General features: G+C 61.8%; 164 protein-coding genes (1 of these 164 only partly in view). 85 read left to right on the plus strand and 79 right to left on the minus strand.

Annotated features, from left to right (window positions below):
• The 4 genes from GVL04_RS01730 to GVL04_RS01745 form a co-directional block, all read left to right on the plus strand.
• Positions 1 to 501: the final stretch of a nitrilase family protein gene (locus tag GVL04_RS01730; RefSeq protein WP_159698592.1), read on the plus strand. The gene continues 558 nt to the left of window position 1, outside the view; the window shows 501 of its 1,059 coding nt (coding positions 559–1,059); the start codon falls outside the window, past its left edge; the stop codon is at positions 499 to 501.
• Positions 502 to 553: 52 nt separating this feature from the next.
• Positions 554 to 1,753: a pyridoxal phosphate-dependent aminotransferase gene (locus GVL04_RS01735; protein ID WP_159698595.1), complete on the plus strand. Its 1,200-nt coding sequence runs from the start codon at positions 554 to 556 to the stop codon at positions 1,751 to 1,753.
• Entirely contained in the window at positions 1,750 to 2,709 is a 960-nt protein-coding gene (locus GVL04_RS01740) for a D-glycerate dehydrogenase (RefSeq protein ID WP_159698598.1), read from the plus strand. The genes GVL04_RS01735 and GVL04_RS01740 overlap by 4 nt, the downstream gene beginning before the upstream one ends.
• A gap of 213 nt (positions 2,710 to 2,922) precedes the next feature.
• Positions 2,923 to 3,486, plus strand: a complete 564-nt coding sequence (locus tag GVL04_RS01745; protein ID WP_159698601.1) for a dihydrofolate reductase family protein — start codon at positions 2,923 to 2,925, stop codon at positions 3,484 to 3,486.
• Between the two features lie 83 nt (positions 3,487 to 3,569).
• On the opposite strand, the gene GVL04_RS01750 is transcribed toward GVL04_RS01745, so the two are convergent.
• The gene (locus GVL04_RS01750) at positions 3,570 to 5,093 is read right to left on the minus strand and encodes a glycoside hydrolase family 43 protein (RefSeq protein WP_159698604.1); all 1,524 of its coding nucleotides are present in this window, start codon (positions 5,091 to 5,093) and stop codon (positions 3,570 to 3,572) included.
• 427 nt (positions 5,094 to 5,520) lie between these two features.
• On the opposite strand from GVL04_RS01750, the gene GVL04_RS01755 reads away from it, so the two are divergent.
• The 6 genes from GVL04_RS01755 to GVL04_RS01780 all read left to right on the plus strand — a co-directional run bounded on the left by GVL04_RS01755 (position 5,521) and on the right by GVL04_RS01780 (position 19,330).
• Positions 5,521 to 5,796, plus strand: a complete 276-nt coding sequence (locus GVL04_RS01755; RefSeq protein ID WP_159698607.1) for a hypothetical protein — start codon at positions 5,521 to 5,523, stop codon at positions 5,794 to 5,796.
• 148 nt (positions 5,797 to 5,944) lie between these two features.
• Positions 5,945 to 16,507 (plus strand): non-ribosomal peptide synthetase, encoded by a 10,563-nt coding sequence (locus tag GVL04_RS01760; RefSeq protein WP_159698610.1) that lies wholly within the window; start codon positions 5,945 to 5,947, stop codon positions 16,505 to 16,507.
• 72 nt (positions 16,508 to 16,579) lie between these two features.
• Positions 16,580 to 16,792: an MbtH family protein gene (locus GVL04_RS01765; protein WP_024820864.1), complete on the plus strand. Its 213-nt coding sequence runs from the start codon at positions 16,580 to 16,582 to the stop codon at positions 16,790 to 16,792.
• Positions 16,789 to 17,769: an ATP-binding cassette domain-containing protein gene (locus GVL04_RS01770; protein WP_159698613.1), complete on the plus strand. Its 981-nt coding sequence runs from the start codon at positions 16,789 to 16,791 to the stop codon at positions 17,767 to 17,769. The genes GVL04_RS01765 and GVL04_RS01770 overlap by 4 nt, the downstream gene beginning before the upstream one ends.
• The gene (locus GVL04_RS01775; protein ID WP_159698616.1) at positions 17,766 to 18,566 is read left to right on the plus strand and encodes an ABC transporter permease; all 801 of its coding nucleotides are present in this window, start codon (positions 17,766 to 17,768) and stop codon (positions 18,564 to 18,566) included. The genes GVL04_RS01770 and GVL04_RS01775 overlap by 4 nt, the downstream gene beginning before the upstream one ends.
• Positions 18,563 to 19,330, plus strand: coding sequence for a 4'-phosphopantetheinyl transferase superfamily protein (locus tag GVL04_RS01780; protein WP_159698619.1), 768 nt, complete (start codon positions 18,563 to 18,565; stop codon positions 19,328 to 19,330). Before GVL04_RS01775 ends, GVL04_RS01780 begins: the two co-directional genes overlap by 4 nt.
• Before the next feature lie 28 nt (positions 19,331 to 19,358).
• On the opposite strand, the gene GVL04_RS01785 is transcribed toward GVL04_RS01780, so the two are convergent.
• Genes GVL04_RS01785 through GVL04_RS01795 form a run of 3 tightly spaced genes read right to left on the minus strand, consistent with a single transcriptional unit; the run spans position 19,359 to position 21,503 of the window.
• Complete coding sequence (locus GVL04_RS01785; protein ID WP_159698622.1) at positions 19,359 to 19,982, minus strand: hypothetical protein; 624 nt, start codon at positions 19,980 to 19,982, stop codon at positions 19,359 to 19,361.
• A 45-nt stretch (positions 19,983 to 20,027) separates the two neighbouring features.
• Entirely contained in the window at positions 20,028 to 20,705 is a 678-nt protein-coding gene (locus tag GVL04_RS01790) for a sortase (RefSeq protein WP_159698625.1), read from the minus strand.
• 18 nt (positions 20,706 to 20,723) lie between these two features.
• Positions 20,724 to 21,503, minus strand: coding sequence for a hypothetical protein (locus GVL04_RS01795; protein ID WP_024820858.1), 780 nt, complete (start codon positions 21,501 to 21,503; stop codon positions 20,724 to 20,726).
• Between the two features lie 162 nt (positions 21,504 to 21,665).
• Here GVL04_RS01795 and mtr point away from each other — a divergent pair, with 162 nt between their 5' ends.
• Positions 21,666 to 23,114: a mycothione reductase gene (mtr, locus tag GVL04_RS01800; RefSeq protein ID WP_159698628.1), complete on the plus strand. Its 1,449-nt coding sequence runs from the start codon at positions 21,666 to 21,668 to the stop codon at positions 23,112 to 23,114.
• A gap of 47 nt (positions 23,115 to 23,161) precedes the next feature.
• Here mtr and GVL04_RS01805 read toward each other — a convergent pair whose 3' ends face one another.
• Genes GVL04_RS01805 through GVL04_RS01830 form a run of 6 tightly spaced genes read right to left on the minus strand, consistent with a single transcriptional unit; the run spans position 23,162 to position 30,458 of the window.
• Positions 23,162 to 25,243, minus strand: a complete 2,082-nt coding sequence (locus GVL04_RS01805; protein ID WP_159698631.1) for an alkaline phosphatase — start codon at positions 25,241 to 25,243, stop codon at positions 23,162 to 23,164.
• The gene (locus GVL04_RS01810; protein WP_159698634.1) at positions 25,240 to 26,331 is read right to left on the minus strand and encodes a zinc-binding dehydrogenase; all 1,092 of its coding nucleotides are present in this window, start codon (positions 26,329 to 26,331) and stop codon (positions 25,240 to 25,242) included. Before GVL04_RS01810 ends, GVL04_RS01805 begins: the two co-directional genes overlap by 4 nt.
• Positions 26,307 to 27,977, minus strand: coding sequence for a phosphonate ABC transporter, permease protein PhnE (gene phnE, locus GVL04_RS01815; RefSeq protein ID WP_159698637.1), 1,671 nt, complete (start codon positions 27,975 to 27,977; stop codon positions 26,307 to 26,309). Before phnE ends, GVL04_RS01810 begins: the two co-directional genes overlap by 25 nt.
• Positions 27,974 to 28,789: a phosphonate ABC transporter ATP-binding protein gene (gene phnC / locus GVL04_RS01820; protein WP_159699083.1), complete on the minus strand. Its 816-nt coding sequence runs from the start codon at positions 28,787 to 28,789 to the stop codon at positions 27,974 to 27,976. The genes phnE and phnC overlap by 4 nt, the downstream gene beginning before the upstream one ends.
• A gap of 2 nt (positions 28,790 to 28,791) precedes the next feature.
• A complete protein-coding gene (locus GVL04_RS01825; protein WP_159698640.1) occupies positions 28,792 to 29,748 on the minus strand; it encodes a phosphate/phosphite/phosphonate ABC transporter substrate-binding protein in 957 nt (318 codons plus the stop codon).
• 38 nt (positions 29,749 to 29,786) lie between these two features.
• Positions 29,787 to 30,458: a phosphonatase-like hydrolase gene (locus GVL04_RS01830; RefSeq protein WP_159698643.1), complete on the minus strand. Its 672-nt coding sequence runs from the start codon at positions 30,456 to 30,458 to the stop codon at positions 29,787 to 29,789.
• Positions 30,459 to 30,638: 180 nt separating this feature from the next.
• Between GVL04_RS01830 and GVL04_RS01835 the strand changes: the two genes are divergently transcribed.
• The 5 genes from GVL04_RS01835 to GVL04_RS01855 all read left to right on the plus strand — a co-directional run bounded on the left by GVL04_RS01835 (position 30,639) and on the right by GVL04_RS01855 (position 34,782).
• The gene (locus GVL04_RS01835) at positions 30,639 to 31,355 is read left to right on the plus strand and encodes a GntR family transcriptional regulator (RefSeq protein WP_159698646.1); all 717 of its coding nucleotides are present in this window, start codon (positions 30,639 to 30,641) and stop codon (positions 31,353 to 31,355) included.
• Positions 31,349 to 32,572 carry an alpha-D-ribose 1-methylphosphonate 5-triphosphate diphosphatase gene (locus tag GVL04_RS01840; RefSeq protein WP_159698649.1) on the plus strand — a complete coding sequence of 408 codons (1,224 nt, stop codon included), beginning with the start codon at positions 31,349 to 31,351 and terminating at the stop codon, positions 32,570 to 32,572. The genes GVL04_RS01835 and GVL04_RS01840 overlap by 7 nt, the downstream gene beginning before the upstream one ends.
• A gap of 171 nt (positions 32,573 to 32,743) precedes the next feature.
• Positions 32,744 to 33,436, plus strand: coding sequence for an MSMEG_4193 family putative phosphomutase (locus GVL04_RS01845; RefSeq protein ID WP_159698651.1), 693 nt, complete (start codon positions 32,744 to 32,746; stop codon positions 33,434 to 33,436).
• Positions 33,437 to 33,460: 24 nt separating this feature from the next.
• On the plus strand, positions 33,461 to 34,015 hold the full coding sequence (locus GVL04_RS01850) for a DUF3090 domain-containing protein (protein ID WP_159698654.1): 555 nt from the start codon (positions 33,461 to 33,463) through the stop codon (positions 34,013 to 34,015).
• Complete coding sequence (locus GVL04_RS01855; protein ID WP_159698657.1) at positions 34,015 to 34,782, plus strand: SCO1664 family protein; 768 nt, start codon at positions 34,015 to 34,017, stop codon at positions 34,780 to 34,782. The genes GVL04_RS01850 and GVL04_RS01855 overlap by 1 nt, the downstream gene beginning before the upstream one ends.
• On the opposite strand, the gene GVL04_RS01860 is transcribed toward GVL04_RS01855, so the two are convergent.
• Genes GVL04_RS01860 through GVL04_RS01875 form a run of 4 tightly spaced genes read right to left on the minus strand, consistent with a single transcriptional unit; the run spans position 34,779 to position 40,011 of the window.
• A complete protein-coding gene (locus tag GVL04_RS01860; RefSeq protein WP_159698660.1) occupies positions 34,779 to 35,597 on the minus strand; it encodes an ABC transporter ATP-binding protein in 819 nt (272 codons plus the stop codon). The two genes, GVL04_RS01855 and GVL04_RS01860, sit on opposite strands and share 4 nt — an antisense overlap.
• On the minus strand, positions 35,594 to 37,378 hold the full coding sequence (locus tag GVL04_RS01865; RefSeq protein WP_159698663.1) for a dipeptide/oligopeptide/nickel ABC transporter permease/ATP-binding protein: 1,785 nt from the start codon (positions 37,376 to 37,378) through the stop codon (positions 35,594 to 35,596). Before GVL04_RS01865 ends, GVL04_RS01860 begins: the two co-directional genes overlap by 4 nt.
• On the minus strand, positions 37,371 to 38,417 hold the full coding sequence (locus tag GVL04_RS01870; protein ID WP_235036123.1) for an ABC transporter permease: 1,047 nt from the start codon (positions 38,415 to 38,417) through the stop codon (positions 37,371 to 37,373). The genes GVL04_RS01865 and GVL04_RS01870 overlap by 8 nt, the downstream gene beginning before the upstream one ends.
• Positions 38,418 to 38,430: 13 nt before the next feature.
• A complete protein-coding gene (locus tag GVL04_RS01875; protein ID WP_159698666.1) occupies positions 38,431 to 40,011 on the minus strand; it encodes an ABC transporter substrate-binding protein in 1,581 nt (526 codons plus the stop codon).
• A 307-nt stretch (positions 40,012 to 40,318) separates the two neighbouring features.
• Here GVL04_RS01875 and GVL04_RS01880 point away from each other — a divergent pair, with 307 nt between their 5' ends.
• From GVL04_RS01880 to GVL04_RS01920, 9 genes are all read left to right on the plus strand, one after another.
• The gene (locus GVL04_RS01880) at positions 40,319 to 40,951 is read left to right on the plus strand and encodes an RraA family protein (protein ID WP_159698669.1); all 633 of its coding nucleotides are present in this window, start codon (positions 40,319 to 40,321) and stop codon (positions 40,949 to 40,951) included.
• 49 nt (positions 40,952 to 41,000) lie between these two features.
• Complete coding sequence (locus tag GVL04_RS01885; RefSeq protein ID WP_159698672.1) at positions 41,001 to 42,350, plus strand: MFS transporter; 1,350 nt, start codon at positions 41,001 to 41,003, stop codon at positions 42,348 to 42,350.
• Between the two features lie 113 nt (positions 42,351 to 42,463).
• Positions 42,464 to 43,267, plus strand: coding sequence for a LamB/YcsF family protein (locus GVL04_RS01890; RefSeq protein WP_159698675.1), 804 nt, complete (start codon positions 42,464 to 42,466; stop codon positions 43,265 to 43,267).
• A 41-nt stretch (positions 43,268 to 43,308) separates the two neighbouring features.
• Entirely contained in the window at positions 43,309 to 44,085 is a 777-nt protein-coding gene (locus GVL04_RS01895) for an allophanate hydrolase subunit 1 (RefSeq protein ID WP_159698678.1), read from the plus strand.
• On the plus strand, positions 44,085 to 45,113 hold the full coding sequence (locus GVL04_RS01900) for a biotin-dependent carboxyltransferase family protein (protein ID WP_159698681.1): 1,029 nt from the start codon (positions 44,085 to 44,087) through the stop codon (positions 45,111 to 45,113). Before GVL04_RS01895 ends, GVL04_RS01900 begins: the two co-directional genes overlap by 1 nt.
• Positions 45,114 to 45,219: 106 nt before the next feature.
• Positions 45,220 to 46,017 carry an SDR family oxidoreductase gene (locus GVL04_RS01905; protein WP_159698684.1) on the plus strand — a complete coding sequence of 266 codons (798 nt, stop codon included), beginning with the start codon at positions 45,220 to 45,222 and terminating at the stop codon, positions 46,015 to 46,017.
• A gap of 68 nt (positions 46,018 to 46,085) precedes the next feature.
• Positions 46,086 to 47,255 carry a pyridoxal phosphate-dependent aminotransferase gene (locus GVL04_RS01910; RefSeq protein ID WP_159698687.1) on the plus strand — a complete coding sequence of 390 codons (1,170 nt, stop codon included), beginning with the start codon at positions 46,086 to 46,088 and terminating at the stop codon, positions 47,253 to 47,255.
• Between the two features lie 6 nt (positions 47,256 to 47,261).
• Positions 47,262 to 47,864: a TetR/AcrR family transcriptional regulator gene (locus GVL04_RS01915; protein ID WP_159698690.1), complete on the plus strand. Its 603-nt coding sequence runs from the start codon at positions 47,262 to 47,264 to the stop codon at positions 47,862 to 47,864.
• Between the two features lie 29 nt (positions 47,865 to 47,893).
• The gene (locus GVL04_RS01920) at positions 47,894 to 48,481 is read left to right on the plus strand and encodes a TetR/AcrR family transcriptional regulator (RefSeq protein WP_159698693.1); all 588 of its coding nucleotides are present in this window, start codon (positions 47,894 to 47,896) and stop codon (positions 48,479 to 48,481) included.
• 18 nt (positions 48,482 to 48,499) lie between these two features.
• Here GVL04_RS01920 and GVL04_RS01925 read toward each other — a convergent pair whose 3' ends face one another.
• The 3 genes from GVL04_RS01925 to GVL04_RS01935 form a co-directional block, all read right to left on the minus strand.
• Positions 48,500 to 48,982, minus strand: a complete 483-nt coding sequence (locus tag GVL04_RS01925) for a hypothetical protein (RefSeq protein ID WP_159698696.1) — start codon at positions 48,980 to 48,982, stop codon at positions 48,500 to 48,502.
• A gap of 249 nt (positions 48,983 to 49,231) precedes the next feature.
• On the minus strand, positions 49,232 to 49,609 hold the full coding sequence (locus GVL04_RS24905; RefSeq protein ID WP_369122334.1) for an NAD-glutamate dehydrogenase domain-containing protein: 378 nt from the start codon (positions 49,607 to 49,609) through the stop codon (positions 49,232 to 49,234).
• A complete protein-coding gene (locus GVL04_RS01935) occupies positions 49,609 to 50,550 on the minus strand; it encodes a LysR family transcriptional regulator (protein WP_159698702.1) in 942 nt (313 codons plus the stop codon). The genes GVL04_RS24905 and GVL04_RS01935 overlap by 1 nt, the downstream gene beginning before the upstream one ends.
• Positions 50,551 to 50,621: 71 nt before the next feature.
• On the opposite strand from GVL04_RS01935, the gene GVL04_RS01940 reads away from it, so the two are divergent.
• Entirely contained in the window at positions 50,622 to 52,370 is a 1,749-nt protein-coding gene (locus GVL04_RS01940) for an L-aspartate oxidase (RefSeq protein ID WP_159698705.1), read from the plus strand.
• A 679-nt stretch (positions 52,371 to 53,049) separates the two neighbouring features.
• Here GVL04_RS01940 and GVL04_RS24805 read toward each other — a convergent pair.
• The 11 genes from GVL04_RS24805 to GVL04_RS01990 all read right to left on the minus strand — a co-directional run bounded on the left by GVL04_RS24805 (position 53,050) and on the right by GVL04_RS01990 (position 66,199).
• Positions 53,050 to 53,175, minus strand: a complete 126-nt coding sequence (locus GVL04_RS24805; RefSeq protein WP_268825338.1) for a hypothetical protein — start codon at positions 53,173 to 53,175, stop codon at positions 53,050 to 53,052.
• A 76-nt stretch (positions 53,176 to 53,251) separates the two neighbouring features.
• Entirely contained in the window at positions 53,252 to 54,385 is a 1,134-nt protein-coding gene (locus GVL04_RS01945) for an aminotransferase class I/II-fold pyridoxal phosphate-dependent enzyme (RefSeq protein ID WP_159698708.1), read from the minus strand.
• Positions 54,386 to 54,396: 11 nt separating this feature from the next.
• The gene (locus GVL04_RS01950; RefSeq protein WP_159698711.1) at positions 54,397 to 55,905 is read right to left on the minus strand and encodes an aldehyde dehydrogenase family protein; all 1,509 of its coding nucleotides are present in this window, start codon (positions 55,903 to 55,905) and stop codon (positions 54,397 to 54,399) included.
• An 82-nt stretch (positions 55,906 to 55,987) separates the two neighbouring features.
• Positions 55,988 to 56,431 (minus strand): hypothetical protein, encoded by a 444-nt coding sequence (locus tag GVL04_RS01955; protein WP_159698714.1) that lies wholly within the window; start codon positions 56,429 to 56,431, stop codon positions 55,988 to 55,990.
• Positions 56,431 to 58,095, minus strand: coding sequence for a GMC family oxidoreductase (locus GVL04_RS01960; RefSeq protein WP_200846714.1), 1,665 nt, complete (start codon positions 58,093 to 58,095; stop codon positions 56,431 to 56,433). The genes GVL04_RS01955 and GVL04_RS01960 overlap by 1 nt, the downstream gene beginning before the upstream one ends.
• The gene (locus GVL04_RS01965) at positions 58,092 to 59,000 is read right to left on the minus strand and encodes a TetR/AcrR family transcriptional regulator (RefSeq protein WP_159698717.1); all 909 of its coding nucleotides are present in this window, start codon (positions 58,998 to 59,000) and stop codon (positions 58,092 to 58,094) included. Before GVL04_RS01965 ends, GVL04_RS01960 begins: the two co-directional genes overlap by 4 nt.
• A gap of 254 nt (positions 59,001 to 59,254) precedes the next feature.
• The gene (locus tag GVL04_RS01970) at positions 59,255 to 60,835 is read right to left on the minus strand and encodes an ABC transporter substrate-binding protein (protein ID WP_159698720.1); all 1,581 of its coding nucleotides are present in this window, start codon (positions 60,833 to 60,835) and stop codon (positions 59,255 to 59,257) included.
• A 126-nt stretch (positions 60,836 to 60,961) separates the two neighbouring features.
• On the minus strand, positions 60,962 to 62,875 hold the full coding sequence (locus tag GVL04_RS01975) for an ABC transporter ATP-binding protein (RefSeq protein ID WP_200846715.1): 1,914 nt from the start codon (positions 62,873 to 62,875) through the stop codon (positions 60,962 to 60,964).
• The gene (locus GVL04_RS01980; RefSeq protein WP_159698723.1) at positions 62,872 to 63,873 is read right to left on the minus strand and encodes an ABC transporter permease; all 1,002 of its coding nucleotides are present in this window, start codon (positions 63,871 to 63,873) and stop codon (positions 62,872 to 62,874) included. Before GVL04_RS01980 ends, GVL04_RS01975 begins: the two co-directional genes overlap by 4 nt.
• Complete coding sequence (locus GVL04_RS01985; protein WP_159698726.1) at positions 63,870 to 64,889, minus strand: ABC transporter permease; 1,020 nt, start codon at positions 64,887 to 64,889, stop codon at positions 63,870 to 63,872. The genes GVL04_RS01980 and GVL04_RS01985 overlap by 4 nt, the downstream gene beginning before the upstream one ends.
• A complete protein-coding gene (locus tag GVL04_RS01990; protein ID WP_159698729.1) occupies positions 64,886 to 66,199 on the minus strand; it encodes an NAD(P)/FAD-dependent oxidoreductase in 1,314 nt (437 codons plus the stop codon). The genes GVL04_RS01985 and GVL04_RS01990 overlap by 4 nt, the downstream gene beginning before the upstream one ends.
• A gap of 536 nt (positions 66,200 to 66,735) precedes the next feature.
• Here GVL04_RS01990 and GVL04_RS01995 point away from each other — a divergent pair.
• On the plus strand, positions 66,736 to 67,629 hold the full coding sequence (locus GVL04_RS01995) for an alpha/beta fold hydrolase (RefSeq protein WP_159698732.1): 894 nt from the start codon (positions 66,736 to 66,738) through the stop codon (positions 67,627 to 67,629).
• On the opposite strand, the gene GVL04_RS02000 is transcribed toward GVL04_RS01995, so the two are convergent.
• The 9 genes from GVL04_RS02000 to GVL04_RS02040 all read right to left on the minus strand — a co-directional run bounded on the left by GVL04_RS02000 (position 67,613) and on the right by GVL04_RS02040 (position 77,131).
• Positions 67,613 to 68,512 (minus strand): IclR family transcriptional regulator, encoded by a 900-nt coding sequence (locus GVL04_RS02000; RefSeq protein ID WP_159698735.1) that lies wholly within the window; start codon positions 68,510 to 68,512, stop codon positions 67,613 to 67,615. The genes GVL04_RS01995 and GVL04_RS02000 overlap by 17 nt on opposite strands.
• A 319-nt stretch (positions 68,513 to 68,831) precedes the next feature.
• Entirely contained in the window at positions 68,832 to 70,757 is a 1,926-nt protein-coding gene (locus tag GVL04_RS02005; RefSeq protein ID WP_159698738.1) for a CocE/NonD family hydrolase, read from the minus strand.
• Positions 70,758 to 71,060: 303 nt separating this feature from the next.
• The gene (locus GVL04_RS02010; RefSeq protein WP_159699092.1) at positions 71,061 to 71,993 is read right to left on the minus strand and encodes a cytochrome b/b6 domain-containing protein; all 933 of its coding nucleotides are present in this window, start codon (positions 71,991 to 71,993) and stop codon (positions 71,061 to 71,063) included.
• Between the two features lie 11 nt (positions 71,994 to 72,004).
• Entirely contained in the window at positions 72,005 to 72,973 is a 969-nt protein-coding gene (locus GVL04_RS02015) for an electron transfer flavoprotein subunit alpha/FixB family protein (RefSeq protein WP_159698741.1), read from the minus strand.
• Between the two features lie 14 nt (positions 72,974 to 72,987).
• On the minus strand, positions 72,988 to 73,758 hold the full coding sequence (locus GVL04_RS02020) for an electron transfer flavoprotein subunit beta/FixA family protein (RefSeq protein WP_159698744.1): 771 nt from the start codon (positions 73,756 to 73,758) through the stop codon (positions 72,988 to 72,990).
• Positions 73,759 to 73,811: 53 nt separating this feature from the next.
• The gene (locus tag GVL04_RS02025; RefSeq protein ID WP_159698747.1) at positions 73,812 to 74,822 is read right to left on the minus strand and encodes an alpha-ketoacid dehydrogenase subunit beta; all 1,011 of its coding nucleotides are present in this window, start codon (positions 74,820 to 74,822) and stop codon (positions 73,812 to 73,814) included.
• Positions 74,819 to 75,814 carry a thiamine pyrophosphate-dependent dehydrogenase E1 component subunit alpha gene (locus GVL04_RS02030; protein WP_159698750.1) on the minus strand — a complete coding sequence of 332 codons (996 nt, stop codon included), beginning with the start codon at positions 75,812 to 75,814 and terminating at the stop codon, positions 74,819 to 74,821. The genes GVL04_RS02025 and GVL04_RS02030 overlap by 4 nt, the downstream gene beginning before the upstream one ends.
• A gap of 2 nt (positions 75,815 to 75,816) precedes the next feature.
• A complete protein-coding gene (locus GVL04_RS02035; RefSeq protein ID WP_159698753.1) occupies positions 75,817 to 76,044 on the minus strand; it encodes a biotin/lipoyl-containing protein in 228 nt (75 codons plus the stop codon).
• A gap of 271 nt (positions 76,045 to 76,315) precedes the next feature.
• A complete protein-coding gene (locus GVL04_RS02040; RefSeq protein WP_159698756.1) occupies positions 76,316 to 77,131 on the minus strand; it encodes an SDR family NAD(P)-dependent oxidoreductase in 816 nt (271 codons plus the stop codon).
• A 313-nt stretch (positions 77,132 to 77,444) separates the two neighbouring features.
• On the opposite strand from GVL04_RS02040, the gene GVL04_RS02045 reads away from it, so the two are divergent.
• From GVL04_RS02045 to GVL04_RS02090, 10 genes are all read left to right on the plus strand, one after another.
• Positions 77,445 to 78,146, plus strand: a complete 702-nt coding sequence (locus tag GVL04_RS02045; protein ID WP_159698759.1) for a FadR/GntR family transcriptional regulator — start codon at positions 77,445 to 77,447, stop codon at positions 78,144 to 78,146.
• A 58-nt stretch (positions 78,147 to 78,204) separates the two neighbouring features.
• Positions 78,205 to 78,888: a GntR family transcriptional regulator gene (locus GVL04_RS02050; protein WP_159698761.1), complete on the plus strand. Its 684-nt coding sequence runs from the start codon at positions 78,205 to 78,207 to the stop codon at positions 78,886 to 78,888.
• Entirely contained in the window at positions 78,885 to 79,478 is a 594-nt protein-coding gene (locus GVL04_RS02055; protein ID WP_159698764.1) for a short chain dehydrogenase, read from the plus strand. Before GVL04_RS02050 ends, GVL04_RS02055 begins: the two co-directional genes overlap by 4 nt.
• 640 nt (positions 79,479 to 80,118) lie before the next feature.
• A complete protein-coding gene (locus GVL04_RS02060; protein WP_159698767.1) occupies positions 80,119 to 81,033 on the plus strand; it encodes a dihydrodipicolinate synthase family protein in 915 nt (304 codons plus the stop codon).
• 259 nt (positions 81,034 to 81,292) lie between these two features.
• On the plus strand, positions 81,293 to 82,768 hold the full coding sequence (locus GVL04_RS02065; protein ID WP_159698770.1) for a gamma-aminobutyraldehyde dehydrogenase: 1,476 nt from the start codon (positions 81,293 to 81,295) through the stop codon (positions 82,766 to 82,768).
• 961 nt (positions 82,769 to 83,729) lie between these two features.
• Positions 83,730 to 85,421: an IS21 family transposase gene (gene istA, locus GVL04_RS02070; protein WP_159699095.1), complete on the plus strand. Its 1,692-nt coding sequence runs from the start codon at positions 83,730 to 83,732 to the stop codon at positions 85,419 to 85,421.
• Positions 85,418 to 86,233, plus strand: coding sequence for an IS21-like element helper ATPase IstB (gene istB / locus GVL04_RS02075; protein WP_159698773.1), 816 nt, complete (start codon positions 85,418 to 85,420; stop codon positions 86,231 to 86,233). Before istA ends, istB begins: the two co-directional genes overlap by 4 nt.
• A gap of 215 nt (positions 86,234 to 86,448) precedes the next feature.
• On the plus strand, positions 86,449 to 87,153 hold the full coding sequence (locus tag GVL04_RS02080) for an RNA polymerase sigma factor (protein WP_235036125.1): 705 nt from the start codon (positions 86,449 to 86,451) through the stop codon (positions 87,151 to 87,153).
• A complete protein-coding gene (locus tag GVL04_RS02085; protein ID WP_159698776.1) occupies positions 87,150 to 87,971 on the plus strand; it encodes a peptidase M56 family protein in 822 nt (273 codons plus the stop codon). Before GVL04_RS02080 ends, GVL04_RS02085 begins: the two co-directional genes overlap by 4 nt.
• 596 nt (positions 87,972 to 88,567) lie before the next feature.
• The gene (locus GVL04_RS02090; RefSeq protein WP_159698779.1) at positions 88,568 to 89,029 is read left to right on the plus strand and encodes a hypothetical protein; all 462 of its coding nucleotides are present in this window, start codon (positions 88,568 to 88,570) and stop codon (positions 89,027 to 89,029) included.
• 993 nt (positions 89,030 to 90,022) lie between these two features.
• On the opposite strand, the gene GVL04_RS02095 is transcribed toward GVL04_RS02090, so the two are convergent.
• A complete protein-coding gene (locus GVL04_RS02095) occupies positions 90,023 to 90,637 on the minus strand; it encodes a TetR/AcrR family transcriptional regulator (protein ID WP_235036126.1) in 615 nt (204 codons plus the stop codon).
• A 76-nt stretch (positions 90,638 to 90,713) separates the two neighbouring features.
• Between GVL04_RS02095 and GVL04_RS02100 the strand changes: the two genes are divergently transcribed.
• Both GVL04_RS02100 and GVL04_RS02105 read left to right on the plus strand, forming a co-directional pair.
• Entirely contained in the window at positions 90,714 to 91,214 is a 501-nt protein-coding gene (locus tag GVL04_RS02100; RefSeq protein WP_159698782.1) for a cupin domain-containing protein, read from the plus strand.
• A gap of 167 nt (positions 91,215 to 91,381) precedes the next feature.
• Positions 91,382 to 92,062, plus strand: a complete 681-nt coding sequence (locus tag GVL04_RS02105) for an MBL fold metallo-hydrolase (RefSeq protein ID WP_159698785.1) — start codon at positions 91,382 to 91,384, stop codon at positions 92,060 to 92,062.
• Positions 92,063 to 92,125: 63 nt separating this feature from the next.
• Here the strand turns inward: GVL04_RS02105 and GVL04_RS02110 are convergent, their stop codons facing one another.
• From GVL04_RS02110 to GVL04_RS02150, 9 genes are all read right to left on the minus strand, one after another.
• On the minus strand, positions 92,126 to 93,070 hold the full coding sequence (locus GVL04_RS02110) for a carbohydrate kinase (protein WP_159698788.1): 945 nt from the start codon (positions 93,068 to 93,070) through the stop codon (positions 92,126 to 92,128).
• A 27-nt stretch (positions 93,071 to 93,097) separates the two neighbouring features.
• Positions 93,098 to 94,522 (minus strand): glycoside hydrolase family 32 protein, encoded by a 1,425-nt coding sequence (locus GVL04_RS02115; RefSeq protein WP_159698791.1) that lies wholly within the window; start codon positions 94,520 to 94,522, stop codon positions 93,098 to 93,100.
• 143 nt (positions 94,523 to 94,665) lie between these two features.
• Positions 94,666 to 96,216: a glycoside hydrolase family 32 protein gene (locus GVL04_RS02120; protein WP_159698794.1), complete on the minus strand. Its 1,551-nt coding sequence runs from the start codon at positions 96,214 to 96,216 to the stop codon at positions 94,666 to 94,668.
• Positions 96,213 to 97,307 (minus strand): ATP-binding cassette domain-containing protein, encoded by a 1,095-nt coding sequence (locus GVL04_RS02125; protein ID WP_159698797.1) that lies wholly within the window; start codon positions 97,305 to 97,307, stop codon positions 96,213 to 96,215. The genes GVL04_RS02120 and GVL04_RS02125 overlap by 4 nt, the downstream gene beginning before the upstream one ends.
• Positions 97,304 to 98,266: an ABC transporter ATP-binding protein gene (locus GVL04_RS02130; protein ID WP_159698800.1), complete on the minus strand. Its 963-nt coding sequence runs from the start codon at positions 98,264 to 98,266 to the stop codon at positions 97,304 to 97,306. Before GVL04_RS02130 ends, GVL04_RS02125 begins: the two co-directional genes overlap by 4 nt.
• Positions 98,263 to 99,189, minus strand: a complete 927-nt coding sequence (locus GVL04_RS02135; protein ID WP_159698803.1) for an ABC transporter permease — start codon at positions 99,187 to 99,189, stop codon at positions 98,263 to 98,265. The genes GVL04_RS02130 and GVL04_RS02135 overlap by 4 nt, the downstream gene beginning before the upstream one ends.
• 10 nt (positions 99,190 to 99,199) lie before the next feature.
• On the minus strand, positions 99,200 to 100,177 hold the full coding sequence (locus GVL04_RS02140) for an ABC transporter permease (protein WP_062065415.1): 978 nt from the start codon (positions 100,175 to 100,177) through the stop codon (positions 99,200 to 99,202).
• Between the two features lie 121 nt (positions 100,178 to 100,298).
• Positions 100,299 to 101,972: an ABC transporter substrate-binding protein gene (locus GVL04_RS02145; RefSeq protein ID WP_159698806.1), complete on the minus strand. Its 1,674-nt coding sequence runs from the start codon at positions 101,970 to 101,972 to the stop codon at positions 100,299 to 100,301.
• A 79-nt stretch (positions 101,973 to 102,051) separates the two neighbouring features.
• On the minus strand, positions 102,052 to 103,122 hold the full coding sequence (locus GVL04_RS02150) for a LacI family DNA-binding transcriptional regulator (protein WP_159698809.1): 1,071 nt from the start codon (positions 103,120 to 103,122) through the stop codon (positions 102,052 to 102,054).
• Between the two features lie 708 nt (positions 103,123 to 103,830).
• Between GVL04_RS02150 and GVL04_RS02155 the strand changes: the two genes are divergently transcribed.
• On the plus strand, positions 103,831 to 104,028 hold the full coding sequence (locus tag GVL04_RS02155; RefSeq protein WP_159698812.1) for a hypothetical protein: 198 nt from the start codon (positions 103,831 to 103,833) through the stop codon (positions 104,026 to 104,028).
• A gap of 609 nt (positions 104,029 to 104,637) precedes the next feature.
• On the opposite strand, the gene menC is transcribed toward GVL04_RS02155, so the two are convergent.
• The 3 genes from menC to GVL04_RS02170 form a co-directional block, all read right to left on the minus strand.
• Positions 104,638 to 105,744 (minus strand): o-succinylbenzoate synthase, encoded by a 1,107-nt coding sequence (menC, locus tag GVL04_RS02160; RefSeq protein ID WP_159698815.1) that lies wholly within the window; start codon positions 105,742 to 105,744, stop codon positions 104,638 to 104,640.
• A gap of 3 nt (positions 105,745 to 105,747) precedes the next feature.
• A complete protein-coding gene (locus tag GVL04_RS02165) occupies positions 105,748 to 106,323 on the minus strand; it encodes a hypothetical protein (RefSeq protein WP_159698818.1) in 576 nt (191 codons plus the stop codon).
• Positions 106,324 to 106,660: 337 nt separating this feature from the next.
• A complete protein-coding gene (locus tag GVL04_RS02170; protein ID WP_200846716.1) occupies positions 106,661 to 107,830 on the minus strand; it encodes a M20 family metallopeptidase in 1,170 nt (389 codons plus the stop codon).
• Between the two features lie 394 nt (positions 107,831 to 108,224).
• On the opposite strand from GVL04_RS02170, the gene GVL04_RS02175 reads away from it, so the two are divergent.
• The gene (locus GVL04_RS02175; protein ID WP_200846717.1) at positions 108,225 to 109,976 is read left to right on the plus strand and encodes a CdaR family transcriptional regulator; all 1,752 of its coding nucleotides are present in this window, start codon (positions 108,225 to 108,227) and stop codon (positions 109,974 to 109,976) included.
• A gap of 182 nt (positions 109,977 to 110,158) precedes the next feature.
• Here the strand turns inward: GVL04_RS02175 and GVL04_RS02180 are convergent, their stop codons facing one another.
• The 7 genes from GVL04_RS02180 to GVL04_RS02210 form a co-directional block, all read right to left on the minus strand.
• Positions 110,159 to 111,238, minus strand: coding sequence for a dipeptidase (locus GVL04_RS02180; protein WP_159698821.1), 1,080 nt, complete (start codon positions 111,236 to 111,238; stop codon positions 110,159 to 110,161).
• A 449-nt stretch (positions 111,239 to 111,687) separates the two neighbouring features.
• Positions 111,688 to 113,085 carry a serine hydrolase gene (locus GVL04_RS02185; protein WP_159698824.1) on the minus strand — a complete coding sequence of 466 codons (1,398 nt, stop codon included), beginning with the start codon at positions 113,083 to 113,085 and terminating at the stop codon, positions 111,688 to 111,690.
• A gap of 70 nt (positions 113,086 to 113,155) precedes the next feature.
• On the minus strand, positions 113,156 to 114,736 hold the full coding sequence (locus GVL04_RS02190; RefSeq protein ID WP_159698827.1) for an ABC transporter substrate-binding protein: 1,581 nt from the start codon (positions 114,734 to 114,736) through the stop codon (positions 113,156 to 113,158).
• Between the two features lie 91 nt (positions 114,737 to 114,827).
• On the minus strand, positions 114,828 to 115,634 hold the full coding sequence (locus GVL04_RS02195) for an ABC transporter ATP-binding protein (protein ID WP_159698830.1): 807 nt from the start codon (positions 115,632 to 115,634) through the stop codon (positions 114,828 to 114,830).
• On the minus strand, positions 115,631 to 117,424 hold the full coding sequence (locus GVL04_RS02200) for a dipeptide/oligopeptide/nickel ABC transporter permease/ATP-binding protein (RefSeq protein ID WP_159698833.1): 1,794 nt from the start codon (positions 117,422 to 117,424) through the stop codon (positions 115,631 to 115,633). Before GVL04_RS02200 ends, GVL04_RS02195 begins: the two co-directional genes overlap by 4 nt.
• 8 nt (positions 117,425 to 117,432) lie before the next feature.
• Positions 117,433 to 118,491 carry an ABC transporter permease gene (locus GVL04_RS02205; RefSeq protein WP_159698836.1) on the minus strand — a complete coding sequence of 353 codons (1,059 nt, stop codon included), beginning with the start codon at positions 118,489 to 118,491 and terminating at the stop codon, positions 117,433 to 117,435.
• Positions 118,492 to 118,766: 275 nt separating this feature from the next.
• On the minus strand, positions 118,767 to 119,270 hold the full coding sequence (locus tag GVL04_RS02210) for an Lrp/AsnC family transcriptional regulator (RefSeq protein WP_159698839.1): 504 nt from the start codon (positions 119,268 to 119,270) through the stop codon (positions 118,767 to 118,769).
• Between the two features lie 147 nt (positions 119,271 to 119,417).
• Between GVL04_RS02210 and GVL04_RS02215 the strand changes: the two genes are divergently transcribed.
• The 7 genes from GVL04_RS02215 (at position 119,418) to GVL04_RS24810 (ending at position 126,785) form a co-directional block, all read left to right on the plus strand.
• Positions 119,418 to 120,503: a Glu/Leu/Phe/Val dehydrogenase gene (locus tag GVL04_RS02215; protein ID WP_159698842.1), complete on the plus strand. Its 1,086-nt coding sequence runs from the start codon at positions 119,418 to 119,420 to the stop codon at positions 120,501 to 120,503.
• Positions 120,504 to 120,505: 2 nt separating this feature from the next.
• The gene (locus tag GVL04_RS02220; protein ID WP_159698845.1) at positions 120,506 to 121,588 is read left to right on the plus strand and encodes a thiamine pyrophosphate-dependent enzyme; all 1,083 of its coding nucleotides are present in this window, start codon (positions 120,506 to 120,508) and stop codon (positions 121,586 to 121,588) included.
• On the plus strand, positions 121,585 to 122,574 hold the full coding sequence (locus GVL04_RS02225; protein WP_159698848.1) for an alpha-ketoacid dehydrogenase subunit beta: 990 nt from the start codon (positions 121,585 to 121,587) through the stop codon (positions 122,572 to 122,574). The genes GVL04_RS02220 and GVL04_RS02225 overlap by 4 nt, the downstream gene beginning before the upstream one ends.
• A 16-nt stretch (positions 122,575 to 122,590) precedes the next feature.
• Entirely contained in the window at positions 122,591 to 123,913 is a 1,323-nt protein-coding gene (locus GVL04_RS02230; RefSeq protein WP_159698851.1) for a dihydrolipoamide acetyltransferase family protein, read from the plus strand.
• 402 nt (positions 123,914 to 124,315) lie between these two features.
• Positions 124,316 to 125,521: an acyl-CoA dehydrogenase family protein gene (locus GVL04_RS02235; protein ID WP_159698854.1), complete on the plus strand. Its 1,206-nt coding sequence runs from the start codon at positions 124,316 to 124,318 to the stop codon at positions 125,519 to 125,521.
• A 72-nt stretch (positions 125,522 to 125,593) separates the two neighbouring features.
• On the plus strand, positions 125,594 to 126,349 hold the full coding sequence (locus GVL04_RS02240) for an SDR family NAD(P)-dependent oxidoreductase (protein ID WP_159698857.1): 756 nt from the start codon (positions 125,594 to 125,596) through the stop codon (positions 126,347 to 126,349).
• 82 nt (positions 126,350 to 126,431) lie between these two features.
• Complete coding sequence (locus GVL04_RS24810) at positions 126,432 to 126,785, plus strand: oxidoreductase C-terminal domain-containing protein (RefSeq protein WP_159699110.1); 354 nt, start codon at positions 126,432 to 126,434, stop codon at positions 126,783 to 126,785.
• A gap of 1 nt (position 126,786) precedes the next feature.
• Here the strand turns inward: GVL04_RS24810 and GVL04_RS02250 are convergent, their stop codons facing one another.
• Together GVL04_RS02250 and GVL04_RS02255 are read right to left on the minus strand one after the other, a co-directional pair.
• Positions 126,787 to 127,068 (minus strand): helix-turn-helix domain-containing protein, encoded by a 282-nt coding sequence (locus GVL04_RS02250; RefSeq protein ID WP_159698860.1) that lies wholly within the window; start codon positions 127,066 to 127,068, stop codon positions 126,787 to 126,789.
• A gap of 30 nt (positions 127,069 to 127,098) precedes the next feature.
• The gene (locus tag GVL04_RS02255) at positions 127,099 to 127,275 is read right to left on the minus strand and encodes a hypothetical protein (RefSeq protein WP_159698863.1); all 177 of its coding nucleotides are present in this window, start codon (positions 127,273 to 127,275) and stop codon (positions 127,099 to 127,101) included.
• Positions 127,276 to 127,471: 196 nt separating this feature from the next.
• On the opposite strand from GVL04_RS02255, the gene GVL04_RS02260 reads away from it, so the two are divergent.
• Together GVL04_RS02260 and GVL04_RS02265 are read left to right on the plus strand one after the other, a co-directional pair.
• A complete protein-coding gene (locus GVL04_RS02260) occupies positions 127,472 to 128,605 on the plus strand; it encodes a crosslink repair DNA glycosylase YcaQ family protein (protein ID WP_159698866.1) in 1,134 nt (377 codons plus the stop codon).
• A 102-nt stretch (positions 128,606 to 128,707) separates the two neighbouring features.
• Entirely contained in the window at positions 128,708 to 130,171 is a 1,464-nt protein-coding gene (locus GVL04_RS02265) for a glycosyltransferase (protein ID WP_159698869.1), read from the plus strand.
• A gap of 59 nt (positions 130,172 to 130,230) precedes the next feature.
• Here the strand turns inward: GVL04_RS02265 and GVL04_RS02270 are convergent, their stop codons facing one another.
• The gene (locus tag GVL04_RS02270; protein ID WP_200846718.1) at positions 130,231 to 132,387 is read right to left on the minus strand and encodes a glycoside hydrolase family 3 protein; all 2,157 of its coding nucleotides are present in this window, start codon (positions 132,385 to 132,387) and stop codon (positions 130,231 to 130,233) included.
• Between the two features lie 265 nt (positions 132,388 to 132,652).
• Positions 132,653 to 133,219, minus strand: a complete 567-nt coding sequence (locus tag GVL04_RS02275) for a TetR/AcrR family transcriptional regulator (RefSeq protein ID WP_159698872.1) — start codon at positions 133,217 to 133,219, stop codon at positions 132,653 to 132,655.
• 92 nt (positions 133,220 to 133,311) lie between these two features.
• Here GVL04_RS02275 and GVL04_RS02280 point away from each other — a divergent pair, with 92 nt between their 5' ends.
• Both GVL04_RS02280 and GVL04_RS02285 read left to right on the plus strand, forming a co-directional pair.
• Complete coding sequence (locus tag GVL04_RS02280; RefSeq protein ID WP_159698875.1) at positions 133,312 to 134,727, plus strand: MFS transporter; 1,416 nt, start codon at positions 133,312 to 133,314, stop codon at positions 134,725 to 134,727.
• Complete coding sequence (locus GVL04_RS02285) at positions 134,724 to 136,088, plus strand: amidase (protein WP_159698878.1); 1,365 nt, start codon at positions 134,724 to 134,726, stop codon at positions 136,086 to 136,088. The genes GVL04_RS02280 and GVL04_RS02285 overlap by 4 nt, the downstream gene beginning before the upstream one ends.
• Positions 136,089 to 136,239: 151 nt before the next feature.
• Here the strand turns inward: GVL04_RS02285 and GVL04_RS02290 are convergent, their stop codons facing one another.
• The 4 genes from GVL04_RS02290 to GVL04_RS02305 form a co-directional block, all read right to left on the minus strand.
• A complete protein-coding gene (locus GVL04_RS02290) occupies positions 136,240 to 136,434 on the minus strand; it encodes an SDR family oxidoreductase (protein WP_159699113.1) in 195 nt (64 codons plus the stop codon).
• Positions 136,435 to 136,481: 47 nt separating this feature from the next.
• Entirely contained in the window at positions 136,482 to 137,279 is a 798-nt protein-coding gene (locus tag GVL04_RS02295; RefSeq protein WP_159698881.1) for an SDR family NAD(P)-dependent oxidoreductase, read from the minus strand.
• An 82-nt stretch (positions 137,280 to 137,361) separates the two neighbouring features.
• Complete coding sequence (locus tag GVL04_RS02300; protein WP_159698884.1) at positions 137,362 to 138,318, minus strand: LysR family transcriptional regulator; 957 nt, start codon at positions 138,316 to 138,318, stop codon at positions 137,362 to 137,364.
• Between the two features lie 29 nt (positions 138,319 to 138,347).
• A complete protein-coding gene (locus GVL04_RS02305; protein WP_235036128.1) occupies positions 138,348 to 139,556 on the minus strand; it encodes an MFS transporter in 1,209 nt (402 codons plus the stop codon).
• Positions 139,557 to 139,861: 305 nt separating this feature from the next.
• Here GVL04_RS02305 and GVL04_RS02310 point away from each other — a divergent pair, with 305 nt between their 5' ends.
• From GVL04_RS02310 to GVL04_RS02335, 6 genes are all read left to right on the plus strand, one after another.
• Positions 139,862 to 140,881 (plus strand): VOC family protein, encoded by a 1,020-nt coding sequence (locus GVL04_RS02310; protein WP_159698887.1) that lies wholly within the window; start codon positions 139,862 to 139,864, stop codon positions 140,879 to 140,881.
• Positions 140,881 to 141,822 carry a fumarylacetoacetate hydrolase family protein gene (locus GVL04_RS02315; protein WP_159698890.1) on the plus strand — a complete coding sequence of 314 codons (942 nt, stop codon included), beginning with the start codon at positions 140,881 to 140,883 and terminating at the stop codon, positions 141,820 to 141,822. The genes GVL04_RS02310 and GVL04_RS02315 overlap by 1 nt, the downstream gene beginning before the upstream one ends.
• Entirely contained in the window at positions 141,819 to 142,826 is a 1,008-nt protein-coding gene (locus tag GVL04_RS02320) for a cyclase family protein (protein ID WP_159698893.1), read from the plus strand. The genes GVL04_RS02315 and GVL04_RS02320 overlap by 4 nt, the downstream gene beginning before the upstream one ends.
• Positions 142,827 to 142,921: 95 nt before the next feature.
• Positions 142,922 to 144,046 carry an FAD-dependent monooxygenase gene (locus GVL04_RS02325; RefSeq protein ID WP_159698896.1) on the plus strand — a complete coding sequence of 375 codons (1,125 nt, stop codon included), beginning with the start codon at positions 142,922 to 142,924 and terminating at the stop codon, positions 144,044 to 144,046.
• Positions 144,043 to 145,122 carry an amidohydrolase family protein gene (locus tag GVL04_RS02330; RefSeq protein WP_159698899.1) on the plus strand — a complete coding sequence of 360 codons (1,080 nt, stop codon included), beginning with the start codon at positions 144,043 to 144,045 and terminating at the stop codon, positions 145,120 to 145,122. Before GVL04_RS02325 ends, GVL04_RS02330 begins: the two co-directional genes overlap by 4 nt.
• 15 nt (positions 145,123 to 145,137) lie before the next feature.
• Complete coding sequence (locus GVL04_RS02335; protein ID WP_159698902.1) at positions 145,138 to 146,124, plus strand: fumarylacetoacetate hydrolase family protein; 987 nt, start codon at positions 145,138 to 145,140, stop codon at positions 146,122 to 146,124.
• A gap of 39 nt (positions 146,125 to 146,163) precedes the next feature.
• Here the strand turns inward: GVL04_RS02335 and GVL04_RS24910 are convergent, their stop codons facing one another.
• A complete protein-coding gene (locus GVL04_RS24910) occupies positions 146,164 to 146,493 on the minus strand; it encodes a fibronectin type III-like domain-contianing protein (protein ID WP_369122333.1) in 330 nt (109 codons plus the stop codon).
• A 59-nt stretch (positions 146,494 to 146,552) separates the two neighbouring features.
• Here GVL04_RS24910 and GVL04_RS02340 point away from each other — a divergent pair, with 59 nt between their 5' ends.
• Positions 146,553 to 146,951, plus strand: a complete 399-nt coding sequence (locus tag GVL04_RS02340; protein ID WP_159698905.1) for an ATP-binding cassette domain-containing protein — start codon at positions 146,553 to 146,555, stop codon at positions 146,949 to 146,951.
• 311 nt (positions 146,952 to 147,262) lie between these two features.
• Here GVL04_RS02340 and GVL04_RS02345 read toward each other — a convergent pair whose 3' ends face one another.
• Positions 147,263 to 147,466 (minus strand): hypothetical protein, encoded by a 204-nt coding sequence (locus tag GVL04_RS02345; protein WP_159698908.1) that lies wholly within the window; start codon positions 147,464 to 147,466, stop codon positions 147,263 to 147,265.
• Between the two features lie 1,602 nt (positions 147,467 to 149,068).
• Here GVL04_RS02345 and GVL04_RS02350 point away from each other — a divergent pair.
• On the plus strand, positions 149,069 to 149,758 hold the full coding sequence (locus GVL04_RS02350; RefSeq protein WP_159698911.1) for a hypothetical protein: 690 nt from the start codon (positions 149,069 to 149,071) through the stop codon (positions 149,756 to 149,758).
• Between the two features lie 751 nt (positions 149,759 to 150,509).
• Here the strand turns inward: GVL04_RS02350 and GVL04_RS02355 are convergent.
• From GVL04_RS02355 to pdxS, 6 genes are all read right to left on the minus strand, one after another.
• Positions 150,510 to 150,842: a tRNA-binding protein gene (locus GVL04_RS02355; protein ID WP_200846719.1), complete on the minus strand. Its 333-nt coding sequence runs from the start codon at positions 150,840 to 150,842 to the stop codon at positions 150,510 to 150,512.
• Between the two features lie 65 nt (positions 150,843 to 150,907).
• Complete coding sequence (locus GVL04_RS02360; protein ID WP_159698914.1) at positions 150,908 to 151,675, minus strand: SDR family NAD(P)-dependent oxidoreductase; 768 nt, start codon at positions 151,673 to 151,675, stop codon at positions 150,908 to 150,910.
• Positions 151,672 to 152,643, minus strand: coding sequence for a DMT family transporter (locus tag GVL04_RS02365; RefSeq protein WP_159698917.1), 972 nt, complete (start codon positions 152,641 to 152,643; stop codon positions 151,672 to 151,674). The genes GVL04_RS02360 and GVL04_RS02365 overlap by 4 nt, the downstream gene beginning before the upstream one ends.
• On the minus strand, positions 152,640 to 153,248 hold the full coding sequence (locus tag GVL04_RS02370) for a TetR/AcrR family transcriptional regulator (protein ID WP_159698920.1): 609 nt from the start codon (positions 153,246 to 153,248) through the stop codon (positions 152,640 to 152,642). The genes GVL04_RS02365 and GVL04_RS02370 overlap by 4 nt, the downstream gene beginning before the upstream one ends.
• Positions 153,249 to 153,287: 39 nt before the next feature.
• Positions 153,288 to 153,629 carry a hypothetical protein gene (locus GVL04_RS02375; protein WP_159698923.1) on the minus strand — a complete coding sequence of 114 codons (342 nt, stop codon included), beginning with the start codon at positions 153,627 to 153,629 and terminating at the stop codon, positions 153,288 to 153,290.
• 5 nt (positions 153,630 to 153,634) lie between these two features.
• Entirely contained in the window at positions 153,635 to 154,534 is a 900-nt protein-coding gene (pdxS, locus tag GVL04_RS02380; RefSeq protein ID WP_159698926.1) for a pyridoxal 5'-phosphate synthase lyase subunit PdxS, read from the minus strand.
• Here pdxS and GVL04_RS02385 point away from each other — a divergent pair.
• Complete coding sequence (locus tag GVL04_RS02385) at positions 154,533 to 154,670, plus strand: hypothetical protein (RefSeq protein WP_159698929.1); 138 nt, start codon at positions 154,533 to 154,535, stop codon at positions 154,668 to 154,670. The two genes, pdxS and GVL04_RS02385, sit on opposite strands and share 2 nt — an antisense overlap.
• Before the next feature lie 103 nt (positions 154,671 to 154,773).
• On the opposite strand, the gene GVL04_RS02390 is transcribed toward GVL04_RS02385, so the two are convergent.
• On the minus strand, positions 154,774 to 156,240 hold the full coding sequence (locus tag GVL04_RS02390; RefSeq protein ID WP_159698932.1) for an amino acid permease: 1,467 nt from the start codon (positions 156,238 to 156,240) through the stop codon (positions 154,774 to 154,776).
• 193 nt (positions 156,241 to 156,433) lie between these two features.
• Here GVL04_RS02390 and GVL04_RS02395 point away from each other — a divergent pair, with 193 nt between their 5' ends.
• The 12 genes from GVL04_RS02395 to GVL04_RS02450 all read left to right on the plus strand — a co-directional run bounded on the left by GVL04_RS02395 (position 156,434) and on the right by GVL04_RS02450 (position 170,654).
• Positions 156,434 to 157,123 carry a GntR family transcriptional regulator gene (locus tag GVL04_RS02395; RefSeq protein ID WP_159698935.1) on the plus strand — a complete coding sequence of 230 codons (690 nt, stop codon included), beginning with the start codon at positions 156,434 to 156,436 and terminating at the stop codon, positions 157,121 to 157,123.
• A gap of 25 nt (positions 157,124 to 157,148) precedes the next feature.
• The gene (locus GVL04_RS02400) at positions 157,149 to 158,306 is read left to right on the plus strand and encodes a CdaR family transcriptional regulator (protein ID WP_159698938.1); all 1,158 of its coding nucleotides are present in this window, start codon (positions 157,149 to 157,151) and stop codon (positions 158,304 to 158,306) included.
• A 23-nt stretch (positions 158,307 to 158,329) separates the two neighbouring features.
• Positions 158,330 to 158,764: an antibiotic biosynthesis monooxygenase gene (locus tag GVL04_RS02405; protein ID WP_159698941.1), complete on the plus strand. Its 435-nt coding sequence runs from the start codon at positions 158,330 to 158,332 to the stop codon at positions 158,762 to 158,764.
• 135 nt (positions 158,765 to 158,899) lie between these two features.
• A complete protein-coding gene (locus GVL04_RS02410; RefSeq protein ID WP_159698944.1) occupies positions 158,900 to 160,129 on the plus strand; it encodes an amidohydrolase family protein in 1,230 nt (409 codons plus the stop codon).
• A gap of 31 nt (positions 160,130 to 160,160) precedes the next feature.
• The gene (locus GVL04_RS02415; RefSeq protein ID WP_159698947.1) at positions 160,161 to 161,411 is read left to right on the plus strand and encodes an MFS transporter; all 1,251 of its coding nucleotides are present in this window, start codon (positions 160,161 to 160,163) and stop codon (positions 161,409 to 161,411) included.
• Positions 161,412 to 161,573: 162 nt separating this feature from the next.
• On the plus strand, positions 161,574 to 162,290 hold the full coding sequence (locus GVL04_RS02420; RefSeq protein ID WP_159698950.1) for a haloacid dehalogenase type II: 717 nt from the start codon (positions 161,574 to 161,576) through the stop codon (positions 162,288 to 162,290).
• A 95-nt stretch (positions 162,291 to 162,385) separates the two neighbouring features.
• Positions 162,386 to 163,663, plus strand: coding sequence for an aspartate aminotransferase family protein (locus GVL04_RS02425; RefSeq protein WP_159698953.1), 1,278 nt, complete (start codon positions 162,386 to 162,388; stop codon positions 163,661 to 163,663).
• Positions 163,664 to 163,670: 7 nt separating this feature from the next.
• Entirely contained in the window at positions 163,671 to 166,583 is a 2,913-nt protein-coding gene (locus GVL04_RS02430; RefSeq protein ID WP_159698956.1) for an FAD-binding and (Fe-S)-binding domain-containing protein, read from the plus strand.
• Between the two features lie 2 nt (positions 166,584 to 166,585).
• Complete coding sequence (locus GVL04_RS02435; RefSeq protein ID WP_159698959.1) at positions 166,586 to 168,046, plus strand: NAD-dependent succinate-semialdehyde dehydrogenase; 1,461 nt, start codon at positions 166,586 to 166,588, stop codon at positions 168,044 to 168,046.
• 155 nt (positions 168,047 to 168,201) lie between these two features.
• Entirely contained in the window at positions 168,202 to 168,897 is a 696-nt protein-coding gene (locus tag GVL04_RS02440; protein ID WP_159698962.1) for a carboxyltransferase domain-containing protein, read from the plus strand.
• Complete coding sequence (locus GVL04_RS02445) at positions 168,894 to 169,124, plus strand: hypothetical protein (protein ID WP_159698965.1); 231 nt, start codon at positions 168,894 to 168,896, stop codon at positions 169,122 to 169,124. The genes GVL04_RS02440 and GVL04_RS02445 overlap by 4 nt, the downstream gene beginning before the upstream one ends.
• Positions 169,125 to 169,484: 360 nt before the next feature.
• Positions 169,485 to 170,654 (plus strand): MFS transporter, encoded by a 1,170-nt coding sequence (locus GVL04_RS02450; RefSeq protein ID WP_159698968.1) that lies wholly within the window; start codon positions 169,485 to 169,487, stop codon positions 170,652 to 170,654.
• A gap of 834 nt (positions 170,655 to 171,488) precedes the next feature.
• Here the strand turns inward: GVL04_RS02450 and GVL04_RS02455 are convergent.
• On the minus strand, positions 171,489 to 172,442 hold the full coding sequence (locus GVL04_RS02455; protein ID WP_159698971.1) for a LysR family transcriptional regulator: 954 nt from the start codon (positions 172,440 to 172,442) through the stop codon (positions 171,489 to 171,491).
• A 113-nt stretch (positions 172,443 to 172,555) separates the two neighbouring features.
• Between GVL04_RS02455 and GVL04_RS02460 the strand changes: the two genes are divergently transcribed.
• The 12 genes from GVL04_RS02460 to GVL04_RS02510 all read left to right on the plus strand — a co-directional run bounded on the left by GVL04_RS02460 (position 172,556) and on the right by GVL04_RS02510 (position 184,499).
• Positions 172,556 to 173,542 carry a hydroxyacid dehydrogenase gene (locus tag GVL04_RS02460; protein WP_159698974.1) on the plus strand — a complete coding sequence of 329 codons (987 nt, stop codon included), beginning with the start codon at positions 172,556 to 172,558 and terminating at the stop codon, positions 173,540 to 173,542.
• A gap of 2 nt (positions 173,543 to 173,544) precedes the next feature.
• The gene (locus tag GVL04_RS02465) at positions 173,545 to 174,705 is read left to right on the plus strand and encodes a mandelate racemase/muconate lactonizing enzyme family protein (protein WP_200846721.1); all 1,161 of its coding nucleotides are present in this window, start codon (positions 173,545 to 173,547) and stop codon (positions 174,703 to 174,705) included.
• A 41-nt stretch (positions 174,706 to 174,746) separates the two neighbouring features.
• Positions 174,747 to 176,051: a sugar ABC transporter substrate-binding protein gene (locus GVL04_RS02470; protein ID WP_159698977.1), complete on the plus strand. Its 1,305-nt coding sequence runs from the start codon at positions 174,747 to 174,749 to the stop codon at positions 176,049 to 176,051.
• 33 nt (positions 176,052 to 176,084) lie between these two features.
• Positions 176,085 to 177,047 (plus strand): carbohydrate ABC transporter permease, encoded by a 963-nt coding sequence (locus GVL04_RS02475; RefSeq protein WP_200846722.1) that lies wholly within the window; start codon positions 176,085 to 176,087, stop codon positions 177,045 to 177,047.
• A complete protein-coding gene (locus GVL04_RS02480) occupies positions 177,037 to 177,909 on the plus strand; it encodes a carbohydrate ABC transporter permease (RefSeq protein ID WP_200846723.1) in 873 nt (290 codons plus the stop codon). Before GVL04_RS02475 ends, GVL04_RS02480 begins: the two co-directional genes overlap by 11 nt.
• Positions 177,910 to 178,752, plus strand: a complete 843-nt coding sequence (locus tag GVL04_RS02485; protein ID WP_159698980.1) for a sugar phosphate isomerase/epimerase — start codon at positions 177,910 to 177,912, stop codon at positions 178,750 to 178,752.
• On the plus strand, positions 178,749 to 179,660 hold the full coding sequence (gene iolB / locus GVL04_RS02490) for a 5-deoxy-glucuronate isomerase (RefSeq protein WP_159698983.1): 912 nt from the start codon (positions 178,749 to 178,751) through the stop codon (positions 179,658 to 179,660). The genes GVL04_RS02485 and iolB overlap by 4 nt, the downstream gene beginning before the upstream one ends.
• A 12-nt stretch (positions 179,661 to 179,672) precedes the next feature.
• Positions 179,673 to 180,443: an SDR family oxidoreductase gene (locus GVL04_RS02495; protein ID WP_159698986.1), complete on the plus strand. Its 771-nt coding sequence runs from the start codon at positions 179,673 to 179,675 to the stop codon at positions 180,441 to 180,443.
• Positions 180,444 to 180,457: 14 nt separating this feature from the next.
• Complete coding sequence (locus GVL04_RS02500) at positions 180,458 to 181,543, plus strand: Gfo/Idh/MocA family protein (protein WP_268825342.1); 1,086 nt, start codon at positions 180,458 to 180,460, stop codon at positions 181,541 to 181,543.
• A gap of 2 nt (positions 181,544 to 181,545) precedes the next feature.
• Complete coding sequence (locus GVL04_RS02505) at positions 181,546 to 182,571, plus strand: Gfo/Idh/MocA family protein (RefSeq protein ID WP_159698991.1); 1,026 nt, start codon at positions 181,546 to 181,548, stop codon at positions 182,569 to 182,571.
• Between the two features lie 672 nt (positions 182,572 to 183,243).
• A complete protein-coding gene (locus GVL04_RS24605) occupies positions 183,244 to 183,750 on the plus strand; it encodes an IS110 family transposase (protein WP_235036129.1) in 507 nt (168 codons plus the stop codon).
• Between the two features lie 14 nt (positions 183,751 to 183,764).
• Positions 183,765 to 184,499 carry a transposase gene (locus GVL04_RS02510; protein WP_235036130.1) on the plus strand — a complete coding sequence of 245 codons (735 nt, stop codon included), beginning with the start codon at positions 183,765 to 183,767 and terminating at the stop codon, positions 184,497 to 184,499.
• A gap of 522 nt (positions 184,500 to 185,021) precedes the next feature.
• On the opposite strand, the gene GVL04_RS24915 is transcribed toward GVL04_RS02510, so the two are convergent.
• From GVL04_RS24915 to GVL04_RS02530, 4 genes are read right to left on the minus strand one after another with little or no spacing between them, the layout of a single operon-like run.
• Positions 185,022 to 185,156: a YegP family protein gene (locus GVL04_RS24915; RefSeq protein ID WP_159699131.1), complete on the minus strand. Its 135-nt coding sequence runs from the start codon at positions 185,154 to 185,156 to the stop codon at positions 185,022 to 185,024.
• A 21-nt stretch (positions 185,157 to 185,177) separates the two neighbouring features.
• The gene (locus tag GVL04_RS02520; RefSeq protein WP_235036131.1) at positions 185,178 to 186,653 is read right to left on the minus strand and encodes an aldehyde dehydrogenase family protein; all 1,476 of its coding nucleotides are present in this window, start codon (positions 186,651 to 186,653) and stop codon (positions 185,178 to 185,180) included.
• 16 nt (positions 186,654 to 186,669) lie between these two features.
• Positions 186,670 to 188,031 (minus strand): NAD(P)/FAD-dependent oxidoreductase, encoded by a 1,362-nt coding sequence (locus GVL04_RS02525; protein ID WP_159698997.1) that lies wholly within the window; start codon positions 188,029 to 188,031, stop codon positions 186,670 to 186,672.
• A complete protein-coding gene (locus tag GVL04_RS02530; protein ID WP_159699000.1) occupies positions 188,028 to 188,411 on the minus strand; it encodes a cupin domain-containing protein in 384 nt (127 codons plus the stop codon). Before GVL04_RS02530 ends, GVL04_RS02525 begins: the two co-directional genes overlap by 4 nt.
• Positions 188,412 to 188,483 lie beyond the last annotated feature (72 nt).

Below are 188,483 nucleotides of genomic sequence, written 5' to 3' on the forward strand. Positions count from 1 at the left end.
AGCCCCCGCGGCATGAAGCCAATCCCGGCCGCGCTGTGGGAAAACCGGACAGCAGATCCCGCAGCGATCCAAGACGCATTCCGGGGACCCCACGGCCGCGAATGGCTCATGCGCTGGCTACCGGCCCGGGCACACGACAACGGAATCTTCATCCTCTTCAGCAACGGCGTTGGTCCCGACGACAACGAGATCCGCACAGGCAATGCGATGATCATCGACCCTTACGGGTCAATTGTCGCCGAAACCTGGGTGGCTGACGAAGCGATTGTCACCGCCGATCTCGACCTCAGCCTCATACCCCTGTCAACCGGGCGTCGATGGATCCGGGGGCGCCGACCAGAACTCTACGGCCTTCTGACCCAACGGCAGGGCCATGAGTTTGATGCCCGCGCCGCACGCTTCTCGCCGGACCCGGTCAACCTTCAACAAGGGCATACCGAGATGCTCCGACATGCTGATGTCACTCCACCCAGCGCGTCACATCCACCTTTGATATATTAGTTAAGTATTAGATGTCTATGAATGACTCTTAACTCAACGAGGAGTACACAGCATGCAGCAACTCGCGCATCGACTCGAACGGCTCGGCACCGAAACTGCCTTCAGCGTCGCCCAAGCCGCCGCGGCCTGGAAAGCGAAGGGGAACCTGGTCTACCCCTTCCACCTCGGCGACATCAACATCCCGACCGCCCCACATATCGTCGAAGCAATGACCAAGGCAATCGCTGACGGCTACACGGGTTACTGCCCCGGCCCCGGTATCCCCCAGCTTCGCGAAGCCCTCGCCGAAGACCTCGGCTCCCGTCGAGGCATCAGCCTGTCTCCCGACAACGTCGTGGTCATGACGGGCGGCAAGCCGGTAATCACGAAGTTCCTGCAGGCGGTCATGAATCCCGGGCAGGAGGTGCTCTACCCGAATCCCGGCTTCCCGATCTACGAGTCGCAGATCGAATACCTCGGAGGCACGGCCGTGCCGTACCGCTATATCCCCACAAGCCAGGGCTTCTCCATCGACCTCGACCAGGTACGCGCGTCCATCACTCCGAACACCGTTGCAATCATTTACAACGACCTGCAGAACCCCATCTCCGCGGAATCCACTGCGGCTGAGCGTGAGGCCATCGCTCAGCTCGCCCAGGAACACAACCTCTGGGTGCTCTCTGACGAGGCTTACTTCGAGACCCGCTACGAGGGCGTCTCCAGCTCGATCGCTTCGATCCCAGGCATGGCCGAACGCACCGTTATCCTCTACACCTTCAGCAAGAAGTTTGCCATGACCGGTTCTCGCCTTGGCTGTGCGGTCGCGCCCCTTGAGATCGCCAAAGTGCTCAGCACGCTCAACACCAACGACGAGTCATGCACCACCCACTACGTGCAGTGGGCGGGCATCGAAGCACTTCGCGGAACCCAGGAACCCGTCCAGCAGATGCTCGATATCCTGCGTGAGCGCCGGGATGCGGCGTGCGAGCTCGTGAACTCCGTCCCCGGCATGCACGTCGCGGTACCTCAATCGACGTTCTACCTGTTCCCGGACGTCACCGACGTCATGGCGAAAATGGGGTACACGGCAGTGGGCGACTTCGCCTCCGACGCGCTGTACAAAACCGGCGTCTCCTTCTGCACCCGCGAGCACTTCGGCCGACGCCAGCCAGGCGAAGAGAGGCAATACATCCGGCTCGCCTACTCGGGCATCGACGTCGCCGACATCCGCGACGGCCTCGGCCGCCTGCGCGATTGGATCGTGACCGCATGAGCCGCGTCGTCGTTACGGGACGCATCCCCGACGCTGCGATTGAAAAGCTTCGCGCTGAGCATGAGGTAGACGCCTGGACAGGCCCGGAGGCCATCAGCCGCGAAGAGCTCCTGCGCAGGGTCGCCGGCGCCGATGCGATCGTGAGCCTGCTCACCGAACGCGTCGACGCCGAACTGCTCGACGCCGCTGGCCCGCAGCTCAAAGTCGTGGCGAACGTCGCCGTCGGCTATGACAACATCGACGTGCCCGCCTGCACCGAACGGGGCATCGTGGCCACCAATACGCCGGGCGTGCTCACGGAAGCCACGGCCGACATCGCGTTCGGTCTCATTCTCATGGCAACCAGGCGGCTTGGCGAGGGTGAACGGCTCATCCGCTCCGGGCAGCCTTGGAAGTGGGGCATGTTCTTCCTGCTCGGGTCCAGCCTGCAGGGCAAGACACTTGGCATCGTGGGTATGGGCGGCATCGGCCAGGCGACGGCTCGTCGGGCCAAGGCCTTCGGCATGGACGTCGTCTACCAGTCCCGCAGCGGGATCGATCCCAAGATCGCTGCCGAACTGGATGCACAACGCGTCGATCTGGACGAGTTGCTGGCCGTTTCCGACGTCGTATCCCTGCACTGCCCCTACGGTCCCGCCACTCATCACCTGATCGGGGCCGAACAACTCGCGGCAATGAAGAACTCGGCGTTTCTGGTCAACACCGCGCGCGGACCCATCGTCGATGAAGATGCCTTGGCGGCAGCACTCCGGGAGGGTGCAATCGCAGGAGCCGGACTTGACGTCTACGAGCACGAGCCCCGCGTACATCCCGGCCTTTTGGAGTTGGACAATGTTGCGCTGCTGCCACACCTTGGCTCGGCCACGGTGGAGACGCGCACCGCCATGGCGATGCTCGCAGCCGACAACGCCCTCGCGGTGCTCAGCGGGGAACAACCACCCGCAGCCATCTCGTAGGGCATGATCTGGAGCATTGATTCGTTTGGGGGCGTACGCGTTTCGCGGACGCCCCCGGCAGCTCTCCTGTATGGCACGAAATACTGCAGGGGAAACTACTGGCGGGTTGGTCTGTTCGTAGCCGATCAATTTCATCCTGGAGTACAGTCGAGCCATCACTCAACCGCAGGTAATCTGCAGCACCGCAGACTACCTTCCACGCGAGGAACAGACATGGGCAAAGTAGCCTGGGGATTCACATGCTCCATCGACGGTTTCATCGCTGGGCCTGGACACGACATGAGCTGGTTATCCGATGCCGAACCACTCAACGACGGCACCACGGAGCGGATGGCGGGCGAGGTCGCGGTGATCATTTCCGGCAGGGACGGCTATGACGCCGCGAAAGCCCAACGGGACGACAGGGATCAGATGACCGCCGAGGCCTATGGCGGTGCCTGGTCCGGCACCGAGTTCATCCTCACCCACCGGCCGGAGGACATCGCCGACGACCCCACCATCATTGCGCTTAATTGCGACATCGTGGAGGCAGTCCGCCGCGCCCAGGAGATCGCAGGCGACAAGGACGTGCAGATCATCAGCGCCGACATCGCGCGCCAAGCACTGGAGCACGACCTCATCGACGAACTGCAGGTCTTCGTAGCACCAGTGTTCCTCGGCGACGGCACCCGGATCTTCGACGTCCCCGGAGGGCGCCGCTACGACTGGGAGCTCGACCAAATGTACGAGGGTGCCGAGCGTAGTTTTGGGCGGACTTACCGGCCGAAGCGGCGCTAGCTTCAGCCGGCCGCGGGGTTCGTTGCTGTTCGCTCCAGGACACGCTGAAGCCACTCGGGGACACGCTGAAGGAGTGGGCACTCCTAAACCTGATGGTCGTATTCGAAGCGCTTCATCACCACTCTCCCTCTTAAAGCTGACAGTCCGATGACTCGACCAGTGAACCCGCCGGCGACCTCGGTCGAAAGATACCTACCATCAAGACTGGCGAGCGTCGTCAGCCGGCCCCGATCTCGAAAGGCTAGTGTGACTTCGTCGGGTCCGGTATTTTTACCCGGTTGGCCCGCCAAGGGCGAGTCGCTGCAGCTGATCACCAGCTGCAGCGGATCACTGGTCGGGCTGATCTCCGCCGTTGCCAGCACCTGCTGAAGTGGTCCGACTTGGGCGAGGACCCTGATTTGTGGTCCGGATGCCTCGATGGCATACCAGTGGGTGCCGTCGATCCTCAGGAGGAACCTGACTGCCGCGTCACCGGACAAGAGAACTGACGCGCGGGCACTCCACATAAGGCCGGGGACTCTGGTTGCAAGGATCGGAGCGCTGCCCGTGTTGCTCTGGCCTATGAGGAGTCCTGATGGACTGTGGGCTGTGAACGTGTCGGGGTCGTTGCCGGGAGAAATCCATCGATGGTGAAGGCCCTCGGAGGAGAAATCGTCGGTGAACGAAGAGTCGGCGGCGGGAACCTGATAACGGTCTTGATCGAACCGCGGCCACCCATCTTCCCAGGAAATACCCGCGACAAAGGTTTCCCGACCCAGGACGTGATAGCCGGGAACAACGCCGCGGGGACGCACACCGAGGTAGACCGCGGCCCAGTCGCCGTCGCTGGTTTCCACCAGGTCCGCGTGGCCGACGTTCTGGACGGGCGCTGCGGTGCTGCGATGACTGAGGATAGGGTTGGCCGAACAAGGCTCGAAGGGACCCTCGGGACTGCTGGCCCGGCTGATAGAGACCGCGTGCCCACGTTCAGTGCCACCCTCGGCCAACAGCAGATACCACCAACCGCCCACCTCGTACAGGTGCGGCCCCTCGGGGTAGGCGAGCCCCGTTCCCTGCCACACCTTCTTCGGGGACTCCAAGAGGCGGCCGGCGTCCAGATCTAGACGCGCTTGGACTATCCCGGACTCATTCTCGGCAGGACCGAACCCCACCCAGGTAAGGTAGCAATTCCCCTCGCTGTCCCAGGCAATGTCCGGGTCGATCCCCAGTGTGCCCGGGATCTGAACAGGTTCACTCCATGGGCCGGCGGCCTCATTAGCCCGCAACAGCAAATGGCCGCCACCAAAGTCGCTCATGTTGGTGGTAACGAACCAGAATTCACCGTTGTGGTGTCTCAGAGTCGACCCGAAGATTCCGCCGGAGGATCGCCCGTCCCCAACAGCGAACTGACTCCTACGGGTGAGGATATTACCGATTTGCTCCCACGCCACCAGGTCCCTGCTGTGGAAGATCGGTGCGCCAGGGAAATACTCAAAGCTCGACGTCGACAGATAGTAGTCTTCGCCGACCCGGCAGATGGTGGGATCCGGATGAAAACCCGGAATGACCGGTGTGACGGCGGCAGAATTTGCCGCCTGCCGAACCTGCTCGACTGCAGTGTCAACCAAAGGGGCTCCGTCCGTTGCTGGCTTTCACTACCCGGTTAGCGGGTAGTAAGGAAATTCCAACCGTACGAGCTCTTGCGCGGCACTCGTATCCGCACTTTCACTGGTTGGAACGTCTATTCGCCTTCACAACAGCGGCCCAGCGGACGGCCACGCCATCCAGCGTGGGAAGGTGGACTGACCCACTGACCGCCGCGGTGAGGGCGGTGCCGCGTTCACCGTGCCTTAGATCTGGTCTTTCAGCGCTGCCGTTCCGCTGCCATACAACTGCTCGTAGAAATCAGCGTAGGCGGTGTGGTGGGTCGGCTGGAACGTGGCCGTACCTTGGGCTGAACTGCATCCCATCCACAAGGGTGGCAGCTCCGAATCACTGATGGCGCGGCACACTGTGGCGCGCGGACAACATCAGCTACGTAATGGAGAAGATCCCGTGAACAAGCCATCCAAGAACGCCGCACGCATCGCCGCCGGAACCGTCCTTGCCGCCTCCGCCTTCACCCTTGCCTCTCTTCCTGCACAAGCAGCGACCACAACCGACACCCCGACGGCTACCAACACAACCGCGGCCGATTCCGGGGTAAATGTGCTCAACAATTTGCTGGCTGGAGGCATCCTGAACGGTGGGCTCATCAACGGCCCGCTGATCAACGGTCCCCTCCTGGACGGTGATGTGCTGGGTCCACTCCAGATCGGCCAATTCCAGTAGCGGCCGCTTTCCAGCGGCCAGTTCCGCACCTTCGCACCACACGAGCGCCCCTCCGTCCCTGACGTGAGCACGCGCAACCATGACGCGGCAGTCCTGATTCCCAGGGCTGCCGCTGCTTTCGCACACTTCCCCACCGCAGAGAAGGATTATGAACTCCCCTATCCCCGCTTCCCCTGACCAGCCCGGCGTTCCGGAGGACCAGGCACCAGCCCGGATGGGTTTGACGGCCGCCCAGCGAGGCATCTGGTACGCGCAAAAGCTGGCACACGGCAGCCCCATGTATCAGATTGGACAGTTCATCGAGATCGCCGGCCCGTTGGACGTTGCCCGGCTGGAGGCCGCTGTGGCCCGGGCCGTTGCGGAGACGCCCGCTCTGAACCTTGCGTTCGGCGAAGACGACGACGGTCCCTACCAGTACGCAAAAACGGCAGTGGCCGCCGTGCAGTTCACCGACCTCAGCGAGTGCGGGGACGAGTCTGTCCGCGAACGCACAGCACGCGAACTAATGGACGCGGACATGGCACAAGCGCGCAGCGTGGAAGACGGCGGGCTGCTCCACACCGAGGTCATCCGGATCACCGGGACCAGGCACTTCTTCTACCAGCGCGTTCACCACTTGCTGCTCGATGGATACTCCGCTGTGGTGGTCCTGCGCCGCGTCGCCGCAGTTTACGAGGCACTCGGCGCTGCCGAAGATATGGGCTGCGCCGCGGGCCTCGACTTTGCCCCGTTCGCGGAATTGATCTCGGATGACCACAGCTACCAGTCCTCCGACGCGGCAGCCACAGACGCGGCCTACTGGGCAGGGGAACTCGAAGGCAACCCGGTCCCCGCCGGATTGGCGGGCCGCCCCATGGGCACGGCGGACTCGCTTCTGCGCTCCGCCCGGAGTCTCTCTCCGGCTGCTGTAGAAGCACTGGAGTCAGCATCCGGCACGGCCCCGGCGTTGATTCTGACTGCTGCGTCCTTGTACCTGCACAGGATGACCGGGGAACAACATGTATCCCTCGCATTGCCAGTAACGGCCCGACGCGGAAGGCTGGCCAAGTCCACGCCCTCGATGCTCTCGAACATTGTCCCGGTCAGAGTGGACATCACTCCCGGGGCCACCGTCCAAGACATGGTGACAACGATGGGAGGAAAGCTGCGTGGGGCCCTGATCCACCAGCGCGCCCGCTTCGAGTCCTTGAGCGGCCAAGACGGCTATGCGGGCCCCTCGGTCAACATCCTTCCGGTTCTCGAAAATATCTCCTTTGGCGAGGCAACCGGTGCCATGCACATTCTCTCCACCGGGCCCATTGATGACTTGTCGATCATCGTTCATGGCCTGTGGCAAGGTCCCAGGGCCGAGGTGACGGTTCAGTTTGCGGCGAACGCCGATCTCTACAGCCAGGCAGGCCTGGACGAACACCTGATGCGTTTCGTCCGTCTGCTGGGCTCGCTTCTGGCCAGTCCTGAAGATCCGACGGCGGCCCTGTCCGTGACTACAACGGACGAAGAACAGGCGCTTCTCGCCAAGGGAGACGCCGAGTCCGTGGACCTGCCAGGCCACACAGTTGTTGAGGAGTTCCAATCAGTGGCAACAGCGGCTCCTGAACGAACCGCCGTGGTTGCTTCCGACGGTTGCCTGACTTTCGCCGAGGTGGAGCGCCGCTCCAACCAGCTGTCCCGATTCCTGCGCGGGCGTGGGGCCGGGCCGGGCAGCACCGTGGCCGTTCGACTGGACCGCAGCGTCCTGCTTCCCGTTGCCATCCTGGCCATCCTCAAGGCCGGAGCAGCCTACGTTCCACTGGACCCGGACTACCCTGCGGGCCGGGTCGAGGGGATGCTGGAGGATGCGGAACCGATCATCTTGCTCACGCAAGCTGCCTTGGCCGAAGACAGTGACCCAGGCAGGCCGCAGACCAAGGTCCCGGTGACTGTCCTGGATTCCGCCGGGACAACGGCAGCACTGGAAAGCCAGGACCACACGCCCCTGCCTCCCAGTGCTGGACAGCACGATCTTGCCTACGTCATATTCACCTCGGGATCCACTGGCAGACCCAAGGGCGTCGGCGTGGAACATTTGGCACTCCTGAATCTGCTGACCTCCCACCGCGACAGGATCTTTGATCCAGCGGAAAGACGGCTCGGCCGGCCTCTGCGCGTAGCCCACACGGCCGGGCTGTCCTTCGACGCCTCCTGGGATCCCATTCTGTGGCTGCTGGCAGGGCACGAGCTGCACATGGTGGACAACCAGACCCGTCGCGACCCCGAGGCATTGAGTCTGTTCCTGGCGGACGAACTCATCGACTCAATCGAAACAACGCCCTCGTTCGCCAAGGCTCTGCTGGCCGGAGGACTCTTCGACCGGGACGCCCATCCCTCTGTTGTGGCCCTGGGCGGCGAAGCCGTGGACCCGGCCACCTGGCGCGAGTTGGCGGCCCATGATGGCGTAGTGGCCTACAACTTCTATGGCCCCACTGAAACCACGGTGGATTCACTCACTGCGGTGATGGAACCCGGCACGGATGTCACCCTGGGAGGATCCGTAGCCAACAGCCGGCACTACATCCTTGACTCGGGCCTCAACCCAGTCCCTGCCAACGCCATCGGAGAACTGTACGTCGCAGGCCCAAACCTGGCACGCGGCTACCTGGACCAACCCGGACTGAGCGCCGGGAAATTCGTGGCTGATCCGTTTGTAGGGGACGGCTCACGTATGTACCGCACGGGAGATGTAGTGCGCCGATTGGACGACGGCACCCTGCAGTTCCTTGGCCGCATGGACCAGCAGGTCAAGATCCGGGGCTTCCGCATTGAACTGGCCGAAATCGAGGCAGTCCTGCGCGGCATCACCGGGGTGGCCCAAGCAGCAGTGACAGTAACAAAGAACAAAGCGGGCTACGACCAACTGCTCGCCTACGTCACCCCCGCCGGCACTGAGCCCGGGCTCGAAGACAGCCGCACGTTCGAAGGAATGACTGCCCCGCAGCCTCTGGACTCATCCGCCATCCGCAAGGAGGCACGCAGGACGCTGCCCGACTATATGGTGCCCGCTGCGGTTCTCACCATTGATTCGATTCCGCTGACCGCCAACGGCAAACTGGATACCCAGGCACTGCCAACTCATGAACCGCAAGTAGCAACCACTGAGCCGCGCACCCACGCCGAGCGTGTGGTGTCAGAGGCGTTCCGCGAGATCCTGGGCCTGGAAGCCGTGGGACGTGAGGACGACTTCTTCGACCTCGGCGGCCACTCACTCCTGGCCACGCGGCTGGCGGCATTCCTGCGGGACGCCACGGGCTCGGCTCCGGCACTGCGAACGATCTTCGAGGAACCTACAGTTGCCGGCCTCGCCGCGGCTTTGGAACACGACGGAACGTCCATTCCTGAACTCAGGGCGAAGAACCGCCCCCAAAGGATCCCCCTATCCTTTGCGCAACGCAGGCTCTGGTTCCTGAACCGGCTTGATCACGAGTCCGGCGCTTACAACATCCCGATCGTCCTGACCTTGAAAGGTCATCTGGAGGTGGATGCCTTGGAAGGAGCACTGACCGACGTCGTCTCCCGGCACGAGACCCTTCGCACCATCTTCCCTTGGTCCGAGGGCGAACCCCACCAAGAAATCCTGCCCCCGGATGCAGCGCTCGCAAAACTGTTGGCCATCCAGTGCGACGCAGGCAACCTGGAGCGCGCACTGCGGGCAGAGACACAGCGTGGCTTTGACATCACCAGCGAACTTCCAGTCCGGACAGTCCTGTTCCAACTCGCACCGGACCACCATGTCCTGGCCATCACGCTGCACCATGTTGCCGCGGACGGCTGGTCCCTGGCACCGCTCGCCCGGGACCTCTCCCAGGCATACACTGCGCGGCTTCGCGGAGCAGCTTCACCGGCCGTCAACCTGCCCATCCAGTACGCCGACTACACCCTGTGGCAACGCGAGGCCTTGGGGCAGGAAGATGACCCATCGAGCCCGATTTCGCGTCAGTTGGAATTCTGGGCACGCGAACTCAAGGGTTCTCCCGAGGAGCTGCAGCTGCCCTACGACTTCCCACGCGGAACCCGTGAAGGCGACCTCCCGGCGTCGTCGATTCCCTTGGAACTGGACGCCGTGACTTCCTCGGGTTTGAAGGCATTAGCGAAGACGCACAACGCGAGTCTTTTCATGGTGCTGCAGGCCGCCCTGGCGGCGCTGCTGACGAAGTCTGGTGCGGGCGAGGACATCCCGCTCGGCACGCCGGTTGCCGGGCGGACGGATACTCAACTGAACGAACTGGTGGGCTTCTTCGTCAACACCCTGGTGCTGCGGACCAATACGTCCGGGAATCCCACAGCCGCTGAGCTGGTGGAGAGCGTCCGCTACACCAACCTGCACGCCTACGGAAATCAGGATGCCCCGTTTGAACGCGTGGTGGAGCAACTCAATCCGACGCGATCACGCCACCGCCACCCGTTGTTCCAAGTGATGCTGACGCTGCAAAACACCCCTGACGCTGTGCTGGCCATGGACGGTGTGGAGGCATCGGCGGACTTGGGAAGGGAGCCGGGTGGTGCGAAGTTCGACCTGCTCCTGGACCTTGCCGAACGGGACGGTGACGTTATGGCCGGATCCCTCGCCTACAACCCGTCCCTGTTCACACGCAGCACGGTGGAGCGGCTGGCAGCAGGTTTTGCACTGGTTGCCGGGCAGTTCGCCACGGACTCCGGCGTGAGCCTGGACCGGCTGCGGATACAGAGCCCAGCCGACCACGCAACTGTGCTGGCCAGCGGCGTCGCCACCGAGCAGGACGTCCAGTGGGCCACCATCCTGGACGCGTTCTCAGAGACGGCCACCCTGCGGGCGTCACAGATTGCGGTGGCGGCCGGGACGGGTGTTGCAGGGTCTTCCTGGACCTTCGCCCAGCTTGAGAAGCGGGTAAGGACCATCGCGAACGGCCTCAGCGTTCACGGTGTACGCCCCGGTGACCGGGTGGCGGTCGCTATCCAGCGATCAGCCGACGTCGCCGCTGCCGCCTTGGCCGTGCTCGCGGCAGGTGCCGTCTATATCCCCCTTGACCTCTCCTATCCGAAGCAACGGATCCGGATGATCCTGGAGGACAGCACCCCCTCAGTGGTGATGGTCGACGCCGACTCGACCGCCGGCGTCGAACCGGACAAAGCGGTGACCCTGGCCGGCCTCCTGGCCAGCGGCGCAACGGCCGCAGCCGGCGACCAGGCGGATCGCGCGCCAAACGCACATGACCTTGCCTATGTTTTGTACACCTCGGGTTCCACCGGACGGCCCAAGGGTGTTGCGGTAACGCATGGCGCTTTGGCCAACCTTTACGCGCACCACCACCGCACCCTGTTTGCCCCTCGCCTCGCGGCCGCCGCGGATCAGCCCGTGGCCGTGGCGCACATTGCAGGCCTCGGATTTGATGCTGCCTGGGATCCCATGCTCTGGATGGTTGCCGGTGCCGAGCTGCACCTGGTGGCTGATGAAGAACGGGGCGACGCCGAAAGCCTCACCCGTTACTGCCTCGACCACGGCATCAACGTTCTGGAGACCACACCGTCGTTTGCCACGCAATTGCTGCAGTACGGCCTGTTGGAGCACCAGCGCGAACAACCGCTGATCCTGATTCTCGGCGGTGAAGCAGTCTCAGGCGCCCTGTGGGAACGCCTGGCCGCCGATCCTTCAGTTCGAGCCCTGAATTTCTATGGCCCTACGGAATTCACCGTTGACTCTGTCACGGCGGATATCGAGGGAAGCAGGCCAATAATTGGGCGGCCGGCCGGCAATACGTCGGCCATGGTGTTGGATGCCTACTTACAGCCTGTCCCGGTGGGAGTTCCCGGGGAACTGTATTTGGCGGGCGCGGGAATGGCGCAAGGATACGACCAGCGCTTTGACGAGACCGCATCGCGTTTCGTGGCGAATCCCTTCACATCGGACGGTTCCCGCATGTACCGTACGGGCGACGTCGTGAGGCGGGACGCCAACGGCGTGCTGGAGTTCCTCGCCCGGAGTGATGACCAAGTGAAAGTGCGCGGATTCCGGATCGAATTGGGTGAAGTGGAGTCGGCACTGGCCAGCCACCCCCAGGTACGGCAGATCGCTGCGGTGCCGGATGGCAAGCCTGCCCAGAGGATCATCGCGTACGTTGTTGGCGACGTGGACCTAGCTGAACTCAGAACACGTGCTGCTGAACTACTCCCTGACTACATGGTGCCCGCCGTCTTCATGTCCATCCCGGCGCTGCCTCTAACCTCGCACGGCAAGCTGGACCGCGCAGCCCTCCCGGCGCCCGCGGCCGCCGGCGCGGGCAGCGGGACAGCTCCGGCAACGCCCGAAGAACATGTCATTGCCGGTATTTTCGCTGAGGTTCTTGGGCTGGACAGCGTTGCCATGGACGACGACTTCTTCCTCATGGGAGGTCATTCCCTCTTGGCAATCACCATCATGGGCAAGATCCGGGAAGCGTTCGGCACAACACTTCCGTTGCGGGCGCTCTTCGACCTACCCACTCCAGCCGCTTTGCTGGCGGCGGTCGCGTCCGAACGGCCGCACGATTCAACGCACGACGGCGGCATGGAACTTGACGCTGATGACTCGCCTCAGGCTGGGGCAACCGCACTTTCGGAGTGGATTGCCACACGCGGTACAGCCCGTCCGGAGCAACCCGCGCTCTCCTTCGCCCAGCAACGTATGTGGTTCCTCAACCAGCTGGATCCAGGTTCGGCGGACTACAACATCTCCCTGGCTGCAGAGCTGGAGGGCGAGGTGGACGAAAATGCCCTTTCCACCGCCATCGACGCTTTGGTGGCCCGGCACCAAATTCTCAGAACGAGCTACCCTGCAACAGCAGGCACACCGCACCAAAAGATCCGTCCGGCAGAGGAGGCCCGGGGCCTCCTGCGGATCATCCCGGTGCATTCTGAAGAGGAGGAATCAAGCATCCTGGCCCAGGAGGAAGGCCAGGGCTTCGACGTAACCCTCGATCTTCCCCTGCGCGCCGTCCTGCTGCGCCGTGGCTACGGAGAGGCTTCGGTATGGGTGCTTCAGTTAGTGCTGCATCACATCGCCAGCGACGGCGCGTCCCTCGCGCCGCTGGCCCGTGACCTTTCGGAGGCCTACGCCGCCGCGCTCAAGGGAACAACCAGCAGCCGCGCCCCGCTGGCCATCCACTATGCAGACTTCAGCGCGTGGCAGCAGGAGGAACTGGGCAAAGACGGCACGTCCACACGGAAAATTGATGACTGGCGGGAGGCCCTCTCAGGAATACCCACGGAGCTCAACCTCCCTGCCGATCAGCGCCGTCCCAGGGAGACACGTCAGCCGGGCAAGCAACACAGCTTCCATCTCAGTGCCGCAGCCCTCGAGGCCCTGAACTCCGTCGCAGCCCGCTCGAACGCGAGCCTGTTCATGACGCTCCACGGCGTACTCGCCGGCTTCTTGCACCGCCTTGGTGCCGGCGATGACGTGGTCATTGGCTCCCCAACAGCCGGACGGTCTGATCCGGTGCTGGAAGAGCTGGTGGGCTTCTTCGTCAACACCTTGCCGCTACGGATCAGTGCTGCCGGCCATCCCTCCTTGCAGGCCATGGTAAACCGTGCCCGGACCAGCGTCCTGGCCGCCTTCGATCATGACGACGTCCCTTTCGAGCGGTTGGTGGAAGCGCTGAATCCTGAACGTGAACTAGGGCGGCACCCGTTGTTCCAAACCATGCTCACCGTGGACAACTCCGCCGCGGCCGTTCCGGAACTCCCCGGCGCCGTTGTCCGGCCGTTGCCCGGCAGCGGTTCCGGGGAAGCCAAGTTCGATCTCTCCTTCACCTTCCGCCCGGGCACCACGGGGCTTTCGGCAACGCTGGAGTACAACGCAGCAATGTTCCAGGAAGCCACCATTGAACGTTTGGTGACCACTTTGGTGCGTTTCGTGGAGCGCGGCACCTCCAACCCGGATACGCCCTTAGCAGAGCTGACGTTGATTGACCCTGAGGAGGCTGCCGCGTTGGAGGCGCTCACAGCGGGACGACGTTCCGCCGTCGGGCATCAAACGGACGCGGCCGACGGCGTCCTGGCCGCCTTCGCCGCGACCGTCATGTCAGTTCCGGACTCTGTGGCGCTGGTAACCGGGCGCGATGAGCAGACGTTTGCGGAGCTGGCCTCTTCGGTGGCAGTCCTGGCCTCCGGGCTGGAGCAGCAGGGGGTCGCCGCGGGCGATGTCGTCTCAGTGTTCCTGCCACGGTCCGCGGGAACCATCCAGAGCTTGTTGGGCGTGATTGCCACAGGCGCGGTCTACAACCCGATTGATACCGAGTATCCCGACGACAGAGTGGTGGCGATCCTGGAAGATGCCGCGCCCTCTGTGGTTGTCACCTCCGGGCTGGTCGCCGAACGCATGGCGGCGCTGCTGTCCAGGGTGGCAGCCCGGAACCCTGCGCGTGAGGTTCCGCGCCTGGTGATGATGCCCGAACTCCTTGGGCATTCACACGGCGAAGGGTTGAATTCCGGCCAAGGGCTCGACTCAGCCCGGGAACTGCAGGAACGCCAACCGGCAGGCCGGGACCTCGCCTACGTGATGTTTACCTCGGGTTCCACGGGCAGGCCCAAGGGCGTGGAAGTTAGCCATGGCGCCTTGGGTGCCCTGCTGGAATCCCATCGGGAGACGCTCTTCGCTGGGCTCGATCCCGCCATCACCGGAGTCCAGCAGAACGTGGTCCACACCACCGGAGTCGGCTTCGACGCTTCGTGGGATCCCATTCTCTGGATGATTTCTGGTCATCGGCTCCACCTGGTGGACGACGCCATCCGGCGAGATCCTGCAGCCTTGGCTGGTTACCTCGAAGACCATCGGATCAGTGTGTGGGAAACAACACCCGGTTACGCGCGGCAGCTTCTTAAGGAACCCGCATTCACCAGGATGCTGGATGGTGTTGGCGCAGCGCCGGAATCCGGATTCAACCTCGCCTTGGGTGGCGAAGCTTTCGACGCCACCCTCTGGGATGAGCTGTCAGGCAAAGAGAACGTGACCGCATGGAACCTCTACGGCCCCACTGAGGCAGCGGTGGATACCCTGGTGGCCCGCGTCCGGGATTACGCTGCCCCGGTACTGGGAGCACCGACCTCAGGGACCAGGCTGTATGCCCTCGACGCCCTTTTGCGGCCGGCTCTTCCGGGGGTTCCCGGCGAGCTGTACATCGCAGGTCGCCAACTGGCTAACGGTTACCGCGGCCAGCCAGGGCTCACTGCCGAACGCTTCGTTGCGGATCCGTTCAGCTCTGATGGTGGGCGGATGTACCGCACTGGCGACCTCGTGGTGCGGCATGCTGACGGGAGCATCGTTTTCTCTGGACGGAACGACCAGCAAGTCAAGATCCGTGGTTTCCGTGTGGAACCCGGTGAGATCGAACAGGCGGCCGCTGGCGCCTCGGATGTCAAGGCGGCCGTGGTCAGGGCAGTACCGTCCGGTGACAGTATGCGCCTGGTGGCCTGGGTGGTCCCGGTAGACGGTACCGTGGTTGATGCTTCTGACGAGGCAGCCGCGTTTGCCGAGGGAGTTCGCTCGCACCTTCGCAATTTGCTGCCGGACTATATGGTGCCTTCGGCTGTGGTCACCATCGCCGAGATTCCACTGACGCAACACGGCAAAGTAGACACTGCAGGGTTGCCGGACGCCGCAAGCGCCTCCCGCACATCCGGCAAAGTCCCCCGGACGCCGCGTGAGCAAACCGTGGCTGCGATCTTTGCCGATGTCTTGTCACTGGACAGGGCGGGAGTGGACGAATCATTCTTCGAGTTGGGCGGGCATTCGTTCCTGGCGCAACCGTTGATAGCCAGGATCAATGCAGCGTTGGGTACGTCCCTGCAGGTCCAGTCGCTGTTCCGGTCTCCAACAGTTGAGGGGCTGCTTCGGGAGGCTTCCCGCGGCGTGGAGGAAAACGCAGCGGAGACTTTGCGGCAGATACTGCCTTTGCGCACCACCGGAACCAAGGCGCCCCTGTTCGCGGTCCATCCAGCGTCGGGGATAGCGTGGGGATTTGCCTCGATGCTTGGTTCTTTGGATCCTGAGCGGCCTCTGATTGGACTCCAGATGCCGGGGATGGAGCCGGGTGCAACCCATCCCGTGACTGCTGTCAGCCTCACGGAACTGGCGGATGCCTACATCGACAGTATCCGCAGCGTTCAGCCCTCCGGCCCCTATCATCTTCTGGGCTGGTCTTTTGGCGGCCACTTGGTCCACCGGTTGGCAACAAGGCTCCAGGAACTCGGTGAAAAGGTTGCGTCTCTGACCATCCTCGACGCGTTTCCCGGGACCGAGGAGAACAACGACGACGTCGGAAACGGTTCCGGTATATGGGCCGCGTACTTGGAGGCGCAGGGCTATGCACTTGACGACGCCGACACCGTGGGACTTGATGCAGTCCGCGCCCAGGAGATCCTGCGCCGGAACCACAATCCGCTGGGCACGGTTCCGCTGGATGCAGTGGAAGCCATGGTGGAAAACTTCCCGGTGCTGGCACGTCTGATCCGGGAACAAAAGCCTGCGGTTTTCGACGGCGAACTGTTGCTTTTCCGTGCGATTGCCGACGTTCCTGCTGGAACACCGGGAGCCGAAGCCTGGGAGCCCTTCATTACCGGGAGCATCACCGACGTCGAGGTGCCGGACAGGCACTCCCGGATGTTAAGTGACACAGCTCTCGCCACAATCATGCCGGCATTGGCCATCCAGCTTGGGGGGTGAGTCCGAATGACCTACAACGCCTCGGAACCCGGGGCACTGTTAACGCCGGAACAACCCGAAAGGTCAATCCTCGTGACGAACCCGTTTGATGACACTTCAGCAACCTTCTCCGTCCTGGTGAACGAATACCAGCAACATTCACTGTGGCCCTCGTTCGCGCAAACTCCCAAGGGGTGGGTTGCCATGTTCGGCCCGGACAGCCGCGAAGCCTGCTTGGATTATGTGTCGCAGACGTGGACAGACATGGCTCCCCGCAGGGTTGCCGAACTTGCCGCCAGCCAGTGATCCGGGTAGACAATGTCCGCAAATCCTTTGGTGCCTTCAGGGCCCTCGACGGCCTGACGCTCAATGCCGCCGAGGGGACAGTGTTGGGGCTGTTGGGGCCCAACGGCTCCGGCAAGACCACCACGGTCAAGGTCCTCACCACCCTGCTGGCACCGGATTCAGGGGATGCCTGGGTTGCCGGACACTCCGTCCTGAGGGCGCCTGAACTGGTACGACGCAATCTGGGCTTGTCCGGGCAATACGCCGCCGTGGATGAGAAGCTCACGGCGTTTGAGAACCTCCACATGGTGGGGCGTTTATACGGCATGAACCGCCAGAATGCCACAGCCCGGGCCCACGAATTGCTGGCCGATTTTCGCCTTACAGACGTGAGCGGAAAGCGGGCCGGGACGTTCTCCGGTGGCATGCGGCGGCGCCTGGACCTTGCCGGGGCTGTGGTGGCCAGGCCCAAAGTGGTGGTGCTGGACGAACCCACCACCGGCCTGGACCCGCGTGGCCGGTTGGACACCTGGGACGTGGTGGCTGGCCTCGTCTCAGAAGGAACCACTGTGCTCCTAACCACCCAGTACCTCGAAGAAGCAGACAGGCTGGCAGATCACATTGCCGTCATCAACCATGGGAGCGTGATCGCCGAGGGCACCGCCACCCAGCTCAAGGACCGCGCCGGCTCCGAACGTGTGGACATCACCGTGCGTGATGGATCCGATCTGCAAGCTGCCGCCTCGGTGTTGGCGGTGGCCACCTCAGGGTTGGCAACCCCAGAAGTGGACCCGGCCGCGCTCAGGGTTTCGGTAGCCGCTCCCGGAGGCCACAGCGTGCTGGTCCGGGTGTTGGCTGAACTGGATGCTCGATCCGTGTCAGTCACCGAGGCATCCCTGCGTCGCCCCACCCTGGATGACGTCTTCCTCCAGCTCACCGGAGGCAGCGCGCTGACCGAAAAACGAAAGAACGACAGCAAAGAAGGGGTACCCGCATGAGCGTCATCACCGCTGCTGTCAGGGACAGCTCCGTCATTGCCCACCGCAACCTGCTCAACGTTCTCCGCACCCCTGGCGCACTGGTCACAGGAATCGTGCAGCCGGTCATGTTCGTCCTTCTTCTGGGCTTCGTTTTCGGCGGATCGTTGGGCGGCGACCAATATCGCAGCTTCCTCATTGGTGGCATCCTGGCCCAGACCCTCACGTTCAATGCCTCGTTTACGGCGGTGTATCTGGCCAAGGACCTGCAATTGGGGCTGATCGATCGGTTCCGGTCTCTGCCCATGTCACGCGTGGCTGTCATTCTGGGGCGCACCACCTCGGATCTTTACACCAGTGTCATTTCCGTAGCGGTGACCTTGCTCTGCGGCTTGGCAGTTGGCTGGCGGATGAACACCGGAGCTCTTCAGTTGCTGGCAGCACTGGGCATTTTGCTGCTGTTCGCCTTCGCAGTGTCCTGGATCGGGGCATTGATCGCACTGACGGCCCGCAGCGTGGAAGTAGCGCAGAGCCTTGGTCTGGTGTGGCTGTTCCCGGTCACCTTCGTGTCAGGTGCCTTCGTCTCCACGGCTTCCCTCCCGGGTCCCCTGCGGACCATAGCCGAGTGGAACCCCGTGACCTCGGTGGCCACCGCCGTGCGTGAGCTCTTCGGAAACACCGCGCCGTCCGGTTTCATTGCGCCCGGCGGATGGCCGGCCGACAATGCCCTGTTGTACGCCGTCATGTGCAGCCTTGTTGTCATCGCAGTGTTCGCGCCGCTGGCCATCGCAAAGTACCGCCGCATCAGCAAGCTGTGACCACCCAGGCCAGGACCCTCGGCGTCGGATATTTGATCCTGCCATCCGCCGTCGTCGAATCGGCGTGTTCCGGCGTCGGCGGCTTGGACCGCTTCCTGTCCCAGGACGAGAAGGCGGCCCGACGACGGTACCGAAACGTGGCGGATGGCCAGGATTATGCGGCCTCACATGTTCTCCTTCGACTTCTGGCCGCGCACCAGTTGGGGCTGGACCCGCTGGCTGCCCCGGCGTTGAACATCACACGGCGGTGCCCGGGCTGTGGCAGCACCGACCACGGGCGGACGGTCCTGCCTGGAATGTCGCTGAGCCTGTCCCGGAGCCACGGTATGGTGATGGCGGCAGTGGGACCGGCTTCGGCCAGCGTTGGGGCAGATGTTGAACGCGTCCCGCCAGGGCTCTTCGACGGCTTTGACAACTACGTTCTTGATCCCCGGACGACGGCCGTTTTGGATAAGACGGACGTGCCGTCAAGGATGCGTCAGTGGGTTGCCAAAGAAGCAGTCCTTAAAGCAGCTGGGCTGGGCCTCAGCATCCCGCCGTCCGCCGCCCAGCTGGTTGCAGCCGAGGACGGATCCAACGCTCTTCGAGCCGTTTGCCCGGTTCAACCTCTGGTGCACGGACTCGATGTATACCCCGTTCCCGTCACACCAACGCACGTGGCCGCCGTTTCGGCCAGGGGATGTGGCCTGCCAGCGGTCCGAGGTGTGAATGAGGTTCTTCCTCCACCACCGGACTTAAGGCACCTGGCATGGCCCCTTCCGTGAAGAGATTCCACCCGCCCCTGTCCGAGGACTAAGGGTGTTCAATCCAGCAGGCCAGGATCGTGGTGGAGAGTTGGTAGGCCAAGGCGTTCCGGGTGATGTTCTCCGGCCCGATGGTGTCGGGCAGGGCTGAGGCGTCCACGTGCAGGACGAAGCTGTCCTTTTGGAAGACGGCCGAACCGTCTGCGGTCTCGTAGGCGGGGAAGCCTAGATTTGCGAGGCCCTCGATGGGCTTGGCATCTTTTGCCAAGGCCTGTTCCACGGAGAAGTGTTCCAGCGCGGCCTTCTGGTCCTCTGCTTCCTTGACAGAGATTTTCAGGGCGCCTCCATCTAAGAGGTACGTGCAGGTGAAGGTGTTGTCGGCCCAGCTGGTCACGGTGTTGGGCTTGGAGTCCAGTTTCAGGATGGACACGAGCCGGTCCATTGGTTGGTCTCCGCAGACCATTAGGGATGCCTCGGTAGGGCCGTCAGCAGCCGCGGTTCCCTTTTTGGGGGTGCTTTGACCATGTCCGTTAGCGTGGCCGGCTTCGCTCGTGGGGGACGGCACAGTGCCGGCGCTTGGAATACCTTGGCTTTCGGGTCCAGCATTTGCTGCACAGCCGGAGAGCAGCAGGAAGGTCAGGGCCAGTCCTGCCAAGGGGTGGCGTTTGTTCATGTCGTGTCCATCCTTCAACTGTCCCCTTGAGGGCGTTGTCCGTGGTTAGACGGCGAGTTTCGCGTAAACGACGTAGTTGTCGTCGAATTCTCCGGTGGCGGAGTTGTAACCGTCGCACGTGATCAGGCGCAGTTCGGATCCGGCAGTGTTGCCGTAGACCTCGAACGTGGGGAAATCGCTTTTGCTGTAGCGTGCGGCGCGGTAAACCGTGAAGAGGGCTGTGCTGGAGTCGCTCCTGATCACGGTGATCTGCTCGCCGTCCCGGAGTTTTTGAAGGTCTGCGAAGACACCCTTGTTTCCGCCGAGTGCGTTGACGTGTCCAAGCATTACCGCCGGCCCCGTTTCTCCTGGTGCTGGGGAACCGTCGTACCAGCTTGCAGGCGCTCCCTGGCCGGTGTCCTGGGGCACCTTGAGCGATCCGTTCTCCTCCAAACCCAGGTGCAACAGTTCGGTTCTGACACCGATCGAAGGGATGGTCAGGGTGACGGGTGCGGATGCCGGCTGCATGGCCGGGAGGGGCTCCTCCGGAGAGGTAAGCGCCGCGGCCGCAGGTGGTGGCATTGGCACGGTCGAAGGTGCAGGCGTTGCTGCCGTGGTTGGCGGACTGCTCGTCGTGGGAGTGGCTTCACCAGGGTTTCCCGCGGCACAGCCGGTAAGGAACAGAAGTCCACCCACCACGGCCGCAAGGAACCGTCCGCGGTAGGTGGATTTCGTGGTTGTCACGGTGCTGATCCGCTCCGTTTAGGCTTTGGCTTCGGATCCGGTGTTGCGGCGACGGCGCACCACATAGGCGCCACCGGCAAGTGCCACCAATGCCAGTCCCCCGCCCAGAGCGATGGTTCCTGCGTCGTTACTTGCTTCTTGTGTGACGCCCGTAGCAGCGCCACCCGCCGGCATCTTCATCTGCCCTGCCTTCAACGTTCCACACAGGGCCGGCGATGTTGCTGCCAGTGGAAGCGTGGGGGCAAGATCGGACTTGGCTGCCTGTCCGGCTGCGCTGAGCGTAGCGGGGTCAAGACCGTGAACCACCACCACAGCAGTACCGGCTTCCAGGGCTGCCTTCGTCTCGGTGTTCAGCTCAAACGTGCGGTCAACGGTGTAGGCCGCACCCTGCCCGCCTACCTTCAAATCCAGGCCGGCTGCCGGGCTGGTGTCACCGCTGGTGGAGAGGGTAGTGACAATTCCACCGTAGGAAGGGGCGCCCTCGGTAGTGGAGATGACCTGATCGCCGTCTTTGTCAGCCGACGGATCCGGGCATACGCCCAAGGCGCCACCGTGAATGTGCTGAACGTGCGGGTACGGGGCGTCCATGAAGGTCGCCGGCATGCCTGAAACATTCAGGACAACGTGGGCTTGGTTGCCAGTGACATCGACTGTGATGTTGGCGGCGCCGGCGCTGCCATTAATCTGGCCGAGGGTTGCCTGGTAGGAATTGTCAGCAGCCATGGCCGGAGAACCGAAAAGGGCAAGCGCGCCCACAGCAAGGGTTGGTACTGCCATATAGCGGAGTGTCTTATTCATTGAAAAATCTCCTCATACACACGAGTGTGATGTTGGCACCCCAAGGGTTGGGGTCACAGGACATTCGAGACTGCTCGCCGAAAGGATGGGTCTGCGTGTGATTCAGAACACGCCCCACGGGTTCAGTAGGGTGGAGAAGACCCCAGAGTGAGGACCACCCACGTGCAGACCCCTGCCAGCAAGACTGCCGTAGACCGGCACTACGACTTGGTCATCATCGGCACCGGATCCGGAAACTCCATTCCCGGGCCTGAGTTCGAGGACCAATCGATCGCCATCATTGAGAAGGCTTCCTTCGGCGGGACATGCCTAAACGTAGGCTGCATCCCCACGAAGATGTACGTGCACACCGCCGACGTCGCCCTGCAGACCGCGGAGTCCGGAAGGCTGGGCTTGGAGGCCGAGGTCAACTCCGTCGACTGGCCGGGCATGGTGAGCCGCATCTTCGAGAACCGCGTCGACGCCATCTCCGCTGCCGGTGAAGAATATCGCCGCGGCCCAAAGACCCCAAACATCGACGTCTACGACCAGCACGCCGTCTTCGTCGGAGAACGCACGTTGCGCACCGGCCAGGGGGTCCACCCACGAACCATCTCCGGTGACCGGGTCGTCGTCGCCGCGGGCTCCCGGCCCGTCATTCCCGAGGCCATCGCCGCCTCGGGCGTGCGGTACCACACCAATGAAGACATCATGCGGCTCCCGCAACTACCCAAATCCCTGGTAGTCATCGGCGGTGGCTCCATCGCCATGGAGTTCGCCCACGTCTTCGACGCCCTTGGCACGGACGTCACGATCATCGCCCGCTCCACGCTCCTGCGGAACCTCGACCAAGACCTGCACGGCCCGTTCAACAACCTGGCCGCCGAACGCTTCGATATCCGGTCCGGCCGGACCCCCGTCGGCGCCGTTCAGACAGACCAGGGCATAACCGTCCGGCTCGACGACGGCTCCACCGCCACCGGGGAGGTACTGCTGGTGGCCACCGGGCGCATCCCTAACGGGGACCTGTTGGGCCTGCCCGCCGGCGGGATCGAGACGATAGGCGCCGGGCGCATCAAGGTCGATGAGTACGGCCGGTCAACCTCCGCTGCAGGTGTCTGGGCTCTCGGGGACGTCTCATCGCCGTACATGCTCAAACACGTCGCCAACGCCGAGATGCGCGCCGTGCGACACAACCTGCTCAACCCGGAAAACATGCAGAGAATGCCACACGACCACGTCCCCGCCGCCACCTTCACCCATCCCCAGATCGCCACCGTCGGCATGACCGAAGCCCAGGCCCGCGAACACGGCCATAACGTGACAACCAAGGTCCAGAGCTACGGGGACGTCGCCTACGGCTGGGCCTTGGAAGACACCACCGGGATCTGCAAACTCGTCGCCGACAAAGACACTGGCAAACTCGTCGGCGCCCACTACATGGGCCCCCAAGCATCAACCCTGATCCAGCAAATGATCACCGTCCTGGCCTTCGACCTTGACGTACGCCAATTCGCTGCCAACCAATACTGGATCCACCCCGCACTACCCGAAGTCACCGAAAACGCCCTGCTCGGCCTCACCTTCAACCAACCAGACCACAACAACAGCCCTGATCACCTCACCTCCTGACGAGGGGGTATGCCGTGCCGTGGTGTTACATGCGAGGCCGCTCCTAGCTAGTGGCGGTGCCCGAGTTGCGTGGACGTCGTGGCCACCTCGAAGATCCGTTCGCCGGCACGGTTGATCCACGTTGCCTTCAGGGTTGCGGGCTTCACAGTGGTGTCAGCCTCGATCCGGGCGAAGACGTTCGGCTCAACGGCGCTGTGCACCAGCGCAGGATGCGGCACATTGAGGCTCGCGATGGTGCGATCGTGCAGCGGGCTGACGATCCACTGCCAGAGGTCGTATCCGACACGGGGGCCATAGTTCAAGGCGCGGGACACGTGGATATCGCCGCTGAGCAAGACGACGCCGGGAATCTTTTCGTCCTTGATGAAATCAAACATCGCCTCGCGTTCGTGCGGGAACGTACCCCAATCGTCGGATTCCGCGTTCTGCTTGTCATCCCAAATCATTCCGCTGACCACCAGTTTGAACGTGGCGTCGCTGGAGCGCAGCGACTTCTGGAACCACTGCCACTGCGTCGCGCCGAGGCAGGTTGGCTGTCCGACGTCGGCCCAGCTCGCCTCGGTGCGGCTGAACCACCGGGGATCCAGGAGGAAAACTTCCACGGGTCCGCGCCGGAAGGACGTGTAGACGCCTTCGCCGGCGTCGCGCCTGGTTTGCTGTTCCCCGGCAGCGGTGTGACCGTAGCTGGCGTTGGCACGGTAGTCGACGAATGCCGACCGGGTGCTGACCTTGCCTTTCACATCTCCCAGGCTGGCGTTGAACGCAAAGTCGTGATCGTCCCAGGTGCCCCAGGTCGGAATGGAACGGACCAGCCGTGCCAGCTCGGGAACTTGGAGGAATTCGCGGTGACGTTGCCGGGCGAACTGCAGGTCTACAGAGTCGATGTACGGGGTGTCTCCCATGAAAACGAAGCTATCGCAGCCCTCTGCGAGAATCCGATCCCAGACCGCGTCCGAGCTTGACGGGGCACACGACCCCACACCCATGACCACCTTGGCCTTGGAGTTATCCGACGGGGCAGTGGTGAAAGCACCGATCAGTGGGGTGAACTCCGGATCGCCTGTGACAGGAACGATTGAGAACGTGTACCTCGTCTCGGCGTGCAGCTTGTCCACTTCGAAGATCATGCTGTGATCGTTCGCACTGGTGAGGGTGGCCTGCACGCGTTCTGCTTTGCCCTTCTGGTTGCGGACCGTGCACTCCCACCGCGGAAGGTGGTGGTGGTCCCGCCCCGGGCGCAGCCAAATCCGCGTGGTCCGATCCGTGGTGTGACCCACCATAGGGCCGGCGGCAGGGTCCTTGGGCTTCGGCGTTGGCACCACTGCCGGAGCTGTTCCCGCCTTGACGGCCGCCACATACTTGGACAGTGCGGCAAAGAAGCCTTCGCTATCCGCGACGGCGGCGGCCGGCTGGATAGCGGCACCTGCCGCATTGAAGCACTTATCGATGGTCAGGCTGGTGACCAGGAACCGGCCCTTTCCATGCGCGCCCTCCAAGAGTGCCGGAGGCTTTGGGTTTCCACCGGGAGCGCAGGAAAGCAGCACCCGCATGGACTCCCAATCAACCAACGTCTCCCAGCTGACACGGATCGCCGAGGTCCGATCACTCAGGACCCGGCCATCGATCCCCGTCCTCAGCGCCGAGACGAGCGGGTGTTCCGGGGCCATCGCATAGATGGCGTCGTGGTCCGGATCGGCGCGGGTAGCGCTCAGTGGCCCCGGCAAGTAGGTCGCTTTAGGTGAGTATTGGTCTGACTGCGCCATGTCCAACAGCACGCCACCGGCTGCGACGAAGTCACGCAGCGACCCCGATTGCGCTGCAACATAGTCAAGATAGGTGGGCGCGTTGTTAGTGAACGTCCCGAAAGCGATGAGGTCGACCCCCTGCGATGTGGCGGGCAGGCTGGGATCGAGGGTGATCACGGTTGCCCCGGCCCGGCGCAGCAGCTCCCCCAGGCCGGTTGCTTTGGTCCAGGGGTCGTTGAACTCCAACACTGCCGCGCGGATCGGAGTGCCTGAGGCAGCTTGCGCCGGGATCGACGCCGGGACGGTCGCCGCGATGGTCAACCCGGCTGTGGCGAGGCCTCCCCCAAGGAAGCCCCGTCGCCCTACTGATTTGTGGGTGGTCATGATGTTCTCCTTGTTGTTCCTAAGGTGGGGATTACGGATTTTCTGAGTGATCGCCCGGTGGGCGGCTGCATCAGGAGGGGCAGCTCTGCGAGCGCGCGGGGTTCCTCAACCAGCGCGTCCCACTGGTAGCTCTCCCGGGTTTCATGGACGAAATCCATGGCTTCTTGCAAATGTTTGGGCTCGTAGTTGTGGACGCCGGTGACGCTCAGTAGGGACCGGACCATGCGTTCGGGGTCCAGGGACACGGCCGGACCGGGCGAGACTGAGCCTGCCAAAACCATCCGACCTGCGATGTCCAGGGATGCGAATGCGGACTCCACTGCCTTCGCCGCGCCGGAAAGGTCCACCGCGATGTCCACGGCAAGTCCCGGGCGGTCCGTGTTGGGTGCGGCTGCGTCGGTCGCTCCGAACTCCCAGGCCAACGCGAGCCGATCGGGATTGATGTCCCGGACATGCACGGCTGATGCGCCACGGTGCGTAGCAACGGCGCAGGCAACAATTCCCAGCATTCCCGCGCCACTGATGAGGACACGTTTCCCGGTGAGGGGACCCGCGGCCTCCATCACGGCCATCACGGTTGCGGTGGCGCAGGCGACTGGTGCGGCCGCCGCGTCGCTCACCTTGTCGGGGACAGAAACGACCGTGATGCCTTGGCGAAGATGGATATGGGATGCGTAGCCCCCGGACAGGCCCCAGTCGCCGTCAAGTGGTTCATGGCCGGTCTTTAGCAGGTCAACGCATTTCGCGGTGACACCCGCACGGCAGCGGTCGCACCGTCCGCACGCGACGGTCACGCTCCAGATCACCCTGTCACCTGGCTGGAGCTCCCTGCCATGGAAGTCCTGCGCCCCGCCAACGCCCAGGCTGACGATCCTGCCAACAGCTTCGTGGCCCAGAATGCTGGGATGGGGTCCGGTGCGGCGTCCGGAAATCGTGTGGATGTCGGAGCCGCAAACCGTAGCGAGGTCAACCGTGGCCAGCGCCTCCCCCGGGGCCAGGGCAGGCAGGTTCACGGTGAGGTTACGGAAGTGGCTGCCGCCGGTCCAGGCCTGGACGGAAGCTGTCAGCGGAAGAGTCTGCTTATCCATGCAGAGAGCCTTTCGATCGCAAAGACAATGAAGAAAATGATCAGGATGATGCTTCCGGCGACGTCGAAGTTGAGTGTGCGGACGGATTCCATAAGGAGGAAGCCGATGCCGCCAGCCCCAACGATGCCCAAGACCGTTGACGTGCGGATGTTCACGTCCAACATGTAGAGCCAATGCCCCGTGAGCTGCGGCAACGCCTGTGGGATCACGGCAGCGAACAGCACGTCCCACCACCCGCCGCCAGCAGCACGGACCGCTTCGAGAGGGCCGCCGGAGATTTCTTCCACCGAATCGGCCACGAGCTTGCCGAGGAATCCGATGGTTCCAACGCCCAGTGCCATCGCGCCGGCCATGGGTCCCAGTCCGATGGCCGCCACAAAGATCACCGCCAGAATCAGCTCGGGGATAGCGCGCACGGCCAGGATGACGGCCCTGGCCGAATGGTAGATGAATCCGGAAGGAGACACATTCCGGGCGGCCAGGACCCCGAAGGGAATTGCTAGTGCCGCTCCGGATGCTGTCGCCACGAGGCCGATGGCCAGGGTCTCGCCCACTGCTTTCAGCAACGCGCCCTCGAGGCCTTCCGCCGATGGCGGCAGTAATCGGCCAAAGACTGTAACGAGGTCCGTGAACTGTTTAATTGGGGCCAGGGGGTCGATGCCCAGGTGGATGAGGGAAACCACGACGGCGGCAAGGGTCGCCGCTGCGCAGAGGGCACGAATCGTCCGCCCCTTGGTCCAGGGTGGCCGAACAGAGGGACCGGGAATGGCGGGCGCTGCAGCGCCATCGGACGCCGGATCCAGGAGGGTCCGCCGCAACCCGACGGCAAGGTACTCCATGGCTGCGATGATCAGCAGAATGACCAGGATGATGCCCATGGCACTTTGGTACATCAGACCGCGCAGGGCGTCCTGCAGTGCGAAGCCGATCCCTCCTGCGCCCACGAAGCCAAGGACCACGGAGGTCCGGAGGTTGATGTCCACCCGGTAGATGAAGGTGCCGATCCACGCCGGCATGACCTGGGGCAGCACTGCGCTAACCAACTCCGTGAGCCTTCCGGCCCCGGTGGCCCGTACTGCGTCCCTGGGCCCTTCATCGATCTGCTCGATTGCATCCGCGAACAGCTTGGCCATCATCCCTACCGAGTGCAGGCCCAGGGCCAGGATGCCGGGCAGTACGCCGATCCCCAAGGCCCGCACAAACAGCACGGCGAACACCAGGTCCGGTATCGCCCTGCACATGGTGATGACCATGCGGGCAGCGTGCTGGACGGCAGGATGAGGGGTGGTGTTCGAGGCCGCAAGGAAGGCCAGCGGGATGGAAATGATGGTGGCCAACACTGTCCCCAGCAGTGCCATCATCAGCGTTTCCACCAGGAGCTCCCCAACACGAGGGGGATTGTCCAACTCCGGGGGAAGCATGCGCTCCAGGAGGTTGGCGACGTCGTCGAATCCGCCGCCAAGCGCACGCAGGTCGAAGTCGATCTGGCGGGCGCTGAGGACAGTCAGGCCGGCGATTGCCGCCAACGCGATCCAGAGGACAAATCTTTCCCGGCTGAACGGCGGACGGACTGCGTGGTTGAAATCCGGTGCCTGGTTCCCTGGGGATTCCGATGGTTCCGCTGCGGGTTTGGTGGCGGTTTTCATGCAGTGGTTCCGTCCGGGGCCGCCTCCGGCTGGAGTTGCTTGTACACGTTCAGGACGTCTTCGCGGGACAGGGTGGCGGTGCTGGAGTCGAGGACCTTTTCGCCGTCGCGAAGTCCCACGATCCTGTGGGCCCAGTGCATTGCCAGGTCCACCTGGTGCAGCGTGCAGAGGACCGTGATTCGCTTCTCGAGGCAGATCTGGAACAGCAGGTCCATGACGTTGGCGGCGTTCTCGGGGTCCAGCGATGCTACTGGCTCATCAGCCAGGATCAGCTCCGGTTTTTGCATAAGTGCCCGGGCAATCGCCACGCGCTGCTGCTGCCCACCGGACAGGGAATCTGCCCTTTGGAAGGCATGCTGCCCCAACCCCACCCTCGAAAGATGTGTCAGCGCCTCACGCCGCTGGGCACGGGAGTAGCTGAGGATTCCGTAGCGAGGCCCGGATATCCGTCCGGACGCTCCGATCAGCACGTTCTCCAAGCACGTCAATCTGCCCACCAGGTTGAAATGCTGGAAGATGAAACCGATTCTGGAGCGCAGCTTGCGCATCTCGCGGCTGGTCATCCCATGGACCGGCTGACCCAGGACTGTGGCCTCGCCGGCGGTGATGGGATTCAGGCCATTCAAGCATCGGAGGAGGGTCGATTTGCCAGAGCCGGAAAGTCCCAGCAGGACCGTGAGTTCGCCGGGGGCTACCTCAAGATCGATTCCGTGAAGTGCGGTGACCGGTCCGAAGTCCTTGCGGAGTTCCCGGACGCGGATGGCTGGTCCGGGTTGACTGTCCGGGACCGCGGTTGCTGCAGCCTGGGTCATGGTCACGGCTCGCACTTTTCGGACTTGGTGGTGAGGCAGACGTTGCGGATGCCGTCGTAGTCGGCGTCGCCGGCCTTCACCACACCCCAGGCATGTTCGCCTGTAATCAGGCATTCCTTGCCTGTGCAGAATCCCTGGGACTCGAAGTATTCGGCGTTGGCCTTCTGAGTGAACAGAGCTGTCAGCTTGGCCACAGTGTCATCGCCGAGCTTGTTGCGAACCGCGAAGACAGAGCCGGGAATCATCTCGGATTTCCAGACTGATTTGAGCTCGCCGGCCTGCAGTTCCCCCTTGCCGGGAAGAGTGTCCTCCACCATGGACTGCATGGCAAAGCCCACCTCGCACTGCCCGCTCTTGACGGACAAAGCTGAGGCATCGTGGCTGCCTGCGTAGATCGGTTTGAGCGCTTTGCTGATGTCGGATTCCTTGCCACTGGAGGCGACACCCGAACTGATCAGCCCGGCCGAGGGGTACAGGAAGCCGGAGGTTGAGCCCGGGTCAACGAAGCAGGTGTCCTTGCCCGCGAAGTCCTCGATTCCGGTCACTGCGTCGTTGCTGCCCTGGGTGATCCCCAGTGAGTAGTAACCGGCGGGTGTGTTCTTTGCTTTGGTCAAAGCGCCAAGCGGCTGGATGTCCGCCTTGTTGGCTGTGGCTATCACGTAGGAGAACGGGCCGAGGAAGGCAATGTCCACCCGGTCTGCGATCATTCCTTCGACAATTCCCGCGTAGTCGCTGGCCTGCTGGAGCTTGACCTTGGAGCCGGTTTCGGCCTCGATCATCTTGATCAAGGGCTCGTAGGTTCCGGTGAGGTCAGTGCTGTTCTCATTCGGGATCGCACCGATGACGATCTCCGAAGGGAACCCGTTTGACTGTTGGGGCTCGTTGGCTGAGGCGCATCCCGAGAGGAGCACCATGCTCGCCAAGCCAACTACTGAGGCGGTCAGGGCTTTGAAGTTCATTGGAATTCCTGTTCTGGAGGATTGGTGAGGGGCGCGGCCTAGGAAAGCAGGACGCCGGGCAGTTCGGTGACGGAATTGAGGATGTGGGTGTGCGGTGCGGTCTGGAGGTCTTCCCTGGTGTGTGCACCGGTGAGTACGCCGGCCACTACAGACGCACCGGAACGCGTTCCGGCCAGCAGGTCGCTGGTGGTATCGCCGGCAACGGCGATCTCGCGGACGTCGTCGATCCCGAAACGCAGCATCGCCGTCAGGATCATGTCCGGTGCCGGGCGTCCCCGGCCAGCATCTGCGGGGGAAAGCACGTCATCCACCAGGTCGCCCCACCCCAGGGAGGAGATCAGACGATCCCGGGTGACAGGTGAGAATCCGGTGGTCAGGACCACTTTCGTTCCGGCCTGCCTGAGGGTTCTGATGGTTTGGGCGGCACCGGAGATCTCACTGACTCCCAACGAGTCGATGTTCCGTTCGTAGGCGGCCTCGAACATGCTGTTGGCTTTCCCGGCAGCCGCGGAGTCGCCGCCAAAGATCTCCATAAAGACATCGATCTTGCTCTGGCCCATGGTGTCCAGGGCGTACTGCACGGCATCGCGGGCTGCCGGTGAGCCGGTTGCGAGGCCCATGTCGGTAACGGCGGAAAGGAAGGATTCCTTGACGACGCCGCCGTCCTGGACAGTTGTCCCGGCCATGTCGAGGCATACGAGTTTGATCATTGTTGGTACTCCTGGATGTTTGGTCCTGCGATGTTTAGTCACGCGCAGTGCAGCTGCATCCAGCATGCCCTTAAAAAGTAATCTGTATAGACAGATTCTGGGCCGTTTGCCGATTGTTCATCAGCCATTAATCCCTTATTGATCCGGGAATTCGGCTGGCAAACAGGCTATGATTCCCTCATGCAGTCCGAGCCGATATACCTCAAGTTGTCCCAACAGATCATGGAGCAATTCTCTGATGTTCCAGCCAATCGGGCCCTGCCGTCGGAACACGATCTTGGCAACATCTTCGGTGTCAACAGGCAAACCATCCGCGCCGCCCTGGACGAGTTGGAGCGCCGGTGGCTTATCCGCAAAGTGAAGGGAAGCGGCACGTTCCGCACCCAACGGTTTGAGTACCGGATCAGCCGAGACCTCGCCCCGTCCTTCACCCAGACAGTCCGGGCCGCGGGAGCAGACCCCCGCACCGTGAACTCCAAGCCCGCGATACGGCAAGCGACCCCGGAGGAACGCGACATCCTGGGGCTTGACGCGGGTTCCAAAGTCACCGTCCTGGAGCGGGTTCGCTACATCGACGACATGCCCGTCAGCACGGCCGTCTCTGTCCTGCCCTCCGCCGCCGTCCCCCGCCTGGCCGCCGTCCTTTCGGCCGATGGATCGTTGGACGGCATCCTCCGCCGGCACTACGGCTACTCTCCGCACCGCCAATGGAGCCAAAGCCGCCTCTCATCTCCCACCAGCGATATTGCCGAAACCTTGGGACTCAGGGGAAGGCCGCCACAGATCCTGCTGCGCGGCCTGATCTCCTGCTCGGAGTCCGGGAGAAAGCTGGAGTACGTGGAGAGCTACCTCAGGCCTGACGTCTTTGACGTCGTGACGGAGCTCGGCCAATGCTGAACAGCTACACCTTGGGCCATGTCCGGGCCGTCACACCCGAGGGCATCCTCGAGGACCAGTTGATCAGCGTATCCGGCGGCGTCATCGAAGACATCGGCCCGCACCGTAACGGAACACGGGCCGACGTCGATGGTCGCGGACAGCTCTGCCTGCCAGGGCTAGTCGACGTCCACAGCGACGCCCTGGCGAGGGAATACCGGCCCCGGCCCGGCGCCGTCGTTCCCGTTCCGCTGGCACTCCACGCCGCCGAAAGCAACCTGCTCGCGGCCGGGGTCACCACCGCCTTCCACGCCATGTCCTTCCAGCTGAAGTCAGCGGTGGGCATCCCCATCAAGTCCCCACGGGCACCTGAAATACAGCACGCGCTAAAGGCCTACCCCGATCCGAGGATCGACCATCGGGTGCTGCACCGGCTGGATGTACGGTGCCCCGGCGGCCTTGAACTCTTTCGGGGGCAAATCGCCGGCCACACCGGAACCCCGCTGGTGTCCTACGAGGACCACACTCCCGGACAAGGCCAGTACAAGGACCGCTCGGTCATGGAACGGTGGCTCCAGGAAGCCCAGCAGATGACGCCAGCCGGGGCCAGGCATCACGTTGACCTGCTGGTGGCCGAGAGGGATGGGCAGTTTCCGCTCAGGGAGCAAACCCTGACGTGGCTCAGCAGCCTGGCCGCAGACGGGTCCATCACGCTCATGGGGCATGACCCCACCTCTCCGGACGAAATCGATGATCTGATCGCCCGGCACGCCACCATCGCCGAGTTCCCTACCACTCTTGAGGCAGCCCATCATGCGGCCGCGCGAGGCGTCGCCAACGTAGCCGGGGCACCCAACATCCTGCTGGGCGGCTCCCATTCAGGCAATGTTTCTGCCGCAGAGTTGGCACAGCACGGCGTCCTGCACATTCTGGCCTCCGACTACCTGCCGTCGAGCCTGCTTCCGGCAGCCTTCGAACTGGCAAGGCTAGGCCACGCCACACTGCCTGCAGCGATCGGCATGATCACTGCCGCACCTGCAGCGGCCGCGGGTCTGCAGGATCGCGGACAACTGGCACCAGGCCGCAGGGCCGATCTGCTGCTTTGTTCCGATGCGCACCAACGCCCGCGCATTTCGCGCACGTTCACCGCACCACAGGCAAGAGCAGGCGCCTCAAGCGTTCAAGCCAAGCGACTGTCGCCGGCTGGCGGGACCACCACTGGACAATCAGTCGTCTGAGGGCCTCCCGAGCACGCTGGCCGCGGACATCGTTGCGGATGAGATTCCGGCCTTTGATGCCGTAGAAGCGTCCGCGTTCGTCGGCGGCAATGCGGGGCATGCCGGACCGTTCCCCGGTCCGCGAGCAGGTACGGTTACAGCCGCCATCGGGCGGGTGGTTAGGCTGGGTGGATGGCGACAGTTATTCTCGTGCGGCACGGCCGCACCACAGCCAATGCCACTGGAGTGCTGGCCGGGCGGGCCGTCGGCGTCAGCCTCGACCAGATGGGCCGCGAACAAGCGGCCCTGACGGCAGACCGGCTCGCAGCGGTGCCAGTAATCGGGGTGGTGTCGAGCCCTCTTGAACGCTGCCAGCAGACCGCCCAACTCATCCTCGCTCGCCAGGCCGGCACGCCGTACGCGCCGGTCGACAGCGATCTCACCGAGTGCGATTACGGCCAGTGGCAGGGCCGGGCGCTCAGTGATCTCGCGAGCGAAGATTTGTGGTCCGTGGTGCAGTCGCAACCGTCCGCCGTCGTTTTTCCCGGCGGTGAATCCATGGCCGCCATGCAGGCCAGGGCGGTGGCAGCGATTCGACGCCACGATGCCGACTTTGAAGCCGAGTACGGACCAGGGGCTGTGTGGGTGGCCGTGAGCCACGGTGACATCATCAAGTCAATCCTCGCCGACGCACTCGGCATGCACCTTGACCTGTTCCAGCGTATTAGCGTGGGCCCCGCCTCCGTATCGATCGTGAACTACGGCGCCAGCCGGCCGAGCGTCTACGCGACCAACACCGAAGCGGGTGATCTGTCGTGGCTGTCGAACGGCATCCGTTCCGGTGATGCGCCGGTGGGCGGCGGTGCAGGGCAGAAGACGGCATGAACCTCGTGTGCCTAAAATATTGACATGCCTACACGCGTTCACGAGTTTGCCTGGCCTGATCGGGTTGTCATCGGCACCATTGGCCTTCCAGGAGCGCGCACGTTCTACCTCCAGGTGCGCGCAGGGACGAAGATCGTGAGTATTGCCCTCGAGAAGCAGCAGTCGGCTCTGCTCGCGGAGAAGATCGACGAAATTCTCGACCAGCTCATCACCATCGAGGGCAACCCCTTCAGCGTTCCCACGGGTACTCCCATTGAGCTCGTCGACAATGAGCCACTCGAGGCTCCCCAGGAGCAATTTCGCACCGGCGCCATGAGCCTGGATTGGGATCCAACCACGGCCCAGGTCGTCATGGAGGCCTACCCCATCACCGATGCCGATACTGATGACGACGACGAACCGCTTGATGCGAGCGGCGCCGACGAGCTCGAAATGATGCTGGTGCGCATGCCGGTCGGCACCGCCCGCGCGTTCGCCAAACGCACCCGCGAGATTGTGGGCGCAGGGCGTCCAACATGCCCGCTGTGCGGTTACCCCGTGGACGCGGACGGACACGACTGCACCTTCCCTGAGGCCTGATGCCGGCGCTGGACCTGGTGACCGCCGAGCTAACGCTCACCGGCCGCATCACGACGGCCTCAAACGCTACATTCCTGGGCAGCATCGGCGACATTCCAGTCGTCTACAAACCAATAGCCGGCGAAAGTCCGCTGTGGGATTTTCCCGACGGAAACCTCGCCCACCGGGAGATGGCTGCCTATCTGGTTTCGCAGTTCCTCGGCTGGGACATCGTGCCGCAAACTTGGCTGCGCGATGGCCCCCTGGGCGAAGGAATGGTGCAGCTCTGGCAGGAGCAAGACCCCGCCCAAAGCGCCGTGAACCTGGTCGCAACGGACAAGGCACCGGAGACAGGCTGGAAACACGTTCTGGAGGGACGGGATGAGAACGGACGGTTGGTCACGCTCGTTCACGAAGACTCCCCGGCGCTCAGACGCATGGCGGTCTTCGACATGGTGATCAACAACGCCGACCGAAAAGGCGACCACATTCTTGCCATGGCGGACGGACACCGGCACGGCGTGGACCACGGGCTCACTTTTCACAGTGACCACAAGCTGCGCACGGTGCTATGGGGATGGCTGGGCGACGCTTTGACCGCCGAAGAGCGCGACGGTATCGACCGAGTCAGCGAAGGACTTAACGGCGGGCTGGGCCGAACTCTGGCGGACTTGCTCAGCGCAGAAGAAATCGAATCGCTCGCCGCACGCTGCGCCCGGCTGCGCTTGGCAGATCGATTTCCGGCCCCGAGCGGTGGGATGCCGGCGGTGCCCTGGCCGCTGTTCTAGGGAACTGCAGCCACACGCCGCTCGCCAATGTCGAACCCAGGTCCACCCGGAACCGAGTCAATCAGTCGGCGCGTGTAGGGGTGTTGCGGGTTCCCGTACACCGCATCAACATCGCCTTGCTCGACGACTTCGCCGTGGAACAGGACCAGGATTTCATCGCTGACATGGTGCACGACGTCCAGGTCGTGGGAGATGAAGGCCATGGTCAGGTCCAGTTCCTTCCGGAGCCGGCCTATGAGGTTCAGGATTTCCGCCTGTACTGAGAGATCCAGGGCCGAGGTGATCTCATCCGCGATGATCAGTTTCGGCTGCACGGCCAAAGCCCGCGCAATGGCTATGCGCTGCCGCTGCCCACCGGAAAACTCGTGCGGATAGCGCTCGGCCACCTCCGGATCCAGCCTGATGGTAGAGAGCCAATGGGTGATCTTCTCGCTGTGCTCCTTCGGGTTGGCCCGCAACGGATCGATGGCCTCCGCCAGGGTCTGCCCGATGGTCCGCCGCGGGTTAAGTGATGAATAGGGGTCCTGCGGAACCATCTGGACCGCCCGGCGCATGGTGCGTCGCTCGGCACCGGACATCTTGGTCACGTCACGTCCCGAGAAAGAGATCAGTCCGCCGTTGGGCTTCACCAACCCCACAATGGCTTTGGCCATAGTGGACTTGCCCGAGCCCGATTCGCCCACGATCCCCAGCGTCTTGCCTGCGTGGATGCTGGCGTTAACTCCCTTGAGGACCGTGGCGGCCGAGCGACCGGAACCGAAGGTGACTTTGACATCCTTCAGCTCCAAAACCGGCTGGCTTTGGGATGCGTTCATTTGGTGGTCTCCTTGGTACCCGGGCTGGTGGTGACGTCCCCACCACCGGCGGGTTCGTCGTCGTAAATTTCGTCCAAGGCGAAGTCCTTGGCAGATACAGTGACGAGCTCCGCTTTTCGCTCGGCGATGGACGGCGTCGCGGCAAGGAGTGCCTTGGTGTAGGGATGTTTCACCTTGCCGGCAGCGAGTTCTTCTCCCGTGAGCCTCTCCAGGATCTTGCCGCCGTTCATCACGATGACTTTGTCGCACAGGGCCTGGACAACACCGATGTCGTGCGAAATGAAGAGCATGGCTGTGCCCATTTCGCGGTTGATGGTGCGGAACTGACGGAGGACGTCGGCCTGGACGGTGACATCGAGCGCCGTAGTGGGTTCGTCGGCAATGATCAGCCGCGGGTCCGTGACCAACGTGGAGGCGATCATGGCGCGTTGCAGCATGCCGCCGGACAGTTCGTGCGGGTGTTGCTTCATCCTCTTTTCCGGCTGGGTGATTCTGATGTCTGCCAGGGCTTTGACCATGCGGCCAAATGCGGTGTTGCGGGACTGGCCCAGATGTACCCGGCTCACCTCGGTCAGCTGGGAACCAATGCGCAGGGCAGGGTTGAAGCTGGTTCCGGGGTCCTGATAAACGAGTCCAATGGACGTGGCCAATTCACGTGGCTTGTTCTTCTTCAGGAGGTTGAGCCCGCCAAGGCGCATGGTCTTGGCGCTGACACCCAGCTCCTCCGGCAGGAGCCCTGCGATGGACATGGCGGTGAGGGACTTTCCGGAACCGGACTCCCCCACCAGGCCCACCACTTCACCGGCGTGGATGCTCAGGGACACGCCCTTGACCAACGGAACGCCCGACGGCGTGGTGACGGTGAGGTTGTCCACCTCCACCAGCGCTTCGGTATCGGCACGCAGTGACGCCGGCACCTCTGATGCCTTGCGTAAACTGCCAAACTTCCGGCCGCCGCGGGGGTCGGTGGCGGCGGCTAGGCCGTCACCGATCAGCATGGCGCTCAGGCCGGTGATGGTGATCATGATCGAAGGCATCACGGCTTGGAGCGGCTGGGAGTAGATATTGACGAGTCCTTCATTCAGGAGTCGGCCGAAGTCATACTCAGGGTTCTGCACGCCGAGGCCGATGAAGGACAGGCTGGACAGGTCGATCAAGGTGGTGGCGAAAACCGTGGCAGTCAGCACCAGGAGCGGTTCGGCCATGTTGGGCAGCAGGTGCCTGGTGATGATGTGGGGCCCGGACACACCGAGCAGCCGTGCCGTGGAGACGTAGTTTCGCTGGGAAATCGAAGCAGCCATATTGGCAGTGAGCCGGGCAAACGCCGGGATGCTGGCGATGGAAATGGCCAGCACGGCAGACCACGTGCCTTGGCCCAAAATTGCGGCGATCAGCAGGGAGAAGATGAGGCTCGGGTAGGCGACGGCTGCTTCGATGACGCGCAAGACTGCAGCGCGGACGCGGCGGGGTGCTAGCCACACGGCGGTACCAATGGCGATGCCGGCGACGACGGCAATCGCCGTAGTCGCTGCGGTCATCAGCAGCGTCAGACGCGTGGCTACCAAGGACCGCGCCAGGACGTCGCGGCCGAAGTCATCGGTACCCAGCCAGTGCTCAGCACTTGGGCCCTGTGAGGCCTGGGGCGTGAGCTTTTCCGCGGCGTCTGAGAGGAACATCGGCGCGAGGATGGCGGTGAGGACCATGATGGACATCATCACGATGCCGACAATGAGGCCGGTGGTCCAGCGGAACCTGCGGCGGGGACGGGCTGTCTCAGCCATTGGACTTTCCTCCGAGCGTACGGGGGTCGATGAGGCCGAGAATGACGTCAACCAGTAGGTTCAGCACGATGGCCAGGAAGCCAAGAACCAGGATGATGCCCTGGATCACGGGGTAGTCCTTGTTGACGATCGCGGTGACGATTTCCCGGCCGAGTCCTGGCCAGTTGAAGACGTTTTCCACGATGATGGCCCCGCCGAGCATGCCTGCCAGAATGAGTCCGGCCAGCGTGAGTGCCGTGGTGAGCAGGTTGGGCAGGGCGTGCCGGGCGTAGAGGCGCAGTGACGGCAGCCGCCACCCGCGGGCCGTCCTCAGGTAGTCCTGTTCCAGCACCGTTGACGTCTCGCGGCGAACCACGCGGGCAATGGAGCAGATAGGAGCTATCGAGAGACCAACCACGGGCAGGATCAGGGCACTCAGCGAAGCGGCACCGGCTGCCGGGAGGACTTTGAGAATGATGGCGAAGACCACCACCAGCATGGTGGAAACAACATACTGCGGAACCGCTTGGAAGAAGCCGGTCAGCATTCCGAAGGACACGTCGAGCCACTTCTTGCGGCCACCCCGGGTGAGGATGCCTACCAGCATGCCGGCAGGGACGGAAACCAGGAGGACCAGAATGATGCCAAGAACCGCAAGCTCAGCGGTGAACGGGAGTTTGGTGGCAATGATTTGCGAAACGGAGGTGCTGTAGGCGAAGGACTCCCCCAGGTCTCCGGTGAAGAGTCCGCCCACGTAGTTGATGAACTGCATATAGAGCGGATCATTCAGGCCAAGGCTGGTGCGGATGGCCTCAATTTGCTCGGTAGTGGCATCAGCGCCTGCCACAGCCACCGCGGGATCGCCGGGTATGAGCGGAACCATGAAGAAGGTCACGACGACGAGCAGGGCGACGGAGAGGAGGACACCACCGGCGCGGCGAAGGGCGTAGTCGGCCCAGGGGGAAAGGCTCAGTGCCCCGCCCCGGGGGCCTTTGGCGGCCCCCGGGGTTTGGCTCTCAAGGATCTGTACTTCCTTGGAGAGCATGGTTGGTTCAGTCATCGTGAAGCCTCTGCTACTTGGTGATGCGCATGGTGGCGTAGTCGACGATTCCCGACGGTGCCTGGATGGAGAATCCGGAGCGCTGGGCAACAATCTGCGGCTCGCCGACGAACGGGACAATGTCGTTATCGTTCAAGATGCTCTTCTGCGCCTTCGTGTAAGCGTCGCAACGGGCCCCTTCATCGGTAGCGGATTGAGCGGTGGCGATGTCCGCGACGATGTCCGCATTCTCGCCGCCGCCGATGTTGCGGCCGCCCTTTTCAGGGGGAACACCGGCTATGCGGGTCAGGGATGCTGCCACCGTGCCAACGAAGTTCGCGTCACCCTGAACAGTGAGGTCCCAGGTCTCGGGCTTGGTCTGGGTCATCGTGGCCCAGGTTCCGTTGTCCACAAGCTGCAGTTCCACGGTTGCGCCCGCAGCACGGAGCGCCTCTTGAACGTACGTGCTGCCTGCGCCGTTCGGGCCGATGCTGGTGGTGCCCACCATCTTGAACGTTTTGCCTGCCAGGACAGCCTTTGCGGCTGCAGCATCTTCAGGAGTCAGGCTTGAGTTATCGGGAAGTACGCACGGGACAGTAGGTGCGACGATCGAGTTGTAGGTGATGCCCTTGCCGGCATAGGCAGCAGAGTTGAACGCCTGCTGGTTCATCTGCTGTGCAACGGCTTTACGCAGTGCGGGATCCGTGAAGGGGCTGCCTTCGCGCTGGTTGAAGAGCAGGAAGATGCCGGCAAACGGGACCGTAGTGACGGCATAGTCTTTGTTGCTTTCGAAGCGCTGAACATCAGCGGGGGCGATGTCCGAAACGTCCATCTCGCCTGTCAGCAGCTGGTTGGCCACCGTGGTCTTGTTCACGCCCGGGAAGAACCGCACGGTCTTGGCCGGGATTCCCTCCAGCGGTTTGGACCACTGAGGCCAGGCCTTGTAGTCCTCACGCAGTGTCATGTCGTAGCTGACGCCGTGGCTGGATTTCGTCAGTGTGTATGGCCCGGAGAAGGCGCCCTTGACGGTGCCTTTGGCCAAGCCGTCCAGGTCCGCCAGTCCGGCGGGGCAGATGATGCCGGTCTGCGCCAGCGTCAGGCCGCCGATGAGTTCGGACCACGGTTGGGCGAGCTTGATGTCCACGGTACCTGCGGCGTCGTCACCTGTGATGGAGGGCTGGCCAGGACCGAAGACGAGTTTGCCGAAGTTGTTCTTGGTGGCAGGATCGGCAAAGTAGCTGAGGGACTTGGCCACAATACTGGGCGTGATGGCTGTACCGTCTGCACACGTAGCGTCCTTGCGGATGGTCAGCGTGGCTTCAGAGGCGGTGGACTTCCATTCGGTGGCCAAGCCACCGATGAACTTCCCATCGGCATCCCTGCGGACCACGGTGTCGAACAAGAATCGCGCTACCTCGTAGTCGTCCTTCGCGTTTGCCTTGGCCGCGTTGAAGGTGGTGGGGTCGGCGTTGAGGGCCGTCCGGATGGTGTCGGTGGACATTGCTCCACCGGTGCCGCCGGAGGAAGCCTGACCGCCCGTGGTGCAACCGGTCAAAAGGAACGCGGCAGCGGTGACGGTCGCCGCCGCTGCCATAAAAGTCGAACGTCCTTGCATAGGGATGAGCCTCCTGGTTGCCTCCGGTAGCCATGCCATTGCGGATGCGGGCGCATCTGGCGGAAACCTGAAGAATTGATATGCGATATCTTTCGCGAATGAGAAGAGTTTCTCTAATTGGATCCCACAAGTCAACGGTTTTTTGTGAGTTCCCCCACAAGTGAGCCCCGCCACGCCCATGTTTTACACGTCGGACACAACCAGGGCTTGACGATCGACGAAAGAAACGCGAAACTTTTCTCATATGTGATTGGCGTCTCAAGGCGTTCAACTCATCCGCAACCCGGACCAACCAAAGGTGGAACACATGGCAACGACACTCGAGCTCACAGTCCGTAAGGCACAGTGGACCCGCCCGCCGCGCGAACTGGTCCGCGCATTCGAGGCCTTCCCGGTAGCCAACATCGGCGATGCCATGGAGCGCCTGGGCTTGGTGGACGGAAACATCAACCCGGTCTGGGCCGGCGCCAATTGCGTCGGTTCTGCACTGACGGTCCTCGGCGCGGCAGGCGACAACGCAGCCGTCATCGAATCCCTCAACTACATCGAGCCCGGCGACATCATGGTGATCAACGGCTTCGGCCACGAACACCGCGCATTGGTCGGCGAACAGCTCTCCCAACGATTCGAGGCCGCAGGGGCAACGGGCGCTGTGATCGACGGTTACATCCGCGACCGGGCGACCATCACCGAGATCAAGTTCCCGGTCTTCGCCCGTGGCACAACCCCGGCCGGTCCGTTCAAGAACGGCCCCGGCGTGATCGGCGAACCGGTCGCCATCGGCGGCATCGTGTGCTCCGCCGGTGACATCGTCGCCGCAGACGATGACGGCGTCGTCATCATCCCCCAGGCCCGTGCAGCCGAAATCCTCGAACTGGTCAAGGCCGTGGCAATCCACGAAGCAGAGATGACCGCCGAGATCACCCGCGAATACAGCTAGTCCTCCCTTACTCCCCCACGGGACCCCGCTTAGACTGAGAGAACCCGCAATGACTAACACATCGACGGAATCAGTGACACTGAACACCGCTCAAATCAAGGTCGTCACAGCCGACGGCAAGGTGGTGCGCAAGGCAACCCTGGCCGGCACCATGGGCTCCTTCGTGGAATGGTACGACTACGGAATCTACGGTCTACTCACCACCTATCTGGCCATCAACATCATGGGCTCCAAGGACCTGGGTTCACTCCTGCTGACCAACGTCGGCTTCTTGGTGAGCTTCCTGGCCCGCCCCTTTGGCAGCGTCATCGCCGGTTACCTCGGCGACAAGCTGGGCCGCAAGAACCTTCTCGCCGTCCTCCTGCTCCTCATCTCAGGAGCCACGGCCTGCATCGGCCTCATCCCGTCCTCCTCAGTGATCGGCTGGGCCGCCCCTGCACTCCTGATCCTCTTCCGCATCCTGCAGGGCTTCTCCGCGGGTGGCGAAGTGGCAGGCGCCATGGCCTTCGTCGGCGAGTACGCCCACGACAAGCACCGCAACTACTCCATGAGCTTCATCGCGGTCGGCTCCTTCTGCGCCCTGCTCTTCGGCAGCGGCTTCTCCGCTATGCTCATCACCACTCTGGGCGACGCCACCATGGAAGCCTGGGCCTGGCGTGTTCCGTTCCTGTTCGCGCTCCCCTTGGGTTACGTAGGCTTCTACATCCGCTCCAAGATGGAAGACACCCCGCATTTCGCAGCCCTGCGTGAACGCAACGTTGTTGAAAAAAACCCCCTGCGCGCAGTCTTCACCTCCAAGCGCCACCTCAAGGCCATCGCTCTGACCATCTTCCTGCCAGCCGTGAATGGCCCTGGCTACTACCTGCTCTTCGCCTACATGCCGACCTACCTGAAGACCCAGCTGGGCAGCGGCAACAACTTCAGCATGCTCCAGGCCCTGATGGTCACCGCGGTCAGCCTCGTGGCCATCATCATTTCCATCCCGCTCATGGCCCGCCTGTCCGACCGCATCGGCCGCAAGCCCGTACTCACCTTCTCTGCCGTACTCATGGCAGTAGTTTCCTACCCGATGTTCGCCATGATCACCACCGGCAACATGACACTGGCCTGCGTAGCAACCGTCGTCATGGCCATTGCCTTCTCCGGCCACGCCGCCGTGGTCCACACCGTCCTGACCGAAATGTTCCCCACCACCGTGCGCTACAGCGCCTACAGCATCGGCTTCAGCATCAGCACCATCATCTTCGGCGGCAGCGCCCCCCTGGTGATGACCGAGCTCATCAAGAGCACCGGGAACAGCATGGTCCCGGCCTACGCCGCGATCGGAACGGCCATCATCACACTGGTTTCCATCTTCTTCCTGAAGGAGACCAAGGGACAGCCTCTCGCTATGAACTAACAAGACACGCACGACGGCGGCCTGCCGCCATTGCCGACCGGCCTGCCGCCATTGCCGACCGGCCGCCGTCGTTGGACCATAAAGCACCACAACGAGAACCATTGGGAGTCACTTTGGGCATCAACTCAGTCGCCGTCGTCGCAGACCTCGGCGAAAGCTACGGCAACTACACCATCGGCGATGACGACGCCTTGCTGGGCCTGGTCACCGCCTCCAACATCGCTTGCGGATTCCACGCCGGAGACCCGCGGGTCATGGACGCCACCGTCAAGGCCTGCGTGGACCGCGGCATCGAACTGGGAGCCCACCCCGGCTACCCTGACCTGGTGGGCTTCGGCCGCCGGCTCATCGAAGCCAGCGAAGAGGAAATCCGCACGGACGTCCTCTACCAGATCGGCGCCCTTGACGCCTTCGCCCGCATCCATGGCGGGAAGATCAGCCACGTTGCACCGCACGGCCGTATGGGCAGCATCGCCCAGACCGATGCAAAGCATGCCCGCGCCATCACCGATGCCATCAAGGCCTACGATGCGTCGTACATCGTCATCTGCCAGAACGGCCTGCTGGCCGATGAATCCCGCAAGCGCGGACTTGACGTGGGCTACGTATTCCTTGCCGACCGCGGCTACGGCGACGACGGCATGCCCGTTTCCCGCAACACCGAGGGCGCACTCCTCCACGACCCCGAAGAAATCGGGCGCCGCGTGGTCCAGGTCGTCACCGAAGGCACCGTGCGTGCAGTCACCGGCAAGGTGGTACCGCTGGGCCATGATGCCGACGTCGTGCTCCTCCACGGCGACCACCCGCAGGTCCTGGAGAACGGCACTGCCCTTCGAGCTGCTTTGGACCGGGCCGGCGTCAAAGCAACCGGACTGCAGGAAGTTTTGGCCGAAAAGGCGCGCATGGCCACGGTCTAGCAACGGCTGCCCACCACCCACCACCAACAAGCCAAGGACACATGAGTACGCAACCAGCTCCCGGACAGCCGCCAAGCCCTGCACCGGACTTTGCCGCCATCAAGGCAGTCCCGTTCGGAGACTCGGCACTGATGGTCAGTCTGGCAACCGGGTCGGTCGACGAACGTCAATCAGGGAGCCGGAAGCTCCGCGAAATCCTGCTGGACGTGCGTCCCCACGGTCTGCTCGACGTCGTGGCCGGCGTGGATTCCATCCTGGTGGAATTCGACTGCCTCGCGGTCAGCCACGGCCAGCTGGCACAAACCATCCGGCTGGCAGCGACAAGCCGAAGTTCCACCGGCGACAGGCAAGCCCACGACGGGAAGCATTTCGTCATCCCCATGGTGGTCAACGACTCCTTCGCTCCGGATCTGGCGGACGTGGCGGCCGAACTTGGCATCAGCACGGAGGCCGTCCTGGGGCACTTGGAAGACTCGGAGTTGACCATCAACCTACTGGCCTCCGCCATGGCACCCATGATGGGCAGCGTGGAGTTTCCCGGACAGGTCAGCCGCTGCAAGGAGCCACGAACCAACGTTGACCCCGGCTCCGTGATGGTGGCCGGTACCAATGCCATCATCCAACCGTTTCCCGGCCCCACCGGGTGGAAGGTCATCGGGCGCACTCCCCTGACCATTTGCGATATCCGGGAAGATCCTCCAACGTCCTTCAAGCCCGGAGACACTGTCAGGTTCAAGGTAGTCCCGGACAGCGAATGGGAGCGGCTGGAAGGGCAATTCCTGCGGACGGATTCCTATGTCATTGAGGGGAACCACTGATGTCCGCAGCCGAGCGCAGCATCACCATCAAGGTGCGCGAGGGCGCCTGGTTGGCCACCTTCCAGGACCTTGGCCGGGAGCAGTCAGAAGCCCTGGGTGTTCCGTGCGGCGGTGCCGCGGACCAGCATTCCGCTTCCGTGGCCAATATCCTTGTGGGCAATCCACGGACAGCCACGGGCATCGAGATCATGGGGGGCAGGTTTTCCTTTACCACCTCCAAGCCGGTCCTGATCGCTGTCACCGGAGCCCCCGCCGACGTCACCGTCAACGGTGGCAAGGTGCAGATGTGGGAACCAATCTGCGTTCCCGCCAAGGGCAGGGTGGTCATCGCCAATGCCCGCGGCGGAATGCGCAACTACCTCGCCTTCAGCGGCACCCTGGTCACCGGGTACTTCATGGGCAGTTCTGCCCCCGAAGCCCGCATGGGATTCCCACAACAGATCTCAGCCGGGGACCACGTGGAACTGCAAACGTCCTACGCCGGCTTTGAGCACCCCTACCTCACGCAGCCCCTGTTCCGACTGCCAGTGCCGATCCCCTCGTTCGAGCGTCCGTTGTGGACCATCGATATCGTCGAAGGTCCGGAAACTGACGCGGCCCACGGAATCAGGGAACTCCTGTCCTCGCGCGAATACACGGTGACGGCCAAGTCGAATCACGTGGGCCTGCGGCTGGATGGTCCTGTGGTGCACCCCCAAGGGCTGGGGGAAATTGTGTCCCATGGTGTGCCGATCGGTGCCTTCGAGATTCCGCACGGGGACGAGCTCATTATCCTGGGCCGCTACCGGACCCTCACCGCCGGCTACCCTATCGTTGCCTTCGCCACCAAGGCATCCCTGCCGATGCTGGGACAAGCCCGTCCCGGCCAGCGAATGACGTTCCGCTGGGTCAGCCAGGAAGAAGCCGTGGATAGCCAGCACGAGGCCCAGCGGCTGCTCAACGCACTGGAAACGCGGGTGCGGAGCCTTTTTGGTGCCATCGATCTGCCGCATCACTCCCGCCGGATCCCGGCGCAGGCCGCGGCGTGAGCATTTCAGGCTCCGGGGTACTTGACCATCCGATGGGATAAATGAGAAACTTTTCGCATATGTGATTCCACTCTCATCCAAAAAGACGAACTACAGGAACGGAACCATGGGACTTCTCGAAGGCAAAGTCGCCATAATTACCGGCGCAGGCACCGGCATGGGCCGCTCGACAGCGGAACTGCTCGCGGCCGAGGGAGCACATGTGGTGCTGGTGGGCCGCCGGCTTTCCGTCCTGGAAGAACTTGCCACAGCCATCAAGGCCGACGGCGGCACCGCCCATGCGCGGGCCGCGGACATCGCGTCCAAGGACGACGTGGACGCCCTGGTGGCGTGGGTTGGCGGGACGCTCGGCCCCGTGGACATCCTGGTCAACAACGCGGGAAGTGCCAGCAAGGTCCTGAACGTCCGCTGGATCAGCCAGGAGGAATGGAACCAGGTCCTGGACGTCAACCTCAACGCCGTCTATCTCCTCACCCAGGCGGTTCTGCCCGGGATGCTATCCCGGAATACAGGGACCATCATCACGGTCTCGTCGCTGGCTGCGGTCAATCCAAACCTGCTGGGCGGTGCAGCTTACGGGGCTGCGAAAGCTGCGGTCCGGAACTTCATGACCTATCTCCACAACACGTTCCGCAACGAAGGCCTGCGTGCCATCACCATCCTTCCCGGCGAAACAGCAACTCCCATCCTGGATAACCGGGCGCGCCCGCCGAAGACGGAAGAACGCGAGGCCATGGTTCAACCGGAGGACGTTGCCCGGGCCATTCATTTGGTGGCGACGCTGCCGCAGCGGACCGTGGTGCAGGAGCTGGTCATCGCTCCCACGGTGCAGCGTGACACCTCCGGAGACATCGAAATCAGTCGCTGGGCCGGTGCGCCCGCGGATGATCTGCCCCGCCCGTGAAACCACGCCACCTCTACGCACACGGCAAAGCCGCCACCCTCCCAACGACGACTCGAAGCAGGACTGTCATGACCCTCGAACCAGCCACCGCCATCGCAGCTTTCCAGCCCTCCGAGGCCGTGCTGCGCGTCCAGCGCACGTCGTTGCGCGTCCAGCAACCCCAATCCAAGGGCGACCTCGTGTCGCTGGCCATGGGCGAACCCGACTTTGACACCCCCGAACAGGTTCGCGCCGCAGCTGCCCGCGCCCTGGAAGAGGGACATACCCACTACTCGCCGTTGCTCGGCGAGCTGGTGCTTCGCGAGGAGCTGGCTGCCCGTATCGGCCAGCTTCTCGGCGAAGTGGCCAGCCCCGGCGACGTGCTCATTACCCAGGGCGGAACCGCCGGCCTGTCGGCAGCAATCCTGGGCATCGTCAATCCCGGAGACAAGGTGGTCATCCCCGATCCCACGTACTCGCTGTACGCGGACTTGGTGAGCATGGCCGGCGGCATCACAGTGCCCGTCCCGCTAGCCGATGACCTCCACTGGGATCTCGAGGCACTGGCCGCTGCCCTTGAGGGCGCCAAGATGTTCGTCTTCTGCAACCCTTCCAACCCAACCGGCATCGTCCACTCACGCCAGGAGCTCGAAGCCTTGGCAGATATGGTCGCAGGCACGGCCACGCTGATTCTCTCCGACGAGGCGTACAGCGACCTCGTGTACACGCCCGAGCCCTTCACGTCCGCACTGGAGATCCCTGGACTGGCCGGCAGGACCATCTATTGCCAAACGTTCTCCAAGAGCTACGCCATGACCGGTTGGCGCGTCGGCTACCTATGGGGTCCGGCGGATGTCATCGCTTCCGCCGCACGCGTCCACAACACGTTCAACGGTTCCATGAACACCGCCGTGCAACTGGCAGCCCTGACTGCGCTGAAGACCTGCGGGCCGGACATCGAGCGCATGCATGCCTCTTACGCCGTACGCCGGGAACTGATGTTCGAGGGCCTTAGCCGGATTCCGGGCCTCACGGTCAGCTCCCCCGAAGGAGCGTTCTACCTCTTCCCGAAGTACGACATCGACATGCCGGCCGCCCAAATGGTGGCCCACCTGCGCGAGTTTGGCGTGGCAGTCCGTCCGGGCAGCGAATTCGGACGCAGCGGCGAACACCACCTACGGCTCTCCTACGCGGCAAGCGCCGATGCGATTTCGCTGGGCGTCGAACGCATTGCTGCCGGCCTCTCGGCACTCAAGTAGGCACCTGTGACAGTTCTCGATCCACCGGCCGGGCTGCGCGTCGATATGCAGCGAAACCGGATGCTTTTGGTGGACGCGGCCGGCCGGCTCTTCGGGGCCGGCCGTTCGGCTACCATTTCCGAAATCGCCGCCGAAGCCGGCATCTCTTCAGCTACCGCCTACCGCCACTTCGCTTCTGTAGAAGACGTGCTCGCGGCGTACCGCTTTCAAGTGGGCCGGGAACTTCTGGAGTTCAGCCGCATGGCGGAAGCAGCCGGCCTGGAACTGCTGAATGCCGTCTGCCACAAGTGGGTGCAGTTGGTGGTCCAGCACGGGGAATCCATGGTCCACACGCGTTCAGCGGAAGGCTACCTCGCGCGGGTCAGGTCAGGCGCCTACTACCTGACCGTCCAGGCCGAAGCACTTGAGCGGCCCTTGGAAGAAGCGTGCCGGGCCCTGGGAATCCAGCACCCTGGCGATGAGGCGCTCTTTCTCTGGAACGGGTTCTTCGACCCTCGGGAAGTTTGTGATCTCATCGGGAGCCTTGACCTCACAGCAGAGCAGGCATCGGCCCGGCTGGTCAGGACTTTCACTGCCGCCCTGACGGGTTGGTCCGCTTCCAGGACCTAAGCTATGAGTTGACGAAAGGGCACCCATCAATGCGTAGTGACACACAGCGCAACCGCAGACAACTGGTCAAGGCAGCGGGACAGCTTTTCGCGTCGCGGCGCGGAGCCATCAGCATGACCGATGTCGCCAAGCATGCGGAGATCTCCACTGCCACCGCCTACAGGCATTTCGCTTCAGTCGAGGACATCCTGGCGGAGTACCGGTTCGGCGTCGGTGAGAAATTGCGCGACTACAGCCTGAAGCAGCAGGAGATGTCCGGCGTCGAGCTCTTGACCGCGGTGAGCCGCAAGTGGGTTGACCTGGTCACCCGCCACGGTGGAGCGATGCTCTACACACGTTCCGGCGAAGGCTACCTCGCCCGCCTGCGCACAGGCGCCTTTTACCTGACAGTCCAGGCCGACGCCTTGGAACGCCCCCTGCGCGAGGCCGTCGAGGAATTGGGATTGCCGCCTATCGGTGACGAAGCGATGTTCTTGTGGAACATCCTCTTTGACCCGCGTGAAATCCTGGATCTCATCAACACGGTAGGGCTGACCAAAGACCAAGTAACCGCCCGGCTCATCTCCGCCCTCAAAGGAGCCCTCAAGGGCTGGAGCGAGGATCGCGCGCAAGGATAGTTGGGGGGGTGAGCGGAACTAGTGACCCGAGCCGGTCCGCATCAGCTCGCGGAGGCGCTCGGCTGGCAGCGCCGTCAGGGCTGAGATACGAAAAATGTCCATGAAACCCGATTCCAGGCCTTCCCTGACATCCCAGCAGAGCCTCTGGACACTGGCTTCCTTATCCTTCAACGCAGCATCAAGCTGGCGGACGATTCCGTCCAGCGCGGAAAGGTGCCACTCCTGCCTGGCGCCCGAAAAGTGGAGGTCCTGGTAGGCGCCACCGAGTCGCTTCACATCCATTGCCCGGATTCCCACTGCAGCAGAAACAGCGGACAAAGAGACTTTGTCCGCCAATGCCAGGGCTATGGCTTCATTTCGCCGGTTCAGCAGCATGCGTACGTGACTGTCGATGCGTGCCCGCGTCACCCTGGACTCAGCGAGCCGCGATTCCAGATGGCTTAAGCGGGGCCGTGCCGGCGTTGCCCGCCGCCTGGCCCGGGCTTCAGCTACGTAGGTCACTGCGCTTCAAGCCCTGGACCAATTGCCAGTCGACGGCCGAGTCGCCATGCGTTGGCATGATGCTTCCCTCCAAAACCTGCAGACTCTGGCCCATGTCCCCGGCCGGGGCCCAGATGCCGCTGATCGGGCAATGGCTTCCCGTGCCGGCCATGAACCGACTGCTGCGGGAACGTCCTTCTGCGGGTTGTCCAACGATGCGCAACATTACTTGCCTCCGGCGTTGTTTGATTCGTGCCTCAAGCCTATGATTCACTTCACACAAAAGCAAGAAAGATTTCTCATTTGATGATGATTTCCTATGTCTGTATTGCACATACTTGAACACTCCCATGCGTCCTGGAGAAGCGCACACGGCATTCCCCAGCGAGCCAGTCCGGCCGCCCCTGGTCCCGAGCGCCCAGATGGGCGGACAACGCTTCGAAACTGTTCCCTGGGAACCGCCTCAACCCTCCCGGACTGGGTCTCGCCAAGGTTTGCCCCTGCCACCATGACGCGGGTCCGTATTTGGTTGCCGCTTACCCGGATCTCGTCATTGGCGCGGACTCCGGCGTGGGCGTGGGTTTCAGTGCTGGACTTGATGCGCGCTCCAAAGTCGCCGGTATATGGCGGGTACCTCGCCCCTTCCATCAATCAAGTGGCGCCGCAGTGACCAGGCGTGACAGCTCGGTACCAGGTGCCGCGAGCCGGTCCACAGTGGCGAAGATGAACTGCTGCATTGCGGCGGCAGCCGCCGAGGGTCCGACGTCGTTGCGTCGGGCAAGGTTGACGGTCCGAGTCAGGGAGGGACGCACCAAGCGTGCACTGCGTAGCCCGGGCCGGTCGATGACCACCATCGCCGGCACCACCGCCACGCCCAGCCCGCGTTCCACGAACCGAAGTACGGCGTCCATTTCCCCACCCTCGACGGCAATCAGGGGCTCGAATCCGGCCGCGGAGAACGCAGCATCGGTCGCCACGCGCAGCTCATAACTGCGGTTGAACGCGACCTGCGGCATGCGAGCAAGTTCCTCTAGTGTGAATTCTTCCGGTGACCCTGATGTGGCAGCGGAAATGACCACCAGCTCCTCGGATAGGAGCGGGACCAACTCGGTGCCCGGAACAGAGGGGTCTGTTCCGCGTGTGACCACCAGGGCCAGATCCAGTGTGCTTTCGTTGAGAGCCTCAACCAGAAAACGCGAACCGCCTTCAGTGATGTGCAACTCCACTCCCGGATGAGCTCTGCGGAAAGCGGCCAGCACATCGGCCACCAGTGAAACGCACAACGTCGGTGGGGCACCGAGGCGAACGCGGCCGCGGCGCAATCCGGCAAGCTCCAGGATCTGGTCCTGCGCTGCCTGCGCGTCGCCCAGCATGCGGCGGGCAATGGGCAGGAGCAGCTCTCCCGCATTTGTCAGCGTTACCCCTGCAGGTCGACGGTCAAAGAGTGCCGTACCGAGATGGGCCTCCAGTGCGGCGATCTGTCGGCTCAGTGACGGTTGAGCAAGATACAGCTGCTCGGCCGCGCGTGTGAAATGCCCTACGCGAGCGACCATCTCGAAGGAGCGCAACTGGTCTAACTTCATGGTCATAGCATAAACGCATCAACCTGAGCAGGATAATTCATTGGAGACATCGGAGCTCTCCTCCTACCGTTGTTGATATGAACCTCTCTTCAGCTCCAGAACGTCTCATGTCCACTTCGGTGCTGGTCATCGGCACCGGCGGCGCCGGGCTGCGCGCCTCGATTGAACTCGCCCAGAGGGGGGTCCAGGTGCTGGCCGTGGGTAAGCGCAGAAAGCACGATGCACACACGAGCCTGGCAGCCGGCGGCATCAACGCCGCCTTGGGCACAATGGACCCAGAGGACAGTTGGGAGCAGCACGCCGCCGACACCTTGCGTGAATCGTACTTCCTTGCCGACCCGGCCATTGTCGAAACGGTAGCTCGGCACGCTGCCCGCGGTATCGAGGACCTTGAACAATGGGGGATGCCGTTCGCACGCGAAGAGGACGGCCGCATCTCCCAGCGCTTCTTCGGAGCGCACAAATACCGCCGCACTGCCTATGCCGGGGACTACACCGGGTTGGAGATCCAGCGCACACTCATGCGCCGGGCAGCAGAGTTGAACGTACCCATCATCGACACCGTGTACGTCACCCGGCTATTAGTCGCCGACGGCACCATTTTCGGGGCCTATGGTTTCGACATCGTTGATGGCACCCCTGTGCAGATCCACGCCGATGCGGTCATCCTCGCCGCCGGCGGCCACACGCGCATCTGGCGCCACACCTCCTCACGACGGGACGAGAACACCGGCGACTCCTTCAGGCTGGCGGCGCTGGCCGGTGCCCGGATACGTGACGCCGAACTGGTCCAATTCCACCCTTCAGGCCTGCTTGAGCCGGACGACGCCGCAGGCACATTGGTTTCCGAAGCGGCACGCGGAGAAGGCGGCATCCTCACCAATGCACTCGGTGAGCGCTTCATGGAACGTTACGACGCCGAGAGGATGGAGCTCTCCACCCGGGACCGGGTTGCGCTTGCCGGATTCACCGAGGTTGCCGAAGGCCGTGGAACTGAAAAGGGCGGGGTTTACCTGGACGTCTCCCACCTGCCTCGAGAGACCATCATGGAAAAACTTCCCCGGGTCTACCGCACCCTGATCGACCTTCAAATGCTGGACATCACCACTACCAAGATCGAGATCGCACCCACCGCCCATTACTCCATGGGCGGAGTCTGGGTTGCGCCGGAGGACCACGGAACGGGAGTGAACGGGCTGTACGCCATCGGAGAGGCATCCTCGGGACTGCATGGAGCCAACCGCCTTGGAGGCAACTCACTGATCGAACTACTCGTCTACGGTCGCATAACAGGCGGGCATGTGGCCGAATACGTACGTTCGCGCACCGACGTCCGTCGGGATCCTGCAGCTGCCGGGCTGGCCCGCAACGAAATGGAGGGCCTGCTGAACGGGGAGGGTACAGAGTCAGCGCGTCGGCTGCAGCGTGAGCTACGCAATCTGATGACCGAACACGCCGGTGTAGTGCGCACCGAGCAGGGGCTGCAAGAGGGACTGTGGAAGCTGGCCGATCTGGAGGAACGGGCCCGCTTCGTTACGGCACACCCGGACATCGCGGGGTTCGACGATCTGGCCCACGCCTACGATCTGCTGGGTTCCCTCCTCGCCGCACGGGCGACCTTGGAGTGTGCCATTGAACGCCGGGAAACCCGCGGAGCACATAACCGGGCAGACTTCCCAGCACTTGATCCGTCACTGCAGGGCAACTTTGTTTGGTCCCCAGGCGAAGGCGTCAGCTTCGAAACGCTGGCCCCGGCTCCAGACTCCTTCCGAGCCTTGGCCGAGGCCCACACCGAGGACTCCGTCGCTGGCAAGCTTGTCGAGTGAGGCATGAAGCTGCCACATTCCGGTTCGAGGGCCGATACCGGTTGCCTATTGCGCCGGGAAGGCAGAAGACTGCTCTTCACCTGCGCCAGATTGCCAAGGCGGTTTTGAACGGCGAGGGCGGGGACACATGGTCATCGCTTTGGCGTCCGGCGTATCATTACGGGGCGCATAGCCCCGCCGCCGGCTGACCACGATGACTCCCCGCCGAACAGTCCATCTCACTGCAGTGGGCATTTGTGCTCCATTCCTTGGAGCTGGAACAGTTCGCCAGGCGAGAGCGTCAAACGCGAACGTGCTGCCCTAGGGACTGAGGCAGTGACTGCCGGATGCAGCGCGTTACTTCGGGGTACAAATGCGGACGCAGAAGCTATTTACGCTCCGGACGGGCAGTTTCATTGGACACAGCCTCGTCTTCTGGCCCAAGGAAAGCCTCCTCTGTGTCGCTTCGGATAACAACGAGGTCGGCGCGACATTCCGCATCGATCTCCCGTGTCAACCCGGCACAGAACATCCCTACGCCCCGACGGTTAACAGCTGACTGACCCGTGATACCAGCGCGACGAATTTTGCCTCGCGCTCTACACCTCCAGATAGTGCCGGCCACCCGCGTCACACGACTTACAGCCCAAATGCTGGGCGCCGGCACCATCGCCGGCTGGAACACCAACGAAAACACCGCCTACAAACCCGGCAGGACACGCACTGAGGATGAAATCTGTATGTCTGCGGGGGCCTCCTCGGGGGTGATGTCACGGGCGTTGACGGCATCAGCCATGTGGACTTTGTCGTGCAGGATGGCCGTCATGAGCCGCTCCCTATCTGCGGTCAAGCGCAGCCCCCGAGGACCCGCCGAGTGGGCTAGCCCGTGAGAACGGATTGGCTCACCGTCGGAGGAAGGAGTCGAATGTTTGGAGGGCTTCCTCGGCATCAGTGCGACCGAGTCCCATCCGGAATCGGTCATCCGCGACGCAGGCAAGGTCCGAACGGAACAGACTCGCCGGCAGAAGGATCACTCCTGCCTCCTCTACGAGCCCCGCCGTCATCGCCTCGACTCCATCCGGACCGAGGTACCGGGGAAACGTGACGCAGCCACCCGCTGGCGGGCTCCACTCGAATAGGTCTTGGTGCGTGCGGAAGAAATCCTCGAAGACCGGCAGGTTGCTCTGGAGCAGGCCACGGTTTCGCGCCCAGATCGCTTCCCCGTTCTTCAGTGCGATGGTGGCAAGCGCTTCGCTCGGACCGGAGTTGCACATCGACGTGTAATGCTTGTGCCGCTCCAGCTGTTCCAGGACCCGGTGGTCACGTGAGGCGATCCAGCCCACTCGCAGCCCGGCAAGCCCATAGGATTTTGACATCACGTTAAGGGAGATTGCCGTCGGGTCCAGGTCAGCGGCCTGTGTCAGCATGCGATCGCGATCAAGTTCCAGGCCGCGATACACCTCGTCACTGAAGAGCCGAGCGCCACGCTCGGCACACAGGTCCACCAACGCACGCCACGTCTCTGGGTCCGGGAGCGCGCCTGTCGGGTTGTTGGGAAAGTTGACGGCGACGAGTGTCGTGTTGGGCCGCCACGCCGCACGCACCATGTCAAGGTCGAGACCCCATCCGTCGGATGAGTCCAATAGCACGCCGCTGACCTGCGCCCCGGACGCGAGAGGAATCGTCTCCATCGACTGATAGTTCGGGACGGTCATGATGACGTGGTCCCCGGGACCCGCCAGTACCTGCATCGCCCAGAAGATCGCCTCCTCTGCCCCGGCGAAGACGAGCACGTCATCCGGACTCAATGAGTCGTAGGTGGCGGCAATTTCTGCACGCAGCTTGTCACCGCCCCACGTTGGTGTGTAGCCCAAGCTCAGCTGTTCGAAACCCTCCCGGTCCTCGTCACTCGCCATCGCGAGAAGGTCGCTGATCCGTAGTGTCTCCAGGTCGGATGCCGCCAAATTGTACTTGGCTGTGAACTCCCATCGCGCGTAGTGGGCTTCGAGCCGGAAGTCCGGAAATCGCGAAGGCATCGATCCGCTGCTCATCGCAGTGTGAACCATGTGGTTTTGAGCTCTGTGTACTGCTCCATCGCCTCCACGCCGCTGTCACGTCCTCCGAAGCCGGACGCACGATGCCCGCCGAACGGCGTCGTGATGTCACCCTCGCTGTACCCATTGATCGCGACGGTTCCGGCGCGGATTCCACGCGCCATACGGAACGACACGTCAACATCGTGGGACCAGACCGTCGCCGCGAGGCCGTATTCACTGTCGTTCGCTAGCTGAAGTGCTTCCTCCTCCGTGTCGAAGCCGAGCACCGCCACCACAGGCCCGAAGATCTCCTCCCGGGCGATCGCCATGTCCGGGGTCACCTGGTCGAGGACCGTCGGCGGATAGAAGTGCCCGCCCGTGCCCTCCAGAACGACCGAGCCCCCTACTCGCACACGGGCTCCTAGCGCCACAGCCTCATCCACGTAGCGTGAAACACGCTCGAGCGCCGTACGCTCGATCAGCGGGCCCATCTCCGTGCTCCGGTCCATCGGATCACCCAGCCTGATCTTGGAAGCGGCCTGAGCCAGCAGATCTGTGAGCTCCTCCCTGAGACCGTTCGCGACCAGGACCCGGGAGCCGGCCGTGCAGTTCTGGCCTGCATTGCCGAATGCCGCGCCAGCCAGGTCCTCCGCGATAACCGTCAGATCGTCCTTCATGTCCGCCATCACGATCTGGGGACTCTTGCCGCCTAGCTCGAGCACCACGTTCTTCATGTTGCTTTCTGCCGCATACCGGAGGAACTCGCGACCGACTTGGGTCGAGCCGGTGAAGGCTACCGCGTCGATGAGCGGGTGCATCCCGACGGCCCGGCCGGCCGTCGGCCCGTCACCTGGCACGACGTTGAAGACGCCGGGCGGAAACCCCGCCTCGGTGGCGAGCTCGGCGAGGCGCAGTGCACTGAGCGGTGCCTGCTCTGCCGGTTTGGCCACGACACAGTTGCCGGCTGCCAGTGCCGGTGCGGCCTTAAACGTCAGCATGACCGCCGGGTAGTTCCACGGGACGACGATGCCTACGACTCCGACGGGTTCGCGCGTGATGATGCCGAGATGGCCTTCGCTGGTCGGCGAGACCTTGCCGAACACTTTGTCGATCGCCTCCGCGTACCACCGGAAGAGGTGCGCGACCTCGGGTATGTCGCCCGTCTCGCAGTCCGTAATCGGCTTGCCCGCGTCAATGGCATCCAGTGCCGCCAGTTCCTGGGCATTCTCCTCGACGAGGTCCGCCAGGCGTGTCAGTGCCGCTCGCCGGACATCGGCGTGAGACCAGGATCCCGCATCGAACGCACGCCGGGCGGCGAGCGCCGCCCGGTCGACGTCCTCTACTCCCCCGTCAGCCACCATCGCCAAGAGATGTCCAGTGGAAGGAGCGTAGGTAGGGAATGTCCGCCCGGATTGCGCATCAACGAACTCGCCGTCGATGAAGGCCTGTGTCCGAGTCACTGTCGGGACAGGCAAGACATCTACCGTCGCGAGAGAGGTGGAGTTGCTATGTGAGCTCATGAAAGTGGTTCCCCAGTTCGTCTGAATCGAATACGCGGAAGGCGTTATCGAGGGTTGGTTGGTCGTGTCATAACCTTGGGCGTCAGCCCGGGGGCATCGTATAGATCGGGCCGCGAGCCACGACCGGGGCCAGAAGGTCGTCCCTGAGGTAGAGCTCGACCTCTCCTTGAGCAGGGGGCGCCGGCACCCGGCCCGGATAGCCCAACAGCCTCCACACCGCTCGGCAGGACAGGTAGCGCCCGACGAGCAGATCGCACACTACGGCGAAACCAGCAGGGTCGATCGCCTCAAGCCCTTCAACATCCGGCTGGACGCCCTTGCCCCACAAGTGGGCGACAGCATCCACGTAGGCCACGATTGCGGGACGGTTCCGGACCAGCTCTGCCAGTGCCATGTCCAGCACTGCTCCGCTCGGATCGGCCTCCGCTGCTGACGGAAATCCGGGGGTCGCCGGCGTGATGATCTCAGCCAGCGAGTGGAGGGTGGCTCGCTGGGCCTCACTAAGCCCTTGGTCGAGGTCGTCCATCACGCAATCTCACTTTCCATGGTCGCCATCGCGTGGTCCACGATGTGGTGGGCGGTGCGCCGAGCAAATGCGCTGATGGTGTTGGTCGGGCCGACAGTGCCGACCGAGGGGAAGACGCTTCCATCGACTATGAAGAGGTTCGGCACGTCGTGTGTGCGCCCGTACCCGTCGACGACTGACCTTGTCGGATCAGTGCCCATGCGTGCTGTGCCGAGAATGTGTCCGGGTTGATCTGGCATCTCGGGATAGCGGAGCACCTGGACTGCACCGGCCGCCTCGAGAGCCTCGGTGGCACGATCCAGGTGAAACTCGATGAGGTCCTTGGAGTTTTGGTCCTTGGTGTATTCGATACGTGGCGCCGGGATGCCGTGGGAGTCTGTCAACACCGGATCGAGAGTCACTCGGTTGTTTTCGTTCGGCAGGTCGCTCGTGCAGATCGACATGAGCACTGATCGGCCGAGGATGTTGCGAACGCCGTCCATCATGCCCGCCCCGGCGCGCGCCCCTCCTGCCGCCGTCGATAGAGAGTAAGCGGCCACGGGCCCTCCTGCGGCGCTGGTCCCCCAGGACGCCCCGAGGACATGCCCACGCGACGCGTCGGTCTCGCCGAACTGGAAGGAGTGCGCTGTGTTGCCCGCCGGCCCGAACCAGCTGGCCAGATTCTGGTCGAACACGCCCACCGCCATGGCGGTGGGGTTCAGCATTAGGCGCCTCCCGACCAAACCGCTGGAATTGGCCAAGCCGTCCGGAAAACGAGACGACGTCGAAAGCTGGAGCAGCCGGCTGGTGCCGATTCCGTTCGCGGCCATCACGAACAAGTCGGCCTTGATGCGATGTTCCCGGCCGTTGTTGTCGAGGAATATGGCGCTGTTGACCAGTCCGTCCTTGTCGACCGTCAGCTCACGAGCCCGGGCGCCAGTTACCAACGTTGCACCCTGCTTCAGTGAGATAGGCCAGTGCGTGATGTCGACGCTTGCCTTGGAGCCATTGGGGCAGCCCGCTTCACAGACTCCCAGACGGACACACGGCACCAATCCCTTGGTGTTGGTGTTGGCGATAGCGTTCGACGCCGGCCACCAGTGCCAGCCCTTGGCATTCATGCCCTGGGCGAACAGCCTCCCGTAGTCATTGATCGGGTGGGGAGGAAGAGTCGTGCCCCCCGTCACCGGAAAGGCCGTGTCTCCGTGCATCGCGGCGGCGGCGAAGTCCTTATCGACCGCATCGTAGTGCGGTGCCAGGTCCTCCCAGGAGATGGGCCAGTCGTCGGCGACCCCGTAGAGGGAACGCAGCTTGAAGTCGCTGGGCATGTATCGGTGCCAGTACGCACCGAAATGAATGCTGCCGCCTCCAACGGCGTTGTACATGACCGGTGACACATCGCTGTCGGCCAGGTTCAGTGGGTAGTCCTCCGGCATGGCCCTGACGTTCGAGCTGCTGTGCCAACGCCCGTAGGTCGAGAGCTCATATTCATCTCGCGTTCCGGTGTACTCGTGGGTGTCGATCCATCGGCCCTGCTCCAAGCAGACCACGTGGAAGCCCATGGCGGTTAGCTCCTTGGTCACGGTTGCTCCGGATGGGCCGGAGCCGATGACAACCACGTCGACTACGTCATCTGCCGACGCGGTGAACTCGGTGGCGGGATAGGTACCTCGTGCGATTGTCAAGGTTCATTCCTTTTCGGCGTAGTGAAGGTCAGGGAAGACGGGAAGTCCTGGAGAGGGGTGTTATGGATAGCCTCGAGCAGCTCCCCGGAATCAATGCCGAGCTCGATGGCCGTGGATTCAGCAACAAGGCGGTAGACGCGCGGGGCCGGCGAATCGCTGTAAGCGAGCATCACCCGCTCGGCTAGACCATCGATGAGTCCCTGGATACGCATGACCGCGTCATCCACCGTGCCGATGCATCGGAAGACCCCGTCATCGACACCGCCTTGGATGATGCCTCGCAGCTGACTGTCCCACTGCAGGCATAGTTCCTCGAGCCGAGCTGCCCAGCGGGCGTCACGGAGTGCGAGACGCGAGAAGTCCATCCAGACGATCTGGTCCACCCGGTCCGGTGAAGCCACGATCGCGTGCCGCAGGGCGGCGCCAAGGTTCGTAATCGCAGAGCCATCCTCGTCGAAACTGCCGCCCTCGAACCAGCCACGCATCGCATTGCTCAGTGCCGCGAACAGCAGCTCGTACTTGGTCTCGAAGTGGTAGTGCACCGTCGCAGTCGAGACGCCTGCCTGGAGTGCTACATCGCTGACGCGGACCTCGGAGTATCCGCGTGCAACGATGACCTGGACAGTTGCCTCAAGGATCTTGAGCCGGGTGAGGTCAGTGTCTGTGACACCGTGCGCGGGCCGGGCCCTCCCTTGGCTGTGCCACTGTTGGTCCCAGTCGCGGACGGTGTTGGCTATACGCTCCAGTTCCCGACGCTCGGCATCACCGGTCGCCGCGACGAGCCGGTCACGCACCCGCTTGGCCCGGGTGTCCGTGATGCCGAGCCGTTGGGCCAAGGCATTGACGTTCAGGCCAGGGTCCATTTCCAGCGCATGAATGGCGGCGAACCAAACGCGCAACGGCACCCTCGAACGTTCGAAAATAGTGCCGACCCGTGGGAATACGTGATGCCCACAACTATCGCAGCTGTAGCAGCTTCGTCCGCGGACCAAGTGAAAGCGGCGGACTCTGTTGCACGATGGGCAATGAGATCGCGAGCCGTCGGGGCTGTGATGCTCCGACCACAGCCACTGGATACAATCCTCATCCGAGAACGCATCAACTGTGTCGCCCTCAGCGTCTGGACGAATACGGAGAGCGGCCGGCGCCGCAGCGATGGTCACGCCACCCACAGGGACTTGAAGTCGAAGTTGCCGAACGACAAGCCCGTCTTGGAGGCGGTCAGCCCGCCCACCGACTTGCCGGCTGCATCAATCGATGCCGCAAACTGCGGAATAATGTATCCGCCCTGGTTGTGGTCGATCAGTTGCATCTGATGAGACAGCTCACGGCGGGCGCCCTCATCGGTCGTTGCGATCGCCTGCTGGTAAAGGCTGTTGTACTTCTCGTCGCTGAAATGAGTCTCGGGGTACGGGGCACCCGGTGTGGTCGTGTAACTGGCCATGGCCAGGTACGGGGTGTAGTACCACGCGTCGATCGACATGTCCCAGGACAAGAAGTTACTGCCGAAGAAGTCAGTGACGGTGACCTTCTGGATCTCCACCGTCACTCCGGCCAGCTTTGCCTGGTCCGCGAAGACCTGGGCCGTCTGGACCGCACCATAGGAGATGTCGCCGACCACAAGAGTGATCTTCAGGTCAGACTGACCAGCCTGCCGGAGCAGTGATTTCGCTTGGTCAATGTCCTGCTCGCGCTGCGGTATCGATGTGTCATAGTCAGGGTCCCAGAGGCCGAACACGTCGTTGCCGACGGTTGCGTTTCCTTCGAAGATGACGCTGTTGAGCTGCGCACGATTCACCACGAGTCGAAGCGCCTGGCGGACACGAACATCGTTGAACGGGGGCTTGTCACACCGCATGACGATGGGCGTCGAGCCACCACCCTTCGATACGAGCACTTGGCCCGCTGCTCTGGCCACGCCGACGGACGCAGCGGACAGCTGGTTGACGAGGTCGACCTGCTGGGCCTGCAACGCGTTGAGCTGTGCAGTCTCGTCGGTGTAGTTGCTGATCACGAGGGAATCGACGTGCGCGGCAGTGTCCCAGTAGTCGCGATTGGCAGTGAAAACGCTCTGCTGTCCGGGCGTAAACGACTCGAACTTGAACGGACCCGTGCCTACAGGATTATTGGGGTCATAGTCGGTCGGGACGATGCCGAGGTAGTAGGCATTCGCGTACAGGGCTTGGTCGAGGATCGAGAAGGGGGTAAAGCACGGCAGCTTGACAGTGAGCTTGTCCACCTTCTGGGCGTTCTTCATGTCGATCTGGGTCAGGGCCGACGATCCGCCGTAGTGGTTCGACACGACCCGGTTGAGCGTGAACAACACGTCGTCGGCGGTGACCGGCTTGCCGTTGTGGAACGTCAGTCCGTCCTTGAGCCTGATCGTCCATGACATGGCGTCCTTGGACGGTTCGATCAGGTCTGCCAGAGCTTTGACCCCGTGTGCGTCGTTATCCATGCCAATCAACGGATTATAGAGCGCACCTCCCCGAGCGAAGTCGATATTGTTGAGGGGCAGGGCAGCGTCCAACGTGTCGGCCGCCCCGCCTCCGGTGAGGCCGGCACGCAGGGTACCGCCCTTGACGGGCGAGGACGTCGATGTGGTCGTGCCAGCCCCTGCCGAGCTGTCGCAGGCCCCGAGCGCGCTGGCGACAGCTGCGGCTGCCAGCCCCGTTCCTGCATAGCGAAAGAGAGTGCGTCGGGATAGCCCGGCATTATTTGGGTTATGCGGCTCAATCATGAGTGCTCCATCTCGGGTAGTTCGGGTGCGTGGGTGATATCGGATACGTTTGGCGGTTCAAAGGTGTGGGGATGCCACTACTGGCCTCGGAGCTGTTGTCGCTCGCTAACAGTTGGACCGGAGTCTTCATCCCAGACCCACCGATCGCACCGGGTCCTCGAAGCTGGGCAGGTGCTCCATCAGCTGCTGCGTGTACACGGCCTGCGGGTTGTCCAGCACCGAATCCGTCCCGCCTTGCTCAATGATCCGACCGTCTGACATGACGGCCACGTGCTGCGCGATACTCCGGACCAGGGGGAGATTGTGAGTGATGAAGAGTATGGACAACTCCTGGTCGAGCTGGAGGTCTCGCAGCATTTCGATCACGGACGCCTGCACGGACACATCGAGCGCCGATGTCACTTCGTCGCAAACGAGCACCTGCGGCTGGACCACGAGGGCTCGCGCGATCGCCACTCGCTGACGCTCGCCGCCCGAGAGCTCATCGGGATATTTGGCCAGGTACGTGCGCGGCAGCGAGACAGCATCCAGCGTGCTGACGACCCGCTGGTTCCGTTCACGACGGCCTAACTTTGTGAAATGCTCGAGAGGCTGCAGCAACAGCCCACCCACCGTCCGGCGGGGGTTCAATGACGCGTAGGGATTCTGAAAGACATACTGCATGCGCTGCAAGGCGTCGCGGGACCGCTGGCTCACACCGGGTGTGATCTCTTCATCGCTAAGACGCACCTCACCGGACCACCCTCGATGCAACCCCACCAGGCACCGTGAAAGAGTCGTCTTGCCGGAGCCCGACTCACCGACCAGCGCCAAGCACTCGTTCTTGCCGATTGACAGGTTGATGTCGTGGAGAACTTTCTTGGTCCCGTAGTGCGCGGACAAATTGGACACCTGCAACACGACGGTCGAGTCTGCCTCTTCGTGCTGGTCATCCACCGCGTCCAGCACTCGCAGGTCCAGCGCCATTGCCTCGCGCGTGCCGACGCCCGGTGCTACGAGACAGCGAGCAGAGTGCGAACCATCAGAACCTGCGGGTACCGCCACGAGAACTGGTGAGACATGATGGCATCGGCTTTCACTGATCGAGCAGCGAGGGGCGAAGGCACATCCCGGCGACGGATCTCCCAGCTCAGGTCTGACACCCGGCATCGCGCGGAGTCGAGTGCGACGTTCGGCGGAGGGCACTGCGCGCAGCAAACCTCTTGTGTAGGGGTGCTCCGGCGACCCGAAGACACGCGCGGCCGGTCCCCTCTCCACGATCTTCCCCGCGTAAACCACAGCGACCTGGTCGGCCAGCTCCGCGACGACAGCGACGTCGTGACTCACGTAAATGGCCGCGACCCCGTACTTCGAGCACAGCGAGCGGACGGTGTTCAGCACAGTGCGTTGCGTGGTCACGTCAAGGCCCGTGGTCGGCTCATCCATGACTATCAGGCCGGGACGACAAGCAAATGCCATGGCGATCGCGACGCGTTGCTGCTGCCCGCCCGACAGCTGATGCGGATACGCCGAGAGTACGTGACGCACTCCGTCGAGGCCAACCTCGCCGAGGATCTCACGGATACGCTCGTCGGCTTCCCGCTTGCTGACGCCGTGGACCGTCAAGATCTCGCGGAGTTGCGATCCGATGCGGCGTGCCGGGTTGAGTGCCGTTCCCGGGTCTTGGGGCACGTAGGTCATGGCGCTTCCATATAGTCCTGTCATTTTCCGTGCAGGAAGCGACGTGAGATCACGCCCGTCCAGGCGTATGGCACCGTGACTGATCTCGAGACCACGCCGGGTGTGGCCGATCATCGCCAGCCCGAGTGTCGTCTTGCCAGAACCGGACTCACCCACGATGCCGAGGATCTCACCTGCGGCCACCTCGATGCTCACATCATTGACGATCACGACCTTGCTCGACGCGATCCGTACGGTGAGGTTCTCAACCGTGACCCTCATGTTGCCTTTCCCCGTCTCAACGGCCCCGCCGTGTCCTTGCTCGTGGACCGGGTCCGTGGTTCCTACCGATACCGACATGTCCTGCTCCTGCTTGGTCATAGTGTCTTCGTCTCCTTCGAGGGCATAGCCTGATCCTCAGCGGGAAGGACGACGGCAAGAGCGGGCGACCCGGCATCGGCCGTGATGCTGGCCCGCACCGTCCGGTCAACTCTGAGCGCCGACCGGGTCACCGCGTCCGCGAAGGTGTTGACACCGATCGCGAAGATGGCGAGCAGCATGGCCGGCACGAGGATGGCCAACGGATTGATGGCCGCTCCGATCCGATTCTCATTGATCATGTATCCCCAGTTGGCGTCCGGCGGTTGGAAACCGAATCCCAGGAACGCCAGTCCGGCCATCACGATGATCGAAAAGCTCATACGTAACCCCGACTCCACCATCAGGGGCGTGGTCAGGTTGGGTAGCACTTCGCGGAGCATGACCCGCACGGGACTGACTCCGGTGATCGCCACCGCTTTGACATAGTCGCGCTCGGTGACATCCAGTGCTGCTGCTCGGATGACGCGGGCGACCTGTGGAGCATGAGATGTGCCGACTGCCACGACGAGGAGCCACAGCTGGTTCCCGGCGACCGAGATCAGCAGCAGCGCGAACACCAGCTGGGGGAAGGCCAGGACAACGTCGACGACTCGCATGATCAGGTTGTCGAGCCAGCCGCCCAAGTACGCAGCTGCGACACCTGCGATGGCGCCCACCACCACGCCGAGCGCCGTGGCGAGCGTAGCGAGAACGATGATCTGCCATCCTCCGGAGAGGACGCGGCTGAGGACATCGCGTCCCAGCGCGTCCCCGCCGAAGATGGCGTTGGAGGACGGTCCGGCAAACGCGCCGACTACACCCACCTTGTTGGGCTTCTCTGGCGCAAAAAGGGGTCCTAAGAACGCCACAGCGAGGACCAGGAACGTTAGGCCGAGCCCGACCATGCCTCGGGTGCTTTGGCATGATCTGCCCAAGACACTCAGCCATTCGAACCTGCGGACCATTGGCACCTCTTCGAGCGCAATGTCTGCTGCTTGAGGGGATTGGATGGTTGTCATCTCTGCAGCCGCCTTCTGGGTGTGGCCATCAGAGCCAGCACGTCCGTGATGATGTTCACTATCACGTAGAAGGCGGCCAACAGCGTCACGAGGAATTGGATGGTCGGGACGTCCTTGTTGAGGATGGCCTGATAGAGTGCCTGCCCCACTCCCGGGTAGTTGTAGACCGACTCCACCACAACGATGCCTCCGGCGAGGTAGAGCAGGTTGAGCCCGATCGCCTGCACCGTCGGGGCAACGGCGTTCGGAAGTGCGTGTCGCAGCAGCACCTGTCGCTTTGTCAGCCCTTTCAGGCCAGCCATCTCGCCGTACTCACTCTCCAGCGCCTCAACAGTGGCGGCGCGCATCATTCTGAACACGTACGGGGCGATGACGATGACCAGCACGATGGTTGGAAGGACCAACATCGAGACGTGATCCCACGGGCGCGCACCTGGCGGAAGTGCCGACACGGCGGGAAACCAGTGGAAGACGTTGGTCGAGAACAGGACGGTCACGAAGATGGCGATGACGAACTCGGGCAGCGAGAGAATGGCCAGAGCGGTCGCCGCCAGGGCGTGATCGAGAGGGCTGTCCCGGAGCACAGCGGCAACGAGCCCGACGGCCACGCCGATCAGCGTTCCAAGGATGCCTGCGGTCACCACGAGCGCAGCCGAGTTCAGTACCTGCGGCCCGGTGAGCGACGAAATCGTCTGCTGGTTCACGAGGCTTCGGCCGGGATCACCTTGTAGCAGGCCCGAGAACCAATGCCAGTATTGCGCGACCGGAGACTGGTCAAGCCCCATCTGCTTCTCCAGTGCAGCCAGTCGTTCCGGTGTCGCGTTCTTCCCCAGCACCGCGAGGGCCGCGTTACCGGGCAGCAACTGGGTGGCTGCGAACACGATCATCGTGACGATCCAGATCGTCACGATGCCCAGCGGGACGCGCTGTAGCAGCATGGCCAGGACGGGACGTGGAACTCGTTCGTCGCTTGGCCGGCTGATGGATGCCGAGGAAACCGCAGTCGCGTTACTCACGGCCGAGACCCAAGAAGGGCAACGGCATCGGCCGAGGCCTTATGGGCTGTCTCGAGCGCACCCTCCATCCATCCCATGAATGAGACCGCGATGTCGCTGCTTGCGAACAGGATCCGTCCCTCGGGGCGGGAAAGCTCGGAGTGAGTCGTCGACAACATACCCGGTCGGGCGCCAAACCATGAGCCCTTCGCCAGCACGTCAGTGTTCCAGTCGTGCCAATCGCTCTTGATGACGTGGGCACCCGGAGTCAGCGCTTCAACAGCGGCATCTGTACCTTCGACCGAATTGAAGTCAAAGGCAGTCGGGTCGCACGAGAACCCAACCTTGAGGGCCGAGCCCTCGACGTCGTACTCCCGACTCAGGACAGCGAGGCCCCGGTTGGTGCTCGGCCCCGCCATCACGGCGTCGACGTCGTTTTTCTCCACCAAAGCCCAGAACTTAACTGTCATGTCCGAAGAGTGAGCACCAGCTGCGGCATCCTGCTTGCCTTGACTGAGGGCCGGGGTGAACGTCACATCGTTCCAACAGTTCAGGGGCGTCGTCCAGATGACGCATCGGGCGCGGAGGACATCTCCCTCGGATGTGGTGACTTCGACGCCGTCGTCGTCCTGCGTCACGGACGCCACGTGCGTGTTCAGCCGCACGTCAGCACAGTCTCCGGCGATGGCGTCGATCATGGACTTGGTTCCGTGGGTGAAGCGATGGTGACCGATGGCGAAGAAGCTCCACGGGCTGTTCCCCACAAGGGCCAACTGCTGAAGCAGCATCAGTGCGGACATCGACGCGGTGTCCCGTGCTGCGTAGAAGACCGGGAACATGGAAAGAAAGTCCCAAGTGGCTCGCGGAAGGTCCAACGGGGCAAAGAATTCATCCCACGACACGTCCAGATCTTCCAGGCCCTGGGTGTCCAGAGGGGCGTACGGGTCAATACGATCAGCTGCTCGAACGCAGTGCAATACCGCCTTCTCCAGGGACTTGATCTCGTCCAGGGGCACGGGGAACCCTCTGGTGCGTTTGCCGTTGATGAGCCACTCCGACGCGGCCATCTCGGGGCTCAGCTCAATCGGAATGTCGTAACGGTCCAGCTCAGCCTGCATTAACGGCTGGTAGTTCATTGTGAGCCAGTTGCCACCCATCTCGATGAGTTGGTCGGTGTCGGCGAACTTGCGATACCACGTGCGTCCTCCCAGACGATCCCGCGACTCCAGGACCACAGCGGTGATGCCCTTGTCTTTGAGATTCCGGGCCGCCGTGAGACCAGCAAAGCCAGCCCCAACTACGACAACATCAAACTGCTCCGAATCCGTCATGGTGTTCTCCTGCTATGTGCGTGGCCTGCGCCTCACGAATTGGTTTCGTGGACGGGCGTCAGTGCTGATGTGCTGACTAGTGTTCTGAATCACGTATGAATCAACTAGTTAGTAGTCAACGCCGCCGAATACGGCACTGTCAAGCAGTAATGGCAAGGGAAACGTGGTTGAACTGCATAAATGTACCTGCCTTAAAGAACACTCCTTTAAACCACGTACTGTCTGCAATGAGGTGCGGCGGGAGTTAAGGTGCCGGCCGTCTGCCGTCGTCGCCGGTTCCTGCGAAACCCTTTAGACAGGTACGTGGCTTAAAGGGCTTCCGATAACCACGTAACCCGCGCCCAGCAGAGGATTCGAAATGCCGAGAATTTACTGAATATGAAAGCTGTCCGTAACAAGCGCGGAGGCACTTCGCGGAGCGTCGACTGCGTTCAGCGAGCTGTCTTTGCCGGCCCTCCCACAGGGTGGAACGGGGACTTGTCCGTTATTGGCAAATTCTGTTGACGAGCGCTGGCCGGACCCTCCATGATCGTTTGATGTTTGAAGGATTTGAAGAGCACAATATTCGCGTCGGCGACGTCGACATCGCCTGCGTCGTCGGAGGCACCGGTCCAGCGGTTCTAATGCTGCACGGAGCGCCGCAGACGCACGCCATGTGGCACAAGATCGCGCCCAACCTTGCGCGCAGCTTCACGGTGGTCGCCGCAGATCTTCGGGGATACGGGGACAGCTCGAAGCCGACGTCGGGTGCAGACCACGCGGAATACTCATTCCGTGCCATGGCGCTCGACCAGGTACGTCTCATGTCCGCGTTGGACCATGAGCGATTCGCAGTTGTGGCTCACGACCGAGGCGCCCGTGTAGCGCATCGGCTCCTGCTGGACCACCCTGAACGCGTTTTCGGTGCGTCCATCCTCGACGTGCTGCCGACCGAGTACAACTACTCTCATGTGACCCGAGAACTGGCAACGGCCTACTGGCACTGGTTCGCCTTCATCCAGCCGGCCCCATTGCCGGAGGATCTCATCACACCAGCGGCGGTAAAGTTCCTGCACCACGTGCTGAACTCGTTCGGGAGCAGCTCGTCCGTGTTCGCGCCGGAGGCGATGGCTGAGTACGAGCGCTGCTTCAGCGATCCACAGATGATCCACGCCATGTGCGAGGACTACAGAGCAGCCGCTTCCATCGACCTCGAGCACGACCGTGAAAGCCGTGATCAGCGCGTGGAGTGCCCGTTACAGATCATCTGGGGGTCCGCAGGGGTTGTCGGCCAGCTGTTCGATCCGCTTGCCGTGTGGCGCGAATACGCCAGCGACGTTCGAGGATCTTCGGTTGACGCCGGGCACTTCCTGGCCGAACAGCAGCCCGATCAGACGTTCGAGCTCCTCAACGACTTCCTTAGCTCGCTCACCCCTAAGGCCTCTCACTAAGTCGGTCGCTGACAGCTTCCTGAATCAGAGCTTGTTCGCGCTTGAGGGCGGCAACCAGATAGTCACGTCGCGAGCCACTGAGGCGCTCTTCGACACTCGCGATGCTCAGCGCTGCACGGGGCACCCCCTCGCTGTCGTGGAGTGCGATACCGATGGCCCACGAGCCGACGGCTGCGAGCCCAGGATTCAGCGCAAAACCGTCCGCACGAACCTGTCCAATCGACTTACGGAGAACCGACTCGGACACAAGAGGGTAATGCCTGGCAACCACCTGGTCATTTCTCTCGATCGCCTCATCCACTTCGTCATCCCCGAGGCTCGCGAGGATGGCCAGCGCTCCTGCCCCGACGCCCAACGGGTGGCGATCCCCCACCCCCATGGCGTTGTTCCGTATGATTCCCGCGCCCTCCTCTCGACGCAGGCAGAGGCCATAGGTGCCTTGGCGAACAGTAAGGAAAGTGGTGTCCTCAGAAAGCGCCGCCAGCCGGCGGAGACTGTCCGATGAGGCCTCCACAATGGGATCCAAGTTAGCAACGGCAAGCTGCCCGAGAACCTGGGCATGCAGCCCCAGACGATAGTTACCAACCTCCGTCCGCTCGACGTAGCCAGCCTCCACCAGAGCGTGTGCGATCCTGTGGATCGAGGACTTCGGTGCTCCAGTCACCCTGACCAGGTCCGCCAGTGTGACACCGCCGCACTGTTCGCGGGACATCACGGCCACCAGGTCAAGCAGCATGAGACCGCGATGAAGACTCTGCGCTCCAGGCACGCGGAAGTCCCTGCTCTCATCGTGCGCAACGTTCCATGATGCGGAACGCTGCAACCTATTTCCCCGGCTTCTGACCTGGGCAGTAAGGGAACGGGCCGTATGTTCTAGAGTCATATCGCTAAGTCCTCCAATTTTCAAAGCTTGATGACGGATGCAGGTTCGACCGGGGGTTTCAAGGCTGATCCTGCGCGGCAGTCAGGTTGCAGCAGTGGACACGCGGCCGCACGTTGCTGTTCCTCGCCAGCTACGGGACCAGAGACTGCCTGGCCGTCCATGGGGTTGCACGGTTCGGTCCCCCTGAACCAGCCGGCCCCTCTGACCACGAACTACATGCATGCAAAAAACTGCTCTCCGGAAGTCAGAACTGAGTTTGGCAGTCCAACTTTCGGAGAGCAGTTCACGATCGCGGTAGGCGCTCTTCGTACCAAGGCCGTCAGATGGCGAAGTTCCTCTCGAAGAAGGGGGAACCGTTCAGCGAGACAGTGGCTTTGGCCCAGTGGGCGTGCCGCGTCTGCCACGTGACGGCGTGGACCTCAACATTGGCCCCTCCCTCCAGCCCCATCGAGACCGTGACGTCTGTGTCCACCTGCGCAGCGTCCGGGCGGCTGGCTGTGACGGAAAACCGAAAAGTCGAATCGAACGTCAGAAGGTCGCCGGTTCCCGATGGGAGGTAGGCCGATCCTCTCGACTCAATCGCGGTTACGACTGCACCGGTGGCCACGCTGGTCTCGACGCGACGATCTACGAAACCGCCCTCGAGTGCGAGTGGCATGACGTTGACCGTCGGGTCCGGTGCAGGGAGGACCGGGCTGTCCCATACGTGGTCGTCGACGAGTGGGAGCCGTACCTCGGACACCAGCATGTCGCCGGTCGCGAGACGGATGCTCGGCGTGACAGAAGACGGCCAGTGCCGTGGGAAATCTCCTACAGCGATAGACACCCGCAGGTGATGACCGGCTGGGACTTGGTAGGCAATGGGGAACAGCGGCACGTCCAGCCGCGCAAACTTGCCGTGCACGAAGTTTGCCCCTTCCGGTCCATCCTCGGTTAGCCGGGCCGAACCCAGGCAGATGAGCGTGGCGCGACCGTCGGGGCCCACGTGGCTGAGTTTGACCGTGAGGTCGAGTTCGCTTCCTTCGTCGACTGCGACGAAGAGAGACGCGTGCGGCACACCCAGAATGTCGATGATCTCCTCCGAAGGCGCGGAGTCGAAGGTGAGCGACTTGATGTCATCAGGCCCCTGGTCCAAGGCCGCTGCCAGTCCACCCCCCAAGCCGTCGAACAGCACGGAGTGGGCACCTACTGTCGGATCACCATGATAGGAGTACTCGTGAGCCACAGCCGCCCCCTCGTCAGTGATGAGCTGGTGATTCGCTGACAACTTGAGCGGGTGGGTTACAGCTCTCTCGACGACAGGCCACTCGCGTTCAGAGCGCCACTTCTCTGCCCCGTATACCCATACAGCCACCTCTGGATCGTCCTCGCTCACGGCCGTGGTGTCGTTCTTCAGGTAACGGTCGAACCACGCCTTGATCAGTGTGAGATGATCCGTGGTGCCCAGCGGTGCGGCGTGGGGAAGGGCATGCTCCCACGGTCCGATCATAAGCTTGCGCGGCGCCTTGAGCGCCTCGAAACCCCATGTGACTTCCCGGGGGAAGAGGTCACGCCACCCGCCGATAACGAACGTTGCCGCCTCGATCTTGCTCCAGTCGATTGCCCGTGACGCCCAGTAGGAATCTTCACGGTCGGGGTGGCGACGCCACTCTTGGGAGCGCTCCGCAAATTGCTCGAGACGCTTGAGCCAGATGCCGTGCCATGCGCCAGCAGTGTCCTGCCGGCCAGGCGGCAGGAGCTCCATTGCCAGCATGAACCCAGCCCAAGTCGAGGAGATGTACGGCGCTGGGACGTCCGAGGGATACCAGAGCTCGTAGGCGTCAGCGGGCGGCATGATCGGAGCGATAGCTTTCAAATGGGGAGGACGCAATGCTGCCGCCTCCAACGAGGTGCGTCCTGGATACGAGAATCCATACATGCCCACGTTGCCATCGCACCAATCTTGCTGTGCGATCCACTCGACGACGTCATAGGCGTCCTGGCCCTCACCGTCACCGTCGAACGACTCCCAGCGGACACCTTCTGATGCCCCGCATCCCCGCATGTCCACCTGAAGTGAGGCATATCCGTTTGTCGCGAAGTACTCGGTCTGGAACTCATCCTCGATGGCGTTGAGGTCGTCCTTGCGATAGGGCGCAAAAATGAGGGCCGCAGGCAATGCAGCGGACGCGTCAGGCCGGTAGAGGGTCGCGGCGACCCTGACTCCATCGCGGAGGGGAATCTTGACATCCCGCTCAATAATCATCTGTTGTCCTTTGGGAAGTTGAGCCGACCCCATTGACGCTAGGTCGAATTATTTGGATTGATTTGTTAGTCAAATATCCTCAAGATCTCTTCGCACTGTCAAGCATTTTCCGGGCAAACCCAGGCGATATTGAAGATAGTTACTTGTTCTAAAAACTATTTGATTAGGCAGGTATAGGTGCCCTGCAATTTAGGTTCTGAGGTTGCGCCAGCAGCGTCAGCTGAACCTGCAGAAAATGGATCTCCAGCACGGCGCTACGTTCGTCCTGGGGTAGTTCCAGATGGGGCCCGGGAGGCGCCATGCCTAACGGGAGATCTTTCCCGTCAGGGATGCAACGGGTCGTAGAAGCAGGGGCCGTGCAGCAAGCCAAGCGGCCATCATGACGACAAAGGAAACAGAAAAGAGGATGAGGCCCAGCCACCCCTCATCGTCCGATCCCGAATACATGTGGTTCAGGTTCCTTAGCACGCCGGTGGCAAAGACCAGGAATACATGAACGACAACAAAAGCGACAAAGAAAATCATGACAGGAATATGCACTGCCCGCGCCAAATCAATGGGATAGAACTTGTTTATGGTCTGGGCATCTCTTGGCCAGACCGGAGACATCCGTAACCCTGTCAGCATCGCCAACGGAGCGGCTATGAAAACGACGGTGAAGTATGCCAACACCTGAAGCGAGTTGTAGTTGACCCAACCGTTCTCAGTGGGCCAGTTGAGCGAAGCGTACTGAATCAGTGCCGACAGGGCATTCGGAAAGACCTCCCACTGAGTCGGTACCACGCGCCCCCAGCGTCCGGAGACCACTAGCAAAACCACGAAAACCAGGCCGTTGAGCACCCACAGGAAGTCAAGTGTCAGGTGGAACCACAGCTCCAGACTGATTTTGGTGGGGGGCTTTTTCGTGCGAAGAAACCCCTTGTTGTTGCGCGTCCAGTAGGCCGATGGCTTGGTGGTAGTCCGCACCTGCCAGCCTGATCGAATGATCAGCAGGAGAAAGAACGCGTTGAGGAAGTGTTGCCAGGACAACCACCCCGGCATACCTTCAGGAGTACCCTGGGGCAGTTCAGTATGCCCCGGATACGTTCGGATAAAGTCAGCTACTTCGTCCAACCCGATCAACCATTTGGCAGTGAATACAGCGGCCAGCGCAGCCACAAGAGTCGCCGCCGCTCCCCAATATGTTTTTGCCTTCGCGACACTCTTCGTTGCAGACGACGTCTTTGTTGACGACATTGCTGATTTGGTCACGCTGATCGGGACCCAAGCGCGTCGATCAATTGCGGCACCACCACTGAGACGTCCCCGACGATGCCGAAATCGGCTACGTCGAAGATGGCCGCCTCCGCGTCATTATTAATGGCCACGATCGTTTTGGAGGTCTCCATACCGGCACGATGCTGAATGGCACCTGAGATTCCCAGCGCCACATAGAGCTGCGGCGACACCCACACACCTGTTTGCCCCACTTGCGAGGTCTGTGGCACAAAGCCTGCATCCACAGCTGCCCGGGAAGCGCCGACGGCGGCGCCAAGCGCGTCGGCCAACTGCTCGACCAGCACAAAATTCCCTTTGGATCCGAGTCCAAGACCACCGGATACAACTTTGTCCGCAGTGCGAAGCTCTGGCCGGGTCGACGTCGAAGCGGGAACAAATGATTCGACCACAACCGCGGCCCGCGGATTGGCTGCCACCTCGATGGAAATCAAGCTGGCCACACCGTCAGCGGGCGCCTTGGCTTCGATGGCCCCCTGCCGGATAGTGAGGATGGGAAGCCCTTCCACAACTGCATCGACGGCGTACTTTCCGCCGTAGACCGAGTGCGTAGCGACGACCTGTCCGTTCTCCTTTCGGACGTCCACGACGTCTGCGAGTACACCCGTTCCAACTCGGGCAGCCAAACGCCCTGCCACTTCCCTGCCGTCGGCTGAATTCGCAATCAGAACCGCATCCGGCTGGAATTCCCTGACCACCGCTGCCAGAGCTTCGACCTGCGGCGTGATGTGCAGGGTCTCAGCGTCCGGTGTTTTTGCGAACACAATCCTGTCTGCTCCAAGCACTCCGAGACGGGTGATCACTTCATTACTGGGCGAAGCGGAGCCTGACACGATCGCAAGAGGATTGCCTAGCTTGGCCGCAGCGGCCAATAGGCCGCCGACTGAACCACTGACGCCACCGGACCGAGGGGTCTCTACATGAACTACGACGTTCGTCATTTCATTTCTCCTAACTAGGCCAAGCGGTTGCTTACAAGGAACTCGACAAGTTCCTTCGCGGCTGTGCCGTCATCGACTATCTTCTTTCCTGCAGTGCGGGCTGCGCGGACTTGAGTCGACAGGACAGCGGTTCGGGAGCCGGCGTCGTTTGCCAGACCGAGATCAGCCAGGCTGAGCACGGTTATGGGCTTGCGCTTGGCGCCCAAGATGCCCTTAAAGTTGGGAAAGCGCGCATCAGGGGAACGTTCAGTTACCGAGATAAGAGCTGGGAGGGAAGCACTCAAACCAAGGATGCCGTCTTCTCCTTGCCGCTGGCCCCGGACGTAGCCGTCTGATAAATCAGTAGAAAACAGACCGCCCAGAAGGGGTAGGCCGAGGTGCTCGGCGACCATGGCCGGCACGACGCCACTGCGCCCGTCCGTGGATTCATTGCCCGTGATAACAACGTCGAAGTCGACCGTCTTCAGCGCCGCGGCCAAGACACTTGCCGTTCGTGAAGCGTCGGCGGCCTCCAGCCGATTGTCAAGGATATGGATAGCCGAATCCGCCCCCATGGACAGTCCTCGTCGCAGCGTCTCTTTTGTGGACTCCGGCCCCATGGATACAAGGACGACGTGTGTACTCCTGTCCGCGTCCTTGTATTGCAGTGCCACTTCCAAAGCGCGTTCATTGACCTCGTCAAAGACAGCTTCGCTCGAACCACGATCCAGGCGCCCGCTTGAGACATCGAGCTTACGCTCTTCTGCCGTATCCGGGACCTGCTTGGTCAGTACAGCAATCTTCATTAGGGAACTCCTTTGAATTGATGTCTACGTCAGGAACAGCGACCCCGCCGGTCTCAAACTGTCAGCTTCGTATGGCGCCCCACTGTTGCCAGCGCTTCGTCCACGATGTTCTGCGCGGAGGGGATTACGGCCTCTTCCAGCTCCTCGGAATAAGGAATAGGTGCTCGTGCAGCGCCCATGCGCCGCGGTGCCGCGTCGAGTTCCCCCCAGCATTCCTGCACAGTGTTGCTGACGAATTCTCCGCCCCATCCGAAGTCCCGGACCGCTTCGTGAACAACTAGGAGGTGCCGGGTTTTCCGGACTGAAGAGAAGACTGTCTCCATGTCGAAGGGGTACAAGGTCCGCGGATCGATGATTTCCACATCTACCCCTTGCGCGCTGAGAACCTGGGCAGCTTCGAGGGCACGCTTCGTCATGAGTTGCGTTGCCACAATAGTGAGGTCCTTGCCTTCACGTGCCACCCGCGCTTGTCCCAGCGGAATGAGTTCCTTCGTCACGGGGCCCTTGTCGTAATAAAGGGCCTTGTGTTCGAGGAAGACCGTCGGGTTCTCACTCTTGATGGCGCTGCGTAGGAGACCGTATGCGTCGTTCGCGGTGCCGGGAACGACCACCTCCAACCCCGGGATATGGGCATAGAGGGTTTCCAGCGACTGTGAGTGCTGCGCCGCCTTGCCGATGCCGGATCCACCGTTACTCCTCACTACCAATGGGGTGGAGAACTGGCCCCCGAACATGTAACGGGATTTGGCGGCCTGGTTGATCAGTCCGTCTGCCCCTAGGAGCATGAAATCCGAGTACATTATTTCGACAACAGTCCTGGTGCCCGCCATGGCGGCTCCGGCTCCGGCGGAGATCAGCGTTTCTTCGCTTATGGGCGTGTCCCGGACGCGTTCCTTGCCAAACACGTCAGCCATCTTGCGTGTGACACCGTAGATGCCGCCACCGGTACCCCAGGTAGTGAGGTCCTCCCCCATGATGATTGTCGACGGATCCTCAGTGAATTCATCGTGCAATGCTGCGTTCAGTGCCCGCCAAATCGTCAACTGCTGAGCTGGCTTATTCATCGGTAGTCCTCGCTGACTTGAGTAAAGGCTGAAGAAACGTCCGGGAAGGGAGAAGACTTGGCGAACTCCTCAGCAGAGTCGACCAGCGTCAGCGCGGACGTGGCTATCGCTTTGAGTTGTGCCTCATCCAGAACGGTCGAGTCGAGGAGTCTCTTCGCAAGCCGGGCGATCGGGTCGCGGCCCTTCCATTGCTCCACCTGCTCAGCAGTCCTATAGATTTCCGTGTCTCCGGCCATATGTCCCAGGTACCGATAGGTGTCGGCGACGATAAAAGTCGGGCCTTGCCCGGACCGGGCCCTTTGGACCGCCTCGGCCGCTGCGTTGCTGACCGCTTCTACATCCATTCCATCGACATCGACTGAAGGCACTCCATAAGCCTCTCCGCGCCGGCGGAGATCTGGCTGGGCCACCATCTCCTCCAATGTTGCGGATTGCGCGAAGTGATTGTTCTCGCAAACAAAAATAACGGGAAGTTTCCAGATTGCTGCAAGATTGAAGGCTTCGGCCAACACGCCCTGGTTGGTGGCTCCGTCGCCGAAATATGCGACGGCCACGTTGTCCGTACCCTGTGCTTGGGCCGCCAGGGCGGCGCCTGTGGCGAGGCCAATTCCGGCGCCGACAATCCCGTTGGTTCCCAACAGCCCCAACTCTTTTACTCCGATATGCATGGAGCCACCCTTACCGCCGCAATACCCGTCGCGACGTCCAAGGATTTCCGCCAGCGTTCTTCCCGCATCGGCGCCTTTGGCCAGACAATGGGCATGCCCGCGATGATTGCTGGCGACACTGTCGGAGGCCCGCAGCGCCCAGGACACACCCACCGCCACTGCTTCCATGCCTACCGAAGGGTGAGTGGAGCCCCGGATCAGGCCCTCCTCCGAATAGGTCGGTAGCCGGGACTCGAACTCCCGGATGGTACTCATCAGTTCCAAGGCAGATGGTCCATCGATATCAAGGTCGAATCTGGTTGCCTCTGTGATTTCGACAGTCATAGCTAGCCCACCCTCGCGATGATCGCCTCAGGTTCCAGGACGTCGCCCTCTGCTGCTACATACGTAAGGGTTCCGCTCGCTGGTGACAATACTTCGACCTGAACCTTTGAAGTTTCAAGCTCGGCGATGGCCTGGCCTGCGGTGACCTCACTGCCATCTTCTACCAGCCACTCACTGAGGTCTGCTTCAGTTTCGGTGCCCAGGAGTTCCTGCCCCACAATGACGTCCACAATAAGATCCTTTCGTTGGTGTTTCCTTGTTCCAGCATGGTGCTACCAAGTTGGACGTGTCAATGACTTGTTAGAAATTCGGTTGCTTCCTCACCCCGCCGTAGGCAAAACAGAGCCAGGAACAGCGGCCACACGGGAGGAGGGAACTCGGGCATTACCGTCCCGCCGTCAGCGCGTGCTCGTCCATCGCCTGGGGCGATTCTGATTTACGCAAGTCACGGCTGCCTGCCAGTCGCCGCCGGTCGACGTCGACTTCCTCACGCGCGCTGGATTATTGGCCTATGGAGGCTGTCAGGCCGCCATCTACGGGCAGGCAAATGCCATTTACGTATTTCGACTCATCGGAAGCCAAGAAAAGTGCCGCTTGGGCAACGTCAAATGAAGTGCCCATTTTTCCCGTGGGGCTGAGAGCGTGGCGGGCCTCAAGCATTGCTTCAACGGACGGGTAGTTGCCGGCTATCTGCTTGTACATCATCGGCGTTTCGATAAAGCCAGGTGCGACAGCGTTGGCCCGGATTCCCTTGTCGGCGTACTCGAGGGCCAGATTTACGGTGAACTGAATCAGCCCTCCCTTAGTCGCCGAGTAGCTGGGGTAGTTGTATCCCAGGTAGCGCATGCCGCCCACCGACGCGATGTTTACGATGCTGCCGTAGCCTTGTTCGAGGAAGATTGGCAAGACATGCTTGCTGGTTATGAAGGCGCTGGTGAGGTTGACCTTCATGACAAGGTCCCACTCCTCGAGACTCATCTCGACCGGCCCGCCCATCCTTGCGATGCCCACATTGTTATGGAGCACACTGGGCTTCCCTACTTGGGAAACGCATTCGCGGACAGACGCCTCCACCGCCACATTGTCGGATACGTCCGCTACGGCACCACCGACGGAAATCGAGAGATTTCTTGACCCCTTCAGCTCTGATAGTTTTTCCAGCGAGCCCTTCACTGCATCGGGCGAAACGTCCACGACGAATACGTTGGCGCCTTCTTCGGCATAGGTGAGCGCCGCGGCCAGACCGTTATTAATCTCGCCACCTACCGATCCCCCGCCAAATACGATGACTGTTTTCCCTGCCATACGTTCTGTCATGACGTCTCCTTTTCCTATCCTGAATGCTTACTGACGCTCACGGTGAGTGGGGGCGTGCGGTTCACTGCTCATCTTCGAGCCGGACCCATTCGTCCGCATGCCGACTCCCGCCGAGCGGTGGGTTGGCGCTCGTTATGGATGGCAATCCCCGTTGCTTGACCAGCATGGACTAAGTCATCGCCGTAACCGCAATCTTGGTGTTACCAAAGCAACCTTGTCAAGATGCGTCTTTCAAAGTCCTAGTACCATGAGAGGCGCATATCGCATCAAAGGACATCCTTGGTAGCGCCAAGAGCCAACAGAGGAGGGCACAGTGGAAGACGATCTTCTGGTCAGGTTACTGAAATTGATGGAGGACGTCGGGCCGGATCAGCGCATTCCATCTGAACGGGAGCTCGTTGTCCAATGGGAGACTTCGCGGACGGCGTTGCGTCACCGGCTCAGGATGTTGGAAGCCATGGGCGCCCTCGAAAGAAGAGGCGCCGCAGGGACCTACACGCGCACTGTGAAGCCGCATGATGTCGCAGCGGCGTTGAAGATAGGCTTGCATTCGTCGGCCCTCTCATCCGCTTCAGCCTTTCAGCCGGTGAGAGTCGCGCTCGAACGGCAGGCAGCCAAAATGGCAGCGGAGGACTTCAAACCCATACCTGTGGCCCACGCAGAAGATGCCGTGATGCGGATGGAAAAGTCCACATCGCCAGATGCCCTCTATGCAGCTGACCTGGATTTTCACCACGCCATTTTCCAGGCCTCCGGGAACGCTGCGCTGATCTTTTTCTCCACGGCAGTCGGTGACCTGATCGCGGACTCGGTGAGTTCCCGCCGCTCCCGAATGCTTCGACTCGCTAACGATGTAGATGAAATGAGAGTGCTACATCGCGCCATCCTTGAAGCCATCAAAGCCAAGGATCCGGCAAGCGCCATGGCTGCCATGGATATGCACTTCGACAGAATCGATTCGCTGGAGATTGAGACGCCAAGTTCGCTACCCCTCGCAGACGAATCTATCCAGTAGGCCCAGAGGTTAGACTGCTATCGTCTGACAATCAGCATCGACGACAGTAGGCGCTAACATGAGTGATCGTTCCACTTTGTCTCCCGTGGCATCGGTATCGCGCCGCGATGCCGTCATGAAGGAAATTCGACGCGCAATTGTCGTGGGAACCCTAAAACCCGGGGACAAGCTGACTGAAGTCAAGCTCTCATCGATGCTGAATGTCAGCCGTCCCACCATCCGCGAAGCTCTGACCCAGCTGGCTCAGGAGGGGCTGCTGGTCCAGGAACCATATAGAGGCCTTCGGGTCGCCACATTGCGCCCCTCGGAGATCATGGACATCGCGAAGGCCCGCACGGCACTCGATATGCTTGCCGCTGCAACAATCCTGGAAGACACCACCGGACGGCGGCTGGCGATGGTGGAAGCCGCTTGGGACGAGTACCGCAGGATCGCTTCTTACCCAGACCCGGCGGTCCTCCATGAGGCGCACATCGCCTTCCATAGGAGTTTTTGGGTTGCCTCTGAAAATGCATTGCTCCTGCGTTTTTGGCCTGTTACCGAGGCTCATCTGACCATAGCGCTGGCGCAGGATCAGGCGGCCAGGGCGGACCCCGCTCGAGCCCTTGAAATACACGAACAATTGGTACGCAGCATGCGTTCGGGAGATATGGAAGCGATTGAAGCGGCTTTCGCTGTCCACACCCTGGACAGCGCAGAGCAGCTGATCAAGCTGCTCGAGCAGCAGGAGGAGACAGTATGAAGGTGTTGGTCATTGGAGCAACCGGACTTTTGGGCTCAGCAGCTTCAGCGGCCCTTTCGGAACGCCATGAGGTGATCCAGGCCTCAAGAAACGGGGACGTTCGAGTGGACTTGGCGGACCACGAGTCCATTCCGAAGATGTTTGAAGCGGTTGGGAAGGTGGACGCCGTGGTCGCGTGCACCGGCGTCGTGCCTTTCAAGCCGCTGGCAGACCTGACGGCCGCGGATTTTGAGTCTGGCGTGTCGAATAAGGTTTTGGGACAAGTCAATTTGGTGCTGTTGGGAACTCCGCATGTTAACGATGGCGGATCGTTCACCCTGACTACCGGCGTGCTGGCGCGCGAACCGATCAACACAGGCGTAGCAGCCTCCCTGGCCAATGGGGCGCTTGAGTCGTTCGTGATGGCGGCCGCTGCTGAACTTCCGCGTGGAATTCGTATCAACACCGTCAGCCCTTCGGTTCTTGAGGAAGCCACTGGTTACCACGAGTACTTCCCTGGATTCCCTAAGATTTCCTCGGACGAGGTTGGCCAGGCGTACGTGAAGTCTGTTAATGGCATCCAGAACGGACGTGTTTTCTCACTGGGCTAAGTTGAACGAAACCAGACGTTGAGAGGGCGGGACCGTATGGTCCGGCCCTCTTCGCGTTTGAGCTTGCTGTTGGCTGACTCCGGTCAAGGCGTCATCGAAAACGCCGGTGTTTGGCTTACTTCTTCAGAGGTTACGACGCCGGGAGGCACCTGTGCGCAGCCGTTGCGATGAAGGACATCAGTCCGCGGTTGAGCACTTCCGCTTCAAGCTTGTCTTGACCGGTGCACTGACCGGCTTGCGGGGCCGGCCATCTCCACTAGTCCGAGAGCCCAGAACACAGCGGGAGCGGAGACTTCGCTTTGATCTTAGGTCGGGCGGCCAAAGTTGCCAGGCCGGACTTGAGCTGATCTCGGTCGATCCGCCCCCTTGTCGAGGTAGAGCGCGGAGGACTTACAGACTTTCATGAAGGAGAGGGTAGACGGGCCAGGGCTCGTGATAGTACCGTTGGTATGTAGTTAGATTGTCTGACAACAAAACAACTGCTATGGGGGCGCCCTCACCCACTCTTCAGCCCTAGGGGCTGACCGATTCCGTGGCGTCCGACGCCAGGCAGCCGGTCCTGGCCCAGTAGCTCCTCTCCTCCTCTTTTGACGCCGCATACGCGCGTCGGACTCGATCCATAGATAAGGCCCATCAGGACATGTCTCACACCACGAAAAACCTCCGCGGCATCCTCGCAGCCGTGACCACCCCGTTCACCGACGACGGCAGCGCTATCGATGAAGCAGCGCTCCAGCGTCAAGTTGAGCGACTGGTGTCTGCCGGTATCCACGGCATCGTCACCACCGGAACCACCGGCGAATTCACGACGCTTTCGGCCAACGAGTACCGTCGCGTCATCGAGCTCTACGTCAAGGGAGCGGGCAGTCGCATACCAGTCGTGGCTGGCATCGGCGCGCTATCGACCCAGGGAGCCATCGATCTTGCGCAGCACGCCGAAACCGTTGGGGCTGACGCGATAATGCTCGTTCCGCCGTTCTTTGACCCTTTGGACTTGAACGCCTTGAAGGCATTCCTCTCCGCTGTTGCCGGATCGATCAGCATACCGATCGTCTTCTACAACGTTCCTGGTGCGACGGGCATCCAGCTCACAGCAGCTGAGCTCGCTGAGCTAGGGGACATCGATGGTGTCGATTACATCAAAAACACCTCCGCCGACGCTGTTGGCCTTGCCGAACTTCTGGCCGCTCGCACGGACCGCATCAAGGCTTTCAATGGCTGGGACACCCTGACGTTCTTCGGCATTGCCAGCGGCGCCGAAGCCTCCGTCTGGGGCACCGCCGGGGTCGTGCCCGAACTCGCCGTCGAATTCTGGAACGTCCTCGCAGAGGAAAACGACCTGGTCCGCGCCCGCGAACTGTGGAAGCACCTCTGGGCCATTAGCGACTTCTTGGAGTCCGTTAACTACGTCGCCGGCATCAAAGCAGGTTTGGAACTCATTGGCGAACCCGTAGGCCCAGCCCGCCTGCCCATCCAGTCGCTTCCCGCCGACGAGCGGGAACGATTCGCCGGTATCCTGCGTGCCGCCGGCGTCCTTCCGGCAATAGCCGCATGACCACGCGCTCCGCCAGAGGCGAACCCGGAAGCGGCTGGGGGCTCGTTCAAGGCCGCACTATGGCGGAGCGCCGGCATTACTGGGTAAGAAACCTGAATTCTGCTGCCCCGGCTCATGCTTCCTGAGCCGCGCGGCCATCCTGGCACTCCTCTGTGGACTTCTCAGACCTCAGCCTTATTGGGCCGCGAAAACATCCATCTGGAATCAAGTGCACAACCCGCCAACCGCACATCTTAGCGAACGACAGAAAGCAGGAGTTTTGAGCCAGTTCATCAACGGCAAGCTCGTCGAGGGCACCACGGGCGAAACCATAGACGTCATCGACCCATCCAACGGTGAGACCATCACTACCCTCACTCTTGCCGGCAGCAATGACGTGGATCGCGCAGTCCAAGCGGCCAAAGAAGCGTTCCCGGCATGGTCCCGGGCAACGCCGGCCGAACGTTCCGCCGTGTTGACCAAGCTCGCAGCCCTCATGGAAGAACGGGCCGAGGAGTTCGCGCAACTTGAGTCACGCCAGGCTGGAAAACCCATCCGGCTCACCCGAGAATTCGACGTTCCGGGCACGATCGACAACATCGCCTTCTTCGCCGGCGCCGCCCGCAACCTCGAGGGAAAAGCCACCGGAGAATACTCCCCCGACCACACCTCTTCCATCCGCCGCGAAGCGATCGGCGTCATCGGCTCCATCTCACCGTGGAACTACCCTCTACAGATGGCCGCGTGGAAGATCCTGCCCGCAATCGCCGCCGGCAATACGATCGTTCTCAAACCTGCAGAGATCACACCATTGACCTCGCTCTTATTCGCCGAAGTGGCCACCGAAGCGGGACTGCCGGACGGCGTCGTGAACATCCTGACCGGCCGTGGCTCAACCGTTGGCGCCGAACTGCTCCGCCATCCCGACGTTGACATGCTCTCCTTCACGGGCTCCACCGGTGTGGGCCGCACCGTGCTGGAAGCGGCCGCGACCACTGCCAAGCGCGTCCACCTTGAGCTCGGCGGAAAGGCACCGTTCGTTGTATTCGACGACGCCGACCTCGAGGCCGCCATTCACGGCGCAGTGGCCGGGAGCCTGATCAACAGCGGACAGGACTGCACTGCCGCCACCCGAGCGATCGTGCACCGCTCACTGTACGAAAAGTTCATTGACGGCGTCGCGGACCTCTACGCCAAGGTCAAACTCGGACGCACCCAGGACCCCGCCACCGATCTGGGTCCGCTCGTTTCCGAAACCCACCGGGACAAGGTGGCCGGGATGGTGGAACGCGCCCGCGGCTACGCACGCGTCATCGGCGGCGGAATCCCCGACGAGGATCTAACCGCTGGCTCCTACTACCGCCCCACCCTGGTGGCCGACGCGAACCCGGACAGCGAAATCTTCCGCGACGAAATCTTCGGCCCCGTCCTGACGGTTACCCCGTTCGACACCGACGACCAAGCGATCGCCTTGGCCAACGACACCCCCTACGGGCTCGCCGCTTCGGCTTGGACCAAGGACGTCTACCGCGCCCTCCGTGCCACCCGCGAAATCCGCGCGGGCGCCGTCTGGGTCAACGACCACATCCCAATCATCAGCGAAATGCCCCACGGCGGAATGAAGCAGTCCGGTTTCGGAAAGGACATGTCCACCTATTCCCTGGACGAATACACCGTTGTCAAACACGTCATGTACGACCTCACCGGGAACAAGGCCAAGGCCTGGCACCGAACCATTTTCACCCTTGAGGACTAGCAGATTGACGTTGACGGGAGTCCCCGGACGTTTTGAGGCAAGGGCGAATTGGTGACCGGAGACGGCGGGGGTATTGGCTCGGCGATCAGCCGAACATCAACGCGCTCCCTCCTTTCTTCCGCGCCGTGCCAGCACACATGATCGAATCCGGTGGAGGCCCGTGGTGAACACGGCGCCCCGGTGGCGCCCGCCCGGCACTGGGTCACCCGCCTACATCACGAGTGCGGACTACGTCCGCTGAACTCTTCACAGAAAGTTGCCACGCATGAACCTCAGGCCCGTCAAAAATTGGACCATCTTGGTGGGCACGAACGTCGAACTCCGACAGCACGGACGCCCCGTATGCAATGGATACGTTGACGCCGTAACCAGAGACGGCGCTATCCTCTGGCTCCTGACACCCGGCCACGGTCGAAGACTCTTCGAGAAGGCAGAGTTTTTCGAGGCCTGGGCAACCGAGGAACGGTCGGGGTTCCACTACCGGGTCACCTTGGCGGAATCTGCGGCAAGACGACATTTGTGCGGATGCTAAATCTGGTGGACGCTCATGCCGAAGGCGAGTCGGGGGCAGTCCCCAAGGCTCATCAGCAGGTTCTTTGTCCAACTGAGGCCCTTGCTGCTGCACCACTTCCCGTGCTCCACCGAAGAGAATATCCGGGCACAGCTGCTGCTTGGAGCAGTTGCAGTTTGTTCACGCGCCACATGCCCTAAGACTGCACCGAATCTGAGGATTACCGGCGCTGAGGACCGCGGGGCTCCTGGGCATGCGTTGTCCGCCAAGGTCCACGACACGAGTCCCTAGAATCCTCTGGCTCCTGATTATGGCAGTTTGTTTTGGGACCGGGTTTGCAGTTTATTTGGGGCCCACTTCACGGCTCGCCGGTTGATGAATCGCAGTTTCAGCTGAGCCCACCCCACCGTTGGTTCCATCAGAGTGTTTTTCCGACAGTGGAAGGCAGTGATGGAGTTGAGAGTGGAGCTTTTCGCGAGGATCCGCCGGGATTCGAGGGTTCGTGGGATGTCTATCCGTGCCCTGGCCCGTGAGCACAGGGTCTCGAGGAGGACGGTTCGGCAGGCTTTAGCGGCAGCGGTACCGCCCGCGCGGAAGCGTTCCTCTCGTCGGGCACCGAGGCTTGATCCTCTAAAAGGCATCATTGAGTCGATGTTGCTGGACGATTTGGACGCTCCACGGAAACAACGCCATACCGCGCAACGGGTTTTTGACCGTCTGGTTGATGAGCACCAGGCGGTCATTTCGTACTCATCGGTCCGGCAATACGTGAAAGCTCGAAGGGCCGAGCTCGCCGTAGAGTCCGGGACCGCACCGGTTGAAGCGTTCATCCCCCAGGAACACGCCCCGGGCGCTGAGGCCGAGGTCGACTTCGGTGACGTATGGGTGGACTTGGACGGGGTGCGGACCCGATGTTACATGTTCGCTTTCCGGCTTAGTCACTCTGGAAAATCTGTCCATCGCGTATACCCGACCTGCGCGCAGGAGGCCTTCCTGGAGGGGCATATCGAGGCGTTCCAGGTCTTGGGTGGTGTCCCGACTAAACACATCCGCTACGACAACCTCACCTCGGCCGTGACGAAGGTTGTCTATGGTGCCGGGCGTCAGCGGATGGAGAACGAGCGCTGGGTCCTGTTTAAATCGCACTTTGGCTTCGATTCCTTTTACTGCGAACCGGGGATCGCGGGCGCACATGAAAAGGGCGGGATCGAAGGCGAAGTCGGAAGGTTCCGCAGGAATTTCCTGACCCCCGTTCCGGTGGTGAAGACCTTGGCTGAGCTCAACGACCAGCTCAGGGTGTGGGACGAGGAAGAAGACGCCCGGAGGATCGCCCAAAGGCTTCGCACGATTGGGCAGGACTTCGCCGTCGAACAACCTTTGCTATCACCCTTGCCGGCAGAGACCTTTGATCCTGGACTGGTGCTGACTCCGCGAGTCGATCGGTCCGCGCTGATTACTGTGCGGTCGATGAAGTACTCCGTCCCGGCGAGATTCATCAACCGGAGAGTCCGGGTTTCGCTGCAGGCCACACAGGTGAGGATCTTTGATGGCCGGACCTTGGTCGCGACCCACCCACGGACCGTGGGCAGAGGAAGGCAATGCGTCCAACTTGATCACTATCTTGAAGTACTCAGGGTCAAACCCGGAGCCCTTCCGGGCTCCACTGCGTTGGCGCAGGCCCGTGAAGCAGGAGTCTTCACCCCGACCCATGACGCGTTCTGGGCTGCCGCCCGCAAAACCGACGGTGACACCAAAGCCATCATGGAGCTCATCGATGTATTACTCCTGCACAGGGTCATGGACGCTACCGATGTCATTGCCGGGATCGCCGCTGCGCTATCGGTGGGCGCAGTCAGCGCCGACGTCGTCGCCGTCGAGGCTAGGCGCGTAGCCGCCGAACGGAGCGCTCCCGGGTGGGTCCAGCCCGATTGCGATTCCGGCGCGAAAGAAAAAATTGTCGAGCACCGAATTGTCAGTCTCACCCAGCGTCGACTTACCGACCCTGCAGCTGTGATCGCTGGCCTGCCACCAGACACGCGCCCGGCCCCGACGGTTGCCGGGTATGACCAACTACTGGCCAAACGTGCCATCCACGACACCGAACCCGGCGCCGTCACTACATCCAAGGAGCAGATCTCATGAGTCCAACCCCGCCAGTTGTTGTGTCCCAGACCCTGCGGCGACGCCGGGGACTGACCGAACAAGCCGCCGTCGCAGCGGTGGACCAAGCATGCCGGCGTCTTCGGTTGCCCACGATCAGGGCCGTCCTAGACGAAGCACTCCACGTCGCTGGCAAGGAACAGCTCTCCTACCAGGGCTTCCTCGCTGAACTTCTCCTGGCGGAGTGCGACGACCGAGACAGGCGTTCCTCAATCCGAAGGGTCAAATCCGCAGGTTTCCCACGGGATAAATGGCTTGGGGACTTTGATTTTGAAGCTAACACGAACATCAACCCGGCAACGATCCACACCTTGGCCAGCGGAGATTGGTTACGCAAGGGGCAGCCCCTATGCCTTATCGGTGACTCCGGGACCGGCAAATCCCATCTGCTCATCGGGCTCGGCACCGCCGCGGCCGAGAAAGGCTTCCGGGTCAAATACACCCTCGCCACCCGTCTCGTGAACGAACTCGTTGAGGCCGAGAACGACAAAGCCCTGGCTAAAACCATCGCTCGCTATGGCCGCGTCGATCTTCTCTGCATCGACGAACTTGGCTATATGGAACTGGACAAACGAGGCGCCGAACTTCTCTTCCAAGTCCTCACCGAACGCGAGGAAAAGGCATCCGTCGCCATCGCCACGAACGAATCCTTCTCCGGCTGGACGAAAACCTTCACCGACCCACGCCTCTGCGCGGCCATCGTGGACCGGCTCACCTTCAACGGCACCATCATCGAAACTGGAACAGACTCCTACCGCCTCGCCCACACACTAGCCCAACAAGCCGCCGGCTAGACCCAAATCATGCCCGAAAGGCCGAGATCTGGACCGAGTGCAACCTCTCAACAGGCAAGGAGCAGCTGACTGCTACCGCTGCCAGAGGCTTTCCTCAGAGGCCCAGGCGCGCCAGGAGGGTGTCCCGCTTCCAAAAAAGCGGGGCACCCTGACGATGATCTCGCCCAACAAAGAAGTCAGTGTCTCTGTCCGGCTGGAACCGCCCATCCTGACCTATGACAAAGTCCATTGGTGAAGACCTTCTTTTTGAACCCGGAAGAAACGGCCTATACAAATTTTCTTCCGAGAACCTGAAACCTTTTGCGCCTTCGCGGACAATACAGAGTATGGGGGACATCGAAGCTAGAGACGACGGCCTGTGGACACGGAGCCTTGAAGGTGATGGCGCTGCATTTGGAATGCTCTTCGATCGCCATCGTGACAGGGTTTTCCGCCACGCGTATCGAGTCTGCGGTGATCGCACCACGTCAGAAGACGTCATGGCGACAGCCTTTCTGGAGCTTTGGCGCCTTCGGCAGAAGGTAGTTCTGGTCGAGCAGTCCATACTCCCCTGGATCCTGGCTACGACAACCAACATCGCCCGGAACGCCCAGAGAGCGTCATTCAGATACCGTAGGATGCTCGATTCTCTGCCGCATCAGGAAGAGGCGAGTGTCGAAAGTGGAGAGTTGACTTACCTGCAATCCGCACTGGACCGGGACATGGTCGAGGCCCTGCAGAAGCTCAGCACCGCAGACCTTCAACTCTTCACGTTGGTGGCGTTCGAAGGCTATACAGTTGCCGCCGCCGCCGAACTTTTGAAGCTAACGCCTTCGGCCGCAAAGAGCAGAATGCATCGCGCCCGTCAAAAGATGAAGGCCGCTTTGAACCATCAACCGCCGGTTACGGGCCAGCTTGCCATGGAAGGAAAACGATCATGAACGACCTCAAAGTCGATGAAGGATTCAGCCAGGCGCTGCGTGCGGAGCTGATTGCCCGGGTGGAGAAGTCATCGTCTGCACATACCCGAAGGAAACTCCGCGGTTGGCTTGGTGTTGGTGTCTTCGTCGGAGCAGGTTTGCTGGGCGGAGTGGGCGCGACCGCTGCCGGCCTTCTTACTATCCCTGGTGCACCGCAAATTACTCCGCTCGGAACACCAGTGACGAACACTTATACGGGAACAGCCACAATTGAGTTCGGCGATGCACCACCTGAGGCAACGGCTATCCGAGTGAAGGTAACGTGCCTGACCACCGGTTCCTGGGCCTACGAAACTGGCGCGACCAGTACCTGCAAGGCCGCAGACGTTGATGGCCCCACGGGTGTTACCCAATACCAGATCCCGCTCGTCCCGGGAAAAGAGACCATGACCATCCGCACTCAAGCTCAGAGCCAGTGGCAGCTAACGTGGAGCTTCGTGAACGAGCAATCCACCGACTGGGCAACCAACGCTGCGGGGGACACCTACGGCGCACAGAACGACAAGGGACTGGCTCAAATGGTGGCTGTCCAGGCGACAAATGGTGTCTTCGGTTATGTCTACAACACAGAACTCGAAGAGGCGACAGGTGTTGCTGCGATACGCACCTTCAAGACCCGCGAGGAGGCTCTCGCCTGGCAGGAGCAACGCCAAGGCAAGGACGTTTCCATTCCCGTTTACGACTCCGAGGGGAAAAACGTCGTGGGTGAATTTGTTATCCAAGACGGAGGTGGAGAGATCATCGAGCGCGGGACCGGACTTTCCAGTCCAATAGAGTGAAATATTCGAATAAGTAGAAAAACTTTTTCTCAGTAGTTGTTGCCTGGCAGGTGATGTTGCGGTTACGCTGACCACAATCCTCAAGGCCGAGGATTTCTAAACTGCAAATCTCTTGGGGGGATTTTGAAAAAGTTTGTTCGAGGGCTGACATGCGCCCTTTTCGCAGTAACATTGGCGTCCATCCCTATTGCAGCGAATGCAGGTACTGCGTCAGGCCCTGGAAGCTATTATTATGTGGGTGGATTGCAGTATTTTCATGAGCCGGCAATCAGCACGACGCCAGGCTTTGCGACCGCCTTTACTTTTGTGGGGCCAGCTGCAGCCTGTGTGGGGTCGGGTACGGTGGCTGCACAGGGCCGAGTCATTCGGCAGTATCAGCAGAGTGCCGCGGTCCTAGTTTCCGAAAGCCCCACGAAGTATCAAGTAGGCACCATGTGCTCAGGCCAAGTAATGACCGCCAGTGCTAGTTATGCGGGCAATGGGGATTTCTACAGCTACGGTCGGTCATATGCCTACAATCCGGGCACGGGGGCATACGTTAGTGCCATGACAATTCCGGGTTACATTCAGCAAGCTTAGTGGGCAGGGGGAGCCTCATGAAAAAGAAAAACATAAAGAATCGTGTCGCATTTGTGGGAATCGGCACAGTTATTCTCGCCGGACTAGGTTTGGGGGCAGCTATGGCAACGACATCGTCAAGCCCAGACAATCAACCAACAGCAGTGACGCAACAGAAGCCGGTTATCAACGCCCCGGACTACAAAACCAACGCCCGTGGTCAAACGTTCGGTTCCATCAGCGAAATCGATGGGCAGCCAGTGGAACCGGACCTGATCCAGGCATTGGCTACCAATGGCACCGTTGGCTACGTCGACGATGATGCACTCAAGGCAGCGACGGGACACCCGTCTCAATTCAAGTCACCCGAGGAAGCTTTGAGATGGCAAGAAGCCAACGGTAACAAGACCACCGTTATACCTGTGTACGAATCAGACGGGGTCACTCGGGTAGGAGAATTCGTGATTCAGCCATCTGAGGGTGAGGAGATCAAGAAGTAGCCAAGATGTAGTTCATGAACAGAGGCGAGGGACTAACGGGCCCTCGCCTCTGCATCCCTACGCATCCGAACGGGTTGGGTCTACTCGTCTTCCTCCGTCTGGGAACCTCAGCTGGACCCGTCAGATACCCGTCAGATTCTGTTCCAACACTGGAAGCAAACGACCGCGTCAGTTATCCGTGTCCGGAGGTCTTCCGCGGCCACCCCGGTGGTCTCCGATAAGGCTGCGATCCCACGGCTAAGTGGGCTCAAATTAGATTGACATTCCCAGGCTCCTGCCCCGCCGAAACCCATATGCGAACGCCGCAGGCTTGCCTGCGTTTCGGGCGTGGGCCCGAGGTAGAGTGCAGCCACTGGTCCATGTGGCGGGAATTTCGATTGTGGCCGCAGGGCTGTGGGCAGGATCAGCCCAAGGAATGTGCAGCGTCGCGCTGCGCCATGCTGGCGCTCCGGCTTCCGGAGAGGCAATCTTGTCAGGCGCGACTTCCTCGTCGGATTCTCGGTGTTTTTGGACGGAGGCGGGAGTGGGTCCCGGGGAAAACGTGGCCGATCCTGCCAGCCCGGCCGCGAAAAGTGCGGAGACCAGGACCGCGTGCGTGATCCCCTGGCACGGCAGCACTTTCCGGCGCCGGGGTTCCGCCGGATGGACCCCACCCTTTCGATTCCTTCGTCTGCGCGAATAGCCATGGGGTCCGCAGGAAATGATGGCGGTTCCGTAGGGCGGGACGGCGTTACCTATCTGTTGCTTAGTGGGTTTCATCAGAACTTTCGAGATTTCCAAGCCGCTTTGATCGACGCTGTGCCTGCCGCTAGGCCTTGTCCTGTAGAACGCCCGCGCATGGCATCGTGCAGCTAAGGAAATCGGCGAGCTCTCCCATGCTGAGGTGGTCCCAGTAAATCGATCGGATCACCTCCCGTTCTATCCGTAGAAGATCGAGTCGCGCTCGCTGACCTATACCTCTTCATCGCTAAAACTACGCCCAGGAAAAGTGATTCATTCGTAGGCGGCAAGTCCATGGCTGAGGGCGTGGGCCAACAGAGCGCTGGCCGCCCATCGCATCGAGGCGGCAGCCTCTTCTCGACTCAGACCACCAATATCGGTCAGCCACACCAATGACTCGATTCCAATGGCACTCCTGATGGCCAGGACGAGCCGGTGAATCTGGGCCTCCGTCAGTGTCCCTTCAAGGGGTGTGAGGGCTTCGGTGATCCAGGCGATGGCCCGTCCCTGCCGGAGGGGAAGACCGTTGCCATCAGAATCAGTTTGCTCCAGCGAAAGCCTCAGCATGGTGCGTTGCTGGGATTCGGTGTCCACGATGATCCTGATGAATTCCGAGACCACTGCGTCCAACCGCTCCTTCACGCTTTCCGGTTGCGGCACCGGCAACAGTGATGCCCGGCTGGTTTCCGGATGCGCGGCGGCGAGCAGCTCCCGCTGGCCCGGGAAGTACCTATAAGCGGTACTCCTCGCGATCCCGGCGGCCTGCGCGGCGTCGTCAACAGTAGGTGTAATCCCTGATGCGACGAGTGTGCGGGCAGCCTCAACAAGGGCGTCAAACGTGCGCCGCTTCTGCCCCGTCCTTCCGACCTCGACATAGCCTCTTGACATGTCATTTATGGTACAAGAGTCTTGTTATGGGACATATGTCTCACAAGTCTTCCTTTTGACCATTGAGGCGAACACCATGGAGACGAACAAGACCGCATCAGCAATCGTCCGACAGCCAGGAGAAGGTTCCCGACGTTGGTTTTATGGCGGAGGAGTGCACACCTGGAAGGCGACCGAAGACGAAACCGGTGGAGCCTTCCTTCTCTTTGAAGACGAGATGGCTCTCCATAAGGTCACTCCCCTGCACACCCATCCTGACGCCGACGAAACCATGTACGTCCTGACCGGGGAAATCCTGATGCACATGGACGGAACCGAGCATAGGCTCTCCGCGGGTGGCGTGGCGATTGCACCACGCGGCGTTCCCCACGCCTTCAAGGTCCTTCAGGACGGAACCCGAGTCCTGTGTCTCCATACCCCAGGAAGCGCGCAAGCCTTTTACAACGAGGCCAGCGAGCCGCTCGGTCCCGGAATGGATGACGGGGAGGTGGACTTCGATCGCATTCGAGAATCAGGGAGGCTCAATGGCGGTATCCACATCATCGGCCCGCCGCCTTTTTCCGAGCCCGGGATCTGACCGGCGATCGGGTCAAGACCTCGGCCCAATGTGATGTGGGCAGCAATGAAGGCGCCATTGACTCCTGCCCGGAGTACCTGACAGGGCTTCGACAGCTCATCGCCGTGAGACCTCGTTCCCGGCTTTACTGCCTTCCGGAATGGGGCATGCGGTGGCACGATGCCTTCATGACCAACAACGACCCGGGACAACCCCGCACTGCGGCACCTCAGTTCATTCTGGAGCCGATCGTCCAGCAGATCCATCTGCCGGCTGGAGTAGCCGGGGCTTTGGCGTTGGACTTTGACGTTCGATGCTTTCTTGCGGGGGGCGGGTCCGGGCTGGTTCTGATCGACGCAGGGCTTGAAGGCAGCGCAGCGGCGATAGAACAGGCGCTGGGACGCCTCGGAGCGGAATGGGCGGACATCACGGATCTCGTCCTGACCCACTCGCATCCAGACCATGTCGGCGGGTTGGCGGAAGTGGCCTCAAAAGCGCCCGCAGCGGCCATCTGGGCCGGGGGGCCCGACATCCCCACAATCCCATCACATACACTCATCCGCCCGCTCTCGGACGGGGACCATGTCCGCGGAATGCGCACCCTACTGACACCAGGACACACAGCCGGTCATCTCAGTCTGCTCCACGACGACTCAGGCGTCCTGTTCGTCGGGGACACAGTGGGCTCAACGAACGGGGCCATGACACGTGGTCCTTCCCAGTTCACTGCGGATGCCGCCGAAGCCGAACTTTCACTGCTCAAACTCAGCCGGCTGGAACCAACAAGAATGATTTTCTCGCATGGACCCGAGGTCCCCGACCCGGTCGCTCAACTCCGCCGGCTCCTTGACCAATCCGTGCGGGACTGAATCGGGTGGGCGAACGCAACGGCTGAATCCAGCAGTCGTCTCCATGCATCAGGACTATCCGGCTTAGATCACCGCGCCGACGTGCACCACGGCGTTCAGCTCCTCAAGGGTTGGCGGATTTGCTCCCGCGCGCTGCACAGTGATGGCCGCGGCCGCAGCGGCAGTGCGTCCAAGCTGCTCCAGAACGGCCGGGGCGAATCCGTCGCTTGGACTATTAAGCAATCCCAGAATCAGGGCGGACATGAAGGAGTCTCCCGCACCGATGGTGTCAGCAACCTTGGTTTTCACGGCGGGAACGGTGACGTCAAAGCCCGGGGTGCTGAGGTAGGAACCTTCGGGGCCTTTGGTGATGACGGTTAGGCCGGTACCCAGCCCCAGGATGTGAGCGGCCGTCTCGCCAATACTCATACCCGGGTATAGCCACTGCGCATCCTCGTCGCTGAGTTTAACGACGTCGGTGAAGGTCACCAGGTCCTCGAAGACCGCTTTCGCTTCCGCATGGCTGCCAAGCAGGTCCGGGCGGATGTTCGGATCGTAAGTGATCACACAGTGCCGGTGGGCTTGTTCCAGCAGGGACTTCACCGCACCGGCGCCCGGCTCAAGGAAGGTGGCAATGGACCCGGTGTGCAATATTTTCGGGAAGAAGGCCGGGGTCTGGGGCGCCAGATCCCAGAAGATATCGAAGTCGTAATGCGCGGAGCCATCGGCGGCTACCGTTGCTGTGGCAGATGCCGTGCGGACGAGGGATTTTGATCCCGGCAGGACCACTACTCCAGCGCCACTGAGATGCTCTTCTATGCGCCTCCCCCACGCGTCCGGGGCGATGGCTGTCAGGAGGCCTGTGGTGACACCAAGACGTGCGAGTCCGTAGGCGACATTGGCCGGCGACCCGCCAGGGTGTTCCACCTTTCGGCTCCCGGTGGTAACAACGTCGATAAGTGCTTCACCGACCACCATCACATCAAGCTCCGGATGCGGTAGGTCTGAGGCAATGTTGGGGTAATTCATCAGAGGTCTCTTCTTTCCAGGGGCGGGCTACGGCGTGGCCTTGAGCTCACGGATGGTCAGGTTCCGGAACGTGGCCGCTCCTTCATGGGCGTAGAGTCGAATGCCGTCATCGCCTTCAAGCGGGAAGACCCGGTGCGAGTGCACTACACGCCCATCGCCAATGAACACCTCCACGCTGGTGCGGTCCACCAGGATGCGTAGCGTGAGTCTCCCGGTGGAGGGGTCCACCGGGGTTTGGGTTTCGCCGGCAGTGGGGTTGATGGTGGGGCGCCGATTGACGTAGGTAAACGGGCCGCGCAGGAAGGCACCCGCCGCGACATGCCTGCCTCCACCCGGCGCACGGCATACCTCCAGCCCGAGATTGGCCGGCGGCGCCGCCGGGTCCCACACCAGCTCGCAGCTCAAATCGTAGGCGTTCGAGCGGATCGTCAGGTCATGAGTGCCCGCAACCGCCACATCGCCCAGTCGATGTGTGCGCTTCACGTGGTCCGCCAACGCCGAGGTGGGCGCGGACGCGAGGTAATAGGCCCCGTTTCCACGCTTGAGCCGGACATCGCGGACAATCATGTCATCGCCGTTGTAGCCGTCAGTGGCAAGGGTTGGGGTGTTGTGAGGGTAATCCCAGAAGTTTGCCCAACCGATGGCCCGGCGGAGGGTTGGGTCCTCCGCTCCCGACCCATCGTGATGCGGATACGTCACTGCGCCATAAAAATCGAAACCATAGTCCAGCCACTCAGGCTCGGCATGGTCGGGGCTGAATGAACTGCCGTCGAAAGCTCCAGTCCAATACGCATATGTCGCAGGCAGCCCGCGGCCCTTGCCGTTGGCGCTGGTACCCAGGACCCAGTGGGAGGTGCCGTCGTCGGCCGTCATCCTGAAGAGGTCAGGGCACTCCAGCAGACCCAAGTCGCTGCGAAGAAATTCGCCAACGCGCTTCCAGGACCGCAGGTCCGGGGAGGTGTAGAAACCAAGCTTTTGCCCTTCTGCGTTGGCCATGAACCACCGGCCACGGTCCTCGTCCCAGATCACCTTGGGATCGCGGAAATCGTGGACCCCTGGGTTGGGCAGCACCGGCGCCTGGCCGCCGGGCTTGAAAGAGCGCCCCCTGTCCTTGGAGTACCAGAGGTACTGCGCTTGCCGGCCTTCCGGTGCCTGGGTGACCAGGGCTATGATCGCACCCGCCCCGTATCCCGCGGTATTGCCCTCATCAACAACCATGCACCCGGACCAACAGTCACCGTTGCTGTTGCTGAACTTCGGTATCGCGACACCACGGTCCCGGAATGCGACGTGATCGGTGGTGGTGGCACCGCGCCACGATGTACCGCCGCCACCATTGATGTAGTCAGCGTTGTACAGGTAGTAATAGTGGTACTCCCCGTCCAGGTAGATGGGTCGCTGGGGATCGTTCTTCCAATTGTCAGGCACGCTGAAGTGATAGACCGGGCGCATCCGGGATGATCCTTTCGAAGGGCTACCTGCCGCCGAGGCGGGGCCAATGCCACTGGACAACGCCATGGACCCGCCCAGCGCAACCGCACCGGCGCCGGTCAGAAGTCCGCGGCGAGAGACTGATGGTGATTTTTCCACGGGTTTCACTTCCGTTCCGGCAGGAGGCTGCGGGTCTCGTCAAAAACCCTGGCCATGGTCCAAGCATCAAAGGAGAGGAGCCGCACCGAACCTTCCGTGGCGGCCAGCGTCACGCGCTCGCCGCCCAGGGTCGGGTAGATACGAGCCGTGAGCGGCTTTCCGTTGGCGAAAATTTCGACGGCGGACCGGTCCACCAACACGCGAAGGCGAACACGACCATCCGTCATGGGAAGCGGGCCGGACTTGTCCTCCACATCAACGGCAGGGTTGAGGCTGCTGCGGGTGCGATCAAGGCGGAGAGTGCCGGTGGGGGCTCCGTCAGCAGCCCGGCCCAGCACGATCACCGTTTCCTCTGCACCGTCCGCGGACACCAGCACTCCGAGCCGAACTTCTGCTCCGGGCGCCAGTTGCACGTCCAACTCCAGGTCCAGCTGGTTGCCGGACACACCCGTTGTCACGGACGTTCCCGCCCCCACCAACACCTGGGCCGGAACGCTGACGTGATCGCTGCGCAGTTTCGCGATTTCGGGAACCGGTGAAAACGCCAAGGTTCCATCCTTGGCCACGGTGGTGACGCGGGGCAGGCTCATGACGCCTGACCAGCCGGCTTCCACCATGGCGGCATCACTTCGCCCTTCCTGCATCCAACCGAACATGATCCGGCGGCCGGACTCATCCTGGAAAGACTGCGGTGCATAGAAGAAGCGGCCTCCATAGTCCAGCCGATGCAGCGCCTCCGGCTCGAAGGTATCCCCGGCGTAGCGGCCGATCCAGTACAGCGGGTGGCGGGTTTCGCCGTCGTCCCATGCGGAGAAGACCAGCACATCCGGCGAGTTGTCCGCGGGTGCAGAACCCAACGATCCTTGTCCTGCCCGGAACAGGTCAACGCATTCCCACATGGTCCCGGTCCAGTCAGTGTCCGCAGGATCGCCCTGGGAGGCGTCGCCGATAAACAGTGGGCCGAGGTAGTCCCAGGACCGCAGGTCCGAGGACTCATACAAGAACGCCGTGCCTCCGAGGTGTCGAATCCCTGAACCTACGAGTTGACGCCACTTGCCGCCTTCGCGCCATACGCAGTGATCGCGGTATGCCGTGATGTCCACGCCGGCCGGCGGGGCGCCAATGACAGGATTTCCAGGATCCTTGGTCCAATTCAGCAGGTCCGGCGAGCCTACGGCGACGCAGGGCAGTTCCTTGTCCTCAAACCGCCCCGAGTACACCAAGGTGGGCGTACCGTCGTCGTTCACCAGCACCCCCGACCAGCAGCCTTCGGCGTCCGGCCCTGCGGATGGCTCCAAGGCTACGGGCTGGTCCGTCCAGGTGACGAGGTCGGCGCTGGTGGCGTGGCCCCACTGGATGCGGTGGTGGAAAGCACCTTCAGGGTTGTACTGGTAGAACAGGTGGTACGTGCCGTTCCATTGGCTGACCCCGTTGGGATCGTTGAGCCAACCGGCCGGCGAGACGAAGTGGAATCGCGGGCGGAGGGGGTCGGCCTCGGCGCGGGACAGCAATTCGTCCCGCGGAATGGTGGCGAGCGGGTGGGTAATTTCGGTCATGCGGAAGCCTCTTCTTGAGCGTTCGACGCCGGGTGGCCGGATTGGATTGGTTCACTGGCCAAGGCATGGCTGCCGGCAGCAGCCCACGGCCGGTAAAGGTGGCAGCGTACCCAGTGACGGCTTTCGGGGATGCCAACCTGATGGCGCACAGGTTCTTCGGACGAGCATGCCTGGTTCGGATCGCTCTGGAACGCGCAGTGCGTTGAGGCCATGACCGCTTGCCGCAATTCGGCCCTGCGGACCGGATCATACGAGCCTGCGCGGGAAGGGTCCGGGACAGCTGAAACCAGCAGTTGCGTGTACGGGTGCGCAGGATTGGCCAGAAGGTCGAGGGACTCGCCTTCTTCCACCAATTCGCCGGCAAACATAACCGCGGTCCGGTCCGCCAAGTACCGTGCGGACGCGAGGTCGTGAGTGATGTACAGCATGGAGATGCCCTGCTCGTCTCGGAGTTTGCGCATCAGGTTCAGCACGCCGATCCGGACAGAAACGTCCAGCATGGACGTGGGCTCGTCAGCCAGAATGACCTGCGGTTCAACGGCAAGGGCCCGGGCGATCGCAACGCGTTGGCGCTGGCCGCCGGAGAGCTCGTGCGGGTACGAGTTCAGCATGTCAGCCTGCAGGCCAAGGGTGGTCATGAGCTCTTCGAGCCGCTTCTGGGTCTCTTGCTCAGTTCCGCCGCTCCTGCCGTGGATGGCCAACGAGCGCCGCAGGAAATGATCCATCCTGTGGGCCGGGTTCAATGAACCGAAGGGATCCTGGAACACCATCTGCAGTTGGGCTCGAAACGCACGTGACGCTTGGAACCGGTCGCGCTTGAGGACGTCGACGCCGTCAATCAGGATCTCCCCCGAGCTCGGCTTTTCGAGCCGCGCCACACAGCGGGCCAAGGTGCTCTTGCCGGAACCGGACTCCCCCACGAGCGCCACGATTTCGCCCTTGCCGATGGTCAGATCGATCCCGTGCAGGGCGCGGACAGAATCGCGGGAGAACAATCCGCCAATCGGGAAGGTCTTTCCCAACCCGCGAATCTCCAGGGCAGGGGTGTCCGTGTCGGACACGGCCGATGGGGTCATCAGTGAGTGGCTCATCGTGCAGCCCCTTCCAGGTTTGCGGCATCAGTAACCGAGGCGTCGGCACCAAACGGGGCCACAAAATGGCCGGGTGCCACCTCGGCGAGGTCCGGAATGTTCCGGAACTTCACGCCGTCGGGCAGGCCGGTTAGCGGAACACGGGGACCGGTGAGAGGCGGGAAGGCGCCCATCAGCGCCTGGGTGTAAGGGTGGCGAGGGGTGGCGTACACATCCTGGGCCTTCGCGGTCTCCACAATCCGGCCGCCGTACATCACGGCCATGCGGTGCGAGAGTTCCACCATGAGGGACATGTCGTGCGTGATGAAGAGGACGGAGAAACCGAGCTCGCGCTGGAGTTCCTTGATCTGTGCCATGATCTCTTGCTGCACCACGACATCCAGTGCGGTGGTGGGCTCGTCCAGTATCAACAGTGAAGGCTTGAGCGCTACAGCCATGGCTATCACAGCGCGTTGACGCATGCCGCCTGAAAGCTGGTGCGGATAGGACTTGAGCCGTGCCGGGTCGATCCTCACCAGTTCCAGCAGCTCACCGGCACGCCGCATTGATTCCTTGCGGGAGTAGCCGGCGCGTGTGGTGAAGATGTCCACGATCTGTTCGCCGATGGTCAGCACCGGATTGAGCGAGTTCATGGCCGACTGGAACACCATCGCCACGTCCTGCCAGCGGAAGCGCCGCAGCTCCTCCGGGCTCATGGCCAGGACGTCCTTTCCACCGAAGGAAATGCTGCCGCCGGCAATCTTTGCAGGATCCTTCAGGAGCCTCATGATCGAGTTGGCAATGGTTGATTTCCCGCAGCCGGACTCCCCCGCTAGACCGAACACCTCACCGGTGCCAATGCTGAAGGAAACACGATCGACGGCGGTGGTAGAGCGGGTGTCGCCGATGTACTTGACCGTGAGGTCCTTGACGTCCAGGACAGCTTCGTGGGAGCCGAAGGAAACTTGGGAGATGGTCACTTGGCGGCGCTCCTTTCAGTATCTTTCGGGGTTTTGATCTTTCGAAGCCGCGGGTTGGTGACCTCATCCACCGCGTAGTTGATGAGGGCAAGGGCGAAGGCCACCAGTGCGATGCAGACGCCGGAGGGTACGAAGACCCACCAACTGCCGGTCAGCAAGGCGCCTTCATTGCCGGCCCAGAAGAGGTTGTTGCCCCAGGAGACCGTGCTGACATCGCCCAGCCCCAGGAACTCCAAGCCCGCCTGTGCGCCGATTCCGTAAATCACGCAGGCAAGGAGGGTGCCCATGACGATCGAGGCCATGTTGGGCAGGATCTCGCGGAACATGATCCGGCCGGCGCGTTCGCCTGACACAACAGCCGCAGCTACGAAGTCCTTGGAACGGATGGACAACGCTTGTGAGCGCAGGACGCGCGCCGAACCGGCCCAGCCGGTAACCACCAGGACCAGGATTACGGTGCCCAGACCCGGCGGAAGGAACGCGGCCAGGATGACCAGCAATGGCAGGCCGGGCAGGAGCAGGAAAACGTTGGTGACCAGGGACAACGCTTCGTCAATGAATTTGCCGAAGTACGCCGAGGCCAAGCCCACCAGGATACCGATGAAAGTGGAGGCTACGCCCACCGTCAGTCCCACAAACAGGGAACTTCGTGAGCCGTGGACAGTCAGCGCGAGCACGTCCTGTCCTTTGGCGGTGGTGCCCAGCCAGTGCTCAGCCGATGGTTCCAGGGACGCCATGGCGGTAATCCTCGAAGGGTCGCCGGGAAACAGGACAGGTGCCAGTAAAGCCAATGCAATGAAGATGACCATCACGGCCATGCCCGTCAGCGCTTTCTTGTTGCTGATGAGGCCGTGAACGAAGCTGCGGTTGGGCTTACGGACAGCCGGTGCTGGAGTTGGCTGCTTCAGAAGTGCGGTAGTCATGATCAGTCCTCTAGTTGCTGCGCACGCGCGGGTCGAGGCGGACATACAGGATGTCCACCAGGAAGTTGGCAAGCAGAACAGCGGCGGTGATGGTCAGGAACAAGCCCTGCATGAGCGGATAGTCGAGGCCTTGCACAGCGTTGAGGAGCTGGTAGCCGACGCCGGGGTAGGCGAACACCACCTCTGTGAGCAGGGCACCGCCCACCACGAATCCCAGTCCCATACCGAAGCTGGTCACCGACGGGAGCATGGCGTTGCGTGCTGCGTAGCGGAGCATGATCCGGCCCGGGCGGAGTCCCTTGGCTTCGGCCATGGTGATGTAGTCCTCGGAGTTGGTGGCGATCATGGTGTTCCGCATGCCGAGCATCCAGCCGCCGATCGAGACCAGCACGATCGTCAGCGCCGGCAGCACAAGGTGCGCACCGACGTCGCCGATGAACTCCCAGGTGAACGCCGGCTCCAAACCGTCCGTGAACGCGTGCCGGATGGGGAACCAACCGAGCACTACGCCGAACAGGTACAGCGCACCCATCGCAAGCCAGAAGTAAGGGAACGAGCCGATGAAAACCAGCACCGGTGGGAGCGCGGAGTCGATCGCGCCGCCGCGGCGCCAAGCGGCCAGGATGCCCAGCAGGTTACCGACGACGGCGGCAATCACCAGTGCGGTTCCGCCCAGCAGGAGTGTCCAACCGATTTGGGACGAGATTACCTCGGTGACCGGGGTTGGGAAACGGGAAATGGAAACGCCCATCTGCCCGGTGAAAACGTTGTGCATATAGTCGATGTACTGCTCCCAAATGGGCCGATCATCAACACCCAGCAGCTTGCGCAGGGCCTCGATCTGTTCGGGCTGCATTCGGTCCTGGGAGCGGGCAAACATGCGGGACACGGGGTCTCCCGGCATGAATCGCGGGAGCAGGAAATTCAGGGTGATGGACGCCCAGAAGGCGATCAGATAGAAACCCAGGCGGCGCAGGATGAAGCGCACGGTTCCCTCCATTCGGGAATTGCGGAAAGTTTGGAGCACGCCCGGCGGTTAGCCGTATCAGCGGCGGAGCCGCCGGGCGTGCGGTGTGAGGCCTGGAGGGCCTAAGTCCGAGGAAGCGGGACTACTTGCGCGGTTCCAGCGTGGTCAGAACCAGCACCGTCGTAGGTGACCGGACCGAGAGAGTGGCGTAAGGGTTTGCCTCGGTGGGCCAGCCAGTGAAGCGGGTGTCGTTGAAGGCACCCCACTCAGGGCCGGAGAACAGCGGCACCAGCGGTGCGACGTCGTTGTACTCTTCCTGCAGCTTGTTGGCGATGTCCTTTTGCTTGGATTCGTCGGCCTCTGCGGCGAAGTCGGCCAGCAAGGCATCGGCCTTCGTGTCGCCGAAGCGGTGGTAGTTATCAAACGTCTTGGTGCCTACCGGCTTCACAGTGGCGGTACCCATGGAAGTGTTGAAGTACTTGTAAGGGCTGGGATCGTTGGCGCTCCAGACGATCCCGGAGTCGAAGTCGCCGGTCTCATAGCCGGCCACCACTGCGGCCCAATCCGGGGACTCCACCTTGGCAGTGACGCCCACCTCCGCCAGGTTCTGCGCGATCACGTTGGCCACGGACAGCCAATCGGAAGAAGTTGCGCCCACGGAGATCTTGAACTCGAAGGGCTTCCCGTCCTTGAACGTGCGCTTCCCGTCAGCTCCCTTGGGATAGCCCGCCTTGTCCAGCAGCTCATTGGCCTTCTGAACGTCGTGGTTGGTCCACGTGCAGTTGTCCTTGACCGCGGCGTTCTTCCAGGTCTCATAGTTCCCGGAGAGCCCGGTGCAGTCCGCCGGCTTGGCGTAGCCGCTCATACCGATCTTGGTGACCTGATCGCGGTCCACGGCCATGCTCAGTGCCTTGCGGACGCCAACATCGTTGAACGGCGCTTTGGTGGTGTTGAGTTGCCAGTTGATCATGGCACCAGTGGCAGGGAACCAATACTGACGGTGTTCCTTGTCCTTGGAAACGAACGTCTTCTCTATGTTGGGAATGTACTGGGGAGCCCAGTCCACGTCCCCGTTCGCGGCGGCGAGGTTGGCGCCGTCGTTTCCTGCGAAAGCGAGCAACTTGATGCCGGCGATCTTCTGCTTCCCAGGCTGCCAGTAGTTGGGATTCTTCTTCAGCACGAAGGACTGGGCCTGGAAAGTATCCACTTCCGTGTAGGGTCCGGTACCCACCGGCTTGGCGTTCGCGTCCTTTTCCGGGTCCGGCAACGCGGACCAGATGTGCTTGGGCAGGATGCTGAGTTGGCCGACGTCGTAGAGGGCTGGCGACCACGGTTTGTTGAAGTTGAAGGTGACTTTGTTGCCCTCGGCGGTGACGGTGTCCAGATACTCAAAGCCGCCCTTGATCTTCTTCTGGAGTTCGAACGTGTAGGCAACATCCTCAGCCACGAAGGGCTGACCGTCGGACCACTTCACGCCGTCACGAAGCGTGAAGGTGACCGATTTGCCGTCCTCTGCTGCCTTCCACTCGGTAGCGAGCCACGGCACCGTGTCGCCCTTTGCAGGGTTGAAGATCAGGAGGGATTCGTAGATGGACTGCTGAACCATCGGGTTCACCGTGGGTGCGAACGGGTTGAAGTTCTGCACGAAGGTGCCCATGTCCTCACGCGGGATAGTGAGGAACGCGCTGGCGTTCGCTCCGGCGTCGGAGGTGCTGGTTTTGGTGACATTTGCCGTGCAGCCGGTGAGCAGCATCGCGCCCACTGCTAGGCTTGCCGCCGTCATCCGGGCAGCCCGGAAGTATCGGGGTTGTGTCATGATGGTTATCTCTTTCCTATCTTCATCGTCCAAGGTGAAGGGGTGGGTAAGGGTTTGCTCTTCGACGTTGATTTCGCGGTCAGACCGAAGAGCGTTCTAGCAGCGGACAGTCGACCAATTGCTGGTCGGCAAGGATCGGCTGTCCTGCTGTAAGAGCGGCGAGCGTTTGGACGCCCAGGGCGCCCATTTTTTCGAAGGGCAACGCAACCGTGGTCAATTTCGGCCGGAGGTAGGCCGCAATGAGCTCCTGGTTGTCGAAGCCGATCACGGCGATGTCCCCGGGGATGGTCAGGCCCCGTTCTTTGATGGCGTCATAGGCGCCCATCGCCATACGGTCGTTGAGGCAGAACAGCGCAGTTGGCCTGTCGCTTTCCGGGTAGCGGTCCAAGATCCGGCATGCGGCGTCGTAGCCCCCGTCAGCCGTTGCATATCCGGACACCACCAGTTCCGGATCCAGCTCCAGTCCGGCGTCGGCGAGTGCTTCGCGGGCACCCTGCAAACGTCCAACTGCGGCGGGAATGACCGGGTCAAGGTTGATGACTCCAATCCGGGTGTGGCCGGCTTGGAGCAGACGCTCGACGGCGACCCGGCCACCTGCTCGCTCGTCAGGGACGATCGAGGGCAACTTTCCGTCAGCGTCGAAGCAGTTGATCAAGACCGTGGGTACTTCATTGGCGCTATCCGGAACGTGGACGCCCCGGTGAAAGGTAGCTGCGTAGAGAAGTCCTTCCACACGTTGTTCCAACAGCTTTTCTGTCGCAGCATCTTCCAGGCCCTGGTTGGGTCCCACTGCATCGGCCTGGTCGGAGGGCGCGATGAGCAGGAATCGGCGGTCAAGCCAGGCTTGGTCTTGGGCTCCTTTGATGATGTCGACGGCGAACGGCGCCGTGACGATCTCCGTCACGATCCCGTACCAATCACTGCGTCGGGATGCCAGCGCACGGGCGCCGGCATTGGGGCGGTAGCCCAATTCCTGCACGGCGTCATTAATCCGAGTGCGGGTTTCCTCGGAAATACTTGCGTTTTCACGGTTACTCAAAACGAACGAGACTGCAGTCCGGGAGACACCGGCGCGCTTGGCGACGTCCTTCATGGTGATTCCCCGCTGCCGTATAGGTACGGCCTCGCCAGGGGTGGTGCTTTTCGCCATCGAATGCTCCGGGTCTTCTTTGCTGATCTGAGGGTGTGCCAGACTCTCGTAGTCTGGCGTGTTCGGCGAGGAACGCTGGATTGGTAACGCGCGTTACTTGCTGGACATGTGACTTAGGTTACCCGCGTTACTTCGAGTCTGTCAACAGGGCCGTTGGAGCTTGGAACCGCACTGGTAGCTGGGTGCTTTCGGCGGGTTCGTCGTTAGTGCTCTGGCACTTCAAGGTCCGCCGTGCCCCAGGTGGGACTCGAACCGGATTCCGGGCCTGGGAAACACTGGAAAGGGGCGGAAACATGCGGAATCCTGGGCTAGTTCGATGCGAGTCTGAGGCAATCCGAGGCAAACCGTGTGGACGACGTCGGCACTTCTTTTCTTACCGTCCAAACCGAACCGGCCAACATCGTGGGCACGCCACGTGATCCCGGAATGCCTGATCTGCACCCGCCGGCGACCTCGCCGGAACTACAGGCGGCGGCCGGTGAGCGGAGCTCTGCGACGGCCGCACTGGACCCACTTGCCGGTCGCGAAGCGGACGCCCAACAGGTCCGAGCACTGCGAGCATGCACTGCGTCCTCAGGCCTTGGTGGAAAGCAATACGGGGGATCCTCGTTGGCAATAGACAGTGCCGTCGGAGTATCCCGTAATGGCCCAGGTATCTGGGCCATTCGGCGAGGGGAATCTATAGTTGTTTCATAAAAGGGGGGGACCATGGAGTTGCTAGGTGTAGTCATTGCGGCAGGATTGTTGATCGTTGCCTCGATCGCGCTTTATCTGTTGAAGGGGACGAAGCAGCGGCCGGTCGATTCGGATCCGGAGTCGGAACGTGCACTCCGGGATTTCCGCCGTGGAAAGACCCTCGGTCACTCCCACTACGTCGGGCTGGACAGCACGGGCCACTGGAGGTAGCCGGGTATAAACGGGAAACTGACCGAAAGAGCCGGCACTCGAGATTGGGCCGGCTCTTTAATGTTCCTCGGCGATGGAACTTCTGAGGTGCAGCGTCATTGCTGAAGTGATTTAGACGCTACGGGATTCCTGATCCCTGGAGAGGTTGACGGGCCCGGTGTCGTGTTCAGTCGGGGTGGAGAACACCGGAACTGAGGACCACTCCCCTGCACACCACCGCCAGCGAGACCACCGTAGACCGGCACAATGACTTGATAGTCACCATCATGTTGTCGTGAACATGACTACCAATGAATTCCGGTGAGCAAGAAATCCGAAGGCTGCTCGCCCATCAAATAGCAGACTTAGGTGTGGACAATACCCACACTCCCTTTGGCCTGACAAAGCATCCACCTGCCATGTCGCCTCAGCTTCGAAAGGAGCCGAAACCAGAATCTTTGACTCAGGTTCTCGAAGTCATGTTGCACCCAGTCCCCCTACCTGTGAACGTCGGCTCGGTCACTGATCGTGAGGGCGCCCAGGTCGCTGGTCGCCTTTTGAGCGGCCAGCGACCAGTACCAGCAGTGTGTCTCCCACATCGCTGAGCATGCGGGCGAGACTGGTCTGGGGCTATGCCCCGATGTTTACCGCTGTCAGGGTGAACTCTTTAAGTCGATCCTCCAGGGGGGTTACGCCCAGACCCGGGCCATTCGGCACGGTTAGGCCGCCATTCTCGAGTATGAAGGGCTCAGTCACATCTTCGACGTAGAAGCGATCTGAAGCGGATACATCACCGGGAAGCGTAAAGCCGGGCAGAGCTGCAAGAGCCACGTTGGCCGCTCGACCCAGACCGGTTTCGAGCATGCCACCGCACCACACCGGGACGCCAAGGGCAACGCACACGTCGTGGATGCGCCGCGCCTCAAGGTATCCGCCCACCCGTCCCGGCTTGATGTTGACGATCTCGCATGCACCGAGTTTGATGGCTGCCGCCGCTGTGCTGGCGGACACGATTGATTCGTCCAGGCATATAGGTGTCCGGATCTTTCGGGCCAGCTCGGCGTGCCCGACCACATCTTCTTCGTCGAGCGGCTGTTCGATCAGCAACAAATCGAAGGCGTCCAGCTTTGCCAGATGGTGAGCGTCACGCAGCGTGTAGGCCGTGTTTGCATCCACTTGAAGCAAGATGTCATCTCCGAACTTCTCTCGAACAGCACGGACGGGTGCGGTGTCCCAGCCTGGTTCGATTTTGAGTTTGATTCGCGCGTAGCCGTCACTCAGGTACTTGCCTACGACTTCAAGCAGTTCCGGGATCGAATCCATGATGCCAATTGAAACGCCGCTCGGGACGTGCGTGCGGAGTGCGCCGAGACTACTCGCGAAAGAGATGTTCCGGTTCCGGAGCTCGGCGTCCATAACGGCCATTTCCAGCGCTGCTTTGGCCATGCGGTGGCCCTTGTATTTGTGCAGCCTGGGTCCGACGGCGTTGGCAGTCACGTCCCCCATGGCAAGGAGGTCCGGGATGAGGAATCGTCGCAGGGCGTCCTCGACACCGTCGACGTATTCAGATGAGTACAGCGGATCGGACATGGCGACGCATTCGCCCCAACCATCCGCACCGGGGGTTCGCACGCGCAGGAGCAGCATCTCTCTCTCGTGCTGGGTTCCGAACGACGTGCGAAACGGTGCCACCAAGGGCATCTTGATACGCCGGATTTCTATGGCCTCGATTTTCATGAATTACTTTCCTCTCGTCACGATGTAGCTGCCTGTTTGTGGCTCAAACCCTTCGACACGTCCGCCACGGGACAGGGCGCCAGCCAGAACTTCTCGTACTGCAGTGCGCCACTCCCGTCCAAGTCCTGGGTCCACGTGTCGAAGGTTTTCGATGTCTTCGGGAACCCCGACCAACAACGTAGCTGCGCTGGTATCAGCCACCACGGGTTGGCCAGCGCGGCCTACGGTTAGTGCGGCGACGCTGTTATGGTCCGCCGTGGCCGGCGTACTTGTTCCCGGCGTTGCATCGCAGCGCCGGATCACGCCCGGGCTCGCAAGATTCCATTCAAGGAGGAGCCGGTCTGACTCGTCGGTTCCGTTGATATCGTCGAGCATGGAGCCGTAGTAGTTGACCAGATACTGGGAAGACATACCGCCAAGTTTGTGGAAGTTGAAGAACGCGTTCCGGCGAACCAGAGGATCAAATGTCCACGTGATGGTGTCCACTTCGCTCTCCAGGGCATGGGCTCGCTGGTCCAGCTTCAACGCATAACCGACGCCGCGCGCTTTGCCGCTGACTCCGGCGATGTGGCTGTGCATGCTCCGTGATTCCGGTGGCCCCCAGAACCCGACGCAGGCTCCAACAAGTTGCCCAGTTTGGAATGCACCCGATACGTAGCTGTTGGCGGAGCTGATGCCTCGTAGCAATTCTTTGGCCATTAGTGAGGATCCGGGCTCCGGATGCCAAATGGAGTCGAAGAGAGCTTCGCAAGCGATGAAGTCATCCAGATGCCTCAACGGGCGTATCGCAACATTGGCGAGCGAGGCCGCGCGCAATGCAGATTGACGGGCGGTCGACGTGTGGCCCAAGGAATGATTTGAAGGGTCAGAAATGATTTGCGACATGTCTCGAGCTTGGTTGAACATAAGTTGTCAGTCACCGTCCAATTGCACTAGTTATTGGCTCGTCGTTGGTCTCAGCGACCGGCAAAAGAGTGTGCTTAATCAGTCCGGCCACGAGGGCAGTTCTCCGTGGAATTTCGGCCACGACTGAGTGTTCGTTGTCTGCATGGGCCCCGCCACCAACTGCACCGAGCCCGTCGAGAGTGGGTATTCCGAGTCCGGCGGTAAAGTTGCCGTCCGAGCCGCCTCCCACTCTCGCGCCTCCGAGCTCTCCCAATCCAAGGTTCAAAGCCACAGCGCTGGCACTCTCGAATAGCGAGGACGACATAGTTTCTTCCATCGGAGGGCGATTTACCCCGCCGGCGATACTAAGAACTGCCCCGGGCAAGACGGCCGTCAAGGACCGCATTCCGATGTCCACCCTGTCTTGCTCTTCCTGAGTCCATGTCCGGACGTCCACCGATATGTCTGCGGTTGCAGGTACGGTATTTGTCGTGGTCCCCGCCGAAAGCACTGTGGGGACCACACTCGTCCCTTGCAGTTCCGAAGCCAGAGCCGCAATTCGCAGTACCTGATGGGACATCTCGACGGCCGCGTTGATTCCTTTCTCGGGTTCGAGCCCCGCGTGGGCAGCCCTACCCGAGACGCTCACGCGATAACCAGACATTCCCTTGCGACCGATTTTGAGGGCCCCACCATCGGCCGAAGCCTCAAGTACAAAGACAGCGGCACATTCGGACGCGGCGGACTCAATCAGATGTCTCGAAGTATGTGAACCAATTTCTTCGTCGCCGGTTATCAGGATCGTCACTGAGGATCCCGGATCCAGGGATGCTACGGCATAGAAGGACATGACAACTCCAACCTTCATGTCGAAGTTTCCTGGGCCACGGAGGATGCCTCCGTCCTGGGCATAGGGGTGCTTCGCCAACGTTCCGTGTGGCCAGACGGTGTCGTGGTGCCCGAGGATCAGGACCCGGCGCTCCCCCTCACCCAGCCTCCACCGAAGGTGTGTGCAGCCATCTATGACGATTCGTTCCCCTTCAACACCCAGGACACGTTCGCCGAGAGACAACACCTTATCTGCGCTATGGGCGACGGCCCTCAGATCAGCGGACGGCGACTCGGTTTCGACGAGGATACGAATGTCTTGGAGCATTGGGTCGGTGAGAGCGCGGAAGTGGTTAAGGCGTTCTGTTGTCATACCGGAGTTCTTTCATTCGTGGGATGGAGTGGACATGATTCCCGAACAATTCGACAAGTTCGGTGTTGACGGCATCACGTTGAGAAGGAGCCCTTGTCAGATCAGATCACTTCGACGATGAGATCCATTTCGACGGGATAGCTCATAGCTAGCGAAGCCACTGGCCCGGGATGATCGATAGATCCTCGATCCACAAACAGTTTGCCCGGATGTGTACACCAGATTGTCGGTCCGCACTGAATGGGACGGAGTCGTGGACATACGAGCCTCCTGTAGAAATGGATTGATTTTGCGGCGCGGCGACGACCGCAAGGGGCTTACGCCAAGGATCAGAACGGAAAATCGTCTGCGATTCTGAATGCCGCTCATGGATCCAGTCTGGTGGAGACACCTGGTGAAAACACCGTCAAAAATCACCAATTGCTTCGATATTCATGTGCGGAAGTACGAAGATGGTGCATGTAGAGTTGATAATTGGAAGCAGGGAGCGAACGAATGGTCGAAGATGATTAGTCACGGAACCCGACTTGATAGTGTCGTCAGCAACCTGGCAGGCACACTGCTGGAGATGGTTGCCGGCAACATGGACCGGACTGCTCTGGTCACTGACGTTGCCATCGATGATCCGCGCGAACAGGCGGAGCTGCGACCCGGGGCCATGCTTTTGTGCATCTTTGCCGACGTCGAACATCTGCCGGGATTGATCGATCGCGCCGTCGCGAACCAGATCCCCGCCTTGGTGCTTCGTACCCCACTTAACCTTCCGGCCGAGCTGCGCGCCACCATTGAACGAAGTGGCGTCGTGCTGCTCGGACTTTCAGCTGGTGCGACATGGACCCAACTTATTGTTCTTCTGCGATCCCTGCTGGCCTCCAGCGCCGGCGCGGAGGAACTCCTGGCCGGGTTGCCTGCGGAGGACACGTTCGCTCTGGCCAACGCGATCGGGGCACTCCTCGACGCGCCAATTACTATCGAAGACCGCTCTTCCCAGATTCTGGCATTCTCTGGTCGCCAGAATGAAGCCGACCAATCACGCATTGAGACAATTCTGGGGCGTGTAGTTCCCCAATATGCCAGGCAAGCCCAGGAACGGGCCGGCGTTTTCAAGCGACTGTACTCCAGCGAGAAACCAGTGTTCTTCGACACCCCCCAAATTTTGGGAGAGGCCGGACTCCCCCGGGTTGCGATTGCAATACGAGCCGGAAATCAAGTACTCGGTTCGATTTGGGCCGCTGTTCGGGAGCCGTTGAGTCCCGAAAAGGAACAGATTCTGGTTGACGCCGCGAAGGTCGTTGCACTTCAACTGTTGCGTCACAGGGTCAGCTCGGATGTTGACCGGCAGGTTCGGTCAGATCTCATCGCATCCGCTTTGGCGTCCGGACAAGCTGCGATAGGGGCCATCGAGCGTCTGCGCCTCGTGCAACGCACAGTAGTGGTGCTTGGCCTGTCTCTGCTTGGCGATACGGCCGGTGAGTCGTCATCTGATCAAACACGCCAACAAATCCTGGAACGGACCGCTCATGCATTTGCATTTCATCTTTCGGTGGCTGCTCCGGGGGCTGTAGCCGCGCTTGTCGGCGACGTGTGTTACGCGATCATGCCTGCGATGACACGGCAGGGCGCCACAAACCTCATATCCATGGCACAGCGGGTTTCGAAAGACTTCCTCGACCGGACACCGGACAGAGCCGGCGGCGCCGTCATCGGGATTGGTCGCGTTGCGGACTCCGCTGATCCGACGGAGCTTGCCCGCTCCCGCAACGATGTGGACAGAAGTCTGCGCGTCCTGAAACGGGGCTCTGGGAGCCGTGTCGCACTATTCACCGATCTCCAAATGGACGCGCTTCTACTGGACATTGGTGACCAATTGCGAAGTGAGGGCGGCCTCGTTGATGGCCCTGTCGCCCGAATCCGTCACTACGATAAACAACACGGTACCTCTCTGGAAGAAGCACTCGAGCTGTGGTTGGACAGTTTCGGAAACGCACTGGGCGCGTCAGCGGCGCTGGACTTGCACCGCAATACCTTCCGATACCGTCTTCGTCGCGCCGCGGAGATTGCGCAGGTGAACCTTGACGACCCTGACGAGCGGTTCGCGGCCATGCTCGAATTTCGACTTAGTCGGCTGCGGCGTGATGTTGACTGACTGCGAGCCAGCGTTCGCACGATGACTGTATCCCGGTACGTTACCTCGAAGGCCTCAAGAAGCGACTTGCTTGCCGACGGGAAATCGTGGGTTTGCTGATGAGGACGGCCGGTTTGGCAAGTGCCCGCAGCTCTCTCTTGTTCGAGCGAATTCCGGGCAGACTTGCACTAACCGGGTACCACCTACTGCGTCGACGAAACCGATTCCATGCTCGTAGCGTCCAGAACTCGCAGCAGGTTATCTCCCATCAACTTGGCGAGTTCGGCTGAGGTCCAACCACGCTCAGCAAGCCGGTCAATTAGCACTGCGAAAGCCGAAGTGTCGTGCAAGCCGTCAGGGAAATCACCGAACCCGTCGTAGTCGCTTCCCAGACCTATGTGGTCGATGCCAGCGATGTTTCGGGCATGCTCAATATGCTTGACCACGTGCTCGACCGTCACTGGCGGGCGGGGACCATTACGCCCCCCGTCAAACCAGCTCCTGTATTCCTCATCGAGGAACATTGGCACGAAGGCGACCATAATGACGCCGCCGTTGTCAGCCAAGGAACGGAGAACGTCATCTGGTACGTTGCGCGGGTGATCACAGATAGCCCTGCATGAGGAGTGACTGAAGATGACCGGCGCAGAAGAGGTCTTTATCGCATCGCGCATCGTGTCAGGCGAGACATGGGAAAGATCGACCAGCACGCCCAGGGCATTCATCTCCCTTACGACCTCCCGGCCAAAGTCAGTGAGTCCACCATGGACCGTGCTATCCGTCGCGGAATCAGCCCACGAAGTATTTGAATTGTGTGTCAGGGTCATGTACCTAAGTCCGAGCCGTGCCATCATTCTTAGAACGCCCAGGGAACTGCCGATGCTATGTCCGCCTTCGGCTCCGAGCAAAGACGCGATACGTCCCTTCTGCCAGATACGTCGAACATCGCCACCTGTGCGGGCAAGCTCAAAGGTCTGCGGATACCGGCGGATCATCCGGTAGATGAAGTCGATTTGTTCAATCGTGTATTGCACGGCATCTGCTTCAGGTATTTCCCCCGGAGCGTAAACGGACCAGAACTGCGCACCGACTCCGCCACTGCGCAGCTTTCCGATATCGGTTTGGAAATTGGAGTCCTTCTCGAGCCCGTCGACTGAGTAGTTTGCCGCGCCGCGTGCTGCGTGCGCGAGATCGTTATGACCGTCGATTAGAGGGGCGAGGTCGAATGCCCTTATGGCCTCAGGATGGCGTAGCGCGGGTGGCCGAGTGTTGGAAGTTTGCATGATGTTCCAGTTTCATTGAGGTTCGAGTGTTTGTTTGAAGCATTGAAAGGCTGGCCCGTGCAATTTTTGAGAGCGCCGCACCGGCCAGCCGCGCTAGGCACGAGGGTTGCCGCACAACCGCGTGCCTCCGATTCGATGGTCGCCGGCATGCAGCTCCGCTCATCTCCCGTGATGAGCAGCGAGACGCCGTTCAACGTCTCGACACCACAATGCATTCTCAGGATGGAAGAGCCCACGAGGGCTCGTACTATGCCCACCTTCATGTCGAGGCAGCCAGAGCCTGGGCATCATCGGACAGCGGCTCGCATGCGACAAGGGCGAGCGAGTCCCCAATCGGCTGTGACCGGCGTGCGTTAGCGGCATCAAGACGATTCGGTTGTGCCATGGATGTGACTCCTGGGATGTGTGCTGGGCAGGGCGACTGATGTGGACCTGCCCAGCACAAACGTCTAGTCGCTCGTGAGTTTGTACAAGCGGGTGCTGAAGAGGTAAGGGTCTCCGTCGATCACGAGATGGGTGAATTCGTGTGACTTACCATCCACTTCAATGAGGAACCTGGTGTTCGACAAAGGAACGACAGGAAATGGTGGAGCTTGCGGCTCACCGTTGACATCCTCTTTGGCGATGACGGTGAGGTAGTACCGTCCATCTTCTTCGAGGGCCAACTCATAGCGGTTGGATGTCGACTCATACGCCCCCAGAATCGTTGTCAGGTCGCATGATTCGGCAGGCAACCCGGCCACAGGCTTGGGGCTGGCGAACCCCAGTTCGACACCGATTGCCGTCTCGATCTCCTCAGCCAGTCCCGAGCCTCCGCGCGAGTTCGTCAACACACCGATCGCCATTTGCAGTTCAGGGAACGTCTGAAGCCGGGCGATCTGCCCGATCGTCGCTCCGCCATGATAGGCCGACCTCACAGTTCCCCAATCCGATAGAACCCAGCCCAGCCCCCAGGCTTGGTCCACTGTCGAGTCCGCAGTCAGATCAAATTGTGGTGTCCGCATGAGCTTCGCGGACTCCGCGGACAATATGCGTTCATCACTCAGCGCCAAGCCGTCCCGTAGATGCGCCGCCGCGAATGTCAGTAGCGACGACATGGAGCCTGTGACGTTACCGGCAGGTCCAAGGGATCGTGGCAGCATCCATCGAGTCGTGGGAATAACCTTGTCTGCTGATGCAGTGTCTGGATTGGCGAGGTGGCCGACGGCAGTACTGAACAGCGGCGCCTCCTTCGTCCGTGTAATGACGTGGGTTAGCCCGAGCGGCCGGAGAAGCCTCTCCACGACGACGTCATCCCATGGCTTGCCACGCAGGACTTCGATGATCCGGCCAGCGACTCCAAATGCCGAGTTGCTGTAGCTTAGATGACCGCCGGGCGGAGTGACGCTGATGGCGGTGGCCAGTTCATCGACATATTTCTCCAGGTAGTCGTCGTTGTCGCCGGTATCGGTGAACAGGTCTCCATCAATGCCGCTGGTATGCGTGAGGAGTTGGCGGACTGTGATCTCTTTGGTGTTCGCGATATCGGCGATGGAGAACGCCGGCAGGATCTCCACCACAGGGGTCTCCAGCGTCAGTTCGCCTTCATCGACGAGCTGCATGATCAGCGTAGTTGTCCAGACTTTGCTGATGGACCCGTATTGGAAGAGCGTGTCGGGTGTTACCTCAATTCCGGTGGCGAGACTCGTCACGCCCGTGGTCATGACACGCAGGTCTGGGCGGCCCTCCCCGTCCAATGCAATCACCCCCACCTGCACACCAGGTACAGAATACTTTTTTGCCAGAGCATCGATCCGGTTTTGCCATGCCTGCGAGGCAAGAAAATCGTCGGGGAGTTGAAACGTCATTGCTGATCCTTACGTGGGTAGGTGCCATAGAATGTGGCCCGGACTGTGCCGGGTCAAAGTGCCGCCGTTATTAGCCCGACTGCCGAATCGACCAAGGATCGATCTGGAGTGACCGATTCGCGGTGAACCCACGTGTATAGGTGGTGTTCTTGATCCATCCGATGCCGAGGATGTCGGCGTTCGATACCAGTGCGCGCTCGGCAATCTGCCAATCCGGGCACCCTTGGGTGCCGAGTTTGTTGCTGGCCAGAGCCACGTGCTCGTTGTAGGTGGAGTTATTGATCTTCGAGAAATTGCTCGATGTGGAGCCGCTGAAGAACGGGACGAGCGTCGTCGGGAACGGCGCCCCTACGTACCAGTCAATGACATCCCAGTCGCCGGTGCCTGAGGACTTCAGATCGTTGAGCACAGCCGTATCGCCACCCCTGAGAGTTACATCCACGCCGAGTTTCTTCCACTCATCGGCCAAGAACTCGAACGCTGTGGCCTTTTCAGTGCTGTTTCGGTACAGGAGCTTGATGGACAGCCCCTGTCCGTCTTTGCTTCGAACGCCGCCTGCTCCGACCTTCCACCCTGCATCGTCCAGTGTTTTCGCAGCTGCGGCGGTATCAAACGCTGGAGCGGACTTGTGCACGTCTTCGATGGCGCAGGTCGTCGGCTTCCCGCTTAGGAGCGACTGGAATGGTTCGCCCTTGCCGCCGGCCATGATATCGGCCATCGCCTTGGTGTTGGTGCTCTGCACAAGGGCCTTGCGGACAGCTGGGTCAGAGGCTGGCCTGGAAGCAGCCTGGTTGAAAAACAGCTCCGTTGAGCCGGACTTCAATGGCAACCCGGGGATCCCCTGGGCATCGAGACGGGCAGCATCTGGTCCCACGACTGTTCCGGTGTTGATGCTGCCTGCCAGCAGCAGGTTGGCCCGCGTGGTGTCATCACTCACTACGGAGACCGTGACGGTTTTGGGTAGACCGGCAGTCTTGGACGTGGTCCCGTCCGGGCCCCAAGTGTAGTCGTCACGACGGGTCAGCGTGTAACTCTCGCCTGGCTTTACGGCGGACAGGGTGTAGAGCCCTGTTCCGTCAAACGCGGATGAGTACTTGTCCGGGCTGGCGATCGCTTTGCCGCATGCGATGAACACTTGACCAAGCAATTCGAGGAAGAATGAATTCGGTGTCGGGGATGTCACTGTGACTGTCCTTGCCGAGTTGTCCGCTTTGGCCGTCATTCCGACCGGCACAAACGTACCCGACACGGGTGAAGAATTCTTGGTATCTGTAATCCAGGTGAAGTTGTCTGCCACAGTCTGCGCGGTCAGTGGCGAACCGTCGCTGCACGTTACGCCGTCTTTGAGCGTAAACGTCACTTCCGTTGATGACGCAGTCCATTTCTCCGCCAACCACGGCTTGGGCGTGCCATTGTCATCGACTGTGATGAGGCTGTCGTATCCGAAGGCCATAAGCTGGCGCGAGTCGGCAAAGGTCGAACCCTGCGGAAACAGGTTTCCAGGATCTGTCGACAGTGCCCAATTAAGGGTGCCATCCGTCACAGCGGCCGCTGGCTGGCCCGTTCCTGGGCTGCTGCTGGGGCTGCAGGCCGTCAGAACAAGAGCTCCGGCCGCCGCAACGGCGAGAACGGGTAGGTATCGAACCTTCATGGTGCTATTTCCTTTGTTTGTGCGGGACGTTCGAGTGGGGTGTGGGGTATGTGTGGCCAGGTGCGGCGCGGGTGACACTGCAGCGGGTAGCTCACCGATGAGCGGGGACGAACAACGGTTTGCCCATCTCGGGGACTGCTTCGATCAGCGCACGAGTCGATGGGTGCTTTGGTGCAGTGAGAATTTCATCGACGGGCCCGAACTCAACCAGATCACCCTTGTCCATCACGGCAACGTAGTCACAGGCATATCTGACGACAGCAAGGTTGTGCGAAATGAACAACGCCGTGAAGCCAAGCTCGGACTGGAGTTTGCGAAAGAGGTTGAGGACTGTTCCTTGTACCGACACATCCAGGGCAGAGGTAATCTCGTCAGCAAGCAACACGGACGGTTTTGCGCCAAGTGCACGAGCCAGTGCAACCCGTTGCCTCTGCCCGCCCGACAAACGCCGAGGGTAGTGCCCGGCGTAGGAAGAATCCAGACCCACTAGACCAAGCAATTCCTGCGTTTCTGCCGCTATCTGACGACGCGAGGGCAGTGGTTGCTTGGATCTGCGGTAGCTGGCATGCAGCCCCTCGGCGATCGAATCTCCGATGGTCATCCGAGGGTTTAGGGACGAATATGGATCCTGAAAAACCATTTGAACCTGGCTTCGACGCATCCGTCCTGCCCGGTTTGACTGCAACAGAGTACGTCCATCGAGCAGGATGTCACCGGAGGTTGCGTGCTCCAGTCCCACTGCCACACGGGCTATTGTGGACTTCCCGGATCCTGACTCGCCCAGAACACCGACTGTACTTCCCTGGGGAACCATGAAGCTGACGTCCTTGACGGCATGGACGGTTTTGGGTCCGCGTCCGAAATCGACCACCAGGTTGCGAAACTCGAGCGAGCTCATGACTTGTCCTCCTTCATGAAGTCGGCCACGGTAGCCATCGGGCGCGAACGGTCGGTCGTTAGTGTGGGAATCGAGGCCATCAAAGCCTTCGTGTAGGGGTGAACGGCGCTCCCTGCGACCAGGTCGGCGCTGGATATGTCTTCCACAATTTCACCGTGGTACATCACCAGAACCCGTTCACAGAATCCGGTCACGAGTGCAATATCGTGCGAGATGAACATGACCGCTGATCCGTGTTCGACGGCAACGCGGTCCAGGACCTGCATGACCGTTCGCTGAACCGTCGCGTCCAATGCAGTAGTGGGTTCATCGGCGATGATGAGCTTCGGTGTTCCCATCAAACCCATGGCAATCATGGCGCGCTGCCGCATACCACCCGAGAATTGGAACGGATACTGGCGGGCCCGCATCTTGGGGTTCTGTATACCCACTTCTGCCAGCCTGTCTGTGGCCTGATCGCTGGCCTGTGTTCGAATGGCTCCACCGTGGAGGAAGGCAGTCTCAGCGACCTGCGGACCTACGCGGAGCGAGGGATTAAGCGAGGACATTGGGTCTTGGAACACCATTGACATCTTCAGACCCAGGTCAGCGGCATGGGTCGTGACTTCGCGTTCACTCATTCCGGCGTAGTCGACCCCATCAAATGCGATGGCGTCTGCCTCGACCCTTCCTGGGTATTCGATGAGCTGAGCAACAGCCAGGGCTGTGAGGCTCTTGCCTGAACCCGACTCCCCGACGATTCCCACACGTTCTCCGCGTGCAATATCGAAACTTACTCCGCGAACCGGTGTTACCCACTTGCCCAAAGCCGGGAACGACACGTGAAGGTCGCGAACCGATAGAACGTTTTCGGGCTGCGGCGCCACCGCCCTGTCCGGTTCGGGCTTTGCCGAGCGGCTGGGCAAACCGGCCAGCTTGCGCATCGAGATCACCGGAGTCACACCTAAGGCGCGGCCGATGGTGTCACCGAGCATGGTCAGCACGATTCCGGCCAGGGTCACAGCGATTGCCGGCGTCAATGCGGCCGCCGGCGACACATACATGCGGGCGAGACCCTCGGACAAAAGACGGCCCCAATCGTACGCAGGAGCCTGCAGACCAATGCCGAGGAACGACAGTCCTGCCATCGCGGTCAGGCTGCTGGCGGCCGCCATCGTCGCGTTGACGACAATAACGTCAGTGACGCTCGGGATGATGTGCCGGAACAGGATCGCTGTCCGCGGCACGCCGAGGACTTTCGCAGCGCTAACGAAATCCCGCCCAACGACGCTCGCCGTCATCGTCTGGCACAGTCTTGCGATGTCCGGCACTATGGCCAATCCCAGTGCAAAGACCGCCCCCGTAGCCCCCTGCCCAAAAAAGACCGCAAGAAACAGAACCAGAAGCAGGGCCGGAAACGCCACGAGCATGTTGACGACCGCGGTCACGAGTCGGCCGATCCACGGCGGCAGGATGCTCGGAAGGCAGCCCACAATGACGCCCAGTGACACGCCGATAAGGGTTGCCAGCATGCCGTACATCAATGATGTGCGCGCGGCTACCAGGGTACGGAGCAGGATGTCGCGGCCAGCAGAATCGGTCCCCAGAAGGTGCTCGGGACTTGGCCCTTGAGCAATCAGGTCGACGTTGACCTCAGTTGCTTCGGCACCCCAAAGCGCGGGAGCGAAGATGGCCAGCCCGACCAAAAGGACCGTGCCGATAACGGCGATGGCTCCTGTCGGTGTCCGCATCTGGTGAACAAATGATCGTATTCGTCGGGTCGCTGGCGCGACGGTAGTGAGTGTAGTCATCGGGTCCTCTAAAGTTTTGTGATTCGGGAGCGCGGGTCAACCGCCGCAATCAGGAGATCGACCACCAGATTGATCAGCAGTATGAGGACGCCATAGACCATGACGATGCCCTGCACCAGGGGATAGTCCCGATTCGTGATGGAACCAACCACCACTGGTCCCATTCCCGGCCATGCAAACACCGTTTCGACAAAGACGCTGCCCGCAATCAGCCCGCCAAACAGCAAGCCCGCGAACGTCAGAGTCGGAGTCACCAGATTCGGCAGTACATGGCGAAAGAAGAGTCGGGACTTCTGCATTCGTTTGGCCCTCCCAGTCCTGACGTAGTCAGCCTCAAGCACGTTAAATGTTTCGGCACGAACAATTCGGGCCAGGGCGCAAGTAGAGCTAAGCGACAGTGCCAGGACGGGAAGTACGTATGACGAAGGACCTGAGCGTCCTGCCACTGGGAAGACCGGGGAGGTGATCGCGAACATGTATATCGAGATGGCCGCAACAACGAACACCGGTGCGACCGTCAGGAGGCCAGTGACACTGGAGAACATCGCGTCCAGCCACCTGTTGCGGCCGCCGCGTGTCGCTTCACCCATGGCCATGCCCAACGGAATGCCGACCAAGAGAATCACAATGATCGACAGAACCGAGATCTCCAGCGTTGCTGGCATCCGCTGGGTAATGACGTCAAACACGGGAAGACGAGTGCTATATGACTTTCCGAGATCACCGTGGAACAGGTTCTCCCAGAAGTGGAAATACTGCGTGAATACTGACGTGTCCAGGCCGAGTTCCGAGCGCCGGACGGCGATCTGCTCGTCCGTGGCCTCAGGACCAAGGGAGAGCCGTGCGGGATCTCCTGGCAGCAAGCGCACCATGAGATACGCGGCCGTGACCAGTACAACCACTGAAATCACCAGCCGAATCAGGCGTCTGGTCAGATAACTCACCCAAGGATTGGTGCTGGCGGCCTTCTTCGCCGGCGGTGCAACCACATCCACCTGCAAAGGCCCCTCAGAAACCGCCACGGCGTCTGGGCTATCGGGCGGCGCCGATGAAATCATGTTCTTCATAGAGCCATCGTGGCAGTGTGGCACGGCTCACGTCGTGGGTAATTAGCATCAATTTCGAACGTAACTTTAGTGCTTCTGACCAAGATGGTTCCCAGTGCGCAGATACGTCGAACACCGAGGGAACTGGCAGAGACATCCCGCCGGCTGAAGGCGGAGGGGCAGGACTGGAAGAACCTGATGGACCGCACGCCATCTCAATGGCGGAGGGAACTCAGCAGCACCTGGATGAAAAGAACCCTGGCCCTGCCAAACCCCTCAACCATGCGGACGATGGCTTAGCCCGGTAGAGCAGTAGATCGTCCCCACCCGGCTTCACTGGTCAAGTGATCCAATAGAGGCTGTACACGGTAGGGCATGGGAGTGCTGATTGACATTGTCGTGTTGGAATGCCGAACCCCCCGGATTGCGATCATCCGCCCCACGGCTTGCTGCAGCTGGGTGAGTGTTGCGGCTGCCACTTTGACCAGGAGATCCTCCCTGCCGGCCTGCGTTGTCACCTCAAGAACTTCTGGGATTTCACCTAGAGCGGTGATTACCTGTGCGAGTTGGCGTTGATCCAGTTCCAGCCCCACGAAAGCCTGGACGGGAAGCCCGGCGGCTTCGAGATCGATGACAGGTTTGTAACCCTTCAATATCCCTAAGTCCTCGAGTCTCTGAAGACGGGCAACCACGGTATTCCGGGATATCCCGAGCTGCCCGGCCAGCTCGGCAACCCCCGCCCGCGCGTTGATGTTAAGACGCTTCAGCAGCTCTGAATCAAGGCGATCAATTCTGGTCATAATGTCAAGAAGCCTTCCTGGTTGAATAAATCACATTGGCGAGATGTGCAGTTGTTGGCAATTGAGTTGACCATATCAAGTCGTAGATTGACAGTTAGTCCAACATATCCGTTCGTTTCCCTTGGACTACCTGACAGAGGAGCCAGCATGTCTTCCACTTTGACAACAGATCTCGGAGGCGGTGTGGTCGACGACCTGTCACATGAGCTGGCAGGAACCCACGAAAGCGTCAAAGTCTTCAGGGACGAGGCAACAGGCCTGCATGCCATCGTCGCCCTTCACAACACGTTCCGCGGTCCGGCTCTCGGAGGAACGAGGTTCTTCGCCTTCGAAAGCGATGCGGCCGCCCTGAACGATGTACTCCGGCTTTCCGAAGGCATGACCTACAAAGCAGCAGCAGCGGGTTTGCCGCTGGGCGGCGGAAAAGCTGTGATCGTCGGAGAGCCGGCCACCATTAAAACGCCCGAATTGCTGAGGGCCTATGGGCGTTTTGTCGACTCCTTCGCTGGTTCCTACATAACCGCTGGCGACGTGGGCACCACGTCCTCAGACATGGACCACATCGGTGAATCGACCAAATGGGTGGTCGGGCGAAATGCAACAAAAGGAGGGTCTGGCGACAGCGGGTACTCAACCGCGCTCGGTGTTTTCACCGCGATGGCCGCCGCTGCGAGGACCATCTGGGGCAGCGAAGGCCTCACGGGCCGCTCAGTTGGCGTCGAAGGAGCCGGCAAGGTCGGCAAGCAGCTAATCACCATGCTTCTGGAAACCGGCGCTGACGTAGTCCTCGCTGAATCCCATCCGGCGTCGATGCAACGTGCGCTGACAGAGCACCCGGACATCCGCATTGCACCGTCAGTGATCGACGCTGAAGTCGACGTGTACGCGCCGTGCGCCATGGGCGCCACCCTAAACCCAAAAACTGTCCCATCGATTCAAGCACGTCTGGTGTGCGGGGCAGCCAACAACCAATTGCTGAACGCAGATGTGGAAAATCAGCTCGCAGCCCAGGAGGTGCTGTGGGTGCCTGACTATGTAGCCAATGCCGGGGGACTGATTCAGGTCGCATCCGAGATTGACGTGATCCAGCCCGACGAGGTCGGGATGCGCATCAGTCACATCGGATTGACCGTCACGGAGATCCTCCGAATTGCCCTGGAACGCTCGACCACGCCTGGCAACGCTGCCGACACTCTAGTCCGGGCCCGTCTCGGTGCCGGGAGTAAAGAATAACCATGAACGACGAACCTATCTCGTTGTTGAACGCTGGAGGAAGCTTCACCTCCAGCCCGGAACTGCCGTTCGAGACGGACTCGACCGATGTGCTTGCGCTGTACAACGACATGCTCATGGCCCGAACAGTCGATACGGAGGCTATCGCCCTTCAACGACAGGGTGAACTGGGCCTCTGGCCCTCAATGCTCGGACAGGAAGCAGCACAAATAGGGGCAGCTCACGCCCTCCTCCCCCGAGATATCGTCTTTCCCACCTACCGGGAACACGGTGTTGCCTGGTGCAGAGGCGTTGACCCGGTTGATCTTTTGGGGCTCTTCCGCGGAACTACCCTCGGCGGGTGGAACCCCACCGAAAACAACTTCAACCTCTACACGCTGGTAATTGGCGCCCAAACTCTCCACGCCGTCGGATATGCCATGGGCATCCTAAGAGATGGCGACGTCGGCACCGGAGACCCCGATCGTGATCGAGCCGTCCTGGTATTCCTGGGCGACGGGGCCCTCAGTGAAGGCGAGACCAATGAAGCCTTTGTCTGGGCGGCAGCTCAGCACCTCCCTGTGGTCTTCTTTTGCCAAAACAATCAGTGGGCTATTTCAGCGCCATACTCAGTACAAAGCAGGGTATCTGTCGCACAACGGGCCCAAGGCTATGGATTCAAAGGCGTACGCGTCGACGGCAACGACGTCTTCGCCTGCCTGGCAGCAACACGCGAAGCGCTGGCAGCCGCACGTGCCGGCCAAGGGCCAACCTTGATTGAAGCCCTCACGTACCGCAGGAACCCACACACCACTTCAGACGACGATGGCCGCTACCGGACGCTTGCCGAAAATGATGCGTGGGCAGCTTTGGATCCCATCGACCGTCTCCGGACCTACTTGCAGTCCACAGGGCTGCTCAACGACGCAAATGTCGAAGACATTTCCCGTCGGGGAAAAGCACTGGCCGAGCACCTTCGGTCAGGATGCCGTGCACTTCCCGTCCCAGGGCACGCGTCACCATTTCAAAACACCTATGCCGAATTGCCGGATGAACTCGAGCGACAGATGAACGAACACCTGGAATTTGTAGAGGCAGCGGAATGACCACAATGACAAGCCGGATGCCTATTGCCCACGCTCTGAACCTCGGGCTGCGGCACGCCATGGAGGCCGACGAGAAAGTGATGCTTATCGGAGAAGACATCGGTCAACTCGGCGGAGTTTTCCGTGTGACCGACGGCCTCCAAAAGACCTTCGGGGACCACCGCGTTGTTGACTCGCCGCTCGGTGAGGCCGGCATTGTGGGAAGCGCCATCGGGCTTGCCATGGCTGGCTACCGCCCCGTCTGTGAAATCCAGTTCGACGGATTCGTATTCCCAGCGATGAACCAGATCATCACGCAACTGGCAAAATACAGGCACCGCTCGGAAGGCGCAGTTACGCTACCTGTGGTCATTCGGATCCCGGTCGGCGGTGGTATAGGGGCCATTGAACACCATTCCGAGTCCCCCGAGGCCTACTTCGCACACACTGCCGGCCTCAAAGTCGTGAGCCCGTCCAACCCCCAGGATGCCTACGACATGATGAAGCTCGCCATTCGCAGCAATGACCCGGTCATCTTCCTGGAACCCAAACGCAACTATTGGCTCAAGGGCGACGTAAGCACCAGCACCACCACCCCGTCAGACCTCGACAGAGCTGTGACGGTCCGGAAGGGCACCGACCTGACTCTCGTGACCTACGGCGCGCTCGTGCCGGTCGCAATGAAAGCCGCCGACGTCTGTCAGGAAGAGGGCCGGAACATTGACGTGATTGACCTTCGATCCCTGTCACCCATCGACGACAAGGCAGTCGTTGCCTCCGTCCAGAGGACAGGCCGTCTCGTCGTGGCCCATGAAGCGTCACGATCCGTCGGCCTGGGAGCAGAATTGGCGGCACGGGTACAAGACGAAGCATTTTATTCGCTGATTTCGCCGGTTATCCGCGTAACAGGATACGACACGCCGTATCCTGCCAGCCGTCTCGAGGAGGAATGGCTCCCCGGGCTGGACCGCATTCTCGACGGTATCGACCGAAGCTTCACCTACTAGAAGACAAGACGCAACCATGAGCATTAAACAGTTCTCCCTGCCGGACGTCGGCGAAGGCCTTACCGAGGCCGAAATTGTCACCTGGCTCGTCAAGCGCGGCGACATTGTCGAGGTCAACCAGGCCATCGTCGAGATCGAGACCGCTAAGTCATTGGTGGAGCTTCCATCGCCGTTTGCCGGAGAAGTCCACGAACTTCACGCCGTGGCTGGCGAAACCGTAGACGTTGGAAACCCCATCATCAGCATCGAAACAGGCGAAACCGGGACAACGGACACCTCGCCGACACCGGTAGAGGAAGCCCTACCGGCCATGGAAACAGGGGAAGACCCCAAGCTCCTGGTCGGGTACGGTGCGCGGGAAATCGGTACGCACCGGAGGCGAAGGAAAGTGAAAGGTAAGGTGCCCGCCGAGCGGCCCTCTGTTGCACCCATGAGAGCCGTGGGGGGTCCGCCAAAAGCGTCCCCACCGGTCCGCAAGCTGGCCAAAGATCTTGGCCTGGATTTGGCCGCTATCACCCCTACAGGGGAAGACGGAGTCAGGACGCGCGCAGACATCCTCAAAGCATCCGCAGGTACAGAGTCCATTGCGGCTGGGCAAGACTCCCCGGGAGCCGGGACGGATGTTGCAGACAATGATGAACTGCGGATCCCCATCAAGGGAGTCCGCAAGCACACCGCGGCGGCCATGGTTAAGTCCGCATTCACGGCGCCCCACGTTACTGAGTTCGTCAGTGCCGACGTGACGAAGTCCCTTGAGCTCTTACAGCAGGTGGGCCAGCGCCGGGACTTCAGGGACGTCAAACTGACCCCGCTGACGTTCGTTGCCAAGGCATTCTTGAAGGCGCTCCGGGACACGCCGGAGGCCAACTCGCGCTGGGACGATGCGGCACAGGAAATTGTCCAAATGCGAAAGGTAAACCTCGGGATCGCAGCTGCTACGCCCAGAGGTCTGGTCGTGCCGAACATCAAGGGCGCAGAAACCCTGTCGCTGAAGGAACTTGCCCTGGAAATCAATGCCCTCGGCTCTGCGGCACGAGAGGGAAAAACACCCCAGACAGCCATGGCCGGCGGGACGGTGACCCTTACCAATATCGGCGTGTTCGGAATCGATACCGGCACACCGATACTCAACCCTGGCGAAACAGCCATCCTCGCGGTGGGAACCGTCCGCCGGATGCCTTGGGTGATACAGGACGAGGAGGGTGAACGGCTCGGTATCCGGTCGGTTCTGCAGCTAGCTATCTCGTTCGACCACCGTGTGATGGATGGACAGCAGGGGTCTCGGCTGCTGGCTGACACAGCCGCAATCATGACCGAGCCGGGGCTCTCACTTCTCTAGCGGGATAGAGCCACAATCTCGCGCCAACCAGTTAGCCCTGGAAAACGGGCGGCGCCGCATCGATAGCAGCCGTGTGGCTCGAAAGAAGACGATGAAGCCAGCAAGAAACTCTCCCGGCGTTCCAGGGACGCTCGTCCGTGACTGGTCGCAGCTAGCGGGCTACCACGTGTACGTAACCCTGGACCACATTCACCTCCGGTCCGGGAAAGTCGAGGAAGTAACGCGAGACGGATGTGCTCTATGGGTTGCGCCCGAAGGTGGGTTCGGTCGACAGCTTATAGATCAAGGATCAGGCTACCGGGTGCTTTTGGAGGCTGAGCAGTACGCCATCGTCCGCCGACGCCGGGCAGCCCTCGCCGCCAAATCCGATCTGTCCTAACAAGCCAAGAAGAGACATACGCCATGACACCGTTCAAAGAAGACGGCCTGCCCGCCGTCACAGACGCTAACCACGGGACACCCTATCCGGACGGGGACCTTTTGATGCTGGAGGATCTCCTCACCGGTGAGGAGATCGATCGATACAACGCAGCCCGCGCCTTTCTTCAGCGTGAGGTACGGCCCATTGCAACGGACTATTGGAACCGTGCCGAGTTCCCGTTTGAGCTTCTGCCTAAACTTGCAGCTCAGAACCTGTCCGGCCTGAACACTTCCAGCCATCTCCTCAGCGGGCTTATCCAGATGGAGTTCGCACGGGCCGACACATCGATTTCCACCTTTTTTGGCGTCCACCACGAGCTCGTTGCAACCGCGATTATGGATCTGGGCTCTGACGAGCAGCGGCGGAACCTTCTTCCGGACTTCCTGGCACTGAAGAAGATCGGTGCCTTTGCTCTGACCGAGCCTGAGAACGGGTCGGATATATCTCGATCCATCGTTACTACTGCTGAACGCGTTGGTGATGAGTGGATCCTAAACGGTGCCAAGCGTTGGATCGGGAACGGCACGTTCGCCGACTATGTCCTCGTCTGGGCAAAAGACGTGTCCGATAACGAGATCAAGGGCTTCCTGGTAGAGAAGGACCGGGAAGGATTTCGGACACAAGCCATTGAGAACAAGACCGCTGTGCGCATCGTGCAGAACGCTGACATCGTGCTCAAAGACGTCAGGATCCCGTTCACAAACTGGCTGCCCGGAACGACATCATTTAGGGACACCAATGTCCTGCTACGCAACTCGAGAGTCTGGGTCAGTTGGCAGGCTGTCGGACAACAGTTCGCCGCATTTGACGTCGCCAGAGAGTACGCCCTTAAACGGCACCAGTTCGGAAAGCCAATCGCCTCGTTCCAAATCATCCAAAGCCAACTCTCCAAGATGATGGCTAACGCAACAATGTCCCTATCGCTGATGATTCAGATGGCCCGGCTTCAAGACAGCGGAAAAATCACCATGGACCAGGCGGCTCTTGCCAAAGCCAGCTGCACCGACAGAATGCGCGAGTCTGTGGCTCTGGGCAGGGCGATGCTCGGTGGCAACGGAATCAGCACCGACTTCGAAATGGCGAAAATTTTTGCAGATGCCGAGGCGATCTACTCCTACGAGGGAAGCTATGAAATCAACAGCTTGCTCGTTGGTCGAGCCGTCACCGGCATTTCTGCATTCATCTAACGCGAACACTAACTATCCCACGTCTGGGCCAATTACCCCTTGGACCAAGACGTAGTCGAGAGGAAAAAGCTCATGGACATCCAGAGCACAGCCGCCATCGTAACTGGCGGAGCTTCCGGGCTGGGAGCGGCTACCGCCCGTGCCCTGGCAGCACGGAATGTTGAAGTATTTGCCATTGATCTGGAACAGTCTCTGGCAGATGCCCAGCCGGTCGAAGGCATTACCTATCTGGCGGCCGACGTGACAGACCCCGCAATTGTGCGGCAGGCCGTCCAACGGGCCGCAGCAGATCTCCCTCTGCGGGTGGTCATAAACTGCGCAGGGATCCTACCCATGGCGCGTGTTCTTGGTCGAAATGGCCCACACGACCCATCTCTCTTCGCTAAAGTTCTCGAAGTCAACCTCATGGGCTCCTTCAACGTCTTGGCAATAGCCGCCGGCGAAATCCAGAAGACACAGCCGGACGCCCAGGGTCAACGGGGCATCATCATCAACACCGCATCGATCGCCGCCTACGAAGGTCAAATTGGTCAGGTCGCCTACGCGACATCGAAAGCCGGCATCGTCGGGATGACCCTGCCCGCAGCCCGAGACCTGGCCACTCACGGTATTCGAGTCAACGCCATTGCCCCAGGGGTTGTCGAAACACCAATGATGGCCACTGTTACACCGGAAATCCGCGAAGGCCTCGCAGCCGGCGTCCCATTCCCGCAGCGCCTCGCACGCCCTGAAGAATTCGCCCAGCTTGCTCTGTCCATCATCGACCACGACTACATCAACGGTGAAGTAATCCGCATGGATGGAGCCCTGCGGATGCAACCGCGGTGAGCCCCTCAGACCACACCCCCACGTTAACGTTCTTATAGCCTCTAAACGAGCAAGAATCGGGGTGGCCGCCCCGTCGGCCTAGCTGCACTGGACGGCCGCTTCCGAGCAAGGTGTTAACGCGGGGCACAACGCGGTCAGTGATGCGAAAGAGCCATCCGACACCGTCCCGTACTACTGGTCCGACCTGTACGGCAAACGCCTTCAATTCGTCGGGGTGGCAACTGGGGACGAGATGGTGGTGGTTCGCGACGAGCTCCCTGACGGCGGATTCCTAGCCCTCGCCCGCTCGGGTGACCGGATCTCCGCTGCCTGCGGGATCAATATGCGGCGACAGGTAGGCGTTGCCCGTCGGCACATCCGGCAGCAGTCGTCGTGGAGCATAGCCTTGGAGGATCTCGGCGTAGATGAAAGCCCGCCCGTGCTTTCGAGGGTTTAGCTCAGGTGTTGGGCCTGCCCGTTGGAAGACGGTGCAGGCCCTTCGCTGTCAGAGCAAGCCATAGTTCCACCCGGGTATCCAGCTGGTCCAAGGGCTGGCCTATGAGCTGCTCGATCTTCCGGAGCCTGGTGCGCACGGTGTGCCGATGGACCTGAAGGCGATCTGCGGCGGGGTCAATTTGACAGTTCGCGGTCAGCCAGGCTTCGACTGTCGCCAAGAGCGCTCCACTCGGATCGGCGTCGGTGAGGAGCGCGAGGACGGCATCGCTGAACGTCTGGGCCATTTCCAGATCGGTAGCGTTGGTAAGCCAAGCTCAGGTGAAGCCTCGCCGGTAGGTCACCGGGAGACCGAGGTTACGGCTGGTCACCAGGGCAGCCACTGCCTGAGCCTGGGATGCCGCAAATGTGCCGGGCGTCGTTAGAGCACCGATTCCGGCGGCTAAGTTGGGGGCGAACCTGCGAAGGTCCTGTTCTATATCGGCGTCCGCCATGACAATACCCTCCCGGCAGGCCCAACGACGGCACGTTCTTTTGGGCAAAGTAGGAAAGCATCTCAGCTGCTGCTCCCACTGGTGTCGCCGCTTGGCTCGCACCCACCGCATCTGCGGGTGGCAAGACGGGCGACAGCACTCCCGCCCCACCGCATGTGGCGGTACGGTGTTGCTCTGCAGAGGAGACTCGACGCCCATGGAACCGACTACACCTCATATCGGCACAATTCGTCTCGTGGACGCACTCCAGTGGAGGCTCGACAGGCACGCACTGGTTGGCGCAGGTGCCACATCGGTTCCTGATGCGGTCGAACGCATGGTCGTAACGCGGGCCTGGCCATCGGAAGCGGCGGACCTGACAGTCGCTTTACGGCATCGCGACCCGAAGCGGGATGCCTTGAATCGGGCGCTGGAGTCCGGGGCCGTGGTGAGAAGCTACGCGTTTCGCGGCGGCTCCTTCATCTTTACCCCTCCTACCGCAGCCGATCTGCTGATGACGCGTACCGCGACCCGGATATGGGAAACGAACCGGTGGCAGGAACAAGGCGGCTTTGCGATCAGCGATTGGCAGCCGTTACGCGAGGCAATGCGCGAAATCCTGGGAGATGGGCCAATGACCCGCTCGCAGATCAGCGAAAGACTCGACAGGATTCCCGGCTTACGGGATCTAGCGCAGGCGGCGTTGGGAGCGGGCGCTGACAGCCTGTACAAACCGCTGCATTGGTGGGGCGACATTTGCTTCGGCCCGACACGCGGCGCGGAAGCGACATTCCAGTTAGCCGGACCCGTGCAGGATGAGCCCGCCGACGCCGCCGTCGATGAAGCCGGCAGAAGGTCGATTCGCGCCTACCTGCACTCCTACGCGCCGGCCACCGTCGATAATCTCGCCTACTGGCTGACCCAAGGGCTCGGCGTGCCCCGACGCAGGCTCCTGTCGTGGATCGGGGACCTCGGTTCCGAGATCACAACGATCGATGTTGATGGGGTGCCCTCACTGGCGCTAACAGAAGACGTGGCCTCCATCGCATCCGCCCGCTCGTCCGAAAGCCTTCGGCTCCTGCCAGCATTCGACCCCTGGTTCTTCGGACCCGGCACTGCAGACAATCGCCTCATCCCCACCGCCCAACGGGCCCTGGCGTCCAATAGCTACCCACTGGTCATCTCAAGGGGCAGTGCCGTAGCTACGTGGCGCGTGCGCGCCCAGACTGTCGTCGTCAAACCCTTCGCACCAAGCTCCCAGCTGCAGTTCCCGCTACTAGAAGACGAGGTCCAGCATCTCGCCCGGATCCTGGACAAAGATCTCGACGCAGTCCTCGACCCCCATGCATGAGACATCTCCGCAGACCGCAACAGCATGTTGTTGCCAGCATTCCCATCCATGAAGGGGTGTAGGCCAACCCTCCACGGGAATGCAGCCTGCTAGCCTCACCTCATGCGCACAACGTCGGCACGAGCCAAAGCCACCGCCAGCGGACAGCGCGTACTCATCCTGTCCGCAGGCGTGGGATCGGGGCATAACAGCGCTGCGGCGGCGGTGCAGCAAGCATGTGACGCACGCGATGACATCGCCGAGGTGCAGGTGCTTGACGTGTTGCAGGTGAGCAGCGTTCTGTACCGCGCGCTGCTGGGCAAGGGCTACTTCGTCCTCGTGGAGGATTTACCCTGGCTGGTCGAGTGGGGCTATGACATCAGCAACCCGCCGTTCCGGCGTCGTGGCCCGATCGACCCCTGGACGCGGGTGAACGCCGGCCCGGTTGTCAGTGCCATCAAGCGGTTCCGGCCCACCGCGATTGTCTGCACGCATTTCCTCCCGGCTCAGCTGTTGGCCTCACTGCTCCTTCGCGGCGTGGTCGATGCGAGGACAGCTGTGGTGACCACCGACTATGACTTTCAGGGCCTGTCGCTCTCTGGTGCGTTCCATAAGATCTTTGTGGCAAGGGAGGAGGGAAAGGTGGAGCTCATGGCGCTCGGCCTTCCCTCCGACCGTGTAGCTGCCACTGGAATCCCGATTAACAAACAGCTAAGTCCGGCGCCCGTACGCGATTCCAACAGGCCACCGATGCTGCTCATCTCGGCAGGCGCGACCGGTGGCGACTACGCACTCTCGGTGGTGCGGCAGACGATGCATATGCGCTCGGCGTTCACGGCCACAGTCGTGTGCGGGCACAACGATGCGCTCCGGCAGCGCATCGAGACGCTCGTCGCGCCGGCTGGCGACCGCTACAGCGTACTCGGATTCACGACAGACATGCCGCAACTACTGCAGCGGGCAGATTTGTTCGTGGGCAAGCCGGGCGGGCTGTCGGCGTCGGAGTGCATGGCTGCGGGGCTCCCCATGGTGCTTGTGAATCCGATCCCTGGTCAGGAGGTGCGCAACGGCGATTACCTCATGGAGCAAGGGGCGGCAGTCCGCTGCAACGCAGCGGCAACCATCGGCTGGAAAATCGATGGGGTGCTGCGCGAACCCGGCCGTTTACAGAAGATGCAGGCGGCGGCGCAAAGAACAAGTCGCCCCGATGCCGCGGCCGACGTACTCAGCGACCTGCTGGGCGGGCCGTCCCGTCCTCTGGTGGTAACGCGGGCGGCGCAAAGGACGATTCTTGCCGCCAGCGAGCAGCGCTTCGTCGCCACAGACCTTACGGGGCCTTCCTCATTGATCCGCTTGGTTGACCAGGCTTCGGGCAGCACGGTTGCACTGTTGCAAGAGGAGGAGTTGGCGGATCTGCAGAAGCGGTACACGACCCCGGACGGAGACTTGGTGCTGCGCCCAGGCCGGGCGTCCCTGCTTCTCCACTGGGAGGAACGTCGGCTGCTGCGCGCTATGCTGCGGGGCGACGACGAGCTGCGTGTCCGTGTCGAAGGGCCGTTGGCGACGTTCCGCGATCTTCCCGGATAATTGGCGGAACCCTTGACTACATCAGGCCGGCTTGCCGTCTGAAATACCGTCCTGGTCAATCAGCCCTCCGTACGTCGCAAGCGGACGGCGTTCTCCCAGCTTTCCGGGCTGTGTTGGCTCGCTTGCAGGGCCCACTCCCCCGAGCGGGGAGACCAGCGCCGTGTGGTCGAATCGCGCCGCAGGGTGGGGCCCGCATCCAAAACGACCCGCACTGTGGTCTCCGCGCCAGGCTCCAGGGTCACCTTCCGGAAGCCCAGGAGCTGAGCCACAGGTCTGCGGAGGGACACATCTGCCGCGTAGACCTGAACGACTGTGGAGCCATTGCGGTCGCCCTTGTTTGCTATGAGCACGTCGGCATGGCCACCTGTGTTGTCGAACGTGTGGCCGAGCAGCCGGTGCTCGATCCTTGTATAGCCCAGGCCAAAACCGAACGGGAAGGCTGGCCTATGCCCCTCGCCGTCGAGCAGGCGCTGACCCCATTGGTCGTCATAGACAACGGACTTTGCCGCAGAGTCAAAGAATGGCAGATGCGCTGCCTCCGTTGGCAGCACGAAGGGCAGACGACCTCCGGGCTCCTCATTGCCGGTCAGCACGCTCGCCAGCGCGCGGCCGCCTTCCATCCCGCCATACCAGGCGAGGAGGAGCGCGGGCACGCGGTCTCGCCATGTTTCGGTGAGGATCGCACTGCCGCTGACAAGCACGACGACGGTCCGAGGGTTCGCGGTGGCGACCACCTGGATAAGCCGCTCGTCAGAGGGGCGGAGGTTGAGCGAGCTGCGGTCGCCGCCCCGGACGAATCGGGAGGCCAAGTGTGCGAGTCCGATGAGCACCCGGCGGAGGGGCCCTGAGCCGAATTCCCTACCGAGCACGCCCACGTCAACACCTCCGGTGACAACGGATTCGCCCTCGTCGTGTTGGTCCAGGCCTACGACGACGATCGCCGTCTCCGCCGCGGCCGCCAACGAGGCCGCGCGGCGTTCGTCCCGACCGTTCGTCGTGGTGATCCTGACCCCCGGAAGCGCCTCACGCAGGCCCTGCAGCGGCGAGACAGTGGAGGGGGGCCGTACGCGGGAGGAGCCGTGATCGCCGAGGTTCGCTTGTGCCGCGAGTCGTCCGATCACGGCGAGATGCCGGGTAGCGGGAGCCAACGGCAGCAGCGGCGCCGCGCCGACGGCTTCATTCTTCAGCAGGACGATAGAGTCCGTCGCGACCTCGTGGGCGAGCGCCCGATGGGCCGGAGAGGCAATGACGGCGCGGGAAGGGACCGCCGAGTCCCGGGTCGCGGCGTGCTGCACGCACGTGCGCAGAATGCGGCGTGCGGACTGCAGCACGGTGGAACGGGCCAAGTCACCGAGGCGCAGTGCGGCCGGCAGCGCGCGGGCGCGCAGCAACCGGAGCGGCATCTCCACATCCATTCCCGCCTCGAGGCTGACGACCGCGTCGTGCGTCCCGAACACCCAGTCGCTCGTCACGAATCCGGAGAAGCCCCACTCGTGCCTCAATACGTCCGTGAGCAGGGCTCGATTGACATCCATGTACTCGCCTCGCACACGGTTGTAGGAACTCATCACGGAGTCTGCACCGGCGTCAACGACCGCTTTGAAGTGCGGGAGATAGACCTCGTGCAAAGAGTGTTCGTCCACCGCCACGTCCACCTCAAAGCGCTCGTTCTCCATCGAGTTGAGCGCAAAGTGCTTCACGCACGCCATGGTATTCACACGCACACCTCGGGTGAGGGCCGATCCCATACGGGCAGTGAGCACCGGATCCTCCCCGTAGCACTCCTGCGCCCGTCCCCACGCTGGGTGGCGAAGCAGGTTCACGCAGACCGAGGCCGAGTAGTTCGCTCCCCGCGCCCTGGTTTCCAGACCGATCGCGACCCCGACGCGTTCTTCCAGCAATGGATCCCAGGTCGCTGCCCGCGCAATTGTCACCGGGAAAGCCGTAGAGGCGCCGATCACTACACCGCGGCCACCGTCGCTGAACCGAATGCCCGGTATACCGAGCCGCGAGACCGCCCCGGCCACGAACGGCACCCTGTCCAGCAGTATCGGGATGAACGGGAGCACCAATCTGGGCGAGTCGCCGTCGAGCAGCCCGAGGATCTCCCCATCCGTCATCATAGTGATCAGCTGGCTCGCCGCTTCATCCGCGGTGAACTCACCCGTCCGGACTGCCCGGACGGCATCCTCGTAGGCGCTGCTCTCTGCCGGCATCGTATCCGTCGAAGCCAGCCCTCGCGTTCGCGCTTCCCGCGCCAATCTCCATACACTGACGCCGGCAATAGTCTTCATGCCTAAGTCTGCACCCTGTTAGTGCGCGTAGTGGGCGTGACCGTTACGCCCCCGTGCCGGTCGTGAACTCGTCGGCAAGTCCGGCCCCGGGCACCGCCAGACGGCGTACGAACGCTGGAAGGACACCACGGATCTCGTTCTGACCCACCCGCATCCAGACCATGTCCACGGGTTGGCGGTGGTGGCATCAAAAGCGCCTGATGCCGCCACCCAGCAGCCTGGCCACCAGCCGGTCTCCGTAACCAGAAGCGGGCCGCTCCTTGGTGAAGAGGATCCGATACAGGATGGGTGCCGCGACGTGGTCGATGATCTCGCTAACCGGCGGGGCGGTTTCATTCGGGAATCGGGCGAGGATCTGGGTGATGGCGTCCATGGCGTACTTCGCGCAGATTCCCGTGTTCTCCCCGCTGCTGTCGCCTGCCAGCACGTCCGCGACGTAGGACCTGCCCGGCCCTGAGCCCATTTCTTCGAGGAAGTGCTCGGCCCAAAGGCTGAGATCGCCGGCCAGTGAGCCGGTTTCCACTGGCGGTTCCGTTTCGCGGAAACGGTCAGCGGCGACATCCGACAGGAGGGCTGCCAGATCGCCCCAGCGGCGGTAGACCGTGGTCGGATTCACCCCGGCGAGTGTCGCAATCATGGGGACACTGAGGTCGTCCCGGCTTGTTGTCAGGAGCAGTTCCTTGGTCGCCTCGTGCACGGCTTGTTGAATGCGGGCACTTCGGCCGCCGGGCCTGGATCCAGTGAGGGGCGTCATGGATCAAGTCTAAAGCAGAAATATTGCTTTTGCGGGAACCTGGGCATACTCTGAGCTAAACGCAAGTTATTTGCTTTACGAAAGCAGGAACTATGACCACGGAAACCTCAGCCGCCCCGTTACCGGTGAGGGCCACCCACCGAATGGGGCCCCGTTCAGCCTTCGCGCTGCAGGCCGCGATATCGATTGCCTTCCTTGCCGCCTCCAGCGCGCCAACGCCCCTTTACGCGATGTACCAGTCATCGATGCAGCTTTCGAAGCTCCTGATCACCGTCATCTTCGCGGCCTATTCGATCGCGCTCCTCGTCGCGCTTCTCGTCGTCGGCGCCTTGTCCGACTACGTGGGCCGGCGCACGGTCATCATTGCCGCACTGATTCTGGAACTCGCTGCGATGATCGTCTTCGCCGTCGCGGGCAGCTCCACGGAACTCATTGCGGCCCGGGCCCTCCAAGGCCTGGCCACCGGCGCCGCAACGGCCGCCCTGGCAGCCGGCCTCACCGACCTCTTCCCAGCCAAAGCCCCCGTCATGAACAGCGTCGCACCCATCCTGGGAATGGCCGCCGGCGCCCTCGGATCAGCGGCCCTCACCACCGTGTCCACGTTCCCGACCATCGAGGTCTTCATCGTCCTCGCGGTGCTGTTCGCCGTTCTGCTGATCGCAGCCTTCCGGCTACCCGAAACCGCCGCCAGGAAGCCCGGCGCCTTGACGTCCCTGGCAATCCGGCTGACCGTCCCCGAAGCTGCCCGCGGCCCCCTCCTTACCGCGGCACCCATGCTGGTTGCCATCTGGGCCATCGGTGGTTTCGTCCTTTCCTTGGGCCCCGCCCTGGTCCGCGCCGAAACCGGCTCCGACTCGCCCCTGGTGGGCGGGTGGTTCGTCTTCGCCTTGACCATCTCAGGAGCCATAGCCGTCGTGGTGATGCGCTCCGTGGCCCCGTTGAAGGCGTTCGTCATCGGCGGCACCGCACTCGCAACCGGCGTCGGAGTTCTTCTTCTCGGTGTTCTCAGCCATCAAAGCGTCCTGTTGTTCATCGGAGCCGCTATCGCCGGGGTGGGCTTCGGTGGCGGATTCCAAGGCGCCATGCGGACCATTATGCCCACGGCAGCACCGGGCGAACGTGCTTCCCCGCTTGCCACCGTCTATGTCATCAGTTACCTCGCAACAAGCGTGCCGGCCATCGGCGCCGGAATGTTGGCCTCCTCATGGGGAATGACGGCAACGGCCATCACCATAGGAAGTGCTGTAATCGCCCTTGCCCTCGTGGCACTGGCATCCGTGCTCATGCGGCCCCGGACCGCGCCGCTTCCCGCCCCGTCCACGGCCTACAGCACAGCCGATATCCGACGTCACGACGATCGGACAGCACTGGGATCCCCCGCTCACCGCCATGCAGCCATTGCGGCCACAGCCACGCACATCACCACCGTGATCGGCACCTTGCGGGACCTCGACCTCAGCGACACTCCCCCGTCGCCTACACCCATCACCCTGGAGAACGTCCGATGAGTATCCTCGCTCCCGCTTCGTCCGCGTCCATTACTTCCATCCAGCAGGGCTTCGAGTCCGGCCAAAGCACTCCCCAGGACCTGCTCGAGACCTACATCGAACAGATCGCCTCCCGCGAACCTGACGTGTCCGCGTTTTCGAGCCTCGAACTCGAACAAGCACGCACCCAGGCTTCCCGGGCCACGCAGGAAATCATCAACGGCCGAAGCCGAGGACCGCTTCATGGCGTTCCCCTGGGCATCAAAGACATGATCGACGTCGCCGGAATGGAAACCACTGCCAGTTCGAAGGTCCGGCGCGGTCGCGTCGCAGCCACAGACGCACCAGTCACTGCGTCCCTACGCGCAGCCGGCGCAGTCATTCTGGGCAAAACACACACCCACGAATTCGCCTACGGACTGACGACACCTTCAACCCGCAACCCCCACGATCTCCAGCGAGTAGCGGGAGGCTCCAGCGGCGGCTCGGCGGCCGCCCTTGCCAGCCACATGATCGCCGGAGCACTCGGAACCGATACGGGAGGTTCCATCCGCGTCCCGGCGTCGCTGACCGGCGTCGTAGGCCTTAAGCCGTCCTTCGGCCTGGTCCCCCGAACCGGTGTCATCCCACTGGCGTGGTCGCTGGACCATGTCGGTCCGCTCGCACACACTGTTCCCGACGCCGCGATCCTCCTCAACGCGATGGCGGGGTTTGACCCCCTGGATCCTGGAAGTGCCCGCCGGGAACCCGTGGACTACACAGCCGGTCTGCACCGCGACCTTGCAGGGGTTCGGATCGGGGTTCCGAGGAACTTCTTCTTCGACCACGTCGCCCAGGACGTCGAATCGGGTGTCCGCGCTGCCATCGACACCCTGGCTACACACGGCGCGTCCCTGATCCCCGTGGACGTGCCCTCCACGGAACTGTTTCACCCCGTGCAGTGGGGACTCATGGTCTCTGAAGCCAGCGCTTATCACGCACGGGACCTGAGATCAGACGCGGACCTCTACGGAGACGACGTCAGAATCCTCCTCGAAGCCGGAGACCATATGCTGGCCACCGACTACATCAACGCCCTGCGCGCACGGACCAAAATCATCAGCGAATGGAATACCCTGTTCGGCACCATCGATCTGCTGGCCACCCCCAGTACGCCACAAACGGCAGCCCTCGCCGACCAAGACAAGTTCGAATGGAGCGATGGCACCACGGAAACAGTCTCAGACGCCTACGTGCGCCTCGCTGCTCCCGCCAACCTGACAGGGCGACCGGCCATCTCCGTACCAGCAGGCCTTGACCGCACCGGCCTCCCGGTCGGATTCCAGCTCATCGGCCAACCGTTCCAGGAAGACCTGCTGCTCCGCGCGGCAAACAAAATCTGATCCAGGGTCACGTTGCGCCCAGTCCTCCTACCCGTGAAGAGGTGCAAGCCAACCACCACCTACCGCATGAACGAAGAGAGGAACACATAAGCCCAGTACAGGGCAAGCGGAGGGCCGACCGGCCACGACTTTGATCCCGCTCCCGCCAGGTTTATCCGCCCAAGACCGCGCCGGTCAGCGAAGCGCATCGGAGAGCTGCCACCGAGCCGACATAGACTATCGAGGCCCCTGACGACATTAATGGGACGCAGGCCTGCATGCCCGGCAAGGCCCCTGTCACGTTAACTTCCGATGCCGCTGCGAGCTCTGCTGGGGTGGCCTCAAGGAGACGGCTGCGGCGGGTGATGCCGGCGTTCTATCACTGCAGTGTTGTCCTTCGTTGTCCGAGAAGTGTCAGCCGGGCAGAACAGCCGACCACCCGCCGTCGACCATGAGGTTCGCGCCGGTCACATAGGAAGCGTCATCTGAGGCGAGGAACAGCGCACATGCGGCCACCTCCCCCGCTTCACCTACCCGCCCGAGGGGAATGTGGGCAGCTATACGCCGCATGGGATGGTCCTTGGCCAGAAGGTCCGCTTCGGTAGCCTGGGTGCGGATCATGCCAGGGCTGACGCAGTTCACGCGGATCCCTCGGGGAGCCCCTTCTGCAGCAAGTTGCTTGGTCATGGCCACGACGGAACCCTTGGTTGCCGTGTGTGCCAGCCGCCCGTTGGTGACCGAGCCGGTCACCCCTGCCGTCGAGCCGACAAGTACGACGGCGGACTTGCCGGCTTTGCTGAGCATCGGCCAGAAGTGCCGCACGGGAAGGAAGACGACGTCCACCTCGTGCCGGAAATTCCACGTCCAGTCCTCATAGCTGATGTCCTCCAACGCTGCGAAGCGAGTGGCGGCAGCATTGGCATAGAGCACATCTACCCGGCCATGCTCATGGAGCACGAAATTGGCCCATTCGAGCACGGAAGCCTCGTTAGTCAGGTCAACAGCGCGAGCCGCAGCCGCCTGGCCACCGTCGGCACGGATCGCTTCCACCGTTGACTCTGCCCCTTCCAGATCGAGATCGCACCCCACCACGATTGCTCCCTCACGGGCAAACAGCATGGCTGCCGCCCGGCCTTGCCCCGACGCGATGCCGGTGATCACCGTTATCTTTCCTGCGAGTCGGAGCGGCGGTGCGGTGGTGTTGAGTGTCATGCCTCCATCCTCCGGTCAGGGGAACTATTGAAGAATGGCCCGTTTCGGATACGACCTATCCATGACGTGGATAGTCCTGGCGTCAGTTATTGGAAACTGCCATGACCGTGACGGGATGCGCCTTCACCGGAAAGAACTCATGAAGCTGCGAACAAGCGCGCTGCACCACAGAACGGAGCCATACGTTTGCAGGGTCCTCCGTCTGCGACGGATGCCAGTACATCGCCTCCACCAAGGCGGCTTCCAAATCCTCGGCGAACTCAAGAACCTCAATAGATGCCCCGCGCTGCGCCCTCGCGGCCAGCATGCGCGGAACCAAGGCCACCAAGTCCGTGCCCTCAACCAATAACGGCAGCGACAAGAAGCCAGCCACCACCGCCGCCACCCGGCGTCGGACGCCCCGGGATTCGAACAGCTTGTCAGCCGGAGTGCTGATGCCCTCGCCGAAGTAGCCGACAGCATGCGGCACCCCGACAAGATCTTCGACGGTCAAGGTGGGAAGCTGAAGGAGCGGATTCCCGGCGTCGGCCACAGCCACGAAACTGTCCCGGAAAAGCTGCTTAGCGTCACCCTGCATCTTGTAGCCCGTTGGTCCCACCAGCAGGTCCATCCTGGAGTACTCCGCCATGGTGCCCTGCAGTCCGGACGTGGGGACGAAATCCACCACCACGTGCGGTGCCTCCTGTTGCAGGATCCCCCGCAGCGGCCCCACGATGAGTGCGGCCGCATAGTCGGACGCAGCAATGACAAACTCCCTTTCGCTCGTAGCGGCATCAAAGCCCGATCGAACACGTGTGGCCCGCTGGACGTGAAGCATGGCTTCATCAACCAGCGGGACCAATGATTGTGCGAAGGGAGTGAGATCGTAGGTTCGGCCGTTGCGAACCAGCAGTTCGTCGTCGAAATGCCTTCTGAGCCTGGCCATCGCCGCACTGGTGGCCGGCTGGCTGAGCTGGAGCCGTTCCGCTGCCCGGGAAACATTCCGCAGCTCCAACAGGACCTGCAGTTGGGGCAACAGGTTCAAGTCCAGGTTCTTCATTTCCCTAGGGTATCCAGCCGCCGGCAACTTTACTGGCTGATGGTGACCAACCGAGGCCCCCGGACCAGGATCGCCACCAAGGCAAGCGCGCAAGCCATGCCCAACGCCCCAAGTGCAAGGCTGAGGTTCCCCAGGCCAGCAGCAACTGCGCCAAGAACAATCGGGGTGAGGAACTGCCCGATGAACAGCGTCCCGGTCCAGATGCCGGTACCGCGTCCCCGCTGGGCGAAGTCCAGGCCGTTGACCGCCCACGTCAGGAGTGTCGGCAGCAGCACTCCGGTACCGGCACTGGCGATAACGGCGCCCGCGATCGCCAGCGGGACATTCCCGGCCAACGAGACAAGGCAAAGCCCGACGGCGGCCAGTCCGAAAGCGCCGATCAGCAGTTTCCTGGTGCCCAGCTTGGCAAGGTACCGGAAGGAGATGGCGCCTGCTGCAGTGGCCAATGAGGCGATCGCAGCGGCACCGCCAATGAGCCCAGTATCCGTGACGCCCAAACCCGTGATGACATACGGCAAGTGGACGATCAGCGCGTAGAACACGATCCCGCCGAACAGCGTCACAGCGGCCGGGGCGCCAATCTGTCGCCACGGCACCGGCTGTTTCGTGGTGGTTGTGGGCGCGACTTTTGCAGGCTCCCACAGCTTAAGGACCATGGGGATCACCAGCACGGCGCTCACCGCGTAGAGCCAAAACGGAGTCCGCCAACTGATGCTGCCCAGGGCGCCGCCCAAGGCAAAGAACGCGGTGGCCGCCAGCGCGCTGACCATGGTCTGGAGACCGAGGTACTTGTTCCGCTGCTGTCCCGAATAGTAGTCGGTGATCAAGGTGGTGCAGCAGGTCATGATGGCCGCCTCGGCAATCCCTACGCCGACTCTCGAGAAAGCGATGGCGCCAAGGGAATCCAACCACAACGGTGCCGTCCCAAAAAGGGCGTACGCCAGCATCGCATAGATGAGCAGCTGCTTGCGCCCCATCCGGTCCGCGACGTAGCCCGCAAGGGGCGAGAACAGTGCTACGAACAACGCCGGCAGGGTGAGGACCAAGGGAACCAAGATGGCGACACCAGCGGTATCGGCAAAGACCTGGTTCAGAGTAGGGAGGACAGGTGCCAGTAGAACCGCGCCGAGTACGGGCATGCAGCTGCCAGCGACCAGCAGTGCGGCCTGGGTCTTTCCGGCCGTCCGGCCGTCAGCTGGTGGACGGGTCTCGATCGCAGTTGGATCCATGGTGCTCATTGGTGTTCCTTCGCCTTTGAAGATAATCCCCCGGAAAATGGCAGAGGTGCCGGGAGGGACTGCACTCACTGTGGCAAGGGGCCGGCAGGCGGAGAATAGCGGTTTCCGTATAGCTGCTATTTGTTCGGTTGATGGGTGGTTTCACTGGGTCGGGCTGAGAGTGCCACGGAAGGCACCATTAGTATTCGTGCGGCGGATAGTTGCTATCAGATAGTTGCCCTTCTCCGAATACGTGATATGGCTCATGGTTGTTACAGGACCTGCAGATCACTGTCCGAGTCATCAGTACTTAGAAGGAATTCATCGTGGAAACTCCCCTTTCTCATCTTGCCCACCTCGAAATCACCACTCCGGACGTCGAAGCCTCGGCACGGTTCTACGAGGAAAAGTTCGGCATGCGCATCATCGACCGCGAGGATGGCAACGTCTACTTGCGGTGCTGGGGCGATTACTACCGCTACAGCCTCGTCATCACCGAAGGTTCCGAAGCATCGCTCGGACGGATGGCGTGGCGCACCAACTCCCAGTCCGCCCTGGAAGCAGCTGCAGCCCGGGTCGAAGCAACCGGCGTGCAGGGTACCTGGACCGCCGGTGGCCACGGCTTCGGCAAGGCCTACGAGTTCACGGGCCCCTACGGACACCACATGCGCCTGTTCTATGACGTGGAGAAGTTCGTCGCCGAGCCCGGCTTCGAATCCACCTATCCGGACCGTCCTGAGCGTCGCAGCAGCCACGCCGCCGCTCCGCGTTTCCTGGACCACGTAACTGTGGCTTCCTCCGACGTCCGGGGATTCGCCAAGTGGTACAACGAAGCACTCGGCTTCCGCGTCATGGCGTTCGTGGACCTGGACGAGGCACCCATCACGGTCTTCTCCGTGCTCACCACCAACGAGAAGTCCCACGACCTCGGCGTCGTCCTGGACACCTCCCAGCGGGCCGGCCGAGTCAACCACATCGCTTTCTGGGTGGACGCCACCGAGGACCTGCTCCGCACTGCTGACGTGATGATGGAAAACGGCACCCCTATGGAATACGGCCCCTCCATCCACGGAGTGGGTGAACAGAACTTCCTCTACTTCCGCGACCCCTCCGGCCTGCGCGTGGAACTGAACTCCGGCGGCTACCGCAACTACGTTCCGGACTGGGACGCCAACACCTGGAAGCCGTCCGAAGGTTCCAACAACTTCTACAAGAACGGCGCCATGCCGCACTCCATGACCGAATCCTTCCCGCCGGCCGAAGGTTTCACAGCCACTGAAGAAGGTGCTTCCGCTGAAATGAAGGAAGCACTCCTGAACCCCTACGCAAAGCAGGGCCGCGGCTAATGACGCAGCCAGACTATGCACTGATCCGCTTCCAGGAGCAGGGCGCAGACAAAGCACAGACCGGCTTGCTGGTCGGTGACCGCGTGCTGCCCCTGGACAGCGACATCAACTCGCTGATCCAGCACTGGGAGACCACCGAAAGCGAGCTCGACCAACTGGCCGCAACGGTTGGCGCAGAAGGAGGCCTGGCGCTGTCCGGCGTCGAGGTCCTTGCCCCGGTTGAACCCGCGCAGGTCCTGCAGACCGGAGCCAACTACCGCAAGCACGTCATAGACCTGGCTGTGGCGCACCGTGAAGCGGGCCAGGACGCCGAGGAGGTACGCGCCAAGACTGCCGCGATGATGGACAAGCGGGCAGGCCAGGGAACGCCGTACTTCTTCATCGGCCTCCCCACGGCGATCGCGGCCGCCACGGACGACCTCACCCTGCCGGGGTACAGCAAGTCCCACGACTGGGAACTGGAACTCGCGGCAGTGATCGGTAAGGAAGCCTTCCGCGTCACACCCGAGCAGGCGCTGGAGCATGTCTTTGGGTACACCATGGTCAACGACATCACCACGCGCGAATATGTGTTCCGTAAGGACATGCCCGCCATCGGATCGGACTGGTACCGCGCCAAGAATGCACCGGGTTTCCTGCCCACCGGTCCCCTGCTGGTCCCGGCCAAGTTCTTCGGTGACCCGCAGGATGTCCAGGTCACGCTGAAGCTCAACGGCAAAGCCATGCAGGACGAATCGACTCAGGACATGATCTTCGGTGTCGCCAAGCTGGTCAGCGAAGCCTCCCAGATCATGCCCCTGAAGCCCGGTGACTTGGTCCTGACCGGCAGCCCCGCGGGCAACGGCCAGCACTGGGGACGGCTCCTGCAGGACGGCGACATCATGGAAGGCACCATCACCGGGCTCGGCACCCAACTCATCCACTGCATGGACGAACAGTGACCACTGATGCCGTAAACGTTTCCCTGATCCAGCGATCCGATCCGCTGGCGAGCATCACTGCGGCCGCGGAGCAGTACAACAACTGGGGCCGCTGGGGCGCGGACGACGTCCTTGGAACGCTGAACTTTATCGACGCGGCAAAACGGGTCGAGGCTGCTGCGCTGGTGACCACCGGGGAGGCGTTCTCCTTATCGCAACCGTTCGACACCAACGGACCCCAGAAGGGATGGCGCCGCCGCACCAACCCCGTCCACACCATGACTGATACCGGAGTGGACGCGGAGCGCGGGAACCAGGGCTTCCCCCACGGGTTCGGCGGAGCTGATGACGTGATCGCCATGCCGCTGCAATGCTCCACGCAATGGGACGGGTTGGGCCACATCTTTGATCGGGGCAAAGCATGGAACGGCCGTGCCGCCGGCGATGTGGTCACCTCCGAGGGGGATCTGCTCACCGGGATCGAAACCGCCGCGGCCAAAATCGTCACCCGTGGCGTGCTGCTCGACGTCGGCCGTGCACTCGGTCCGGAGTTGGGTCGTAGCGACGGGGAACTCCCTGATGGCTTCGCGATCACCCCGGAACACGTGGAACGCACTATTGAGCTCCAGGGGACCAGCTCCACAGTCCGCCGCGGGGACATCGTGGTGATCCGGACCGGGCAGTACACCCGGGTCCGCCGGGAAGGCTGGGGCGACTATGCAGGCGGGTCGGCGCCGGGATTGTCTTTCAGCACCGCGGCCTGGCTGCATGCCTCTGAGATCGCCGGAATCGCTACGGATACCTGGGGCTTCGAGGTCCGCCCCAATGAGTTCGAGGGCGCTTTCCAACCGCTCCACCAGATCGCCATCCCCAACCTGGGGTTGTTCCTGGGCGAAATGTGGGATCCGGATGCCTTGGCTGAAGCATGTGCTGCCGACGGCAAGTACGACTTCATGCTCACGGCAGCCCCACTCCCCATCACCGGGGCTGTCGGTTCACCGGTCAATCCGATCGCCGTCCGCTAGCAGGTCCAGTTGTCAGGTTGAGGACCAACGAAGGTCCCGGAGCTATAGACAGCAGCACAATAGGCAGTAACGCCGTCACCACAAAGGAGTCAAAGATGGCAGCAGTACAAAAGGTTGGAATCGTCGGAGCGGGAGCTGCGGGACTGACCGCCGCCATCCTCCTCACCGACGGGGGCGTCGATGTCGAGATTCTGGAGAAGGCCGCCGAGCCGCAGACGCTGGGTTCGGGCATCACCCTGCAGGGCAATGCCCTGAGGATCCTGCGCGAACTCGGCGTATGGGAGCAGGTGGAAGCGAAAGGCTACCCGTTCAGTACTCTGGGCCTGCGCGCACCGGACCCTGCCGGCACCACCATTGCCGTGCTTGAGGACATCCGGACCGGAGGCGACGACCTTCCTGCCACCTTGGGCATGTACCGTCCCGACCTGACCGCGATCCTGCGCGAACGCGCCCTGCAGGCAGGCGCCCGCATCACGTTCGGCAAGACGGTCACGGGCATAGAGGACGACGGCGACAGCGTCACCGTGCGTACCTCCGACGGCGGCAGCGCCCGCTATGACCTCCTCATCGGTGCCGATGGGCTACATTCCGCAGTGCGCAAGGCCATCGGCATCGACGTCGAACCCCAGCCAACCGGCATGGGCATCTGGCGGGCCTTCGTGGAACGCCCCGAGGACGTTGTTCGGACCGATCTCACCTACGGCGGCCCCTGTTTCATTGCCGGGTATTGCCCCACCGGCCCCGACTCCATCTACGCCTACCTTGTAGAGCGGGCCCAGGAGCGCAAGCACGAGGACGGTCCGCGCATCATGACCGAACTCGCGGCAGCCTACGGCGGGCCGTGGAACGAGATCCGGGCCAGTCTGAACCATGGCGCGCGCATCAACTACACCTGGTTCACCACGCACCTGGTGGATGGGCCGTGGAATCGCGGGCGCACTGTGATCATCGGCGACGCCGCGCACAGTTGCCCGCCCACGGTCGCCCAGGGCGCCGCCATGGCCTTCGAGGACGCTGCGGTGCTCGCCGAGCTTCTCATTTCAGCCGACCACCTCACGGAAACCCTCTGGAAGGAGTTCACCGACCGCCGGTTGGAGAGGGCTACGGCGGTCGTCAAAGCCTCAGTCCAGCTTGGCCAATGGATGCTGGATGGCGTTCGCGACGCCAACGTTCCCGGTCTGATGAACTCGCTTTCCACGATGTTGAAGGAACCCGCATGAGCACTCGCCCCTCCGAAGCACCGGCACCTACAGTCGACGTGCATGCCCACATCCTGATTCCGGCCCTCCAGCAACGGGTGGCGGACGCCGACCCGGACGGTTTCGCTGCACTCCAAGCCTTGGAAATGCGGCGGAACGGCCCGGAGTCGCTCGCTGCATCGGGGCGCATGATCAAGGAACGGTGGCCTCAGCTCACGGATTTGGATCGTCGTCTGGCTGACATGGACGCCCAAGGAGTGGATGTCCAGCTCGTCTCGCCCTCGCCGTCGCACTTCTATTACTTTGCCGGCGAAAAGCTATCCCTTGAGCTCGCCAAGCAGGCCAATGAGGCAGTACGTGACTTCGTGGACAGCGCACCGGACCGGTTGAACGGTCTCGGGCTGGTGCCCTTGCAGCATCCCCACCTCATGGTCGAAGCACTCGAACACGCTGTCCTTGAACGTGGGCTCCTTGGCGTGGAAATTGGGTCCTTCGCAGCCACGCCGGCTGACCCCGAACGCAGCACCGTGGAGCTTTCCGATCCGCGGCTTGTGCCGTTCTGGAGCCGGGCAGAGGAACTGGGCGCCATCGTGTTCCTTCACCCCTTCGGCTGTTCCCTGGACGAACGCCTGGACCGTTACTACCTGGCCAATACTGTCTCCCAGCCCGCCGAGAATGCTGCGGCTTTGTCCCACCTGATTTTCAGCGGAGTCCTGGACCGGCACCCGAACCTCAAGATTGTGGCCGCCCATGGCGGAGGCTATCTTCCAACGACCATCGGCCGTTCCGACCACGCGTGGAGGGTCCGCCCCGAGGCACACAGGTGCGCCGAACCGCCGTCGTCCTATCTCCGGCGGATCTTCTTCGACTCCCTGGTCCACAACCCCCGTGAACTGCGCGCGCTCGTGGAGGCGGCCGGCCCGGGGCAGGTGCTGCTCGGCTCGGATTACCCCTTCGACATGGGGTCCGACAACCCTGTTGAGGAAGTGCATACCGCTGAGCTCCCGGTCGCGGACACGGCCAAGGTGCTCAACGGCAACGCCGCCATCCTGGGCATCACAGCCGCCGCAGCGGCGTCCGATCTGCCCACCGCCTAAGGAAGCAAGGATTCAATGGTCAAGATAGCGCGCTGGAATCACGACGGCGGCACTCACTCCGGTTTCGTTGACGGCGGGAACTGCTACGCAATGCCCGACGGACGCACCGTCAACCACCTCCTGGAAGCAGGTCTTGCCAACACCCTGGAGCTGGCAGCCGAAACCCTGAGGAGAGCAGCCCCGATCACCCTGCAGGACGTTCGGCTGCTGGCACCCTTGGTACCCTCCACCATCCGGGACTTCGTGGCCTTCGAGGAACACGTGGAGGGTGTGCGCAAAAGCATCGCTGGCGTAGCGGGCGTTGTGGCCGAATGGTACGAAGCGCCGACGTTCTACTTCACCAACCCACATACGGTGACAGGCACCGGCGAGGTGATCGGAATTCCCGCGGGCTGCAGCGATCTGGACTTCGAAACCGAAGTAGCCGCCGTCGTCGGGCACGTGCCGGGAAGCGACGGCAGGAACCTGTCAGCGGCAGAGGCTCACCGGCACATCTTCGGCTACACCATCCTCAACGACTGGTCTGCGCGGGACCTTCAAAGGCGCGAAATGAAAGTCAGCCTTGGCCCCTGCAAAGGCAAAGACTTTGCGAACACTCTGGGTCCCTGGATCGTGACGGCCGACGAGTTCGAGCACCTGCATGACGACAAGGGCTTCCTGCCGATCTCCATGGCGGTGGAGGTCAACGGCGAACGGATTGGCCAGGATCTGCTGTCCAACATGGGGTGGCCGTTCGCGGAACTCGTGGCATACGCATCACAGGACTCCGTGGTGCGCCCGGGCGATGTGCTCGGATCCGGAACCTGCGGCAGCGGCTGCTTGGCTGAGCTGTGGGGGCGCAACGGTTCGATGACTCCCCCGCCGCTGAAGACTGGCGACGTCGTGCGGATGACCGTGGAGGGCATTGGAACCATAGAAAATACCGTGGGCGGGCGTCGCGAGGCGTCAACTCGGGTACCTGCCAGAACCCGGCCCCGCAACCGGGCTGTGTCTGCCGCCTAGCCTGGGAAGGGCTGACAACCTCTCCCATTTCCTGCGCAATCACCGGGAAAGCAGTCTCATGACAGATGACCAGCTCGCCCACCACCGTTCCGTCGAACCCACCGCTTCGAACGCACCCGCCCTCCACCACATAGCGGCCGTCGTTGTCCCAGAAGCCGGGATCCTTCCAGCCGAATTCAAAAGAAAGGGTTTGGTATCGCCGGTTTGCAAACTGCTACGGGTGAAGGCACGCAGCCGACGGACCGGTTGGGCGAGCGAGGCAACGAGGTCCCGGATGAACATCATGGTGACTTCGTCCCCCTCACGCGCGCCAGTGTTTGCCACGAAGACGGCCACTTGTGCTGACTTGCCGGCACGAAAGTCTTCCATGGTGATCCGGATGGCGTGAGGCTCAGATCCCCGTATTCGAAAGAGGTGTAGCTGAGGCCGTGGACGGCGTAAACCTGTCCGTCAAGGCTGGGGAGACCCTCGCCATCGTCGGCGAATCAGGCTCAGGAAAAAGCACGACAGCCCCGGCAACCATAGGCTTGGCTCCGGTCACCAGCGGCACCGTCCGTATCCTGGGGCAATCCTTCGCTGACTCACGGCATCGTGAACTGCGCAGCCTCCGTGAACGCATCGGCGTCGTTTTCCAAAATCCAGCAACATCACTGAACCCAAGATTCGCAGTCAGGAACGCCGTCGCCGAACCCCTGAGGATCCATCGTGGGCTGCGGGGCCGAGGACTTTACGACGTCGTTGGCCAGTTGCCCGCCGACGTCGGATTGGGTGGTGGCTGGGGCGAGCTTACCCGCATGAGCTGTCCGGTGGCCAGCGTCAAAGGGTAGCTATCGCGCGGGCGGTGGCTCATGACGGTCGGTTGTCTCACCAACGATGCTCGACTGGGTCAGCGCTCTAAGGCCTTCTTGATTTGAAGCTCTCCGCGCCCTGCGAAGAGCAGTGGGTCAGATTGACTAATTGACTCCGACCGGGGAACCCACGAGCCGTTCTCCCTGACAAAAAGCGCCTTAGTGCCGACGTCAGGCGAGAGCCCCTCTACTTTCGGGCACGTTCTGCGTGCGCGGCCAGTCACTAACCTGACGACCCGCACCACCGGGCAGATCGCCATGGCCGGCGCTGTTATGTGCTGCCTGGGCGGTCAACTGGCTGGCGCCACCACGTCCTCCAACGCTGACCTGTCGAAGAAACGGATCTCACCCGTTGCCTCGAAGAACACCGGAACAACGGATGTGCTCAGGTCCTTGGATGTTTCGTAGATCTCAGCCGCAGCCCCGTGCTTCCTGGCAATTGTTCCAACGAGCTCGGTACCGCGCACCCGGACAGTTCGATATTTGTAGCTCATGGTGACCCCTTTGTCGGCTAGGGCAAACACTACCCGGGGAGGTCACCTTTGGGAGGATGGCTGGCATGGCGCCTTCACCAGGCGGCGAACCTCGGCCATTTCGACCGCACAACGACGACGAAAGCGCGAGCTTGCAATGGAGGTGTGTGAGTAGGAAATCCGAAACATACCTGCCCAGTCAAAAGCAGACTTCAGTGTGGACAATGTCCACACCCCTTTGGTCTGACAAAGCGTTCGTTGGCCCGGTCTTCTCGCTATGGGAACGAGCCTAAGCCAAGCCCTTTGACGCAGGATCTCGAAGTCATGCTGTGCTTAGCCGTCCTACATATGAAGAGGTGTAGGACAACAACGACCTACCGGACGAACCAAGAGAGGACCCTCGTAGCCGCAGTTCAGAGCAAGCGGAGGGCCAACCAGCCACGACCCTGAACCCGCTCCCCCACAACCAAACAGGCGACCCGCGGCGCCGGGCACACCCCGCGGCCCGTGTCAGAGGGACCTGACCAACCAGAATGTACACACGTTAAAGCAAAAACCCCCTCTGACGAGGGGGTCGGCTGTGCCCGAGGTGGGACTCGAACGTGATTCCCGGGCACACAAACGCTAGGAAGTGGCCGAAACATGCGGAATCCGGGCCAAACCGGCGGCCGTCCGAGGCAGTCCGGGGCGAGATGTGCGGACAATGTCCACACATCTTTCTTCTTTGTATCGCGGCCGAGCACTCAGTCGCGTCTGAGTACACGCGCCCAAACTCCGCGGGTACACCGCTTCTGCGCCAGCTGAATGCACCTCCGAACTGGTATACATGCTTGACGCCTCCTTCTTCGCATGTATCAGGGAGGTCGTGACCGAAACCAAATGACTCACGTGCTGACGACACTGGAAGGTCAGGTCCGGAACCTCTGCAATAAGGGAGCCCGCCACTCCGGCGAGCTCAGTATGACTTGACGGTGGATCTTCCGTTGACCGCCAGCCCCACAACATCGAGCACCGGATACATCAGCCACAACACTTAATTGCTCGGAGCTGAGAATCCTGGAACCAATGCTCAGCGACTCGTATGCGGAATCAGTTGACTGGAAATATCTACGCCCATCTGCAAGGATGCCAAGTTGCTATACAATTCAACGACTCCAGTGATTGATCATGCAATTTGACTGGAAATATTTGAGCGACTGTGCAAGGATTCCGCCGGATTGACTTGAATGATCCTAAAGGCTCTTCAACCTGGACCACTTACTGGCCAACCTTATCTGCGCCGCGGCAACAACCACTCGCTGATAAATGCACAATCGCATCATTTGTTTCGTATATGCTTGCTTCCATGCCTTCTCACAGGAGGGCAGTACTAACCGCGTGTACTCACGTGTCACGTCGGAATTATATTGGGGAATCAATGCATCGTTTATTCAGTAAGGGCTTAGCGGCATCCGGGATTGCTGCGGCACTTATTCTCTCTTCATCCCTTCCAGCGACTGCGGTAGCAGCACCCTCTAATGCAGATCCGTCTGCTTTGGAGAGCGTGCTGGACGCCCAACCGTTTACGGATGCATCTCAAGCCGTGGACGCCGATCAAAAAATTTCGTTGTCCCCGACGGATCCATGACGATCGGATCCGCAAAAGGCGACAAAGTAAGCGTCAGCGCGAGTGCCGATGGGCATGTGAGTCTCACAGAGGCGGGCGACGTAAGCTCCTCCGAGATTGCAGTTGCTCCGTCCACTTCCTTCGTATTCGCCGCCAGGGAAGGCGCCTCCGGAGCGGGGTTCGCCGTTCTCAAGGACGCCTCGGCAGCCCGATCCTTCGGCTTCGATATCGAGGTCAACGGGACTCCGGCGCAGCTGAGCGTCGGCTCTACAGGCAGCGTTGTTGTCATGGATGCGACGGGTCGGGTCGTCAACTACGTGGAAGCGCCGTGGGCAAGGGACGCTAACGGAAACGATGTAGCGACCAGCTACAGCGTTGAGGGTGGTCGCCTGATCCAAAAAGTTTCACCCTCGGCCACGTCCGTCTATCCGATCGTTGCAGATCCGCAGTTCGGCTGGAACGGACCATTCCCGGTTGTTCGGTTCAACAAGGCCGAAACCAGCACCGCCAGGGTTACCGCTGGAGTTCTGTCGGTCTGCGGCAAAATCGCTGCGGGACTTCCAATCGGGTACGCAGCGTGCGCCATCTCAGCCGTTCAAGTCGCGGCCCAAGCCGCGGTGGCCAACGCACGCGGGGAGTGCGTACTTCTTGCACCTGCTCCGATCGGCGTAATGGCATTCCGCTACACTGGTGGCTACTGCCAGTAATTGGAGAAAAAATTGTTGAACTATATTCGCGAGGCCGCAGAAGCACGCCGCGCAACAACCGGCCGTCGCGCCTATGGCTACATCACAGCAGGAATTATCATTCTACTCATGCTGACAGTAGTCTTATGGCAAATGCCACTTTGGCTATTCTTCGCTATCGTGGCAGTGAGTGTGGTAATCGACATTATCCTTGTACGAAAATGGATAAATGACGATCTGCTCAACGGATCCAAAGTTCAACCGTAGAGCTTTATCTCTCTCGAAATGAGGGCAGCAACGCAGCACAACTGCGTCGCTGCCCTCTTTTGTTAAGTCGTAGGGCGCAGCATTCCACTGCAAAGTTGACCTCGGCTCTACACACGCCGGGACGACCGACGGCCATCAAGACCCTGGCAATGCACACAACCCTTTCAAGCCAAGGTTGCCTCAAGAAAAGATCTCGCGCATGACACCACCACGAGAACGTTGCAAAGCCCCGCCCGCCCGGGGCTCGGTGAAGCCCAAAGGCCCTGCTTCCCCGAGCACGCTCCCCCGTCACCCCCGTCCATGCGACCGAAAGTGATGACTCGTCCGCGGCCTGCGCCCAAAGCGTCTAGTCCGTGGCGTGCGGAGAGGCTCAGAGTAATCCTCCAACTCGCAGGATGCCGATAACGGGGCGTATGTCAGAACCAGAAGCTGTTCGCCCATCCGCAACGAATGAGACGATGCGCAAAGCAACATCCGCGGTCCCAGAGAAGCCCGGTGCCGGCGTCTAGTAGAGCTGACCGCCGATGGGCACGGCTTTGTCCGGAACGACGAGAACGCATTCACCGTCGGCGTCGGGCACGCCGAGGGTGAGTACTTCGGACATGACGGGGCCGATGCGGCGTGGCGGGAGGTTGACGACGCACATCACTTGGGTTCCGGGCAGCTCCTCCAACTGATAATTGGCCGGTAACTGGGCGCTGGAGCGCTTAACCCCGATTTCCGGGCCGAGGTCGATCCAGAGCTTGTACGCGGGCTTGCGCGCTTCAGGGAACTCTTCGGCCTTGACGATTTCGCCTACGCGGATCTCGACTTTTTGAAAGTCGGGAAATTCGATCACGATGTTTTCTCCTGTTTGGTCATGGACGGCGGGCAGTCCCGCCGTCGGGTGCTTCGGTGGTTGTCTTAGGCCGCGGTGTAGCCGCCGTCGACGGGTATGGAGGCGCCGGTGAGATACGCCGCTCGGTCGGAAGCGAGGAAGAGGACAGCGTTCGCGACGTCCTCCGGCTTGGCTACGCGTCCCAATGGGATACCTGCGGCCACGCTGCGCGCGGCTGCTTCGGAGTCGGGTTGCGCGGCTACCCACTCGTCGAACAAGGCTGTTCGGGTCATGCCCGGCGCGACGGCGTTTACCCGGATGTTGTGTGGGGCGAGTTCGACCGCCGCGGATCTCGTCAAGGCCAGGACGGCGCCTTTGGATGCTGCGTACACGGACATCGTCGGGACCCCGATGGAGGCCAAGCGCGAGGTGACGTTGACAATGGAACCTCCCCCGAGGATTTTCATGACCGTGCCCGCTGCCTGAAGCATCGCCATGGTTCCAAACGTGTTGGTTTCGAACACCGCACGGATCTCTTCCATGGGCGTAGAGAGGATGTCGCCAGTGTGGTCGATGCCGGCATTGTTGACCAGGACATCGAGCCTGCCGGCGAAGGCCAAGGCCGCTTCGGTCACATGGGTAGCTGCATCGGATTCCGTCAGGTCTGCCGGGTAGAAGCGAGCACCGGATCCGAGCTCCCGTGCAAGCGCTTCGCCCCTGCTTTGGGACCGCCCCGTCAGCAACACCCTATAACCCTCCGCGTGGAGGGCTCGGGATGTGGCTTCGCCTATTCCGGAGGTAGCGCCGGTGACTATCGCTACCCGGGGGCTGCTTGTCTGCGGTGTCGTTGTCATCGGACCGGTCCTGTCGTCGCTGGTTCCAAGGGTATGGCTTCCTGTCTAGCCTCGGTCTTTTGACGGCGCTTTGGACGGACGTTGACCAAAACCAGGCCCGCGATCACCAGCGGAAATCCGATCCACCCTTCGGGCCGGAACGTTTCCCGGAGGATCAGGACGGCCAGGATGGTGGCGACCACGGGTTCGAGGACGGTGTAAAGAGTCGCTGTGGAAGCTTTCATGCGGCCCAGGCCGAAGGCGAACAGAGTGTGGCCCAATGCTGTGGGAATAACCGCCAGATAAAGCAGGATGGACCAGACAGGTGCGCCGGAGGCACCCTCGCCGGTGAGAGCCAGCAGTCCGAGCATAGGCAGGGCGGCGGTGCCTTGAATGGCTGCAACGACGGTCCGGTGCGCCATGCCGTCCGGTCGCGTCCCGCAGGGTTGGATCAACCTGCCAGTGGCGAAGGCGTAGAGGGCGTACGTCACTCCTGCGACAAGTCCGGCCACAACACCGGGAATGAGGCCCGCTGCGTCTCCGGAGCCGTGGTCTTCGCGGGCCGCCAACAGGAGTCCGGCCCCGGCCACCGTGACGAGCATCGCCACCGTCCAGACGGCGGTAACGCGCTTGCCGTCAACGATCCATTCCAGGATGCCGGCGAAGAGCGGGCCGGAGCCGATCGAAATAATGGTTCCCAAGGCTGCCCCAGTCAGGGATACGGAAACGTAGAACAGGGGCATGTACAGCATTAGGCCAAGGGCACCAAGCACGATGTAACGGGTGGCTCCCGGTGTTTTGAAGGATTTCAGGACGGCTTTGAGGGAGATCAGCCCCAGAATGAGTCCGCCGATGCCGACACTTGCGGCGCCCACAGCGATGGGGTTTACCTGCGGGATGAGGACTGAGGCCACCCCCGTTGTTCCCCAGAGCGTTGCCGTGGTGATGACAGCCGGGGCGGCCCACCGGGTCGAGTTGTTGGCCTTCACAGTGCCGATACCAACTCACGGGCCATCCCGCGGGCTTCGGTCAGGCAGGTGTCGTTGCCCTCCAGACCTGCACGGGCCATGGCTCCTTCAAGGAGGAAGGACAGCTGCTTGGCTGTTGACGCGTTGAGGGCGGTTCGTCTGGGGGCGATCTCCTGCAGATGCCCTGCGAGGAGGCGTTCAACTTCTTCCTTATGCAGCTTCACGATGTCCCGGCCTGGATCCCCGACCGGGAGCTCAGCTGCGGCGTTCAGCAGCCCGCAGCCTCGGAAACCACGCTCGTATTCGAGGTGGGCGTGGTCGGTGTAAGCGTCGAAGACGGCAAGAAGACGGTCCGCCGACTCGGCGGCTTGGTGGAGTCTGCGGTGGTACAGACCAAGCCACTCCTGGTGGCGCTCGTTCAGGTAGGCCGTGACCAGCTCGGACTTGGAAGCGAAGTTGTTGTAGAGGCTCATCTTCGCCACCCCGGCATCAGCCGTAACGGCGTCGATGCCTGTGGAGGCCAAGCCGTCGGCGTAGAACAACTTGGATGCCGACGCGAGCAGCTTCTCCCGGGCAGGACGCTTCCGCTCCTTCTGGCCGGTATTGCCGGCAGCCGTCTTGGTCATCGGATCCTCAATTCTGACTAGGTAGACCAGTCTACCTAATCATTTGGTGAAGTCACAAGCTGTTATCCCTATCCAGTTCGACGTCTTCCAGACCTTGCAGCCCTCCTCCTCGTACACGGCGGTGCGGCCACCGCCGCCGTCCTTCCAAAGCCAGAAGACCGAAGCATCGTTGGCGACCGCATCGATAAGTCCCGCGAAGATCTGTCCGTCGGGAAGCTGCACGACGACCCGATCCCCGGCATTAAGGAAAACCCAGTCGTGCAAGCGCATGGGCGCGTCAGAAGGTGCTTGCATGACCGTAGGCAGGACGGGTGCCACGTCAGAGGAACGGCACCCGCGGTGCTCCACGACCGACACATCGGTCGACTTGATGTCGGTCATGAGACTTACCAGCCGCGTTCTGCGAGGCGGTGGGGCTGCGGGATCTCGTCGACGTTGATGCCGACCATCGCTTCGCCGAGGCCGCGGGAGACCTTGGCAATAACATCAGGGTCGTCATGGTAGGCAGTGGCGTTGACGACGGCGGCGGCACGCTCTGCCGGGTTGCCGGACTTGAAGATACCCGAACCAACGAATACGCCGTCAGCGCCGAGCTGCATCATCATCGCAGCATCAGCCGGGGTAGCAATGCCACCGGCAGTGAACAACACCACGGGAAGCTTGCCGGTCGCGGCAACTTCCTTGACCAGCTCGTACGGGGCCTGCAACTCCTTGGCCGCAACGTACAGCTCATCCTCGGGCAGGGCGGCGAGCTTGGCGACCTCCGAGCGGATCTTGCGCATGTGCCCGGTGGCGTTGGAAACATCGCCGGTGCCGGCTTCACCCTTGGACCGGATCATCGCCGCGCCCTCGTTGATGCGGCGCAAAGCCTCACCGAGGTTGGTGGCGCCACAGACGAAGGGAACCGTGAAGTTCCACTTGTCGATGTGGTTGATGTAATCGGCCGGGGTCAGGACCTCGGACTCGTCAATGTAGTCCACACCGAGGGACTGCAGGACCTGGGCTTCGACGAAGTGGCCGATGCGGGCCTTGGCCATGACCGGAATGGACACGGCAGCGATGATCGCATCGATCATGTCCGGATCGGACATACGGGACACGCCACCCTGGGCGCGGATATCGGCCGGGACACGCTCGAGCGCCATGACAGCGACAGCACCGGCATCCTCAGCGATGCGGGCCTGCTCGACGTTAACGACGTCCATGATGACGCCGCCCTTGAGCATCTCCGCCATGCCCCGCTTAACGCGGCTGGAGCCAATCGTGGGTGAGGACTGTTCAGTCATGGGTGTACCTTCTTCTGCGTTGGGTTTGGAAGGCGGTGGGCTGGGGCAGGAACCGCCACTGAACGGCGGCACCGTTCAGTGGCGGCATCAGGTCACCGCGTTGAAGCGTGATGCGTTCCGCCGGGTCCTGGGTTGATTCCCAGATTCCGGAAGTGGGACAGTGGCTGCCAGTGCCGGCGACCCTGTCTTCGCGCCGCATCATTCGCGCTGCGCCGCGTGGCCTGAGTTCCTGCAGGTTCTCAGCCAACTTCTTGCCGTTCACGGAGGGCCAGCCGGCGGGGGCTGTTGGGGTTGAGCATGGAGTTCTTGCGTCCGTAGAACCAGTAGACGATAAGGCCGATGATGAGCCACCCGCCAAAGCGGACCCAGGTGTCCCAGTGGAGCTGAAGCATCAGGAAACCGGAGGCGAGGAGTCCGAAGATCGGGACGACTGGCATGAAGGGAATACGGAAGGTCCGGGGTGTGTCCGGGCGGGTCTTGCGCAGGACGATGACGGCGGCACATACGACGACGAATGCGGCGAGGATGCCGATGTTGGTCAGGTCGGCGACCAGGCGGATGGGGAACACGCCGGCGAGCAAAGCCGAGGCGATGCCGGCGATCCAGGTCACGCGCAGCGGTACACCGCGCTTGCGGTCGGTCTTGGCGAACCAAGCCGGGAGCAGGCCGTCGCGGCTCATGGAGAACCAGACGCGGGTGACGCCGAGCATGAACGTGAGCATGACAGTGAGGATGGAGACAACAGCGAAGGCCGAAATGATGGTGGCGATGGTGGGCATGCCGACCGAGTCAAACGCTGAAGCGAAGGCGCTCTGCGGGTTGATTTCGGTGTACTTCTGCATGCCGGTCAGCACCAACGTCGCCAGAACATACAGGGCCATGGCGATGGCCAGGGAGAGCAGGATGGCCTTGGGCATGTGCTTCTTGCCATCGACGGCTTCTTCGGCGGCGGTGCTCATGGCGTCGTAGCCGAAGACGGCGAAGAACACGGTGGCTGCCCCGGCCATGGCCGGTTCGAAGCCATTGGGCATGAAGGGGACGAAGTTTTCGGTGTGGATGTGGAAGATGCCGATGCCGATGATTGCCAGCACGACGAGAATCTTCAGGCCGACGGCGACCAGTTCAAAGCGCCCGAAGCTCTTGGAGCCGCGGCTGAGGATCCAGGTAACCAGCAGACAGGTCAGGATCGCGGGGAGGTTGATGATCCCGTCGGGTGTTTCGGGGGTATGGGCGTAGGCGAGGGCTGCTGGCAGTTCGATGCCGATGCCACCCAGGAAGGCCGAGAAGTACCCCGAGATTCCGATCGCGACGACGGAGACGATCGCGGTGTATTCAAGCAGGAGGTCCCAGCCGATGAACCAGCCGACGATTTCGCCCAGTGCGACGTACCCGTAGGTGTATGCGGATCCGGCGCGCGGAATCATGCCGGCGAATTCGGCGTAGGACAGTGCGGCGGCGGCGCTGGCAAGTCCTGCGATCAGGAAGGATATGACAACGGCCGGGCCCACTGCAGGGTTGACGGCATCACCGCGGGCCACAACACCGGCGAGGGTGAAGATGCCGACGCCGATGATGCCGCCAACGCCGATGGCGGTGAGCTGCCAAAGACCCAGGGACTTCTTGAGTCCGGAGCCATGTCCGTCCTCCTCTCCGACTTCGTCGATGGGTTTGCGACTGAGCACGGAATAGCGCGCAGGACTGGACATGTAACTCCTGAAGTAGTGGGTAGCCGCTCTTGGGCACTTCTGTGGGCACCAGAGCTGACGGTGACGTGGGTAACAAGAGTCTGATCCACAAAACGTAGGATTGTCAACAATAGGTGAATTGCCTCTAGCCTGTATCGGTCGGAAGAAGTATGATTGTTGACAATCATCCGATCATTCGATACATGAGGAACACATGAAACGCACCGAGGGCTTCCAGCCCATTAGCCAGGAGTCCACCCCGGCGCTCATTGCCGCGCAGCTCCGCAGCCTCATCAGCAAAGGCTCCATGGCCCCGGGTGCTCAGCTGGTCGAAATGGACATCGCCGGCGCGCTTGGTGTCAGCCGCGGTCCCATCCGCGAAGCAATCCAGCGACTGACCCAGGAAGGCCTGCTGGTCAGCATCCGCAACAGGGGTGTCTTCGTCGCGGAATTTGGCGAGGCGGACATCCGTGACATCTACGAGGCACGCACAGCAGTCGAGAAAGCCGCCGCGGGTCTGCTCGTTGAGGGAGACCACTCAAGCGCCGGCGCGGAGCTCCTCGTCAAAGTCGACGACATGGAAGCGGCCCGGGCGAAAAGCAACTCGGAGGCAATGTCTGAGGCCGACGTGGCCTTCCACGAACGGCTGGTCGCCATGGCGGCGAGCCCCCGCCTGTCCCGCATGCATGGAACACTCCTGACCGAAACCCGCATGTGCCTGAACCGGCTCGAAGGCCGCTACCTGGACGAATCGGTCCGCGTGGCTGAACACCGTCACATCGCCGAGGCGCTGAAAGACGGCAAGACAGAACTACTCATGAAGCTGCTGGACGCCCATAAAGACGATGCCCTCGCCCGGCTCTTGACCGAGAAGCCTTCAGCAGCCACTTTGCAGACGGCCTAAGACAAGGATTGGCCTGTGATGCATCGTGTTTGATGACCTGCAACGACGGGTCAACGAGATCGCCCGCCAAGTGGGCCTTCCCGTCTCCCTGACAACTCCGGACCTTGATTCCATCGTTTTCAGCCCGCATTCCGGGCTCATCATCGATGCCGTGCGGTCCAAGTCGCTGCTGAGCCGCGGCACCGAAGAATGGGTGGTGCGCTGGTTCCGGAAAGCGGGAGTCGGAAGTTCCCTGGAGCCGACATTCGTTCCCGGAATTCCCGACAAGGAGGCGATGTCCCGCTGGGTTGTTCCGGTTCACTCCGGCGGACTGATTCTCGGGTACCTGTCCATCCTCGATCCGGACGCCACGTGCGAGCCCGCAACACTCGAATCGGTGGCCGGGCAGGCTTCGGACATCGGCCGCATCATGCTGGACTCCGAGGAGTCAGCGCGTCTGGCGAAGGATCGACTGCGCCGTGCCCTAACGAGCCTTGGGGCCGACCAGACCGTGGCCGTCAAGGAACTGTGTGACCAGCTGGGCACCCGCGTCCAGGCGTGGGTCATCGCCGTCGGTACATCTGTCGAGTCGACGTCCGGTACTGGGCCCCATGAGACCAAGACTGCAGCCGCTCGTCCCGGGAGGGCACGAAATCCGGGGGCGCTCAGCATCGAGTGCAAATTCGAGGACCATCATGCGTTCCTTCTGGCGGGCGACGCGGATGTCGACCCGGCGATCCTTGCAGATCTCGCCCCCTGCTGTCCTACGCTCGTGGTGGGCGCAGGCAACCCGGTCGAGGACCCGCGGCATTTGCCTCGCTCCTACCGACAAGCCCTGGGGGCTCTGCGGACGGCGACGGCAAACGGGCGTGGCACCACACGCTGGTCCGACCTGACCCCGATCAAGATCCTTTCCCTCCAGGACCCCGACGTCCTCGCCGACACAGTTCCTGACACCATCGCTTCCCTTGGTCCCGACAGTGAACTCCTGGAAACTGTGGACCATTACCTGGACCACGGTCGCAAACCCGACCTGATTGCCGACAGCCTCCACATTCACCGAGGCACGCTGTATTACCGGCTCCGAAAATTCGAGGATGCCACCGGCTTGGATCTCGAGTCAGGCAAAGACCGCCTGACCATCCAACTGTCCTTGGAAGCTCTCAAACTCCTGAGGGCGCCGAAATGGCATCACGCCCAGTAGACCTGAAACCCGAAAGAAGACACATGCTCCGCACATACCTGCTCCTCCGCCCTGCCCCGGGCTCACTCGGGGCACTCGTCTCGTACTACCGCGACAACGACGTCATCGGCGCCGCCGTGCCCTATGGGCTGCAGATCGGCGAACTGGCCCACCCCGCGGAGAACGCCAATACCGTTGCCGTCGTTTCCGTGTGGCCTTCGCAGGAGGCGTACCAAGGATGGCTGACCGCGCCGGAACGCAAGTCCCTCATCGCCGGAATGATGCCCCTCCTGGACGGCGGGGACTCCATTTCCGGCTGGACCAAGGAAACCGACGCTGCCATAGCCACCGACTTTTCAGTGCTGTTCGGCGACCGGCCGATCAGTATCCGGATCCGTTGCGAGGACAGGACCCGCCAGCGCCCCGACATCGACGTCCCGGCAGGGGCAAATCCTTCCGACCAGCAGGACCGGAAATAGACCAGCGTTCAAACAGGACTTGAACGGCAGTTGAATCAGCGGCGAAGAACACTGACCTCCCGTCCATAGTCCAGAAGTGACCCCGGTCATAGGCTTTAGTCAACAATCCGACAAAAAGCCTGAAAGCGACCGACAATGTCAACTTCACTTATCCTGGCCAATGCCACGGTCATCACCGCCGATGGAACCGACCCCATCGAAAACGCCTTCATCCGCGTTGATGGTTCCCGGATCTCCCGCATCTCCCGCACCGCAATCCAGAGCACCGACGCCAACGTCATCGACTGCACCGGCATGACCGTGATGCCGGGCCTGATCGATGCCCACACCCACATTTCCGCCGGTGACTACCTGAACAAGGTCCACCTCCTGCCGACCGCGGTGAACGCCGCCCGCGGCTTCCGGGCTCTGAGCGAATGCTTGGACTACGGCATCACCACCATCCGCGACGCAGGCTTCACCGACTACGGCTTCAAGCAGGCTGTCCTGGAAGGCAGCGCCGAAGGGCCCAGGATGCACCTGGCCATCGCCCCGCTCAGCCAGACCGGCGGGCACAGCGACTTCCGCACCCGCGAAGAAGACGACTACCGCCAGGCCGACGGGATCTACCACCCAGGCATGGTCGCCGACGGCCCGGACGCCTGCCGCCGGGCAGCCCGTGAAGTCCTACGCCGCGGAGCGGACCAGATCAAGATCATGGCCAGCGGCGGCTGCACCTCCCCGACCGACAGCGTGGACCACACCCAGTTCACCGACGAGGAAATGCGGGCCATCGTCTACGAGGCACGGGCTCAGGAAAAATACGTCATGGCCCACGCCTACACCCCGCAGTCCATCCTGGCCTGCGTTGCAGCGGGCATCCGCAGCATCGAACACGGCAACGGCGTAGACGAAGAAGCGGCCGACGCGATGCGCGAATCGGGTACCTTTGCCGTTCCGACGGTCGCCACCTACGAGCTGCTGCTTCGTGACGGACTGGCCGGCGGCATGCCCGAAGACCAGGTCACGATGGTCAAGAAGGTTCTCGGGACCGCCTACGAGGCACTCGAAATCCTCAAAGACCGGGGCGTCAAAATCGCCTCCGGTTCAGACGTCCTCGGACCCCACCAGGGCTACAAGACCTACGAGCTCGAACTCAAGGCCCGGGTTCTCGGGGCGCTGGGCGCCCTCGAGGCAAGCACCCGCACCAACGCCGAACTGATCGGCATGGATCAGGACCTCGGCACCATCACCGAAGGCAAGCTCGCCGACCTCGTGGTCCTCTCCCGCGATCCGCTGGCCGACATCACCGCCCTGCAGGACAAGAGCACCTTCCAGCTCGTCCTCAGCGAAGGCCGCATCCTCCGCGACCGCCGCAACGCCTAAGAACACTCCCCCAACAACAAGGAACACTGACATGCAAAGCCAAAGCACCGTCGTCTCGCCACCGGATGCAAACGAACAAGCCCAAGCCAAGAAGGCCTATGTTGCCGCCGGCATCGGTTGGGGCCTGGACGGACTGACCTGGACCATCTACGGTTTCGCTCTCACCGCCGTAGGACCCGTCCTCGGGTTCACCTCCTCTACAGCAGGTTGGATCACGGCCATCAGCATCGTCGCCTCCGCAGTCGGAGGCGCCCTCGGTGGCGTTCTGGCCGACAGATTCGGACGCGTCCGCACACTGACCTGGGTCATCCTGGGCTACTGTCTCTTCACCGGTCTGACCGCCACGTCCCAGGACGTCACCCAGTTCGCCATCTGGCGCGTCCTTGAAGGCCTGGCCTTCGGCGCCGAATGGGCCGTGGGTGCCGCACTGGTCTCCGAATACGCCCCCGCCCACAAGCGCGGTCGCATCCTCTCGGCCATCCATAGCTGCTACGCCCTTGGCTGGGCACTTTCCACCGCCCTCTACCTCTGGGTCTTCTCCATCACAGATCCGGCCGTCGGCTGGCGCTACCTGTTCTTCATCGGCGTCATCCCCGCCATCGTTGCCTTCTGGATCCGCCGCACCGTCAAGGACAAGGTTCCGGTTACCAAAAAGCCCAAGGGCTCCAAGCTTCCACTCACCATGCTCTTCAGCCGCTCCCAAATCCGCACGACCCTGCTTGCGACACTGCTGGGCATGGGTGTCCAGGGCATCTATTACTCCGTCTTCGTCTTCCTCCCCTCGTTCCTGAAGACCGAACGCGGCATGAGCGTCGTCGGCACCGCCACCTACACCTGGGTTGTCATCATCGGTTCGTTCCTGGGCTACGTGGTCTCGGGCCACATCCATGACAAGTTCGGCCGGCGCCCAACCTTCACGTTCTTCTTCCTGGCATCCATCGCCTCCATCGTCCTGTTCATCCTGACCCCGGCGGCTCAGCCAGCGATTGCTCTGCCGATCTGCTTCCTGCTTGGCTTCTTCGCTTCCGGTCAGGCTGGCGGTCTCGGCGCGTACCTCGCAGAGCTTTTCCCAACCGAGATGCGTGCCACCGGCCAAGGCTTTGCCTACAACGTCGGTCGCGGCGTCGCCGCCTTCGGCCCGCTCTCCATCGGCCTGTTCACTGCCACCCTGGGCCTAGGCAACTCCATCATGATCGTTGGTGCCATCGGCGCTACTTTGGCTTTGCTTGCCGTCTGGGCACTGCCCGAAACCCGCAACAAAGACATCCTCGCGGATCACTAAATATTTTTTCGTAGGATTGTTGACAATCATCTTGCATACGATCATTATTAATACAGGTGGTCAGCGCCACATCCTGACCCGGCGGGGCTCTTCCCCACAACGGTAAGAAATCCGGCCAACGCCCCGCCCGGGGCCATCAACGACAAACCAAAGGGAAAGAACATGTTCGAAGAATTCGACGCCCTTAGCTTCGACTGCTACGGCACACTGATCGACTGGGAAGCCGGCATCGCAGCCGTTCTCGGACCGTGGGGCCGGGCAGCACGTCCCGAACTGACGGACGAAGACCTCCTGCTCGCTTACGCAGACGAAGAGGCCCGCATCGAAAAGGAATACCCGACCACCCTGTACCCGCAGGTCCTGGCCGAAGCGTTCCGGGCAACCGGCAAGAAGCTCGGGATCCCTGTCTCCGATGCTGACGCTGAGAAGCTGGGATCCTCCGTTCCGGAATGGCCCGCCTTCGACGACTCGGTCGAGGCACTGCGCAAGCTCAAGACCCGCTTCAAGCTGATCATCCTGTCCAACATCGACAAGAAGAGCTTCGAAGGCAGCAACGCCCGCCTCGGTGTTGAATTCGACCGCATCATTACCGCGGAAGAAGTCGGCAGCTACAAGCCGAACCAAAAGAACTTCGGCGCATTGAACGCGTACGTCGACGCTGAGGGCCTGAAGGTTCTCCACGTGGCCCAGAGCCTTTTCCACGACCACGTTCCTGGCCGCGCTGCCGGCCTGAAGGGCGTCTGGATCAACCGCCGCCACAACCGTCCGGGCTGGGGCGCAACCCCCGATCCCGGCGCCGAGGTCCAGCCTGACTGGACGTTCACCTCGATGGCCGAATTCGCTGACGCAGCCGTCCCGCAGACGGTCGCCTCCAACTAAGCTCCGGCTTACCCGATCCGCGGCCAGCACCCCGAGACCCCTTGCGGCGGTACCAGGGTGCTGGCCGCACCACTATCCAAAGATTGGTAAATCCGATGACTTCCCTCAGCCCTATCCTCAAGCAAGCCACCCCCGTCGTGGTGGACCACGCGCTCGGCTCCTGGATCTACGGCACCGACGGCCGCGAGTACCTGGACTTCACCACCGGCATCGGTGTGACCAGTACAGGCCACTGCCACCCGAAGGTTGTCGCGGCCGCCCGCGAGCAGGTCGGCAAGATCATCCACGCCCAGTACACCACCGTGATGCACAAGCCACTGCTGGAACTGACCGAGAAGCTCGGCGACGTCCTGCCCACCGGCCTTGACTCCGTCTTCTACGCAAACTCCGGCTCCGAAGCCGTTGAAGCTGCCATCCGCTTGGCCCGCATGGCCACCGGCCGACCAAACATCGTCGTCTTCCAGGGCGGCTTCCACGGCCGCACCGTAGCCGCCGCCTCCCTGACCACCGCCGGCACCAAGTTCTCCGCCGGATACTCCCCGCTGATGGCCGGCGTGCACATGTCCGCTTTCCCGTACGCCTACCGCTACGGCTGGGACGAAGCAACCGCCGTCGAGTTCGCCCTCCAGGAACTGGACTACCTGCTCAAGACCCGCACCGCCCCCAACGACACCGCAGCATTCCTGATCGAACCGGCCCTCGGCGACGGCGGCTACCTGCCCACCCCACCGGCGTTCATGGAAGGTTTGCGCGAACGCGCCGACCTGCACGGCATCAAGCTGATCTTCGACGAGGTCCAGGCAGGTGTAGGCCGTACCGGTAAGTTCTGGGGCCACCAGTACTCCACCGCGACACCGGACATCATCATCACCGCCAAGGGCATCGCCTCCGGCTTCCCGATCTCCGCGATCGCCGCCTCCACCGAGACCATGTCCAAGGCATGGCCCGGTTCCCAGGGCGGAACCTACGGCGGCAACGCCGTTTCCGCGGCCGCCGGTGTGGCAACGCTCGGTGTCGTCGAAGAAGAAGGCCTCGTAGAGAACTCCCGCGTCCGTGGCCTGCAGCTGCAGGCCGGCCTGAAAGCCATCCAGTCCCGCTTCCCCGTGATCGGCAACGTCCGCGGCCTGGGCCTGATGCAGGGCATCGAATTCACCACGCCCAAGGGCACCCCGGACGTGGCAACGGCCGCCGCCGTGCAGCAGGCCACCACCGACCAGGACCTGCTGACCCTGACCTGCGGACCTGAAGGCAACGTGGTCCGCCTCATCCCAGCCCTCGTCGTCACCGAAAGCGAAATCGAAGCCGGACTCCAGCGCTTCGAAGCAGCAGTCGGAGCCGTCGTCGGCGCAGTACCGGCAACCGCCGGAGTCTAGGCACGTCATGACCCACGATGTTCTCTCCGCCCCGGAGCACGCTCCGATCCTCGCCAGGCTTGAAGCCTCAGGCGTACCCGTGGACTCCTCAGGCCACCGGGTGGCCGCGTACTCCTACGACGCGTCCAACTACCGGGTACCGCCCATCGCCGTCGTCTTTCCACGCACCGTGGAGGACGTCGTCGAGGTCGTCAACGCCTGCCGTGAAACGGCCACACCCCTGATCAGCAGGGGCGGAGGAACATCGATGGCCGGCAACGCCATCGGACCCGGCATCGTGTTGGACTTTTCCCGGCACATGGACCGGATCCTATCCATCGACGAAACCGCAGGGACCGCCGACGTCGAAGCCGGCGTCATCCTTTCCCACCTGACCCGGGAGACTGAAAAGACGACCGGCGGCAAGCTGACTTTCGCCCCCGACCCGTCCTCGAAGAACCGCGCCACCATCGGCGGTTCCATCGGCAACGATGCCTGCGGCAACCACTCCGTACGCTACGGGCGCACCTCCGACCACGTTGAAGAAATCGACGTGATCACCACCGACGGCGCCAGGCTTACCGCGACCTCCACCGGCCTGCGCGCCACCGACACCTCGGACGCGTTCTCGGTCTCGCGTGCCTTCGAACTCGGTGAGGAGCTCAAGCAGCTCGCCCAGGACCATCTGGCAGCCTTCCGTGTCGAGCTTGGCCGGATCCAGCGCCAGGTCTCCGGCTACCACCTGGCGAACCTGCTGCCCGAAAACGGCCTGAACGTCGCCCGCGCCCTGGTCGGCACCGAAGGCACCTGCGCCATCGTTGTCCGCGCCCGGATGAAACTCGTCCCCAAGGCCCCCAGCGCACTGCTGGTCTGCCTCGGCTACGCAGACGTCGTGGACGCGGCAAAAGACATCGAGACCATCCTCGAATTCTCCCCGGCCGCTGTAGAAGGCATCGACGAAGCCATCGTGGACACCATGCGGGTGCGCCGCGGGGCCGACTCCGTGCTCGGACTCCCCCAAGGGAAAGCCTTCCTGTACGTCGACCTGGACGGAGACAACGCTGATGACGTTGCCGCCGAAGCGGACCGCCTGATCGAACGACTGGCCGGCAATGGCCGCCTCGTCGACGGCCGTGCCGTACCGGACACCACCGAACGCGCCACCCTGTGGCGTGTCCGCGAAGACGGCGCGGGTCTGTCGTCCCGTCCCGCCAGCGGCGGTGAGTCGATGGCAGGCTGGGAAGACTCCGCCGTGGCCCCGCAAAACCTTGCGGCGTACCTAGGAGACTTCCGGCTCCTGCTGGACGAGTTCGGGCTGACGGGCATCATGTACGGCCACTTCGGTGCCGGCTGCATGCACATCCGCATTACCTACGACCTGCGCAGCGACGAAGGCCGGACCGTGTTCAGCAAATTCAGCCAGGCGGCCGCCGAACTCGTGGTCCGCCACGGCGGTTCCCTCTCCGGCGAACACGGCGACGGACGCGCCCGCTCGGCACTCCTGCCCGTCATGTACTCACCCGAAATGATCGCCGCGTTCGGCACGTACCGGAAACTGTGGGACAAGGCCGACATCCTGAACCCGGGGTCCATCACCGATGCCGACGCCATCGAGGAGAACCTCGCCCTCGAAGGGATCCCGGACCGCGAGTGGCGAACCCACTTCGAACTCCGTCCTGTCGAAGCCGCCGCTGCCGGCGCCGATGCCTGGGTGCACGCCGTCCAGGCCTGCATCGGTGTCGGACGTTGCCGTTCCGACGCCGGCGGGGTCATGTGCCCCAGCTACCGGGCCAGCGGCGACGAAAAGGACTCCACCCGGGGCCGTTCCCGCGTGCTCCAGGACATGGTCCGGGGCGCCCGGACCATCGACGAGGGCTGGAAATCCGAGGACGTCCGCGAAGCACTGGACCTGTGCCTGGCATGCAAAGCCTGCTCCAACGACTGCCCCGCGGGGGTGGACATGGCGACGTACAAGTCGGAGTTCTTCTCCCACTATTACGAGGGCAAACTCCGGCCCATGTCGCACTTCTCCCTCGGCTGGTTGCCGCGCTGGCTCAAACTGACCACCTTGATCAGCCCGCTGGTCAACCTGGTTCTGGCGAGCCCGCTCGGGAAAGTCGTCGCAGCCGCCGGCGGTTTGACCACGCACCGCAAGATGCCCAAGTTCGCTTCCCGGAAGATGCTCCGCGACGCGTTGGCCCCCTACAGCAACCCGTCCACCCCGGCCGATGCAGTCCTGTTCGTTGATTCCTTCACCAAGGGCTTCAGGCCCGAAGTGGCCGGGGCTGCGGCCCGGGTCATGGAAAGCACTGGCCGCACCGTCGGCTGCGAATCCGATGCCTGCTGCGGTCTGACCTGGATTTCCACCGGCCAACTGGATACCGCCAAAAAGCTCATGGGCAAAGCGGTAGCGAAACTCGATGACGGAACCGACGCACCCATCGTCGTCATCGAACCGAGCTGCGCAGCAGCCTTGAAGAAGGACGCCCCCGAACTGCTCGGCACCGAAGCGGCAGAACGCGTCTCCCACAGGATCCGCAGCTTCGCCGAAGCGGTAAAGGAATGGGTCGACGGCGGATGGACACCCCCAGCCGTGCCGACCGACGTCACCGTTCAAACCCACTGCCACGAATACTCCACCTTCGGAGCCACCGTCCAACGCAAAGCACTGGCCGCCCTTGGCGTCGCCAACGTCAACGAAGCCACCGGCTGCTGCGGCGTCGCCGGGAACTTCGGATTCGAAGCCAACCACTACGACATCTCCATGAAAGTCGCCGAACAAGCCCTGGCACCAGCCTTGGCACAGACGGCCGCCGATGTTCCCGTTCTTGCCGACGGATTCAGTTGCGCCTTGCAGGTCAAGCAACTCGAACCCGAACGCAAGAGCCTGCACCTTGCCGAACTTCTCGACCCCCAGACCACCCACAAGACTGAAGGATGACCATGACCACCACCGCGCAGGCCCCCGTGGGGCTGAAGACCGAACTGTTCATCAACGGACGCTGGGAAGACCTTCCCGACCGTCCCCGCATCCAGGTGCAAAACCCCGCGACCGGCGAGCTCATCGCCGAAATCCCCGATGCCAGCCCCGAAGACGGACGCCGTGCAGTTGACGCCGCCAACGCTGCACAGGCGGCCTTCGCGGGCATGTCTTCCCGTGCCCGTGCCGACATTCTGCTTTCAGCCCACAAACTGCTGCTGGAATCCAAAGAAGAACTCGCCGCGATCATGACCGCCGAGATGGGCAAGCCCCTGGCCGAAGCCCGAGGCGAGATCGAATACTCCGCAGGATACCTGCAGTGGTACGCCCAGGAAGGCGTCCGGGTCCAAGGCTCACATGCCGAATCCCCCAGCGGCCGCGGACAGATCGTCCTGTCCCGCGAACCGATCGGCGTCTCACTCCTGATCACCCCGTGGAACTTCCCCTTGGCCATGGGAGCCCGCAAGATCGCACCAGCCATAGCCACCGGTTGTGCCGTCGTCGTCAAGCCTGCCGAGAAGACCCCTCTGACCATGCTGTTCCTAGCCAAGATCTTCGAACAGGCCGGAGTACCCGCCGGAACGGTCAACGTGGTCACCACGTCCAGCTCGAGCGCCCTGGTCGCTCCGCTGCTCAGTGATGGGCTCGTACGCCACCTCTCGTTCACCGGCTCAACCTTTGTGGGCAGCAAGCTGCACGGCCAGTGCTCCGATCACATGATCCGCACCTCCCTCGAACTCGGCGGCAACGCCCCGTTCATCGTCTTCGAGGACGTCGACCTGGGCAAGGCCGTCACCGAGATCACCGCTGCCAAGATGCGGAACATGGGCGAGGCCTGCACCGCAGCCAACCGCGTCCTCGTGCACGAAAGCATCGCCGAGGAACTCACCACCAAACTCACCGAGCGCTTCGCTTCGTTTCGGGTCGGCAATGGCCTGGACGAAGGCACAGAGATCGGCCCCATGATCGACGACGCCAGCGTCGAACGCATTCAGTCATTGGTGGACGACGCCGTCGCCGGCGGAGCTGAAATCCGTGTCGGCGGGACCATCCCCGATGGTGCCGGGTCCTTCTACCCGCCCACCGTCCTGGCCAACGTCTCCCGCGACGCCCGACTAACCCAAGAGGAGATCTTCGGACCGGTTGCACCGATCATCACCTTTACTGACGAGGACGACGCCATCGCCCTCGCCAACGACACCGCCTACGGTCTTGCCGGATACCTCATGACCAACGATCTGGGCCGCGCCCACCGCGTCGCACGCCGTCTGGAAGTGGGCATGGTCGGCATCAACTCAGGCATCATCTCCGATGTCGCCGCGCCGCTGGGTGGCGTAAAAGCCTCCGGTATTGGACGTGAAGGTGGCGTGCTCGGCATCGACGAGTTCCTCGAGTACAAGTACACCTTCATCCCCCACCAGTAACCACGCGCCCAGCGGCAACCGTCGCTGCTGCAAGGGCTTGGGCCCATCGCGACCCCGCACTCAGGGCCGCCAACAGACCGCGGACCGTACCGATTGCACATGGCACTGTGTTCAATCGGTGCGGTCCGCACCTATCAAACAGGAAGGACGATCCCATGACGGAGACCACCGGGATTACCTTCCTGCCTGCACGCCCCGGGAACCTCCTCATAAGGGTCGGTCATCCATCCGAGCACGGCAGATACCTCCTGGCCTTGCGGGACATGGTCGAATCCCTCAACCTCTTGGGAGTCACGCGAATCCGTGCGCTCAAAGATGGACTCCACATCGCATATGACATCAGGATCGTGGACACCGAAGACCTGGAGGACATGCTCACCGCAGCCGACGCCGCAGTCCACTTCGCCCGAGGTGACCATAAAGCCCGCATCCACAACCTGTCCGTCTCCTTTGACGGTCCCGGCAGCATCGATCTGCCCGTGGCGAGTTTGCTGCTGGGCACCTCAGAGACCGGGCTGATCCGCCGTCTGTGCCGGACGGGGCATGTCGTAGCCGCACTCACAGCTCCAGCTGCGGCCCCAGTGGTCGACGTCACCGCAACCAAAGGAATGTCGGCCTCATCTCAAGCTTGCGGGTCACGTAAAGCAGTGTTGCCCGGCACGCTTCTGCTTTCTGATGCCGGCATCACCATCGCCGCGCTCGGAGGCTTCAGCAACGAATACCAGGTTGGGCGAGTGGTCCAACGTGGGACCACACCGCCGCAACGACTCCACATCGGAGACTTCGTCAGATTCCACCACGCGTCCCCTCAGAAACCCAACGAATCCATCCCCCAGGAATGCACGAGATGAAAAAGAGAAACCAAGGTTCCGATCTGTTCGAACCGGCCCAACACGGGCAGTTCGTCCCCATGATCGCTTCGACGACGAAGAGCCGACAGAGGATTTCCGGCAATGTTGCCGGCACCAACCCGGCTGTTGGCCATCGATACCAGCGGCCGCCGCAGACTCTTGCCGCCTCCCAGTACCGGCCCAACCCGGAAACCTCATCATCTGTGGCGGGGAACAGCGTCCGCTGAAAGGAGCGTTATGAAGCCCGAACCAGTACAGTTATTCCACGATCCTCTGGCTGAAGTACCGCTTCCTAGCGCCCCTGTTTTCGTACCACAGCAGCCCAGACCGACACGCACACCACGTGGGAGCACCAGACGGTACGCAAATACCACGGCATCCCGGGCTGCTTCGTTGGAAGCTGTCGTCCGTGACCTCCGGAGATTGGAACGCAGAACCGCCAGTCGAGGCACGGAAGGATGACAAGCCTATGATTGCGCGGCAGCATCCCCGGTAACCACAGGCCAGTACTTTGCGTCCGACGCAGAGCTGCTTTGCTGACCGGAGACCGAGAGCGGCAACCATGGAAAGGAAACGTAAGGCCGGTAATGAGCACCAAGAGATTTCTGGCCGCATCAGTCCCTCCCCGCCTGGCCATGGCAGGTTCCGCCGTTGCTCTGCCCATTCTTGCCATCGAACAGACCGGTGACATCGGGATTGCCGGCGCTCTGGTCGCAGCTTCACTCGCCCCCAGTGTCATAGCCGCTCCCTTGGTAGGCGCCGCGTTGGACCGTACGCGGCGCCCCGGGGTGATGATCGCCTTCTCGTGCTTGCTGACCGCCGCCGTCACCGCTGCCATGACGTTGCTCGGTGCCGTCCCGCTGGCAGTAGTCTTCATTCTTCTGATCTTGGCCGGGGCGGTCTCACCTTTTTACATGGGTGGTCTCTCCAGCTTTGTTGCGGACGTGATGCCTCATAATCGTCGTGGATTCGCCATCGACGCATTCTCGTACAACGTCTCAGCCGTAGGCGGCCCCGCAGCCGTCGCCCTGCTCACGCTGTTCGCGCCCGTCCAGACAGCAGTTCTGGCACTCACTGCCAGCGCGGCGCTGGGAGCCATGGTGGTCTTCAGGATGGGGCTGCCCTCCCACGCCGGGACCAGCAAATCCGTCCTGAGCGCCATCACCGGCGGGGTGAAATGGATGCTCGGCCACCGCCCACTAGCGGTGCTGACGGCAGCATCAACACTCAGCCAGGTTGGTCAAGGCGGGCTCGCCGTCGCAGCCATCGCATTCTCGCTGGAACGAGTAGGCTCCCCCGATCAAGCCGCCTTCGTCGTGACCGCCTTCGCTGTGGGAGCACTGGCCGGATCACTTTATGAAACCCTGCGTCCAACACGGTCGCGTCCCCAAAAGGTCATGATGCTCGGCTTCCTGATGACAGGTCTCCTGACAATCGGCGCCACACTCGACTTGGGAATCGTAGGGACCGTGGTCTTCATCGGGCTGTCAGGTGTTTTCACTGCTTCCCCTGTAGCAGCCATGCTGTCCCTCAGAAATCACCTCAGCCCGACACATCTGAAGGCTCAGGTCTTCACCGTCGGAGCCGGCCTCCGGGCAACAGCCTTCGCCGCCGGCGCGGCCCTCGCTGGGACCGCTGCTGCCACCGGAGTAGGAGGTGCTATCCCCATAATTGGGGTGGGCCTGGTGTGGGTAGCCTCGGCAGCTCTGATGGCCGCTTATCCACGGGATCACACCCAGCTCCCACCCGACATGTGAACGCGTAAGCGCCCTTACTCCGGGTCCTCACACTGGTCCACGGGTGGTCCTTTGGGTGGTCTTTTCGGTGGTCCACGGGCGGTCCTTCCACTGGTCCATTGAGTGGTCCTTGCGCTGGTCCGTTTTGGTCGTCGATGGTGGCCAGGACCAATACTCAGGCGAATTCTGACCGGATAAGACAACGAGCGCGGCCCTGAGGGGTCACGTGAAAGGACCGCGTTCGGATCCATCAAGGGACCATGGATGGACCAGTGAAGGACCAGCCGTGGACCGCATTCTAAAAGGACCGCGGCAGCCCGCCCAGGTTCGGCTTACGTCAAGGGGCCGCGTGCGCGTGCTTTGCCTTTACAGTTCGGCATATTCGGATGGCGCCAAGCAGTATCCCTTGGTGCGCTGCATCTCACTGGATATGAGCATGTCCGGGAGCGCGGTCTCGTGCGCCACATGGAAACCGCTGCCTGTTTTTCGGCCGCAATCGCTCCCGGCCTGCCAAGGGATAAAAGTACTTCAAAGGCCAGGATCTGGTTCTCACCATCGGAACCACCCGACCCCGAAGTCAATGGCAGGTTCAACCACCGGCTATCGGCTCGAGCAAAGCATGCTGGGCTCGGTTCGACACTATTCGACCAAACCCAGCATGCGTTGGACCGCTGATAACTGCCTCTCTGTAGTGCTTTGCGCTCATCGGCAGCTCCCAGGAGAAGGGGCAGAATCCAGCGCTCACCGCCTGGTGAGGGCCTTGTCCTGGATTTCGGTAATGGTGATGTCTTCCAAAGACCTACCCTTTGTACGCACCGCGAAGAGCAACGTGGGCATCTCCGGTGTCGGGCTTGCCTAACCTGCGTCAGGAGCTCCAACTGATACGAGCTCCTGAATCGATTCGCTGTCCGTTATGGGAGATCCGTAGGTTGGCATGCGGTCCAGGTTCGGGAGCAGGGCACGCAAGGCCGGATTGCTGTTGTCCGGGTTCCAGCAGACGCTGAGACTTACCCGCCGGGAATCCACAGGGTCTAGCTCCCGGTAGACGACGCCGTCCACTCGCAAAAGCGTCGCGGACTTGGGAACAAGGGCCATCCCTCTACCGGCGCGGACCAAGGCCAGCATGGCCGGTATCTCGGACACACTATGGGATGTCAAGAAGCGATCCAGGTTCAACATGGTGGCGCACATATCGTGGAAGTACTTCTGGTCGAGGCTGCTGTAGGCAATGTAGTCGCCAACCATCGCGCCCTCGAGAGTCAGCGGCCCGGCGGCATCGGCCAGTTCATGACCGGCGGGCAGCGCCGCAACCATTTCTTCGGAGTGAAGGTGCCTGGATCCGAACATCTCAGGAACCGCGGGTCGCGCCAAGCCCACGTCTAGTTCGCCGTTAGCCAGTGCTTCGAATTGGGCCTCGCTCACCATCTCCACGATGTTGATATCCACCGATGGGAAGAGATTGTTCACATAGGTCAGAAACTCATTAAGCACTGCATACGCGCCCATCGCAGTGAACGCGAGGCGCAGCGTACCGACCTCGCCCGCTTCTGCTTTATGGGCAAGCTGTGGAAGCGCCTCCGCAATGGAAATGATCCTTCGTGCATCAGCCAAAACCAAGGCCCCGGCGACTGTTAGGGAGATCTCCTTTCCTCCACGCTCCAGGAGCTTGGCATGCACCGCCCGCTCCAGGTTTTGAATGTTTCGGGTCAACGTCGGTTGCGTTAAGTGGAGTCTTTCTGCGGCTCTGCCAAAGTGCAGCTCTTCCGCGACGGCAACGAATCCCTTGAGTTGGGACAGGGTTGGGCTCATGCATTGAGCGTATCACTGGATGCAGAAAAACGCTTGGACACGTATGACGATCTGGATTTACTTTGGATCTATCACCTCAGAAGTTGCCCACATCACACAGTTTGAAGGATCCGATGACGACTCTAGTTATGGCCATGAACCCGCAGCGAGCCGAGGACGTGTGCGATGCCGCGACCAGGCTCCGGCTGGACGAACGATTTGATGTTCGCTGGGGATCGGACACCTTTGACGCCGACGAACTGGCCCGTTTGCTTCCGGGAAGCGATGTTGTGGTTACCAGCTGGGGAACGCCCAAGCTGACGGCGGCTATGCTCTCAGACGCCGCCGCGCCGAAGATCATCGCCCACGCCGCAGGCACCGTAAAGAACGTGCTTGATCCAGATACTTTCGACTTGAACCTCGCAGTGTTTTCCGCAGGCGTTCGAATCGCCGAATCGGTTGGCGAGTACTGCCTCGCTGCAACCTTGACCATGCTGCGAAGGCTGCCGGCGTTTGATCAGGCAATGCGGGTGGACGAATGGAAACCCGCGAACGTGCGCGGACGGGAACTGACGGGCAAGACCGTAGGAATCGTGGGCGCCAGCTCCACGGCACGGGCTTTCATCTCGCTTCTGAAGCCTTTTCGCTGTGACGTAGTGGTCTATGATCCCTACCTTTCTGACGAGAAGGCACGCCAGCTGGGCGTACGCCGCGGCGAACTCGAGGAAGTAGTCAGCGCACCCATCGTCTCCCTGCACGTACCGAATCTTCCCGCCACGGAAGGAATGATCACCAGCGAGCACATCAAGTCCATGCAGGAGGGAGCACTGCTGATCAATTCGTCAACCGGTCCCACGATGGACTACGACGCACTTGAGGCCGAGATTTCCAAAGGCAGGGTTTTTGCTGCCCTGGACGTCTACCCACAGTCACCTCCCGCATTATCAGCCAACTACACAGACTCACCCAACGTACTGCTGACACCTCACATCGCCGGCGACTCGGTAGAGGGGCACCAGGCCTTGGTGGGCTTCGTGATCAAGGACGTAGTCAGTTGGCTCGAACACGGGCAACGCGGCGAAAGCTACGTCGATCTCTCCGCACTCTCCCGGTCGGCATGAGCATGTACCTCTCAGACGCTCTGGAAGAGCGAACCCAGTACCAGATGCCCCGAGTCGCGTCGTTGGAGGTCTTCGCGGTCAAGGTACCCTTCAAACATTCGTTTGTCCTCGGAAGCGGTGCAGTGGGTGCCCCAGGCCAATGCGGCGATGTCATCTTCGTCAAGCTCACAACGGACTCAGGACATGTTGGTTGGGGGGAACAGAGAGCCCTGCCGAGCTGGAGCTACGAAACGCCGGAGACCATCGCACTGGTCATTGAAAAGTACCTCAGTCCTTTGCTCATGGACCTCTCCCCCTTTGATGTAGGACTCTTCCACCGCCGGGCCGACAAGGTTCTCAGCCCATCGGTCTCCAATGGATTCCCTTTTGCCCGCGCAGCAGTGGATGTGGCGATGCACGACGCCGCAGGACAAATAGTGGGACTCCCCGTTCACGCGCTCCTTGGCGGCAAAGTCAACAGCGAGCTGAAACTGTGTTCTGCCATCGGCGTCGACACGCCCGCCGCCATGGTTGCACGAGTCGAAGAATCTTCCGAGTATCACGCCTACAAGGTCAAGATCTCAGGTGACGTCCGGGCAGACACCGAAGCAATTCACGCTGTGTCTGAGGTCGCCGGCGGCAAACCACTATGGCTTGATGCCAACCAGTCGCACAGCCCATCGTCCATGATGCGACTCCTGGACAGAGTTGCCGACGTACCGGGACTCTTCTGTGTGGAACAGCCCGTGCCCAGCACCGACTGGGCGGGCATGAAGCGAGTCCAAGCCGCGAGCCGGATTCCCGTGGCCATCGACGAGGGCAGCTTTACCTCGCAGGACTTGGCCAGGACCATCGCCCTCGGTGCAGCCGACATGGTGGTCATCAAGATCTGCAAGTCCGGCGGAATCCGTAACGCCATGAAGACGGCCGCCGTCGCCACCGCCAACAGCACGGAAATTCTGGCCAGTGGACTGACTGACTGTGGCATCGGGTTCGCGGCTTCCCTTCACCTCTTCAGCAATCTGGACCTGGCCCTCCCCGCAGAACTCAACGGCCCCGAACTCCTCAATGACCTCTACGTCGAAGGCCTCACCATCACCAATGCCATTGCCACAGTGCCGGATGCGCCTGGCCTGGGTGTCACGGTCGACGAAGAGCGAATCCGATTCGAATCCCGCATCTAGAACCCATCCCTCCCCAACCACAAATAATTCAAGGAACTCTCATGAACCTACAGATCACGCGACGGAGCATGCTCAAATTCGGCTTGGCTACCGGCACCATCGCTTCCTTGGGCACCACTATGGGCTGCTCATCATCACCTGCAGCAGGTTCCGAAGCATCATGGTCCATGTGGTCCACCGGTGCCGCGGAGGACAAAGTCTGGAAAGACTTTAAGAACTACGTCGATTCAACGCTGAAGATTAACTCGACGTCCAACCTGACCCCGTCAAAGGGGTACCAAACCAAGTTTGACCTTCAGCTTGCCAGCGGAACAACCAGCATGGTGGCTGCAGTAAGCGGGACCCTGATTCCCGCCTATGCAGCAAGGGGTGCCCTGATGCCACTGGACGACTTGATCAAGGCCGACCCATCCTTCGATGCTGATGATTTCTATGCTGACAGCCGGAAGATTTGCTCGTTCAACAACAAGACCTATGCCCTCGGCTTGGACGTAGCGCCCACCATCCTCTACTACAACAAAACACTTTTCCAAGAACTCGGCGTGCCCCTGCCCTCCGCACGGGAACCGATGACATGGGAACAGTTCCATGCTTCTGCCAAGGCATTCACCAAGAAAACGGATGTGTATGGTTTCACCTGCACACCGAACATCGATGACCTGATGTCCTGGATCTACTCCGCAGGAGGAGACCTCCTCAACAGCGACCAAACCGCCAGCGCCCTTTCGTCAGAGGCGTCGATGAAAGCCATGACCTTTGTGCATGATCTCTTCGTCAAGGACCGCATTACCCCACCCATCACAAACCTCGTCACCGAGAATGCCCTGTCCAACTTCCTGCAGGGAAACGTGGCCTACCTCCAAAACGGCCCATGGCAGGTGCTCAACTTGCGAAACGCGAAGTTTGAATGGGACGTCGTCCCGTTCCCACAGGGCCCGGCAGGTAGCCTCCCACGCGTCTCTGGCTCCGGTTTCGCGATTCCCGCTGAAACAAAAGACGCCGAGACTGCCTGGAAACTCCTCAAGGCACTAACCAGCAAGGACGCCCTGGATATCTATGCCTCGGCGGGCCGCAATAATCCAGCACGCAAGTCCGCCGCCACGGCATTCGTACCGCCCCCTGCCAACCTCGGCATCGTCCAGGAAATTCTGGACGGAAAGCTCGCCGGTGGTCATACCTTCGACGTCACCACCAACTGGGGCGAAATTCGGCAGCTCCTCTCCACCGATCTGCCGCGCAGTTTCCTTGGCCAGATATCCCTTGAGGACGCAGTCAAGAGCTTCACTCCTGAACTCAACGCCCTCATCGGCACCCATCACGAGACGATGCTGAAGACCGCCTCCTGACCTCTCCCACCTGCTAGGAATTACGGAGCACTTGTGTCCACAAAAATTACGCCCGCAGAGTTGGTCCCGCGCGCCAATGATCCGGCGACCATGACGCCGCGTCCCCCAACAAAGAAGAAGTACCGAAAAGAGAACGTCAACCTCACCGCCTGGCTGTTTCTCCTCCCCAGCTTCCTGGGGTTCCTTGTCTTCACCGCCTTTCCCGTAGTGGCCGCGGCTGGCATCTCGCTGCTCGAGTGGGACCTTTTCAGCTCACCGACCTTTGTGGGGCTCGCCAATTTCCAGAAGCTTCTCACTGACGAGGGATTCTGGGCATCATTTGTCAACACGGCGTACTTCACGTTCGCCAGTGTTCCCCTGACCATCATCACCAGTCTCATCCTGGCCCTGCTCCTCAACCAGGGCTTCAAGTACATTGCAGTTTTCCGCTCATTGTTGTTGCTGCCCTACGCGACCATCACTGTCTCCGTCGCCTTCGTATGGATCTGGATGTATATCCCGCAGGACGGGCTCATCAACACCGTCCTGTCCTGGGTAGGAATCTCGGGCCCCGACTGGCTGGTTTCAGAGACATGGGCCATGCCGGCGCTCATCATCATGAGCGTCTGGAAGGGATTTGGATTCGGCATGATCATCTTCCTCGCCGGGCTCCAAGCCATCCCCCAACAGCTTTATGAAGCCGCCATGGTGGACGGGGCCTCCAGTTGGGCCCGATTCCGGAATGTCACGCTCCCCATGCTCTCCCCATCAATGTTCTTTGTCGTCGTGACATCCGTGATCGGCTCCTTCCAAGTCTTCGACCAGGCACTGATCATGACCAACGGCGGCCCCGGGACGCAGACCACCACGCTGGTGATGTCCATCTACCGTGCTGGTTTCGAAAACTACAACGAAGGGTACGCAGCGGCCCAGTCCTTGGTTCTCTTCCTCTTCATCCTGGTCATTACGGCCGCACAGTTCCTCAATCAACGAAGGCTCGTCCACTATGACAACTGAACCAGCCACGCGCACACGCCGCTCAAGCGGTACCACCATGGCCGGAAACCTGCGGGCCAAACTCATCGTCTTTGCCTGCTTCGTGGTCACCGGCGTCACTCTTCTGCCGATCGTGATGATGGCCCTTGTCGCCTTCCAGTCCGACGGCGAGTCCATGGCCGCCAACCCATCGTTCTGGCCCACGAGCTGGCATCCGGAAAACTTCACCCGGATATTCGAGCTGGTCCCCGTAGGCAAGTACCTCGGAAACACGATCATCTTCGCCGCCGGTACAACAGTCCTGGAGACCATCACTGCCGCACTGGCCGCCTACGCATTTGCCCGCCTGGAGTTCCGCGGACGGTCTTTGCTGTTCGCCATCTACTTGGGAACCCTCATGATCCCCGCACAAGTAACCCTTGTTCCGCTGTTCATCATGGTCTCAAAACTCCAATGGCTGGACACCTGGCAAGGAATGATCCTTCCCCACGCGTTCACCGCTTTGGGCGTGTTCCTGCTACGTCAGTTCTTCATGGGGATCCCCCGTGAATACGAAGACGCCGCACGGATCGACGGCGCCAATCGGTGGATAACGTTCTCAAGGGTCATCATCCCCTTGGCCGTTCCGGCCATCGCAACCTTGGCAGTGTTCAAGTTCATCGGCCAATGGAACAACCTCCTGTGGCCCTTGATCATTTCCAACAGCGAAGCCACCAGAACAATCGCAGTCGGCCTGCAGGTGTTCCAAGACGTCAATGGCACCCAGTGGAACCTGTTGTTGGCGGCCGCAGCCATCACTACTCTGCCCCTGGTGGTCATCTTCTTCCTCACCCAACGCTGGTTTGTTCGCGGCATCACCATGAGCGGGCTCGGTGGACGCTAAATGACATCGGCTCACCACTCAACTCACAAAACCATCTGGGCTGTCTTCACGAAGCCCTGGCCCCTGCACACGGCCCAGCAACTCTCTGACGTCGTCCTTCAACTGGGGTTCAACGGCGTCGAAATTCCTGTCCGGAACAATACCCTCATCACCCCGGACAACGCCGCAACACTCCTGCCCCGCTATGTCTCCGACATGGCAGAGCGCGGCATTACAACCATCAGTATCGCCACCGAGCTGACCGAACCCATTTTCGCCGCTTGCCGCGAAGCCGGCGTCGACCTCATCCGGATCATGATTCCCGTGACAACCAATGACTACTCGTCTTCAGTCACAGCTGCGCGTATCCGGCTGGAAAAAGCTGCCGATTGGGCCCGGAACTACGACGTCGGCGTTGTGATCCAACCGCATCGCGGCGAGTACGTCTCTTCGTGCTTTGGAGTCCTGGACATTATCAAGGATCTTCCCGGCGAATACTTCAAAGTGGCTTGGGACGCAGCCCATGACGCGTTGGCCGGGGACGACCCGGTAACAGCGATGAACGCGTGCGGCGGACGCTTGGCGATCGCGAACTTCAAGAACGTCATTTACCAGGCCCAGGCACCCGATCCTCAACACCCAGGCACCACTCTATGGAAGCCCTGGTACGTACCTGGTCCGGAAGGGCTCGCCGACTGGAACCGCGCGATCACCCACCTTCGTCAGAGGCCGGACTCCGTCCCCCTGTGTTTCACGGCCCAGTATTCATCAACGTCGGAAACCGTTGAGGACCTCCTAAGGCGCGATGTGAAATTCGCGCAAGAGCTCTGGGACAGCAACAAAGAAGGCGAGAAAAGATCATGACTGACTGGTTTCACCCCTCGGGCAGTGCCGGCGATGGTCCTTGGGAGGTCTCCCTGGGGACCTCGGACTCCCCTGCCATGAAAGAGAACTGGGACCACACGGGCATCAAGGTGGCCACCCTGGCCGTCGGCGAGCAGATAGTGCTGGATGCAGCCCCCGAAGAGCGCCTTGTTGTTCCGCTCAGTGGCTCCTTCGACGCGACAGTGGAAGGTACCGGGTTCTTTCTCAGAGGCAGGGAATCCGTTTTCTCGGGACCCACAGATGTCCTTTTTGCAGGGGCAGGAACAGAGCTGACGCTCACTTCGCAGAACGGCGGACGCGTCGCTGTGACTACTGCCTTCGCTACGAAAAGCTATCCGGCACGCCTGATTCCCGCGGAGAACGTGCCGGTTCTCATGCGTGGCGCCGGGAACTGCTTGCGGCAGGTTCACAACTTTGGCATGCCGGAAGCCCTGGAGGCGGACCGGATCCTGGTGTGCGAGGTCTACACGCCAGCGGGCAACTGGTCCTCCTATCCGCCGCACAAGCACGATACCGAGCAGGACGGCGAAACAGCCCTCGAAGAAATCTACTACTACGAAACACAGCCGGCCGAGAACTCGTCGGTACCAGAGGGAGTCGCCGGGGTTGCCTACCAACACGTTTACGCCTCGGATGACCGCCCCATCGACGTCGCCACCGAAGTCCGCTCCGGGGACGTAGTCCTGGTTCCGTATGGATGGCACGGTCCTGCCATGGCCCCGCCGGGCTTCGACCTCTACTACCTCAATGTCATGGCCGGCCCCGGGCCTGTGCGTAACTGGCTGATCAACGATGACCCAGACCACGGCTGGATCAGGGCTACCTGGGAGGGGCCCGAACCCGAGCAGTTGTTCCCTCGTCCATCGCGCCAAGCACAGGCTGTATAGGTGGCTACTGCCATGACACATTCCACAGTCCTCTCCGGAAAGGTCGCCTTGGTCACCGGCTCAAGCCGAGGCATCGGATTTACCTTGGCCGCCGGCCTGGCCGGGGCGGGGGCAACGGTGGTCATCAATGGAAACAACGCAGACCGGGTGGAGGCCGCCAAATCCAAACTCGCCGAGCAGTTTGGCCAGGATCGTATCCACGCAGCAGCCTTCAATGTCACCAGCGAACATGACGTAGTGGCTGGTCTTGCCGGCATTGAGGCCAACGTTGGCCCGCTCCACATCCTGGTGAACAACGCCGGCATACAACACCGGTCCTCACTGCTGGATCTGGAGTTGGCGGACTGGAACCGCGTCGTCGACACCAACCTGACGGGTGCTTTTCTTGTGGGCAGGGAAGCCGCCCGGCACATGACCAAGCGGCAGCGGGGAAAGATCATCAATATCTGCTCAATCCAGGCAGACCTTGCCCGGCCAACGATCGCCCCGTACGTCGCGGCGAAGGGTGGCCTGCGAAACCTCACCCGGTCGATGACCGCGGAATGGGCTGCCTCCGGGCTCCAGATCAACGGCATCGCTCCCGGCTATATCCACACCGAAATGACTCAGAGCCTTGTTGACGATGAGGCATTCAACAAGTGGATTCTGGCTCGAACCCCGGCCAACCGGTGGGGACGGGTGGAAGACATCGTCGGACCCGCCCTTTGGCTGGCCTCCGAGGGCGCCGACTTCGTGAACGGCCAAACGATATTCGTCGACGGCGGCATGTCAGTTGTGGTCTGAGGGACGCCTCGCACGTGAAGGCAGAAATACATCAACAGCATAAAACGCAATTCTTTCCGGAATTGCATTCCTTAAGGATCAGAATGACTCAATTACGAGTAGGACTCGTCGGCGCAGGCGGTATTACCCGCGTACACGTACCGGCCTGGCTTGCACTTGGCGCGCACATCACCGTCTACTCCGTGGAGGGGGCCGAAGAACTTGCCCGACGACATGGACTGTCTGTAGCGGACTCCATGGAGGAGCTGCTGGCCAGCTGCGACATTGTGGACATCTGCACCCCGACAACCACCCACCGCGATCTCGCCGTCGCAGCAGCGCAGGCAGGAAAAGACGTAGTGTGCGAAAAGCCGCTTGGCCGCTCGGTAGCCGAGGGACTGGAAATCAAGGAGGCAGTAAGCCGCGCCGGCACTCAGCTGTACCCCGGCCATGTCGTCCGCTACTTCCCGGCCTATATGGCCGCCAAGGAAGCCATCGATCAAGGACGGCTGGGAGCCCTGGCAGTCCTTCGCTTCTACCGCGGCGGAGCAGGCCCCAAAAGCGACTGGTTTTACGACGAATCGGTATCAGGTGGAATCATCGCCGACCAGATGATTCATGATCTTGACCAGGCTCGCTGGCTCGCAGGTGAAGTGACCAGCGTATATGCAGTGCAGAACGCAGTTCGCAGCCCGGAAACACCGGCGGAAGCCCACCCGCGAAGGGTGAGCGCCCACGTGACGTTGACACACAAATCCGGGGCAATCTCCCACATCCAAGGCGTGTGGGGACCGCCCACCATGCCCTTTAGGACCTCATTTCACGTGGCCGGCGATGCCGGGGCCCTCTCCCATGACTCCGGCGCCGATGCTTCCCTGGACAAGGACCTCGTCCTGGACGCCACGGAGTCGTACCTGCCGCCGCCTGATCTGCTGGAGAGCCCCTTCCTGACAGAGATCCGGGACTTCGCCAACGCAAGATTGGGCAGATCAGAGTCCAGGGTCACTTTGGAGGATGGGGTCATGGCCGTTGGGTTGGCCGATGCTGCCCTCGAATCCGTCGCAACCGGGATGGTCGTTCCCTTTTCCGAGGCTTCCATCCACCCCGCCGAAAGGGTCTAACCATGGCTACCCCACCAGCACCTTCCCTGAAAATAGCAATTCTCTCGTTCGCCCACACGCATGCTGCCAGCTACGTGAGGCAGCTCGCAGCACGGGACGACGTTGAGCTCCTGACGTCGGACCCGGATGGACAGTTTGCCACTGACGCCGGTCCCCGCGGGGCAGACTTTGCCGCGGCCCACGGCGTCGCTTACGTGGACACATATGCGGAAGCATTCTCGTGGAAACCTGACGCGGTGATCATCTGCAGCGAGAATTCACGGCATACGGATTTAATCATGCGCTCCGCGGAAGCGGGAGCCCACATCCTGTGCGAAAAGCCGCTGGCCACCAACGAGGCAGACGCGAAGGCGGCGATTGCCGCCGTCGACGCTGCGGGAGTCAACCTGATGGTGGCCTACCCGGTGAGGTTTTCACCCGCCTACCGGGAGCTGAAGAGCCTGGTTTCCTCCGGTGCGCTGGGGGAAGTCATTTCGGTGGTGGGAACCAACAACGGTTGGCTGCCCACACGGCGTGCTTGGTTTACGGATCCCGAATTCGCAGGCGGCGGAGCCTTGGTGGACCATGTGGTTCATTGCGCCGATCTCCTGGACCACTTGCTTGGATCGTCTGTCCGCAGAGTGCACGCTGTCTCGAACAGAATCCTTCATGCCGCACGGAAACCCGACGTCGAGACTGGCGGACTGGTGACAATGACCTACGAGAACGGTGTCATCGCCACCATCGACTGCTCGTGGAGCCAGCCGGAAACCGCACCGAACTGGGGCGGCCTGACGTTGGCGGTGACAGGCACCAAGGGGTCCGTCCGAATCAACCCCTTTGCCACCCACCTCGGCGGATTCGATGTCAACGGTGCGGCATGGATCCCCTATGGCGTGGATTTGGACTCCCTGATGTTGGAGGAGTTCATTTCCTCAATGGTGGACGGCAGGGTCCCCCTGCCGGACGGAGACGGTGGCCTGCGCACGCTACAGATCGTCAAGGCGGCGCAGGAATCAGTCGCCACCGGCCAACCCGTGCACTGCTAGCGGGAACTGGCCCCAGCTGTGGAAAACGTATATCTCCAGAGCTGGGGCCGATCGGCCCAGCGCATCCAAACCTGACACCCCCGGTTTCGCGTCGACATATGGGCCCTATCGGCAATACTTCTATCCATGAAGAGGTGTAGGCCAACCACGACCTACCGAACGAACCGAGAGAGGACCTCATATACCCAGGTGAGAGCAGGCGGAGGCCAACCAGCCACGACCCTGACCCCGCTGCCCCACAACCAAACAGGTGACCCGCGGCGCCAGGCACACCCCACAGCACTGTCAGAGGGACTTGACCAGCCAGAAGGGGGTATGCCGTGCCCGAGGCGGGTCGAAACGGAATTCCAAGCCATGGAAACATTGGGAAGTGGCGGAAACATGCGGAATCCGGGGCAGTTCGAAGGGTTCACGAGCCAGTCCGAGGCGGAAAGTGTGGACAGTAATGATGGAATTGGGTGTGTTCCGGTGTGGCTCGAAGTGTGGCGGACGCCCGCGTGAGGGATGCCTTGACAATGATCTGTCCACCACAGCACGGCCGCAGTAAACGCGACGGCCAAGTGGACATGACGTCATAGGCGCTTGCTCCGAAGAGTCCCATTACTGTCTTGTCTGCCCACCCGGCCGGCGTGCCCTTTTCCCATCGCTTCCAAAGGTCAGGGCAGTTTCATCATGACAAAGGACTATCTGAAAGTCATCGCCGGGATCGACACCCACGCCGATACCCACCACGTCGGAGTCATCACCGACACCGGCCACCATCTGGCGGACAAGGAATTCCCGGCAGCGGGAGCCGGCTATCAGGAGATCATCGACTTCATCACCGGCTTCGGTTCCGTTCTCGCCGCCGGTGTGGAAGGAACCGGCAGCGACGGCGCCGAACTCTCACGCGTGCTCACCCGAAAGGGCATCCGCGTGGTGGAAGTGATGCGCCCGAACCGGCAGGCACGCCGGCTGCCGGGAAAATCCGATCCGCTCGATGCCTATCAAGCCGCCGAATCGGTGCTCTCCGGCAGGGCAGGCGTCACCCCGAAATCCCGGGACGGTGCAGTGGAATCCCTGCGGGTGCTGCGGGCCGAGCGCGCAACCGCAATGCGGGCCCGCGTCGCAGTGATGGCCCAGGTGAAAACGATCCTGACAACCGCACCGGAGACCTCCGCGCAAGATACCGGTCCATGACGAGCCCGGCGTTGATGGCCGCGTTAGAAAAGACACGCCCCTCCGGCGCCCCAGCCGAACCCCTGACCAGCACCGCGACCGTACTGAAGCGGCTCGCCGTCCGCTACCGGCACCAGGAGCTCGCACTGATCGACACCGAACTCGACACCGTCCTCACCCTCCACGCACCAATGCTGCGCCACATTCAGGGCGTCGGCACCGACGTCGCCAGCCAGCTCCTCGTCACCGTAGGAGACAACCCCGAACGCGTCACCACGGAGGCAAAGTTCGCCGCCCTGGTCGGCGTCGCCCCGATCCCCGCCTCCTCAGGCAAAACGACCCGGCATCGACTAAGCCGCGCCGGTGACCGACAGGCCAACAAAGCCATCCACCGCGTAGTGCTCGTCCGAATGCGCTATGACAACCGAACCCGGGCCTACGTGGCCAGGCGACGCCAGGAAGGCAAAGGAACCAAAGAAATCATGCGCTGCCTCAGACGCTACGTCACCCGCGAAATCTATAACCAGGTCCTTGACCCGCGTCCCGCTCCCGACGCCGCCACCCTCCGGAAAGCACGCGCAACCAAAGGGTTGACCCTCCAAGAAGCAGCCGATGCCCTGAGCGTCTGGTCCACCACTCTGTCTCGTCTGGAACGAGGACTTTCCCACGACAGCGACGTCCACCACCGCTACGAGACCTGGCTCAACTCTCAATCCACCGCATACGCGCAGACAGCCCATCCACCGGTGGACCGGGTGCTTCCAACCTGACCGTGGACACCGAAGCTCCGGGGTCAAAGGCGGCCCCCGGCCGTCGCGCAGCGACCCTTGAGGCCGGAGCGGAAGCCACGGTAACCCACACGGCCCCTGGCCCAGCGACCATTGACAACAATAGGAGCATCACTGTCCACACCTCCTTTCTTGCGCATTCGAGGCCAATGCGCAACCGCACAGACTGCTGCGCGGAACCGCGTCCAAGTTCGGGACGTGTAGGCGCCACAGAAAAGTGCAGCCCACGACGCCGAGAATTCGATGTCTTCATAACATTCCTACCTACCCACCTTCATGGCTAATGGAACACATATGACATGACTTTCCATGGACTAAGACGTCGTCGGGCATGGCTGTTCTGAGCGCGTTGCAGGCTAGTTTACGCGGAGAGCCCCAGTCCGCTCCTGGACGCAGCAAAGCCCCCGCTGCTGTTTTAGCTGTTGCGGGGGCCTTGTCTACGCCCCCGACCACGGCAGAGTGCTCAGGGCTGGTCGGGTCCAATGTCGGATCCTGCGTTGGTCTTCACCGGCTCGACGCCCCTATATCTGCGGGCTTGGTGGTGTAGGACTCGCCGGGGGCTACGACCTCGCCGTTGCTGGCCTTCAACCGGAATCGGAACCCTCCGGCGGGTTTTCTTGGAGCGAAGTGGTGCCGGATGCTCGGTTGCGGGTCTTGGGTTTAGCGCGGTGTGATGCTGATCCAGTGGTCGGTGGTGAATTCGTCGATTGCCCAGTCCCCGTTGAAGCGGCCGAGGCCGGAGTTGCGTTCTCCTCCGAAGGAAACGTGGGCTTCGTCGTTGACGGGCATGTCGTTGATGTGGGTCATGCCGGCCTTTACCTGCAGGGCGAATCGTGTTCCACGGTCGAGGTCTTGGGTGAATACTGCTGAGCTGAGCCCGTAGGGGTGATCGTTGGCGAGCTTGAGTGCGTGTTCTTCGTTGTCTGCTTTTAGGATTCCGACCAGGGGCCCGAAAATCTCTTCCCTGGCGATATCCATGTCAGGGGTGACGTCGGCGAATACATGTGGCGGGATGACGCGGCCGTTGATGTCTCCAGAAACAACCATTCTGGCGCCTTCCTGTTGGGCCGTGGCGATCTTTGCCTTGAGCCCGTTGAGTTGGCTGTCGTTCACGACGGGGCCGACAAGGGTTCCGGAGTCTGCCGGGTCTCCGTAGGGGACGTGGCGGGCGGCGTCGGTGAAGCGGCGCAGAAATTCGTCGTGGACCGGCGCTTCGACGATGATCCGGTTGATGGCCATGCAGATTTGGCCTTGGTGCAGGAATTTTCCGGTGACGGCTGCTTGCACGGCGGCGTCAAGGTTCGCGTCTGCCAGGACGACGAAGGGGCTGTTGCCTCCGAGTTCGAGTGCGACGTGCTTGATGTGCTCGCCGCCGGTGGCGAGTTTTCCGACGTTGCGTCCGACGGGTGTTGATCCGGTGAAGGAGATCAAGCCGGGTACGGGATGGCTGACGAAGTCGTCTCCGATTTCAGATCCAGCTCCGACGACGACGTTCAGTACCCCGGCGGGAAGGCCGGCCTCTTCGAAGATCCTGGCCAGGATCAGCCCTCCGGTGAGGGGGGTGTCGCTGGCGGGCTTGATGACCACGGCGTTGCCCAGAGCCAGGGCGGGGGCGACTGAGCGTTGGGAGAGGTGCAGGGGGAAGTTCCATGGGCTGATGACGCCGACGACGCCCAAGGGGCGGCGGTAGATCCGGTTCTCTTTGCCGGGCAGGTCGGATTCCATGATCCGTCCGTGGGCCCGGGCGGGGAACGATGATGCTTCGAGCGTGATGCTGGCGGCGGCCCCTACTTCGAACAGTGCCTTGCCAATGGTGGATCCTGACTCTTTGACTAGCCAGTCGGCGATTTCTTCGCGACGTTCCTCCAATAGATGGGCGACACGCATCAGAATACGGCGGCGTTCGGATGGCGCGGTGGTGGCCCACGCGGGCTGCGCTGCTTCGGCGGCGCGGTAGGCGTCATCGAGGTCCTGGACGGAGGCCTGGCGGATGGTGGCGAGGACGTCGTTGTTGTACGGGTTGGTAACGGTGAGGGTTTTCTCGGAACGGCCCTCACGCCAGGATCCGTCGATGAACTGCTGTGTGGTGCTCTTGCCGGCGAAGGTTGCGTGGGGTTGCAGGGATGTCGTTGTCACTGTGTGGCTCCTGTTGTCAGTGTGCGTGAGCCTGCGCGTGGGCAGGCTGGGGCTCGGGGAGGTTTGCGGGATCGGTGAGTTGGCTGGCATCGCGTGCGGCGCGGATACCGGATTCGATGGCGCCGTCGATGTAGCCCGGGCGGACCTCGGAGACATCGGAGCCGGCGAAGACGACCCTGCTTTCGGTGGCCCGGAGGGCTTGTTCGTATTCGGTGGTGAACCCTGCCGGGTAAACCGCCCAGGTGGATTCCGAGTATGGGTCGGCGCGCCAGTCGTGGGCGTCGGCGGCGACCACTTGGGCCTCGGGGAGGTATTCGCGGAGCATCTGCTGGATCTGGTCAAGGTTGTTCGGGTCGGGGCAGTCATCAGGTCCGAAGCCGACCAGGAGCGCGACGTCCTCGCGTTCGTCGACGGTGAAGAGGTGGTTGAAGGGTCCGGGGGCCCCGAGGGAGAAGACTCCACCGGTGGCGTTCCTTACCGCCATCCATAGTTTGAACCCCTTGCCCGAATGCCCAGCCTCGAGCCCTTCGTGCTTCCGCGGGCTCAGCGGGGGTTCGAATTCGATATGGCGCAGAGCGTGGACCGGCACGGTGCAGACGACGGCCTGCACGGTGTACTGGTCCTGTCCGACGAAGACATCGACTGCGTCGGTGGTGCTGACGATTTTCGTCACCACCGTGTTCAGCCGGGTTTCCACGGCGGCGTCCTGTGCGATGGCTGCGATGAGCTCACCGGTCCCGTTGGCGAACCGAGGGCCGAGCATGACGGTGCCCATGAAGCCCATGAAAGTTCCGCCGGACCCGGCGATCAGTCGTGCTGCGTGGAGGACCGACATCTGGGACCACTCTGCGGAGCTGATGCCTGCCCAGAAGCCTTCAAGCACTCCGGCAGTTTCGGCGGGCAGGTCCAGGTCTTCAAAGAGTGTCGGCAGCGGCACGTCCAGGTCGGCGACGGTGTCCAGCCCGGTTCCGTCGATGAACATCTGTTCACTGACGCGGCTTGCTGCGGTCTGCAGGCGGCCGATGGCGGCTTCAAGCGTTCCGAGCTGGCTGAAGGGAACGGGCAGCATTCCCTCCCGGATTCCGGCCGTGCAGCGCCATAGGAATTTGCTGGGGGCTTCTTCGTCGCGGAGCAGGGGGATGCTGTATCGGTTGACTTCGGCCATGGCGTATTTTTCGTCGTCACCGAGCCAGCCGCCGCCCATCTCCACGTCGAAGCCTGCGATGCGGTCCTTTTCGTACCAGGTGCGCCCGCCCAAGCGGTCCCGGGCTTCGAGGAGGATGACCCGGTGCCCGGCTTGGCGCAATTCGCGGGCGGCGGTAACGCCGGCGAAACCGCCGCCGATGACGGCGATGTCGTATGTCTGGGCCGTTGTCATTTTCCTACCTCCACGACGAATTTCTTGAAGGGGGAATTGATGCGCCAGGTGGTGCGCGTTCCGGCGAGCACGGAGACGACGTCGCCGGTGCGCAGGACCTGGACCGTTCCGTCTTCGAAGGTCATTTCCAGCTCACCTTCGAGTATGAGGATCGTTTCGTCGCTGCGGAAGTCATATGGCGATTCGTAAGGCACTTGTTCGGCCGTCAGGCGCCATACGGCGACTCTGTTGAGCCTTTGGTGGGCGTTGTCGTCGCGAAAGAAGTGGACCTCCCCGTGCGATTCGCCGTCGATGGTCATCGGAGTGAAGTCCGAGGTGTCCAGGCGTCCAGTGCCGGCGATGGCGTTACCGGGGCCAGGGGTTTGGGTTGTGGTAGTCATTTGTTGTCCTATTCGTAGCTGCGGGGTAAGTAGGTGCTTCGACGGCGGTCAGGGTGCGACGCGGGGCGGGAC

The organism is Arthrobacter sp. 18067 (assembly GCF_902706295.1).
Lineage (GTDB): Bacteria > Actinomycetota > Actinomycetes > Actinomycetales > Micrococcaceae > Arthrobacter.

Coding starts and splice junctions, on each gene's coding strand:
- GVL04_RS01735 (WP_159698595.1), top strand. CDS start 554: ATGCAGCAACTCGCGCATCGACTCGAACGGCTCGGCACCGAAACTGCC.
- GVL04_RS01740 (WP_159698598.1), top strand. CDS start 1,750: ATGAGCCGCGTCGTCGTTACGGGACGCATCCCCGACGCTGCGATTGAA.
- GVL04_RS01745 (WP_159698601.1), top strand. CDS start 2,923: ATGGGCAAAGTAGCCTGGGGATTCACATGCTCCATCGACGGTTTCATC.
- GVL04_RS01760 (WP_159698610.1), top strand. CDS start 5,945: ATGAACTCCCCTATCCCCGCTTCCCCTGACCAGCCCGGCGTTCCGGAG.
- GVL04_RS01775 (WP_159698616.1), top strand. CDS start 17,766: ATGAGCGTCATCACCGCTGCTGTCAGGGACAGCTCCGTCATTGCCCAC.
- GVL04_RS01785 (WP_159698622.1), bottom strand. CDS start 19,982: ATGAACAAACGCCACCCCTTGGCAGGACTGGCCCTGACCTTCCTGCTG.
- GVL04_RS01795 (WP_024820858.1), bottom strand. CDS start 21,503: ATGAATAAGACACTCCGCTATATGGCAGTACCAACCCTTGCTGTGGGC.
- GVL04_RS01805 (WP_159698631.1), bottom strand. CDS start 25,243: ATGACCACCCACAAATCAGTAGGGCGACGGGGCTTCCTTGGGGGAGGC.
- GVL04_RS01810 (WP_159698634.1), bottom strand. CDS start 26,331: ATGGATAAGCAGACTCTTCCGCTGACAGCTTCCGTCCAGGCCTGGACC.
- phnE (WP_159698637.1), bottom strand. CDS start 27,977: ATGAAAACCGCCACCAAACCCGCAGCGGAACCATCGGAATCCCCAGGG.
- phnC (WP_159699083.1), bottom strand. CDS start 28,789: ATGACCCAGGCTGCAGCAACCGCGGTCCCGGACAGTCAACCCGGACCA.
- GVL04_RS01825 (WP_159698640.1), bottom strand. CDS start 29,748: ATGAACTTCAAAGCCCTGACCGCCTCAGTAGTTGGCTTGGCGAGCATG.
- GVL04_RS01830 (WP_159698643.1), bottom strand. CDS start 30,458: ATGATCAAACTCGTATGCCTCGACATGGCCGGGACAACTGTCCAGGAC.
- GVL04_RS01835 (WP_159698646.1), top strand. CDS start 30,639: ATGCAGTCCGAGCCGATATACCTCAAGTTGTCCCAACAGATCATGGAG.
- GVL04_RS01840 (WP_159698649.1), top strand. CDS start 31,349: ATGCTGAACAGCTACACCTTGGGCCATGTCCGGGCCGTCACACCCGAG.
- GVL04_RS01845 (WP_159698651.1), top strand. CDS start 32,744: ATGGCGACAGTTATTCTCGTGCGGCACGGCCGCACCACAGCCAATGCC.
- GVL04_RS01850 (WP_159698654.1), top strand. CDS start 33,461: ATGCCTACACGCGTTCACGAGTTTGCCTGGCCTGATCGGGTTGTCATC.
- GVL04_RS01855 (WP_159698657.1), top strand. CDS start 34,015: ATGCCGGCGCTGGACCTGGTGACCGCCGAGCTAACGCTCACCGGCCGC.
- GVL04_RS01860 (WP_159698660.1), bottom strand. CDS start 35,597: ATGAACGCATCCCAAAGCCAGCCGGTTTTGGAGCTGAAGGATGTCAAA.
- GVL04_RS01865 (WP_159698663.1), bottom strand. CDS start 37,378: ATGGCTGAGACAGCCCGTCCCCGCCGCAGGTTCCGCTGGACCACCGGC.
- GVL04_RS01870 (WP_235036123.1), bottom strand. CDS start 38,417: ATGACTGAACCAACCATGCTCTCCAAGGAAGTACAGATCCTTGAGAGC.
- GVL04_RS01875 (WP_159698666.1), bottom strand. CDS start 40,011: ATGCAAGGACGTTCGACTTTTATGGCAGCGGCGGCGACCGTCACCGCT.
- GVL04_RS01880 (WP_159698669.1), top strand. CDS start 40,319: ATGGCAACGACACTCGAGCTCACAGTCCGTAAGGCACAGTGGACCCGC.
- GVL04_RS01885 (WP_159698672.1), top strand. CDS start 41,001: ATGACTAACACATCGACGGAATCAGTGACACTGAACACCGCTCAAATC.
- GVL04_RS01895 (WP_159698678.1), top strand. CDS start 43,309: ATGAGTACGCAACCAGCTCCCGGACAGCCGCCAAGCCCTGCACCGGAC.
- GVL04_RS01900 (WP_159698681.1), top strand. CDS start 44,085: ATGTCCGCAGCCGAGCGCAGCATCACCATCAAGGTGCGCGAGGGCGCC.
- GVL04_RS01905 (WP_159698684.1), top strand. CDS start 45,220: ATGGGACTTCTCGAAGGCAAAGTCGCCATAATTACCGGCGCAGGCACC.
- GVL04_RS01910 (WP_159698687.1), top strand. CDS start 46,086: ATGACCCTCGAACCAGCCACCGCCATCGCAGCTTTCCAGCCCTCCGAG.
- GVL04_RS01920 (WP_159698693.1), top strand. CDS start 47,894: ATGCGTAGTGACACACAGCGCAACCGCAGACAACTGGTCAAGGCAGCG.
- GVL04_RS24905 (WP_369122334.1), bottom strand. CDS start 49,609: ATGGAAGGGGCGAGGTACCCGCCATATACCGGCGACTTTGGAGCGCGC.
- GVL04_RS01935 (WP_159698702.1), bottom strand. CDS start 50,550: ATGACCATGAAGTTAGACCAGTTGCGCTCCTTCGAGATGGTCGCTCGC.
- GVL04_RS01940 (WP_159698705.1), top strand. CDS start 50,622: ATGAACCTCTCTTCAGCTCCAGAACGTCTCATGTCCACTTCGGTGCTG.
- GVL04_RS24805 (WP_268825338.1), bottom strand. CDS start 53,175: ATGACGGCCATCCTGCACGACAAAGTCCACATGGCTGATGCCGTCAAC.
- GVL04_RS01945 (WP_159698708.1), bottom strand. CDS start 54,385: ATGCCTTCGCGATTTCCGGACTTCCGGCTCGAAGCCCACTACGCGCGA.
- GVL04_RS01950 (WP_159698711.1), bottom strand. CDS start 55,905: ATGAGCTCACATAGCAACTCCACCTCTCTCGCGACGGTAGATGTCTTG.
- GVL04_RS01955 (WP_159698714.1), bottom strand. CDS start 56,431: ATGGACGACCTCGACCAAGGGCTTAGTGAGGCCCAGCGAGCCACCCTC.
- GVL04_RS01970 (WP_159698720.1), bottom strand. CDS start 60,835: ATGATTGAGCCGCATAACCCAAATAATGCCGGGCTATCCCGACGCACT.
- GVL04_RS01975 (WP_200846715.1), bottom strand. CDS start 62,875: ATGACCAAGCAGGAGCAGGACATGTCGGTATCGGTAGGAACCACGGAC.
- GVL04_RS01980 (WP_159698723.1), bottom strand. CDS start 63,873: ATGACAACCATCCAATCCCCTCAAGCAGCAGACATTGCGCTCGAAGAG.
- GVL04_RS01990 (WP_159698729.1), bottom strand. CDS start 66,199: ATGACGGATTCGGAGCAGTTTGATGTTGTCGTAGTTGGGGCTGGCTTT.
- GVL04_RS01995 (WP_159698732.1), top strand. CDS start 66,736: ATGTTTGAAGGATTTGAAGAGCACAATATTCGCGTCGGCGACGTCGAC.
- GVL04_RS02000 (WP_159698735.1), bottom strand. CDS start 68,512: ATGACTCTAGAACATACGGCCCGTTCCCTTACTGCCCAGGTCAGAAGC.
- GVL04_RS02005 (WP_159698738.1), bottom strand. CDS start 70,757: ATGATTATTGAGCGGGATGTCAAGATTCCCCTCCGCGATGGAGTCAGG.
- GVL04_RS02010 (WP_159699092.1), bottom strand. CDS start 71,993: ATGTCGTCAACAAAGACGTCGTCTGCAACGAAGAGTGTCGCGAAGGCA.
- GVL04_RS02015 (WP_159698741.1), bottom strand. CDS start 72,973: ATGACGAACGTCGTAGTTCATGTAGAGACCCCTCGGTCCGGTGGCGTC.
- GVL04_RS02020 (WP_159698744.1), bottom strand. CDS start 73,758: ATGAAGATTGCTGTACTGACCAAGCAGGTCCCGGATACGGCAGAAGAG.
- GVL04_RS02025 (WP_159698747.1), bottom strand. CDS start 74,822: ATGAATAAGCCAGCTCAGCAGTTGACGATTTGGCGGGCACTGAACGCA.
- GVL04_RS02030 (WP_159698750.1), bottom strand. CDS start 75,814: ATGACTGTCGAAATCACAGAGGCAACCAGATTCGACCTTGATATCGAT.
- GVL04_RS02040 (WP_159698756.1), bottom strand. CDS start 77,131: ATGACAGAACGTATGGCAGGGAAAACAGTCATCGTATTTGGCGGGGGA.
- GVL04_RS02050 (WP_159698761.1), top strand. CDS start 78,205: ATGAGTGATCGTTCCACTTTGTCTCCCGTGGCATCGGTATCGCGCCGC.
- GVL04_RS02055 (WP_159698764.1), top strand. CDS start 78,885: ATGAAGGTGTTGGTCATTGGAGCAACCGGACTTTTGGGCTCAGCAGCT.
- GVL04_RS02060 (WP_159698767.1), top strand. CDS start 80,119: ATGTCTCACACCACGAAAAACCTCCGCGGCATCCTCGCAGCCGTGACC.
- istA (WP_159699095.1), top strand. CDS start 83,730: ATGGAGTTGAGAGTGGAGCTTTTCGCGAGGATCCGCCGGGATTCGAGG.
- istB (WP_159698773.1), top strand. CDS start 85,418: ATGAGTCCAACCCCGCCAGTTGTTGTGTCCCAGACCCTGCGGCGACGC.
- GVL04_RS02080 (WP_235036125.1), top strand. CDS start 86,449: ATGACAAAGTCCATTGGTGAAGACCTTCTTTTTGAACCCGGAAGAAAC.
- GVL04_RS02085 (WP_159698776.1), top strand. CDS start 87,150: ATGAACGACCTCAAAGTCGATGAAGGATTCAGCCAGGCGCTGCGTGCG.
- GVL04_RS02090 (WP_159698779.1), top strand. CDS start 88,568: ATGAAAAAGAAAAACATAAAGAATCGTGTCGCATTTGTGGGAATCGGC.
- GVL04_RS02095 (WP_235036126.1), bottom strand. CDS start 90,637: ATGTCAAGAGGCTATGTCGAGGTCGGAAGGACGGGGCAGAAGCGGCGC.
- GVL04_RS02100 (WP_159698782.1), top strand. CDS start 90,714: ATGGAGACGAACAAGACCGCATCAGCAATCGTCCGACAGCCAGGAGAA.
- GVL04_RS02105 (WP_159698785.1), top strand. CDS start 91,382: ATGACCAACAACGACCCGGGACAACCCCGCACTGCGGCACCTCAGTTC.
- GVL04_RS02110 (WP_159698788.1), bottom strand. CDS start 93,070: ATGAATTACCCCAACATTGCCTCAGACCTACCGCATCCGGAGCTTGAT.
- GVL04_RS02115 (WP_159698791.1), bottom strand. CDS start 94,522: ATGCGCCCGGTCTATCACTTCAGCGTGCCTGACAATTGGAAGAACGAT.
- GVL04_RS02120 (WP_159698794.1), bottom strand. CDS start 96,216: ATGACCGAAATTACCCACCCGCTCGCCACCATTCCGCGGGACGAATTG.
- GVL04_RS02125 (WP_159698797.1), bottom strand. CDS start 97,307: ATGAGCCACTCACTGATGACCCCATCGGCCGTGTCCGACACGGACACC.
- GVL04_RS02135 (WP_159698803.1), bottom strand. CDS start 99,189: ATGACTACCGCACTTCTGAAGCAGCCAACTCCAGCACCGGCTGTCCGT.
- GVL04_RS02145 (WP_159698806.1), bottom strand. CDS start 101,972: ATGACACAACCCCGATACTTCCGGGCTGCCCGGATGACGGCGGCAAGC.
- GVL04_RS02150 (WP_159698809.1), bottom strand. CDS start 103,122: ATGGCGAAAAGCACCACCCCTGGCGAGGCCGTACCTATACGGCAGCGG.
- GVL04_RS02155 (WP_159698812.1), top strand. CDS start 103,831: ATGGAGTTGCTAGGTGTAGTCATTGCGGCAGGATTGTTGATCGTTGCC.
- menC (WP_159698815.1), bottom strand. CDS start 105,744: ATGAAAATCGAGGCCATAGAAATCCGGCGTATCAAGATGCCCTTGGTG.
- GVL04_RS02165 (WP_159698818.1), bottom strand. CDS start 106,323: ATGCACAGCCACATCGCCGGAGTCAGCGGCAAAGCGCGCGGCGTCGGT.
- GVL04_RS02170 (WP_200846716.1), bottom strand. CDS start 107,830: ATGACAACAGAACGCCTTAACCACTTCCGCGCTCTCACCGACCCAATG.
- GVL04_RS02180 (WP_159698821.1), bottom strand. CDS start 111,238: ATGCAAACTTCCAACACTCGGCCACCCGCGCTACGCCATCCTGAGGCC.
- GVL04_RS02185 (WP_159698824.1), bottom strand. CDS start 113,085: ATGACGTTTCAACTCCCCGACGATTTTCTTGCCTCGCAGGCATGGCAA.
- GVL04_RS02190 (WP_159698827.1), bottom strand. CDS start 114,736: ATGAAGGTTCGATACCTACCCGTTCTCGCCGTTGCGGCGGCCGGAGCT.
- GVL04_RS02195 (WP_159698830.1), bottom strand. CDS start 115,634: ATGAGCTCGCTCGAGTTTCGCAACCTGGTGGTCGATTTCGGACGCGGA.
- GVL04_RS02200 (WP_159698833.1), bottom strand. CDS start 117,424: ATGACTACACTCACTACCGTCGCGCCAGCGACCCGACGAATACGATCA.
- GVL04_RS02205 (WP_159698836.1), bottom strand. CDS start 118,491: ATGAAGAACATGATTTCATCGGCGCCGCCCGATAGCCCAGACGCCGTG.
- GVL04_RS02210 (WP_159698839.1), bottom strand. CDS start 119,270: ATGACCAGAATTGATCGCCTTGATTCAGAGCTGCTGAAGCGTCTTAAC.
- GVL04_RS02215 (WP_159698842.1), top strand. CDS start 119,418: ATGTCTTCCACTTTGACAACAGATCTCGGAGGCGGTGTGGTCGACGAC.
- GVL04_RS02220 (WP_159698845.1), top strand. CDS start 120,506: ATGAACGACGAACCTATCTCGTTGTTGAACGCTGGAGGAAGCTTCACC.
- GVL04_RS02225 (WP_159698848.1), top strand. CDS start 121,585: ATGACCACAATGACAAGCCGGATGCCTATTGCCCACGCTCTGAACCTC.
- GVL04_RS02230 (WP_159698851.1), top strand. CDS start 122,591: ATGAGCATTAAACAGTTCTCCCTGCCGGACGTCGGCGAAGGCCTTACC.
- GVL04_RS02235 (WP_159698854.1), top strand. CDS start 124,316: ATGACACCGTTCAAAGAAGACGGCCTGCCCGCCGTCACAGACGCTAAC.
- GVL04_RS02240 (WP_159698857.1), top strand. CDS start 125,594: ATGGACATCCAGAGCACAGCCGCCATCGTAACTGGCGGAGCTTCCGGG.
- GVL04_RS02250 (WP_159698860.1), bottom strand. CDS start 127,068: ATGGCCCAGACGTTCAGCGATGCCGTCCTCGCGCTCCTCACCGACGCC.
- GVL04_RS02255 (WP_159698863.1), bottom strand. CDS start 127,275: ATGGCGGACGCCGATATAGAACAGGACCTTCGCAGGTTCGCCCCCAAC.
- GVL04_RS02260 (WP_159698866.1), top strand. CDS start 127,472: ATGGAACCGACTACACCTCATATCGGCACAATTCGTCTCGTGGACGCA.
- GVL04_RS02265 (WP_159698869.1), top strand. CDS start 128,708: ATGCGCACAACGTCGGCACGAGCCAAAGCCACCGCCAGCGGACAGCGC.
- GVL04_RS02270 (WP_200846718.1), bottom strand. CDS start 132,387: ATGCCGGCAGAGAGCAGCGCCTACGAGGATGCCGTCCGGGCAGTCCGG.
- GVL04_RS02275 (WP_159698872.1), bottom strand. CDS start 133,219: ATGACGCCCCTCACTGGATCCAGGCCCGGCGGCCGAAGTGCCCGCATT.
- GVL04_RS02280 (WP_159698875.1), top strand. CDS start 133,312: ATGACCACGGAAACCTCAGCCGCCCCGTTACCGGTGAGGGCCACCCAC.
- GVL04_RS02285 (WP_159698878.1), top strand. CDS start 134,724: ATGAGTATCCTCGCTCCCGCTTCGTCCGCGTCCATTACTTCCATCCAG.
- GVL04_RS02295 (WP_159698881.1), bottom strand. CDS start 137,279: ATGACACTCAACACCACCGCACCGCCGCTCCGACTCGCAGGAAAGATA.
- GVL04_RS02300 (WP_159698884.1), bottom strand. CDS start 138,318: ATGAAGAACCTGGACTTGAACCTGTTGCCCCAACTGCAGGTCCTGTTG.
- GVL04_RS02305 (WP_235036128.1), bottom strand. CDS start 139,556: ATGAGCACCATGGATCCAACTGCGATCGAGACCCGTCCACCAGCTGAC.
- GVL04_RS02315 (WP_159698890.1), top strand. CDS start 140,881: ATGACGCAGCCAGACTATGCACTGATCCGCTTCCAGGAGCAGGGCGCA.
- GVL04_RS02325 (WP_159698896.1), top strand. CDS start 142,922: ATGGCAGCAGTACAAAAGGTTGGAATCGTCGGAGCGGGAGCTGCGGGA.
- GVL04_RS02330 (WP_159698899.1), top strand. CDS start 144,043: ATGAGCACTCGCCCCTCCGAAGCACCGGCACCTACAGTCGACGTGCAT.
- GVL04_RS02335 (WP_159698902.1), top strand. CDS start 145,138: ATGGTCAAGATAGCGCGCTGGAATCACGACGGCGGCACTCACTCCGGT.
- GVL04_RS24910 (WP_369122333.1), bottom strand. CDS start 146,493: ATGGAAGACTTTCGTGCCGGCAAGTCAGCACAAGTGGCCGTCTTCGTG.
- GVL04_RS02345 (WP_159698908.1), bottom strand. CDS start 147,466: ATGAGCTACAAATATCGAACTGTCCGGGTGCGCGGTACCGAGCTCGTT.
- GVL04_RS02350 (WP_159698911.1), top strand. CDS start 149,069: ATGACGATCGGATCCGCAAAAGGCGACAAAGTAAGCGTCAGCGCGAGT.
- GVL04_RS02360 (WP_159698914.1), bottom strand. CDS start 151,675: ATGACAACGACACCGCAGACAAGCAGCCCCCGGGTAGCGATAGTCACC.
- GVL04_RS02370 (WP_159698920.1), bottom strand. CDS start 153,248: ATGACCAAGACGGCTGCCGGCAATACCGGCCAGAAGGAGCGGAAGCGT.
- GVL04_RS02375 (WP_159698923.1), bottom strand. CDS start 153,629: ATGACCGACATCAAGTCGACCGATGTGTCGGTCGTGGAGCACCGCGGG.
- GVL04_RS02385 (WP_159698929.1), top strand. CDS start 154,533: ATGGGTGTACCTTCTTCTGCGTTGGGTTTGGAAGGCGGTGGGCTGGGG.
- pdxS (WP_159698926.1), bottom strand. CDS start 154,534: ATGACTGAACAGTCCTCACCCACGATTGGCTCCAGCCGCGTTAAGCGG.
- GVL04_RS02390 (WP_159698932.1), bottom strand. CDS start 156,240: ATGTCCAGTCCTGCGCGCTATTCCGTGCTCAGTCGCAAACCCATCGAC.
- GVL04_RS02395 (WP_159698935.1), top strand. CDS start 156,434: ATGAAACGCACCGAGGGCTTCCAGCCCATTAGCCAGGAGTCCACCCCG.
- GVL04_RS02405 (WP_159698941.1), top strand. CDS start 158,330: ATGCTCCGCACATACCTGCTCCTCCGCCCTGCCCCGGGCTCACTCGGG.
- GVL04_RS02410 (WP_159698944.1), top strand. CDS start 158,900: ATGTCAACTTCACTTATCCTGGCCAATGCCACGGTCATCACCGCCGAT.
- GVL04_RS02415 (WP_159698947.1), top strand. CDS start 160,161: ATGCAAAGCCAAAGCACCGTCGTCTCGCCACCGGATGCAAACGAACAA.
- GVL04_RS02420 (WP_159698950.1), top strand. CDS start 161,574: ATGTTCGAAGAATTCGACGCCCTTAGCTTCGACTGCTACGGCACACTG.
- GVL04_RS02425 (WP_159698953.1), top strand. CDS start 162,386: ATGACTTCCCTCAGCCCTATCCTCAAGCAAGCCACCCCCGTCGTGGTG.
- GVL04_RS02430 (WP_159698956.1), top strand. CDS start 163,671: ATGACCCACGATGTTCTCTCCGCCCCGGAGCACGCTCCGATCCTCGCC.
- GVL04_RS02435 (WP_159698959.1), top strand. CDS start 166,586: ATGACCACCACCGCGCAGGCCCCCGTGGGGCTGAAGACCGAACTGTTC.
- GVL04_RS02440 (WP_159698962.1), top strand. CDS start 168,202: ATGACGGAGACCACCGGGATTACCTTCCTGCCTGCACGCCCCGGGAAC.
- GVL04_RS02445 (WP_159698965.1), top strand. CDS start 168,894: ATGAAAAAGAGAAACCAAGGTTCCGATCTGTTCGAACCGGCCCAACAC.
- GVL04_RS02450 (WP_159698968.1), top strand. CDS start 169,485: ATGAGCACCAAGAGATTTCTGGCCGCATCAGTCCCTCCCCGCCTGGCC.
- GVL04_RS02455 (WP_159698971.1), bottom strand. CDS start 172,442: ATGAGCCCAACCCTGTCCCAACTCAAGGGATTCGTTGCCGTCGCGGAA.
- GVL04_RS02460 (WP_159698974.1), top strand. CDS start 172,556: ATGACGACTCTAGTTATGGCCATGAACCCGCAGCGAGCCGAGGACGTG.
- GVL04_RS02465 (WP_200846721.1), top strand. CDS start 173,545: ATGTACCTCTCAGACGCTCTGGAAGAGCGAACCCAGTACCAGATGCCC.
- GVL04_RS02470 (WP_159698977.1), top strand. CDS start 174,747: ATGAACCTACAGATCACGCGACGGAGCATGCTCAAATTCGGCTTGGCT.
- GVL04_RS02480 (WP_200846723.1), top strand. CDS start 177,037: ATGACAACTGAACCAGCCACGCGCACACGCCGCTCAAGCGGTACCACC.
- GVL04_RS02485 (WP_159698980.1), top strand. CDS start 177,910: ATGACATCGGCTCACCACTCAACTCACAAAACCATCTGGGCTGTCTTC.
- iolB (WP_159698983.1), top strand. CDS start 178,749: ATGACTGACTGGTTTCACCCCTCGGGCAGTGCCGGCGATGGTCCTTGG.
- GVL04_RS02495 (WP_159698986.1), top strand. CDS start 179,673: ATGACACATTCCACAGTCCTCTCCGGAAAGGTCGCCTTGGTCACCGGC.
- GVL04_RS02505 (WP_159698991.1), top strand. CDS start 181,546: ATGGCTACCCCACCAGCACCTTCCCTGAAAATAGCAATTCTCTCGTTC.
- GVL04_RS24605 (WP_235036129.1), top strand. CDS start 183,244: ATGACAAAGGACTATCTGAAAGTCATCGCCGGGATCGACACCCACGCC.
- GVL04_RS02510 (WP_235036130.1), top strand. CDS start 183,765: ATGGCCGCGTTAGAAAAGACACGCCCCTCCGGCGCCCCAGCCGAACCC.
- GVL04_RS02525 (WP_159698997.1), bottom strand. CDS start 188,031: ATGACAACGGCCCAGACATACGACATCGCCGTCATCGGCGGCGGTTTC.
- GVL04_RS02530 (WP_159699000.1), bottom strand. CDS start 188,411: ATGACTACCACAACCCAAACCCCTGGCCCCGGTAACGCCATCGCCGGC.